The organism is Streptomyces sp. NBC_00490 (assembly GCF_036013645.1).
GTDB lineage: Bacteria > Actinomycetota > Actinomycetes > Streptomycetales > Streptomycetaceae > Streptomyces > Streptomyces canus_F.
In genome coordinates, this window is sequence record NZ_CP107869.1 from 2158499 (window position 1) to 2385507 (window position 227009).

The following is a 227009-nucleotide window of genomic DNA, read 5'->3' on the forward strand; positions in this document are numbered from 1 at the left end:
CGGCGGTCGCGGCCCTCGCGGCACCGCCGCCCTCACCCGAGACCGCCCGCCACCGCGCGGCGCTGCTGCGCCGGTTCCGCTTCACCCCGGGGGAGAGAACAGTCGTGTACGAGGTGTACGAGACGGCACTGCTGCACCACGGCGAGCACTACCGCCGACTCACCGACGACATACGGCAGTTGGTTGGCGACAGCCCGGCCCGGCTGCTGGAGGACGACACGCGCGGACAGTGGGCGCGGGCCACGCTCGACTGGTGGGAACCCCTGGCCGTCCTGGCCCGCCGCCACCCCGGGGAACTGCGCCGCCGCAGGATGCTCGAGGGGTATCGCACGGGCGTGGGACTGCACCGTGTCTACGGCCGGGTGCGGGAGTTCGAGGGACTGCGCGAGGTGCTGGACCGATGACCCGACCCCTGCGCCTGGCCACCGCGGACCACGACGGCCGGATGGACCTGCTCGGCGCCTCGGGCGACCGCCCGCTGCGGGAGGTGCTGGCCTCGTGCGAGGTGTGGCTCCTGGACCCGCTGGACGCGGAGCTGCTGGAGCGGCCCTGGTCGGAGTTCGGTCCGGACGTCCGGCTGCGCACCGAACTCGCCCCGGGGACACCGCTGTTCGCGCCGCCGGGCGTACGGTCACTCGTCAAGGACGAGCCGCCACCGCCGGACACGGGGGTCGAGTCCCCCACCGAACCCGGTCCCGCCACCGGTGCCGAGTCCCCCACCGGTCCCGAACCGGCCGCCCACCCGGAGAAGATCACCGACGCCGAGGCCGTCCGGCTCGCCTACTACCCGCACATCGAGGCCGTCGCCTCCCTGCTGCGCAGCGGACTGCCCGTCCTCGTCATCAGCGAGAAGCTCGTCGTGACCCACCTGTGGCAGGAGATGGTCACCCTCGCCGAGTGCCGCGGCATCCGCCTCGACGACGACTCCCCCGAGGACAGCGCCGGCCGCCCCTCCGACGATCCGGTCGCGGACATGTCCGGCGCGTCGATGAACACCCGCCAGCGGCGGCTGGCCCGACTCCGCGCCCAGCTCGAGGAGTTGAAGGAGGGCGACGTCATCGTCCTCACCCACCTCGACCTGCTGGCCGGCAGCGCGGACCTCGGCCGGCACGCCGAGGCCCGCGAACTGGTCGAGCTGCTGTACGCCTTCCCGGACCAGCTGGTCCTGGCCTTCGCCGACCCGACCCTGCCGCTGCCGGACGTGCTGGCCGAGCGGTTCAGCGCCCGGGTCACCCTCAGCGGTCTGCCGCCGAAGGTCCGGACACCGGAGCACGAGGAGAGTCTGCTGGGAGTCGCCCTGGTGACGCGGGAGGAGGCCGGGACCTTCGAGGGGTTCCAGCCGCGCGAGTTCTACAAGCACGTGGCCGGCATGAACCCCGTACGGCTGCGGCAGGCCATGCGGTACGCCCACGAGCAGCACCGCGAGCAGTCGAGCCGGCCCACGCTCCAGGACCTGCGGGAGACCCTGCTGACCTTCAAGGCGCAGCAGTCCTCCCACTTCGAGGTGCCCAATGTGACGCTGGACGACATCGGCGGCTACGAGGAGGTCAAGGACGAGATCCGGCGGACCCTCGCCATCATCAGCGGGGCCCAGAGTCTGCCGGACGACATGGAGGAGGTGCGCTCCGAACTCGTCCCGCGCGGCATCATCTTCTACGGCCCGCCCGGCACCGGTAAGACCCTGTTCGCGAAGGCCATCGCCAACGGCATGAACGCCACCATCCAGGTGGTGTCGGGGCCCGAGGTCACCGACATGTACGTCGGCGAGAGCGAGCGCAAGGTGCGGGAGATCTTCGCGTCGGCGCGGCGCAGCGCACCCTCCGTCATCGTCTTCGACGAGATCGACGCGATCACCATGGAGCGCAGCAGCCGACCGGACGGCGGCACCCGGGCCGGCAACAGCGTGGTCGCACAGATCCTCACCGAGATGGACGGCTTCCGGCCCGAGGTGCCGATGCTGGTGATCGGCACCACCAACCGCATCGACATCATCGACAAGGCGCTGCTGCGGCCGAGCCGGTTCCGCTCGATCGCCATCGCGCTGCCCGACGTCACGGCGCGCCGGGCGATCCTGCGCCACCACGCCGGCCGCTATCACATCTCCCTGGACGACGAGGTCCTGGAACTGATCGCCGAAGCCACCGCGGGCCGCAACGGCGACGAACTGCGCTCGCTGATGCGGGACGCGTTCGTCGGCCGCCACATGCACGGCATCGAACCGGACGCGCGCCGGCTGGGCTGGCTGGTGGGCCGGCTCCAGCAGGGGCGCCTGGAAATGATCTCGGAGCGCCGATGACCTTCGCGACCTTCCCGGAGCGCCGATGACCACCGCGACGACCACGTGGAGCGACGAGGACCTCTCGGCCGTGCGGCGGCTCAAGGCGCTCGGCCGCAGTGTGGAGCAGCACTTCGTGGGGCGGCGGCTCGCTCTGGATCTGCTGGAGGTCGCGGTGATCGCGCATGAGCACGTGCTGCTGCTCGGCCCGCCCGGCACCGGCAAGACGGACCTGGTCAGCCGGTTCGCCGCGGGCCTCGGCGGCCGTCCCTTCGTGCGGCTGCTGACCCGGTTCACCGAGCCGGCCGAGCTGTTCGGGCCGGTGGACGTGCCCGCCTTCCAGAACGGCGCCCAGTACCGGTTCCGCACCGAGGGGATGCTGCCCACGGCACAGGTCGCCTTCCTCGACGAGATCTTCCAGAGCGGCAGCCCGATCCTCAACACCCTGCTGACGGTGATGAACGAGCGGGTGTTCCACAACGGCCACGACATCGAGTCCGTGCCGCTCATCACCCTCGTCGGCGCCGCCAACAGTCTGCCGCAGGACCCGTCGTTGCTGGCCTTCGCCGACCGGTTCCTGCTCAGGCTGACGATCCCGCCGGTCGCCGGGAACCGGCTGGACGAGCTGCTGGCGAAGGGGTCCGCACGGGGCACCCCGGCCGAGGGTGACGGGCACAGTTGGATCGAGCCCGCCGCGCTGGGCCGTCTGGGCCGCCAGCTGGCGCACGCCGATCTGAGCGCGGTCACCCCCGAGTACGCCGAGCTGGTCCGTGAACTCCTGGGCCAGGGCGTGACGTTGTCGGACCGCCGGATCATCCGCGGACAGCGCCTGGTGGCGGCCGCCGCGCTGCGGGCCGAGCGGGTGCGGGCCGAACCCGCCGACCTGTGGCCGCTGGAGCACTTCTGGTCCGACCCTGCCCACGCGACGGTGGTGCGGGACGCGGTGCGGCGCCGTACCGGCGGGCCGGGCGAGGATCCCGACGAGCCGGCCCGCACCATGCAGCGCCTGGTCTCCGAGGCCCGGATCCTCAGACGCCAGGTCGACGCCGGTTCGCCGCCCGCCGCGGTCGAACGTGTGTTGCGACAACTCAACGCCCTGAGACTGGAGTTGAGGCGTGCGGTTCCCGGCAACCGAGAGGGCGAAGGGGAGGTCGCGCGTATCATTGACGAGACTCTGAAATTGCTGGACCAGGGCTGACGCACACCGAAGGGCGCGCTCCGGGCGCGCCCCCGCTGCGGAATGAGGGGGACACCAGCTACATGTGCAATCCGCGCAGGGTCCGTGTCGAGGCCACCCGGGACGTCGTCGAGGCGTGGGAACTCGCCCTGGAACGCCGCGCCCGCGCGAGCGACTCCGTGGTCAGCGAGCTGGAGGTGCGCCATCCCTTCGGCGGCACCCTGGGACAGGCCACCCGCCTGGTCTTCGAGCGCACGCTCGCCACGGCCGACGACTGGCACGTGGAACAGGGCGGCCATGTACTGACCCTGCCGGACGGTCAGGTCCGCTACGACCCGGGCACCGGCGAACTCGTCGTCACCGCCCGCCTCGAGGACTCGGTGACCGCCGAGGGCCGCGCCTCCGAGACCCTGCGGGGCGCGGTGCGGGAGCAGGCGACCGGCAGCGCCGAAGGGCGGTACTACGCCGACGGGTTCGCCGGGCGGACCCGTGAGGTGGCCGAGCGCGAGGCGCAGGTGGCGGCCGAGGCCGACGCGGTGCAGCGGGCGCGCGAGCTGGCCGGCCGGCTGCGGATGCAGGCGGACCGGGAGTCGGCGACGGCCGCCGCCGCCGCGCAGGCACGGCTGCAGGAGGCCGCCGACGCCGACGCGCGGGCCCGGCTGGCCGAGGAGCGGGAACGGGTGCGCGCCGACCTGGAGACCCGCAACCGGGAGCGGATCACCGCACTCGGCCGGGACGGACTGCGCGCGGTCAACGGCGTCCTGGCCACCGCCTATCAGAGGGCCCTGCTCGACTTCGCCCGGCAGCACGGCGCGACCGGTGTCCGCCAGCAGGAGTCCGAGGACGGCATCGACATCGAGTTCGAGCTCGATCTCGGGATGGAGAACTGACCGATGCGGGTGCGTGTGCGGTTCCGCTTCAACACGGAGACCGGAGAGGTCGAGCTGTTCCAGGTGGACGACATCGGCTCCGGCTCCGGCCCCGAGCACGATGCCGAGCACGACCGGATCAGCGCCGAACTGGGGCAGGTCCTGGCCCGCAGGCCCGATGTCGAGGAGATCTCGCCGTTCGAGGAACCACCGCGGTGGCGGCACGACCCGCAGCCTGCGGCCGGCCTGCGATCCGAGGACGAGGAGACCGAGGCCTCGGGTGAACAGGAGAGATCGTGAGCCGGCGCACCCGGCTGCTGCTCAAGGCCGCGCGCTGCTACTCCGAGGCCCAGGCGCACACCGAGGCCGCCCGCTGCTACGACCTTCTGGGCTGGCAGTGGTCGGCGGCCGACGCCTATCAGCGGGCGGGCGACCTGGAGCACGCGGCCCGCACCTACCGCCAGGCCGGGCACCCGGAGCAGGCGGCCCGCTGCTACCGCCTCCTCGGCCGGCCCGAACTCGCCGCCCGCTGCTGGCAGGAGCGGGGCCGCCGCCTGGAGGCCGCCTGGGAGCTGCTCCTCGCCGGTGAGATCACCCCGGCCCGGCACTTACTTGCCGGCGCCGACGCCATCGGCAAGGGTCCGCAGCAGCTGCGCCTCGAATTGGCCCGCGCCCTCGCCGACCGCCTCGACGGCGGCCCCGCGGGCCCGCTGCTCGGCCTCTTCCCCCGCATCGAGGCCCGCCTGCCGTCCCTGGCCGCCCGCTCGGAGCGTCGGCTGATGCTGGACTGGGCCGTGGAGGCCGCCGACCGCGTCGAGCGGTTCGACTGGGGCGCACGCCTCTTCCGCGCGGCCTACGACGCCCCGGGCGGCGCCGACGTCCTGAGCCGCTGGCGGGACTGGGCCACGGACCGCCTGGGTTCCGCGGCCTGGCTCCCGTCGGAACCCGCCGTCGGCACGGACACCGGGCGAGCCGAAGGCCAGGCCGCGGGCCCTGTCGACGCCACGGCCGGGGAGCCGCACGCGTCGACGGACACCGGCCGGGCGGAGGGCCCCTGACCGATGGACCGCCCCGAGAGCCCGCTGCGCCGTCTGCTCAACCGCATCAACTCGGAGAGCGACACCGCGAGCGCCCCGCCGACCCCGTTCGTGGCCCGACCGGCGACCCGGGGTGCTCCCCCGCCGACGCCGCCCGCCCATCCCCCGGCGTATCCGCCGCGTCAGCCGGGCGCCGGCTCCGATCACGGCATCCGTTTCAGCGTGCGCCCGGCACGCCCCCCGGACGAGGACACCCCGGCACCGGTGCCGCCGGTGCCCTACTCACCGCCCCCGGCCGTCGAATGGCGGGTCGCCGGGCGTTTCCCCGCCGCGCACCGGGCCCTCGGCGCGATCGAGGCGCTGCGGAACGCGGGGGCGGCGGAATGGAGCTGCCACGCGGAGCCCGGCGGCGCGACGGTCTGGCTCCTCAGCGTCATCGGCCCGGCCGTCGGCGCCGAACTACTGACCCTGCACGGCGCGGAGGCCCTGCCGGTCCTCCCGCACGGCGCGCTCGCGGGGGGCCCGCGACAACTGGCCGATGTCCTGTCCTGGCCCCGGCTCGACGTGGTGGACCTGGTCTGCCGGCTGCCGCTCGCCCCGCCCGGCACCACGGCCCGCCGCACGCTCCATGTGCTCACCGCCCCGCAGTTGCTCCCCTCGGTCGTCCGCCAGGCTTTGGCGTTCGGCGTGGAGGTGTCGACGCTCGCCGTACGCGTGCGCGCGCTGGAGGGGACGGACCCGGCGGAACGGGAGACGACGCTGGTGTCCCTGGAGGGCCCCGACGCGGTCCCGCACGCCCTGACTGTCGCCCTGTCGGCCCTCCCCAGGACCTCGGTGTGCCGCCCGGTCGTGTCCTGCGAGCGGCTGCTGCTGGACGTACGACTGCACTCTCCCGTGTCCGACGCGCTGCTGTACTCCCCGGTACCCGAAGGGGAGTTGTGGCTGGTCGGCGACCGGGAGGAATGGCCTCCGCTGCGGCTGGAGCCGCTCGGCCCGCCCGCACCGGTGCCGGCGCGGCTGGTGGGGGTGCCGCCCGAACCCCCGGCAGCCAACCGGGGGTTGCCGGAAGGCGCGCGGGAACCCTCGGTGGAGGTCCGGGTCGTGGCGGACCCGGACGCCGGGACCGCGGTCGACGCGGTGCTGCTGCACGACGACGAACTCCCCCTGCTGCGCCGCTACTTGCCAGGCCGCCCGCTCGGCGAGGCCGGGTTCCTGCTGCCGGGCCCCGGCTGCCACCTGCTCCTCGAACCGGCGGGCCTGGCCCGGGACCTGCCCTTCGGCATACCGTTGCGCCGGCTCGGCCCCGGCAGCCTCTTCCTGGAGTCCGCCCATACCCTGGCGCCCCCGCTGCCGCCGTCGGCCCGCGCCCGCCTCTTCGCCCTGGACGGCACGTCCGCGGTGGTCTGCTGGCACGGCGGCCGGCACCGCTTCCCCCTGACCCCGATGGTCCCCGTCTGGACCCTGTGGACCCCACCGGACCCGGTCGAGGTGTCCAGCGGCCTCTCCAAAGCCGGCCGCGAACTCCTGGACGCGCTGGAATCATTGGCCGGCACGACCACCTCACCCCACCCCACCGACCCGACCCCCCTCCACGATCCCGGCGAGGCCCTGGAACGCGCCACCCGCCTGCGCGCCCTCGGCGACCACGAGGGCGCCGCCGAGGCATACCGCTCCGCGGGTGACCTCCTGGAGGCGGCGCGACGATACGAGGCAGCGGCACTGGACGCGACGGAGGAACCGTGAGGCCAACCGCGCCGACGAGTTCCCCACGCACCGACGTTGACGCGGCAGAACCCGCGGGTCAGGCGCGCGAGGACGCGAGCCCCCTCACCCCGCCGGACCACACCCACACCCATGCCCCCGGAACAAGCGAACCCGCCAACGGTGACGCGGCACAACCCGAGCGCCACGCACACAACGACCCGAACCCGCTCACACCGACAAGCCACGCCCACACCCCCGGAACAAGCGAACCCGCCAACGGTGACGCGGCACAACCCGAGCGCCACGCACACAACGACCCGAACCCGGCCACACCGACAAGCCACGCCCACACCGCAGCAACCGGCGATCCTGCCGACAGTGAGGCGGCAGGACCCGGGCTGAAGGAGGCTGCGTCGGCGTACCCCGCACCGACGCCCCGGGACGTCGGCTCGCCGGGCGCCCTCACCGTCGTACCGGAAGGGCCGCGTCCGGCCGGAGCCGCCGCACCGGACGCGCCGCGCCGCGCCGGGACCGTACGACGTCGGCCGCCCCCTCCCCGCCCCCCGGGGCGGTCATGACCGCGGCCCCCGACGCCCCCGCGCCACCCGCCCCCCGCCGTCTTCTCGCCCTCAGCGGCGACGGGCCGTGTGCCGGGCTCTCCCGTGACGGGACCGTGTTCCTCCAGTTGACGGATCGTGCTCTGACCTGCCGTGACGACACGGGGCGGGTGCTGTGGTCGGCGTCCGGCGAGGGGGTGCCGGAGGCGGTGGCGTGGGGTCCTGACGGTGGTGAGGTGTTCGTGCTGCGGGGCGGGCGGGTGGAGGTGTACGAGGGGGACAGCGGGGCCCTCGCGGACGACGGGTTCGCGGTGCCGGCGGGCGCGCACACGCTCGCGGTGTCGCCCGACGGGCTGTGGGTGGCCTGCGCCGGCAGCGGTGTGCTGCTCCATCACCGGGGCACCCTCACCTCGTCCGCGCTGCCGACCGTGGACCCCGTGGTCGCGCTGGCCTGGGATCCGCAGGGCCGTCAGCTGTGTCTGGCGACCGCCACCGCACTGCAGTTGTGGAGCGTCTCCCCGGTCCGCATGGACTTCGCGCCCCGCACCGGCCGCACGGCCGTCACCGCCCTCGCCTGGTCCCCCGACCGGGACGCGCTCGCCTTCGCGGACGCGACGGGCGTCCACCTGGTCGACCGCGCCACGGGCCGTGCGCTCGCGGACACCGCGGTGTCGGGTGCCGTGCTCGGGCTGGGCTTCAGCCGTACCGGACGGTTCCTGGTGACCGCCACGGACCAGGGGGCGCTGCTCGTCCTGGACCGTGCGCTGGAAACCGTCGCCCACCTCCCCGCGCGGGCGGCCTCGGCCCGCGACCTGAGCGTGTCGCCCACCGGCCGGGTGCTGGCGGGGCCGGAGCTGTGGGAGCTGCCGGACGCGGCCCCGTATCCCGCGGAGCGCCGGGTCGGGGTGCTGTTGCGCAGTTGGGCCGCGGCGATGTGCCGGTCCGTCGGCCGCACGCTGCCGTCGCTGCGCGACCGCGCGCCCCGGATCGCCGGGCCGACGCTGCTCCACGACGGCGGGGACCGGCTGTGGGCCCCCGCGGTCGCCTGGTCGGCGCGCGACGGCCGCTGCGTGCTGGAGACGGAACCGGGCACCCTCGCCGCCCGGACCCCGGGCCGGCCCGGCACCGAATGGACGGCCACGGCGGCCACCGGGGCGGGCGGCGCCCACGACCTCGAACTCTCCCCCGGGCCCGCCGAGTTGCTCGCCTGCGCCTCCCGCGACGGACAGACGGGACTGACGGTCATCGACCCGGACAGCGGCGAGACGCGTGCCGTCCTCCCGGGCGGTCAGGCGCCCGCATGGTGCCCGGCGCCCCGCGACGGTACGGCGACGCTCGCGGTGCCCGAGCCAGGGCCCGCGCCCACCCACCTCTACGTGCACACCCTCGACGCCCGGGGCGCCCCCGCGCGGCAGCCCCGGAGTGTGCACCTGCCCCAGGGCACGGGCCGCCCCGCCTGGTCCCCCGACGGGACGCTGCTCGCGGCCGGCACCGCGGGCGCGGTGGTGCTGTGGCACATGCCGCGTATGGAGCGCGCCCGCCGACTGGCCCTGCCTTCCGGCGCGTTCGCCACCCGGGTCGCCTGGTCGCCGGACGGCAGCCGGCTGGCCGCGACACCGCCCGCGGGCCAGGGTCCGTCGGTGGTGTGGTCGACGCTCACCTGGCGGGTGCAACGGGAGTTCGGCACGCCCGGCGGACGCGGCTGGGCGCCGGCCCTGGCCTGGTCGCCGGACGGGTCGCTGCTCGCCGCGCCGGGTCCCGGTGAGGCGACCTCGGTGGTCGAGGTGTGGGACGTGGCCCGGGGCACGGTCGCGATGGCCCTGGAACCCGACGGCCCGCCGCCGGGGTCCGTGTGGTCCGTGCGCTGGTCCCCCGACGGACGCCGCCTGGCGACGACGTACAGCGGCGGTCGCGTTGTCCTGTGGGACGTGCTGACCTCCGAGGAGACCACGGAGCCCGGTCCGTCGCTTCCTGAACCGCCCGAGTATCTGGCCGAGTTGGGCGCCATGGCCGCCGCGGTCGACGCCGCCGTCCCGTTGGACGCGCTCGCCGACATCTCGGCGCTGCTGCGGCCGGCGGCGCCCGCGGGACGGCGGCTTCTGCACCAGGGCCGGGCCGCCCGCGCCCTGCGCGAGCTCGGCTGGCCGCGGGCCGCGCATCCGGCGCTGAGCGCGGTGGTGGCGTCCCGTCTGCCGCCGGACCCGCGCTGCGTCCCGCCGCCGGGCATCCCGCCGCAGGAGCTGCGGACGACGCTGGAGTGGGGGCTGCGCGGCAGCGGTGAGCAGCCGGAGCGGCGCTCGGTGACTGCGGACGCACTGGCGGCCGCCCTCGACCGGGTGCACGGCGAACTCCTGCCGCTGCTGGCCTTGTTGGGTCCGGACGCGGTGTGCCAGGACCCGGCGCTGCCGCTGCGGCTCGCGGAGGGGCCGTGGGCCTCGGCCGCGGAGGCCGCCGCCCGGCTGCCCGGCCTGCCGTCGCGGCTGCCGGTGCCGCTGGGCGACGACGTGCCCGGCCCGACCACCGCCGGGGCCCCGGCCCAGTGGGCCCGGCACGGCCCGCCGGACCGTCTGGTGCCGGGTCAGATGGCGCTCCCGGCATCCCTGTTGAACGCCCTGTGGGCCCAGGACGCCCTGCTGTACCGGACGCGGCGCGGCCGGCTGCCGTGGACCGAGCGGGACGCCGTGCTCGTCCTCGACACGGGGGCCGCGGCGCAGGGTCAGGTCGGCAGCTGTCTGCGGCTGTGCGCCCACCTGTTGGCGGCGGCGCTGCTGGAGGCCGAGCGGGCGGTGGCGCTGGTACGTCTCGACGGGCTCGGCCCGCCCGACCGGCTGACGTCGGCGGCGGACCTGCGCCGGCTGTGGACGCCGGTCATGCCCGAACCCGCCGCCCCGGTGCGTGCGGCGGCCCTGGCCCGTGAGGCGGCGCGCAGCCTCGCCGCGGTGGACTCGGGCGAGCCCCGCACCCTGCTGCTGACCCATGCCCACGAGCTCCCGCTGCCCGTGCCCGGTGCGCTGACCCTGCGGGTCCACTATCCGCACCACCCGGTGCCGCCCGAGGGTCCGGACGCGTGGGTGCTGGCTCCGGAACCGGGCGGGGAGGAGCTGCGGCGGGTGCTCACGCAGATCCTGGGCCGGCTCTAGGGCCGGTCAGGCGAGTCGGGCCCCTGGTCACCCGCAGAGCATCTGCTCCACCGCGTCCGGCCCCATCTTCTCCAGCAGGGCCTCCAACAGGTCGGGCCGGAAGGCGTCGCCCAGCACCTGTACGCCCTGCTCGTCCCAGGTGATCCGCAGCCGTACGAGCCGTCCGTCGGGATGCTCGTCGTACTCGGACGCGTCGATCAGGTCCGGCAGGTCCTCCACGAAGCGGTACTCGGTGCTCATCCTCGGTTCCCCTCGTTCGCTCCGACGTCGTTCCACACACCCGCGATCCGTTCCCCGCATGCGGGACAGCCCCCGTCGCGCAGGCGGCTCTCGGCCTGTCCCCACACCCCGCGCGACACCGCCTCGGCACCGCACCCCGGGCATCGGGTGGCGCGTCCTTCGGCGCCCAGCGCCCGCTCGACGTACACGTACCGCAGTCCCGCGTCCCGCCCGATCCGCATCGCGCTCCCCAACCGTTCCGGTGAGGTGGGCCGTTGGCGGTGCATCCGGTAGGTCGGGGTGAAGCGCAGCAGATGCCAGGGGGTGTCGGGGCCGAGCCCGGCGACGAACTCGGCGATCCTCGCGAGCTGTTCGTCCTCGGCGCTGGTCCCGGGGATCAGCGGTGTGCTGATCTCCACCCACACCCCCGCTGCCTTCATCGACCGGATCGTCTCCAGGACCGGGGCGAGCGGCGCGCCCGTGAGCCGGCGGTGTTCCTCCTCGCCGGCCGCCTTGAGGTCGATGTTGACGGCGGCGAGGACCGGGGCGACGCGCTCCACGGCTTCGGGGGTGAGGAAGCCGTTGCTCTTCCAGACCACCGGGACGCCCGACGTCCGCGCGTGCGCGCCGAGTTCGAGGGTCAGCTCGGCGGCGAGGGAGGGCTCGGAGTACGACAGGGCGATGCCGCCGCCCCGTTCCGCCGCGGTCCGCACCAGTGCCTCGGGGTCGGTGTCGCGCGGGGCGACGCGGCTGTCGGGGTCCCTGCCGTACTGGGAGACACGGTGGTTGACGCAGTAGTCGCAGCGGAACGAGCAGCCCGGCGGGGCCAGCGTCAGCAGCGGCAGGCCGGGCCGGAAGTGGTAGAAGGGCTTGCGCTCGACCGACGACCAGTGCTCGACGGTGGTTCCCCGGGTGGCGGTCAGCACCCGGTCGCCCTCCCGTCTGCGTACCTTGCAGGCGCCGGTGTCACCGTCGCGCAGCCGGCAGCGGAAGGGGCAGAGGGTGCACTGAAGGCCACCCTCGACGGGACGGTAGAAGTCGGCAGGCACCCAAGCGACCACGCCGTCCAACCCATCACCCCGCTCGCGAGCACCGCACGGTCACCCGGATTTCCACGGTACTCGGTTCCCGGCCGCGACAGGGCGCGGACATAATGCTCGGATGACTTCCCCCACCCCCCACTCCAACTCCGGTGCCGTACACCGCAGTCCGGTCGTCGTCATCGGCGCCGGGCCCGCGGGGCTGACCATCGGGAACATTCTGCGGGCCGCCTCCGTCGACTGTGTGGTCCTGGAGATCGAGACCCGTGAGTTCATCGAGCGGCGGCCGCGGGCCGGGGTGCTGGAGGAGTGGGCGGTACGCGGTCTGGAGGAGCGGGGCCTCGCGGTGAACCTGCTGGAGCGGGCGCAGCGGCACGCCGAGTGCGAGTTCCGGTTCGGCGGGGAGCGGTACCGGTTCGAGTACGCCGAACTGACGGGTCATCACCACTGGATCTATCCGCAGCAGTTGCTGGTGACCGACCTGGTGCGCGAGTACGCCGACGTGCGCGGCGGCGACATACGGTTCGGCGTGCGGGACGTGGAGCTGCACGACCTGGACACGGACCGCCCGGCGGTGTCGTACACGGACCCGGAGTCGGGTGAACGGGTGCTGATCCACTGTGACTTCGTCGCGGGCTGTGACGGTGCACGCGGTGCGACCCGCGCCGTAGTGACGCCGGAGCGCGCGCACGTCTCCCGTTACGACTACGGCATCGGCTGGCTGGCGCTGCTCGCCGAGGCCCCGCCGTCCAACGACTGCGTGGTGTTCGGCATGCACCCCCACGGCTTCGCCGGCCACATGGCCCGCAGCCCCGAGGTCACCCGCTACTACCTGGAGTGCCCGCCGGGCGACGACCCGGAGAACTGGTCGCACGACCGCGTCTGGTCCGAGCTGCGGGAACGCCTGGGGGCGGCGGGCGCACCGCCCCTCACGGAGGGCCGGCTGATCGAGAAGCGCGTCCTCGACATGCACAGCTATGTCGTCGAGCCGATGGCGTTCGGCCGGCTCTTCCTCGCCGGGGACGCCGCCCATCTGACGGCGCCCATCGCGGCGAAGGGCATGAACCTCGCCCTGCACGACGCGTTCGTGCTCGGCGACGCGCTGGTCGCACAGCTCGGCAAGGGCGACGGCACGGGACTGTCCGGCTACTCGTCCGCGTGCCTGGGCCGGGTCTGGGACTACCAGGAGTTCTCCCAGTGGCTCTCCGGCATCTACCACGGCACCTCCTCCGGCGACCCCTACCGCGCGGGCACCACCCTGGCCCGGCTGCGCCGCCTCTTCGGTTCGCCGTCCGCGGCGTCGGCCTTCGCGGAGCAGTACCTGGGCAAGGGGTCCGGGTACTGAGCCGTCTCAGTCGTGCACCGGCCGGTCGTCGAGCCGGTGGTCCGCCACGCTGAGCGCCTCGTCCACCAGCCGCCGCAGATGCCCGTCCCGCAGTGCGTAGATCACCCGCCGCCCCTCTTTCCGTGTGGTCACCAGCCCCGCCAGCCGCAACCGTGCCAGGTGCTGGCTGACCGCGGGACGCGCCGCTCCGCAGGCTTCCGTGAGGGTCGTGACGTCGGCCTCTCCCCTGGTCAGGGCGTGCAGCAGGGCGAGGCGGGTGCGGTCGCCGAGGAGGGCGAGGAGTTCGGCGGCGAGGGCGAACTGTTCGTCGCCGGGAGTACGCGGGTGCGCATGATGCGCAGGTGACAGGTGCGTGCGTGCGCTCATACGCACATAATGGCGCCGTGGGCGGGGAACGTCCACTACACGCACCGGAAGGGGAAGCACGTGAGCGACCGTCGTCACCACGAACACGGACACCACCATCACACCCCTTCGGGCCTCCGCCACCGCCTCACCCACCTCCTCACGCCCCACTCCCACGAGAGCGCCGACAAGCTGGACTCCGCCCTGGAGTCCTCGGCGCGCGGCATGCGCGCCCTGTGGGTCTCGCTCGCGGTGCTCGGCGTGACGGCGGCGGCGCAGGCGGTCGTGGTGGTGCTGTCCGGGTCGGTCGCACTGCTCGGGGACACCGTGCACAACACCGCGGACGCGCTGACCGCCGTGCCGCTGGGGATCGCGTTCGTCATCGGCCGGCGTGCGGCGACGCGGCGCTTCACCTACGGATACGGGCGGGCGGAGGATCTCGCGGGCATCGCGATCGTGCTGACGATCGCCGCGTCGGCGGCGTTCGCCGGCTGGACGGCGATCGAGCGGCTCCTCGACCCGCGTCCCGTCCAGCACGTCCCGGCGGTCGCCGTCGCCGCGCTCGTCGGCTTCGCGGGCAACGAGTGGGTGGCCCGGTACCGGATCCGGGTCGGCCGGGACATCGGCTCGGCCGCGCTAGTCGCGGACGGACTGCACGCCCGTACGGACGGATTCACGTCACTGGCCGTGCTGCTGGGGGCGGGCGGCTCGGCCCTGCGCTGGCAACTCGCCGACCCCGTCGTGGGGTTGGCGATCACCGCCGCCATCGCTCTCGTGCTGCGGGACGCCGCGCGCGAGGTGTTCCGGCGGGTGATGGACGCCGTCGACCCGGCGCTCGTCGACCGGGCCGAGCACACCCTGCGGGAGGTCGAGGGCGTGCGCGAGGTCGGTGAGCTGCGGCTGCGCTGGATCGGGCACCGGCTGCGCGCGCCGAGGTCGCGGTGGTCGTCGACGGCGACATGACGGTACGTCAGTCCCATGCGGTGGCCGTCGAGGCCGAGCACGCCCTGCTGCACGCGGTCCCCCGGCTCACCGCGGCCCTGGTGCACGCCGACCCCGCACCGCTGCCGGGTGAGGACGACCCGCATCACACCCTCGCCCATCACACCGCGGCCTGAGCTCGGGGACTCAGGCGATCCCGAGCCCCTCCAGCACCACCGCACCCGGCAGCTCCGCGAACGCCTTCCCCGGCACCAGCAGCTTGCCGCGCCGCCGTCCGCTGCCCACAAGGACGTACGGCAGGTCGACGACGGCCGAGTCCACCAGGACGGGCCAGTCGGCGGGGAGTCCCACGGGGGTGATGCCGCCGTACTCCATGCCGCTCTCCCCCGTCGCCGTGTCCATCGAGGCGAACGAGGCCTTGCGGGCGCCCAGTTGGCGGCGCACCACACCGTTGACGTCGACGCGGGTGGTGGACAGGACGACACAGGCGGCCAGTTGGGACTCTCCGCCGCGCTTGCCCGCGACGATGACGCAGTTCGCGGACTGTTCGAGCAGCTCCTGCCCGTAGTGCTGCACGAAGACGGCCGTGTCGGCCCACTGCGGGTCGGTCTCGACGTAGACGATCTGCTCGGCGGGGACGCTGCCGCTCCAGCGGCGTACGGCGTCCGCGACGGGGGCGGTCAGCTCGTCGAGGCAGTCGGGGGCGGGCCGGGCGTTGTCGAAGTGTCCGATGGGTGCGTCCATGGCCGCACGCTAACAGCCGCTCAGGGCGCGGCCGGCACCGAGATGGCCAGCAGCAGTTCCATCGGGACGTCACCCTGATTGCCGTAGGTGTGCGAGGCGTTGGCCTCGAAGGTGACGCTGGAGCCGGCCGGGACGCGGTACTCGACACCGTCGACGGTGAGGGTCAGTTCGCCCACCGTGACATGCGCGATCTCGACCGTGCCGACCGGGTGCGGATCGGAGGAGCTGCTCTCACCCGGCATGAGCTTCCACGCCCACATCTCCAGTGGGCCGGGGGCCTCCGTGCCCGCGAGGAGCTTGCTGTAGCTGCCCGCGTCGGTGTGCCACAGCCGGACGACCTGCTCGGGCGGGACGATGCGCACCTTCGGGCCCTGCTCGTAGTCGAGCAGGGTGGTGACGCTGACCCCGAGGGCGTCGCCGATCTTCACGACGGTGCCGATACTCGGATTGGTCCGGGCCTGTTCGATCTGGATGAGCATGCCGCGGCTGACTCCGGCGCGCGCGGCCAGCGCGTCGAGGGTGAAGCCGCGTTCGGTCCGCCAGCGCTTGACATTGCGCGCCAGGGACTGGGTCAGCAGATCGAGGTCCGACACATCACGTCCAATATTCTGTATGACACAGTGCACCTGACTGAACTACGGTGAGGTGCACCCGATCGTTCACCGAACTGTACTGCGAGGCGCCCCGTGACAGCACTCTTCGCCCTGGCCAGCAGCCTCCTGTGGGGGCTGGCCGACTTCGGCGGCGGACTGCTGACCCGGCGCGTCCCCGCGCTCACCGTGGTGGTCGTCTCACAGGCGATCGCGGCGGTCGTGCTCGGCGTGACCGTGGTCGCCACCGGTGGCTGGAGCGAGGCCGGGCCGCGGCTGTGGTTCGCGGCCGCCGCCGGACTCGTCGGCCCCGTCGGCCTGATCTGCTTCTACAAGGCGCTCGCCCTGGGCCCGATGGGCGTGGTCTCCCCGCTCGGCACCCTCGGCGTGGCCGTCCCGGTCGGCGTGGGTCTCGTCCTCGGTGAGCGCCCTGGTCCGGCGCAGTTCGCGGGGATCGGGGTCGCCGTCCTCGGTGTCGCCCTCGCGGGCGGCCCGCAACTGAGGGGCGCCCCCGTGCAGCGGCGGACCATCCTGCTCACCCTGGTCGCGGCGTTCGGCTTCGGCACGGTGTTCGCCCTGATCGCGGAGGCGTCCACCACGGTCACCGGCCTGTTCCTCGCGCTCTTCGTGCAGCGTGTGGTGAACGTCGTCGTCGGCGGCGCCGTGCTGTACACCTCGGTCCGCAGGGGCGCCCCCGCGCTCCCGGCGGGCGGTTTCCCCTGGGCCTCGTTCCCGGCGCTGGCCTTCGTCGGCCTCGCGGACGTCGCGGCGAACGGCACCTACGCGGTCGCCGCCGGACTGGGCCCGGTCACCGTGGCCGCGGTGCTCGCCTCGCTCTACCCCGTGGTGACCGCCCTCGCCGCACGCGGTTTCCTCAGCGAACGACTACGGGCCGTCCAGGCGGCCGGCGCCGGCCTGGCCCTGGTCGGCACACTGCTGCTGGCGACCGGCTGAGCGTCCCCGGATCAGTCAAGCTCGGCGAGTTTCGCCGCGCTCTCCTCGTCCAGCCCGGCCAGCGCGTTGAGCTGCTCCGGAGTGACCCCCTCGGGGATCGGCCGGGGCGCCGGGGTCCGCAGCGGCGGCTGCCAGCCGTCCTCGGGAGTCCATCGCCGTACGACCTTGGCGGGCGCCCCCGCCACCACGGCGTGGTCGGGCACCGCACCGCGCACCACCGCCCCGGCCGCCACGACGACGTTCCGCCCGATCCGCGCCCCCGGCAGGATCACGGCGCCGGTGCCGATCCAGCAGCCGGGGCCGATCTCCACCGGCTCCATGCGCGGCCACTGCTTGCCGATGGGCTCGTGGGGATCGTCGTACGAATGGTTCGTGGACGTGACGTACACATAGGGCCCGAAGTAGCAGTCGCTGCCGATGGTGACCGTCGTGTCGGCGATGACATGACTGCCGCGGCCGAGGACGACGCCGTCCCCGATCCGCAGGATCGGTTCCGGGCCGAGGTCCAGGTCGGGCATCAGACCGGCGGTCAGGGTGACCTGCTCACCGACGATGCAGTGCGAACCCAGCGTGATCCACGGCTCCCCGAAGACCGTGCCGAGCGGAAACGCGAGCCGCGAGTGCTCGCCCAGCGCGCCGAAGCGGAACCGTCCCGGGTGCTCGGCGGTCACGGAACCCGTGCGCTGCACCCAGGCCCAGCCCGCGTGGACGGCACGCTGCGTGAGGCTGCGACACCAGGATGAGAACGTGTTCTTCTTCGGCACGAGGTCACCGTACTCACGGTGAGGAGGGGCGCCGGGTGGCCGGGCCTGTGATCTTCGCCCCACGCGCGTGGCGTACGGTGCCGGTGTCAGCGACGACGAGGAGAAGGCGATGACGCACAAGGCGTTGGTCACGGGCATCGGCGGCCGGGAACCGAAGATCGACGGCGAGGCCTTCGTGGCCCCCACCGCCTCGGTGATCGGCGATGTGACGCTGGAGGCGGGGGCGAGCCTCTGGTACGGCGCCGTGGCCCGCGGCGACGTCGAGCGGATCTCCGTCGGCGCGCAGAGCAACATCCAGGACAACTGCACCCTGCACGCCGACCCGGGGTTCCCCGTCACGATCGGCCAGCGGGTGTCGGTGGGGCACAACGCGGTGGTGCACGGGGCGACGGTCGAGGACGACTGCCTGATCGGGATGGGCGCGACCGTGCTGAACGGCGCGGTGATCGGCGCGGGGTCGCTGGTGGCGGCACAGGCACTGGTCCCGCAGGGGATGCAGGTGCCGCCGGGTTCACTGGTGGCGGGCGTACCGGCGAAGGTGAGGCGTGAGCTGACGGAGGAAGAACGTCAGGGAGTCACACTGAACGGCACGCTGTACGCGGATCTGGCGAAGGCGCACAACGAAATCCACGGCTAGGCAACCCACCCAGGGGCGCGGGGCTGTATCGATCTGCGGCTACCGCCGCGTGGGCGCGACCAGCAACGCCGAACCCGCGCCCGAGGTCACTCAGAAGCCCCTACGGTCTCGGCCTCACGCACCGCGCTCTGCCCCTTCGCTGCCTTGCGCTTGAGCACCAGCATCGACGTGAGTCCGATCAGCACGGCGAGGACCAGGCCCAGCCACGAGAACCGCTTCAGCCACGACTCCGCGACGATGCCCACGTAGTAGATGACGGCCGTCGTACCGCCCGCCCAGAGGATGCCGCCGAGAACGTTGGCGATCAGGAACTTCCAGTACGGCATCCGCAGCACACCCGCCAGCGGCCCCGCGAAGATCCGCAGCAGGGCGACGAACCGGCCGAAGAAGACGGCCCACATGCCCCACTTCTCGAAGGACCGCTCCGCCGTGGCGATGTGCCCCTCGCTGAAGTGCCGGGGGAACTTCCTGCCCAGCCAGGCGAGCAGCGGCCGGCCGCCCTTGCGGCCGATCGCGTAGCCGATCGAGTCGCCGATGATCGCTCCCGCACTGGCGCAGGCGCCGAGGATGAACGGGTTGATCTCACCGTGCTGGGAGGCGAGCAGCGCGGACGAGACGAGGATGATCTCGCCCGGCAGCGGAATGCCCAGGCTCTCCAGGCCGATGACCAGGCCCACCAGCAGATAGATGCTGACCGCGGGTACGGTCTCGAGCCATTCCTGGACGTGCACGGCCGTTCCTCCCGTTGTCCTGTGCTTCCGGCGCACGCTCCTCACGAGCGTGCGCCGGGGCAGCCTACCCGTTGAGTGTGACGGTGGCGGAGTCCCACAGGTTGCACCGGTGCTCAGCGTGCACGGTCGCGCTCAAGGCGTTACCGCCGGCGGAGGCGGTCCGCAGCGAGAGCACCGACCCCGTCCCGCGCGGCATCGAGGGCTGCCCGTCCGCCCGCGGCGCTCCACCGCGGATGAAGGAACCCCAGTACTGGACCATCTGCCGCGCCAGCACCTTCTGCTCATTGTTCAGCGGGGACCGGAGGCCGAAGTGCTTGAAGAGGTACTGCACCTCGTTGACATGGGTCGCCCCGAAGTCGAAGTCGGTGCCCAGGTTGCGCAGTGAGGCGAACGGCGGGGAGGTGCGGTCGGCGAACTCGTACCCGTAGACCGGTCCGCGCCCGGCGAGCGCGCCGTCGAGCCGTAGCGCGCTGCACGCGAAGAGTGCGTCGCCGAGGGCCGTGGCATAGCCGATCGTGGGCGTCGGGTAGGCCGTGACCGGGTAGTGCCGGAGTGCCTCCTCGCCGAATTCCTCCCGCATGACCGTCGGATACCGCTCTTCCGTGAGGGGGGTCCCGCCGAGGTCGAAGCGGGCGAAGGCGAAGAGCCGGCCCTCGTCCTGGTTCGCCCCGTTCATCACCGGTACCCCGGCGGCGGCACCCCGGGCGAAGGCGTCCGACGGCTGGGTGGGCAGGAAGCGTCCACCGGCCACCGGACCCCAGTCGAACTCCCCCTGTGCGGCGAGGACTTCGGCGGCGGACTTGCCGCGCAGACAGGCGACCGTCTCGCACCCGAGCTGCCGCGCGAACGCGGCTCCCTGGGTCACGGCCGCCTCCCGCGTCCGGGCGGCGCAGTCGTCGTACGCCCCGCTCTCGATGATGCCCGCCCGGAACAGACCCTTCGCCGTGGGTGAGGCGAGCTGGGTACAGACCGAGCGGCCGCCCGCGGACTCACCGGCGATGGTGACCCGGCCCGGGTCGCCGCCGAAGCGGCCGATGTTGGCGCGCACCCAGCGCAGCGCCGCCTGCTGGTCGAGCATGCCGAAGTTGCCGGAGACCCCGTCGCGGGCCTCGTCGTCGAGACCTGCGGCGGCGAGGAACCCCATCGCTCCCAGACGGTAGTTCACGGTGACCACGACCGTGCCGGTCTGCCGGGCGAAGGTGTCGGGGACGATGTCCTGCCCGGCCCCGGCGGTGAGCCCGCCGCCGTGGAACCAGACCATGACCGAACGGCCTCCGGCGCCCTCGGGGACGTACACATTGAGGTCGAGGCAGTCCTCGGTGTGCGAGGGCTGTTCGTACCCCGGGTCCCAACTCGTCGCCTGGACACACTTGTTGCCGAAGTCCTGTGCGGTACGCACCCCCTGCCACGGCCGGACCGCTCTCGGTTCCTTCCAGCGGAGCTCGCCGACGGGCGGCTCGGCGTACGGGATGCCGAGGAACTGCCGCCCCTCGGCGGTGACTTCACCCCGCACCAGACCTGCTTGGGTACGGACGACGGGGTCGGGCGAGCCGACCGCCTGAGCGGGCGCGGGCGCCATGAGCGCGGCCACGAGTGCCGTCAGGGCGGCGGTGATCACCCCGCCCAGCTGACGCGGGGCCGATCGTCTGGAGACGGTGCCGGTCATGAGCCGTCACTCCTTCGGTGTGCGGGCACGACGTTGTGAACACATCCGGTGAGAAACGCCAGGGGCGCGGCGGGAAAACTATGACCCTTGGTGACTCGTGTCAATGAGGTGAACAAGAGACGGCCGGATGCCGACAAGAACTGAAGAAGGGGGCCGCCTCGACGAGGCGGCCCCCGGGTCAGTGAAGGAGGGATCCGACCGCGGTGACGACGGTTTCCGCGACCGGCACGTCCTGGCGGGCGCCCGGGTCCTCGGGTTCGTCCCGGTGGTCGACCTGGGCCGCGCTTGGCTCGTAGTCCCCCGCCTCGCCCGGAGCGTGGTCGTCGGGCTCCTCGGGGCGCAGCGGCGCGGCGGTGGGTGACGGCGAGGCGGTGTCCGGGAGTCGGCGATCCCCGTCCTCCTCCTCGCCCTTCTCCTTCGTCCCGCCCTTCTCCGTCTTCTCCTTCTTGTCGTCCTTCTCTTCCGTCCCGTCCTTCTGCCGCGTCTCCGCGGTGGGTCTGTCCGCCGTCTCGAACAGCCATCCCTGGTCCGCGGAGCCGTCGCGCTCGACCACTACGACATCGAGGTCCTTGTCGGGTGCGACGACCAGCCCCTTGCCCCAGCGGAGCAGGAGTTCACCGCGGACGGTGAGGTCGTACTGGATCTCACCGGAGTGCACCAGGCATCCGGCGAGAGCGACCGAACCCTCGCCGGTGTCGGCGCCGAGGCAGAGCGCGGGATCGGCGAGGCTGCGCAGCAGACCGTCGTCCTGGTACGACCACTGCTGGGACAACGCCGAGGAGCAGGCCGCCAGCACCGTCGCGGAGCCCGTCTCGGCCTTGTTCCCACGGATGTCGAGGCAGAGGTCGGCGGCGCGGCTGCGGAGTCTGCCCTGGCCGATCTCCACGGGGTCACTCGCGGAGGCGGCCGACGGGGAGCCGTCGGACGAGGGCGCCGAGTCGGGGCTGGGCACGACGTCGTTGCCGCTGGGTGCGCCCCAGGTGACGCCGGGATCGGGGACACCGTTGTCATCGGACCAGCCCTTGGTGACGAGGACGGTCGCGAGCAGGGCGAAGGAGGTCAGGCCCACGACCATCACCGCCTTGGTGTGCCGTCTCGGTGCGGCGACACGTGTGGGCCGGTGCCGGCCGCCGCGCGGACGGACGGTCGGCGCCTGGCTCGAACCGCCGCGGCCGGGCCGGGAGTCGAGATAGCGCCTGGCGCCCCAGCCGAGCACGGTCTCGGCGAGCAGCGCCTCGAGGCCGCCCTCGAAATGGCTGAGCTGTTCGGCGGCATGCCGGCAGTGGCGGCACGCCATCAGATGCTGCTGCACATCGGGGAGCAGGGCGCCACCACGGCGAATCGGGACGTCGAGGAGGCGGTTGTAGAAACCGCAGTCCTTGGAGGGCGCGAGTTCCCGGTGGGCTCGTACACAGCCTTCCCGGAATTGCTCGCGCGCCCGTTCCAGCCCGTCCGCCGCCTGGGGGATGTCGATCCCCAGCAGACCGGCCGGTACGGATATGTGCTCGGCCTCGACCTCGACATGCCACAACAGGCATTGCGAGGCACCAGGAAGGGCCTGGAATGCGCGCTCGGCGAGCTGTCGCCTTTCGGGGGTGGCGCCCCGTGCGGCGCGCAGTCCGCGGCCGCCGGTCGTTTTGCCCAGCTCCGGCAGCGCCGCGGAAATGCGATCCTGTGCGGCCCACTCCTTCACCGTGTCCCGTACGGCGGCCAGGAGTTGGGGCCGCACCGCGCCCCCGCCCGCCCGTCCGAGCACCCGGTGGAACGCCGCGGCGGCCACCAGCTCCGCCGAACCGGACGAGGAGGCCAGACAGATGACGGCGTAGTCATGAGTGGCCCGCCAGTGCCGGGCCATCAGCAGTGCGACAGCTCGGTCACCGCCCTCGGCACCGCCCAATTGGGCGACGAGATTTCGGTCGCTCTCCCCCGGAGTCGCTCCGGGTCGCGGCGGATAGGGGGGCCTTGGGGGGTATGGGGATTGCACTGAACCATTTCCTTCCAAGCCGCAGGACGGCATGGCTATTGCGCGTCCACCGGAAAGCAGGTGCGTGATTGGTGCATACCTATGTGACGTCAGGTACGGTGCGGTCATTCGGGGCGGTCACTTTCGCACACGTGAATCACAGGAAACAAGAAGTTCGAGTGACCAAAGTTCAAAACGCAGCGAATTCAGATAAGTTACCGGCGGTATCCGCACCCGCATTCGAAGTCCCGACCGGGCCGGCGCCAAGTTGTGTGTAACCAAAGACAGTTGGCACACGAAATCTCCAACTTTCGCCGCCCCGGGCCCGACACACAGCGCGCTCCCAGCTTTCTCCCCGGAAGCTCTCATCCCCGTCGGCCAGCATGGGCCGCATGATCGACCCCCACCACCCCGCCGACCCCGCGGCCCCCACCCACGGCCGCCCCGTACGCAAAGCGGTCATCCCGGCCGCCGGGCTCGGCACGCGCTTCCTGCCCGCGACCAAGGCGACGCCGAAGGAGATGCTGCCGGTCGTCGACAAGCCGGCCATCCAGTACGTCGTGGAGGAGGCGGCCGCGGCCGGTCTCGACGACGTGCTGATGATCACCGGTCGCCACAAGCGGGCCATCGAGGACCACTTCGACCACGCCTTCGAGCTGGAACAGGCCCTCGCGGCGAAGGGCGACACCGTCCGCCTCGACGCCGTGCGCGACCCGGCCCGCCTCGCCGGCATCCACCACATCCGCCAGGGCGAACCCCTCGGCCTCGGCCACGCGGTGCTGTGCGCCCGTCGCCACGTCGGCGCCGAGCCGTTCGCCGTCCTGCTCGGCGACGACCTCATCGACCCGCGCGAGACACTGCTCAGCCGGATGCTCGACGTCCGCGACAAGCACGGCGGGAGCGTCGTCGCGCTGATGGAGGTACCCCGCGAACAGATCCCTCTCTACGGCTGCGCCGCCGTGGAAAGGACGGGCGACGACGACGTCGTCCGCGTGACCGGGCTCGTGGAGAAGCCGTCGCCCGAGAACGCGCCCAGCACCTACGCGGTCATCGGCCGCTATGTCCTCGACCCCGCGGTCTTCGCCGCCCTGGAGCGCACCCCGCCCGGCCGCGGCGGCGAGATCCAACTGACCGACGCCCTCCAGGAACTCGCCGTGGGCGGCACCGTGCACGGGGTCGTCTTCGAGGGGCTGCGCTACGACACCGGCGACAAGGCGGACTACCTGCGCACGGTGGTCCGGCTGGCCTGCGACCGGCCCGATCTGGGACCCGAATTCCTCGCCTGGCTCAAGGAGTTCGTCACGGCGGCCGAGAACGGCGCAACCGGACATCGGCGGTTCGCGGCCTGATCACACACCAGGGCCCCGACCGACGGCCGGGGCCGTGCCGGGAACGCGTGGCTCAGCCGTTGGGACGCAGGGTCCAGACCACGGTCATCTCACCGGTCACCGCCCCGTCGGCACGGCGGATCTCGATCGTCACCGGGAACTCGGGGCGCTCCCCCGCGTCCAGCTCGGCGACCACGTCGGCGGCGGGGCGGCCCAGGGTCGCGGTGGCGGTGACGGCGCCCATCGCGAGCTTCTTGTACGCGATCTCCGCCTTGACGGCGAGCGGCACGGCTCGCGAGAGCTGGTCCCCGAACGCGGCGAGGACGATGGAGCCGCTGGCGGTCTCGCCGAGCGTGAACATGGCGCCGGCGTGCGGGCCGCCCACGTGGTTGTGGTACTCGCCCTGGTCCGGCAGGGACACCACGGCCCTCTCCGGCGTGGTCTCCAGGAACTCGAGATTCAGGGTCCGGGCCATGGGCACGGTGGCGGACAGCATCTCGCCGATCGACATCTGGTCTGCGCTCATGACCGGCATGTTACCCACGAGTAGCCTCGAATGACCAGGTCGGTGTGATGATCGTCGTATCCTTGCCGCCCATGTGGCCAGGAGAGCGACCGCCGGGGGGCGGAACGAATCCGCAGCAGGACGCGAACCCCTATCAGCAGCCGGGATATCAGCAACCCAACCCGTACACCGCGCAACCGCCGCCCGCGCCGGACGACGGGAACCGGCGTACGAGAACCGTCGCCCTCGCCGCGACCGCGGCCGTCGTGATCGCCGCCCTGGTGACCGGCGCCGTGCTCCTCGGGGGCGGCAGCGACGACGAGACGGCACCGGACCCGGCGCGCTCCTCGGCCTCGCCGACCGCGTCCGACGGCCGGAAGCCGACCGTGGACGGCTGGAAGGCCGTGGTCAACACGGACCTCGGTGTCGCCTTCGACGTTCCGGCGGACTGGGCGCTGGAGTCGAGGGACTGGGTGTCCTACGTCGCGGAGGACGACGATCCCGACGAGACACCGCTGGTGGCCATGAAGGGCCCCGCCGTCCTCAAGGCGCAGTGGTGCACCTCGGACGACGACAAGGACGGCAGGACCGACGACACCCCGTTGGCGAGCGCCGGATCACGGGGCAACAACGGCGCGCGGAGCACCGAGGAGATCGCCCGCGCCGACTCCGCGGCCTGGGTCTACGGCATGTACACCCAGCCGGACAGGAAGAAGGTGACCACCGCTCCCGCCGCCTCCTTCACCACCGCGTCGGGCCTGACCGGCAGCGTCGCCACGTCGGAGTCCGCCGGGGTCGAGCGGCAGGACAAGTGCGACACGGACGGCAAGGCGACGACCTTCGCCTTCAAGAACGCCGAGGGTGACTTCGCGTCGTGGTCGTTCTTCGGCGCCGCGGGCGTCGACGAGGAGGTTCCGCAGGTCACGGTCGAGAAGATCTTGAGCACGGTACGCGTGTTCACGCCCGAGGAGTCCTGACTTGCTACGTCCCTGACAAGGGGCGGTGACCGAATCGATGCACGGACGCCACTAAGGTGACTGCCCATGTGGCCAGGACAGCAGCCGCCCGGGGGCGAGCAGAACCCGCAGGACCAGAACAACCCGTACCAGCAGCCGGGGTACCAGCAACCCAATCCGTACCAACAGCCCGGCTATCAGCAGGCCAACCCCTACGGGCAGCAGACCCAGTGGGACACGCCCCAGCCGCCGCAGCCCGGAGGTCCGGGTGGCGGCGGTGGCAACCGTACGAAGATCACGGCGATCGTGGCCGCCCTGGCCGTCGTCGTGGCCGCCGGTGTGACCGGCTTCCTCGTCCTCGGCGGTGACAAGGACGACGAGGCGGGCGGCGGCTCGGACAAGCAGACCGGCCAGAGCGCGCCGCCGTCGAAGTCCGCCTCGACCGATCCGTCCGAGTCGTCCTCCGGCTCGGACGACAACCCGCGCGGCGGCGAGGAGGAGAAGGCGACGATCGACGGCTGGAAGGTCGTCATCAACCCCAAGTGGGGCACGGCCTTCGACGTCCCGGCGGACTGGAAGGTCGAGTCGCCGGGCATGCTCATCGGCTTCGAGGAGGACGACGCCAAGGCCGGCGACAAGCCCATCATCACCATGTCGGCACCGGCGTACCTCAAGGAACAGTGGTGCACCTCCGACGACGACAAGAACGGTGACAAGGACGAGACCGCCCTCGCCACCGCGGGCACCAAGGGCGCGAACGGCGCCAAGAGCACCGACGAGGTGGCCGTCAACCAGGTCGCGTGGTGGGTGTACGGCGGCTACACGCAGCCGGACAAGAAGAGCATCACGTTCGACGAGAAGGCGAAGGCGTTCACGACGACGTCGGGCGTCAAGGGCAGCGTCGCCTGGGCCCGTTCGAAGAACACGCCCCAAAAGGGCAAGTGCGCGAGCGACGGCAAGGCGGTCACGTTCGGGTTCAAGAACTCCGCCGGTGACTTCGTGGCGTTCAGTCTGTACGGGGCCACGGGTGTCGACGACGAGCTCCCGGACGCGACGATCACGAAGATCCTGAGCACGGTCCGGCTGCACGGCGAGCCGACGGGCTGAGCCCCCGGGGAGGCCGCCGCTTCGCGGATGCGTGGAGCACCGGCCTCCCCGCCCCCCTGGGGTGATCGGCCATGCGGCCAGAACAGCGGCCGCCCGGGGGCGAGCAGACCCCGTACCAGCAGCCCACCCCGTCCACGGGCTGACCGGCAGGCCGTCGGCCGGGAATGCGTTTGGCAAGCCGGGTTCGGACCGGGGATAGTCGGCCGGTGACCTCCGCCGACGCCCCGATACGCCGCCGCAGACCCGACTGGGCCGGCCGCAACTACAGTCTGCTGACCGCCTCGGCGGTCGTCACCGGCCTCGGCAGCCACGGCGCGCTGATCGCCGCCGCGTTCGCCGTCCTGGAGACCGGAGGCGACGGCGGGGACGTGGGACTCGTGGCCGCCGCGCGGACGCTGCCGCTGGTGGTGTTCCTGCTGATCGGCGGCGCGATCGCGGACCGGCTCCCCCGGCACCGGGTGATGGTCGCGGCGAACGCCCTCAACTGTGTGTCGCAGGGTGTCTTCGCGGTGCTCGTCCTCGCCGGGGATCCGCAGCTGTGGCAGATGATGCTGCTCACCGCGCTGGGCGGCACCGGTCAGGCGTTCCTCAGCCCGGCGGCCGAGGGCATGCTGATGTCCTCGGTCTCCGGCGAGCAGGCGAGCCGGGCCTTCGCGGTGTTCCGGATGGCGATGCAGGGGGCGACCGTCGGCGGGGCCGCGCTGGGCGGCGCGATGGTCGCCGCGATCGGCCCGGGCTGGGTGCTGGCGGCGGACGCGGCGGCGTTCGCGGTGGCCGGAGCCCTGCGCGCCTTCCTCGACGTGAGCCATATCGCGCCACGCGTGCCGGGCGGCGGCCTGCTCGCAGACCTGCGGGAGGGCTGGCGGGAGTTCAGCGGCCGGCCGTGGCTGTGGGGCATCGTCGTGCAGTTCTCGATCGCGAACGCGGTCGTGGCCGCCGCCGACGCGGTCTACGGCCCGCTGGTCGCCCGCGACCATCTGGGCGGGGCGGGCCCCTGGGGTCTGGCCCTGGGCTTCTTCGGCGCGGGCACGGTCGCCGGCGCCCTGCTGATGACCCGCTGGAAGCCACGCCGCCTGCTGCTCTGGGGCACCCTCGGCGTCTTCCCCCTGGCCCTCCCCTCGGCCGCCCTCGCGGTGCCCACGTCGGCCGGGGTCCTGTGCGCGGTGATGTTCCTGACCGGCGTGACGGTGGAGGTCTTCGGGGTGAGCTGGATGACCGCCCTCCATCAGGAGATCCCGGAGGACAAGCTCTCCCGGGTCTCGGCCTACGACTGGTTCGGCTCCGTCGCGATGGTGCCGCTGGCGACCGCGCTGGCCGGTCCGGCGGAGTCGGCCTTCGGCCGCTCCCACGCGCTGTGGGGCTGTGCGGCGCTGGTCGTGGTGGTGACCGCGGCGGTGCTGTGCGTACCGGACGTGCGCAACCTCAGACGGCGGAGCAAGCCGGTGGCGCGGTCCGCCGCGGTCGGCTCAGCCGATGCCGAACGCCCCGTCGGGGGGCTCGGGTGACGGCACGGCGTCCTCGTCCCGCACGGGCCGCGCACCGCCGGTGAAGTCCCGCAGGTCGGCCCCGTGCCGGACCCGGGCGGGGAAGGCGTCGGAGGCGGTGAGCCGGGCGAGCGCGGCCGTGTCGAAGGGCTCCCGGGCGGCGACCACCACGGCGTTCCCGAACCGCCGGCCCCGCAGCACCCCCGGCTCGGCGATCAGCGCGAGCTCCGGGAACACCGTGCCCAGGGTGGCGAGTTGGGAGCGCAGGAAGGCGAAGGGCGCCGCGTCGGCGAGGTTGGCCAGATAGACGCCGCCGTCGCGCAGCACCCGGCCGGCCTCCCGGGCGTACCCGAGGGAGGTGAGGTGCGCGGGCACCCGCGAGCCTCCGAAGACATCGGCGACCAGCACGTCCGCGGAGTCGGCCGGAGCCGCCTCCAGCCACGCCCGCGCGTCGGCGCCGTGCAGGGCGATCGAGGCCCCGTCGGGCAAGGGCAGATGCTCCACGACCAACCGCAGCAGCTCCTGATCGGCCTCCACGACGTCCTGCCGGGACCCGGGCCGGGTGGCGGCGAGGTAGCGCGGCAGCGTCAGCGCCCCGCCCCCGAGGTGCAGCACGTCCAGGGGCCGCCCCGCCTCCGCGACGGTGTCCAGCACATGCCCGAGCCGACGGGCGTACTCGAACTCCAGATGCGTCGGCTCGTCCAGATCGACGTACGACTGGGGCGCCCCGTCGACGGTGAGCAGCCAGGCCCGCGCACGATCGACGTCGGGCATGAGCTTGGCGAACCCGTGATCGACAACACGGGCGACGGGGATGGGCTCGGTCACCCGGTCATTGTGCCGGTGACCCTGCTGTCCAGGGGCGGCGGGGGCGCGCCCCCGAAGGGGCGCGGGGAACCGCGCGACCGGCCACGCCGGCCCCGCGGTCCCCCACACATCAGCCGCCCTCACACGACGGCTGTCACGGTCCCCGCACCGACGGTCCGACCACCCTCACGGATGGCGAATCCGAGCCCGGGCTCCAGCGGCACGTCCCGCCCCAGCTCGACGGTCATGCTGACCGTCTCCCCGGGCCGGGCGACCGCCACCTCACCCAGGTCGACGTCGCCGACCACATCCGCCGTACGGATGTAGAACTGCGGCCGATACCCCGTCGACACCGGCGTCGTGCGGCCTCCCTCACGAGCGGACAGCACATACACCTGCGCCGAGAACCGCCGTCGCGGCTCCACGCTGCCCGGCGCGGCCACCACATGCCCACGCCGTACGGCGTCCCGGGGAACGCCGCGCAGGAGCAACGCCACGTTGTCCCCGGCCTGTGCCTCGTCCATGGGCTTGCCGAAGGTCTCCACCCCGGTGACCACCGTGTCCACGGCGGCCCCGAGCACGTCGACCCGGTCGCCCACCCGGACCGTGCCCCGCTCCACCGCACCGGTGACGACCGTGCCGCGGCCGGTGATGGTGAGCACGTTCTCCACCGGCAACAGGAACGGCGCGTCCAAGTACCGCTCCGGCATGGGCACATACGTGTCCACCGCGTCGAGCAGCGCGTCGATGGACGCCGTCCACCGCGGGTCGCCCTCCAGCGCCTTGAGCCCGGAGACCCGTACGACAGGCACCGCGTCGCCGCCGTACCCGTGTGTGGTGAGCAGGTCGCGGACCTCCAGCTCGACGAGTTCCACGAGCTCGTCGTCCGCCGCGTCGGCCTTGTTCAGGGCGACGACCACGTGGTCCACGCCCACCTGCCGGGCGAGCAGCACGTGTTCGGCGGTCTGCGGCATGATCCCGTCGAGCGCGGAGACGACGAGGATCGCCCCGTCGAGCTGCGCGGCGCCGGTGACCATGTTCTTGACGTAGTCGGCGTGGCCCGGCATGTCCACGTGCGCGTAGTGCCGGGTGTCGGTCTCGTACTCGACGTGCGCGATGTTGATGGTGATGCCGCGCGCGGCCTCCTCCGGAGCCCGGTCGATGCGGTCGAACGGGACGAAGGTGCCGGTGCCGCGGTCGGCGAGGACCTTGGTGATGGCGGCGGTCAGGGTGGTCTTGCCGTGGTCGACGTGGCCCATGGTGCCGATGTTGAGATGCGGTTTGGTGCGCACGTATGCCGTCTTGGGCATGGCGATTCCTCGAAGCCTCTTCGTTGGTGACGGGGACCCCGGGGAACTGGCCGACCCTCCCCCTGCGGGGTCCGCCGGACAATCCGGAGAGGGTCAGCTTCGGGCGCCGTCGACAGCGGCCAGGAAGATTTCAACGGCAGCCTTCGGTGCATCCGCGACTGCGGATGCTGCGAAGAGGAAGGCGTGCCGGAACATGAGGCCGATCATTGCCGACACCCCGCCCGGAGTCGAATGGTTTTTCGAGCTACGGGATGTCAGGCGCCGATGTTCTTGAGGGCTTCCCGCACCGACAGCGGCGCGAAGCGGCCCTTCTCCCGGGCGAGGAAGGCCCGTACGGCCTCCGGGTCGGTCTTGGCGTACTCGCGCAGCGCCCAGCCGATCGCCTTGCGGATGAAGAAGTCGGGGTGCCCGGACTGGCGCAGGCAGTAGGTGAACAGGCGGTCGGCGTCGGTGTGTTCTTTGTAACGCAGTTGGTGGAGCAGGGCGGTGCGGGCGATCCACAGGTCGTCGTCCACGATCCAGGCGTCCATGTCGGCCGCGAGTTTCGGGTCGGCGGTCACCATCGCGCCGACGACGTGCGCAGCGAGCAGGTCGACGGTGTCCCACCAGGGGACCGTCGAGACGAGGTGCCGGGCCACCGGCAGGAAGCCGGACGGGAGCACGCGCGCGTGGCGGCGCAGATAGTCGACGGCGAAGTACTGGTACTCGCGCTCGGGCAACTCCCAGCAGCGCAGGGCGATCGCGGTGCAGTCGGCCTCGTCGGGGCGGGGCGTGCCCTCCAGGACGGTGCGGGACAGGGAGCGACGCACGGGCGTGGTGAGGCCGAGGAAGGGGGCGACGTCCTTCATGTACGCGCGCATGGGCTCGGCCCGTTCGGGGTCGGCCGCACCGCCGTAGACGGCGGTGAGCCGCTCCAGCACGGTGTCCGCAAGAGTGCTGTGCGGCAGTGAGGGAGATCCCACACCTGTGACGCTCATGAGACGAACCATACGGCGATCACACACATGGGTCGGTTAGTGTCACCGGATGCTCGATGCCACCACCCGCTCTGGGGGCACAGCCACGGCCCCTCCCCCGGCCGCCGCCACGGAGCTCGCCCTCGCCGCACCCGTCACGGTCGGTCTCGCCGCACGCTGCTCGAGAGTGCTGCTCTCGCCCTGGTCGCGGCTGTCCCTGCTCGTCGCGCTCCTCGCGGCGGCCGGGTCGACCGTGCTCCTCCTGGAGCCACAGCGGCTGCTGGCCGACGGCTGGCCACCGGAGCTCGGCGGGGCCGCGGCCGCCCTGGTGTACGCGGTGGCGTACGGGCTGTGCGCGGTGGCGTTCGTGCCGCGCCCGCTGCTGAACCTGGCCGCGGGCGCGCTCTTCGGCTCGCAACTGGGTCTCGGTGCCGCGCTGGCGGGCACGGTGCTCGGCGCCGGCATCGCCTTCACGCTGGGCCGGGTGCTGGGCCAGAGCGCCCTCCGCCCGCTGCTGCGCGGTCGCCTGCTGCAGGGCGCGGACGGGCAGCTCAGCCGTCACGGTTTCCGCTCGATGCTGGCGATCCGGCTGTTCCCCGGCGTCCCGTTCGCCGCCGCCAACTACTGCGCCGCCGTCTCGCGCATGGGCTATCTGCCGTTCCTGCTGGCGACGGCGCTCGGCTCGATCCCGAACACCGCCGCCTACGTCGTGGCAGGAGCCCGCGCGTCGACGCCGACGTCCCCGGCGTTCCTCATCGCGATGGCGGCCATCGCGGTCCCGGCACTGGTGGGAGCGGCGGTGGCCTGGCGCAAGCGCCATCATCTGCGGGCACGCTGAAAACGCCGGTCAGGGGCGCGCGCCCCAAAGGGGCGCGGGGCTGTATCGATTTGCGGCTCCGCCGCGTGGCGCGACCAGCCCCCACCGGCCCGCGGCCGCTCACACACGCTCAAGCACCATGGCGTTGGCGAGCCCACCCGCCTCGCACATCGTCTGCAGCGCATACCGCGCCCCGCGCTCCCGCATGGCGTGCACCAGCGTCGTCGTCAGTCGCGTACCGCTCGCCCCCAGCGGGTGCCCGATCGCGATGGCGCCCCCGTGCACATTGACCTTGTCGAGGTCCGCCCCGGTCTCCTGCCGCCACGCCAGCACCACGCTGGAGAACGCCTCGTTGACCTCGAACAGGTCGATGTCGTCCAGGGTGAGTGAAGCCCTCCGCAGCACCTTCTCGGTGGCCGGAATGACACCGGTGAGCATGAGCAGCGGGTCGGACCCGGTGACGGCGAAACTGTGCAGCCGGGCCAGCGGCCGCAGGCCGAGCCGGGCCGCGGTCTCGCTCGACGTGATCAGCACGGCCGACGCGCCGTCGTTGATCGGGCTCGCGTTGCCCGCCGTGACGTTCCACTCGATCTGCGGGAAGCGTTCGGCGAAGGCCGGGTCGTAGTACGCGGGCTTGAGCCCGGCGAGGATCTCGGCCGTGCTGGAGGGCCGTACGCACTCGTCGCGCGCCACACCCTCCAACGGCGCGACCTCCGCGTCGAACAGCCCCTTCTCCCAGGCATCGGCGGCCTTGAGGTGGGACGACACCGCGAACGCGTCCATCTGCTCGCGCGCGATCGACCACTTCGCCGCGATGAGTTCGGCGCTGATGCCCTGCGGGACGAGCCCCTCGGGATAGCGCTCGGCGACGCCGGGGCCGAAGGGGTCCTTGCCGGGCGGCACGTTGGACCACATCGGCACCCGGCTCATCGACTCGACGCCACAGGCGACGACGAGGTCGTAGGCGCCGGAGATGACGCCCTGGGCCGCGAAGTGCACGGCCTGCTGGGAGGAGCCGCACTGGCGGTCCACGGTGGTCGCCGGGACCGTCTCCGGGAAGCCCGCCGACAGGAGGGCGTAGCGGGTGGTGTTCATGGCCTGTTCGCCGACCTGGTCGACGGTGCCGCCGATGACGTCGTCGATGAGGGCCGGGTCGACGCCGGAGCGCTCGACGAGGGTGCGCAGGGTGTGGGCGAGGAGTTCGACGGGGTGGACGTGCGCGAGGGCACCGTTCGGCTTGCCCTTGCCTATCGGGGTGCGTACGGCTTCGACGATGACTGCGTCACGCATGGACGGCCTCCAGTACGAGGGAACCGGGCGCTACCGGTCAGTAGGAAATCCAAACTCACCATAGCCCCGTAGGTTGGAAATTCAAACCCTCTCCCGGAACCCCCCTAGAATCGGCACCATGGCCGCCACCAAACACCCGCGCCCCTGCTCCATCGCCGACACCCTGGCGCTCGTCGGCGAGAAGTACTCCCTGCTCGTCCTGCGCGAGGTCTGCCTCGGCAACCGCCGTTTCGACCAGCTGGTGCGCAACATCGGCGCCCCGCGCGACGTCCTCGCCACGCGTCTGCGCCGGCTCGTCGACGCCGGGATCCTCACCAAGAGGGCCTACAGCGAGCGGCCGCAGCGCTTCGAGTACCGGCCCACCCCGGCGGGACTCGAACTGGAGCCGGTCCTGGTCACTCTCATGGCCTGGGGCGACCGTCACCTCCGCGGGGACGGCGACCGCCCCATGGTGGTCGAGCACGTCTGCGGCAACGAACTGGCCCCGGTCGTCACCTGCGCGGCCTGCGGCGAGCACGTCCGTCACGAGGACCTCACGGCCCATCCGCAGACACCCGGCTGGACGGTCGCGGGGCCTTCGGCGGCGTAAAGGCGTGCGGACAGGTCAGCTGTGCGCGCGGCAGAACGCGCGAACCGCCCGGTTGAAGTCCTGCGGGCGCTCCAGGTTGCTGACATGCCCCGCGTCGGGCAGCACCACCAGCTCGGCGCCCGGGATCGCCGCACGGAACGCGTGGGCGACGCTCAGCGGTGAGCGCGCGTCCAGTTCGCCCCAGAGCAGCAGCGTCGGCACCGTGATCCCGGGCAGCAGGTCGTTCTGATCGGTCCCGGCCATGATCGAGAGCTGCGCCGCGAGCGTCTCCGGGCGCGCGTCCCGCGCCATGGCGTCGAGCAGCGGCACCAGCTCGCCGGGCGGGTCCCCGGCGAACAGCCCCGGCAGCGTCGGATCGAACCGTTCCCGGGGCAGCGCGAGCATCCGCTGCACCCCTTCGACGCGGGCCGCCACCTCTTCCGGGGGCAGGGAGCCCTTCCAGCCGGCGTAGGTGTCGGCCAGGACCAGCGTTCTGACGAGTGACGGGTGGCGGCGGTACAGCTCCAGCACGACCGTCCCGCCCCAGGAGAGGCCCGCGACGTGGGCCGGGCCGAGCCGCAGCCCCTCGATCAGCGCGGCGAGACAGTCGGCGTAGTCCGCGAGGCCGAAGCCGGGAGGGATGCCCGAGGACCGTCCGGACCCCGGCTCGTCCCAGGCCACGACCGTGAACTCATCGGCCAGTCCGGAGAGTTGCGGCTGCCATACGCGCGCGTAGACGGCCGCGCCGTGCACGAGGACCAGTGGTGGCCCCTGCCCGACGCGGTCGTAGGCGATTTCGAGGCCGCCCGCCTGCACCGTGGCCATGACTCCAGGCTAGGCGCGTCCGCCCACGGTGTCGCGACGGAGCAGCCGGCTCAGACTCCCTTGTAGACGTCCAGCCGTCCGCACATCCCGAACTTGCCGTACTCCGACGGCTGTTCCGCGTGTACGACGGCGTCGGCGAGGTGGGAGAGGTCGCCCTGTTCGAGGCGGTCGAGCTGCTCCCCCGTCGCCGCGGCGGCGGCCGCCGCACCGTCGCGCCAGCGTTCCCGCCACTCGGCCAGTCGCGGCCGTACGAGCGCGGCGGCCGCGCGATGGAAGTCGGCCAGCCCCTCGGGAGCCTCCCGCAGCACCCGATAGCCCTCCAGAGCGAGGTCGCGGCGGGCCCGGGCGACGCGCTCGCGTTCCTTCTCGGGCGCGTCCGCGGGGATGACGGTCGCGGCGGCGTAGGCCTCCGGGTCGGCCAGGTACTCCGGGGGCAGCGTGAGCACCGCGTCCCCCGCCTCCGGCAGCCCGCTGTTCTGCATCAGGACGGTGATGCGCAGAGCGTCCTCGTTGACCAGCCGGTGGACGGTGCCCGGCGTGAACCGGGCGACCGTGCCGGGTACGAGGGGCGTGACCTCGTACCCGGACGTCGTGAGGGTCTGCACCGAACCCCGGCCGCCGGTGACGACGTACGCCTCCGAACAGGTCAGGTGCATATGGGGGGTTCCGCCGGAGACGCCGTCGGCGGCGGGCCAGTCGTACACGCACAGTCGCGAGACGGCGACCCCGCCGGGCAGTCCCTCGAAGGCGGTCACCACGGGTGGGCCTCCAGGTACTTGGCGATCTCCTCCCGCTCCCAGGCGCCGTCGGCGACGACGACGCGGTAGCGGCGGGTGAGGGTGTCACCGGGGGCGAGTTCCAGCTCGTCGCAGAAGGCCCAGGAGGGGGCCACACCGGCCCAGGGCTCGTTGCGGACGAACCAGTGGGCCGGGTGGGCGCCTTCGGTGCCGAGGTGGTCGTTCTCCGGGGCGTGCTCGAAGACCAGGGTGGCGTGGCCGTCCGTGCCGTCGTGCTCGCCGGACAGGGCCAGCCAGGGGGCCTGCGCGCCGAGCAGGCCGGGGCCCTCGGCGTCCGGCGCGATGACGCGGCCGTCGCGGAAGGCGCGCGGGCCGCGCCAGAACAGGCCCGTGTACCCGGCGAGTTCGCGTCCGGCGGTGGTGGGGCTGCCGAAGACCAGCGGCTCGTCACGCCGGTTGGTGATGGCGCTCGTCCAGGTCAGCGCCCACGATCCGGACCGCTGGTCCACGTCGTGGATCTCGATCCGGCGCTGCTCCTCGGCCCACAGCTCGCCGCTGTACGGGTGCCAGGTCAGCCGTTCGGCGATGACGACCCGGTCGTCGTCGGCGCGGACCTCGTCGAAGCCGACGTGCGCCATCGACCCGACGCGCTCGGGGAGTTCGAGGTAGCCCTCGCCGTGCACGTACGAGTTGCCGCCCCACAGGTTGGCGCCCGACAGGTGCGAGGCGGTCAGGGACAGGCCCTTGTGCCAGCGGTGGTCGTTGGGGCGGTAGTCGGTGACGACGTCGCCGGCCAGGGTCCGCAGCGGGTGGATGTACGGCTTGGGGGCCTCCCAGGCCGCCTCCGGCCGGTAGACGTAGGCGAGCAGCTCCACGCCGGTGGCCGGGTCGGTCACGGTGATGCGGTCGCCGTGCGCGTGGACGATGCGCAGCCCGGTCATACGGGCACCTCCTCGCTGACGACGGGGGCCCAGCCGGGCGCGTTCCCGTGCATGGCCGTGTAGAACGGGTCGCCCGGGCCGATCTCGCCCGCCCGCACCGTGACGTCCGTGAACGCCGACTTGTACAGCGCGGCGATCAGTTCCAGGCTGCCACGTCCGTCGGCGCCGCTGCTGCGCGGCCGCTCCCCGGCGCGCATACTGGCGACCAGCTCGCGCAGCTGTTCCGTGTGCGAACTGGGCACATCCGCGCCGAAGTCCCGCCAGGCGGCGGCCTGCTCGTCGGGCACGCCGGGCGCCGGGGTGACGGCCCAGTTCTCGTTGCTGTGACCGTACAGATGGGTGAGTTCGACGGTCGCGCGCTCGCAGTCGATGCGGATGCGGCTGACCTCGTCGGGGCTCAGCACGCTGTTCACGACCGTGGCCAGCGCGCCGTTCTCGAAGCGGACCAGCGCGGTGGAGACGTCCTCGGTCTCCACGTCGTGGACCAGCCGCCCGGCCATGGCGCGCACCTCGCTCCACGGGCCGAGCAGGTCGAGCAGGAGATCCATCTGGTGGATGCCGTGGCCCATCGCCGGGCCGCCACCCTCGGTCTCCCAGCGGCCGCGCCAGGGCACGGCGTAGTACGCGGTGTCGCGGTACCAGGTGGTCTGGCAGTGCGCGACGAGCGGGCGGCCGAGGTCGTGTCCGTCGAGCAGGCGGCGCACATGCCGGGTGCCGGAGCCGAAGCGGTGCTGGAAGACGATGGAGGCGTACGGGCCGGCTTCCTTGCCCTCCTCCGCCTCCACGGCGTCGAAGTCGGCGAGGGTGGGCATCGGCGGTTTCTCGCACCACACCCAGGCCCCGGCGCGCAGCGCGGCGACCGTCTGGTCGCGGTGCAGGGTCGGCGGGGTGCAGATGGTGACGAGGTCGGGGCGCTGCTCGCGCAGCATGCGGTCCAGGTCGGTGTAGCCGTGCGGGACACCGCCCGCCGCGCAGAACGCCTCGACGGCCTTGGCATCGATGTCAACCGCCGCGACCACCTCGACCTCGCCCTGCTCGGCGAGGGCGCCGAGCGCGGTCAGGTGGGAGCCCCGGGCGATGGCGCCGGTACCGATGACGGCTGCCCGGATGCGGCGCCCGTCGTAGGGAGTGGTGGGTGACATGGACGCGATCAGCACTCCTCGAACGAACGGCGGACAGCGCCGACACCTGCCATCAGAGCAGCAAGCGCTTTCTCTCCGCAGCAACCTAAGCGGCGGCACCCTGGCCGGTCAACAGCCCGTACGCCCTGCTCACCGGCGCTCGGCCCGCACCCTGTGCCAGGCCTGTCATCCGAGGCCGCTAGGCTGCCCTCCACACCTGTGATCACCGCGCCCGGACGGCTCGGTGTGCCCGTAACTCCTCCCCCGATCAGCGCTTGGACTCCCTACCTTCATGTCTTGGTTTGAATCCTTCATCCTCGGACTCGTCCAGGGGCTGACCGAGTTCCTCCCCGTCTCCTCCAGTGCGCACCTGCGGCTGACCGCGGCCTTCGCGAAGTGGGACGACCCCGGCGCGGCCTTCACGGCGATCACGCAGATCGGTACCGAGGCGGCCGTACTGATCTACTTCCGCAAGGACATCGGGCGGATCATCTCGGCGTGGACCCGATCCCTGTTCAACAAGGAGATGCGGAGCAACCACGACGCCCAGATGGGCTGGCTGGTCATCGTCGGCTCGATCCCCATCGGGGTGCTCGGCGTGACGCTCAAGGACCAGATCGAGGGGCCGTTCCGCGATCTGCGGATCACGGCGACCATGCTGATCGTGGTGGGCATCATCATCGGCATCGCCGACCGGATGGCGGCCCGCGACGAGAGCGGCGGCAAGCACCGCGCGGCCAAGCAGCGCAAGGGCCTGGAGGACCTGGGCGTACGGGACGGCCTGATCTTCGGCCTCTGTCAGGCCTGCGCCCTCATCCCGGGCGTCTCCCGCTCCGGCGCCACCATCAGCGGTGGCCTCTTCATGGGCTACAAGCGCGAGTCCGCGGCCCGCTACTCCTTCCTCCTCGCCATCCCCGCGGTGCTCGCGTCCGGCCTCTTCGAGACCAAGGACGCGATGGAGGGCGGCCATGTGGACTGGCCCCAGACGATCTTCGCGACGATCATCGCCTTCGTCGTCGGATACGTGGTCATCGCGTGGTTCATGAAGTTCATCTCGACCAAGAGCTTCATGCCGTTCGTCTGGTACCGCATCGCGCTCGGCATCGTGATCATCCTGCTGGTGACGTTCGGCGGGCTGAGCCCGCACGCGGCGGAGTCGGCCGGCTGACGCCCACGACAGCGGAGTCAACACGTTCGCACAACGAACACCGTGACCCATCACATACGTTGTGTGTAGCCGTTCGGTAGCGGAGTGTCAGTTCCTGCCCTTAGGCTTGTCCTCATGCCCCCCTATTTCGTGGCCTCTGGTTCCGTGCGGTCTGCTGCCGAAGTGAACGAGCAGATCCGTGCGCTGTGGCTGCGGGCAGGCGGATCGCTGTCGGCCCAGGAGCGCGAGGAATACGAGTTGTTGGTGGTCGAGTGGGCGGCCGCGATCCGGGGGACCGTCATCAAGGCGGCCTGAACCAAGGCCTGCGGCTCAGTCGTTGGCCGGTCCGTAGCGCAGGACACCGTCGCGGGGCACCAGATACCCCACGCTCCGCTTCTCGGGCAGCTCACCGGCCAGCGACGCCGCGTCAATGCATCCGGAGACCTCCCATCCGACGGCGGCACAGCTGAACGGCGCGCTGCGGAAGGCCTCGGCGGCGATGGCGGCCAGCCAGTCGTCGATCAGGGCGGAGCGGTAGAAGGACCGACCGTCCCAGTAGGAGACTCCGGCAGCGTCCAGCGCGGTGTCCGGCACGTAGAAGTCCAGCCAGTCACTGCTGTCGTCGCCGCCACGGACCGCCATGACCCCGCACACGACAAGGTCCCCCGAAGGCAGCCGCACCCGGCCGTGGAGATGCCCGAACTCCTCCAGGGAGGCGACCGTGCAGGGCACGGCCTCCTGCTCCTCCGGCTCCCGGTCCCCGTGCCCGTAGCACCCCTGCACGCCTGCCGCGGCCCACACCGCGCTCAGGACGGCCTGAAGCCCGGCGTCGTCCGTCGAACCGACCTCGATGCCCAACTCGTAGGAACCGCCCGACCGGAACTGGTGGCGGAAGGAAGCGGCATGCGTCATCGCACGATGATCGCTCACCGGTCGCCGAAGCGCCTCCTAGGATCACCCCATGGAGCATCTCGACAGCGTCCCCCCGCGCCAGGGCCTCGTCATCTTCCTGAACGGCACCTCCAGTTCAGGCAAGTCCAGCATCGCGACCGAACTGCTGTCGATGCTGGACGAACCCTGGTTCCACATGCCCGTGGACGCCTTCCACGCGATGCGGTCGAGTGCCTCCGTGCCGCCGGACCAGGTGGGCGCCGTGTTGCACCGCACCTGGCAGGGCTTCCACCGCGCGGTCGCGGGGATGGCGGCCGCGGGGAACAACGTCGTCGTCGACCATGTGCTGAGCGCCCCATGGCGGCTCCACGACTGCCTGTCGCTGTTCGCACCCCGGGACGTGGTGTTCGTCGGCGTGCACTGCCCGCCCCTGGAGCTGGCGCGCCGGGAGAGTGAGCGGGGCGACCGGCCGCCCGGGCTCGCGGCCGGCCAACTGGAGCAGGTGCACTCCCACGGGATCTACGACATCGAGTGCGACACCGACAGCGCCACCCCGAGGGAATGCGCCCTGCGCATCAAGGAGTTCCTGCCGGACCGCCCGACACCGACGGCGTTCGAGCGGTTGCGCGCGCTGCTCTGACCTGCCGGATCACCGGTCCTCCGACCGGTGTTGATGGCGACGGCTTCACCGGTGGGAGCACGCGCCCGACGCGCCGCGGGCCCTCGGCCGTGGTCGTACCGACGCCCGAAATCCCCCGTACGGCACCGGAGTTCCCTTCGCTACCGTCGTGTCATGCGAGCCATCGTCATAGGGGCGGGCATCGGCGGGCTGGCCGCGACGCTGAGTCTGCGTCGCGCCGGGCACGAGGTCACGCTGGTCGAGCAACTGCCGCGGTTCACCGAGGCCGGCGCCGGTATCCAGCTCGCGCCCAACGCCACGCGGGTGCTGCGCCGTCTGGACCGGCTCGACGCGGTCGCCGCGCAGGCCGCCCGGCCCGGCCGGCTGAGCTTCCGCATCTGGTCCGACGGGACGGAGATCTGTCAGTACGCGCTCGGCCGCGAGGTCGACGACGCGTTCGGGGCGCCCTATCTGCAACTGCACCGGGCCGATCTGCAGCAGGCCCTGGCCGCCGCCGTGCCGTCCGAGTCGGTGCGGCTCGGCACCCAGGTCGTGGGGATCGGCCAGGACGACAGGTCCGCCGAGGTGACGACGGCCGACGGCGAGCGACTGACGGCGGACCTCGTCCTGGCCGCGGACGGCATCCGCTCGGCGGCCCGCCAGTGGCTCTTCGGCGCGGACGAGGCGGTGTTCTCCAGGACCGCCGCGTACCGGGCGCTCCTCCCGGCCGGGCAGGTCGCCGATCTGGACCTGCCCGACACCGGGATCTGGCTCGGCCCCGGCCGGCACTTCGTCCACTACCGGGTCCGCCGTGGCGAACTCCTCAACGTCGTCGCCGTGTTCGGGACAGAAACGGCACAGGAGTCGTGGACCGCCCTCGCGGAGCCCGGAGAGCCGCTGCACGCCTTCGCGGGGTGGGATCCCCGGATCGTCCGGGTCCTCGAACGCGCGGGGCGGATGTACCGCTGGGGCATCCACACCCGCTCCCCGCTCCCCCGCTGGAACGCCGGACGGGTGACCCTGCTGGGCGACAGCGCCCACGCGATGGTGCCGTTCCAGGCCCAGGGCGCTGCCCAGGCGATCCTCGACGCGGCCGTGCTCGGCGACTGCCTCACGGACGCGGACCCCGCCGACGTACCCGCCGCGCTCGACCGGTACGTACGCCGCCGGCTGGCCGCCGCCACGCGGATGCAGGCCCGCTCCGCGCACGCGGGCGACGAGTTCCACCTCCCGGACGGACCGGAGGCCGGGGCGCGGAACGCCCGGATGGCTGCGCACGCGGCCGAACACGAGTTCCTGCCGGTGGCGACCGCATGGGCGGCCGACGACATCGACGAGGAGGCGACGCCATGAGCCGCCACCCGAATGTCACCGCACGCCTCTTGGCCCCGCCCGCCCCGTGCCCAACACTGAGCCGATGACGCAGCGTGTGGAGCTCGCCACCGTGATGGACCGGATGGCCGTCGACGAACTGATCACCGAGTACGCGGTGGCCGTGGACGACGGCGACTGGGAGGGGTACCGAAAGCTGTTCGCCTCGGACGGACGCGCGGACTACCGCTCGGCCGGCGGTGTCGAGGGAGACGCCGGGCAGGTCGCCACCTGGCTCGCGGAGAGCCTGCGGGTGTTCTCGATGCGGCAGCATCTGATCGTCAACCGGCGTATCGCCTTCGGCCAGTGGGACCACGACACGGGCGACACGGCCCGCGTCCAGGCCGACTACGTCAATCCCATGCGCATCGACCGGGACGGCGACGGAGCCGGTGCGGCCCCGGACTTCATCTGCGGCGGCCGCTACGCCTTCGGGCTGCTGCGCACGCACGACGGCTGGCGGCTCCGCGAGGTCGTCGTACAGGAGAAGTGGCGGCGCCTCCCTGCCCCCGCCCCCCGTCCATGATCAACTGAACCGGCGCCCTCTGTTTCCCGGGACGTCCGCACCACGCACACTTGAGGGACGCACGGGGTAGGAGGCGCCATATGAAGACGCTCGGCCACTGGCTCACCTCCCCCTGGCGACGTTCCATCGCCGCCGCGCTCGCCGGCGCCCTGCCCGTGCTCGCCTTCCCCGCCCCGTCCCTGTGGTGGTTCGCCTACGTCGCCCTGGTCCCCTGGATCGTCCTGGTCCGCTCCGCCCCGACCGGGAAGAGGGCGGCGTACGACGGCTGGTTCGGCGGGCTCGGGTTCATGCTGGCCATGCACCACTGGCTGCTGCCGAGCCTGCATGTGTTCACCTTCGTCATCGCGGCCCTCCTCGGCGCACTGTGGGCGCCCTGGGGATGGCTGGTCCGCCGCTTCCTCGCCGGGGCGCCCTCGCCGGGCCGGATCTGCGGCGCCCTTCTCGTGCTGCCCTCGGGCTGGCTGCTGGTGGAGCTCGTCCGTTCCTGGCAGGGCCTCGGCGGGCCGTGGGGCATGCTCGGCGCCAGTCAGTGGGAGGTGGAGCCGGCGCTGCGGGTGGCCTCGGTGGGCGGGGTGTGGCTGATCAGCTTCCTGGTGGTGGCCGTGAACGTCGCCGTCGCCGTGCTGATCACCGTCCGGCAGTCCCGCGTTCCCGCGCTCGCCGCTCTCCTGGCCACGGCCGCCGCCACCTCGGCGGCCTGGATGTGGTCGCCGCGCCCGGACGCCGACGGCGGCGTACGGATCGCCGTCGTACAGCCGGGCGTCATCGAGGGCGTCGACCGGCGCTTCGCCCGCGAGGAACAGCTCACCCGTCAACTGGCCGGGCAGGACGTCGACCTGGTCGTGTGGGGCGAGAGCAGTGTCGGCTTCGACCTCGTCGACCGCCCCGACCTCGCCCGCAGGCTCGCCGCGCTCTCCGGCGAGACCGGCGCCGACATCCTCGTCAACGTGGACGCCCGGCGCTCCGACAAGCCCGGCATCTACAAGAGTTCGGTGCTCGTCGGCGCCGCCGGACTCACCGGCGACCGCTACGACAAGATGCGGCTCGTGCCCTTCGGCGAGTACATCCCCTTCCGCTCGCTGCTCGGCTGGGCGACCTCGGTGGGCAAGGCGGCGGGCGAGAACCGCAGGATGGGCTCCGAACAGGTCGTGATGGACGTCGGCCACGGGCTGAAGATCGGTCCGATGGTCTGCTTCGAGTCCGCATTCCCCGACATGAGCCGCCATCTCGCCGAGGACGGTGCCGAGGTGCTGGTCGCCCAGTCGTCGACGTCGAGCTTCCAGCACAGCTGGGCCCCCGAGCAGCACGCCTCGCTCGCCGCCCTGCGCGCCGCCGAGACAGGCCGCCCGATGGTCCACGCGACCCTGACGGGTGTCTCGGCCGTCTACGGCCCGGAGGGACAGCGGGTCGGCTCATGGCTGGGCACGAGCGCGAGCGCGACGACGGTCTACGAGGTACCGCTGGCCACGGGTGTCACGCCGTACGTCCGCTTCGGCGACTGGGTGCCCCACGCGGCGCTGCTCATCCTCGCCGTCTGGTGCGCGGGGCAGGGAGTCCGGGTCCTGCGGCTCAGGCGGTCCGCTCCTGGACCGCGCGTACCACCCGTTCGCACAGCTCATGGGTCGCCAGCGCGTCCCGGGCGCTGACCACCTTCCCCGCGCGCACGGCGTCGAGGAAGGCCATCACGACCTGCTCGATGCCGCGCTGCCGGGCGACCGGGACCCAGTCCCCGCGCCGTCGCACGGTCGGCTGCCCCTTGTGGTCGATGACCTCGGCGAGGTTGACCACCTGACGCTTGGTGTCCTGCCCGGACACCTCCAGGATCTCCTCGGCCGAGCCGCTGAGCCGGTTCATCACACCGAGCGCGGTGAAGCCGTCGCCGGAGAGCTGGAGCACGAGGTGGTGCAGCAGTCCGTCCTGGACCCGGGCGCGCACGGTGACGTCGTCGACCTGGCCCGGAGCCAGGAAGCGCAGGGTGTCGACGACATGGATGAAGTCGTCGAGGATCATCGACCGCGGCTCCTCCGGCAGCCCGATCCGGTTCTTCTGCATGAGGATCAGCTCACGGGGATGGTCGGCGCACTGGGCGTACCCGGGCGCGTAGCGCCGGTTGAAGCCGACCGCGAGGGACACCTCCCGCTCCTCCGCGAGGGTCACCAGCCGCTCCGAGTCGGCGAGTTCGTACGCCAGCGGCTTGTCGACGTACGTCGGTACGCCCGCCTCCAGCAGCCGCGTCACGATCTCGGGGTGCACGACGGTGGGCGCGTGCACGAAGGCCGCGTCGAGCCCGGCGGCAAGAAGTGAGTCGAGGTCCTGATGGCGCTGGGCCCCGGGCAGATGGAGGCCGTCGGCGACCCGGGCCAGCGTGGCCGGGGTGCGGGTCTGCAGATGGAGTTCGACGCCGGGCACACCGCCGAGCACCGGCAGATAGGCCTTCCGGGCGATGTCGCCGAGTCCGATGCAGCCGACCTTCACTACTGGGTTCTCCCTACCGCTCGCCCGCGCCTGACACGACCGAAGCATACGGCGGCTGCGGCGGCCGCCAGTCGGCGATGCCGTCGAATCCGCGCAGGAAGAGGGCCGGACCGGCGAGCGAGAGCGCGGCGATCGCGGAGTCGCGTACGGCCATGAGAGCGCGGTTCTGCGTCATGTTCAGGCGTCCGATCCTGACGGCCTGGCGGGCTATCGCGGTCGTACGCGGAAGGCGTGCCGCCGAGTACGCGGCCAGGTGGTCCCCATGGTGCGCCAGCACGACCGCGTCCTCGATCGCCTGGTTGCCGCCCTGGCCGAGAGTCGGGGGCATGGCGTGCGCGGCGTCGCCGAGGAGGGCGACCCGGCCGCGGTGGAAGGCGGGCAGGGGTTCGGCGATGTGGTGGACGTCGTGGCGCAGGACGTCCTCGGGGCTGGCGGCGGCGAGCACGGCGGGGATGGGGTCGTGCCAGTCGCCGTAGCGGCGGACGAGTTCGGCCCGCTCGTCCGGTGCCCGCTCCCCCGCGGGCGCCAGGGCGGCGGCGTACGCGTAGACCCGGCCGTCCTTGAGCGGGTGGGTGCCCCAGAGGCGGCCGCGGCCCCAGGTCTCGTGCGAGGCGAACTCCGTGGCGGGCACGGGGATCACCACGCGCCAGGTTGTGAACCCGGAATAGACGGCGCCGGGGTGGTCCGGGAACAGGGTGGCGCGTACGGCGGAGCGGACACCGTCGGCTGCGACGACGAGGTCGGCCTCCAGCTCGCCGTCGGGCGTCCGCACGCGGGCCGGGCGGCGGGCGTCGCCGGGGTCGACGAGGGTGCTCCCGGCTGCCGTGCGGATGGCGTCCGGGGGGAGCAGTGTGGCCAGGCTCTTGACGAGGGTGGCCCGGTGCAGCAGCACGAGCGGGCCGCCGAAGCGCTCGGCCGCGGCGGCGGCGCTGGAACGGGAGAGCCAGCGCCCGCCGGGGGTGCGCAGGCCTCCGTCGCCCGTCCAGGCGGCGAGGTCGCGGATCTCGTCGCCGATGCCGATGACGTCCAGGGCGCGCAGGGAGTTGGGTGACAGGGAGATGGCGGCGCCGACCGGTTCCAGGGAGCGGGCCCGCTCCAGGACGGTGACCTGCCGGCCGCTCAGGTGCAGGGCGGCGGCCGCGGTCAGGCCGCCTATGCCGCCGCCGATGACGACCACGCGCCGGATCTGTGTCATGACCACTCCTCACTACAGGTGTAGTTCCGGACCAACCGTACTACAGCTGTAGTGCGCCGGGTAGATTGAGCTCCATGCCCGTACGCACCGAACCGGCCCCGGCCTCCCGTACCGACCTAGTCGCCGACACCGCGCTCGCCCTGCTCGCCGAGCGCGGAATGCGCGGGCTGACCCACCGGGCCGTCGACGAGATGGCCGCGCTGCCCCAGGGCTCCACGTCGAACCTCGCCCGCACCCGACAGGCGCTGCTGGAACTGGCGGTGCGCCGGCTGGCCGACCGCGAGGCGAAGGTGCTGGCGCTCGACGAGATGCCGGACCCGCGGGCCGGCCTCCCCGCGCTGGTGGAGGCGCTGGCTCTGGCGACACACCGCGCCCTCACCCACCACCGAGAACTGACCCTCGCCCGCTACGAACTGGCCCTGGAGGCCACCCGCCGCCCCGAGCTGCGGGCCTATTTCGACGCCACCGGCGCCCGCTTCCGGGACCAGCTCGCCGTCCTCCTCACGGCCGTGGGCTCCACCGAACCGGACCGGCATGTGCTGTCCCTGGTGGCCTGGGCGGACGGGCTGCTGTTCTCCTGCGTGGCCGGGTCGTTCAGTACGCGCGTGCCGGGGCCGGAGGAGGTGCGGGCGGGGCTGCGGGAACTGCTCGACGGGATGCTCGGCACCTGAAATACATGGCCGGGGCTGGTGGATTGGGACACGATGCGGGCATGACGACGCAGCGAAGCGAACCCGCGACCGACGCCGACGAGCGGACCATGCTGGAGGGCTGGCTCGACTACCACCGGCAGACCCTGGCCTGGAAGTGCGAGGGCCTGACCGACGCCCAACTGAGGACCGCCGCCGTGGAGCCCTCCGAACTGTCCCTGATGGGGCTGGTGCGACACCTGGCGGAGTGCGAGCGGAGCTGGTTCCGCAGGGTACTGACCGACGACGGTCAGGGGCCGCTCTACTACAGCGACGAGGACCCGAACGGCGAGTTCCATCTCACCGAGGCGGACACCTGGGAGGAGGCCCACGCCACCTGGCAGGCCGAGATCGAGGTCGCCCGGCGCAATGCGGCCCGCTTCGGGCTGGACGACCTGTCCGCGGGCAAGGACCGGCGCACCGGCGAGCCCTTCAACCTGCGGTGGATCTACACCCACATGATCGAGGAGTACGCCCGCCACAACGGCCACGCCGACCTGATCCGCGAGCGCCTCGACGGCGCGACCGGCGACTGACGTCACCCTCGCGGAGAGCACGCCCTCCGTACGGGGCCGGAGATCACCCGTGCGGGGCAACCTCCGCTCGTCCGCTGTCCCGAACCCGGCGCGACCCAGCAGAGTTGCGCGGGTGCATCGAACGACGACGACCGCAACGCTCCTGGTCACCGTGGCTGTCTCGGCCCTCTCCGGCTGTGTGACCGTCCAGCACCCATCCCTCGCCCCGGGTCCGCCGGTGACACCGTCCCAGCCGGCGGCGCCCCGGCCCGACGGCCGGGCGGAGCCGCAGGTCGTGCAGGCACCGGCCCAGGAGGCCCTGCAACTGATCGAGTCGACCCGCAAGTCGAGACGGAGCGCGCCCCCGCCGAAGGCGGCACCCCCCGCCGCCGTGCCGGCACCCGAACAACAGGCACCGCGCGCACACCCGCGCACCCGCCCGGCCCACCCCCAGCCCGCACACCCCGAAGCACCCCGGCCCCGCGTCGAGATCCCCGACGTCGCCGCCCAGGTCCCGAAGAACCCGGACATCTGCAAGCTCGGCAAGCAGTACGGGGGCTGGCGCAAGGACAGCCCGGAGGCGCTGCTCTGCGAGGGGACGTACGGGCGCTAGCGGGGCGACATGACGGGCGTCAGCCAGGCCTGAGGGGCGGGCGGCCGCAGGATGTGCGCGGCGATCAACAGATAGGCGCGGCGGGCGATTGACGGATGTGCGAGGGCGGGCGGCAGCCACACGCGCGCGGCGGACGGTCGCTACAGGCGTGCGGCGGACGTGCGCGGCGGGCACCTGCCGAGCCACACGACGGTGTCGGCCGGAGCACCTTGCGTGCCGACCGAGGCACCAGGATGTACCGGCCCAAGCACCGCAGGTTGGCGGCTGAGGCGCCACGAGGTACCGCGCCAAACGCCGCAAGTCGCCGGCCGAGACCACGCGGGTGCCGCGCCAAGCCCCCGCGGGGTGCCGGACGAGCCGCCACACGGAACCGGACCAAGCCCCCGCGAGACAACGGCCGAGGCGCACCACGAGGTCCGGGCCAAACGCCGCAAGTCGCCGGCCGAGACCGCGCGGGTGCCGCGCCAAGCCTCGCGGGGTGCCGGGCGAGACGCCACACGGAACCGGACCAAGCCCCCGCGAGACAACGGCCGAGGCGCACCACGAGGTCCGGGCCAAACGCCGCAAGTCGCCGGCCGAGACCGCGCGGGTGCCGCGCCAAGCCTCGCGGGGTGCCGGGCGAGACGCCACACGGAACCGGACCAAGCCCCCGCGAGACAACGGCCGAGGCGCACCACGAGGTCCGGGCCAAACGCCGCAAGTCGGCGGCCGAGACCGCGCGGGTGCCGCGCCAAGCCCCCGCGCGGTGCCGGACGAGCCGCCACGAGGTACCGGACCAAGCCCTCACGAGGCACCGGTCGCACCCCCGGCCGTGGCGTACCCCATCACGACCCGCTGCCTCCGGTCTCCGGCCCGACAGGCGTGTGCCGCCATGGGGCGCCCGGCAGTTCTCGCCGGTCGCAGCGGCGCGAACCCCAACATGCCGCGCGGCAAAATCGATCGGGGCCGCGGCCTGCCTTGATCGGCTACACCGCGTGGCGGGACGCCACCGAGGCACCGGGGCGCACGCCGGTGCCGACCGAGGCGCCACAGAAAGCTGGCCGATCGGATGGGCACCCCACCAGCCCGCGCCGCGTCAGGGCCGCTGTCGCGGCGGCCCCCACCCCCCGGTGCCGGAGGAACCGCCTTCCCCGAGACGGAGTTCCAGTCGGCTGATCGCCGCCCGTACCCCGTCCCCGTAGCTGTCGTCGGCGAGTGATTCCGCCGCCCCTCGCGCGCGGCGCAGATGGGTGCGGGCGGCGTCGGAGCGGTCGAGTTTCACATAGTCGGCCGCGAGGTTCAGATGGAGCGAGGGGTACAGCGCCCTGACCGCGAGCGTGCTCTCGTGCTCGGCGAGACGGTCGTCCGTGAGTTCCTCGGCTGCCGTCAACGCCCGCAGATCCCAAGCGAGTTCGTCCGAGGGATCGTCGTGGGTGTCGGCCATGTAGTGGGCGAGGGTGCAGCGGTGCAGCGGGTCGCCGTCCTCGCCGATCTCCGCCCACAGGTCGAGGAAGCGGTGCCGGGCCTCCTCGCGGTCCCCCGCGTGATGCAGCATGACGACCTGCCCGATCCGCGTCATCACGGCATCGGGCGCCGTCTGCTCCTGTCGCTCCGCCACCGCGTCCTCCGGGCACTCGTCGGTCGATATCGTCCGACGCTAACGGCCCCCACCGACAATCCCGGTCAGGCGGCACCGGGCCGGCCCGACGCGGAACCGGCCCGGCGGCAGTCAGCCCAGGTTCGGGATCGTCCAGTCGATCGCCTCGTGGCCCTGGAGCGCCACCGCCTCGTTGATCTGCGTGAACGGACGGGAGCCGAAGAACTTCTTCGCCGACAGCGGCGAGGGGTGCGCGCCCTTGACCACGATGTGCCGGCTCCCGTCGATCAGCGGGAGCTTCTTCTGGGCGTAGTTGCCCCAGAGCACGAAGACCGCCGGGTCGGGCCGGTCGGCCACCGCGCGGATGACGGCGTCGGTGAACTTCTCCCAGCCCTTGGCCTTGTGCGAGTTCGCCTCGCCGGCCCGGACGGTGAGCACCGCGTTGAGCAGCAGGACACCCTGTTCGGCCCACGGCAGCAGATAGCCGTTGTCCGGGATGGGGGTGCCCAGCTCCTCCTTCATCTCCTTGTAGATGTTCCGGAGGGAGGGCGGGGTCTTCACCCCGGGACGCACCGAGAAGCACAGGCCGTGACCCTGGCCCTCGCCGTGGTACGGGTCCTGACCGAGGATCAGGACCTTCACCTTGTCGTACGGCGTCGCGTCCAGCGCGGCGAAGACCTCCTCGCGCGGCGGATAGACGGGACCCTTCGCCCGCTCCTCCTCGACGAACTCGGTCAGCTCCTTGAAGTAGGGCTGCTGGAGCTCGTCGCCCAGGACCCCGCGCCAGGACTCGGGCAGCATGGCGATGTCGGTCACGTCAACGTCCTTATGTCGTGCGGTCACTTCAGGTCTCAGAACCTACAGGCGACCACTGACAACGAACGCCCCTCCCCGGGAACCCGGCACTACCAGCTGGTCTTGCGGTACAGCTCGCCCATCATCATGATCGTCGACGGGTCCAGCGCGCGTTCCCCGCCGGAGATGTCGTCGTTCGCAGCCACGTACTGCCGGCCCTGCCACAGCGGCAGCAGCCGGGCGTCGTCGACGAGGATCTGCTGGGCCTCCTCGAACTCCTGCTCAACGCTGCTGCGGTCGCTCTCGCTGCGGGAGCGCGGCAGCAGTTCGCCGGTGATCTTGGTGGCCGGGTAGGGGGTGCCGAGGGCGTTCTGGGTGCCGACGAACGGGGCGATGAAGTTGTCGGCGTCGGGGAAGTCGGGGAACCAGCCGCGCCCGAACACCGGGTACTCGCCCTTCTGGTAGCCCGTCACATACGTCTTCCAGGGGCGGCTCTTGAGCGTGATCTTGAAGAGGCCGGACGATTCCAGCTGCTTCTTGATCTCCTCGAACTCGCCCTTGGTGGCGGAGCCGTAGCGGTCGGTGGTGTACCAGAGGGTGAGCGGGACGGTCTGGGTGATGCCCGCCTCGGTGAGGATCTTCTTCGCCTTGGCGGTGCTGGGGTCGCCGTAGTCGTCGAAGTAGCCCGTGGTGTGGCCGGTCAGGCCCTTGGGGACCATGGAGTACAGCGGCTCGACGGTGTCCTTGTAGACCTTGTGCGCGATCGCCGCGCGGTCGACGACCTGGGCGATGGCCTTGCGGACCGCGGCGTTCCCGGCCCAGGTGTCCTTCGGGTTGAACACCAGGTAGTTGATTTCGGTGCCGGTGCCGTCGAGGAGCTGGAGCTCGGAGTCGGACTCCTCCTCCTCGATCTGGACGATGTCGTCGGCCGCGAGGCCGCGGAAGGCGACGTCGAGCGAGCCGTCGCGCAGACCGGCGACCATGGGCGCGGAGTCCTTGAAGTAGCGGATGGTCACCGCGTCGTTCTTGCGCTCGGCGTACCCGTCGTAGTTGTCGTTCTTGACGAGCTCGGCCTCGGAGTCGCTGTACGACTTGAGCGTGTAGGGACCGGATCCGACGATGCTGTCGCCCTCGCGCAGCGCGTCGGCCGGGTAGTCGCCGGGGTCGACGATCGACATGGCGGGTGTGGCGAGCACGAACGGGAAGGTGGCGTCGGGCTTGTTGAGGTGGAAGACGATCTCGCGGTCGCCCAGCGCCTGGACCCGTTCGAGGCTGCCCAGCAGACCGGCGGGGCCACCGTTGACGTTGATCTTGAGAATGCGGTCGATCGAGTACTTGACGGCCTTGGCGTCGAGCGCGTCGCCGTCGGAGAACTTCAGACCCTTGCGCAGTTCGCAGCGGTAGGCGGTGTTCGAGGTGTCGGTGAACGCGCATTCCTCGGCGGCGTCCGGCTGGGGCGTGGTGGCGCCGGAGGGATAGCTGAGGAGCGTCTGGTAGATGTTGCGGAACAGCTCCCAGGAGCTGTCCCAGGACGCGGCGGGATCCAGGGTGCTCGGGGCGCTCGTCGTACCGACGACTATCGGCCCCTCCTCGTCGGAGGAGTCGGACGACAGGACGCCACACCCGGCCACCAGCGACGATATGGATGCGATGGCCGCCATCCGCCGAAGGCCTCTGTTCCGGTTGAACACGCGCACGCTCCTCGAGCTGCCATACCAAGGGTTGGCAGACCATACCGCAGCTTTACGCGGCCTGAACCGGGCCCTCAGGCATGTTCGTTTCCGGTGCTGCTGTGGCGGCATTGTCAGGGGTCTGTGCGGGTCCTGTACATGGACACGGGCGCCCCTGGTGTCCAGTGGCGCCCGTGGTGTGTGCGGGGTCGGTCAGCCGACGCCGGCGTTGAGGAAGATGCCGCCGTCGACGACGAGGGTCTGGCCGGTGATCCAGTCGGACTGCGCGGAGGTCAGGAACGCCGCGGCGCCGCCGATGTCTTCGGGCACACCGAGCCGGCCCAGCGGGTAGGACGCGGCGGCCTCGGCCTCCCGGCCCTCGTACAGGGCCTGCGCGAACTTGGTCTTCACGACCGCCGGGGCGATCGCGTTGACCCGCACCTTGGGCGCGAACTCGTGGGCGAGCTGCGCCGTCAGGTTGATCATGGCGGCCTTGCTGACGCCGTACGCGGCGATGAAGGGCGAGGGCGCGACGCCCGCGACGGAGGCGATGTTGACGATCGCGCCGCCGTTGTCCTTCTGCCAGGCGTGCCAGGTCTTCTGCGCGAAGCCGAGCGCCGAGATCACGTTGGTCTCGAACACCTTGCGGGCGACGTTCAGGTCGAGGTCGGCGATCGGCCCGAACACCGGGTTGGTACCGGCGTTGTTGATCAGGTAGTCGACGCGGCCGAAGGCCTCCATGGCACGCGCGACGGCGACGGCCTGGTGCTCCTCGTCGTGGGCCTTGCCGGCGACGCCGACGACCCGGTCGGCGCCGAGCTGCTCGACGGCCTCCTTCAGGGCGTCCTCGTTGCGGCCGGTGATGATCACGCGGTCGCCGCGGGCGACGAGCGCCTCGGCGACGCCGTAGCCGATGCCGCGGCTGGCGCCCGTGACGAGGGCGACCTTGCCGGAGAGCTCAGGAAGTTCAGTCATGTCCGTGATCCCTAGTCGAGCGGTCCGCCGGCCACGTACAGCACCTGGCCGGAGACGAAGCCGGCGGCCTCGTCGGTGAAGAAGGCGATCGCGTTGGCGATGTCCTCGGGGTAGCCGACACGGGCGACGGGGATCTGAGTGGCGGCCGCGGTCTTGAACTCCTCGAAGTCCATGCCGACGCGGGCCGCGGTGGCGGCGGTCATGTCGGTGGCGATGAAGCCGGGGGCGACGGCGTTGGCGGTGATGCCGAACTTGCCGAGCTCGATGGCGAGGGTCTTGGTGAAGCCCTGGAGACCGGCCTTGGCGGCGGAGTAGTTGGCCTGGCCGCGGTTGCCGAGCGCCGAGGAGGAGGACAGGTTGACCACGCGGCCGAAGCCGGCGTCGACCATGTGCTTCTGGACGGCCTTCGTCATCAGGAAGGAGCCGCGCAGATGGACGCCCAGGACGGTGTCCCAGTCCGAGACGCTCATCTTGAACAGCAGGTTGTCGCGGAGCACGCCCGCGTTGTTGACGAGGATCGTCGGGGCGCCGAGCTCGGCGACGACCCGGGCGACGGCCGCCTCGACCTGGGCCTCGTCGGAGACGTCCGCGCCGACCGCGATCGCCTTGCCGCCCGCCGCGGTGATCTTCTCCACGGTGTCCTTGCAGGCGGCCTCGTCGAGGTCGATCACGGCGACCGCGCGACCCTCGGCGGCCAGTCGTACGGCGGTGGCGGCGCCGATGCCCCGCGCTCCGCCGGTGACCACGGCGACCCGCTGCTCAGTGGTGGACATTGCTGGTTCTCCTCGCCCTCGAGAAGGACGCCCATCTGGTGAGCGACCGCTTAGTACCTTCAGCAGACGTGACGCTAGAAGCCCTGGCACGCGGTGTCAACGTCACATGAGCCGAGTGTGATCCATTACCTCACCAGGAGGTTCAGCAAGCGCTCCGGCTCGGCCGTCGGATCGATGGTGAGTCCGGTGTGCACGGGGCCGGGCTGGACGACCGTCGAGCGGGGCGCGATGAGCCAGCGAAAGCGTCGGCCCGCATCGTCGGATCCCGCCTGACCTGCCGCTTCGCCGCCCGCACAGACCCCCTCGACGGCACGGAGCGCGGCCCGTACGCCGGCCACGTCCGCCTCCGGGTCGAGGACCAGCAGCTTCGCCTCGTCGAGGTGGGTGCGGACGCCGACGTACGCCTTGGCACGGCAGTACACGAGCACCCCGGCGTTGATGCACTCGCCGCGCTCGATGCGGGGGACGACCCTCAGCAGCGCGTACTCGTAGACGTCCCGGTCGTTGCGCTCGCTCCCCCGGATGATGTGGCGCTCGGTCACTTGGGTCCCTCGATGCCGTTGATGCGGTCGTGGATGACGGCGGCACGGGCGTGCAGCGGGCGGGCGTAGGCGCGGCGGAGGTCGTCCGGGGTGTCGAAGCCGGGTTCGCCGGCCAGCCAGACGTCCGGGATCTCGGCGGTGACCTCGGCGAGGAGGTCCTCGGTGACGAGGGGTGCCAGGTGCGCGGCGGCGGCCTCGACGTCCGGCCGGAAGCGTGCGAGAGCGTGGTCGGAGGCGTCGTACGGGCGGGCCGCGGAGGCCTCGGCGCCGGGCCAGTTGTGGTGCCAGATCATGGTCGCGCCGTGGTCGATGAGCCATAGATCGCCGTGCCACATCAGCAGGTTGGGGTTGCGCCAGGAGCGGTCGACGTTGTTGACCAGCGCGTCGAACCAGACGATCCGGCCGGCCTCGTGCGGGTCCACCGTGAAGGCGAGCGGGTCGAAGCCGAGGGCGCCGGAGAGGAAGTCCATGCCCAGGTTGGCGCCGCCGCTGCCGCGGAGCAGGTCCTGCACCTGCTGCTCGGGCTCGCCGAGGCCGAGCACCGGGTCCAGGGCGAGCGTCACCAGCCGGGGCACCCGGAAGCCGAGGCGGCGGGCGAGTTCACCGACGACGACCTCGGCGACGAGCGTCTTGCGGCCCTGCCCGGCGCCGGTGAACTTGAGGACGTAGGTCCCGAGATCGTCGGCCTCGACGAGCCCCGGCAGCGAGCCGCCCTCACGGAGGGGCGTGATGAAGCGGGTCGCGATGGCTTCCTTGAGCATCGCCCCAGGTTACCGAGGGGTGGCTGAACAACCGGCACGCCGGGTCCGTACCCCTGGGCAGTTCACGAGATATCCGTGGAAGGGGACGTGACCATGTCCAGCGAATCGCTTCATCCCACCTCGGCACCGAGTCGGCGCATCGTCGTGGCGGCGGTGGGGGCGGCGGGGCTCGCCCTCACGCTGAACGCGTGCGGGTCGGACGACGACGGGTCCGGCGCCGCCTCCGGCACCGCGCTCGCGAAGACGTCGGACATACCCGAGGGCGGCGGCAAGATCTTCAAGGACGCGGGCGTGGTGGTCACCCAGCCCGCGGCGGGCGAGTTCAAGGCCTTCTCCTCGAAGTGCACCCATCAGGGATGCGCGGTCACGGGGATCTCCGACGGGGTCATCACCTGTCCGTGCCACAAGAGCGAGTTCTCGGTGAGCGACGGCAGCGTGCAGAAAGGGCCCGCCACCCAGCCGCTGCCCGAGCAGAAGATCACGGTGAGCGGCGACTCGATCGCGCTCGCGTGAGACAGCCCACCACGTCGGCCGTGGTCGCCAGGGTCGCCACCAGGGCAAGGGTGTTGCGGATCATCGCGGAGGTGTAGTCGGAGGGCACCCCGGCGATCGCGTCCGTCGGGACGACCACGGTGTAGCCGCGGTTGACCGCGTCGAACACGGCGTTGGGGATCGCCACGTTGGCGGAGACACCGGCGACGACGAGGGTGCGGCAGCCCAGGTTGCGCAGCAGCGGGTCGACGTCGGTGCCCTGGATCGGCGACAGGCCGTGCAGTCGTCGTACGACGAAGTCCTCCTCGGTGACCTCGATCGGGGCCGCGATCCGGACCGCCGTGGTGCCGGACAGCTGCTGGACGGGGAGCCGTTCGGCGGCGCGGAACAGCCGGGCGTTGCGGTTGGCGCCGCGGCCGTCGGGGCGGCGTTCGGCGAGGGCGTGGATCACCTGGGTCCCGCTCTCGTGGGCGGCGGCCACCAGCCGGGCGACGTTGGCGAGGGCGCCCGACGACCGTGCCTCTTTGGCGAGTTCGGGCAGCGCGCTGTCCGGGCCCACGACGCCCTGCTGGCACTCGACGGTGAGCAGCACCGTGGAGTGCGGTGCGAGGAGCTCGCTGAGCTGTTCGTTCGACGGCACTCTCGCCCCCTGGTAGCCGACGGTGGAGCCGGGAGCGTAGCCACCATTGCGTGAGGACGGAAGACGCCGCATCCTTTTCTGACGTGATGTCAGAGGATCTCTCCTCTGGCACGACGTGGGAGAAGGAAGAGGGGGCCGTATGACCGTCACTCAGCGCCGGGGCCGGAAGATCATGATGACGCCGGGCGAGCTGGACGAGTTCCTCACCAGCCAGCGCACCTGCCGGGTCGCCACCGTTTCGACGGGTGGCGCCCCGCATGTCAGCACGCTCTGGTTCGCCTGGGACGGCACCTCGCTGTGGCTGTACTCGGTGGTGAAAAGCAAGCGCTGGACCGACCTGCGCCGCGATCCCCGGGTCGCGATCGTGGTCGACACCGGTGAGGAGTACGACGAGCTGCGCGGCGTCGAGCTGTCCGGTGCCGTGGAGTTCGTGGGCGAGTCCCCGCGCGTCGGGGATCTGTACGCCGAACTCGACGTCCCGGAGACGCTGTTCGCGCGCAAGAACTTCGGGCTCGACGAGATGCCGCACGACGGACGGCATGCGTGGATGCGGCTGACGCCGGACAAGATCGTGTCCTGGGACTTCCGCAAGCTCCCCGCCATGTAGGGCAGTTCAGCCGACGTTCGCCGCGGCTTCGCGCAGGGCCCCGACCGCCGCCCTGATCGACGGGCGGCGGTCGGCGTCCGCGCGCCAGACGACGTAGACATGCCGGCGGACCCGCTGCTTGAGCGGGACGGTGACGACACCCTCGGGCATCGGGTGCCGGCCCAGCAGTGGGGCGATGCAGATGCCCAACCCGGCCGCGACGAGCCCGAGTTGGGTGTGGGTCTCGGCGGCGCGGTGACCGACGATGGGCTCGATACCCTTGGAGCGCAGGGTGAACATCAGCCATTCGTGACAGAATTCGCCCTGCCCCCAGGTGATCCACTCGTCGTCGGCGAACTCGGAGAGGTCCACCTCGTCACGGTCGGCGAGCCGGTGTCCGACCGGCATCGCGACATCCGCCGGGTCGTCCAGGACGGATGCCTTGACCAGGCCGTCCGGGAGCGGCATCGGCTTGTTGTACCAGTCCAGGACCACGGCGAGGTCGAGGTCGCCGCGGACCACTCCCGCGATGCCGAGCTCCGGCTCCAGCTCACACGAGCGGACCCGCAGCGCGGAGTGCTCCGCCTTGAGGGCGGCGAGGGCTGCGGGGAACAGTCCGCGCGCGGCGGTCGGGAACGCGGAGAGCCGCAACTCGCCGACGACCTGCCCGCGTTGGGCCTCCAGATCGGACTGGGCGAGCTCGACCTGGGACAGGATGCGGGCCGCGTGCTCGGCGAGCAGCCGGCCGGCGTCCGTGAGCCGCACCCCCCGGCCGTTCTTGGCGAGGAGCTGCTGGCCGACCTCACGCTCCAGTTTGGACATCTGCTGCGAGACGGCCGAGGTCGTGATGTGCAGCGCCTCGGCGGCGCCGCTCACCGAGCCGTGCCGGGCGAGGGCGTCGAGGGTGCGCAGGCGCTCCAGATTCAACATGTAAGCAATGCTACGAGATATCCGAGTGAAAATCTCGATTGTGCTACGCGATGTTCGGCGCCAGGGTTGTCCCATGACCACTGCCGTCCCCACCCGGACCCGCGCCCTCGACTGGCGTCTGCGCTTCGCCGCCCTCTCGCTCATCTGGGGCTTCAGCTTCCTGCTCATCAAGGTGGGCACCGAGGGGTACGCCCCCTTCCAGGTCGCGCTGGGCCGGCTGCTGTTCGGGACGGCGGTCCTGGCGGCGGCGATGGCGGTGAAGCGGGAGCGGCTGCCGCGCGGGGCGCGCACCTGGGGCCATCTGACGGTGGCCGCGTTCCTGGTGAACGCCCTGCCCTTCTCCCTCTTCGCCTACGCGGAGCTGACGATCCCGTCCACGCTCGCGGGCATCTGCAACGCGACCTCGCCGCTGTGGGGCATGGCCCTGTCTCTGGTCGCCCTGTCGGAGGACCGCCCCACCCGCACCCGGGTCGCCGGTCTCGGCCTCGGCTTCCTCGGCGTCCTGACGGTCCTGGGCGCCTGGCAGGGCTTTGACGGCCTGGACGCCCGGGGCACCGCGATGGCCCTGCTGGCCTCGCTGAGCTACCCGATCGGCTGGATCTACGTCCGCCGCACGCTGGCCGGTGCCGGTCATTCCCACCTCTCCATGACCGGCGCCCAGTTGCTGCTGGGCACCCTGCAACTCGCGGTCGTGACCCCGCTGTTCACCGACCTCCCCAGCCGCTTCGCCGTGACGCCCCTGCTGGCGATCGCCGCCCTGGGCTCCCTGGGCACGGGCCTGGCCCTCCTCCTCCAGTACGGCCTGGTCGCGGAGGTCGGTCCGACGACCGCGCAGATGGTCACGTACTTCATCCCGGTCATCGCCACGGCCGCGGGCGTCGCGATCCTCGGCGAGTCGCTCAGCTGGTCGACCCCGGTGGGAGCGGTGATCGTCCTGACGGGCGCGGCTCTGACGCAGGTGCGCCGCAGCGGCCTGTCAGGGGCACAGGGCCGCATCGACGCGCGGTTCCGCCGCGCGGCGCGACCGACCCCCGCCGAGCCGCACCCCCCTCGCGACCTCGCGGCCCGTTAGGCGTACCCCCGCACCGGCCCGGCCCCGACGGCCGCGGCGATGGCCTCCGCCAGCGACACCGCCTCCCCCCGCGTCAGGGTCGACACCGTGACCCGGATCCCGGGACCCGCGCCGGTCCGGAAGCGGGCCCCGGGGGCCACCGCCCACCCCGCGTGCAGCAGCCGTGCCACCGCCCCGGTCTCGTCCGGCACCGGAATCCACACGTTCATGCCACTGCGGCCGTGCGCGGCGATCCCGCGCTCCGCCAGAGCCCCGATCAGCACGTCCCGCCGCCCGGCGTACGCCGCCGACACGGCCCTGGTGTCCACCGCGCCCTCGGCCCAGAGCCCCGCCAGGGCCCGCTGACCGATCCGGCTCACCCAGCCGGGGCCCACCCGCTGCCGCCCCCGCACCCGGTCGACCGTCACGGCGTCGCCGGTGAACACGGCCAACCGCAGATCCGGCCCGTACGCCTTGGCCGCCGACCGCACGAAGACCCAGCTGTGCGTGACGCCGGCCAGGGGATGCAGTGGCAGATCCACGATGCCGTGCCCGTGGTCGTCCTCGATGAGCAGCACCTGCGGGTACTCCTTCAGCACCGCCCGCAGCGCCCGCGCGCGCGCCGCACTCACCGCCGCCCCGGTCGGATTCTGCGCCCGGTCGGTCACGATCAGCGCCCGCGCCCCCGCTCCCAGCGCCCGCCGCACATCGTCCGGGAGCGGCCCCTCGTCGTCGACGCGGACGGGAGCCGTGCGCAGCCCGACCGCCGGGACGAGGTCGAGCAGGCTGCCCCAGCCGGGATCCTCGACGGCGACGGTGTCGCCGGGCTTGAGGTGGACCGCGAGAACGCGCTCGACCACGTCGAGCGAACCGGAGGCGACATGGACGGGCCCGTCCGGAACCCCGTCGGCGTCCAGGGCGGCCCGCGCCAGGCGTGCCAGCTCCGGCTCGACGGCGGCGTCGCCGTACAGGACCGGCTCCCGGTCGTTCCGCTCGGCCGCCGCCGCGAACGCCTTCGCCAGCGGTGGCAGCAGTCCGGGGTCCGGGTTGCCGTTCGCCACGTCCCGCACCCCCTCGGGCACGTCCGTCCGGTCGGCCTCGCGCCCGGTCGTGGCCGGCCTGGGCCGCACCCTGCTGCCCCGGCGTCCCGCGGTCTCGATGACCCCGCGCTCCCGCAGGGTCCGGTAGGCGGCCGCGACGGTATTGGGATTCACCTCCAGCTCGGCTGCCAACTCCCTCATGGGTGGCAGTAGTTGGCCCGGTTCCAGCTCGCCGGAACCCACCGCCTGCTCGACGCTCGCCGCGATCTCAGCTGCGCGACACCCTTGGATCTTGTATCCTCCTAGCACAAAGCAGATTATGCACTAGTGCAATACGGACCGCAAATGGAGAGAGCCATGCAGGGGACCCAGCAGCCGACGCCTCAGCCGACCGCCTACCCGGCGACCGACCGCACGGTCCCCACCCGCTCCGCGGACCGGGCGTCGTACGACAAGGAGGTCGTGCACGCGATACTCGACGAGGCCTGCGTCTGCCATCTCGGCTTCGTCCGGGACGGCGCGCCGGTCGTGCTGCCCACGCTCTTCGGCCGGGTCGGCGAACGGCTCTATGTGCACGGCTCGACGGGCTCGCGTCCGCTGCGGATGACCGGCCAGGCCGACCCGGGGCTGCCGGTGTGCCTGACGGTGACCCATGTGGACGCGCTGATCCTGGCCCGCTCGGGCTTCCACCACTCGATGAACTACCGGTCCGTGGTGGTGCACGGCACCGCGTACGACGTGACGGACCCCGAGGAGAAGCTCCTCGCCCTGGACGCGCTCGTCGACCAGGTGGTGGCCGGCCGTTCCAAGGACTCGCGGCCCGCCAACAAGAAGGAGCTGGCCGCCACCGCCGTGATCCGCATCGACCTGGACGAGGTCTCCGCGAAGATCCGCACGGGTGGCGTCAACGACGAGCCCGAGGACCTCGACCTCCCGCACTGGGCCGGAGTGGTCCCGCTGCGCAAGGGCTACGAGACCCCGGTCGCCGACCCGCTCCTGGCCCCGGGGACCGAACTGCCCGACTACCTGCGGGCGCTGTGATGCTGATCCACCCCTGGGACGCGCCCCACGACGACGCCGAATGGCAACAGTGGCTGGCCGTGCACGACTTCGGCACGTTGGTCGTCAACGGCCTGGACGGCGAGCCGCCGTACGCCCAGCCGCTGCACTTCACCTACGACGCCGCCGACGGAGTGGTCCTGACGCATCTGGCCCGGCCGAACCCGATGTGGCCCGCGCTGCTGGCGGACCCGGAGGTCGTGCTGAGCGTGGTCGACGACTACGCGTACATCCCCGGCCCCTGGCAGGCGCCCCCGGACAGCCCACCCGAACACGGCACACCGACCAGCTTCTACGCGGCGGTCCAACTCCGTTGCCGGGCCCATGTCGTGGACGACCCGGCGGAGAAGGCGGCGCTGCTCAACCGCCAGGTCGGCCACTTCCAGCCGGAAGGCGGCTCCGCCGAGGCGGCGGTCGGCGAGGCACCGTACGGCCGGCTGCTGTCCGGTCTGCGAGGTGTGCGGCTCGAAGTCACCGGTGTACGCGCGAAGTTCAAATATGCGAACCATCGGACGCCGGAGGTGCAGGACCGGATCGTGGAGGGGCTGACGGAACGGTCGGAGCCGGGTGACGCGGCGGCGCGCGAGCATCTGCTGCGCCGCCGCGGAGTCTGAGCGAAAGGGCCCTCACCACCGGGCGAGGGCCCCTCGGCGTCAGACCGCCGGCCGTCGCGCTCCGCGCGCCTCCGTCACCGCGAGCCCCGTGACGGCCCCGAGCATGAGCAGAGTGCCGGCGAGGGTCGGCATCGTCAGCCGCTCGCCGAGCAGGACGACGGCGAGCGCCGCCGCGCCGACCGGTTCGAGCAGCATGATCACGGACACGGTGGCAGAGCGTACGGCGGCCGCGCCCGCGAAGTAGAGGCCGTAGGCGAGGGCCGTGGGGACGGCCGCGAGGTAGGCCAGCAGCCAGAGCAGCAGACCGGGCCGCGCGGTGTGCGGCACCAGGCCCTCGGCCAGGGCGAACGGCAGCAGCAGCACGCTGGTGACGGCGAACACCCCGACGGACGTACGGGCGGCGTCCGCCCCGCCGTCACGCCCCCAGCGGCGCGTGAGCAGCGTCATCGACGACCCTCCGGCCGCAGACACCAGCGCGAGCAGCACGCCCGACGGACGGACGGCCGAACCCTCGCCGCCGAGCGTCAGCACCCCGAGCCCGGCGAGCGCGCCGGCGACGGCGACGGCCCCGCCCCACCCGAGCCGCTCCCCCAGGGTCAGTCGTGCGCCGAGCGCGACGAGGACGGGACCCGCGCCGAGCGTGACGACCGTGGCCACGGCAAGCCCGGTGGAGTCCACCGCCGCGAAATAGCCGGTCTGGAACACGGCGAGCCCGAGGCCCGTGGCACCCGCCCGCAGCGCCCTGCGACGGAACGGTTCCCGTACGGCGGTCAGGGGCCGCGGGCGCACCAGGCGTACGGCGGTGAGCAGGACGAGTCCGGACGCGCAGCGCCAGAAGGACAGGGCGACCGGTCCCAGGTCGCTGGCCCCGTAGGCCAGCGCGGCGACCGCGCCCGCGGTGCCCCAGGCGGCACCGGCGATGATCAGATAGAGAAGGCCTCGCCCGATGGGCAGGCCGGAAGCAGCATTCGACACGTGTCGTCTCCGCAGACATGGAGAAGTGAGGAGCCCGGCTCAGCGGGATCCGTGGACTTCGTCCGCGGGCAGCACCGTTCCGCCCGGCGCACGGCCGGGCGTGATCTCCGGAGGGCCCGCCTCAGGCGGCGGGCGGCGCGAGGATGACGCGGTGGGAACGCATGATCGGCAGCCTAGGAGGCGCTCGACCGGGCCGACAACTCCCTTTCCGGGCCACCGCTCGCCACCGGCTCCGGGGTGGGATGGGTGGGCGCCGAGGACTGCGCGATGAAGGCGCCGGCCAGGACGACCGCGCCGCCGATGATCTGCGGGGCGGACAGGTGCTCGCCGAGCAGGACCCAGGCCAGGACGGTCGCGATGACCGCTTCGAGGCAGGCGACGACGCCGGCGACCTGCGGGGAGAGGCGGCGCACGGAGACCACGCCGGTGACGTAGGCGACGACCGTGGCGATCAGGACGATCCAGGACAGCAGCAGCGCGGCGGCGACCGGGGTGCCGTTCATGTCCCCGGCGCCGCCGAGGACGGACCAGTCCATCGTCCAGGGGCGGGCGACGACGGTGAGCACGGCGGCGCCGACGAGGAGGCCGTACGCGATGACGCCGAGCGGAGCGGGGGCGTCGGCACCGGAGTCGCTGCCCTGGTCGGACAGGACGAAGTAGCCGACCTGGCAGCAGGCGGCGCCCAGTGCCAGGAGCAGGCCCACGGCATCGAAGCTCAGCCCCGACCAGACCTCCACGACACAGGCGAGCCCGCCGACCGCGAGGACCACCCCGAGCGCGGCGGCCCGCGTGACCGGCCGCCGCTGCACGAAGCGGACCCAGCCGAGGACGAGGGCGGGTGCGAGGTACTCGACGAGCAGCGCGACGCCCACGGGTATGCGGGAGATCGAGGCGAAGTAGAACGCCTGGACGCCGGCCACCCCCAGCAGTCCGAACCCGGCGAGCAGCGCGGGGCGGCTGCGCACCAGCGCACGGTGACGGACCGCGAGCGGCAGCATCACGAGCGCTGCGCCGGTCACGCGCAGCCACACCACATGGAGCGGGTCCAGCCCCGCCTCGATCAGCGGCTTGGCCGCGACACCGGATCCTCCGAAGGCGACCGCCGACGCGAGCGCGAGCCCGAGCCCGATGCCCTTTCCGCGGTTGCCGCCCCTGCTGTCAGTCGTATGCACCGGCCCATGATGACAGGGGACGACAGGAGCGTCACCCCCGATGACACCTGTCTCAGCGGCTGGACCGGCACCACCGGGACAAGGGGGTGCCGCATGGGTGGGACGAGGGGTGACCGCGGGCAGGCCGAGGCAGTGCCGCGTCGAGCTCAGGAAGGGCTCTGCGCCCGGCTCTCGATCCGACCCAGGACCGCCCCCGCGTCGATGCCTGCGCGGGTGAGAACCTCGACGGCTCGGGCCTGCGGGTCGGCGACGAGGGCCGCCAGCAGGTCCGTCCCGTTCGCGCGGTCGGCGCCACGGCGGACGGCACGCTCACGGGCGTACTCCATCGCGTCCGCGGCCAGCGGCGAGAGGCCCTCCGCCTCGGGGACCACGGGGACCGGGCCGGAGTCCTCGACGCTGCCCTGCCAGCGCAGCCCGTAGCCGATGCTGCGCTGCACGAGATAGCCGAGCAGCCGCGCGAGCTGCGGGCCGTCCTCGAAGACGGTGCGCACCTCGGGGTCGTGCTCCAGGAGCGAGTGCAGCAGATGGGCCGTGTCGATCTGCCGGTCCCCGTCCCGGACCGATCGGCGGCGCGCTCCGGAGACCACCGCCGCCAGCTCTTCGCCGAGCCTGGCATCGATGTCCGCGCGGTTGCTGCCCGGCTCGTTCACGGACTGCCGGGGGATACGGGGTGGCACATCCCCCACCTCATCAGCCACGCCGCCCCGGGTCATCCCCGGAGGGAACCATTCTCGCGTCCCACACAGAGTGGACCCCGGTGGCCGGAATCTCCTCCTTACGGATGAGATCAGGCCGTTCACCGGGCGGCGGCGCGCGCCTGCTTGCCCCGCGCCCCGAACGCAACCACCCCGCTGTCCCGTTCGTCCAACACGGACATGGAGAGCAGGTTCTGGCTGGTGGCTCTGCCTGCCGTCGACGGCAGGCAGTACGTGTACCGGGTGTACGCCCCGGCGGACGCGCTGCTCGCCGACCTGTTCTGGGAGGCGTGGCACTGCCACGACGAGAGCGCCTTCCCGCGGGCGTGGGACCTGTTCGACGCGGCGGTGATACGGCTCGTCGCCTGAGCGGCACGGCCGGTCAGGGGCCTCCACACTTTCTGACGGTTCATCAGCATTGAATGTTTCAGGCCCTGCGGCTACGTTCCGCGACACCGTAGCCCGATCCGAAGGGGTGGTCGCATGGCCGAAGTCAGCGCCGAGGCACGCATCGAGGCACCGGCCGAGAAGGTGTGGGCGCAGCTCACGGACTGGCCCGCGTACGGGGAGTGGAACGCCACCCACACCAGCTTCCCGCAGGGCGGCCCCACGGCCCTCGAAGTGGGCGCCACGTTCCAGGAGAACATGAAGCTGATGGGCTTCCCGGCCGAGGTCGAGTGGACCATCGAGGAGCTGGAGCCGGCCCGGGTGCTGGCCATCCGCGGCAAGGGCCCGATGGCGGTGACCGTCGCCAACCGCTACACCCTCACCCCGGACGGCGACGCGACGACGGTCCGTATCGACGGCGAGTTCACGGGCGCCGCGGTGGCGCTGATGGCGGGCAAGCTCAAGGACTCGGCGACGGCCGCGCTCGACGAGTCGCTGCGCAAGCTGGCCGGGCTGGTGACCTGACGGCGGCCGGCAGCGCACACGAAGGCGCCCCGCGGATCGCTCCGCGGGGCGCCTTTTCACTGCTCTGTGACCGTCAGTCCTCGTCGGCGAGGATCAGGTACAGCTTCTTGCGGGCATCGGTGATGACCGCGAGGGCCTTCTCGCGCTGCTCCTTGCTGCCGGTCTTCCAGACCTGGCCGAAAGCCTCCATCAGCCCGAACCCGGCCTGACGGATCTCGTTCAGCGCCTCGAAGTCGACGCCGCGGGAGGCTTCCTCCCAGGGCGCGTCCGGGCCCTCCTCGGCCGCGGTGCGGCCCGCCTCGGTGAGCGCGAACAGCTTCTTGCCGCCCTCGCTCTCGCTGGCGATCAGGCCCTCGTCCTCCAGCAGCTGAAGGGTGGGGTACACCGAACCCGGGCTGGGCTTCCACGCCCCGCCGCTGCGTTCGGCGATCTCCTGGATCATCTCGTACCCGTGCATGGGCCGGTCCTTGAGCAGGGCCAGGATCGACGCACGTACATCGCCGCGCCGCGCCCTCCCCCTCGGTCCGCCACGCCCTCGAGGCCCCCAGGGGCCCGGGCCGCCGAAGCCGGGTCCGCCGAAACCACCGGGGCCGCCCGGCCCGAAGGGGCCGAAGGCACCACGCCGTCCGTCGAAGCCGCCTCGGCCGCCGCGCGGGCCGGGTCCACCGTGTCCACGTTCGAATCCATGGGAACGCATCGCTACCACTCCATCCATCGTTGATCTGTCGCGATGCGTCAACGATATATCGGAATAGTTCGCATGACAAGCCTCTGTCGAAAGGCCTGGTCAACCGTTCGATTGAATCGCGGTTACCACGTCAGCGCGCCCCTCGCTCCGCCCGGCGGACGCGAACACCCGCCGGCAACGGACAAGCTGCGTACGTCACCCCCCAGCAGAGAGGTCCCGCAGCATGTCCAGCTTCCCCAGCAGGCGCCGTGTCCTCGCCACCGGCGCCGGTGCGGCCATCGGTATCGGCGCGCTCGGCGCCACCCCGGTCCAGGCCGCCGCCGCCTCGCGCACCACCGGATCCGAGGAGACCAGGACCCTCGACGAGCTCTACAAGGCGGCCCTCGCGGAGGGCGGGAAGCTCGTCCTCTACGCCGGCGGGGACACCCCCACCCAGCAGGACTTCACCAAGGCCGCGTTCCTCAAGCGGTTCCCGGACATCGACCTGACCCTGGTCGTGGACTACAGCAAGTACCACGACGTCCGCGTCGACAACCAGCTCGCGACCGACACCCTCGTCCCCGACGTCGTACAGCTGCAGACCCTCCAGGACTTCACGCGCTGGAAGGAGCAGGGCAGGCTCCTGCGGTACAAGCCGGCCGGGTTCTCCAAGGTGTACGACAAGTTCAAGGACCCGCAGGGCGCCTGGGTCGCCATCGGGGCGATCGGCTTCAGCTTCATGTACGACACCGCGGCGGCCGGCTCGGGCGCCCCGCGCACTCCGCTGGACCTGGTCGACCCGAAGTGGAAGGGCAGGATCGCCTCCTCCTACCCGCACGACGACGACGCGGTCCTCTACCTCTACTCGCTCTACGTCCAGAAGTACGGCTGGGAGTGGGTGGCCAGGCTCGCCGCCCAGGACGTGCGCTTCGCGCGGGGCAGCAACTCCCCCGGCGACGCGGTCCGCGCCGGCACGCACGCGATCGGTATCGGCGGCTCGGGCGCCCCGCTCGCCTCCGGGCCCGTGAAGTGGGTCGCGCCGGAAGGCGCCCCGTTCATGGCCTGGGGCCAGCGCGCGGCGATCCTGAAGCAGGCCGCGAACCCGACCGCGGCCAAGCTGTACCTCAACTGGCAGTTGTCGCTCGCCACCCAGCAGGGGTCCTTCAACGGCTGGTCCGTACGTACCGACGTCACTCCCCCGGCAGGCCTCAAGCAGGTCTGGGAGTACCCCGACGCACACGTCGACGGCTTCCCCCGCTTCATGGCCGACCGTGCCGCGATCGAGCGCTGGAAGCAGACCTTCGCCCTGTACTTCGGCGAGGTGAAGGGCGACCCCACGCCCGGCTGGCTCGGACTGCACCCCGGCGCGTAGGGGCGGAGAGCCCGCCCCAACCCTTCACATCGGTCATACAGCCCCCGGATAGACTCGGACGCCCTGTCCAAGTGGATCAGTGAGTCCAAGGGGATCTGCCGTGACCGACCGCGTTCCCGTCCGCGGCACCAGACACGCCCTGGAACACGCCCCGCACTTCGTGTTCTTCCTGGTCGTCGGCGCGGCCGCCGTACGGCTCGTCGATCTCAACAGCCCGCTGTGCTGGCACATGGTCAGCCTCAGCGGGCTGCTGGCCGTGGTGTACGGAGCGGGTCTGGGCCTGTGGAGCCGGCTCGGCCCCGCCCTCCGGCTCGCCTGGATCACGACTCTGCTCGGTCTGTGGGGCTCCCTCCTGTTCCTCGTCGAGGCGCCGGTGACCTGGGCGTACGCCTGGTGCGGCATACCGCTGGCGTGCGCGGCCTTGCGGGCACTGGGGAAGCGGGCGGCGCTGGTCGCGGTGGCCGCGATCTCCGGCGTACTGGCCTGGCGACTGGTCGGCTCGACCGGCCGGTTCGACATGGAGATGGCGCTGGTCCCGGTCACGGCGGTCTGGGGCACCGTGGCCCTCTACCGGACGCAGCAGCGAGACGCCGCCGAACGCCAGCGCCTCCTCGACGAGTTGCGGAGCACCCGCGACATCCTCGCCGAACAGCAGCGCCGGGCAGGCGTGCTGGCCGAACGCACCCGGATCGCCCGCGACCTGCACGACACGCTGGCCCAGGAACTCGCGGGCAGCCTGATGCTGCTCCAGGCGGCCGAGCGGGACTGGGACCGGCGGCCGGACGCGGCCCGTGCCCGGGTGCGCGCGGTGGCCGACGGCCTGGACGGCAATCTCGCCGAGACCCGCCGGATCATCCACGACCTCACCCCGTCCGCCGTCGCCGAGGAAGGGCTCGAGGGCTCGCTGCGGCTGCTGTGCGCCCAGGCGGAGCAGGAGGGGCCGGCCGCCCAGGTGCGGTTCCGGTCCGCGGGCGAGCCCCGGCCCGTCCTGGACGAGCAGGCGGCCGCGACCCTCTTCCGGGTCGCGCAGGGCACGCTGGCCAATGTCCGCGAGCACGCGCGCGCGGTGAACGTCCTGGTCACCCTGCACCACGAGGCGGACCGGATCGAACTCGACGTACAGGACGACGGAGTGGGCTTCGACCCCGCGGGCGCCGGGGCCCTCGCCCGCCCGACCCGCGGTTTCGGCCTGCCCGCCGCCCGCGCCCGGCTCCGCGAGTGCGGCGGCGACCTGCGGGTCACCAGCGCACCCGGCCGGGGCACCCGGGTCCGGGCCGTGCTGCCGGCGGCGGCTCCCCGGCTGACCCCGGCGACCGTCGGATGACCGTACGGCTGGTGATCGCGGACGATCACGCCGTCGTCCGCGCCGGGCTGCGGGCCCTGTTGGACGGGGAACCGGATCTCGAGGTGATCGCGGAGACGGGCAGCGGCGAGGAGGCCGTCCGTCTCGCCGCGGAGCTGAAGCCGGACGTCGTGCTGATGGACCTCCGGTTCGCGGGTTCCGCTGTCGACGGCATCGAGGCGGTCCGCCGGTTGAGCGTCGAGGCCCCGGCCGTGCCCGCGCTGATGCTGACGAGCTTCTCCGGGCGGACCGACGTCGTGCGGGCCCTGGAGGCGGGCGCCCGCGGATACGTGCTCAAGGCCGGGCCGCCCGAGGAGCTCTTCCGGGCGGTCCGTGGCGCCGCCGCCGGCGCCCTGGCCCTCGCCCCCGAGGTCGTCGGCGAACTCGTCGGCCAGGTGGTCAGCCCCGACGTGGCTCTCACCGGGCGCGAGGTCGAGGTCGTACGGCTGGCGGCGGAGGGGCTGAGCAACCGGGCCATCGCCCAGGCCCTGTTCCTCAGCGAGGCGACCGTCAAGACCCACCTGGTGCGCGTCTACCGCAAGCTGAGGGTGGAGAACCGCGCGGCAGCCGTGACGGAGGCCGCGCGCCGGGGACTCATCCAGCTCGACTGACAGCCCGACCGGACAGCCCGGCCTTCCCTCAGTGGCCTCGGAAGGCCTCCTCCAGCCACCACGCCCCGTGCTCGCCCGCCACCTTGGCGTCGACCAGCAGCGGCACCGACCGCGGCCCCGTCACCCAGTCCTCGACGGCCTTGAGATCGGCGCGCGTCCGCACGGTCACCGCCTCGAAGCCGTGACCGCGGGCGATGGCGGCGATGTCGGTCGGCGGGAAGGTGACCGTGTCGAGCGGGAAGCCGTCCGGGCCGAAGTGGTGCACCTCCGCCCCGTATCCCTCGTCGTTGTAGACGACCACCACCATCGGCAGCCCCAGCCTGCGTACGGTGTCCAGTTCGGCCGCGCCCATCAGCGCGCCGCCGTCGCCGAGCACGGCCACCGGCAGCCGGTCGGGCCGGGCCAGGGCCGCGCCGATCGTGGTCGCCAGGCCCAGGCCGATGGACTGGAAGGCCTGCGTGAAGCAGAAGCCGTCCTGGTCGGGCACCGACAGATAGGCGCTCGGGTAGCCCATGAAGTTCCCGGAGTCCACGCCGACGACCCGCTCCGCCGGGAGGATGTCGTCGAGCGCGATGCTCAGCGTCCGCGGGTCGATGCGGTCCCGGGTGCTCTCGTCCTCGTACGGCACGTCCCGTCGGCGCACCCCCACGCCGATGGCCTGCGCGCGGTACCCCTCGCGCCGCGCGCCGCCCGCGTCGAGTGCGCGCCGGGCGGTGCGGGTCACGTCGCCGACGACACCGAGGTGGACCTCCCGGTGGACGCCCAGGGCGGAGGCGTCGTCGTCGACCTGGACGACGGTGGCGTCCGGGCCGATGAGGCGGCCGTGCCGCATGGTCCACATGTTCAGGGCGCAGCCCCAGCCGACGATCAGGTCGGCGCCCCGGATCAGTTCGGCCGTCAGGTCGGACGCGAAGCCGCCGGAGATGCCGAGCGACCAGGGATCGCCCTGGAACAGACCGTGGGCCACGGCCGAGGTGGCGAGCAGTGCGCCGTGGTGGTCGGCGAGCGCGGTGAGGGCGTCGCGGGCGCCCGGTGAGCGGGCGCCCCGGCCGGCCACGAAGACGGGGCGGCGGGCGCGTTCCATGGCCGTCACCAGGGCCGCCACATCGGACTCCGACGGCTCGACGGCGGCCCGCGCGGGCGGCGGGGCGGCGGCGATCGCGGCGGTGTCGGGCAGGTCGAGGGCCTGTACGTCCAGGGGGAGGTTGAGCAGTACGGTACGGCGCTCGTGCAGGGCGCGTCGTACGGCGTCGCAGGCCTGCTCGACCGCGGAGTGCGGGGACGTCACGCGCTCGGTGACCGCGCCGACGGCTTGGGCCAACGCCTCCTGGTCGACGTGGAAGTTGGAGGTGGGCCGGGTCGCCTCGGCCGCGAGCACGAGGAGGGGCGTGCGGCTCTTGGCGGCCTCCGCGATACCGGTCAGCGCGTTGGTCAGCCCGGGCCCCTGGTGCACGCTCAGCGCGGCGGCCTTCCCGCTCATCCGTGTGTGGGCGTCGGCCATGGTTGCCGCGCCGCCCTCGTGGCGGGCGGCGACATAGCGGGCCCCCGTGGCCACCATGGCGTTGGTGAGGTGGAAGTTGCCCGAGCCGACCACGCCGAACACATGGTCCACACCGGCCGCGGTCAGGGCCCGGCCGACGGCTTCGGCGACCTTCATGACCGCTCCACGAGGGCGAGGACGCGGGCGGGTGAGCCGGAGCCGTTGAGGATGGGCAGCGGGCCGGCGACGACGACGGCACCGGTGGCGGGCAGTTCCGCGAGGTTCTGCAACTGGGTCAGGCCGTATTTGTCGTTGCCCATCAGGTAGGAGTGGCACGGGAAGGCCGGGTCGAAGGAGTGGGCGCCTCCGGCGTCGGTGCCGACCGTCTCGGTGCCGAGGCCGATCACCGGTGACTCCTCGGCGACCCAGCGGGCGCACTCCGGGGACAGGCCCGGGGTGTGGGGGCCGTTCTCGTCGGCGTTGAGGAACTCCTCCTGCGCGTGCGAGCGCGCGTCCCAGCCGGTGCGCAGCAGCAGCCACCCGCCCTCGGGCAGCGGGCCGTGCTCCGCCTCCCAGGCCTTGATGTGGTCCACCTCGACGAGGAAGTCCGGGTCCTCGGCGGCCGCGGCGGAGAAGTCCAGCACGGCGGCGGGCGCGATCAGCCGGCTCGCCGGTACGGAGGCCACGTCCGCGAGGTCCTTGCCGGTCACCCAGTGGTTGGGCGCGTCGAAGTGCGTACCGGTGTGCTCGCCCGTGCGGAAGTTGTTCCAGTACCAGGCCGGCCCCCGGTCGTCGTACCGGCTGATCTCCTCCAGTTCGAACACCTGTGTCTGCCCGAACCCTTCGGGCAACCGGATCACCGGCGTCTGCGACGACAGGGGCGAGGTGAGATCGACGACTTCGATCGCACCGCTCCGCAGCCCGGACAGCAGCGCGGCGAGGACGGACGGCTGGGACATGGCGGCCTCCTGAACTGTCGTGTGCGCGAGACGCGTTGACGACAGTCGCACCGCATCGACGAGCCCGTCCAGAGGCCACGGCTCCCCGGGTGTCGCCAAATCGGTCCAGTGACCCAGGATTGGCCTTGGCCTGCGGCTCGGGGTCGGCCTAGCGTCGGCGTCATGCGTATCCGAATCGTCGACGCCTTCACCGACCGGCCCTTCGCCGGCAACCCGGCCGGGGTCCTGCTGCTGGACGCCTTCCCGGACGACAACCGGCTGCAGAACATCGCCGTCGAGGTCAATCACGCCGAGACGGCGTTCGCCCACCGTCTTCCCGGGGGCGGCGAGGCCGACTGGGCGCTGCGGTGGTTCACACCGGCCGCCGAGGTCAACATGTGCGGGCACGCGACGCTGGCCACGGCCCATGTGCTGCACACCACCGGCGCCCACGAGGGGCCGGTGCGGTTCGCCACGCGGAGCGGTGTGCTCATCGCGACGCCCGGTGCGGACGGGTCGATCACCCTGGACTTCCCGACCGCTCCGCTGACCCCGGTCGAGCCCCCGGAGGGGGTAGCCGCGGCCCTCGGCGCCGAACCGCTCCTCGCCTTCGACACCGGTCCGAACGTCGGCGACCTCCTCGTCGAGCTCGCCGACGAGAAGACCGTCCACGCCCTCACCCCCGACCACAAGGCCCTCGGCGCCTACTCGGAGCGCGGCGTCATCGCCACCGCCCGCGCCGAGAACCCCGCGCTCGGCTACGACTTCGTCTCCCGCTGCTTCTTCCCCAACGTCGGCATCGACGAGGACCCGGTCACCGGCAGCGCCCACACCGCCCTGGCGCCCTTCTGGTCCGAGCGGCTGGGCCGTACCGAACTCACCGGTCTGCAGGCCTCGCCCCGCTCCGGCCGCGTCCGCACCCGGCTGGTCGGCGACCGCACGCTCCTCACCGGCCGGGCGGTCACGACGATCGAGGGCGAGCTGCTCGTATAGGCGGTTCCATCGCCCCCCGAAAGGGGCGCGGGGCTGTATCGACATGCGGCTTCCGCCGCGCGAGCGCGCTCAGCCCCCACCGGTCCGCGGCTTCCTCACGGCCGGCACTCCGGCACACGGTTCAGCCGCCGGCCGGCGTCGGCAGCCAGCCCACCTTCCCGGCCAGCAGCGCGTAGCCGACGAACGCCCCGATGTCGAGCAGCGAATGCGCCACCACCAGGGGCCCCACCCGTCCCCACCGGCGGTAGAGGTAGACGAACACCACGCCCATCACCATGTTGCCGATGAAGCCGCCGATGCCCTGGTAGAGGTGGTACGACCCGCGCAGTACGGAACTGGCCATCAGCGCGGCCCCGGGCGTCCAGCCCAACTGGCCCAGCCGGCGCAGCAGGTACCCGACGACGATGACCTCTTCGAGGATCGCGTTCTGCATCGCGGACATGATCAGCACCGGGTACTTCCACCACACCTCGGGCAGTGCCTCCGGCACCACCGTGAGGTTGAATCCCAGCCCGCGTGCGGCCAGGTAGAAGGCGATTCCGGTGCTGCCGATCACCGCCGCGACCGCCGCGCCGCGGCCGAGGTCGGGCCACGGCCTGGTGCGGTCGAAGCCGAGGGTGCGCAGGCTTCCGCCCTCGCGCAGCAGGAAGTGCGCGACGAGCAGGACGGGCACGAGGGACGAGGCGATCCCGAACAGCTGCCAGGCCAGATCGAGCCAGGGGCGGCCCGGCGCGGCCGAGGCGTTGAGGGTGGCCGCCTGGTCCTTGAGGCCGCCCGGCCTGGTGACCGATCCGACAAAGCTGATCAGGGCGGACACTCCGCTCGCACCGAGCGAAAGCCCCAGAACGAGCAGCGTCTCATCCCGGAAAATCCGCCGCGAACGCCCCTCCTCCGGAAAAGAATCGGCCACACGGCCCGCCTCTCCCTGCACACCTGACTCCAATTCAGTATTCCCGTCCCATCCCCATCACCGCCCCGCTAGGGTCTCGAAAGAAGTTGCGAAGATCGTGCGCGACTGGCCGTTGGGGGACGGACACCGTACGGGGCTGACCTCCCCTCTGCATGCCATACGGCCGTGAGACCGGCAGAAGGTAACAACAGGGAGGGGCACCACCGTCATGGGACGTCACAGCTTGCCCGATCAGTATGGGGCGGGCGGCAGCGACCCCCGGCCACGCACCCGCCGCCGTACGGTGGCCATCGCGACCGTGCTCGTGCTGACCGTCGCGGGCGGCACGGCGGCCGCCGTCCAGAGCGGACTGCTCTCCTTCGGTTCCTCCTGTCAGGACGACGCGGTGGACCTGAAGGTCGCCGCCTCGCCCGACATGGCCCCGGCCCTGCGCGCCGCGGCGGAACGGGCCCGCGACATCGGCCTCACCTCCGACGGGCGCTGCGTCGACGTCGAGGTGACCGCGCACGACTCCTACAAGCTCACGGACACCCTGCTGGCAGGCAGGCCGACCGACGTCCAGGTGTGGGTACCGGACTCGGAGCTGTGGGTCCAGCGGATCGCTGCGGACACCAAGGCGACGGAGGTGACCCCGGTCGGCGGCTTCGCCTCCAGCCCGGTCGGTGTGGCCATGGTCCCGGAGGCCGCCAAGTCGCTGGGGTGGCCGCAGAAGTCGTACAGCTGGATCGAGCTGGTCGGCGCCACGATGCGGGACGACTCCCTCAAGCTCGGCGCGGCCGACCCCTCGCGCAGTGCCACCGGACTGCTCGCCCTGACCCAGCTGGGCACCGGCGCCGCCAAGATCAAGGACGGGGACACCCAGGCCGCGGCCATGATGAAGAGCCTGTCGCAGCGCACCTCCGACAGCGACACCCAGGTCCTGGACACCCTGCCGCGCGACGCCTCGGGCACCGAGCAGGGCAACCCGAAGCGCAACCAGGCGCTGATCCTCAGCGAGCAGGCGGCGTTCACCTACAACACCGCGGCCGACGGCGAGGGGCTCGACCTCTTCTACCCGAAGGACGGCTCGCCCCGGCTCGACTACCCGTACTCGCTGGTCGACCAGGCGGCGCTGAGCACCGACGAGAGCCGGGCGGCGCTGAAGTTCATGAACTATCTGCGCAAGCCCGAGCAGCGCCGGCTCATGGAGAAGTACGGCTTCCGCACCTCCGCCGACGAGGTCGCGGCAACGCTGGTGACGCGGGCCGGCGGCAGCGAGCCGCAGCCGTACGCGCAGGACGCCCTCAAGCCGGCCTCGGAGGGGGCCCTCCAGGAGGCTCTCGGCACCTGGACGATCACGGTGCAGAGCGCGCGGGTCACCACGGTCGTCGACGCGTCCTCCTCCATGTCCGAGCCGGTCCCGGGCACGAACCGGTCCCGCATGGACGTGACCAAGGCATCCCTCCTCCAGGCGCTCGCCACGTTCACGCCGGAGGACGAGATCGGTCTGTGGCAGTTCTCCACCAAGCTGGACGGCGACAAGGACTACCGCGTCCTCGTCCCGACCGGACGCCTCGGCGACAGCAGGGACGGCGGAACGCAACGGGACAAGCTGTCGGCGGCCTTCAGCGAACTGGCGCCGGTCCCGAACGGCGCGACGGGCCTGTACGACACCACGCTCGCCGCGTACACGGAGGCCACCGCCTCCTACGCCAAGGGCAAGTTCAACGCCCTGGTCGTGCTGACCGACGGCGTCAACCAGGACCCCGGCAGCATCTCCCGCTCCACGCTCGTCAGGCGTCTGCAGGAACTCACCGACCCCGACCGCCCGGTCCCGCTGATCATGATCGCCGTCGGCCCCGACGCCGACCGCGAGGAGGCCCAGCAGATCGCGGAGTCCACCGGCGGCACGGGCCAGGAGGTCTCCGACCCGTCCCAGATCCACGAGGTGATCCTCAAGGCGATCGTGGCGGCGGGGGCGGAGGGAAGCGCAGGCTGAGCGGTCGGGGCCGGGCGAGCCGTCCGGCCGTGCCCTTTCCCCAGCGCCTTCCCCACGCCGCTCAGCCCAGCGGCGCCGGCTCCGGCAACCCCACCGGCCAGGTGTGCACCGGTTCGCCGAGGTGCATCAGCTCGGCGTACCGCCGGGTCGTCGCGGCGAGTGCGGCGTCCCGGTCGAGACCCGACTCCAGGGCCCGGTGGAACGTCGCGGCCTGCCAGGTCGCCCCGTTGGCCCGCCGCCGGCACCGCTCGTCGATCACGCCCAGGTACAGGTCGCGGTCCGCGGGTTCGACCCCCCACGCGTCCAGGCCCGCCGCCGCGAGCGGCAGCAGTTCGTCGCGCACCAGGGTGACGGCGTCGACCTGGGTCAGCCCGCCGCCGTACCGTCCGCGCCGCGGCCAGTCGAAGCGGGCCTCGATGCCGTGCTCGCAGGCCGCGTCGAAGTTGGCGGCGGCGGCCTCGAAGGGCAGCCGCGTCCACACCGGCCGCGAGTCCTCGGCGAGGGCGCGGACCACGCCGTAGTAGAAGGCCGCGTTGGCGATGACGTCGGTGACGGTGGGCCCCGCGGGCAGGACGCGGTTCTCCACCCGCAGGTGCGGAACGCCGTCGGCGATGCCGTACACCGGCCGGTTCCAGCGGTACACGGTGCCGTTGTGCAGGACGAGTTCGGCGAGCGAGGGGACGCCCCCCTGGTCGAGGACCCTCAGCGGATCCTCGTCGTCGCAGATCGGCAGCAGCGCCGGGAAGTAGCGCAGGTTCTCCTCGAACAGGTCGTGCGCCGAGGAGATCCACCGCTCCCCGAACCAGGTCCGCGGCCGCACACCCTGTGCCTGGAGCTCGGGCGGGCGGGTGTCCGTGGACTGCTGGAACAGCGGCGGCCGCGACTCGCGCCACAGCTCACGCCCGAACAGGAAGGGGGAGTTGGCTCCTACGGCGATCTGCGCGGCGGCGACGGCCTGCGCCGCGTTCCACACGTCGGCGAAGCGGTCCGGGGTGACCTGGAGATGCAACTGCACGGAGGTGCAGGCGGCTTCCGGGGCTATGGACTTCGAGGTGCAGACGAGATGCTCGACCCCGTCGATGTCCAGGACGAAGTCCTCGCCCCGGGCGGCCACGATCTGTTCGTTGAGCAGCGCGTAACGGTCGACGTCCGAGAGGTTGGAGGAGACCAGGTCGTCCCGGTCGAGAGTCGGCAGAATGCCGATCATCACGATTCCCGCGTCGAGCTCTCCCGCTTTCCGATGGGCGTATGCCAGCGAGGTGCGGATTTCTTCGGCGAGCCGGTCGAATACCCGGCCACCCAAGGGATGTGGGGCTATGTTGACTTCCAGGTTGAACATGGCGAGTTCTGTTTGGAAATCTCGGCTTGCGATCCGCTCGAGAACCTGCGCGTTCAACATTTTCGGCATACCGTCGGCACCGGCGAGATTCAGTTCGATCTCCAGCCCCATGAGGTTCTTCGGGCGATCGAACCGCTTCTCCGCCAGCAGCCGCTCCAGTGCCGTCAGGCACGTGCGGAGCTTGCCGCGGTAGAGCTGCCGATCGGACAGGTCGAATCGGCCTGCCGCGACCTTCTCCCCCATCGAAGCTTCCCTCCTTGGATGGGCGGACCGAAGATCCGGCCGCCGGTGTCGGGTCACCTGGGATGATGCCCAGTGGAGACGATCGATAACGTCCCGCGCGGCCCTTGGCGCCCCGCTACCCTGTGGAAGTGACCGGCGGCACATTCACCGGGCATGCGGCACCTTGCAGTTTCGGGTTCCCCGCACGCCTCGTGAAAAACGCCGACGAAAAACGGCCGACCGCGCCTCCGGTATTCATCGAGGTCATCGCCGTACCGCCGCCGAAAAACGGGATGATTCCCACGTATCGCCGACCGAATGGACCCTTGCTGTTCACGTCGGAAACGGGTAGACGAAACACCGTCTGAACACGTGTCGTATAAACTCCGCGAACGAGGCAGAAGGTTGGCGCCGACGGTCTGTTGTTCCTGTCGTCAAGGTGACGTACGACAGGTCTCACGCACGCCCCACGCACCCATGACCCGGCCCCCGCCTCTCTGGCCCCGCGAGCTGACAGCGCCGTCCGCCCACGCCCTCGCGCCACTGTGCCTGTCGAATGAGAGGCGACCCACCATGCCGCTGCATGTACCCCCGGCTCCCGCGCCCGCACTTCGCTCCGTCCTCACCGCGCTCGGTTCGCCCACCGCGCTCCGCGAGGCCCGCACTCCCTCCCTGCGCACCGCCCAGGGACCCGCGACACCCGAACTCCCTTTGCCCGTACACGTACTTGACGAGATCACCGCGGCGGGCGCCTCCGCCACCCGACTGACCGGGTGGCGTTTCCTGATCCGCTGCCAGGACCGTGCGGTGGCCGCCGCCGAGACCCGGCTGACGCCGGACGGCTGGGCCTTCTCGCATTTCTTCGAGGGCCCCTACATCGCCTCCACCGAGCGTGCGCTGCGCCAGGCCGAGACCATGCAACAGCCCTATCAGCCCCGCCTGCTGTCGGTCCCGGGCCTCTACATGCTCACCCTCTGGCTGCACGGCGACCTCACGGCGGACGGCGCCACCGGTCATCCCGCCGCCACCGATCTGCTCGTCCCGCTGGCGCCCGCACCGCCCGGTATCGCGGCCCACCGGCCGCACCGCGTCGCCGAACTGCTCCCGGTGCTGACCCACCGGGCGACTCCGGCCCCGCTTCTGGGACAGCTCGCCTGACCTCTTCGATCACTGGGCTCGTACGAGCGAATTGCAGCTCGTACGAGCCCTTTTCGTGCCCGCCCCCCGTCCGGACTAGCCCCATCCGGCCATCCCGAACCACCCGAAGAGACAGCGCAGTTGGAATGAACCGTCCGCGCGGGTGATGCGTCATGAACCTGTGAGAAGCGGTGCTGCCAAATCCCTGCGGATTGACGCCCGTGGGGCAACACTGGTGCCGACCGACTTATCACAACGGGGGCAGCGATGAACACCACGACAAAGCGAAAGATCCCACCAATGTGCCAGCACCAGCCGCCGTGTCCGACAGCCGAATCCGCCGACCGGGAGTCCGCCCGACTCATGGCGCACCACCCGGAGCAGGGATGGAGCCTGCTGTGCAACGGCGTTCTGCAATTCGAGGACACCGGTGAGCTCCTGCCCGACGGCAAGATCATCGCCCCGCACCGCCCCATGGGCAGCGAACAGGTGATGACCGCCGCCTGAGGGCGCTGCCGGGCGGTGGGACCGACCGCCCGGTGACTTGAGGGGCCGGCCCGCAGACCCGCGCTGCGAACCGGCCCCGACGCATGTCCCGGGGTGATCACTGCGTGTAGTCCCGCATGCGGAATGCGCTGTTCTCCCTGACGCACTTCCCATGGGCACCCGTTTTCCGGAAGACTCCTGGAAGTTTCGATCCGTCGACGGAGGTGGGGAGTTGGCAGCACACGAGGTCGGCACCGAGGGGGCGCCCGAGACCGGGGGCCGGGTCACGATCACCGAGATCGCCCGACAGGCCGGCGTCTCCGTGCCGACCGTCTCCCGGGTCGTCAACGGCCGCTCCGACGTGTCGCCCAGGACCCGGGCCCGCGTGGAGGAACTGCTCCGCCTGCACGGCTACCGCAAGCGCCCGAGCACCTCCCCCAGCGGTGCGGCCCTGCTCGACCTGGTCTTCAACGACCTCGACAGCCCCTGGGCGGTGGAGATCATCCGCGGGGTGGAGGAGGTGGCGCACGCGGCCGGTGTCGGCACCGTGGTCTCGGCGATCCACGGCCGCTCCGGCGACGCCCGCGAGTGGATGCGCAATTTGCGGGCCCGCGCCTCCGACGGCGTCATCCTGGTCACCTCGGTCCTGGAGCCGATGCTGCACGAGGAGTTGCGCATCCTCGGCGTCCCGCTGGTCGTCGTCGACCCGGCGGGCTCCCCCGCGCTGGACGCCCCCACCATCGGCGCCGCGAACTGGTCGGGCGGCATGGCGGCCACCGAGCATCTGCTGTCGCTGGGCCACCGCAGGATCGGCCTGATCTCGGGCCCGCCCCGGCTGCTGTGCTCCCGAGCCCGCTTCGACGGCTACCGCGCGGCCCTGGAGGGCACGGGGCTCACGGTCGACGACTCCCTCGTCGTCCCCGGCGACTTCCACCCCGAGTCCGGCTTCGAGGGCTGCAACGCGCTGCTGGACCTGCCCGAACCGCCCACGGCGATCTTCGCGGCCAGCGACCAGATGGCGCTCGGCGCGATCGAGGCACTGCGCAGACGCGGGCTCCGGGTCCCGGAGGACATGAGCCTGGTCGGTTTCGACGACCTTCCGGAAGTCCGCTGGTCCGCCCCGCCGCTCACCACGGTCCGTCAACCGCTCGCCGACATGGGCAAGCTGGCCGTCCGCACGGTGCTCAAGCTGGCCCGCGACGAGCAGCCGGACTCGCCGAGGGTGGAGCTCGGCACGGAACTGGTGGTCCGCGCGAGCACCGCGCCCCCGGCGCGCTGACGCGGCACCGGCCCGGCGGTGAGCCACACCGCCGGGCCGGGCCGCACCCCGGCGGACTCCCCTCCGTGCCCAGCCGCCGGGCGTCTCATCGCCGCACCGCTACTTCTTGAGCGCCTCCTTGATCGCGAAGTAGGCGGGCTTGGGCTGCAGTTGCTCGTCCCACGGCAGCGCCGCGCCCTGGCCCTCGAAGAACGCCGGGATCCAGGAGTATTTGTCGGTGTAGTCCCAGAGCGTGATGCCGACGCAGCGCCGCACCGCGAGGCAGGCCTTCGTCAGGTCGCGGTACCACTGGGCCTGCGTGGCCAGCTTGGTCTCGTCCGCGGGCAGGATCATCCGGATGTCGACCTCGGTGAGCGCGGTGTCCAGGCCGAGCCTGGCGAAGCGCCGCAGATTGTCCTCGAGGGTGGTCGGATAGCCGTACTGGAGCGCGAGGTGCGCCTGGAGGCCGAAGCCGTGCAGCGGGACGCCCTGTGCCTTCAGCTCCTTGGCCAGCTTGTAGTAGGCGTCGCTCTTGGGGCCGACCGCCTCCACGTTGTAGTCGTTGAGGTAGAGCTTGGCCTTCGGGTCGGCCTGGTGGGCCCAGCGCAGGGCGTCGGCGATGTAGCCGGGGCCGAGGGTCTTGTAGAAGACCGTCTCGCGGTAGGTGCCGTCCTCGTTGAAGGCCTCGTTGACGACGTCCCAGGCGTAGATCTTGCCGCGGTAGTGCCGTACCTCGGTCTGGATGTGTTTCTTCAGCACGGCCCGCAGCTCGGTCGCCGTCCACTCGCGGCTGGTCAGCCAGTCGGGCAGCTGGCTGTGCCAGACCAGGGTGTGGCCGCGTACCCGCTGGTGGTTGGCGCGAGCGAGGTTCACGATCTCGTCGCCCTGGGAGAAGTCGAAGACACCCTGCTGGGGTTCGGTGGCGTACCACTTCTGGCCGTTGCCGGGGGTGATCATGTCGAACTCGCTGCCGAGGATCGCCTTGTAGGGCTCGTCGACGACCTCGGGGTTGTCGGTGGCGCTGCCGTAGTAGCGGCCGTGCCGCTGGGCGAGGTCGGCGAGTGTGGTCGGCTTGTCGTGCGCCTGGGCGGGCACACCGGTACCGACCCCGGCGGCCATCAGGGCGACGGCGAGGGCGCCGACGAGTCTGAGACGGTTCCTGTGCATGGTGCGACTCCTCACGTGCGGGTGTGGTGGCGAGCCGTACGGACGTCCGGCGCCGGTCATCCCTTCGTCGCGCCGGCGGTGAGGCCGCCGACGAGCTGGCGCTCGGCGACCGAGTAGAAGGCGAGGGCGGGGACCATCGCGAGGACGAGATAGGCGAAGACGCGGGCGTACTCCGCGGAGTACTGGCCCTGGAACTGCTGGACGCCGATGGGCAGCGTCCACCAGGTGTTGTCGGTGAACACCAGCAGCGGCAGCATGAAGTTGTTCCAGCTGGTGACGACGGCGAGCACCGAGACGGTGCCGAGCGCGGGCCGGGCCATGGGCAGCAGCACCCGCCAGAAGAAGCCGAAGGAGCTGCACCCGTCGAGGGTGGCCGCCTCCTCCAGTTCGCCGGGGATCTCCCGGAAGAAGGCGCGCAGGATGATGATGGTCATCGGCAGCCCGAACGCGGCCTGCGGCAGGATCACGCCCAGCGGGTTGTCGAGCAGACCGAGATAGCGCAGCAGCAGGAACAGCGGCAGGGCGGCCACCGCGAAGGGGAACATCAGCCCCATCGTGAAGAAGGTGAACAGCACCTCCCGGCCCCGGAAGGCGAACCGGGCGAAGGAGAAGGCGGCGAGCGCGGACACCGCGACGACGAGCACGGTCGTGGCGATCGCGATCAGCGTGCTGTTGCCGAGCAGCTTCCAGAAATCGCTGCCGCCGAGGATGTCGGTGTAGTTGCTCCCCAGCCAGCGCTTCGGCAGTCCGAAGGGGTTGCTGGAGAGCTCGTCGGTGGACTTGAAGCCGGACAGGACGGCGTACACCAGGGGGACGAGCATGACGACGCCGACGGCGACGAGGATGAGGTGCAAGGGCAACGTGCGGGCGTTCCTGCGGCTCATTTCCCGGCCCCCCTCATCGTGGTGGTGGCCCCTTCGAGGTCGCGGCGGAGCACGAACCGCTGGTAGGCGAGGGCGAAGACGAGGCAGATCCCGAACATGACCACGCTGATCGCGCTGGCGTAGCCGACCTGGTAGCGCTTGAAGCCGTACTGGAACATGGTCACGGCCATGGTCTCGGAGTGGTGGTCGGGGCCGCCCTGGGTGATCACCCACACCAGGTCGAAGAGCTGGATCGAGCCGATGACGGCCAGGAAGACGCTGATGCGGATGGTGGGCGCGAGCAGCGGCAGGGTGACGCTGCGGAAGCGCTGCCAGGCACTCGCACCGTCGATCAGCGCCGCCTCGGTCAACTCCCGCGGGACGGACTGGAGTCCGGCCAGCAGGAGCATCATGTGGAAGCCGAAGTACTTCCAGGTCATGACGATGAACAGGGTCGCCATCACATACGACTGATCGGCGAACCACTCGCCGCCGAGGCTGTCCAGGCCGATGCTGCCGAGGAGATGGTCGGCCAGACCGTCGTCCGGGGCGAACACCATGCTGAAGAGCACGCCGGTGATGGCCTCGGAGAGCACGTAGGGCGCGAAGAACAGCATCCGGTAGACGGCCCGGCCGCGCAGCCGCTGGTTGAGCAGGACCGCCATGGCGAGCGCGAACGGCAGCTGGATCGCGAGGGTGAGGACGACCAGGACGAGGCAGCGCCACAGGTCGCCGAGGAAGACCGGGTTGTCGAAGAGGTCGGTGAAGTTGTCGACGCCGACGTAGTCCTCGGGCATCCCGAAGCCGCCCCAGCGGAAGAAGGCGGCGTACAGCGCGAACAGCATCGGCAGCAGCACGAGCCCGGTGAAGAGGACCAGGGCGGGCAGCTGGAAGCCCATCGCCGTGAGCCAGTTGAGGGCGCGCCGCCGGGCCCGCCCCCGGGCCCTGACGGTGTCCGGGGGCGGGGGCTCGGCGCCGGCGCCGCTCCGCTTGTCTGCGAGGAACGTGGAGGTCATCGCCTGCTACTGCTCTTCCTTCGCGGACTTCGTGATCGACTGGGCGACCTGCTCGGGGGACTTGGAGCCGGCGATGAGCGCGGCCACGCTGTCGTTGACCTCCTGGCCGACGGCGGGGGCGTACGCCTGGTCGAGGTAGAGCTGGAAGCCGGTGGCGGCGTTCAACTGGGCCTGTACGGCCTTGATGTTGGGGTCGGTGATGGCGCTCTCGGCGCCGGGGACCACCGGGAGGGTGCCGGTCTTCTTGACCAGTTCCAGGTCGGTGGCCTCGGAGGCGAAGAACTTCAGGAAGTCGACGGCCGCCTGCGGGGCGTCCCGGCGCAGGGCGTGCCCACCGCCGCCGCCGAACACCTCGGTGATGGTGCCCTTGCCGCCCTCGACCGCGGGGAACGGGAAGAAGCCCAGGTCCTTCCCGAGGCCCTTGCCGGAGTCGGCCTGCACGTTCGGGGCCCACTGGCCCATGAGCTCCATGGCCGCCTTGCCGTTGCCGACGGTGGCCGCCTGGCCGGTCGGGGTGGAGTAGGCGGCGTTGAGGTAGCCCTTCTGGAACGGCTCCAGATCGACGAGGGTCTTGAGGTGGGCGCCCGCCTGGATGAACTCGGGGCCGGTGAAGTCCTTGTCGTCGTAGGCCTTCTGGAGGGCGCTCGCACCGGCGGTGCGCATCGCGAGGTAGGCCCAGTAGTACATGCCGGGCCACTTCTCCTTGCCGGCGAGCGCGATGGGGGTGATGTCCTTCGACTTCAGCTTGCTGACGGCTTCGAGGAACGCGCCCCAGGTGGTGGGGGGTTCGGTGATGCCGGCCTGCTTGAAGAGCGCCTTGTTGTACCAGAAGCCGATCATGCCGATGTCGAACGGGATGCCGTACACCTTGTCGTCGATGAGGTAGGCCTCCTTCGACACCTTCAGCAGACTGTCGGACCACGGCTTGGTCCGGTCGCTGAGGTCCTCGACGAGGCCCGCGTCGACCTGCTGCTTGAGGACGCCGCCGCCCCACGTGTGGAAGATGTCGGGGAGCTTCCCGGAGGCGATCAGTGCCGTCATCTTCGACTTGTAGGCGTCGTTCTCCAGCTGCACGATCTTCAGCTTGACCTTGGGGTTCTGAGCCTCGAACTTCTTGGCGAGGGCCGCCCAGACGCTCTTGGACGGCTCGGTGGTGGAGATGTTCCACCATTCGATGGTGGTCGTCCCGTCGGACGACCCCTCATCATCCGAGTCACCGCAGCCACTCAGTGCGGTCATGCCCAGACCGGCCGCGGCGGACGCCGCCAGGAAGCCGCGGCGGGACAGTGCCGGGTCGCCCATGGTGTGCTCCTTGGGTACGGGACGGGCGTCTGCGCCCGTCCGCTGGACCGAAAGTTTCGGAGTTGATCCAGAAAGGTTCGTTGATGCCGCACCCTAGAGACAGCTGCCAAACGGTGGCAACCCCTTGTACGCAGTGAATCTGAGGCCGACTTCCCCGGTGTCCGGGCCGCCCGGCACCGATCGGCCCGGACCGAGAGTTTCCGACGCTTTCCGGAACCACGGCTGCGGCTCGGGCACAAGGCCGGGGCCGCCTGCGCGAACTCCCGACTCCACCGCCCGCAGCGCGAACACGGCCGCCTCGCCCCCGGCGACCTCGTTGTGGCAGTGATGTGCTTCATGGGTCCCAGCCGGGCCACGAACCGGCAGTCGTGCCGCCCAACTACACCGGGGTCAGGAACGTCTCGCGGCCCAGCACAGGGAGGACGGGAAGTACCCGCGCGGACGGGTCTCGGCTCGGTCGGGGCCCGACCTGTCCGGCACCTCCAACTGCCCCTTCCGGCAGAGGACGTTGACGAGGCACAGCAGCCCTCCCCCGTCCGGCACGGACTCGGCCGGGAAGGAACCTCCGATCACAGAATTGCCGTACGTCCGCATGTGCGGCAGCCCCTTCGAGCGTCGCCCAAGGCGAAACATTCGGATGATCTGGCGAACGTTACGGAGTGGCACTGTAGGTGGCCACGGGGCCGGCGACAAGACACCGGGGCCCCAGCCCCACGCCCCCGCCGCGGATGCCGTCCCGCCAGGAATCGCTCCGCGCGCAGACGTACGACATGACGCTGAGTGTCCGCTGCCGCCGCCCCGCCCCCCTCAGCCCTCACTCCGACGCGATCCCCCGAAACAGTCCCTACGCTCCCCACTTGCGGTGCGCGAACCTCCCCGAAGCCAGTCTTAACGGAAGCTTGACGCCCCCAGCCCTCTCATCCATGGGCCCTGACGTCACTCTCCGCTTACGCTGATGCGGCCGTCCAGCTGATGGCCGGAACCGTACGCTGAGCCGCACAGGAGCCCCGATGGCCACCACCGAACACGCGCCGCCCAGTCGGCTGCGCGCCTGGATGCTGGAAGGCCTGTCCGACATGGGCAAGGGCGACCACGGCCGGCCGGCCCGGCCCACGGAGCCCCAGCCGGAGCCGGAGGGCCGGGCGTGGTGGCGGGTCATGTGCCTCACCGGCGTCGACTACTTCTCGACCCTCGGCTACCAGCCCGGCATCGCGGCCCTCGCGGCCGGTCTGCTCTCCCCGATCGCGACCATCGTCCTGGTGATCGTGACCCTGGCGGGCGCGCTGCCCGTGTACCGCCGCGTGGCCGAGGAGAGCCCCCACGGCCAGGGCTCGATCGCAATGCTGGAGCGCCTGCTCACCTTCTGGAAGGGCAAGCTCTTCGTCCTCACCCTGCTCGGCTTCGCCGCCACCGACTTCCTGATCACCATCACCCTGTCGGCCGCCGACGCCTCGACCCACCTCGTCGAGAACCCGCACCTGAACAGTGCCCTGCACGACCAACAGCTGCTGATCACCCTCATCCTGGTCGCCCTGCTCGGCGCGGTGTTCCTCAAGGGCTTCCTGGAGGCGATCGGCGTCGCGGTCGTCCTGGTCGGCATCTACCTCGCGCTCAACGTCGTCGTCGTGCTCGTCGGCCTCTGGCACGTCATCACCGCCGAACACGTGGTCACCGACTGGTCGACCGCCCTGACCAACGAGCACGGCAACGTCTTCGTGATGATCGGCGTGGCCCTGATCGTCTTCCCCAAGCTTGCCCTCGGCCTCTCCGGCTTCGAGACCGGCGTCGCCGTCATGCCGCACGTCAAGGGCGACCCCGGCGAGACCGAGCAGAACCCGGCCGGCCGGATCCGCGAGACGAAGAAGCTGCTCACCACCGCCGCCGTGATCATGAGCTGCTTCCTGATCGCCACCAGCTTCATCACCACGCTCCTGATCCCGGAGAAGGAGTTCGAGTCCGGCGGCCAGGCCAACGGCCGCGCCCTCGCCTTCCTCGCCCACAAGTACCTGGGTGGCGCCTTCGGCACGGTCTACGACGTCTCGACGATCGCCATCCTCTGGTTCGCCGGCGCCTCCGCGATGGCCGGCCTGCTGAACCTGATGCCGCGCTACCTGCCCCGCTACGGCATGGCCCCGCACTGGGCCAGGGCCGTCCGCCCGATGGTCATCGTCTTCACCCTGATCGCCTTCCTGGTCACCTGGATCTTCGACGCCGACGTGGATGCCCAGGGCGGCGCCTACGCCACCGGCGTACTGGTCCTGATCATCTCCGCCGCGATCGCGGTGACCATCGCCGCCCGCAAGGCAGGCCAGCGCAACTGGACCATCGGCTTCGCCGTCATCTCGGCGGTGTTCCTCTACACCACGGTCGTCAACGTCATCGAGCGCCCGGACGGCGTGAAGATCGGCGCCTGCTTCATCGCCGGCATCATCCTGGTCTCCCTGCTCTCCCGCCTGGCCCGGGCCTTCGAGCTCCGCGTGACGAGCGTGACGCTCGATCCCATGGCGGAACGTTTCATCAGAGACATCGCCAGCCGCAAGATCCGCTTCATCGCCAACGAGCCCGACCAGCGCGACAAAGCCGAGTACCGGGACAAGATCGAGCAGATCCGCGAGGACAACGACATCCCCGGCCAGGAGGACTTCGTCTTCGTGGAGGTCACGGTCCTGGACCCCTCCGAGTTCGAGGCGGGTCTGACGGTGCGCGGGGAGGTCCTCCACGACCGCTACCGCATCCTGACGCTGGAGTCCTCCTCGATCCCCAACGCCCTGGCCGCGCTGCTGCTCCACGTCCGCGACACGACGGGCTGCACCCCCCACATCTATTTCGAATGGACCGAGGGCAATCCCTTCGCCAACTTCCTCCGCTTCCTCCTCTTCGGCCAGGGCGAGGTGGCCCCCGTCACCCGAGAGGTCCTCCGCGAGGCAGAACCGGACAGGGACCGCCGCCCGAGGGTGCACACGGGCTGACGTACGTACGAAAAGTCCGGATGCCCACACCACACCGGCACGCGCACTGCCAGAGAAATCGCGTCAATCTTCAACGGAACGACGTCAGAGCACCGTCAGTGGCGGCACACCCACCCCGGTCCCGCCCTACCGTCGACTCATGCGACCGAGCGGACGGAGCAACCCCCCACCCACGGCCGACGACCGCCACTGGCGCGGCACCGTCCGGCTGGCGGCGGGCCTCGCCCTCACCTTCGGCGCCCTGACCCTGTTCGTCGACTGGGACATGGGCACCGTGACCCTCACCCGGGCCCTGCTCTGGCTCACCCTGTCCGCGACGGTCTTCGCGGTCCTCTTCCCCCAACGCATCACCGCGGGACCCGGCTGGCTGGAAGTACAGGGCCTCGCAGGCCACCACCGGGTCCACACGGACGCCCTGGTATCGGTACAGCTCTACGGCCGGATCTCCTCGCATCTGATCCTCCGCGACACCCACGGCAACCGCCTGGAGTGCGACCCCCGTGTCCTGATCGCCAATCCCTTCCTCTGGCACGAACTGGACACGGGGGTACGCCACTCGCTCGAACACGGCACTCTGCGCCAGAGCACGGACGCCCTGCGCCACCTCGGCCGGGAGATCGACGACGAGAGCGCCCTGTCGGTGCTCAGGGCGTCCGGGATCTCCTGAGGAACCCGCGCCGACCCCGGGCCACGACCTTGCCGTATCTCAGCCGCCCGCCGACCTCCACGCGCAGCACGACAGGCGTGCCGGAGTCACCGGCGGGACGCGTCTTCACCTGGGCGTACTCGACGACGAGCGAGTCGGTCTCCACCACGACGCCGGGCCGCGTGACCAGCCGCAGCGTCCCGCCCCGCATGTCGAGGTCGACATGGAGCGTGTCGTACGTGATCACCGCGTCGGTGAAGTCGAGCGTCACGTCACCCCAGGAGGACTGGACCTCCAGCCGCCGGGGTACCGCCCACCCGTCGCCGCGCACGGCCGAACCGCCCTGCTGCTCGATCCGGACGACGTCCTTGACCTCGCCGGCCGCGTCCGCCGGAAGGTCCGCCGTCAGCCCGGCCAGCTCCCCCAGGGTGCGCGCGGACAGGGCGACCTCCAGTCGCTCGTCCAGTTCCTCTGCGGTCAGCCGGCCGTCCCCCGCCGCGATACGCAGCGTGTCCACCACCCGCTCCCGGTCCGCATGCGAGGCCCTCAGCCCGACCGGTGCGCCCCCGCCACCCCGCGCCAACTCACCCGACATGCCCTCACTCCGATCCCCGATGCCGAACTAAAGCTATATCGCGTTATACCCAACGCTCAACCCCGCACCCTCCGTTCCCCGTTGCTGCCCCTATCGTGATCCGCATGCAGTCGTACACGATCGGCCAGGCGGCCCGACTCCTGGGCGTGAGCCCCGACACCGCGCGCCGCTGGGCGGACGCGGGCCGGATGACGACCCACCGCGACGAGGCCGGGCGCCGGCTCATCGACGGCCGGGACCTGGCCGCGTTCTCCGTCGAGCTGGCCAGGGGCGACACCGGCGACGAGGAGCCGTCGTACACCTCGGCCCGCAACGCCTTCCCCGGCATCGTCACCGCGATCAAGCTCGGTGACGTCGCCGCCCAGGTCGAGATCCAGGCCGGCCCGCACCGCCTGGTCTCCCTGCTGACCCGCGAGGCCGTCGAGGAACTGGGCCTGGAGGTCGGCATGGAGGCCACGGCCCGCGTGAAGTCGACAAACGTGCATATCGACCGCACCTGAGCCCCCTCCAGGCTTCTCAGACCCGGGTAGTCCCGTAGCAACGCACATGCGACCCCAATCCGCGATGCACCTAGTTCATGCGATGCGACAGAGGACTCATGCCTTGCATATGCGGCAGTATCATCGCCGCAGGATCTTCGGCAGGCCCCTGTCTGAAGCACGTAGAGGAGTAGACCGTGATGACCCGTTCCGCTCGCCGGACCCGTCGCACCCGCCGCACCCTGCGGCTGGCCGGTGCCGGAGCCGCCGCGCTGCTGGCCCTGACCGCCTGCTCCTCCTCGGACTCCGACTCCGCGGACTCCGGCACCTCGGCCTCCGGGTCGACGAAGCCGTCCGGCACGGTGAACGTCTTCGCCGCGGCCTCCCTGAAGGAGAGCTTCACGACCCTGGGCAAGGAGTTCGAGGAGGCGCATCCCGGCACTGAGGTCACCTTCAACTTCGGCGGCAGCGACACCCTGGCCGCCAGCATCACGAACGGGGCCGGTGCCGACGTGTTCGCCGCCGCCAGCCCGAAGACGATGAAGATCGTCACGGACGCGGGGGACGCCACGGGCACGCCCGCCACCTTCGTCCGCAACCAGCTGGAGATCGCCACCCTGCCGGGCAACCCGGACAACATCTCCTCCCTCAAGGACCTCACCGAGTCCGGCCTGAAGGTCGTGCTGTGCGACGCGGAGGTGCCGTGCGGTGCCGCCGCCCGGAAGGCCCTCGACGCCGGCGGCCTCGCGCTCACCCCCGTCTCCTACGAGCAGGACGTCAAGAGCGCGCTGACGAAGGTCGAGCTCAAGGAGGCCGACGCCGCGGTGGTCTACAGGACCGATGTGAAGGCCGCGGGTGACAAGGTGGAGGGCGTGGACTTCCCCGAGTCGGCCGACGCCATCAACGACTACCCGATCGCCCTGCTCAAGGACGCCCCCAACGCCACCGCGGCGAAGGCGTTCATCGAGCTGGTCCGGTCCGCCGAGGGCCAGAAGGTCCTGACCGCGGCCGGGTTCCTCAAGCCGTGACGTCCCTCGGCGGGACCGGCGCCGCGGACACCCTCAAGGGCGGTCCGCGACGCCGCCGCGGCCGGCAGCCGTTCAAGGGCGTACCGCTGCCCCTCCTCATCCCGGCCCTGCTGGGCCTGGCGTTCCTGATCCTCCCCCTGGTGGCCCTGCTGGTCCGGGCCCCCTGGAGCACCCTCCCGGAACAGCTGACCAGCGCCGAGGTGTGGCAGGCGCTACGCCTGTCCCTGGTGTGCGCCACGGCCGCGACCGCCCTCAGTCTCCTGATCGGCGTCCCCCTGGCCTGGCTCCTGGCCCGCACCGACTTCCCCGGCCGCGGACTGGTCCGCGCCCTGGTGACCCTGCCACTGGTCCTGCCTCCGGTGGTGGGCGGCGTGGCCCTCCTGATGGCCCTGGGCCGCAACGGCATCGTGGGCCAGTGGCTGGACTCCTGGTTCGGCGTGACGCTCCCCTTCACCACGGCAGGGGTCATCGTCGCGGAGACCTTCGTGGCGATGCCGTTCCTGGTCATCAGCGTGGAAGGCACTCTGCGCGCGGCGGACCCCCGCTACGAGGAGGCGGCCACCACTCTGGGCGCCTCCCGCTTCACGGCCTTCCGCCGGGTGACCCTCCCCCTGATCGCGCCGGGCATCGCGGCCGGCGCGGTCCTCGCCTGGGCCCGGGCTCTGGGCGAGTTCGGCGCCACGATCACCTTCGCCGGCAACTTCCCCGGCCGCACCCAGACCATGCCCCTCGCGGTCTACCTGGCCCTCCAGAGCGACCCGGCAGCGGCGATCGCCCTGAGCCTGGTGCTCCTGGCGGTATCGATCGCGGTACTGGCGGGCTTGCGGGACCGCTGGATGACGGCGTCGTGATGAACACGGCTGGATGTCGGTCCGCCGACGAGCATCTCTGGACGAAGATCTGATGAAGAACCCCCGCCCCACAGCCGCCGACGGCGCCAAGTCCCCACAGGGGCCATCCGCACCTGGCACCAACGGCCTCCACGCCCATCTGATCGTCACCCACCCCACCTTCCACCTCGACATCACCCTCACAGCAGCCCCCGGCGAGGTGGTGGCCCTCCTCGGTCCCAACGGCGCGGGCAAGACCACCGCCCTGCGCGCCCTCGCCGGCCTCACTCCCCTCACCGCCGGCCACCTGCGTCTCGACGGCACCGACCTGGACCGCACGCCCCCCGAATCCCGCCCCGTCGGCGTCGTCTTCCAGGACTACCTCCTCTTCCCCCACCTCACGGCCCTGGACAACATCGCGTTCGGCCCCCGCTGCCAGGGCGCGACAAAGGCGGAGGCCCGCCGGCAGGCGACCGAGTGGCTGGCCCGCATGGGCCTCGGCGACCACGCCACAGCCAAACCCCGCAGCCTCTCCGGCGGCCAGGCCCAACGCGTCGCCCTGGCCCGCGCCCTGGCCACCCATCCCCGCCTGCTCCTCCTCGACGAGCCCCTCGCCGCCCTGGACGCCCGCACCCGCCTGGAGGTCCGCTCCCAACTCCGCCGTCACCTGGCCGACTTCGAGGCGGTCGCCGTCCTGGTCACCCACGACCCCCTGGACGCGATGGTCCTGGCCGACCGCCTGGTCGTGATCGAGCAGGGACAGGTCGTCCAGGAGGGCACCCCGTCCGACATCGCCCGCCACCCCCGTACGGACTACATCGCCCAGCTCGTGGGCCTGAACCTCTACAAGGGCCGGGCAGAAGGCCACACGGTCCACCTGGAGGCCGGCCCCGACATCACCACCACCGAGGACCTCGCAGGAGAGGCCTTCGTCGCGTTCCCCCCGTCCGCCGTGACCCTCTACCGCGACCGCCCCACCGGCTCCAGCGCCCGTAACCTCTGGCGCTGCGAAGTGGCCGGCCTGGAGACCCACGGCGACCAGATCCGCGCGGACCTCACCGGCGAACTCCCCCTCGCCGCGGACCTCACCACGGTCGCCGCGGCCGAACTCGACCTGCACCCGGGCGCGGAGATCTGGGCCACGGTCAAGGCGACGCAAACACACGCGTACCCGGCGTAAACGCCGCCCGGCACCAAAAAGATGGGCCCCGCCGAAAGCGGGGCCCATCTCGACAACCGGCTCAGTCCTCGTAGGCGTCCATCGGCGGGCAGGAGCACACCAGATTCCGGTCACCGTAGGCCTGGTCGATCCGGCGCACCGGCGGCCAGTACTTGTCCGCGACCGACACCCCGGCCGGGAACACGGCCTCTTCGCGCGTGTACGCGTGCTCCCACTCCCCGCCGAGCGCCCGAGCGGTGTGCGGCGCGTTGCGCAGCGGGTTGTCGTCCGCGGGCCACTCGCCGGCGCCGACCTTCTCGATCTCCCCGCGGATCGCGATCATCGCGTCGCAGAACCGGTCGAGCTCGATCAGGTCCTCGGACTCGGTCGGCTCGATCATCAGCGTCCCCGCCACCGGGAACGACATCGTCGGCGCGTGGAAGCCGTAGTCGATGAGCCGCTTGGCGACGTCGTCGACGCTCACTCCGGTCGCCTTGGTCAGCGGTCGCAGATCGATGATGCACTCGTGCGCGACCAGCCCTCCAGGCCCGGTGTACAGCACGGGGTAGTGCGGTTCGAGCCGCTTGGCGATGTAGTTGGCACCGAGGACCGCCACCTGCGTGGCGCGCTTGAGCCCTTCACCGCCCATCAGCCGGACGTACGTCCACGAGATCGGCAGTATCCCCGCGGATCCCCACGGCGCGGCCGAGATCGGCCCGACACCCGTCTCCGGCCCGGCGGCCGGCTGCAGCGGGTGGTTGGGCAGATACGGCGCCAGGTGCGCACGCACACCGACCGGCCCGACGCCCGGACCGCCACCGCCGTGCGGGATGCAGAAGGTCTTGTGCAGGTTCAGGTGGGAGACGTCCCCGCCGAAGTGGCCCGGCTTGGCAAGCCCCACCAGGGCATTGAGGTTGGCACCGTCGACGTACACCTGCCCGCCGGCCTCGTGGACCTGCGCACAGATGTCGGCGACGTGCTCCTCGAACACACCGTGCGTCGACGGGTAGGTGATCATCAGCACCGACAGCTCGTCGCGGTACTGCTCGATCTTCGCCCGCAGGTCCTCGACGTCGATCTCGCCGTCCCCGGCGGTCTTCACGACGACGACCTTCATCCCGGCCATCACGGCACTGGCGGCGTTGGTCCCATGGGCGGAGGACGGGATCAGACACACGGTCCGCTGCTCGTCACCGTTGGCCCGGTGGTATCCGCGTACGGCGAGCAGTCCGGCCAGCTCACCCTGCGACCCGGCGTTGGGCTGGAGCGACACCTTGTCGTATCCGGTGACCTCTGCGAGGCGCTCCTCCAGCTCACGGATGAGCGTGAGGTAGCCCTGCGCCTGCTCGGCGGGCGCGAAGGGGTGCAGCTGCCCGAACTCGGGCCAGGTGACCGGCTCCATCTCGGTGGTCGCGTTGAGCTTCATGGTGCAGGAGCCCAGCGGGATCATGCCGCGGTCGAGCGCGTAGTCCCGGTCGGCGAGCCTGCGCAGGTAGCGCAGCATCGCCGTCTCGGAGCGGTACTGGTGGAAGACCGGGTGCGCGAGGAACTCGTCGCTCCGCAGCAGCGCGTCCGGCACAGCCTCCTCGGTGACCGCATCGAGCGCCTCGACGTCGCCCTCGACCCCGAACGCCGACCATACGGCGCTCAGCTGGGCCCGCGTGGTCGTCTCGTCGCAGGAGGCGGAGACCCGGTCGGCGTCCACGAGGTGCAGGTTGACGCCGTTCTCGCGCGCGGCGGCGACGACGTCGGCCGCCCTGCCCGGCACCCGGGCGGTCACAGTGTCGAAGTAGGCGCCGTGCACGACCTCGACACCACCGGCGGTGAGCCCCGCGGCGAGGATGCCGGCGTAGCGGTGGGTGCGCCGCGCGATGTCCTTCAGCCCCTCGGGCCCGTGGTAGACGGCGTACATCCCGGCCATCACGGCGAGCAGCACCTGCGCGGTGCAGATGTTGCTGGTCGCCTTCTCCCGGCGGATGTGCTGCTCACGGGTCTGCAGGGCCAGCCGGTACGCCTTGTGCCCGTCGACGTCCACGGACACACCCACGAGCCGCCCGGGAAGGCTGCGCGCGAACTTCTCGCGCACCGCCATGTAGCCGGCGTGCGGCCCGCCGAAGCCCATCGGCACACCGAAGCGCTGTGTGGTGCCGACCGCGATGTCGGCCCCGAGCTCACCGGGCGACTTCAGCAGCGTCAGCGCGAGCAGGTCCGCGGCGACGGTGACCAGTGCTCCGAGCTCGTGCGCCTGCTCGATCAGAGGCTGTATGTCCCGTACGGCACCGGAGGCGCCGGGGTACTGGACGAGCACGCCGTTGATCTCACGACCGGCGACGTCGGCCGGAATGCCGTCGCTGAGGTCGGCGACCACGACCTCCACGCCGGTCGGCTCGGCACGGGTCTCGATCACGGCGATGGTCTGCGGAAGCGCGTCCGCGTCGACCAGGAACAGCCCCTTCTTGTTCTTGCCCATACGCCGGGACAGGGACATCGCCTCGGCGGCCGCCGTGCCCTCGTCGAGCAGCGAGGCACCGGAGGTGGGCAGTCCGGTCAGTTCGGCGACCATGGTCTGGAAGTTGAGCAGAGCCTCGAGCCGTCCCTGGGAGATCTCGGGCTGGTACGGCGTGTAGGCGGTGTACCAGGCCGGGTTCTCCATGACATTGCGCAGGATGACGGGCGGCGTGAAGGTCCCGTAGTACCCGAGCCCGATCATGGAGCCGAGCACCTGGTTCCGATCGGCGAGCGAGCGAAGCTCGGCAAGCACCTCGGCCTCGGTGCGGGCGCCGGGCAGGTCGAGGTCATCGGCGTTCTTGATCACATCCGGCACCGCGGCGGCGGTGAGCTCGTCCAGCGAGCCATAGCCGACGTGCGCGAGCATCTTGGCCCGCGCCTCCTGGTCGGGCCCTATGTGGCGCTGCTCGAAGGGGATCCCCTGCTCGAGCTCGGTGAGCGGAGTGCGGTGGGCGGTCATTACGGAGGCCTCCTGGTCTGACACGACCTGCGAGGGGCACCACGGCACGGGTACCCGGACGGCCTCCCCCTCTGTCATCTCAACCTGAGAGCTTCACCGGGCGCCCGAGAGCTCCCGGCTTTCACCGTCGGTGAGAGCGGAAGCCGTACTCCCGCCCTGCTTTCCAGAGTGGCCTCGTCCATGCGGTACGTGTGCCTGAGAGATTCCGGGGAGGATTTGCTCCTTCGGCGCCTCCGAACGGTGTCCGGAGGACTCTCCCGCACAGGGTCGGCAGCCACTTGTCAGCCTAGCAGCGAGGCCGTCGCGGATCCCTCGAGCTCCCCTCGAGTGGCCACCTCCCCCAATGTGCTCTTTCGTAGTGCTTACGGATGAGCTGCGAGCCGCGACCTAGTGGAGGGCCCGTGCAGACCGACATCGATCCTCGGAACCTGATCGGCCGCAAGGCCTTCGACCGCAACGGCACCAAGATCGGCACGATCGACGAGGTCTACCTCGACGACGCCACCGGCGTACCGGAATGGGCGGCCATACGCACCGGCCTCTTCAGCAGGGACGCCTTCGTCCCCCTGGAGCCCAGCGAACTCCTCGAGGGCAGCCTCCGGGTCCCTTTCGAACGGGCCCTGATCAAGGACGCCCCGGACTTCGGCGTAGGCCGTCACCTCTCCCCCGAACAGGAACTCCAGCTCTACCACCACTACGGCCTGGACGTGGCCCCGGCGCCCCCCTTCCCGGACCGGGACTTCGGCAGGCTGGCAGGCACGGAGGACGCGGAAGCCTGATTCAGCGACGCACGAAGGGCTGGGGAGGGACGCACCGCAGGCTCACGAAACCGACAGGCGTTCAGCCCCCACTGGAGCCACCCGCACACACAACCGGCACCAACGGCAACGGCTCGGCCACCACCAACGCGGGATCCTCCACCGAAAACGTCCGGACCCGCCCCGGCTCGGAATCCGGCGTCTCGAACCTCACGGTCACCCTCCCCAGCCCGCTGCCCTGCACCCACCCATGCCCGAACTCGTCGTGCCGCACATCGTGCCCCGAGACCCACCGCCGCTCGACCGGAACCACCGGCGACTCCTCGGCCACCTCGTCCCGCTGCTCCTCCTCCGCAAGCTCGGCACGCTCCCCCGCGGCCTGGGCGAAGAGATCCTCCTGCGTGTAGTCGGCGAGCCCGCTCACCCCGACCCCCAGCAGCCGCACCCCACCCGTCGTGTCCACGGAGTCCAGCAACCGCGCCGCGGCCTCCCGCACCACCGCCACGTCATCGGTCGGCCCCCGCAACGTCTCGGACCGCGTCAACGTGGAGAAGTCGTACCGCCGCACCTTCAGCACGATGGTCCGCCCCGACAGCCCGGCCTCCCGCAGCCTCCGCACACACCGATCCGCCAGCCGCTGCACCTCCAGCCCCACCCGCAGCCGGTCATGGATGTCCACGTCATACGTGTCCTCGACCGACACGGACTTGGTCTCCCGCTCGGCCACCACGGGCCGCTCGTCGTACGCCATCGCCATCGCGTACAGCCCGTGTCCATGGGCCTTGCCCAACAGCCGTACGAGCTCGTCCTCGCCCGCCTCCGCGATCTCGTCGACCGTGTGGATACCGGCCCGCCGCAGATGGTCCCCCGTCGCCGGCCCCACCCCTGGCAGGATCCGCACCGACTTGGGCCCCAGCAGCGCCCGCTCGGTCCCCGGCTCGATCCGCGCCAGCCCGTCCGGCTTGGCCTGCTCTGAGGCGATCTTCGCGAGCATCTTGGACGCGGCCAGCCCCACCGACCCCGTGAGCCCCGTGACGGCCCGTATGTCGGCGCGGAGCTTGATCGCGGCCAGCCGCGCCGACTCCTCGTCCCAGGCCGTCCCCCCGGCCTCCAGATCCACGAACGCCTCGTCGAGGCTGAGAGGCTCCACCAGCGGCGACAGCGCCCGCAGCAGCCCCATCACCTGCTCACTGATCGACCGGTAGAACCCGAAGCGCGGCACGAGGTACGCGGCGTTCGGCGCGAGCCGCCGGGCCTGGGCCATGGGCATCGCGGAATGGACACCGAACACCCGGGCCTCGTACGACGCCGTGGCCACCACCCCACGCGGCCCGAGCCCGCCCACCACGACGGCCTTGCCTCGCAGGCTCGGCTTGGACGCCTGCTCCGCCGAGGCGAAGAAGGCATCCATGTCGAGATGCAGGATCGTGGGCGCGGTTCTCACATGTCCGATGCTGCCCTACGCCACTGACAATGCCCCGCCGCAGGTGGGGAGCGGCCCTCAGACCGCCCGGTTGCGCCGCCGCGCCAGCTCGTCCGCCGGGTTGTGCCCGACGAGGGTCTCCCCGGTGTCGATCCGCTCCCCGTGCAGCTGCGACAGCGCGCTCTCGACATCCCGCCACACGACGCCCACGGCGATGCCGAAGACACCCTGACCGCCCTGGAGCAGCGCGTGCACCTCGTCCGGCGAGGTGCACTCGTAGACCGTGGCACCGTCGCTCATGAGCGTCATGCGCTCCAGGTCCCGGAACCCGCGCTCACGCAGGTGCAGCACGGCGGTGCGGATGTTCTGCAGCGACACCCCGGTGTCGAGGAACCGCTTGACGATCTTCAGGACGACGACGTCCCGGAAGCTGTAGAGGCGCTGTGTCCCCGACCCGTGGGCGGGCCGCACGCTCGGCTCCACGAGCCCGGTGCGCGCCCAGTAGTCCAGTTGGCGGTAGGTGATGCCGGCGGCCGCACAGGCCGTCGGACCGCGGTAGCCGATCTCCTCGGACGCCATGGACGTCGCCCCTCCGCCGCTGCTCGGCACGACCGCCGGTCGCTGCGGAGCGTGGTCGGCCGCGTTGCTGTGAAGCGGGTACGGGCCGCTCGCCCCCGGACTGCGTCCGGGAGCACCCCCAGCCGTACCGTCGCCGCTGCTTCTCACGCCGACCTCCGTCCTTGACCTGCCTTCTCGACGGTAGGCAGTCGCCCGGGGTGCGTCAACGATCGCCACACTCGGCACGCCGGGTGATAATCACCCTAGGAGTGGTTTCCCGTGCCCCACCGCGGGGAAAGGCTAGCCGAATGCGCTCGGGACGGGCCGCAGGACGCTCTCACTCGCCGCTGGCAAATGCCGGCATTTCAGTGGTCACTGGCTGCTGGTGCCGAAGTCCTCGGGTGAGATCTGGTCGAGGAACTCGCGGAACTTCTCCACCTCGTCCTCCTGCTCGTCCGGGATGGCGATGCCGGCGTCGTCGAGCACACCGTCGCTCCCGTAGATCGGCGTCCCGGTGCGCAGCGCCAGCGCTATGGCATCGGAGGGCCGGGCACTCACCTCGACTCCACTGGCGAAGACCAGCTCCGCGTAGAAGACGCCCTCACGCAGATCCGTGATGCGTACTTCGGTGAGCTCCTGACCGACGGCTTCCAGCACGTCCTTGAACAGGTCGTGGGTCAGCGGTCGTGCGGGGGCCATGCCCTGCTGGGCGAAGGCGATAGCCGTCGCCTCCCCCGGCCCGATCCAGATCGGGAGGTAGCGGTCGCCTCCCACTTCACGCAGGAGCACGATCGGTTGGTTGGAGGGCATTTCGACCCGGACACCTACGACATCGAGCTCGTTCACACAGCAACCCTAGGCCGTGCCCGGGACGTTTGGGTAGTCGGGCAGGAAACGGGGGACGGATCCGGCGCGCGTGGCCCTCAGGGCAGCCGCACACCGAGGGCGGTCTGCACCAGCGCCGCATGCAGTTTCACCGTGAGCCCCGCCAGTTCCTTCGTACGGGCTTCCGCGTGCGCCCGCGTCTGCGGATTGCGGTGCCGCCTCAACGGGGCCACCACCTGGTCCACCAGGCCGGCCTCCCGGTCGGCGGCGGCCTTCATCGCCCGCAGATGCCTCGGCTCGATCCCGAACCGCCCCAGCTCGACGACGAGCGCCGCCACAGTGACCGTCTCGGCGTCGTAGGCCCCGTCCGGCAGCGCGGCGATCAACCCGTACGACTCCCACTCCTCGAGCTCCCGCTCGCCGATGTCGGCCGCGACCATCAGCTCGGCCCGCCCGATCCGTACGGAGGTGGGCGCCTCGAAGGTGTCGGGCAGCGCCTCGCCGTCCCGCTGACGCCCCACGACGGGCAGCGCGACGGCCTCGCCCCGCGCCATCGCGTCCAGGTGCTCCCGGATCACTTTGAGCGGCAGGTAGTGGTCCCGCTGCATCCTCAGCACGTGTGCGAGGCGCTCGACGTCCTCCGGGCTGAACTTGCGATAACCCGAGGGGGTCCGCCGCGGCTCGATGAGCCCCTCCGACTCCAGGAAGCGGATCTTGGAGATGGTGACTTCGGGGAACTCGTCACGCAGCGCGTTCAGCACCGTGCCGATGCTCATCAGCCCACTGTCCGCGGCGGCGGCACCGTCCCGGGCACCGCCGCTCGGTGTTTGAAGCATGGACCTTCCCTGGGGGTGTCCCCCCGGACGGAGCCCGGGGGCGGGTCAGTAGCCCCGCTGGCTCGCGTAGAAGACCAGCCGGTACTTGCCGATCTGCACCTCGTCGCCGTTGTGCAGCGGCACCGAGTCGATCCGCTCACGGTTCACGTACGTGCCGTTGAGGCTGCCGACGTCGGCGACGGTGAACGAGCCGTCCGGCTGGCGACGGAACTCCACATGCCGGCGCGACACGGTCACGTCGTCCAGGAAGATGTCGCTCTGCGGATGACGTCCGGCCGTGGTCAGTTCGCCGTCCAGCAGGAATCGGCTGCCCGAGTTCGGACCGCGGCGCACCACCAGGAGCGCGGAGCCCAGCGGCAGCGCGTCGACGGCCGCCTGTGCCTCCGGGGAGAGCATGGGCATCTGCGTCTGGCCGGTGACCTCGGCGTCGTAGGCCTCGAGACCGGAGATGGAGATCGTGGAGGTCGTCTCCGACGGGCGCTCGGGCGTCCCCCGCAGTGGCGCACCACAGTTGGAGCAGAAGCGGCTGTTCTCCGCGTTGCGGTTACCGCACCTCGTACACACCAGGGCCGACATGGAAAACTCTCCACCCGTACTCGAGGTTGACGGTTGCCCGAAACCTATGCCGCCGGACTGCGCAGGGTCAACCGACGGCGCGCCCTGACCTCCGGGAACGTCGCCGCCCAGCTGGTCCCGGAACAGCGGGCGCTGGCCCTCCGCGTCGGGCTGTGCGCGATGACGAGCGGTCGCGTTCGCGTTGTCGCTACCCTCTCGCGCGCTCTTGCCGAACAACTTCGCAAACAACTTCACGGGCGATTCCCCTTGACCGAAACAGACCCGCCCGTGGGGCAGGACGAACCCTGATTGCATACACCGGCCGACCCGGACATCCTCACAACGTCCGTATCCACCTGACAGTTTCCACCACGCACCACCCAATCGGTGCGCCGACCCCCCGCAACCTCATGCCCTGGCCGGACGGCGCCCATGCACCCGCGGTTCACCGGGAGGACGACCGAGCGTAGTCAGGCTGCTTCGCCGCTCGCAAGGCGTCCACGACGATCTTGGTCGACCGCTCGACGGTAACGGTGGCCTGCTCCTTCTCAAGAGTCTGCACCACGCCTCCAGGAATGTTGAGCGCCGGTTCGAGATCCTGCGGCTTGCCGATGACCTTGAAACGATAGGGGGCGTTGATCTTGTTCCCGTCGACGCTCACGCTGTTGCCCGAGTCGGTCAGATAGGTGCCCGCGACCACGCGTACGCCGTTCACCTGGATCGCCTCGGCACCGGCCGCACGCAGCTCCTGGATCGCGTCGAGCAGCATGTCCGCCTCGACCGTCCCCTTCGTGTCGTCGATGGTCATCGTGATGCCGGGCCCCTGCGCGGCCACCGTGCCCGCCAGGATCCCCAGCTGCCTCTCCTTCTCCAGCGTCTGCTTGCGGGCCTCCTCGGCCTGGTCCGAACTGTTCTCCAGCTCGTCACGCTGCTTCTCGAGGCCCGCCTTCTCGTCTTCAAGACGCTGAGTACGGTCATCCAGTTCATCGAGGATGCGAACAAGATCTTCCTGACGCGCGCCGCGCAGAGCGCTGTCCCCGTCGCTGTTGGACGCCACCTGGACGGCCAGACCGAAGCCGAGGCCGAACAGCAGCAGGGCGACGATGAGTTGGGCCCGGGTCACCCGCGGCGGCCACAGGCCCTGCGCCAGCCGCTGGCGGCCCGTGAGCCCGGGTTCCTGGTCCCCGGCCGGTTCGGCGGCCTCGGCGTCCGTCGAGGGCACCTCCTCGGGCAGCTCCTTGCGCAGCCTGTTCCCCGACGGCTCTTCCTGGTTGCTCATCGGCCTCACGCCCGGAACACGTGTCGGCGGATGGCCGCGGCATTGGAGAAGATGCGGATGCCGAGGACGACCACGACACCCGTGGACAGCTGCGCCCCCACGCCCAACTTGTCACCCAGGAACACGATGAGCGCGGCGACGACCACGTTGGACAGGAACGACACCACGAAGACCTTGTCGTCGAAGATGCCGTCGAGCATGGCCCGCAGTCCGCCGAAGACGGCATCCAGCGCCGCCACGACGGCGATCGGCAGATAAGGCTCGACGACCGCCGGAACCTCGGGCCGGACCAACAGGCCGGCCACGACTCCCACGACGAGGCCCAGTACGGCGATCACGATGTGCCCTTCTCACTTTTCTCGATCTTCGGCTGTGCTGTACGCACAATCACACTCGGCGCTGCGGGCAGCCGGAGGTCGCCCTCCGTGGAGATGCTCGTCCGGATGCCGTAGTTCTCCTGCAGGGCGTGCAGATACAGCCCGTCGGCGCTGTTCTGGAACGTGGTGCTGAGCCGCTGCCCGTCCCCCACCGCGAGCACCGTGTACGGCGGTACCAGCGGCCTGTTGTCGACCAGTATCGCGTCACCCGCGGCCCTGATCGCCGACAGCGCGGTCAGCCGCTGCCCGTTGATGGAGACGGCCTCGGCGCCCGACTCCCACAGTCCGTTGACCACGCGCTGCATGTCCCGGTCCCGCACCCGCCCGGTGTCGGAGAACCCGGAGGTCTCTCGCGGCCCGCCGTCGCCGCCTGTGCTGGCTGCCTTGGCGTCGTTCACGACCAGCTTCACCCCGGGACCGTGCACCGCGATGGCTCCCGACAGAATGCCCACCAGGTCCGCCTGGCCGCTGCCGCCGCTGTCCCTGAGCGCCTGTCGCTGGCGCGCGCTCACGTCGTCGCGCAGCTCGTCGACGCCGTCCTCGAGCTTGTCCGCCGCGTCGGTCTCACGGTCGATGCGGTCGATGAGCTCCTCGCGCTCCTTGGCCACGACGGGCGCCGCAACCCGCGCCTGCGCCGCCCCGACGGTCACGACCAGCGCGGCGAGTACCAGCCCGCCGGCCAGCCCGAGCTTCGCCCGGAGCGTCTTCGGCATACCGCTGTCGCCCGCGGCCTTCTTCCGGGTGGCCGCCTCCGCGTACCCGTCGTCGAGGCTGTGGTCCATGACGTTGGTGAGCAGCGACATGGACGCGTCCGGACGAGAGGGGCGCGTAGGGGCGCTCCGAACGGGGGGCTGCTGCGGCATGCCGCACATCGTCGCACGTCGCGCCCACTACCTCCGAATGGCCCCACCGACGTGCCGGACAGGCCCCCTTGGGGACACCTGTCCGGCACGCACGCGTGCTGCGTTCTCTCAGCGGCCGGCGCTGTCCACGACCGCCGCCCACTCGTCGAGCAGCGCCTGCGCGGACGCGTCGTCCGGCCCTTCCGCCCACAAATGGGTGACGGCTTCGGCCGGGTCGGGCAGGACCATGACCCACCGCCCGTCGGTCTCCACGACCCGCACACCATCAGTCGTGTCGACGAAGCGATCCCCGGCGGCCTCCACGACCCGCCGCATCACCAGACCCTTGACCGCCCACGGAGTCGCCAGATCCCGCTTGAGCACATGCGCGCGCGGAATCCGCGCATCGATCTGGCTGAGGGTCAACTGCGTCCGCGCCACCAGCCCGATGAGCCGTACGAACGCCGCCGTACCGTCAAACACACCGCTGAACTCCGGCACGATGAAGGCACCCTTGCCGTCACCGCCGAAAATGGTCGAGTCGTCCCGCCCGACCCGTGTCAGGTCGTCGGGCGACGTGGTCGTCCACTCCACCTGTGTGCCGTGGTAGGCCGCCACCTGCTCGGCGATCCTCGTAGTCGTCACCGGCAACGCCACGCGTCCACTACGACGCTCCGCCGCCACGAGATCCAGCATGACGAGCAGCGCCCGATCGTCCTCGATGATCCGGCCCTTCTCGTCGACCAGCGACAGCCGCTCGCCGACCGGGTCGAAGCGCACGCCGAACGCGGCCCGCGACGACGCCACGATCTCACCGAGCCGCACCAGCCCCGACCGCCGCACATCCGCCGTCTCCGTCGGCCGCGACTCGTCCAGACCGGGATTGACGGTCAGCGAGTCCACACCGAGCTTCCCGAGCAGACTGGGCAGCACCAGCCCCGCACTGCCGTTCGACGCGTCGACGACGACCTTCAGGCCGGACTCGGCGACCCCCGTCGTGTCCACGTTCCGCAGCAGCGATCCGGTGTACGAATCGAAGACACTGGCCGGGAAGTGCAGATCCCCGATCTCACCGGGGAACGCACGTCGGTACTCCTGCCGCGCGAACACCCGGTCCAGCTTCCGCTGACTGCCCTGCGACAGGTCGGCACCGCGCCCGTCGAAGAACATGATGTCGACGGAGTCCGGCACCCCGGGCGTGGTCCGGATCATGATCCCGCCCGCACTGCCCCGCGCGGTCTGCTGCCGGGCAACGGGCAGCGGTACGTTCTCCAGGTCCCGTACGTCGATGGCGCTGGCCTGGAGAGCGGAGATGACCGCCCGCTTCAGCGCACGCGCACCACGGGAGTGGTCGCGGGCCGTGGTGACGGTGGAGCCCTTCTTCAGCGTCGTCGCGTAGGCGCCGGCGAGGCGTACGGCGAGTTCGGGCGTGATCTCCACGTTCAGGATGCCGGACACCCCGCGGGCGCCGAACAGATGCGCCTGGCCCCTGGACTCCCAGATGACCGAGGTGTTGACGAAGGCGCCGGCCTCGATGGTCTTGAACGGGTAGACCTTTACATTGCCCTGCACGATCGATTCTTCACCGATGAGGCACTCGTCGCCGATGACGGCGCCGTCCTCGATCCGGGCCGCACGCATGACGTCGGTGTTCTTCCCGACGACACAGCCCCGCAGATTGCTCTGCTGCCCGACGTACACGTTGTCGTGCACGACCGCCTTGTGCAGGAAAGCCCCGCTCTTCACGACCACGTTGGAGCCCACGACGGTGTGCTCCCGGATTTCGGCGCCGGCCTCGACCTTGGCGTAGTCGCCGATGTACAGAGGGCCGCGGAGAACGGCATCCGGATGCACCTCGGCACCCTCGGCCACCCACACGCCGGGCGAGAGCTCGAAGCCGTCGATCTCGACGTCGACCTTGCCCTCCAGGACATCGGCCTGCGCCTTCACATAGCTCTCGTGGGTACCGACGTCCTCCCAGTACCCCTCGGCCACGAAGCCGTAGATCGGCTTGCCTTCCTTCATCAACTGCGGGAAGACATCGCCGGACCAGTCGACGGGCACATCGGCTTCGACATAGTCGAAGACTTCGGGCTCCATCACATAGATACCGGTGTTCACCGTGTCGGAGAAAACCTGGCCCCAGGTCGGCTTCTCAAGGAAACGCTCGACCTTTCCTTCCTCGTCGACGATGGTGATGCCGAATTCCAGAGGATTGGGCACGCGCGTCAGACAGACAGTGACCAGCGCGCCCTTCTCCTTGTGGAAATTGATCAGCTCGGTGAGGTCGAAGTCGGTCAGGGCATCGCCGGAGATAACAAGGAAAGCATCGTCCTTCAACGCCTCTTCGGCGTTCTTGACGCTTCCGGCGGTACCGAGTGGCTTCTCCTCATTGGCATAGGAGAGCTCCATCCCGAGCTCTTCGCCGTCACCGAAGTAGTTCTTGACCAGAGAGGCCAGGAACTGGACAGTTACGACGGTCTCGTTGAGACCATGCCTTTTGAGCAGCCGAAGCACGTGCTCCATGATCGGGCGGTTCACCACCGGCAGGAGCGGCTTGGGCATGCTTGAGGTCATGGGGCGAAGGCGTGTGCCTTCACCTCCGGCCATCACGACGGCCTTCATGTCGGAAGCGTCCTCCTCTAAAAGACGACGGTCTAGCCGACTTCACCCGCACTGATTGTCCCGCACTTTCTCGTCGCGGGCCATCGAGCCGCTGTCGGCCGCGCCTATCGGTTCAATCGGCCATGGTGTCCGCACGGACGAGGCGGCGGACTTGTACCACGTAGAGAACTCCTGCCCACCAGTACAGGGTTGTACCCCATCCGGCGAACGCCCATCCGAAAATAGCAGCGAGTGACGGGAGCCAGCCACTTCCGTCACTGAGCAGCAGGAGCGGGAAGGCGTACATCAGGTTGAACGTGGCAGCCTTGCCCAGGAAGTTCACCTGCGGAGGCGGATAGCCATGGCGTCTCAGGATGCCCACCATCACCAGCAGGACGAGTTCACGCGCCAGAAGTGCAGCGGTCAACCAGATTGGAAGAATCTCACGCCAGGTGAGACCGACCAAAGTAGAGAGAATGTAGAGCCGGTCTGCCGCGGGATCCAGGAGCCGGCCGAGACTGCTGATCTGGTTCCAACGCCGTGCGAGCTTGCCGTCCAGGTAGTCGCTGACTCCGCTGAAGGCCAACACCAGAAGGGCCCAGCCGTCACTCTGAGGGCCTCCGAACTCGGGCCTGAGAATCAGCCACAGGAAGACAGGCACGCCAACGAGGCGCGCCATGCTGAGGATGTTGGGGATGGTGAGGACTCGTTCCGTCTGGACGCGAGTCTCCTGGACCTCCACCCGGGGGCCTCCTGTGGGAAACGTGCCAACGATGCCCCCTGACCCTACCTCAACGCAAAAAAGCTCTGGCTCCTGGGCGGTATGCCCAAGAGCCAGAGCTATAAAAGGAGTTCGGCGGTGTCCTACTCTCCCACAGGGTCCCCCCTGCAGTACCATCGGCGCTGTAAGGCTTAGCTTCCGGGTTCGGAATGTAACCGGGCGTTTCCCTCACGCTATGACCACCGAAACACTATGAAACTGTCGAACAATGCCGCACCACACCCGAAATTATGGGTATGGGGCTGTTCGTGGTTTCAGAACCAACACAGTGGACGCGAGCAACTGAGGACAAGCCCTCGGCCTATTAGTACCGGTCACCTCCGCACGTTACCGTGCTTCCAGATCCGGCCTATCAACCCAGTCGTCTACTGGGAGCCTTAACCCCTCAAAGGGGGTGGGAATACTCATCTCGAAGCAGGCTTCCCGCTTAGATGCTTTCAGCGGTTATCCCTCCCGAACGTAGCCAACCAGCCATGCCCTTGGCAGAACAACTGGCACACCAGAGGTTCGTCCGTCCCGGTCCTCTCGTACTAGGGACAGCCCTTCTCAATATTCCTGCGCGCGCAGCGGATAGGGACCGAACTGTCTCACGACGTTCTAAACCCAGCTCGCGTACCGCTTTAATGGGCGAACAGCCCAACCCTTGGGACCGACTCCAGCCCCAGGATGCGACGAGCCGACATCGAGGTGCCAAACCATCCCGTCGATATGGACTCTTGGGGAAGATCAGCCTGTTATCCCCGGGGTACCTTTTATCCGTTGAGCGACGGCGCTTCCACAAGCCACCGCCGGATCACTAGTCCCGACTTTCGTCCCTGCTCGACCCGTCGGTCTCACAGTCAAGCTCCCTTGTGCACTTACACTCAACACCTGATTGCCAACCAGGCTGAGGGAACCTTTGGGCGCCTCCGTTACTCTTTAGGAGGCAACCGCCCCAGTTAAACTACCCATCAGACACTGTCCCTGATCCGGATCACGGACCCAGGTTAGACATCCAGCACGACCAGACTGGTATTTCAACGACGACTCCCCCTGAACTGGCGTCCAGAGTTCACAGTCTCCCAGCTATCCTACACAAGCCGAACCGAACACCAATATCAAACTGTAGTAAAGGTCCCGGGGTCTTTCCGTCCTGCTGCGCGAAACGAGCATCTTTACTCGTAGTGCAATTTCACCGGGCCTATGGTTGAGACAGTCGAGAAGTCGTTACGCCATTCGTGCAGGTCGGAACTTACCCGACAAGGAATTTCGCTACCTTAGGATGGTTATAGTTACCACCGCCGTTTACTGGCGCTTAAGTTCTCAGCTTCGCCACACCGAAATGTGACTAACCGGTCCCCTTAACGTTCCAGCACCGGGCAGGCGTCAGTCCGTATACATCGCCTTACGGCTTCGCACGGACCTGTGTTTTTAGTAAACAGTCGCTTCTCGCTGGTCTCTGCGGCCACCCCCAGCTCACCGAGTAAATCGGATCACCAGTGATGGCCCCCCTTCTCCCGAAGTTACGGGGGCATTTTGCCGAGTTCCTTAACCATAGTTCACCCGAACGCCTCGGTATTCTCTACCTGACCACCTGAGTCGGTTTAGGGTACGGGCCGCCATGAAACTCGCTAGAGGCTTTTCTCGACAGCATAGGATCATCCACTTCACCACAATCGGCTCGGCATCAGGTCTCAGCCTTGATGAGCGGCGGATTTACCTACCACTCGGCCTACACCCTTACCCCGGGACAACCACCGCCCGGGATGGACTACCTTCCTGCGTCACCCCATCACTCACCTACTACCACCGTGGTTCGGCGGCTCCACCACTTTCCATTCCCCGAAGGGTCCGGAACGGCTTCACGGCCTTAGCATTAATGGGTTCGATGTTTGACGCTTCACAGCGGGTACCGGAATATCAACCGGTTATCCATCGACTACGCCTGTCGGCCTCGCCTTAGGTCCCGACTTACCCTGGGCAGATCAGCTTGACCCAGGAACCCTTAGTCAATCGGCGCACACGTTTCTCACGTGTGTATCGCTACTCATGCCTGCATTCTCACTCGTGAACCGTCCACCACTAGCTTCCGCTGCGGCTTCACCCGGCACACGACGCTCCCCTACCCATCCATACGGGCGTTGGCCCTATTGTATGAATGACACGACTTCGGCGGTACGCTTGAGCCCCGCTACATTGTCGGCGCGGAATCACTAGACCAGTGAGCTATTACGCACTCTTTCAAGGGTGGCTGCTTCTAAGCCAACCTCCTGGTTGTCTGTGCGACTCCACATCCTTTCCCACTTAGCGTACGCTTAGGGGCCTTAGTCGATGCTCTGGGCTGTTTCCCTCTCGACCATGGAGCTTATCCCCCACAGTCTCACTGCCGTGCTCTCACTTACCGGCATTCGGAGTTTGGCTAAGGTCAGTAACCCGGTAGGGCCCATCGCCTATCCAGTGCTCTACCTCCGGCAAGAAACACACGACGCTGCACCTAAATGCATTTCGGGGAGAACCAGCTATCACGGAGTTTGATTGGCCTTTCACCCCTAACCACAGGTCATCCCCCAGGTTTTCAACCCTGGTGGGTTCGGTCCTCCACGAAGTCTTACCTCCGCTTCAACCTGCCCATGGCTAGATCACTCCGCTTCGGGTCTTGAGCGCGCTACTATGTCGCCCTATTCGGACTCGCTTTCGCTACGGCTTCCCCACACGGGTTAACCTCGCAACACACCGCAAACTCGCAGGCTCATTCTTCAAAAGGCACGCAGTCACGACTGTATGTGCAAGCACATACAGCGACGCTCCCACGGCTTGTAGGCACACGGTTTCAGGTACTATTTCACTCCGCTCCCGCGGTACTTTTCACCATTCCCTCACGGTACTATCCGCTATCGGTCACCAGGGAATATTTAGGCTTAGCGGGTGGTCCCGCCAGATTCACACGGGATTTCTCGGGCCCCGTGCTACTTGGGTGTCTCTCAAACGAGCCGTACAGATTTCAGCTACGGGGGTCTTACCCTCTACGCCGGACCTTTCGCATGTCCTTCGCCTATCCATACGGTTTCTGACTCGTCTCACAGCCGGCAGACTGTGAAAGAGAGATCCCACAACCCCCACGACGCAACCCCTGCCGGGTCTCACACGTCGTAGGTTTGGCCTCATCCGGTTTCGCTCGCCACTACTCCCGGAATCACGGTTGTTTTCTCTTCCTGCGGGTACTGAGATGTTTCACTTCCCCGCGTTCCCTCCACATACCCTATGTGTTCAGGTATGGGTGACAGCCCATGACGACTGCCGGGTTTCCCCATTCGGAAACCCCCGGATCAAAGCCTGGTTGACGGCTCCCCGGGGACTATCGTGGCCTCCCACGTCCTTCATCGGTTCCTGGTGCCAAGGCATCCACCGTGCGCCCTTAAAAACTTGGCCACAGATGCTCGCGTCCACTGTGCAGTTCTCAAACAACGACCAGCCACCCATCACCCCGGAGCTTCACTCCGAGTTCACTGGGGCCGGCGTCGAGGGGGTTCATTCCCTCAGACACCCAACAGCGTGCCCGACACCCTCACCACTCATGATCAGCTTTCCACGCTCCGAAGAGCAGTACTTGCAGCCCGAGATGACTGAGAGTGCCGAATAATCAACGTTCCACCCTTGAGCAACCACCGCAGAACATTTGCCTGCGTAATGGTCTCTGAGCCTGTCCCGAAGGACCGACTAAGAAGTGCTCCTTAGAAAGGAGGTGATCCAGCCGCACCTTCCGGTACGGCTACCTTGTTACGACTTCGTCCCAATCGCCAGTCCCACCTTCGACAGCTCCCTCCCACAAGGGGTTGGGCCACCGGCTTCGGGTGTTACCGACTTTCGTGACGTGACGGGCGGTGTGTACAAGGCCCGGGAACGTATTCACCGCAGCAATGCTGATCTGCGATTACTAGCAACTCCGACTTCATGGGGTCGAGTTGCAGACCCCAATCCGAACTGAGACAGGCTTTTTGAGATTCGCTCCACCTCACGGTATCGCAGCTCATTGTACCTGCCATTGTAGCACGTGTGCAGCCCAAGACATAAGGGGCATGATGACTTGACGTCGTCCCCACCTTCCTCCGAGTTGACCCCGGCGGTCTCCTGTGAGTCCCCATCACCCCGAAGGGCATGCTGGCAACACAGGACAAGGGTTGCGCTCGTTGCGGGACTTAACCCAACATCTCACGACACGAGCTGACGACAGCCATGCACCACCTGTACACCGACCACAAGGGGGGCACCATCTCTGATGCTTTCCGGCGTATGTCAAGCCTTGGTAAGGTTCTTCGCGTTGCGTCGAATTAAGCCACATGCTCCGCTGCTTGTGCGGGCCCCCGTCAATTCCTTTGAGTTTTAGCCTTGCGGCCGTACTCCCCAGGCGGGGAACTTAATGCGTTAGCTGCGGCACCGACGACGTGGAATGTCGCCAACACCTAGTTCCCACCGTTTACGGCGTGGACTACCAGGGTATCTAATCCTGTTCGCTCCCCACGCTTTCGCTCCTCAGCGTCAGTAATGGCCCAGAGATCCGCCTTCGCCACCGGTGTTCCTCCTGATATCTGCGCATTTCACCGCTACACCAGGAATTCCGATCTCCCCTACCACACTCTAGCTAGCCCGTATCGAATGCAGACCCGGGGTTAAGCCCCGGGCTTTCACACCCGACGTGACAAGCCGCCTACGAGCTCTTTACGCCCAATAATTCCGGACAACGCTTGCGCCCTACGTATTACCGCGGCTGCTGGCACGTAGTTAGCCGGCGCTTCTTCTGCAGGTACCGTCACTTTCGCTTCTTCCCTGCTGAAAGAGGTTTACAACCCGAAGGCCGTCATCCCTCACGCGGCGTCGCTGCATCAGGCTTTCGCCCATTGTGCAATATTCCCCACTGCTGCCTCCCGTAGGAGTCTGGGCCGTGTCTCAGTCCCAGTGTGGCCGGTCGCCCTCTCAGGCCGGCTACCCGTCGTCGCCTTGGTGAGCCATTACCTCACCAACAAGCTGATAGGCCGCGGGCTCATCCTTCACCGCCGGAGCTTTCAACCACCACAGATGCCTGCGGTAGTGGTATCCGGTATTAGACCCCGTTTCCAGGGCTTGTCCCAGAGTGAAGGGCAGATTGCCCACGTGTTACTCACCCGTTCGCCACTAATCCCCACCGAAGTGGTTCATCGTTCGACTTGCATGTGTTAAGCACGCCGCCAGCGTTCGTCCTGAGCCAGGATCAAACTCTCCGTGAATGTTTACCCGTAATCGGGTGCACACATCACGAGAGCGGAACCACCGGCGGAATAAGCCGATGGTTCACAGCGTCCTCGCTGTGTTTTTCTTCAAAGGAACCTCATCTACGACCATGACGGCCGGAGACGGGGTATCAACTAATCTGGCGTTGATTTTTGGCACGCTGTTGAGTTCTCAAGGAACGGACGCTTCCTTTGTACTCACCCTCTCGGGCTTTCCTCCGGGCGCTTCCCTTCGCTGTTCCAAACTCTATCAGTGTTTTTCCGGCCCCCTGACCACTCTCCTGCGGACATGCAGAAGGTGACCCCGAGTTAGGATCTGACAAGTTTGGTTGCTGCTGAGCAAGGGCGCTTGCTAGCGCCGCTCGGCCTCAAGCAGGAGTACGACTCTACACGCGGCCCCGAAGCGCGTGCAAATCGATTGGACTGGTGGTCTAGACCACTTCACGGTATCTTCCATGCGGAACCGTCAGTTCATATGACTTACGCTGCTCACAGTGCGCCGTCCTCGACAGGCAGTGACGACGCATATCGATCTCCACCCCTGGGAGGCTTCCCATGACCACCGTGACGTCCCCGCTTGCAGGACGCGCCATCGGACTGGCAGCTGTGCCCGATCCGGTCTTCTCCGGGGCCATGGTCGGCCCGGGTACGGCGATCGACCCCGTGCGCGAGGCCTCTGAGGCTGTCGCGCCCGTGGACGGAGTCATCGTCTCGCTCCACCCCCACGCCTTCGTCATCGTCGACGATCAGGGTCACGGTGTGCTCACTCACCTGGGTATCGACACCGTCCAGCTGAACGGCGAGGGTTTCGAGCTGCTCGTGAACAAGGGCGACACCGTGACGCGCGGCCAGAGCATCGTGCGCTGGAACCCGGCCGCCGTGGAGGCTGCCGGCAAGTCCCCGGTGTGCCCGATCGTGGCGCTCGAAGCCACCGCCGAAGCGCTCTCCGAACTGCGTGACGACGGCGATGTGAAGGCCGGCGACAGTCTCTTCGCCTGGAAGTGACATCAACTCCGTCCTGGGACGGGAAGTAGTGGCAACCATCGCGGCGGCGGGACCCGCCGCACTATCGGAGACGGGTGAGATGGAGACAACGCTGCGAGGCGTCGGCGTGAGCCATGGTGTGGCGATCGGCGAGGTTCGGCACATGGGAACGGCGGTCCTGGAGCCGCCTGCCAAGCAGATCCCGGCTCAGGACGCGGAGCGTGAACAGGGGAACGCCCGCAAGGCAGTGGAAGCTGTGGCGGCCGACCTGACGGCGCGCGGCAATCTGGCCGGCGGCGAGGCGCAGGCGGTGCTCGAGGCGCAGGCCCTGATGGCCCAGGACCCCGAGTTGATGGCCGACGTGGATCGGCGCATCGCCGTCGGCAGCACGGCCGAGCGGGCTGTGTACGACGCGTTCGCCGCGTACCGCGAGCTGCTGGCGGGTGCCGGTGAGTACCTCGCCGGACGTGTCGCGGACCTCGACGACGTGCGGAACCGTATCGTCGCCCGTCTGCTCGGGGTGCCCATGCCGGGCATTCCGGACAGTGACGAGCCGTATGTCCTTGTGGCGCGTGACCTCGCGCCCGCTGACACGGCTCTGCTGGACCCCACTCTGGTGCTCGGCTTCGTGACCGAGGAGGGCGGGCCGACCAGCCACAGCGCGATCCTGGCGCGAGCACTCGGTGTCCCTGCCGTGGTGGCGCTGCCGGGTGCCGGTGAGCTCGCGGAAGGCACCGTGATCGCCGTGGACGGCAGCACCGGCGACATCTTCGTGAATCCGAGCGAGGAGAAGAAGGCCCAGCTGGAGGCTGCCGCCGCCGAGCGCAAGGCCGCGCTCGCGGCGTCGACCGGGCCGGGTGCCACGGCCGACGGCCACAAGGTGCCGTTGCTCGCCAATATCGGCGGCCCCGCGGACGTTCCGGCCGCTGTCGAGGCCGGTGCGGAGGGTGTCGGTCTCTTCCGTACCGAGTTCCTCTTTCTCGACGACAGCAAGAACGCTCCCTCCGAGGAGAAGCAGATCGACGCCTACCGACAGGTCCTCGAGGCCTTCCCGGAGGGCCGTGTCGTCGTACGGGTGCTGGACGCCGGTGCGGACAAGCCGCTCGAGTTCCTGACGCCGGGCGACGAGCCGAACCCGGCGCTGGGTGTGCGGGGTCTGCGGACTCTGCTCGACCACCCGGACGTGCTGCGTACGCAGCTGACGGCCCTGGCGAAGGCCGCTGAGGGGCTGCCGGTCTACCTCGAGGTCATGGCTCCCATGGTGGCGGACCGTGCGGATGCCAAGGCGTTCGCCGATGCGTGCCGTGAGGCGGGGCTGCGGGCGAAGTTCGGTGCGATGGTCGAGATTCCGTCGGCGGCCCTGCGGGCGCGTTCGGTTCTGCAGGAGGTCGAGTTCCTGTCGCTGGGGACGAACGACCTCGCGCAGTACACCTTCGCCGCGGACCGTCAGGTGGGCGCGGTGTCCCGACTGCAGGATCCTTGGCAGCCGGCTCTGCTCGACCTGGTCTCGCTGTCCGCCGAGGCGGCGAAGGCCGAGGGCAAGAGCTGTGGTGTGTGCGGTGAGGCAGCGTCCGATCCGCTGCTGGCGTGTGTGCTGACCGGTCTGGGTGTCACCTCTCTTTCCATGGGTGCGGCGTCGATTCCTTATGTGCGGGCGACTCTGGCGAAGTACACGCTTGCGCAGTGCGAGCGTGCCGCGGCTGCCGCTCGGGCGGCGGACAGTGCCGATGAGGCGCGCAACGCCGCTCAGGCGGTGCTGTCCGGCGAGTAGTCGGCCGTATCGGTCGTCGGTGCTTTGTGAAGGGCGCTCCACCTGCGGGTGGGGCGCCCCTTCTGCGTTCAGTGGTGGTGGGAAGGCGTCGGGTCGTCGGGCCCGAGGTCGGGCGGCACGCAGTAGTCGACGCCGGATTCCGGTGAGATGAGGTCTCCGGATTCGATGTCGGTGCAGTAGGCGTCGAAGACCTCGCCCGCGGTGAGGGGTTCCAGTCCTTCTCCGCGTAGCCGCCAGCCGTAGATGCGGTCGGTGGTTCCGGGAACGCTGGTCCGCATGACGAGTCCGCCGGGGGTGTGTGTCGCCAGGCCGAGAGCCAGGACCGTGGCGAATTCGAGGGCTTCGGCCTCGTCGAGTTGCGTGGTGCCGTCGGCGTTGATGTCGGCGTGGAGGACGGAGACGAGTGTTTCCGGTGTCGCCGTGACGCTGCAGACGAGGTGTCGGTTGCCTGGTTGGGCCGTGTCGAGGATGCGGACGAGAAGGCCGGAGGCTCGGGCGAAGGCTGCTCGGCCGATGTCCTCACCGCAGGAGGCGCAGGCGCCAAGGCGTGCCAGGAGTGTGGAGGCGTACTCCCAGGTGGCTTGCCGTACCGCTTCGTCGATCAGGTCGGGGACGAGTTCCGCCAGGGGGCGTCCGTCGTACGGGATGGTCGGGCCCGTGGTGGCGAGTTCGGCGGTGAAGCGGGTGCGGCTGGAGGGGATGTCGGGTTCGAGGCCGGTGTCGGCGCAGTAGTCGGCGTACTCCTGTGGGTCGAAGAGGGCTACCGCGGTGTGGGTGCCCTGGGAGGCGCGGGTTTTGAGGAGTTCCTCCACCTGTTGGAGATAGAGGGTGTGGTCGTCGAAGGTGAAGCTGCGGTAGTGCCGCATGCTGCGGAAGTCGTGCTCGTCGGTGAGCAGGCCGATGGTGCCGGCGATCTCACGGCGCAGAACGCGTCGCATGGTCTGGTGGTCGGTGTGCGCCATGTTTCCCCCTGTGCGCTGTCGATCAATGCTCACTCACAGTAACCGGGCGCACTGACAACGGGGGCTGAGCAAAGCGGTGGGCACGCCGACGCAGTGAGGGGAGCTCTGACTGCGTCGGCGGTCGCGTCGGTCAGGCGCGCTTGCGGGCCAGGTCCTCGTAGAAGTGGAGCAGGTCGAGGTTGTCGATGGAGCCCGGGTTGACGGCCTTGTCGAGGGGGGTGCCCTGGAGGAGACGCTTGACGGGGACTTCGATGCGCTTGCCGGTGAGGGTGTGCGGGATGCCGGGTACTTCGATGACCTCGTCGGGGATGTGCCGCGGGGAGAGCTGTTCGCGGATGGTCTGCTTGATGCGGCCGAGCAGGGTCTCGTCGAGGACGGCCCCGGGGGCCAGGTGGACGAAGAGGGGCATCCAGTAGCCGCCGTCGGACTGTTCGATGCCGATGACGAGGGATTCCTTGATCTCGGGGAGCCGTTCGACGGCTTCGTAGATGTCGGCGGACCCCATACGTACGCCCTGGCGGTTCAGCGTCGAGTCGGAGCGGCCGTGGATGACGACGGAGCCTCGGGAGGTGACGGTGATCCAGTCGCCGTGGCGCCAGACGCCGGGGTAGGTGTCGAAGTAGCTGTCGTGGTAGCGGCTGCCGTCGGGGTCGTTCCAGAAGTGGATCGGCATCGACGGCATGGGGTTGGTGACCACGAGTTCGCCGACCTCGTCGGTGAGGGGGTTGCCGCTGGGGTCCCAGGACTGCAGGTCGGTGCCGAGGCCGGGGGCCTGGAGTTCGCCGATGTGGACGGGGAGGGTGGGGACGGCGCCCGCGAAGCAGGAGCAGACGTCCGTGCCGCCGCTGACCGAGGCGATCCAGAGGTCGTCGCGGACCTCGTCGTGGAGCCAGCGGAAGCCGTCGGGCGGCAGCGGTGATCCGGTGGTGGCCACGCACTGCACCGAGGAGAGGTCGAAGTCGCGGCCGGGGTGCACGCCCGCCTTGCGGCAGGCCATGACGTACGCGGCCGAGGTGCCGTAGAGGGTGGCCCGGGTGCGTTCGGCGATGCGCCATTGGGCGCCGGTGTCCGGATAGCCGGGGCTGCCGTCGTACAGGACGATCGTGGTGCCGGTGAGGAGGCCGGAGACGAGGAAGTTCCACATCATCCAGCCGGTCGACGTGTACCAGAAGAAGCGGTCGTCGGGGCCGAGGTCGCAGTGCAGGCCGAGTTGTTTGAGGTGCTCGACGAGGATGCCGCCCTGCGACTGGACGATGGCCTTGGGGAGGCCGGTCGTGCCGGAGGAGTAGAGCACCCACAAGGGGTGGTCGAACGGCACCTGCTCGAAGGTGGGCTCCACGTCAGCGCTTGTCAGGGCCGACCACTCCAGGGCGCCCTCCGGGGCGTCGGTGCCAAGGAGGGGGACGTGGACGACGGCACGCAGGGTGGGCAGTTCGCGGCGGAGTTCGGCGACGGTGTCGCGCCGGTCGTGCTCCTTGCCGCCGTAGCGGTAGCCGTCGACGGTGAACAGGACGACGGGTTCGACCTGCTGGAAGCGGTCGAGGACGCTGCGGGCGCCGAAGTCGGGGGCGCAGGACGTCCAGACGCCGCCCACCGCGGCTGTGGCGAGGAGGGCGACGACGGCCTGCGGGATGTTGGGGAGGTAGCCGCTGACGCGGTCGCCGGGGCGTACACCGAGGGCGCGCAGCTCGGCGGCGAGGGAACCGACCTGACGGCGCAGTTCGGACCAGGTGACGGGGCGTGCTTCGTGGGTCTCGTCGACGTGCAGGAGGGCCGGTTCGTCCGCGCGGGTGGCGGCCGCGCGCAGCGCGTGTTCGGCGTAGTTCAGGGTCGCGCCGGGGAACCACTGGGCGCCGGGCATCGAGCGGTCGCCCAGTACGCGCGCGTAGGGGGTCGAGAAGCGTACGTCGAACCATTCCGTGACGGCTTTCCAGAAGGTGTCCAGCTCGTCGACGGACCAGCGGTGCAGGGCGGGGTAGCCGCCTTCGGCCGGGGCGCCGTGGTGCTCGGCCGCCCAGGCGTGGAACCTGGTGACCTGCGCCTGGGCGATGCGTTCAGGATCTGGCTGCCAGAGCGGCTGGGGGTTCACGGTCGACATGGGGCGGCTCCCGGACTGTGCGCGTCGTGTGCGTCTCCCGCGCACGGGCTGGGGTGTGCGCGCGACGCGGATGACACGGACGATGCCATGTGATCGACTTCCACACCAGGGCGCGCCCCACATAGTCGGTGTCGTGAAGATGTGGTCCCGGCACGGGTGAACGGCAGTTGAACGACACCCGCTCGTGGGGCGGTCAGTGGCAGGGTGAGCAGCATGAACGGTCGTGACCTGGTGCGTTCGATAAAGACGGTCGGTTCGGCGGGGGCGGCCCAGGGGTTGCGTTCCGTTCGGGCCTCGTGGCGTATGCGGCGAGCGGATGCCGCGGGGCTGCCGCCGCGAGGGGCCGAGCGCGCTCGGGTGCCCGGGCCGGTGCGGGATGTCGAGCCGGGGCCCGGCGGCGGGATAGTCCGGTTCAGCCGTTCCGAGCTGCGGATCACGGTCACGGTGAACGGGGCGGTCTTCTGGGGCTGGGACGGCGTGGGTCCCGAGCCGTCGTACGCGCTGGCGGGGCGCTGTCCTGAGCCGGATCCACGGGCGGTGCTGGAGCCCGACAAGGACGGCGGTTGGCGGGTGGTGGCCGAACGGGCGACGGTCGTCGTCTCGCGGCACGGTGCGATCGAGGTGCGTACGCCCGGTGGGGTGACGGTGCGCCGGGATCTGCCGCCGCGGTGGTGGGAGCCGGTGGGCGGTGGTGCGGCGCGGTGGATGCAGCGGTCGGAAGTGCCCGCGGACGCGCGCTTCTTCGGGCTCGGCGGGCGGGCTTCGGGGCCTCGGCTGCGGAACGGGACGTACCGGCTGTGGAACACCGATCCCGGAAGGTCCTTCGGTCCCGCCGACGATCCGCTGTACATCACGATGCCGGTGCAGTTCGTGGTGTCCGACGCGGCGACGCATCTGGCGTTCCACGACACGTCGTGGGACGGCACGGTGACGTTGCGGGAGGGTGAGGAGGGTGCCGGTTCCGGGCACGACCGGGCCGGTACGTGCGAGCTGCGGATGTCCGGTGGTCCGCTGCGCTGCTGGGTGATGGTGGGCACCCCCGCGCGCGTGCTGCTCGCCTGGGCCTCGCTCACCGGCGCGCCCGCTCTGCCGCCCACGTGGGCGCTGGGGCACCATCACGCGCGGTGGGGGTTCGGGAGCGAGCAGGAGGTGCGGCGGATCGTCGCGGGCTACCAGGAGCGCGGCCTGCCGCTGGACGCCGTCCACCTGGACATCGACCACTATGACGAGCGCCAGGTGTTCACTGTCGACCAGGAGCGCTTCCCCAAGCTGCCCCAGCTCGCCGAGGAGCTGCGGCGGGTCGGGATCCGGCTGGTGTCGATCGTGGACCCGGCGGTCCGGGCCGAGCCGGGCAACGCCGTCTTCGACAGTGGTGTCGCCGAGGACGCCTTCGTACGGGACGCTTCCGGGCGGCTCGTGCGGGGAGTCGGCTGGCCCGGTGAGGCGGTTTTCCCGGATTTCACGCACGCGCGTGTGCGTGAGTGGTGGGGCCGCCTCTATGAGGAGCGGCTCGCTCAGGGGTTCGCGGGCTTCTGGCACGACATGAACGAGCCCACCTCCTTCGCCGCCTTCGGGGAGTCGACCCTGCCGCGTTCGGCGCGGCATCAGCTGGACGGGCAGGGCGGTGACCATCGCGAGGCCCACAACGTGTACGCGCTCTGCATGGCCCGTGCGGGGTACGAGGGCGTGCGGGAACTGGCGCCCCAGGAGCGCCCGTTCGTGTTCTCGCGCTCCGGGTGGGCCGGCATGCAGCGCTATGGGGGAACGTGGTCGGGTGACGTGGCCACGGGCTGGCCGGGGTTGCGGGCGTCGCTGTCGCTGGTGATGGGGCTCGGTCTGTGCGGGGTGCCCTATGCCGGGCCGGACGTGGGCGGCTTCGACGGGAGTCCGTCGCCCGAGCTGTATCTGCGCTGGTTCCAGCTGGGCGCGTATCTGCCGTTGTTCCGTACGCACGCGAGTCTGCGGGCGGGGCGCCGGGAGCCGTGGGAGTTCGGTCCCGAGGTGCTGGAGCACGCGCGCGTGGCCCTTCTGGAACGCCGGCGGCTGCTGCCGTACTTCGTGACGCTGGCGCATCTGGCGAGGCGTACGGGTACGCCGTATGTGCGGCCGTTGTGGTGGGGGGCGCCGGAGGACCGGGCGCTGCGTGACTGCGAGGACGCGTTTCTGCTGGGCGACAGTCTGCTGGTGGCGCCGGTGCTCGATCCGGGAGCGGACCGGCGGGCGGTGCAGCTGCCGCGCGGGCGCTGGTACGACACCGTGACGGAGCAGGCGTATCAGGGGCCGGGGCAGGTCCTTGTGGACGCCCCCTTGTCGCGGATCCCGGTGCTCGCGCGCGCGGGTGCCGTCCTTCCCGTACGCGGGGAGGACGGCGGCCTGGAGCTGGAGGTGTGGGCGCCGGCCCGGGGACGGACCGGCGGGGGGCTGGTCGTGCCCGACGTGGGTGACGGGTGGGACGAGCCGGGGATCGAGCGGTACGTGGCCCGTTGGCAGGGCCGGAAGGTGGTCGTCGAGCGGGAGGGTGAGGACGGCGTGAGTGCGCCGCCTCACCCGGTGCGTGTGCGGGGGGCCGGGGAGCGCTAGGTCAGATGTACCGGCCCTCGAACCAGGCCCGTACGGCACGTGTGTGCAGGGGGAAGGCAAGCTCCTCGGGCCTGCGCAGGAGATGCCAGCCCTCCGTCTCGTCCGTCGCGGCGGAGTCGGGCAGGCCTTCTGCCGGGCGTTCCGGAAGGGACCCGAACAGCAGGAGGTGACCGTCGGGCGAGCTCATGGCGTCGACGAGGCGTACGTCGCGGCTCGCCGCGTCTATACCGGTCTCCTCCTTGAGTTCACGGACGACGGCCTGGCGCCAGTCCTCCCGGTCGTCGATGTAGCCGCCGGGCAGTGCGATGCCCCCGCGCGCGGGGGCGATGGTTCGGGTGATGACGACAAGGGCGGCGCCCTTGGTGTCGTACACCGGCTGGAGTGCCACCGCGACGGGCAGCGGGTTGCGGTAGGCCACGGTGGAGCACGCGGGACAGGTGCGGGGCCAACCGGAGACGCCCTCTCCGTAGGGCGCTCCGCAGCTCGAACAGTGGGAGTCGCGCGCGGAGTTGGGGGTGAGGTGTTGGGTTTCGGACACGCGGCGGACTGTATCCGATCACAGGAAGGGCGTCTTCCGGGGGCTGCTCAGTGTCTGCTCGTGAGGGACTTCCAGGACACCGGGAAGTCGAAGAAGGTGTCCGGGTAGGGCTCCGGCTTGAAGGTGTAGTGCCACCATTCCTCGGCCAGGTTCACGAAGCCGAGGTTTTCCAGAGTGGTCTTGAGCAGGAGCCGGTTGTCTCGTTGTGCGCCCTGGATGCGGGGGTCGAGGGTGTGGGAGAGGGTGTCGAAGCAGTCGAATCCCGTGCCCATGTCGACGGAGTTGTCGGGGAAGCGCTCGTCCTGGGGCGCGTAGCAGGGGACGAGGGTTTCGCCGGGGTGGTAGGGCCGCGTCGGCTTCGCGGGGAGCTTCACGATCGTGAGGTCCATGGTCGAGCCACGGCTGTGGCCGGACTTCTCGGCGATGTAACCGTCCGTGAAGAGACGGGTCTTGTCGACGTTCGGGTAGAACTCGGCCTTCATGGCCTGGTCGTCGAGGTCCTTTGCCCAGCGGACGAAGTGATCGACCGCGCGCTGGGGTCGGTAGCAGTCGTAGACCTTGAGGGTGTAGCCCTGTCGGAGCAGCTTCGTCTGGGCTTGGTGGAGGGCCTCGGCGGCGGGTCTGGTGAGGATGCAGATCGGCTGCGCGTAGCCGTCGATGCGTTCCCCCACGAAGTTGTGCGGAGTGAAGTAACGCATCTCCTGGATGATCGTGGGATCCACGGTTCTCAGCGCGACGAAGTCCTTCGGCGCCTTGGGTTGCGGTGTCGCCCCGGCGGTGGTGGCAGCGGTGGTCACGGTCAGCAGTGCGGCGAGGGTGGTGACCAGGCCGCGTACTGCGCTGGAGAGTCTTGTCATGCCTCTGCCTCTGCCCATGTCCGGCCTCCCGTGACACACTTCTGACGTTCCGTCAGATCCTATGTCCGGGAGGAACTGTGTCACGTGCGCGAACACCCGTGGTGGCAGGTTGGTTCGCCGGCGAGGAGGGCGACTTCCATCTCCTCGGCACCCGCTGTTCGGCCTGCGCCTCGGTCTTCTTCCCTCGCGAAGACACCCACTGCCGCAATCCCGCGTGCCCCGGGGGCGAGCTTGAGGAGGTTCCGTTGTCGCGGCGCGGGCGGGTGTGGTCCTACACGGACAGCCGGTACCGGCCCCCGTCACCCTATGTGACCGATCCGGAACTTCCGTGGGAGGCGTACGCGTTGATCGCTGTGGAGCTGGAGGCCGAGCGGATCGTGGTGCTGGGGCAGGGGGTTCCGGGGCTCGCTGTCGCCGATCTGGCGGTGGGCATGGAGGTGGAGCTCGTTCCCGGTGTGCTCCATGAGGACGCGGAGACGGTGTGGACGACGTGGCGGTGGCGGCCGACGACGGGGGTGACGGCATGACGGGCGAGGTGGCGGTGCTCGGTGCGGGCATGCATCCGTGGGGCAAGTGGGGCCGGAGCTTCGTCGCGTACGGAGTGGCGGCCGCCCGCGCGGCGCTCACCGATGCCGGGCTGGAATGGCGGGACGTCGGTTCGATCGTCGGGGCGGACACGGTGCGTGGTGGCTATCCGGGGTATGTGGCCGGGGCCACCTTCGCGAAAGCGCTGGGCTGGCAGGGGGCCCGGGTCACGAGCGTGTACGCGGCGTGCGCGTCGGGGGCGCAGGCCGTCAACACCGCGCGGGCGCAGATCCTTTCGGGGCTCGCGGACGTGGTGCTCGTGGTGGGCGCCGACGCGGCGCCCAAGGGGTTCTTCAGGCCGGCGGGCGGAGATCGGCCCGACGATCCGGACTGGCTGCGGTTCCGCGTCCTGGGTGCCACCAATCCGACGTACTTCGGGCTGTACGCGCGCAGGCGGATGGCCGTGCACGGGGATACACCGGAGGATTTCGCGCAGGTCAAGGTGAAGAACGCCGCCATGGGCGCGCTGAATCCGAACGCGCGCTACCGCAAGCGGGTCACCGCCGAGGAGGTCGCCGCCTCCGCCGTGGTCGCCGATCCGCTCCGGCTGCTCGACATCTGCGCGACCTCGGACGGTGGGGCGGCCGTGGTGCTGTCCAGCATGGAGTTCGCGCGGCGGCACGGGACGGTGGACCCGGTGCGGATCCGGGCGGTGTCGACGGTGACACCGCGGTACCCGAGCACGGTGCTGGACCTGCCCGACATCGCCACGGACTCCGCGGTGGCGGTGGAGCCCGGCGACGACACCTTCCGGGAGTCGATCGCCCGGGCCGCCTACGAGGAGGCGGGTGTCGGGCCCGAGGACGTGTCCCTCGCCGAGGTCTACGACCTCTCCACCGCCCTGGAGTTGCAGTGGTACGAGGACCTCGGACTGTGCGGCGAGGGCGAGGGGGCGAAGCTCCTGCGCGAGGGCGCGACGGCTCTGGGCGGGCGCATACCCGTGAACGCGAGTGGCGGACTGGCCTCCTTCGGGGAGGCGGTGCCGGCGCAGGCGATCGCCCAGGTGTGTGAGCTCACCTGGCAGTTGAGAGGTGCGGCGGGTGACCGGCAGGTGGCCGGCGCGCGGGTGGGGATCTCGGCGAACCAGGGGCTGTTCGGGCACGGTTCGGCCGTGATCGCGGTGCGGTGAGGCTCATCGGGCATCCGGATGGGGCAGGGGCCTTCTCGTACGCTCCGTGATCGTCCAGAAATCCTGCGTGAACGTCTCGTCTTCCAGCCGGTACGCAATCTGGAGACCGGCGACATCCTGGCCGAGGCCCGCTGTTGATCCGGAACTCGACGGCCGACTGGCGGAGCCCCGCCCGCGCTGATCGGCTCGCCGCGAAGCGGGCTCATGCTCCCAACCGTTGCCGTCCGCATCCTTGACGCCTTCTGGACACCGGTGAACACTTCCGATGTCAGTCGACATCGTCGTACATTCTCGGCGTATCCACGCACTGCGCTGCGCGGGCCCCCAGAGTCAAGGTCCGTTCCCCCACAAGCGATTCGGCTGTAACGGCACGCTCGTCACGGACGCCGAGCGGGGCGCGGGTTCTCCCTGCCTTCGGCTGAAGTCGCCATGGGAAACGCACCCTGCACGGAGGACCGGGGTCGATCACCCCGGGCCAGGGCCTAGGAGCCGCCATGAGCAACGGAGACGTATTTCTGGGTGAGATCATCGGGACCGCGATCCTGATCCTCTTCGGCGCGGGAGTGGTCGCCGCCGTCGTACTGAACTACTCGAAGGCGAAGGACGCGGGCTGGGTGGTCATCGCGTTCGGCTGGGGTTTCGGCGTGCTGGCCGGGGCCTACACCGCCGCGCCGCTGTCCGGCGGCCACCTCAACCCGGCGGTGACGCTCGGGATCGCCATCGACACGGGCGACTGGGACCAGGTCCCCATCTACATCGCCGGGCAGATGGTCGGCGCCGTCCTCGGCGCGGTCCTGTGCTGGCTGACCTACTTCGCCCAGTTCCAGGCCAACGCCGAGGAGGACAAGGCGCAGCCGACGCTGGGGATCTTCGCGACCGCGCCCGCGATCCGCAATCCCGTGGCGAACCTCATCACGGAGGTCATCGCGACCGTCGGCCTGGTGCTGCCGATCCTCGCCTTCGGTCTCACCGAGGGGCTCGGTACGTCGGGCACCGCGATTCTGATCGTCGCGTTCCTCGTGGTCGGCATCGGTCTGTCGCTCGGCGGGCCGACGGGGTACGCCATCAACCCGGCCCGTGACCTGGGCCCGCGCATCACCCACGCCTTGCTCCCGATCCCCAACAAGGGCACCTCGGACTGGGGTTACGCGTGGATCCCGGTGGTGGGGCCGCTGATCGGCGGAGCCCTGTCCGGGGTCATCTTCAACGCAGCGTTCTGAAGCATCCGACGAAGGGGACGTCATGACGGACAAGTTCGTCGCCGCGATCGATCAGGGCACCACCTCCAGCCGTTGCATCGTCTTCAACCACGACGGCGCCATCGTCGCCGTCGACCAGCGCGAGCACCGGCAGATCTTCCCCAAGCCCGGCTGGGTGGAGCACGACGCCACCGAGATCTGGTCCAAGGTGCAGGCGGTGGTGGCCGGGGCGATCGCCAAGGCCGGACTGCGCGCCGACCAGCTCAGCGCACTCGGCATCACCAACCAGCGCGAGACGACGGTCCTGTGGGACCGCGCCACCGGCAAGCCCGTGCACAACGCGATCGTGTGGCAGGACACCCGCACCGCGGCGCTGACCAGCCAACTCGGCGGCTCGGACGGGCAGGACCGGTTCCGTGAGCAGACCGGGCTGCCGCTGGCCACGTACTTCTCCGGGCCGAAGGCGGCCTGGCTGCTCGACAACGTGCCCGGGCTCCGCGCGCGTGCCGACAACGGCGAGATCGCCTTCGGCACCATCGACTCCTGGCTGATCTGGAACCTCACCGGCGGCACGGACGGCGGACGGCACGTCACGGACGTCACGAATGCCGGCCGCACCATGCTGATGAACCTCGAGACCCTCCAGTGGGACCAGTCCATCCTCTCCGCGATGAACATCCCCGAGGCGATCCTGCCCGAGATCAGGTCCTCGGCCGAGGTGTACGGCACCGCTGTCGGCCAACTCGCCGGTGTGCCGGTCGCCTCGGCCCTCGGCGACCAACAGGCGGCCGTGTTCGGACAGGCCTGCTACGACGTGGGCACCGCGAAGAACACCTACGGCACGGGCAGCTTCCTGCTGCTCAACACCGGCAACCGCCCGGTGGCGTCGAAGAGCGGGCTGCTGACGACGATGGGGTACAAGATCGGCACCGAGGCGCCGGTCTACTGCCTGGAGGGGTCGATCGCCATAACGGGCGCGCTCGTCCAGTGGTTCCGGGACCAGCTCGGCATCATCCGTACCGCCGACGAGATCGAGCCGCTGGCGGCGAGTGTCGAGGACAACGGCGGGGCGTACATCGTGCCCGCGTTCTCCGGTCTGTTCGCGCCCTACTGGCGCTCCGACGCGCGCGGTGTCATCACCGGACTCACCCGGTACGTGACGAAGGCACACCTCGCGCGCGCGGTGCTGGAGGCGACGAGCTGGCAGACGCGGGAGGTCGTGGACGCCATGTTCCAGGATTCCGGGGTGCACATCACGACCCTGAAGGTCGACGGCGGCATGACCAAGAACAACCTGCTGATGCAGCATCAGGCGGACGTACTCGATGTGCCGGTGGTCCGCCCGAAGGTCTCCGAGACGACCTGCCTGGGCGCGGCCTATGCCGCCGGGCTGGCCACGGGCGTGTGGAACGACCTGGACCAGCTCAAGTCGCACTGGCAGAAGGACGTCGAGTGGACGCCCGCCATGGAGTCGTCGGTGCGGGACCGTGAGTACCACAACTGGCGCAAGGCCGTGGAGAAGAGCTTCGGCTGGCAGGAGGACGGGGACAACTAGCGGCACGCGTGCGTGCGCCGCGACGACCGCACGCACGCGTGGTGCTCGGGAAACGCGGCCCGTACCCCGGTCGGCGGGGGTACGGGCCGTACCCGTGTCAGGTCGTGACGGCGGTCTGGCGGCGCTCCGCCGCGTAGGCCATCGCGTGCCGGACCACGCCGATGAGGACCTCCTTGACCGACGCGCGGTCGCGGGCGTCGGTGAGCAGGAGCGGTACGTCCTCGTCGAGGTCGAGGGCCTGGCGGACCTCCTCGACGGGGTAACGGGCGGCGCCCTCGAAGCAGTTGACGCCGATCACGAAGGGGATGGAGCGCCGCTCGAAGTAGTCGACGGCGGCGAAGCAGTCCTCCAGGCGGCGGGTGTCGGCGAGCACGACGGCACCGAGCGCACCCTCGGAGAGCTCGTCCCACATGAACCAGAACCGTTCCTGCCCGGGCGTCCCGAAGAGGTACAGCACCAGGTCCTCGCGGAGGGTGATACGCCCGAAGTCCATGGCCACGGTGGTGGTGCTCTTGCTCTCGACACCGCTGATGTCGTCGACCGGGCGTCCTGCCTCGGTGAGCAGTTCCTCGGTGCGCAGCGGCCGGATCTCGCTGACCGCGCCCACGAGCGTGGTCTTGCCCACGCCGAAGCCGCCGGCCACCAGGATCTTGAACGTGACGGGCTCGACCGGGGGCTTGCCGCGCTCAGAACGCCCGAAGATCATCGGTCTCTTCTCCTGCTTGGTGGGGGTGGGACGACGGTGGGCCGTAGCCTCCGCCGCCGGGGGTTTCGATGACGAGTACGTCGCCGGGGCGGGCGAAGATGTGGGGGCGGTTCTGGTAGGCGATGCGCAGGGCGTCGCGGCAACCGCGGGTGACGATCAGGAGGGTTCGCTCGCCCTTGCGTTCCAGGAGGGCGTTGGTGGCGACGACGGTGCCCGTGCGGACGGCTTCCACGGGGTCCTGGGAGCCGTTCAGCAGTTCACGGACCCCGGTGGCCGCCGCGTCGGCGTAGCGGGCCGGGTTGTCGGAGAGCAGTTCGCGCGTGAGCGGTCGGCCGGCCGGGCGACGCGCGACGATGTCCGTGAAGGTGCCGCCCCGGTCGACCCGGAACTGCCGGCCTGTCGTCACGTCCGTCTCCCCGATCGCGCTGTTCGGCACCGTATCCGCAGAGTGGCGGCAGACCGTCTGCGGATGGTTGTCGACGATCGGTCAGATCATATCGGGAGCACTGTGACGACGCCTGGTCCGCTCGACGGGACGGCGGGGGTGCGACCGCGTTCCCCGGGACCGTCGGTGAGCGGCTCGCGGCGCCGGGGGAACGACCGCCTTCGCGGGCGGGGCACTCGGTCAGAGCGCCCGGAGGCCGTTGATCACATCGCGCAGAATGCTCTCGTCCGGCAGCTCGGCGGGCGGCACGGGCCGGTTCACATGGACGAACTCCGCGTCCACGAGGTCGCCCACGAGGACCCGCACCACGCCGATGGGCAGGTCGAGTTCGGAGGACAGCTCGGCGACCGACTGCGGGGCGTCCCGGCACAGGTCGACGATGTCCACGTGCTCCGGGGACAGCGTGTGGTCGCCCTCGGGGTCGTCCGCCTGCGTCTCCGCGACGACCACCGCGATGAGGTCGAGGCGGTGCTGGGCCGCACTGGTGGTGCGGCCACGCGTCATGGCGTACGGACGGACGACCGGTCCGGCCTCGTCGTCGAACCAGTGACTTCTTCCCTGACCGTCTGTGCTCATGTCATCTCACTACCCGCTCTGAGGCAGATCGGTGCGCGGAGTCGATGCCAGATGTACACCGACCCGCTTGACGAGGAGCGTCATCTCGTAGGCGACCAGGCCGACGTCGGAGTCCGCGTCGGACAGGACGGCGAGGCAGCTGCCGTCGCCGGCTGCCGTGACGAACAGGAAGGCGTCGTCGAGTTCGACGACCGTCTGCCGGACGTTGCCCGCCTCGAAGTGGCGGCCCACGCCCTTGGCGAGGCTGTGGAAGCCGGAGGCGACGGCGGCCAGGTGCTCGCCGTCCTCCCGCGTCAGGTCCTTGGAGACCCCCGTCGCCAGCCCGTCGCCGGAGAGCACGACGGCCTTGCGGATGCTTGCGACGCGGTCGACCAGGTCGTCCAGGAGCCAGTTGAGCTCGCCGGAGTTGGTTGTGCTGTGGCCGGTCGCCTTCGGTGCGGTCATCGACCGTCCCCCTTAGTTCCTCGTGGTGCTGTGCCGCTGTGGGTGTCGTCGCCCGCGGCGTCGTTCTCCGCACGGCCGCGCTGCCAGCCGCGCTGGAGCGATGCCATACGGCTGCGTACCTGGTCGGCGTCCCGCTCGTCGACCCCCGTGCTGTCGTCGGTACGGCGCCCGGCCGGACTCTGCTTCAGCTGCGGGGCCAGGTTGGCCTGGCGTACGCGGCGGGGCAGCGGGCCGGTGCCCGGGGCGGACTCCCGCGTCGTGGCACCGCGTCCGATCGGCCGGGGCGTGGTCTCGGCACCGGTCTCCTGGGGCCCGGGGCGGGAGCCGGTCCGCTCCAGGGCGGCGCCGGGGCCGCTCCGGTGGGGTGCGACGCCTTCTGGAGCGGCCTTGAAGGGCTCGGGGGCACCGCTCGACGCGATCTCGGCGCGCCGGGTGCGTCTGGGGAGGGCGGAGGCTCCGTGCGGCGCTCCGCCGAGTTCGCGTCCCGTGGCCGTGGGGGCTTCGGCGCGCTGCTCGTCCCGGCGGTCGGCGACGTCGGTGGCGCGGCGCTGCGGTCCCGTGGTGCGCCTGCGGGCGGGCAGGGGCGGTGCCTCCTGGGGGAACGACCGGTTCGGGCCCGCGGGGGCCTCGTCGTCGCTCTGCTCCCGCTGCTCGGTCACCGGGCGGCCGTGCGAGCTGACCAGCTTGGGGGTGTGGCGGCGGGGCAGTTGCACCGGGGCGTTCTGGTCGTGGTCGGGGGCGTCGTGGCGGTCCTCGTCCGGGGTGGCGTCCGTGCGGGCCAGGGAGCGGCGCGGGCGGAACAGTCCGCCGCGTTCGCTGTCCTCGTCGTCGAGCGCGCCGGGGAAGTCGTCGATGGCGTCCAGGTCGACGGGCGCCTCCAGCTCGACGGGGCCGTCCAGGAGCCCTCCCGTGAGGCCGGGCAGCGGCAGCGCCGCGTGGGCGAGCTGGGTCCGGCGGGCTTCCTCCAGCTCGGCCTCCTTGGAGGGCTGGGGACGGTCGAGGCGGAAGCCGAGGCCGTTGGTGTCCGGGATGTCGTCCGTCAGCAGGGTGTTCGGGATGAACACGACGGCCGTCGTGCCGCCGTACGGCGACGGCTGGAGCGAGACCCGGACGTTCTGCCGCTGGGCGAGCCGGCTGACCACGAACAGGCCCAGCCGGTCGGTGTCGGACAGCTCGAACTCCGGTGTCTCCGCGAGCCGGAGGTTGGCGTCCAGGAGGGCGTCGGCCGCCATGCCGAGGCCGCGGTCGTGGATCTCCAGGGTGAAGCCGTTGGCGACGCGCTCGCCGAGCACCTGGACCGCGGTGTGCGGCGGGGAGAACACCGTGGCGTTCTCCAGGAGTTCGGCGACCAGGTGGGTGAGGTCCGCGACCGCCGGACCGGTGACGGCGACCCGCGGCAGCCGGCGGACCTCGATGCGCTCGTAGTCCTCGACCTCGGCGACGGCGGCGCGTACGACGTCCATGAGCTGGACGGGCTTGCGCCACTGCCGGGAGGGGGCGGCGCCGGAGAGGATCACGAGGCCCTCGGCATGGCGGCGCATCCGGGTGGTCAGGTGGTCGAGGCGGAACAGGTCGGCGAGTTCGTCGGTGTCCTCGGTCCGGCGCTCCATGGTGTCGAGCAGGGTGAGCTGCTTGTGCAGGAGCACCTGGCTGCGGCGGGCGAGGTTCACGAAGACCTCGGAGACCCCGCCGCGGAGTTCGGCCTGCTTGACGGCGGCCTCGACGGCGGCGCGCTGCAGGGTGTTGAGGGCCTGGCCGACCTCGCCCATCTCGTTCTTGTCGTACTCCAGACGCGGGACCTCGGTCTCCACGTCGACCTGTTCGCCCGCGGACAGCCTGCGCATGACGCTCGGGAGCCGTACGCCGGACGCCTCGTGGGCCTCCAGGCGCAGCTGCCGCAGGTCGCGGATGAGACCGCGGCCGATACGCACGGACAGGACGACCGAGAACAGCAGGGCGAGCAGGCCGAGGACACCGGCGAAGGCCGCCTTGAGGATGACGCCCATCGCCACCGGCTGCACCCGGTCCTGATAGCGGTCGCCCGCCTGGTCGTTGAGGGTGGCGAGTTCTTCGAGCACGGTGGCGGCGGTGGCGTCCCAGCTCTTGGCGGAGATGAAACGGGGGGCGCCGGGCTCGGAGTCGACGACGATCTTCTCCGCGGAGCGCAGCGACGCCGTGGACGCGTTCTTCCAGAACCGGTCGTAGCGCTCGCGTTCCGCCGCGGGCAGCACCGGCAGGCTGATGTCGTACAGCACGGTGCGCTGCGCGATCAGGTCGGAGACCTCGCGGATCTCTCCGTGCGTCAGATCGCCGACCACGAGGGCGGAGCCGAGCAGGGCGTCCTCGCGGGAGAGGAGTTCGCGAGCGCGGGTGATGTTGACGAGGGCGCGGGCCTGCTTGTCCATCTCGACGCTGTCCACGCCGTCGAGGGAGGCCAGCAGGGCGTAGCAGGGATCCACGAGGCGGTTGTAGCGCTCGAGGGCCTGGACCCGGTTCACCGCGTCCTCCTCGACGCTGCGGCGCAGGGAGTCGATGCCGTCGAAGGCGTCCAGTACAGCGGTGAGACGTTCCTCGTCGTCCTGGTCCATGCCGTCGCGGAGGTCGGGGTCCTTCGCGCTCTTACGGATCTTGGCGATGGCGTCGTCGGTGGCCGTGCGGGTCTCACGGAGCGAGGCGAGCGCGTCCGAGGCCCGTGGGTCGGCCAGATAGACGAGGGTCTGACGGCGTTCCTGCTGGAGGACGCGGACGGTGTCCTCGGCGGGATAACCGAGGTCCTCCACGACCGTCGACACATGGAACAGCTGGGCGACCGCCCGTCCCGTGAGTACCGTGGCGAAGCCCCAGATCGCTGTCAGGGACACCAGCGGCACGAGAAGCAGCGCCACGATCTTCCGGCGGATCGACTTCCCGCGAAAGCGCATGGCCTCCCCCAGCTCGACCCCCGTCGGCCGGGGGTACACATGTACGTCAACAAACGGCGCGAGCCTACTACCGTCACGCAGTTAACTCGAAGACCCGTCCGGAAGGCGAACTTCCGCACCGGTGACGCGAGATGGTGAGTTGTCCGGGCATTGCGGGAGATTGCCTCCCCGAAACACGCTTCGACAGCTCACACCGATCCGGCCGTAACGGCTGACCAGTTGGCCAGAATTTTTCGTTTCTTGGGAATCTTCAGAGCGTATCGTTCGTCCTTCTCTTCGGGAAATGGATGCAGAATCGGCCACACGAGCCGCATCCCGCATCCGGGCGGCGTAAAACAGCGCAAGCCGGGCAGCCACTGGGGAGACGTGTGTTCGCACACGGAGCATGGGGTCTGCCGGCGGTGGGGAGTGACACGGTGATGGGCACGGCGGAGCGGCAAAAGGCGCTCGTGGACGGCGCTGCGGCGCAACTGACGGAGCAGCGGAGTCCCGAGGCACTGGATCGCGACATTCCAGCGCACGAGGGCGGGACCCGGTCCGGGACCGCCGAACATGCCCCGCCGGAAGAGGAGCCGTACTACCGGCCGTTGTGGATCGACGAGGCCGCGCCGCGGCGTCGGATGCCCGATCCCGTGCGCAGGTCGGCCGTGCGGGCGGTCCTGATCATCGCTGTGACGCTGATCCAGGCGATGGTGGCGTTCCTGTGCACACTGGCCGGCTCCTGGCTGGCGTTCCCGATGGTCCTCAGCAGTGTGGCGAGCACCGTGGTGGCGACGTGGGGCGCCCTGGACATCTGGGTGACCCGTCAGGTGTGGAACCAGCGCAACGGCGTCGTGTCGGTCCCGAGCAGCACCGCCCGGGCCCTGCGGCGCGAGCGGCGCAGGGCCCGGCGCCAGGCGCGGTCCGCGGAGCGGGCACAGGCCCGGATACAGCGGCGGGGCCGCGCGGGGCAGTTGTCGCACTCCTGAGAGGCGACACCGGCCCACGCACCGGCCCTGCGCTCAGGACGTCGTCTGCGTCGGCCGCTTGAACATCCGTGTCGCCGTGATCTCGCTGTGGCCCGCTTCCTCCGACCGGGTCTGCTGCGGCAGTCCCGGGCGCAGGTGCTCCTCCACGCTGATGTACTTCAGGCCCGCCCTGAGGTCGGCGTCATTGCGCAACCTGATGACCAGCGGGAACTCGGCGAGTGCCGTGGTGTCGAACAGGCCCGTGGTGTAAAGGAGTTGGACACCCAGGGCATCCGACACCGCGCGCTGGAGTTCCAGCAGATAGGTCGCGTTGGCTCGACCGATCGGGTTGTCCAGGAAGAGCGTGCCCGCGTGCCGGTGCTTGTCGCGGCCCCGGTCGTTCGACCGCAGCGCGGCCATGGTGCAGTACAGCGCGATGGCCGCCGTGAGCAGCTGACCGCCGGAGAACACATCGCCCATCTGCCCGACCGGCACACGCTCGGCTCTCAGCACGGCGTCCGGCTTGAGGATCTCGACGGCGATCCCCTTGGGCTGCAGTGCGGCCCCGACTCCCCGCAGCAGCAGGGACATCCCGTCGCGCCGCAGGTCGGAGTTCTTCTTCACCGCCGCGCGCGTGGCCTCGTCGATGACCTCACCCAGCCGCTCGGTCAGCGTCGCCTGGTCGGGCTCCTCGAAGCGGATCCGCAGGAACTCCTGCCCGGACCACTCGCCGAGCCCCTCGGGCAGCCGGGACAGCCGCTGAGCGGATCGCAGGGTCGCGAGCGCCGACTCGACGAGCCCGCGCAACCGGTCGACGATCGAGTCCCGGTTCCGCTCCAGCTGCGCCAACTCGTCGGTGAGGACCCGCAGTCGGGGCGCGAAGGCGTCCGCCCACTTCTGAGCGTGCTCCGGCAGCGCGGACGCGGGAAGTTCGCGGATCTGCTGACGCGCGGGGGTGCGGACCTGCTCGTAGCGCGTGGAGTTGGCGTGGCGGACGAGGATGTCGCTCGCCTCGCGTACGGCGGTCTCGGCGGCGGACAGGTCGGCGGCGCAGCCGCGCAGCGACCTGCGGGCCTCGGCGGCGGACTGCCGGGCCTCCTCCGGACTGCCCGGGTACGGCTCCGGCTCCTCCTGGTCCTCGTCGGGGGTGTGCTCGCGCAGCAGGTCGCGCAGCATCGCGGCGATCTCGTCGAAGCCGCCGGCCGCGTCCTCGGCGCCGCGGTGGGCGTCCAGGAGCTCGGTGTGCGCCTCCCTGGCCTGCGTCAACGCCTCGGTGCGGGAGGCGAGTTCGGCGGTCGCCGTGCGCAGCAGCGCCTGTGCGTGCTCGGCGTCCCGGGGCTCCAGCTCCTCGGACAGCTCGGTGTGCGCCGCACCGTCCTCGGGCGCGTGCCGCTCGGCCTCACCGCGCAGCCGTCCGAGCTGCTCGCTCGCGGTGGACATCCGCGTCTCCAGAAGCTGCACCAGCTCCTCGGCCCGGGCGGCGGCGGCCTGCCGGGACGGCCCGTCGGAACCGTCGGGCGACTGCAGGAGCTGCTCCGCGCGGGTGCGGACCTTGTTGCTGAGCCGGTCCAGGTCGGCCAGCGCCGCGCTGGACTCGCTCTCCGCGCGGGCCTGCTCGGCCCGCAGGTCGGCGCCGACCCCGACCTTCTCGTACAGCTGCGAGGCGGCCCGATAGGCCTCCCTCAGGGCGGGCAGCGAGGCCTTCGGGTCGTCGGCGTCGCTCTCCGGCACGTCGTCGGGGGCGCCCGCGATCTCCGAGCGCTCGGCGCGCAGCGCACGTGCGGTGCGCCGGGCGTCGTCGGCGGCCCGCTGAGCGGCACGCCGGTCCTCGTCGGCGGCCCGGGCGCGCTCCAGACAGGTCTGGGCACGGGTCTCCGACTCGGTGGCCTCGTCGGCGAGTTCGCGCAGCTTGACCTGCCAGCCGGCCCGCTCACGCAGCCGGAAGGCGAGCCCCGCGAGGGCGTCGGCGGCACGCCGGGCCTTCTGGGCGGCCTCCTGGCGCTCGTCGCGCACCTGCACGGCCTCGGCCGCGGCCTCGTCGGCCTCGGCCCGCACGGTCCGCGCCTCGGCCAGCTCGGCCTCCGACTCCTCCGCGAAGGCGCGCGTGTCGTGCGCGGTCTGCGCCAGCTCGACCAGCCGCCCGGCAGGACAGCCGGTACGCCAGGAGGCCAGCCGTGCGGCCAGTTCCCGGTCCTTGGCGAGCCGGGCCGCGAGCGAGCGGATCTCGTCGTCGCGCTCGGTCGCCCGGGCCCGCAGTGTCTGTCGCTCCTCGTCGGCGGCGTGCTCGTCGTGCATGGCCGGGTTCGGCGGTACGAGGAAGACGGCCTCGCTCCCGGTCCCGGGCGCCGGAGTCGGGGCGAGCAGGGCGGCGGCCGTACCGACGGCGACGGCGGACCGCGGGAGCAGCGCCGCCTCGTTGAGCGCCTCGCGGGCCCGTGCGTGCGTGTCGGGGTCGGTGATGATCACGCCGTCGACGAGCTCGGGCCGGGCGGCCAGCACGCGTGCGTGGTCGGCGGGGTCGACGGCCTGGGCGAGGTAGCGCCAGCCGGGGAGCGCCGGGATGCCGTGCTCCCCGAGGAACTCCACGGTGGCCAGCACGTCCGGGCCCGGCGGCAGCAGTCCGCCGTCACCGAGGGCGCCGAGGATGCGGGAGTCGTCGGCGGCGGCGGTGCGCAGCTCGAAGAGGTGGCGTTCGGCGGCGGAGACGGCGTCGTCGAGCAGCTCGCGCAACTCGTCGGCGAACCGGTCGAGTTCCTCGGGGGTGAGGGTCTCCTCGCCGCCGTCGCGCCCGGCCGGACCGTCCTTCTTCGTGCCGTCGGCGCCCGCCCGGGGTACCGGCACTCCCCCGTGCCCGGTCTCGGAGGTCCCGGTCAGGCTGAGCAGTTCCGCGAGTCGCGGCTCTGCCGCCAGCCCTTCGGCGAGCCGCTTCTCGGCCTCGTAGGACCGCTCGGCGGCCGTGGCCGCGTCCGCGGCACGTGCGGCCGTCAGCTCGGCGCGGGACTCCGCGGAGCCCGCTTCGCGCGCGTGCTCGCCGGCCCGGTGAGAGGCCTCGCGCGCGGCGTCCCAGGCGGCGACGGCCGTCTTCTCGGCGTCGCTGGCCGCGAGGGCCGCGCGCGCCGGGTCGGCGTCGGGCGCGCTGTCGTCCAGCCAGCCGGCCCGTACGGCCTCGGTGGTCTCCTGCTCGACCTCGCTCAGCCGCTGCCGCAGGTGCCCGACTTCGCTGCGGGCGCGCTGCGCCTCGGTGGCGGCGACGGTGGCGTCCCGGTGTGCGGCCTCGCCGACCTCCTGAAGGGCGGCGGACCGCTCCTCTCCCTCGTTGGCGAGGCTCTCGGCGCTCTCCGCGGCCGCGTGCAGGGCCCGTACGAGATCGACGGCGGCCCTGGCCCGGGCGGCCAGCGCGGGGGCCGCGTCCCGCTCGGCCTCCTGGATCGCGGCGGACACGCGGGCGACGCGGTCGGCGGCGGCGCGGTGTCGCAGTACGGCCTCGGCGGCCTGCCAGGCCGCGTGCAGGGTACGGGCGTCGGCGAGCTCGCGTTTCTGCGCGGCGGCGGACTTCTCGGCGGCGGCGAGCGCCAGCGAGGCGTGCCGGTAGGCGAGTTCGGCCGCGATCAGCGCGCTGCGCTCCCGCGAGCCCTCGGCGTGCGTGACCGCGTACGCGGCGGCCGTGACCCGCTGCGCGAGGTCGGCGGCGCGCACCCGCTCCCGGGCGCCGCGCGCGGAGAGTCTGCGGGCCAGCGTCCGCGTACGACGTTCGGCACCGGTGTGGATGTCACGCGCGCGTGAGCGTGCCTCGGCGGCCTCGACGATGCGTCCGAGGAGGTCCACCGACCCGGCGGTGAAGTCCCGTTCGGCGATCAGCTCGGCCCGGCGGCCCAGCTTGTTGCCGAAGCCGCTGACGAGGTCGGCGAGCCCGTCGGTGTCCCGCGTGTCGGTCACGGCCCGCAGCAGCAGGTCGGTGAAGTCGGAGTCCTTCTTGACCGCGAAGAGGCCGGCGGCCTCACCCTCGTCGGCGTTCATCTCCCGCTGGTAGCGGAAGAGTTCGGGGTCGAGGCCGAGGTCGCCGAGGTGCTCGATCCAGCGGTCGTGGATCTCCTCCCAGTGCACCTCCAGGTGCGGATACGCCTTGCCCGCCTCGGTGATGGCGTCCCGGAAGCCCTTCATGGTGCGGCGTCGGCCCAGCGCTCCGGAGACGCCCTCGACGGCCGGCCGTACGGCGGTGGACTCGGCGACGGGCAGGTTGTCCAGGGACAGTCCGGGCCCGGGCCGGAAGGAGTACCAGGCCTCGGCGAACTTCCGCGGGTCGTTGGAGACCTGCCGCCCGCGCCACTCGCTCACCTTGCCGACGACGACACACTCGCCGGTCAGCGTGTGCTGCCACTCCAGCGCGACGTGCCCGCAGTCGTCGGCGAGCAGGAACTTGCGCAGCACACCGGAGCTGGCCCCGCCGAGGGTGTTGCGGTGCCCCGGCAGCATGACGGAGAAGATCAGCTTGAGCAGTACGGACTTGCCGCCGCCGTTCTCCAGGAAGAGCACGCCGGCGGGCGCGGGGCGGCGCGGCGGGCCGACGGGCTCGTCTGCGAAGAACTCCGCCTGGGTGGGGGCGGGGTCGGGCACTTCCGCGCCGACGCCGCGCAGGTCAAGCACGGTGTCGGCATAGCGCGCACCGGCGGGGCCGATGGAGTAGAGGCGGACCCGGGACAGCTCGTACATGGCGGACTCTCGTAAGTCTTCGGCAGGTGGGGGAGTTCAGGAGTGGAACGGCAGTCCGGCGTCGGCCACCAGCTCGTCGTGGGTGTCCTCGGCGGGCAGCAGCGTCGGTGTGCCGTCGGTGACCGGGACGACGCCCAGTTCCAGCAGTTCGGCCATGGCGGCGCTGCCGGCCATGTCCCGCACCTGGAGCTGGTAGCGGGCCGTCGTGCGGTAGGTGCCGCCGTTGTCGTCGCCGGTGCGCTGGAGGAACCCGGAGTCGGTGAGGAAGGCGACGGCCTTGCCGACGATGCCGGTGGTGGAGCCCGCGAGTCTGCGCGCGTCCTTGGTCGCACCGGTCGCGCTGCGTCTCACCCAGATCCGCCAGGCGGCCTCGAGCCCGGGCGCGTCGGTCGCGGGGTCGGTGTTCTCGCCCAGTTCGTCGGCCCGCTCCTCCAGCCGCCGGCAGGCCTGCCGGACGAACGCGTCGACGCCGTTGACGCTCACCCGTCCGATGTACCCGTCGTCGGCGAGGTCCTCGGGGCGCGGGAACGCCATGGCGGCCACGGCGAGATGGGCCAGCCCGTGCAGGAACCGGTCCGATCCGTCGGCGGACGTGCGTCGCGCGTAGTCGCCCATCCGCACGGCGAACACGGAGTCCTCGGCGGCGGTCACGGCCATCCCCGCGCGCGGGGACACTTCGAGCACGACAAGACCGAGGCCGGTGGCCACGGCATCTGCGAGCCGGGCGAACGGAGGGTCCTCGCGGTAGCGCCGCAGCAGCTCGCTGTACTCCTGATCGCGGGCGGGCTGCAGTTTCGGCTGTAGCCCAAAGGCAACAAGCCGAGCGGCATCGGCGGCGTCGGCAGGCGTGACGGCGGCAGAAACGGGGGCGGGCCCGGCTTCCGGCTCACTCCACTCGACGTGCTCGGTCACAACGGCAACTCCTTGTGCTGGTAAACGGGCGTACGACTAGCCCACCTAGGGGCGCGGGGAACTGCGCGACCAGTCACAACGGACCCGCACCCGGCAACGAACATCACGCCGCCTCCGTCCGATCCGCAGCCATCCCCACGGCATCCAACAAGGCCATCCCGACAATGAGATCCGCCCCGCCGAACTCGGGATCTTCCAACTCGGTCCCGTCGTCCACGGCGAACAACAGCTTCTCCTCGCCCTGCCGATAGGCGGTCCCCACCGCCGGACTAGCCGCATGAACCGCCAACAGGGCCACCAGATAAGGCAGCTCAGGATCCTGACGGCGAGCCTCCGCCAGTAGCCCCGACAACCGCCGCGGCGCATCCGCGGGCAGATCCAGCAGCTCCATCGCCGAGGCCAGCTGCTCCTCGCTGAACCGGCTGTCGTCCGGTGTGGCGATGAGGTCCGGCTCGGGCATCTCCGCGCCGAGGTGCTCGCGCTCCACCGGCGGCGTCAGCAGTATGTCGACGAGGTCACCGACCCGCACCGACACCGGCGTACGCAGCCCGGTCCCGTGTGCGAAGAACGCGTCGGTGACCCGGACCGCCTGCTCCAGGGGCAGCGGGAGCACGGGCGCGACCAGATGCCCGTAGAGGTCGATCCCCGACGTCGTCATGGGTGTGGCGAAGGCCTGCCGGTCCTGCTCGGCGCGGAACAGCGGCCCCGCCTCCAGCAGCCTGGACTGGAGCTGCGTGTGGCGGCGGATGCAGTCCTTGACGATGTCGACCAGCTCGGCGGCCCGCCGCTTCTGCTCCGGGTCCTCGGACTCGTCCCGGGCCTTGCGGATGTTGGTGAGGATCGCGTTCTCGTGGCGGTAGCGGTCGGCGACGTGGTCGAGCGCCTCGGTGATCATGTCGGGCACGGCGTTGAGCCAGTCCACCGCGCGGACGTTGCGCCGGGTGGCGTCCAGGGCGCGGCGCAGCGTCTCCGAGTACTGCACGGTCCGGTACCGGGCCTGCTCGGCGGCGAGCTGGGCGTCGGCCAGGCGGCCGCGGCTGATCAGCACCTCCAGCTTGACCTCGGCGGCGATCTGGGCGCTGGTGACGTCGGTGTCGAGGGCGCCGACCAGGACGTTGACGGCCTCGTCCGTCGTGCGGAGGTACACCGAGCCGCCGGGGCCGGGCACCTCCTCGATCAGCTTGAAGTCGTAGTCCCGCCGGACATAGGTGCCGTCCGTCGCGAAAGTGCCGTAGACCGCCCGGAATCCACGGTCCACGCTGCCGACGTTGATCAGGTTCTCCAGGACCCAGCGGGCCACCCGCTCATGCTCGGCGACGGGCCGCTGCGGGGCCTGGGCGGCGATGCGCGGGATGAGGCGGGCGACTATCTGGTCGTGGTCGGCGCCGGTGTCGAAGTCCATGTTCAGGGTGACCAGGTCGATGGCCGAGAGGGCCACCTCCGCCATGCCGTACACCGAGTACTCGCCCGCGAGGTTGGCCTTGCGTGCGTCGAGGTCGTGGAGCGGCGCGGTGCAGGCGAGCGCGCGCAGCCGCCGCGCCAGCCCCTCGTCGGCGGCCGGGCCCGGTGCCGGGCGCGGCCCCGCGCTGAGCTGGGGCGGAACGCTGTCCGTCGTAGCAGGCGAAGTCACGGTGCACAGACTAGGCCCTCGGTCTGACAACGACCCAAACGTCACAGAAGCGACCCCGCGCCACCGCGACCGGGACGCTAGCCGTCCTCGCCGACCCGTCGCCGGTACACCTCGACCACCCGCTCCAGCGAGTCGTCCAGGTACACGGCGAGCAGCTTCTCGGCCTCCTCGCGGTCCCCGGCCTGGAGGGCCCCGAGGATCTGGCGGTTGCGGGCCAGGTAAGGCTCGTGGAGCGCCTTCGGGTCGTCCACCACGTGGAAGGCGAGCCGCAGTTCGGCGAAGACGCTGCGCATCAGCTCGTCGGTGCGCTCACTGCCCGCGAGCGCGACCAGCTCCCGGTGGAAGTGGATGTTGGCGGTGCCCAGCGCTTTCCAGTCACCTTCACGCACCGCCCGCTGTCCGGCGGCGACGGCCTCGGCGAGCCCGTCCTCGGCGTACGGCGGCTCACCCAGCCCGCGCACGACGGCGCATTCGACGAGGCGGCGGGTGCGGTAGATGTCCTCGACGTCCTCGACCGTCAGGACCCGCACGAAGACGCCCCGGTTCAGCTCGTGGACGAGCAGGCGTTCGTGGGTGAGCAGGCGGAACGCCTCCCGCAGGGTGTTGCGGGACACCCCGAGCGCGCCTCCGATGCTGTCCTCCGACAGCCGGGTCCCGGGCGGGAAGTAGCCCTCGGCGATACGGCTTCTGAGGATGTCCGAGACCCGCTCCGCCGTGCTGGTGCGGCCCAGGAGGGCACGGTCGTCGGCCAGGCCGGTCAGCTGCTCTGCCATGCCCGGAATTCAACCGCAGACACGAGAACGAAACAACACGGGTATTGAAGGATCGTTGAACGATCCTCTACGTTACTGCTCACCGCACGGCTCAATCCCGCACCCTCCGTCCTCCCACTGCGAGGTGCACATGAGCACGACTCCCCCGCCACAGGCCCTGACCGCTCAGTCCACGACGACCGAACACCCCGCCGACGACGGTCCGTTGGGCTGGTTCCGCGCCCTCGGTCCGCGTGGCCGCCGCGCCTTCGCCGGCGCGTTCGGCGGCTATGCCCTCGACTCGTACGACTACTTCACGCTCCCGCTGAGCATGGTCGCGCTGGCCGCGTACTTCGGTCTGGACAGCGGCCAGACCGGCCTGTTCACCACCGTCACCCTGCTGGCCTCCGGGCTCGGCGGCGCCCTCGCGGGCGTCCTGGCCGACCGCGTCGGCCGGGTCAGGGCCCTGATGATCACGGTCATCACCTACGCCGTCTTCACCGTGGCCTGCGGCTTCGCGCCGAACTTCGAGTCACTGCTGGTCTTCCGCGCCCTCCAGGGGATCGGCTTCGGGGGCGAGTGGGCGGTCGGCGCGATCCTGGTCGCCGAGTACGCGAGCGCGAAACACCGGGGCCGCACGCTCGGCGCGATCCAGAGCTCGTGGGCCGTCGGCTGGGGCCTGGCCGTGATCGCGTACACGCTGGTCTTCTCGGTCTTCGACGACGACGTGGCCTGGCGCGTGATGTTCTGGACGGGCGCGCTGCCCGCCCTGCTCGTCGTCTGGATGCGCCGCCGGGTGCAGGACGCGCCCGAGGCCGTCGCGGTCCGCGAGAAGAGCGCCGGGCAGACCTCCTTCACGGCGATCTTCAAGCCTGACCTGCTGCGTACGACGATCTTCGCGGGCCTGCTGTCCACCGGCGTCCAGGGCGGCTACTACACCCTCGCCACCTGGGTTCCGACGTATCTCAAGAGCGACCGCGGCCTGTCGGTCGTCGGCACCGGCGGATACCTCACGTTCCTGATCTCCGGCGCCTTCCTCGGCTATCTCACCGGCGGCTACCTCACCGACCGTCTCGGCCGCCGCCGCAACATCTGGCTCTTCGCGCTCCTGTCGGCCGTCTGCATCCTGGCGTACGGCAACATCCCGGAGGGCTCCAACACCCTGCTCCTCGTGCTCGGCTTCCCGCTCGGGTTCTGCATGTCGGCGATCTTCAGCGGCTTCGGGTCGTTCCTGGCCGAGCTGTACCCGACGGCGGTGCGCGGCACGGGACAGGGGTTCACGTACAACGCCGGGCGCGCGGTCGGCGCCGTCTTCCCGACCACGGTCGGCTTCCTGGCCGACAGCTGGGGTGTGGGCGGTGCGCTGGTCTTCGGCGCGATCGGCTACGGCATCGCCGCACTGGCACTCTTCGGCCTGCCGGAGACCCGCGGGAAGGAACTGCTGTGAACCGCACGGAGGACCGCCCCCTGACCCTCGTCGACGAGCACGCGCACGCGTGGAGCCCGCAAAGCGCCCGGATGCGCTTTCGCGCGGGCCTGACCGGCCCCACCTCCGGGGTCGCGGCCGGCCACACCCAGGTCAACCTGATCTCGGTGCCCGCGGACTGGGCGTACGACATGCTGCTGTTCTGCCAGCGCAATCCGAAGCCGTGTCCGGTGCTCGACGTCACGGACGCCGGTTCCGCCACCACCGTCCTGGCCGACGGCGCCGACCTGCGCACCGATCTGCCGCGCTACCGGGTGTGGCAGGACGGCAGGCTGGTGGACGAGCCGACCGACGTGCGCGCACACTGGCGTGAGGACCTGGTGTCGTTCCTGATCGGCTGCAGCTTCACCTTCGAGTGGGCCCTGACCGAGGCCGGCGTCCCGATCCGCCATCTGGAGCAGGGCCGCAACGTCCCGATGTACGAGACCAGCTGGCAGTGCCGGCCGGCGGGACGCCTGCACGGCCCGATGGTGGTGTCGATGCGTCCCGTCCCGCCGGAGCACCTGTCGGCGGCGATCCGGGAGAGCAGTCTGCTCCCGGCGGTGCACGGCGGCCCCGTACACTGCGGCGACCCGTCGACCCTCGGCATCGACGACCTCGATCGCCCCGACTTCGGGGACCCGGTGGACGTCGAGCCGGACGACATCCCGGTGTTCTGGGCCTGTGGAGTGACCCCGCAGGCCGCGGTGATGGCCTCGCGCCCGCCGTTCGCCATCACCCACGCGCCCGGCCAGATGTTCCTCACGGACGCCCGCGACCAGCAGTACCGAGTGGCCTGAGCAGTGGCCTCGGAAGGAGACTCGGAAGTGCCATGACCTCCATCGATCTGAACGCCGACCTCGGCGAGGGCTTCGGCCGCTGGCAGCTCACCGACGACGAACAGCTGCTGTCCGTCGTCACCAGCGCCAACGTGGCCTGCGGCTTCCACGCCGGGGACCCGGCGACCATGCGGCGGGTGTGCGAGCAGGCGGCCGAGCGCGGTGTACGGATCGGCGCCCAGGTCTCCTACCGGGACCTGGCCGGGTTCGGGCGGCGCGCGATGGATGTGCCGCCCGACGAACTGGCGGCCGAGGTGGCCTACCAGATCGGTGCCCTGGAGGTCTTCGCGCGCGCGGCGGGCACGCGCGTGTCGTACGTGAAACCGCACGGCGCGCTCTACAACCGCGTCGTGCACGACGACCAGCAGGCCGGCGCGGTCGTCGACGGTGTGCTCCTCGCGGACGCGACCCTGCCCGTCCTCGGCCTGCCGGGCTCGCGTCTGCTGGACCTGGCCGCGAAGGCGGGCCTGCCGACGGTCACGGAGGCGTTCGCGGACCGCGCGTACACCGACGCCGGCACGCTCGTGCCGCGCGACCAGGAGGGCGCGGTCGTCACCGACCCGGACACCGTCGTGGAGCGCTCGCTGGGCCTGGCCCGGGACGGCACGGTCACCGCGCACTCCGGCACCCGCATCGAGGTGCGGGCACGCTCGCTGTGCCTGCACGGGGACACCCCGGGCGCCGTGGAGCTCGCCCGCCGGGTCCGGGAGCGGCTGACCGCGTCCGGCATCCTCGTGGCGGCCTTCGCATGAGGGCGCTGCCGGTCGGCGACGACGCGCTGCTCGTCGAGGTCTCCTCGGGCGAGGAGGCGCAGTCGCTGCACGCGGAGCTGCTGCGCCGCCGCGCGGAGGGCTCCCTGACCGTGGCCGAGATCGTCCCCGCGGCCCGCACGGTCCTCCTGGACGGCCTGGCCGACCCGGCCCGGCTGGCCTCCGAACTGACCGCCTCCGCCGTACCGCCGTCGCCCCCACGCGCGCGTGACGTCGTCGAACTCCCCGTGCGCTACGACGGTCCGGACCTGGCCGACGTGGCCGCGCACTGGGGCGTCGCACCGCACGAGGTGGCCCGCATCCACGCGGCCACCGAGTTCACCGTCGCGTTCTGCGGGTTCGCCCCCGGCTTCGGCTACCTCACCGGGCTCCCGCAGGAGTACGACGTCCCGCGCAGAGCGACCCCGCGCACGGCCGTCCCGTCCGGTTCGGTGGGTCTGGCGGGCCCGTACACGGGGGTGTACCCGCGCTCGTCGCCGGGTGGCTGGCAGCTGATCGGCACGACGGACACGGTTCTGTGGGACCACACGCGCGTGCCGGCGGCACTGCTGTCACCGGGCACGCGCGTGAGGTTCGTACCGGTGGGCGCGGCATGACGGACCGCGCACTCGTCGTCGTACGGGCCGGGGCGCTGACCACCGTGCAGGACCTGGGCCGTCCGGGCCACGCCCACCTGGGCGTGCCCCGCTCGGGGGCCCTGGACGGCCCCGCCGCGGCCCTCGTCAACCGCCTGGTCGGCAACGCGCGAGGCGCGGCCGTCCTGGAGACCACACTCAACGGCTGTGCCGTACGACCCCGTTCGGCGGCCCTCGTGGCCGTCGGCGGCGCCCCCTGCCCGGTGACGGTGGACGGCCGCCCGGTCGCCTGGGGCGCCCCGGTACGGGTGCCCGCGGGCGCCCTCCTGGACGTCGGTACGGCCGTCGCCGGTCTGCGGACCTATGTGGCCGTCTCCGGCGGCATCACCGTCGAGCCGGTCCTCGGCAGCCGCTCCACGGACCTCCTGTCGGGTCTCGGCCCGCCCCCGCTCAGGGACGGCGCGGTCCTCCCCCTGGGCGCCCCGACCCACCTCCACGCACGCGTGGACGCCGCCCCGCAGCCGGCGCCTCCCGCGGAACTGGTCCTGCACGTGACGCGAGGCCCGCGCGACGACTGGAGCACACCGGAGGCGCTGCGCACCTTCACGTCCCGCACCTACCGGGTGTCCTCCGCGAGCAACCGCATCGGGCTACGGACCGAGGGCCCGGCGCTGGAGCGTGCCGTCCCGGGCGAACTCCCGAGTGAGGGCATGGTGCTGGGCGCCATCCAGGTCCCTCCGGACGGCCGCCCGGTGGTGTTCCTGGCGGACCATCCGACGACGGGTGGCTACCCGGTGATCGCGGTGGTCCGCACGGCAGATCTCCCGGCGGCCGCTCAAGCGGTACCAGGCACTGAGGTGCGCTTCCTGGAAGTACGCCGACGCTGACCCGCTCAGGGGCGCGGTGCCGGGGGTCTGGCGGGCGCAGTGGGCCACGTCGTTCACGTCGGGGAACGGACAAGGGAACGTCCCATGAGCGTTGCCTCGCACCCCGTGCAGGTCAGGCCGTGTCCATGCGCGCCTGACCCGCGGGTCACCCCGAGTTCACCCTGAGGGCAGGCCTTCACATCATGGTGGCGTCCGGTCCGATCCGGCTGCGTACGGCTGTCTGGACCTCGGCTTCCTCGGCCGGGTCGGCGGCGAGGCGGCGGAGCTGTTCGACGACCCGGGCGTCACCGGTCTCGGCGTGCCGGGCGGCGATCTCGCGGGTGGTCTCCTCGCAGTCCCAGAGGCATTCGACGGCGAAGCCGGTGGGGTAGGAGGGGTCGGTGGCGGCGAGGGCCCGTGCGGCCCGGCCGCGCAGATGGGAGGAGGCCGTCTCCCGGTAGATGTGGCGGAGCACGGGTGCGGCGCAGGCGATGCCGAGCCGTCCGGTGCCGTCGACGAGGGTCCACAGGGTCGGTGCGTCCGGCCCTTCGCCTCGTACGGCCTCGCGCAGGGCCGCGAGCACCAGGTCCGTGTCCTGCGTTCCGCCGCGGCAGGCGAGCATGCGCCCGGCGGCGGCGCCCAGCGGATCGGGCCGGTGGACCCAGCCGCGGGCCCGGTCGACGGCGGCGACACTGCGCATCCGTTCGAAGGCGTCGACGGCGGCCTCCACGACCGGCGCCGATCCGGTGACCACGGCCGCCTCGATGAGATCGAGAGCCTCCGGATCACTGCTGTCGGCGAGGTAGCGCAGCGCGGTGCAGCGGGCGCCCTCGGTGCCGTCCACGGCGGCGGCGACGATCTCGGTCCGGTCCTCCGGGCCCGCGACGGCCATCAGGCAGCGGGCGGCGGGCACATGGCGGGCGGTGCCGCGTTCGATGCCCTGCTCGGCCCACTCGAAGACCGCCTGCACGCTCCACCCCGGGCGGGGCCCGCTGGGTCGCATCTGGCGTTGCCAGCGGTCGAAACAGCCGGTCTCCTGGGCGGCACGTACGCGTGTGGCGATGGATTCGCGCGGATCCTCCGCCCACAGCCGCCACGGCCGTGGTTCGAAGGCGTCCCGCACGGTGGCGGCCAGCTCGGCCTCGCCCTCGGCGTCGGTGCCGAAGCGGGCCAGCACGGGGGCGGCCAGGGCGCGCAGCCCGGCGTCGTCGTCCCTGAGGGCGAGCTCGTCCAGGGCCCAGGCCCAGTTGGAGCCCGAGGCGGCGTACCTGCGCAGCAGTTCGAGCGCGTCCCGCCTGCCGTAGGAGGCGAGGTGCCCGAGGACCGCCAGGGCGAGCCCGGTGCGGGACTCCTCGTCGTCGAAGTGGTCCTCGACGTCGAAGAGATGGGTCTCGATCTCGTCCAGCTCACCGTTCAGATCGAGGTAGAGACGGGCGTAGTAAAGGGAGCGGTTCTCCACCTGCCAGTCGTGGCGGGGGTCCCGCAGCACGCAGTGGTTAAGAGCCGCGAGCGCCTCGGCGCGCGGTGCGGTGAGCGCGTGCAGTGTTCCGTCGCCGCGGCCCCTCTGGAGGAGGCCGAGCAGCGTACCGCTGGGCGCTATGACCGGTTCGAACATGGGAAACAGCCTCACATCAAGCGTCGACGCAACCGGGATCTTGCTTTACCTGGCCGCGTGACAACACGTCGGGGCGCCCGCCGTTTCCTGCTTGCTGTAGACCATCTTCCTCTGCCTCTCGTCGGTGGCCCATGCGGGCCGCATCACGGCCCGCGCGGTGCGGCAACACCTGCCCGGCCATCGCGTCCGTGAATCACGACGTCATGATGACTCGGCACTCGCAGCTGCCGCGACCGAAATTTCGGCGGCCCTGTACCGCCTCCCCCGTTTTCCGTGTTTTTACTGGTCAGAACATCCGGGTCAGTGTGCGCCGAACAAGTCGAGCAGTTCCGTCTTGGCGAACATCCGAGCGGTGTCGAGCGCCGACGGGGTCCCCGCGGCCGGGTCGGCACCGCTCTCCAGAAGAGCCTTGATGACGTCCGTCTCACCCTTGAAGACGGCCCCCGCGAGCGGGGTCTGGCCTCGGTCGTTGATCCGGTCGGCCTCGGCACCCCGGGCGAGCAGCGCCCGGACCGCGTCGGCGTGGCCGTGATAGGCGGCGAGCATCACGAGGGAGTCGCCACGGTCGTTGGTGAGGTTGGCCGGAACACCCGCGTCGACGTACGCCACGAGCGCCTCGGTCTGACCCCGGCGGGCCAGATCGAAGATCTTGGTCGCCAGCTCCACGACCTCGGGGTCGGGGGCTTCAGTCATCGGCCGGACCGCCTCTCATACAACCGTTCAGGTGAATCGCCAGGGTACTGGCTCGCGCGGCACATGACCCGATGTGCCGGAGGTAAAGATCACCACTGACCCGGTCGGACGCAAGTCCCCTGCTCATCCGGCCGAAGCCGACCCCGCTGAGCGAGTGAAATCAATAGAAATTCACCCAGTTGCACCTTTTATCGTATGGATACATGCTGTGAGCCTGGAAGTACTCATGGTGACTGTCCCCACCTGAACCAGGAGCACTCACATGATCTTCTCCATCTCGGGCGTCGTGCTGCTCGGCATCGTCGTCTTCATCTTCTTCCGCAAGGACGGCCTCAAGGCGTCGCACGCCCTGGTCGCCGCCCTGTTCGGCTTCTACCTGGCAAGCACGGCCATCGCCCCCAGCATCAAGGCGGGCGGCGAGAGCCTCGCGAGCCTCCTCGGCGGCATCAAGTTCTGACGCCGTTCCTCCCGTCCGTACGCACCTCCAGGAGACAGCAGTGGCCCGGCGCCCCCTCCCCCGCATCCTGAGCACAGGCAGCGCGCAGATCGCCCGGAGCCGGGAGCTGGCCCGGACGGCGGCCGACAGCGCCACCGACGTCCTCCACCCGCTGATCACGATCACTCGCGGTCTGCGCCGGCTGGCTTCGGCCGGGCGGCGCAGGTGGGCCGACACCCCCAAGGACAAGCGCGGGCCACTGCTTTTCCTGGTGGCCTCGGTCGTCCTGGTCGTGGCGCTCGTGCCGTACGGGCCGCTGCTCGCCGTCATCACCCTGATGGCGGCGGCAGCCTGGCAGGGCCGGGACCGCACCCCAGCGGCCCCGGACGGCCCCGACGAGTCGCAGACACAGCGCCTGCGGTCTCTGTACGAGGCTCTGGTGCCGTACTTCTCGACCGCCGAGGACCCGGATCCCCTCTTCACCCACGGCGGCGAGTGGGACAAGGCGTTCCCGGTGTACGAGTTCGACGAGACGGGGCGGATCACCCAGCTCGTGATCCGCTACCCCGCGTACTTCACGGACGGCGAGGCCGACTCCCGCGCGCGGATCGAGCAATTGCTGCACGCCAAGTCGGGCCGCGGCCGGGAGTACCGCTTCGCATGGGACGAGGAGGGCAACCAGCTCTCCGTCACCGTCCTGCCGCCGCTGCCGACCGACATCGCCGCCCAGCGTTTCGTCACGTCCCCCGGCGAGACGGTCCTCGGCTTCACCGATCCCACCGAGGTCCGGCGCACGCTCCCGCTCACCTACGGCGAGGAGCAGCGCGACGTCCCCCCGGTCGTCTGGCGCACCGGCGCCCGCTCCACCGAGCCGCACCTGCTGGTCATGGGCCAGCCGGGCAGCGGCACCTCGACCCTGCTGCGCTCCATCGCGCTCCAGGCGCTCCTCCACGGCGACGTGGTGATCATCGAGGGCGGCGGCACCGGGGAGTACACCTGCCTCACCGGCCGGGACGGCGTCCTGGCGGTCGAGTGCGGACTGACCGGGGCGCTGGCGAGCCTGGAGTGGGCCGCCACCGAGACGGAGCGGCGCCTGATCGCCATGAACCGGGCGCGCCAGGCGGGCCACCAGCCACCGGACGACACGAAGCGTCCGCTGTGGATCCTCCTGGACCGCCCGAGCGCGTTCACCCACCTGGCCGCCGCCGACGGCCATCGCGACCCGCAGTCCCTCCTCCAGGTCCCCCTGCGGCACGGCCGGGCGGCGGGTGTCACCGTGGTCGTGGCCGACCAGTTCGACAGCGCGGACGCGCTGAGCGACGCGGTACGCCAGCACACACGCGCGCGGGTCGTCCTGGGCCCGGCGACTCCGGAGCAGCTGGCCGCGGTCCTGGGCGCTCCCCCGCGCACGACCCCGGCCGCGGACGTCCCGCCCGGCCGCGGCTACGCCCGCCTGGGCACGGGGCCCGTCCATCGCCTTCAGGTACCGGCGACACCCGACCCGCACGACGAGGAGACGAGCGAGACGGCCCGGCAGGCGGTGCTGGCGTTGCTGCCGCCGCTGACGACTCCGGCCGACGCGGAGACGGTCCCCGCGGAGGCGATGGCCGCCGACGCGCCGTAGGAGGTTGCGGCAGTCGTGCGGCTACGGGGGCGTGTGTGGCCGGTCACGCCCACGCGGCGTCAGCCGCACAGCCCCGCGCCCCCAGGTGGATCCCGTCGCCGTCACGCCACAAATGTGCGCGGCACTTCGCCGCCTCCGGTACCGCCGCTCTCCACGACCCGAGCCGCGGCGGCCAACCTCGCCGCCGCCTCCTCCGCCACCGCGCCCCCCACGGTGAACGGCAGCCGTACATACCCCTCGAAGGCGCCGTCCACCCCGAACCGGGGCCCGGAGGGCACCCGGACTCCCACCCGCTCGCCGGCCTCGGCGATCCGGGACCCGGACAGACCCCCGGCGCGCACCCACAACGTCAGCCCACCCCTGGGCACCTCGAACTCCCACGTCGGCAGCTCCCGGCGGACCGCCGCGACCAGGGCGTCCCGGTTCTCCCGCGCCTGTCCACGCCGGATGTCCACGGCCTGCTCCCAGCCCCCCGTGCTGAACAGCCAGTTCACGGCCAGCTGCTCGACCACGGGCGTCCCGAGATCGGCGTACGCGCGTGCCGCGACCAGGCTGCGGATGATGTCCGGGGCCGCGCGTACCCATCCGATGCGCATGCCCGCCCAGAAGGCCTTGCTGGCCGAGCCGACCGTGATCACCGTGGACCCGGCGGGATCGAACCCGCACACGGGCCGCGGCATCTCGACCCCCTCGTCCAGCCACAGCTCGCTCATCGTCTCGTCGGCGACCAGCACCGTCCCCGCCGACCGGGCCGCGTCCACCAGCCGGCGCCGCTGGTCGTCGTCGGCCAGGGCGCCGGTCGGGTTGTGGAAGTCGGCGACGATGTACGCGATCCGAGGCGCCGCGTCCCGCAGCACCTGCCGCCAGCGGTCCATGTCCCAGCCGGTCAGGCCCTCGGCCATCGCGACGGGCACGAGCCGCGCGCCGGCCTCACGCATCAGCTGGAGGATGTTGGCGTACGACGGCGACTCGACGGCGATGCGCTCGCCGCGGCCTCCGAAGAGATGGCAGATCGCGTCGATGGCACCCATCGCCCCGGTGGTCACCATGATCTGCTCGGGCATCGTCGGGATCCCGCGCGCGGTGTACCGGTCGGCGATCATCGAGCGCAGCGCGGGCAGCCCCGCCGGGTAGTCGCCATGGGTGTGGGCGTACGGCGGCAGCTCCTCCAGGGCGCCCTGGACGGCACGGGTCAGCCACGGCTCGGGCGCCGGAAGCGCCGCACAGCCCAGATCGATCACCGAGCCCAGTGCCTCGGGCGGCAGCGGCTCCAGGCCCCGCGCCGGCAGCGGGTTGCCCGCCGGAACGGCGGTCCAGCTGCCGGCCCCGCGCCGCGACTCCAGGAAGCCCTCGGCGCGCAGTGCCTCGTACGCCGCCGCCACCGTCGTCCGGCTGACGGACAGCGACAGGGCCAGCTCGCGTTCGGCGGGCAGTCGGGCGGCCACCGGGACACGGCCCTCCAGTACCAGCAGCCGGATGCCGTCGGCGAGCGCCCGGTAGGCGGGCGGTCGGCGCGTGCCGGGGCCCGCGGGACGGTCCTGCTGGGAGTTGAGCAGCCGGGCGAGCTGCGCCGCTCCCACCGCCGAGGTCCACTGCGCCATGAAAATCAGTCCACCTTCCCCGAATTGGCCATGGATGATCCTTCCACCCAAGCCACAGGGTGTCATGCACCAGGCCACCACGACCACAGGGGGCACCACTTGTCCGCACAGAGCCGGCTCGGGCGCCGGCTGATCCAGCTGTACGCCGGTCTCGCCCTCTACGGAGCGAGTTCCGCGCTGCTCGTCGAGGCGGGCCTGGGGCTGGAGCCCTGGAACGTGCTGCACCAGGGCCTCGCCGAACTGACGGGCCTCACGATCGGCGTCGTGTCGATCTTCGTCGGCGCGGCGGTGCTCCTGCTGTGGATCCCGTTGCGCCAGCGCCCGGGCCTCGGCACGGTCTCCAACGTCTTCGTGGTCGGCATCGCCATGGACGGAACGCTCGCCGCGATGCCCGAGGCCCGCACCCTGGCCGTGCGGATCCCCCTTCTCCTGGCGGGCATCCTCCTCAACGGAGCGGCCACCGGTCTCTACATCGCCGCCCGCTTCGGGCCGGGGCCCCGCGACGGTCTGATGACCGGCCTGCACCAGCGCACCGGCCGCTCGATCCGTCTGATGCGGACGGCCGTCGAGATCGCGGTCGTCGCCACCGGCTTCGCCCTTGGCGGCACCATCGGCATCGGCACGGTGCTCTACGCGGTGTCCATCGGCCCGCTCGCCCAGCTCTTCCTGCGGATGTTCGATATCCCCTCGGCATCGGACAGCAGCACGGTCGTTGCCACCGGGCAACCCCGGCGCGCCATACTGCGTCGGTGAGCACCCGGATACGCCACCCCTACCTCGACCATCCCGGCCCGATCCCCTTCGCCCACCGGGGCGGCGCGGCGGACGGTCTGGAGAACACCCAGCTGCAGTTCCGGCGGGCGGTCGAGACCGGCTACCGGTATCTGGAGACCGACGTCCACGCCACGGCGGACGGTAAGCTCGTCGCCTTCCACGACAGCACCCTGGACCGGATGACCGACGGGGCGGGCCTGATCGCGGACCTGCCCTGGGCGGACGTGCGGCACGCGCGCGTGGCGGGCAAGGAGCCGGTGCCGCTCTTCGAGGATCTCCTGGAGACGTTTCCCGAGGCCCGCTGGAACATCGACCTCAAGGCCGAGTCGGCGCTCCATCCGCTCCTGGAGCTGATCGGGCGCACCGGCGCCTGGGACCGGATCTGCGTCGGCTCCTTCTCCGAGGCCCGGGTCGTACGCGCCCAGCGCCTGGCCGGCCCGCGCCTGGCGACCTCGTACGGCACCCGGGGCGTCCTCAATCTGCGGCTGCGCTCCTGGGGTGTGCCGGCCGCGCTGCGTGTTTCCGCGGTCGCCGCCCAGGTGCCCGAGGCCCAGAACGGCATCCAGGTCGTCGACCACCGCTTCGTGCGGACCGCCCACGCGCGCGGGCTGCAGGTGCACGTGTGGACCATCAATGATCCCGACGCCATGCACCGGCTCCTGGACCTGGGAGTGGATGGCATCATGACCGATCACATCGACACGTTGCGCAAGGTCATGGAGGACCGGGGCGTCTGGGTCTGACGGCCCTCGCTCCCCTGGAACCGCGGACTGGGCGCGGGACCAGCGAGGGGGCCGGGTTGGGCATCGACGCCATACGGACGACGGGCGCCGACGAGGCCGCCGGGCGACGGCGCGAACAGCGCGGCTGGTACTTCTACGACTGGGCGTGCTCCGTCTACTCGACGAGCGTGCTCACCGTGTTCCTCGGCCCGTATCTGACCTCGGTGGCGGAGAAGGCCGCCGACGCGGACGGATACGTCCACCCCCTGGGCATTCCGGTGCGGGCCGGTGCCTTCTTCGCGTACTCGGTGTCCCTGTCCGTGATCGTGGCCGTGCTGGTGATGCCCCTGGTCGGCGTGGCGGCCGATCGCACGGGCCGCAAGAAGCCGCTGCTGGCGGCCGCCGCGTACACCGGGGCCACGGCGACGGCGGCCATGTTCTTCCTCGGCGGCGACCGCTATCTGCTGGGCGGCGTCCTGCTCATCGTCGCGAACGCCGCGTCGGCCGTCGGGACGATGCTCTACAACTCCTACCTCCCGCAGATCGCCCCGCCCGAGGAACGCGACGCGGTCTCCTCCCGAGGCTGGGCCTTCGGCTACGCGGCGGGCTCGCTGGTGCTGGTGGTGAACCTGGTCCTCTACACCGCCCACGACTCCTTCGGCCTCTCGGAGGGCATGGCCGTCCGGATCTGTCTGGCGTCGGCGGGGCTGTGGTGGGGCGCCTTCACCCTCGTACCGCTGCGGAGGCTGCACGACCGCCGGATGCCGCGGCAGGAGGCGACCGCGCCCGGCTTCCGCCAATTGGCGGCCACCGTCCGCGACATGCGCCGCCATCCCCTGACGCTCTCCTTCCTCCTGGCGTACCTCGTCTACAACGACGGCATCCAGACCGTGATCTCCCAGGCGTCCGTCTACGGTTCCGAGGAGCTCGGCCTCGGCCAGTCGACGCTCATCGGTGCCGTCCTGCTCGTCCAGGTGCTGGCGGTGGCGGGCGCGCTGGGCATGGGCCGGCTGGCCCGGGTGTACGGCGCGAAGCGCACGATCCTCGGTTCACTGGTGGCCTGGACGCTGACCCTGGGGGCGGGCTATTTCCTGCCCGCCGGGGCGCCTGCGTGGTTCTTCGTACTGGCCGCCGGGATCGGTCTGGTCCTCGGCGGCAGCCAGGCCCTGTCCCGCTCCCTGTTCTCCCACCTCGTCCCGCCGGGCAAGGAGGCCGAGTACTTCTCGGCGTACGAGATGAGCGACCGCGGCATGAGCTGGCTGGGCCCGCTTCTGTTCGGGCTCACCTACCAGCTGACCGGAAGTTATCGGGACGCGATCATCTCGCTGGTGATCTTCTTCATCCTGGGGTTCTGCCTGCTCGCACGGGTGCCGGTGCGCCAGGCGATCGGCGACGCGGGAAACCCCGTTCCGGAGAAGATTTAGCGTTCAGCGGCAAAGGGCGGTAGTGTACGCGTTTGGCCTGCCAGGCGTACCGTTACTGCGCGTCAAAGATGCCGAAACGCTGGGTGACATCTGCTAGCAGATGTGACAAAGCGGGCGTAGGTGGGTACAACAAGGGGCGGCTACGACGGCGACGCATGACCCGGAACGGGAATCTTTACCGCCGACCGGACGTTGACCGGATGACGACGACAGCGACACCTGTCCTGTGGGCGACAAGCCCGGGAGGCACGATTCATGAGTGAGCGAGCTCTTCGCGGCACGCGCCTCGTGGTGACCAGCTACGAGACGGACCGCGGCATCGACCTGGCCCCGCGCCAGGCCGTGGAGTACGCATGCGAGAAGGGACATCGCTTTGAGATGCCCTTCTCGGTCGAGGCGGAGATCCCGCCGGAGTGGGAGTGCAAGGTCTGCGGGGCCCAAGCACTCCTCGTGGACGGCGACGGCCCTGAAGAAAAGAAGGCCAAGCCCGCGCGTACGCATTGGGACATGCTGATGGAGCGGCGCACCCGCGAGGAACTCGAAGAGGTCCTCGAGGAGCGCCTGGCCGTTCTGCGCTCAGGGGCGATGAACATCGCGATTCACCCCAGGGACAGCCGCAAGTCCGCGTAGTCCCGCCACGGTTTGGCGGAACACAACGCAATATCGAGACCGCGGGCGCCGTACTTCCTGTACGGCGCCCGCGGTCTCGTGCGTTCGGCGCGAGCCGAGCGGGGCTCAGCCCATCAGCGGAGGACGCGGCCCCTGACGCGCGTCCCCGGGCTCGTCCCGGATGACCTCGCCCTGGACGACCTTGCCGTCGGGGCGTTGCATACGGGCCTGCTGGAAGGCGTCGCCCAGGGTGCCCGGGGCGGCTTCGCGGAGCTTGCGCTCGAAGGTGCGCTCCGCACGGCGGGCGATGACCTTCTGGACCGGCGGGATCAGCAGGGCCAGGCCCACCGCGTCCGAGATCAGACCGGGGAGCATGAGAAGCAGCCCGCCCAGCATCAGCAGACCGTTGCCACCCCCGCCGGAGGGGGCCGTGCCGCGCTGCAGGGCCTCGTTGAGGTTCTGGAAGGCCCGCCGGCCGGCCCGCTTGATGACCACGGCGCCGAGCACGAGACCGGCGAGCAGCAGCAGGAACACCAGGAACCCGCTCGTGGCGCCCGCCACCATGGTCAGCAGCCAGATCTCCAGCACCAGCCACGCGGCGATCCCCAGCGGCAGGAAGGTGCGCAGCCGGGAGCGCGGGGGCCGGGCGGGGTACGTCGGGGTCGGAGCGCCAGTCGTCATGCGTCCAGTGTGCCTGGGCACGGCTCAACGCGGGATAAGGGGACGATCAGCGGGGCCTGTGCGGCCGTAGGGCCGCTGTCAGGCCTTCTTGTCGCGGCCCAGCACCTTGCCGACCCGCTCCCCCACGCCCCACGTGGTGACCCGCCACAGGGCCTCCACGAGGATGTCGCGGCTCATCTTGGAGTCGCCGTGCTCGCGCTCGACGAAGGTGATGGGGACCTCGACGACGTGGTAGCCGGCCCTGACCGCGCGGCGAGCGAGGTCGACCTGGAAGCAGTAGCCCTGCGAGGCGACCTCGGCGAGGCCGAGGCCCTCGAGGGTCTCGCGGCGGAAGGCGCGGTAGCCGCCGGTGACGTCGCGGATCGGGACGTCGAGCAGGACGCGCGAGTAGAGGCTGCCGCCGCGGGAGATGAACTCGCGGGACTTCGGCCAGTTCACGACCCGGCCGCCGGGCACCCAGCGGGAGCCGAGGACCAGGTCCGCGCCCTTGAGGGCGGTGAGCAGGCGGGGCAGTTCCTCGGGCTGGTGGGAGCCGTCGGCGTCCATCTCGACCAGGACGCCGTAACCGTGCTCCAGGCCCCAGGCGAAGCCCGCGAGGTAGGCGGCGCCGAGGCCCTCCTTGCCCTTGCGGTGCAGGATCTGGACATGATCGTCGGTGGCTGCCAGCTCGTCGGCGAGCTTGCCGGTGCCGTCGGGGCTGTTGTCGTCGGCGACGAGGACGTGCGCCTCGGGCACGGCCTTGCGCACCCGGCCGACGATCGACTTGATGTTCTCGGCCTCGTTGTAGGTCGGAATGATCACCAAGGCGGTGCCGAGCGGGCCGAACTGCCTCCCGTGGCCCTGTGCCGCGAGGGTCCCGTCGCCGTCGTTCACTGCTGCCCCTTCAGGTTCGTACGCAGGCGTCCACCATAGTGGGCGCCGCCTGGGCCGACGTGACAGGACGTTCGTATGGTGGTGTCGTTTTAACAAAAGCCGGGTAAGAACGCGCTTCTCGGCAGCTGCGCGTGCTGCGGATGGGGGCCCGGCGCCCTTCGGGCCGACCTGGGACCCGCTGGCTGCGGATCGACCGAAAGCCGTTGTCTACTGAGCGCCCGGGCCCCACCCGGGTCACACCTCCCCGACCGGCCGGAACGTTCCCTCGCGGCGGCGCGGGCGCTGAGCCTGGCTGCCAGTGGCGGTGCCCGGTGCGGCACACCGTCCCTGACCCAGCGGCGCGGCGACGAGTTGACGGACGTTCCCCGGTCGGGCGTCCGGTGGTGGACTGGGCCGAACCTACCGGCCCCCTGCCGTCAGCTGTCAACAGCCGTTTGAGCTGCGCATCTTCACTCAAAGCCCTGGTCAGCGGGGAGGATACGCAGGTCGCGAGACGGGGCCGCTGCGCCCGTTCGGAGCCGCGCCACCCCGGGAGATCACTCGCCCGGCCCTACGAACACGGTCCGGCCGCCCACCACGGTGCGCAGGCACACCGGGAGGTCGGCGCCCGGCGACAGATCGGGCAGGCCGGGGGTGCCGGAGCGGGGGTCGGTCGACCAGCGGGCGACGCGGTCGTCGGGAGCCTGGACGACGAGCTCGTCCGTGCGCCACACCGCGTAGTCGGCGGGCGCTCCTGGCACCAGGACACCCGCGTCGTCCCGGCCGATCGCCCGCCAGCCGCCCCGCGTGTGGGCGGTGAACGCGGCGCGCACGGAGACGCGGTGCCCGGGCGTGCGGTGGAAGGCGGCGGCCCGGACCGTGCCCCACGGGTCGAGCGGGGTGACGGGGCTGTCGGAGCCGAAGGCGAGCGGCACGCCGGCCTTCAGGAGGGCCGCGAAGGGGTTCAGGGCGCGCGCCCGCTCCCCGCCCAGGCGCTGGGCGTACATGCCGTCCTCGCCGCCCCACAGCGCGTCGAAGGCGGGCTGCACGGAGGCGGTCAGGCCGAGGTCGGCGAAGGCGGCGATGGTCTCGGGGGTGAGCATCTCGGCGTGCTCGACGCGGTGCCGGGCGGCGCGGACACGGGCCAGGCCGACCTTCTCGGCGGCGGCGCGCATGCCCTCGACCACGGAGGTCACCGCGGCGTCGCCGATCGCGTGGAAGCCCGCCTGGAGGCCCGCCTCGGTACAGGCGACGACGTGCGCGGCCACGGCGGCCGCGTCCAGGTAGGCGGCGCCGGTGTGCCCGGCGTCGGTGTACGGCTGGTGCAGACAGGCGGTGTGGGAGCCGAGGGCGCCGTCGACGAACAGGTCACCGGCCGCGCCCAGAGCGCCGAGCTCCCGCGCCTTGTCGACGTCCTGCTCCGCCCAGTAGCCCACGACCCGCGGTCCGGCCTCCTCGGCGGCGAGCCGCAGCAGGCCGGTGAAGTCGTCCTCGGAGGAGATCTCGGGGCCGGCACACTCGTGGACCGAGCCGATGCCGAGGGAGGCGGCCCGGGCCAGCGCGGTGCGCTGCGCCTCGACACGCTGGGCCGGGGTGATCGCGGCCAGGGCGGTGGCGCGCACGGCGTGGTGGGCGTCGGCGGTCAGCGGGCCGTCGGGGCGCCCCAGGGACGTCATGTCGAGCAGGGCGGTGGTCACGACCGCCGAGTGGACGTCGATACGGGACAGATAGAGCGGGCGGCCTCCGGTGGCCTCGTCCAGCTCCGCGCGCGTGGGCGGCCGTCCGCCGGGCCAGCGGGCCGCGTCCCAGCCGTGCCCCAGCAGGACGCGGTCGTCCGGGCGGGAGCCGACGAAGTCCCGCACGCGCGCGAGGGCCGACTCCAGGGAGGGCGCGTCGGACAGGTCCAGGCCGGTCAGGGCGAGCCCGGTGGAGGTGGTGTGCACATGTGCGTCGGTGAACGCGGGCGTGACCAGGGCACCGTCCAGATCGACGACCTCGTCGACCCCGTCCGTGAAGGCGTCGGCGGCACCTTCCGAGCCGACCCAGGCGACTTGGCCACGCTCGACGACCATCGCGGTGGCGAAGGGATCGGCGGGGCTGTGGACCTCTCCTCGACGGAGCAGGACAGTCTTGGGCGCGGGGCTGGACTCACTCATGGGGAACAGTCTCGCGTGTCGTCCGGACGGTCCGGGACCGGGGGCGCTCAGATCCTCGGTGGGCGAGCCTCGTACGGCGTCGACAGCACGACAGTCGTCCGCGTCGACACCCCTGCCAGCGACCGCAGCCGGGCCAGCAGCTCCTCCAGCTCGTGCGGCGTGGCCACCCGTACCTTGAGGATGTAGTTCTCGTCGCCCGCGACGCTGTGGCAGGCCTCGATCTCCGGCACCCCCGCGAGGCGCTCGGCGATGTCGTCCGGCGCACTGGGATCGAACGGTTTCACCGAGATGAACGCGGTCATGGGCAGCCCGACGGCCTCGGGGTCGACGACGGCGGCGTACCCACGGATGACGCCACGCTGCTCGAGCCGGCGCACCCGCTGGTGCACGGCCGACGTGGACAGGCCCGTGGCCTTGCCGAGGTCTGTGTAGCTCATCCGCCCGTCCTTGACGAGCAGCTGCACGATCTGACGGTCCAGCTCCTCCATGGCGCAAGAACCTACAGTGCCGTTGATCTCCTCGGATACCTGAGCGGCGCAGGTCATACCCGGTTCGTGATGTGGCCGAGAGCTACCTGTGAGCCATCTGAGGGACAAAGCGGCCGCCCCGGGCATCTGCAAGCGGCATGTGACGAACGCCACAGCGCCCGAACAGTCTCCGTGATGGTCTCGTGATTACCGCCGAGACGGGGCGGGAAGTGCTTGCTGTGGTCGAGGCCGCAGTGCCTTCACGGCCCAGCCCGAGGGGGAGAACCCAATGCAGAGTCTTAAGCGCCCTGGTCGTACCGCACCCAAGCGACTCCAGGCGGTAGTCGAGCCCGAGCCGGAGGGCGTCGAACCCGACGCCCTCGACGACGAACTCGACGCGTACGACACCTACGAGATGTTCCGGGTGGTCTGCCCGGACTGCGCGCAGCCCATCGCGCTGCTGGCGGACGAAGAGGTCCTGCCGGAGCACGCGCTGTGCGCCTCGCCCTGGAACCCGTTCGGGCTCACGGTCTGCGCCGGCACCGGCCGCCGCGCCTCCGACGCGCGGGCCGCGGACGAGGACCTGGAGCCCCAGGAGCAGGACACCGCCCTGCTGTTGACGCTCCCTCAGGGCCTCGACTGGAGGACCCAGCCCTTCTCGCACGTCGGCGGACCGGGCTCGCGCCCCATCAGGGTCCCCGTGATGCGGCGCGACGCCGCCTGAGCGCATCCCGGTAGCGGACACCCCGTCGCTCAATCCCAGTAGCTGCCCTGCACCATGGCTCGCAGGCTGCCATGGTGCAGGATCAGTGTGTCCGGGTCCGCCGGGACGACGGCCTCACCGAAATGCACCTGCCGATAGGCGACACGCAGCATGACGACGGCGTGCCGCAGGGCGGCGTACAGCGTGTGGAAGTCCATGTCCCGGGGTGTGTGGCCGGTCAGTCGGGCGTAGCGCGTCTCGACCCGGTCGCGGCGGAAGAAGTCCGGCAGGCCGCGCTGTCCGAAGCCGACCGTCAGGTCCTGGAAGAAGCGGTGCAGGTAGATCGTCCAGCCGAGGTCCACCTCGCGCGGGGCGAGTGCCGCCATCTCCCAGTCGAGGACGGCCGCGGGCTCGAATCCGTCGTAGACGACGTTTCCGATGCGCGCGTCACCCCAGTTGAGGACGGTCGGGCCCGGATCGGCGGGCCAGAGGTGCTCCAGCCGGTCGAAGGCGTCCTCGATGAGCGGTGAGCGGGCGAGGCCGTCAACGACCCATGCGTAGTAGGCGCGTTGGGCTGCCACGTGGCGGCGCAGCGCGTCGCCCTCGCCGGGCAGCTCGAGGAAATGGGCCTCTCTCAGGGGAACTTGGTCGTGGAGCCGGGCCAACAGGCCTACCGAGGACGCCTCCAAGAGCTCGCGCTCCGCGTCGCCGGCCGCGTGCAGCCAGTTGCCCTCGTACGTGTACGGCATGACGTCCGGCGGCACCCGCCCCTCGACGCGCTCCATGACGAAGAACGGTGCGCCGAGCGGGCCCGGGTCCTCCTCCAGCCACAGCACCTTCGGCACGGGCAGATCCGAGTGCTCCCCCACGACGCGCATCGTGCGGTACTGGCGGACCATGTCGTACACCGGGAAGACCGTGTACGCCGCCGGGTCCGCCGCGAGCCGCAACGCGCAGGCGCGCAGCGGGGGTTCGGGGTGCTCGATGTCGAAGAGCAGGGTCTCGCTGGACATGCCGTTGGAGGCGGGGACGGTGACGCCGACGGCCTTGGCGCCGGGCAGGCGGGTGCCGAGCCAGGCGGTGAGGCGGCGGGCGATGTCCTCCGGGTCGCGGGTGCTGGTGCGCGGGCGAGGCGCCGTCGTCATGTGGTCAACCCCCTTGTGGCGCAACCGGCTCACGGTGCGACCGAGTCGAAGCCGGTGAACCCGCTCGGGTCGTGCCGTCCGAACGAGCCGTGCTCGAAGATGCCGTGGCCGGTCCGGCCGTCGAGGCGGAAGCGGGCGGCATGGTCGGTGACCCCGTACGCGGCCAGGGCGTGCGGCTGCGCGAGGTCGTAGGTGCGCCGGTCGGTCCAGCCGTGGCCGCGCCAGGTGCCGTGCTGCCAGTCGTCGGCGGGCGGGTAGCCGGCGCCGATCGCCAGCGGGGAGGAGGTGAGGATCTCGATCTCCAGCTCCTGTGGTTTGCGCACGTCGCCGAGGTGGACGAGGGCGCGTTCGGGGTGGCGGGTGCCGGAGCGGTAGGTGATCTCGGGCTGGGGCCAGCCGAGTTGGCGGTCGGGGTGGCCGGGGCGGACGAGGGTGGCGTCGTTGAGGACGCGGTAGCCGTCGGCGTCCTCCTGGACGATCACCATCAGGAAGCGGTCCTCGAAGCGGACGGGGCACCAGAGCCAGTGGAAGCCCTCGGTGGGGTGCTCCTCGGCGAGACGGCCGCCTTCCTCGCCGGGGACGGGGCGCACACCCCAGCTGCGGTCGCGGGTGCCGGTCCACTCCGTGGCGGTGACGCGGAACTCCTCGCCTCCGGCGCGCACAGTGCCCGTCACGCCGCCCGCCTGGACGAAGCGACGCCCTTCCAGGGTGAGCCGGGCGCCCCGGCGCTGCACGTGGTGGGGTTCCCACAGGGCGGGGAAGGCGGCGGTCCAGGTCAGGTCGTACGACAGCGAGTCGTCGTCACAGACCAGGCGCAGCCGGTGCAGCGGCTGCTCGACCTCGATCCTCAGCGGCCCCACCGCGAGCCGCATCCGGTCCTCGCCGAGGGCGTCCGAGGCCCGCACCGCATGCAGGGTGTCCCCCACCCGCAGCGTCGCGTACGCGTCGATCACCCCCAGGTTCGGGTACACCCCGAGCCCCGTGATCAGCAGCGCCCGCCCCTCGTGGTCCAGGACATGGAAGATGCACCGGTCGTAGGCGTTCCGGTCCCCCGTCGCCACGTGCTTCATGGAGAGCGGCACCTGGTGCACCGGGTACTCGTCGAGCGGTACGGGACGGTCGTCGGCCACGGCGGACCTCCCTGGAGGCGGCTGCGCTGACGGTACGTCAGACCGCCGTAGGTGGCCAGGTATCGGGCCGCGCGACGTCCGCGAACTCACAGTCGATTCCGTCGGCGGGTGACCTGTCCGGCCGTCACCGCGTTGCCCTGGTATGACCCCCACATATACAGCGACCGGGCGTCAACGCCGGGTGTTCGTGCCGCCGCCCGCAGAATCGGTTCCGCCGCCGCAGGACCCGCCCATCTACCGGGATCTGCTGCGCACCTGGGCCGACCGGGGCCGGACCCTGCCGGGACGCCACGACCCGGAGTGGGTCCGGCTCGCGGCGCCGCAGGTCAGGCCGGGTCAGTTCAGCGCGTCTCCGGACCCGCTAGGTGACGGGCGATGACCATCCGCTGGATCTGATTGGTGCCCTCGACGATCTGGAGGACCTTGGCCTCGCGCATGTAGCGCTCGACCGGGAAGTCCGCGGTGTAGCCGTAACCGCCGAGGACCTGCACGGCGTCGACGGCGACCTTCATCGCGGTGTCGGTGCAGTGCAGCTTGGCCATCGCGGCCTGCTTGGCGAAGGGCCGGCCTGCGTCCCGCAGCCGCGCCGCCGCCAGGTACAGCGCGCGGCCCGCCTCGATCTGGGTCGCCATGTCGGCGAGCATGAAGCGCAGCCCCTGGAAGTCGGCGATCGGCTTGCCGAACTGCCGTCGCTCGGTCGCGTACGCCACCGCGTGGTCCAGCGCCGCCTGCGCCACACCGATCGCACAGGCCGCGATGCCGAGCCGCCCGGAGTCGAGCGCGGCCAGGGCGATCGCGAAGCCCTGCCCCTCCTCGCCGATGCGCCGGCCGTCGGGGACGCGGACGCCGTCGAGGTGGACCTGAGCGGTGGGCGAGCCCTTCATGCCCATCTTCTTCTCCGGCACCGCCCCGCTCAGCCCCTCGGCGTCACCGGGCACGAGGAAGGCGGTGATCCCGCGGGCGCCCTCCTCGCCGGTGCGCGCCATGACGGTGTAGAAGTCGGCGATTCCGCCATGCGTGATCCAGGCCTTGGTACCCGTGATCACCCAGTCGTCACCGTCCCGCACGGCCTTGGTGCGCAGGCTCGCGGCGTCCGAGCCGGAGGAGGCCTCGGAGAGGCAGTACGCGCCGAGGAGTCCGCCGCCGAGCATCGCGGGCAGATGCTCGGTCCGCTGTTCCTTGGTGCCGTAGGCGGCGAGCGCGTAGGAGGCGAGCGTGTGCACGCTGACGCCGAGACCGACGGTCAGGCGGGCCGCGGCGAGTTCCTCGAGGACCTGGAGGTAGACCTCGTAGGGCTGGTCGCCGCCGCCGTACTCCGAGTCGTAGGGCAGTCCGAGCAGTCCGGACCGCGACAGGAGGGTGAACACCTCACGCGGGAAGCGTCCGGCGTCCTCCTCCTCGGCCGCCTTCGGGGCGATCTCCCCCTGCGCGATGTCGCGGACGAGCGAGATCAGCTCCCGGGCCTCGTCCGTGGGCAGTTGACGATCCACCGGCTGCGGGGCGCGGTCGGGCATGAGGACGCTCTCCTCCCTGTGTAGGGCACATCGGCGTGCGCCTTTGGATGGGGGCGCGGCTCCGCCGGGTCTTGCCGAGGGCTTGGCCGATGGTCGCACTTTCGGGTCTCGGAAGCTGTTGACCAGCGGCTCTGCGCTGTGAGTATGCCCGATCGGAGGCATCGCGTCACCAGTTAACGACCGCTTACTTCAGGAAACCTACCCGGAATCCACCGGTCCTCGAAATTGGTCCGAACCATTGACGGACTGGTCTAGTCCTCCTACTGTTCCGAACCACCGCTTTACCGCGTCCATGCCAATCGACGCACGTTCCCTCACCCCCACGAGGAGACACTCGATGCACGACTCCCCTCGTCCCCGCGCCCGGTTCCGGGCGCTCGTGTCCGCCGCGTGTTGCGCGGTCCTCGGCGCCGGACTGCTCGCCGGCGCGGGCGCCGCGACCGCCGAACCCGCGGCGAGACCCGCGGTGAAGGCCGGCTCCAAGGTCGTCGGCTACTTCACCGAATGGGGCACCTACGACCGCAAGTACTACGTCAGGAACATCGAGACCTCCGGCTCCGCGGCGAGGCTCACGCACATCAACTACGCCTTCGGCAACGTCACCGGCGGCAAGTGCGCGATGGGCGACTCCTACGCGGCCACCGAGCGGACCTACACCGCCGCCGAGTCCGTGGACGGTGTCGCCGACACCTGGGACCAGCCGCTGCGCGGCACCTTCAACCAGCTGCGTGAGCTGAAGAAGAAGCACCCGGGCCTGAAGGTCATCTGGTCCTTCGGCGGCTGGACCTGGTCGAGCGGCTTCGGCGAGGCCGCGAAGAACCCGGCCGCGTTCGCGCAGTCCTGCTACGACCTGGTCGAGAACTCGAAGTGGGCCGATGTCTTCGACGGCATCGACATCGACTGGGAGTACCCGAACGCCTGCGGCAACACCTGTGACACCAGCGGCCGGGCGGCCTTCAAGAACCTGATGTCGGCGCTGCGGGCCAAGTTCGGCTCCGGCAACCTGGTCACCGCCGCGATCACGGCGGACGCCACCCCGGGTGGCAAGATCGACGCGGCGGACTACGCGGGCGCGGCGCAGTACGTCAACTGGTACAACCCGATGACCTACGACTACTTCGGCGCCTGGGCGGCGACCGGGCCGACGGCCCCGCACTCGCCGCTCACCTCGTACAGCGGTATCCCCCAGGCGGGCTACTACACATCGGCGACCATCGCGAAGCTCAAGGGCCTCGGTGTCCCGGCCTCGAAGCTGCTGCTCGGCCTCGGCTTCTACGGGCGCGGCTGGACCGGCGTCACCCAGTCGGCACCGGGCGGCACGGCGACCGGCCCGGCGGCGGGGACGTACGAGGCGGGCTTCGAGGACTACAAGGTGCTCAAGTCGAAGTGCCCGGCGACCGGCACAGTGGGTGGCACGGCGTACGCCAAGTGCGGGAACAACTGGTGGAGTTACGACACCCCGTCGACGATCGCCACGAAGATGGCGTACAAGAACCAGCAGGGGCTGGGCGGCACGTTCTTCTGGGAGCTGAGCGGGGACACCGCGGGCGGTGAGCTGATCAAGGCGATCAACTAGCCGGGCCCGAGCGGGACTTGGGGCGGGGGGACCACGAGCCCTCCGCCCCTCTCCGCCGTCCGGCGTCAGGTGTCCCGGCGGGCCGGGGCGGGGGCCGGGTAGTCGGGGTCCAGTTCCTCGATCGCGCGCATGGTGGCGCCGAGCGTCTTCACCAGGAGTTCGCGCATGGTGTCGCGGGTGAGCTGGGCCGGGCGGTCGATCCAGTCGAGCGTGGCGCCCTCGACGCTGCACACCCAGGCGAACAGGCCCATGCGGGCCAGCGGTGAGATGTCGGTCCGTCCGTACGCCCCGTCGGCGATGGTGGCGACGATCGCCTCACGCACGCTGTCCCGGATGGCGTGCACCTCGGCGTCGAAGCCGACCCCGCCGCTGACGACGGTGCGGTACGCGGCCTGGTTGTGCTCGGCGAAGCGCAGATAGCTGTCGATCGTGCGCTGGACCCGGTCCACCTGGGGCAGCTGGAGGCCGCTCGCCGCGAAGGTGACCAGGTCGGCGACGGAGTCCTGGATGATGGCCAGGTAGTAGCCGCGCTTGGACTGGAAGTAGTAGTAGATCAGCCCTTTGGCGACATGCGCCTGGCGGGCGATGTCGTCCATCGAGAGCGCGTCGTAGGACGTGTCGGCGAACAACCTCCGCCCGATCGCGATGAGTTCGGCTCGGCGGGCAACCGAACGATCAGTACCGCGCGCCTTGGGACGAGCGCCGTCACGCTGCTGGCTGATATTCAATTTCGACCCTGGTCTCAACGGGGCGGGACACCCGCAGTATGTCAGGTCAACTATGGATCAGGTCACAGCAGACCGAGCTGGGCCACGAGCATCGCGACCACCACGACGAGGGTCCAGCCCATGACGTGCTCGAGGGCCTTCGGGCCGTCTTCCTTGGGCCCGCCGGTGCGGACACGGGTGGCGGTGGCTGAGTTCGCAGTCATGTGTCCACCTTGCCACCCACCAGGGCTTTTGCGGCAGAGACGTCGGTCACAGCCGAAAGGCCCCGGTTTCCCGGGGCCTCGGTCCGCTCACCGCGTGACTCAGCGCACACCCACCGCCGCGAGGGCCTTGCACTGCCGTGCGGTCGGCTTCGCCGGGAAGTAGAGGTAGCAGACACCACCCGTGCCGGAGACGACCTTGCCGCTGGCGTTGTACCGCTTGGTACGCAGCCAGATGTTCTCCCACTCGCGCCGCTTGTAGACCCGTCGCACGGCCTCGTCACTGGGTGAGGCCGGGTCGTTGGCGATCACGTCGCCGTCGGCGGTGAAGCCGATCACGGTCATCAGATGGCCGGAGGTGCCGTAACCCGCGCCCGTCAGCTCCTCCTTGAGGAAGGACTGGGACGTTATGGCCGGGATACCGGCCGCGATCAGCGTCTCCAGGTCGGTGAGGGAGCCGAGCCGGGTGACCACGCCCTGGAGGTCCTTGAAGGTCGCCGCGTAGGCCGCGTTGAACGGCCAGTTCCCGCAGCCCACGTACTGATAGTCGAACGTGTACCGGGCCGCGTGGCACACCTGCGGATCGACGTAGGTCGGATCGACCCAGGCGAGCTGCTCCCGGGTGAGCCGGCCGCCCCAGTACTCGATGATCATCTGCGAGGAGGTGGGGCTGCACCAGGCCTCGCCGCCGTTGTCGTACTCCGGGTACTGGCCTGCGTGGATCTCCTGCGAGTAGCGCGGGACGATCAGCTCCTGGGCCAGGCCGGGCGTGGAGGCCGGGACGGTGAAGCGGTCCGGGATGTCGGAGCCCATCGCGCCGAGCCGCCACACCGTGGGGGTCTTCTTGGTGCCCGGCTTGCGGTAGAGGGTCAGCCGCAGGCGGTACGACGTGAGGCGCAGGCCCGTCGCCGGGTCGTCGACGGCGAAGGTGTCCGTCCAGATGCTGCTCTTGTCGTCGGTCTGGTCGTCGACCGAGGTCCGCCGGATGTCCTGGTCGCCGGCGGCCCAGCGGCCCATGACGTACCAGGGGGTGTCCGTGCCGTCGGAGTAGGTCCCCTTCAGCTCGACCTGGAGCCAGGTGCCGTCCGGGGTGTGCGCGTTCCAGGACGCGATCGCCTCGGTGGCGGGGACGGCGAGCCGGTGGACGGGGGACGTCCAGGTGGCGTACTCCCAGGCGGCCGTCTTCCCGGTGTGCGGGTCCGTGTAGTCGACGCTGCCCGCGGCGGCGCCGATCACCACCCCCGGCCGGGGACCGGCGACGGCACGGGCGCCCTTCGCGCTGCCGCCGCGCCAGTCGGTGTACGTGGTCCAGAAACGGTTGTCGACGGGGCGGGGTTGCGCGCGGTCGGTGTCCGCTGCGACGGTCGTGCCGTCGGCGGCGGTCGCCGGGCTCGCCGCGCCGGCCACCGCTGCGGCGACCGCTGCGGCCAGGACGGTTCTGCGGGACGGCTGTTCGGCTCTGCTCATGGGCGGAATGACCCCCAAGTGGTCCGAGTCTGGGCAGGTCCACTGCACGGTTGTGCGCCAACTATGGCCAAAGCAGCACGGTCCTGCCAGCACTTCGGGCCATGCCACGCCCACGAATATGGGACTGGACCACTGGCATGACCTGCGACGGTGTGTGCCGGCGCCGCCGATAGAGTGCTGATCGCTCCCCGTCGGACTCGTGAAAGCTCCAGGACTCGGCCATGCGCGCCCTCGCCGACCACCTCCGCGGCCTCCCGCCGTCCTGCGGCCCGGTCCGCCTGATCGCCGTCGACGGTCACGCCGGTTCCGGAAAGTCCACGTTCGCCGGACGGCTGGCGGCCGCGCTGGGCGGCGCGCCGGTGCTGCACCTCGACGACATCGCGAGCCACGACGAGCTGTTCGGCTGGACCGGCCGACTGCTGACCCAGGTGATCGAGCCGCTCCGCCACGGCGAGACCGCGCACTACACCCCCTACGACTGGCACACCCGCCGCTTCGGCCCGCCCCGCGCCCTCCCGGCGGCGCCCGTGGTCCTCGTCGAGGGCGTCGGAGCGGGCCGCCGCGCGGTGCGCCCGCATCTGGCGCGGCTGCTGTGGATGGAGTTGCCCCGCGAGGAGTCCTGGACGCGTGGCAGGTCGCGGGACGGGGAGGAGCAGCGGGAGTTCTGGGCCGGGTGGGTCCGGGCCGAGGCCGAACACTTCGCCAAGGACCCTTCGCGCCCCTGTGCCGACCTTCTGGTTCGGCAGGGAAAGCAGGGGTACGAGGTACTCCCGGGGCCTTCCGGGACGGTTGGACCGGACCGCAAAATCACTCTGGGTGACGGACCATCCGCTGTGTGCTGAACTTGTGAAGGCCCTTGCTTCTGAACTTCCCGGAGTGCTTCAACTCGGCTTGACCGGGGGGCCGTACAGGACTTACGTTCTGAATGTGCGGCCTTCAGCAGCCGCCCTCAGACGCGAAGCCCCCGGTTGTTCCCCCGTGATCGGGGGCTTCGTTCTGCCCTCAACTCCTTTTCCGGGCGCTGCGAGCCCTCATTCGCTCACCCTCGGTCACCATCGCGTGTGCGCCCCGTCTGCTCCCACCTCGCCAAACGGCCTGTACGGCACCCTTCGGTGGGCCATACCTCCGCAGGTACGATGCCCTCGGTGCGACCTACGGACGGGCAGCTCTGCGCACCGTTGCAACTCCGGTCCGCAGCAAGGCGGTTCGATCAAGGAGGTCGGCGGGCGACGGCCCGGTGACTCACCAACGGGGGCACGGTTTGTGGGGGACGTGATGGACTTCGGCACGCAGGGCCCGCAGGCCCCGGCCGACCTCGCCTGGCTGCGAGGTGTGGATGCCTACACGATGGGCGCCTATCCGCAGGCGGAGGAGGAGTTCCGCGCCGCGGTGCGGATGGACCCGGGAATGGCCGACGGCTGGCTCGGACTGCACGCGTTGCGCGTCGACACGACGACCGCGCTGCTGCGGATGTTCCGGCACCGGGAGCGCTTCGGGGAACAGCGGGCCCGGCACCGTCGCACCCTCAACTCCTGGTACTGGCTGGGCTGGTGGGTGCAGCCCGTGCTGGAGAGCCCGCGCGACCTGCTGCTCGCGCACGCCTCGCACTGGCTGGACGGACGCCATGTCCCGGAGCTCGACCGGGCCCTCGCCAGCCTGCCGCCCGTGGACACCGACGCCCAGGTGCGTTTCCTGCACGCCTGTCGCGCCTATCTGGTCAAGGACTGGGACCAGCTCGTCCGGCACACCGACCCGCTGATCGACGATTCCCTGCTGGGCATCGAGGCGGGTCTGTTCGGCGGCATGGCCCGGGTGCGCCTGGAGATGTTCGGACAGGCCGAGCCGCTTCTGTCGGCGGCCCTGATGCGCTGTCGCAGCGAACAGCCCCAGCGCAAGGAGCTGCGCTACTGGCTCGCCCGCGCGCACGAGGGCACCGGCCGCTCCGCCGCCGCCCTCCCCCTCTACCGTGCCGTGCACCGCGTCGACCCGGCGTTCATGGACACCTCGGCCCGGCTCGCCGCGATCTCCGAGGGCGACGGCTACGACGACGCCGCGGCCGACCTCGCCTCGATCGCCCTCTCCGGCGCCCAGGACGTGCTGGAGGGACCGGACGGCCTCGACCCGCTCTTCGGCGGCACCGACGGACGCGACCTCAAGTTCTCCGACCCCGACCTGCCGCCCGCCGGCCCGCTGCCCGCGGTGACCGACCCTTCGGTGCGCGAGAAGATCATCCCGACGCAGGCGCTGCCCGCCGGCCCCACCGACCCCGTCTTACTGGAGGAGGCGCTCACCGAACTCGAGCGCATGGTGGGCCTTGAACCCGTGAAACGCCAGGTCAAGGCGTTGTCCGCCCAGCTGAACATGGCGCGGCTGCGCGCCGGGCAGGGTCTGCCGGTCCAGCCGCCCAAGCGGCACTTCGTCTTCTCCGGCCCCTCGGGCACCGGCAAGACCACGGTCGCCCGCATCCTGGGCCGCGTCTTCTACGCCCTCGGGCTGCTCGGCGGCGACCACCTCGTGGAGGCGCAGCGCGCCGACCTCGTCGGCGAGTACCTCGGACAGACCGCCGTGAAGGCCAACGAGCTCATCGACTCCGCGATCGGCGGGGTGCTCTTCGTGGACGAGGCGTACTCGCTCTCCAACTCCGGTTACGGCAAGGGCGACGCGTACGGCGACGAAGCCTTGCAGGTGCTGCTGAAGCGGGCCGAGGACAACCGCGACCACCTGGTCGTCATCCTCGCCGGTTACCCCGAGGGCATGGACCGGCTCCTCGCCGCCAACCCCGGACTGTCCTCCCGCTTCACCACCCGGGTGGACTTCCCCTCGTACCGGCCCCTCGAGCTCACCTCCATCGGCGAGGTGCTGGCCCAGGAGAACGGTGACGTGTGGGACGAGGAGGCCCTCGACGAGCTGCGGTCGATCGCCGGGCACGTGGTGGACCAGGGATGGATCGACGAGCTGGGGAACGGGCGGTTCCTGCGGACGCTGTACGAGAAGAGCTGCGCGTACCGGGATCTGCGGTTGTCGACGTATCCCGGGATGCTGACGCGGGACGACTTGTCGACACTGCGGCTGCCGGATCTTATGCAGGCGTACGGGGAAGTGCTGTCCGGGCGTGGGCCGCAGGACCCGTCAGCGATGTGAGGGGCGCCGACGAACCGGGAGCTCCCGGTTCGTCGGCGGGTGCGAGTAATGCGTGGTTGCTCGCGCAGTTCCCCGCGACCCTGAGGGGGCGCGGGGTGCGGCCTGCGTCAGCTCGCCACCGCTTCCTTCCGCTCGGACATCCTCGGCTGCGGCGGTGTCTCCCGGTGGGCCGGGTCGGTCACCTCGCCCACCAGGAGTTCCAGTACGTCCTCCAGCGCCGCCAGGCCCAGGACCCGGCCCGCCGCGTCCGTCACCTGGGCCAGGTGCGTCGCCGCCCTGCGCATGACCGTCAGGGCGTCGTCCAGGGGGAGCTCGGAGCGCAGGGTCGTCATCTTGCGCCAGAGGTGCTGGGGCACCGCGCGCTCCGACTCCTCCAGGTCCAGTACGTCCTTCACATGCAGGTAGCCCATGAAGGCGCCGTTGTCGGCCACGACCGGGAAGCGGGAGTAGCCGGTGCGGGCCGTGAGCTGCACGACCTGGCCCGGGGTGACCGAGGGCCCCACCGTCACCAGTGACTCGCGCTTCAGCAGGACGTCCGTGACCGGGCGGGAGCCCAGTTCCAGGGCGTCCTCGAGGCGTTCCTGCTCCTCGGGGTCCAGGAGGCCCGCCTGGCCCGCGTCCTCCACGAGCCGGTTGAGCTGCTCGCTGGTGAAGACCGCCTCGACCTCGTCCTTGGGCTCGACGCGGAAGAGGCGCAGGATGCCCTGGGCGCAGGCGCCGAGGGCGATGGTGATCGGCCGGCAGACGCGGGCGAAGGCGACCAGACCGGGGCTCAGCCACAGCGCGGCCTTCTCCGGGGCGGCCATCGCGAGGTTCTTCGGGACCATCTCGCCGATGACGAGGTGGAAGAAGACCACCGCGGCGAGGGCGATGACATAGCCGAGCGGGTGGATCATGCCGTGCGGCATGTGGATCCACTCGAAGACCGGCTCCAGCAGCTTGGCGACGGTCGGCTCGGCGACCGCGCCCAGCGTCAGCGAGCAGATGGTGATGCCGAACTGGGCCGCGGCCATCATCTGCGGCAGCCGTTCCAGGCCGTACAGCACCTGGCGGGCCCGGGTCGTGCCGAGCGGCTCGATCTGGCTGCGCCGGACGGACACGAGGGCGAACTCGGCGCCGACGAAGAAGCCGTTGGCGAGCACGAGCAGGGCGGCGAACAGGAGTTGGAGCACGCTCATCGGGCGGCCTCCACAACCGCGGGGGCCGTTCTGACCAGTCGTACGCGCTCGGCGCGGTAGTGCCCGACCTGGCGTACCGAGAGCCGCCAGCCGGGAAGTTCGGCCCGGTCGCCCACGGCCGGGATCCGGCCGAGCAGGTCGGCGACGAGCCCGGCGACCGTCTCGTACGGCCCCTCGGGCACGTCGAGGCCTACGCGCTGGAGGATGTCGACACGGCAGCTGCCGTCGGCGTCCCAGGCGGGCTTGCCGTCCTCCGACGGGGCGGCGGCGAGTTCGGGGACGTCGAGGCCGTCGTGCTCGTCGCGGACCTCGCCGACGATCTCCTCGACGATGTCCTCCAGGGTGACCACACCGGCCGTGCCGCCGTACTCGTCGACGACGACGGCGATGGGCTGCTCGCTGCGCAGCCGGGCCAGCAGCGGCTGGACCGGAAGGGTCTCCGGGACGAGCAGGGCCGGGCGGGCGATCCTGGCGACCGGGGTGCGCAGCCGGTCGTGGGCCGCGACGGCCAGCGCGTCCTTGAGGTGGACCATGCCGACGATTTCGTCGATCTTCTCCCGGTAGACGGGGAAGCGGGACAGGCCGGTGGCGCGGGTCAGGTTGACCACGTCCTCGGCGGTCGCGGACACCTGGAGCGAACTGACCTTCACGCGCGGGGTCATCACGTGCTGTGCGGTCAGCTCGGCCAGCGACAGGGTCCGTACGAAGAGGTCGGCCGTGTCCTGTTCCAGGGCGCCGGCCCGCGCCGAGTGCCGGGCCAGGGAGACGAGCTCACCGGGGGTGCGGGCGGAGGCCAGCTCGTCGGTGGGCTCGACGCCCAGGGCGCGGACGAGCCGGTTGGCGACGGCGTTCAGCGCGGCGATGACCGGGCGGAACAGACGGGCGAAGGCGTGCTGCGGGCCGGCCACGAACCGTGCGACCTGCAGGGGCTTGGACACGGCCCAGTTCTTGGGCACGAGTTCGCCGATCACCATCTGCACGGCGGAGGCCAGCAGCATGCCGACGACCACGGTGACACCGGAGACGGCGCCCTCGGGGACACCGATCGCGGTGAACGGGCCGTGCAGCAGCTCCGCGAGCGCCGGTTCGGCGAGCATGCCGACGACCAGGGAGGTGATGGTGATGCCGAGCTGGGTGCCGGAGAGCTGGAAGGAGAGCTCCTTGAGCGACTCCACGACCGTACGGGCTCGCTTGTCGCCCTCGGCCGCGGCCCTCTCGGCGTCCGGTCGCTCGACCGTCACGAGGCCGAACTCGGCGGCCACGAAGAAGCCGTTGGCGAGAATCAGCAGGAAGGCAGCCGCCAGGAGCAGCAGGGGGATGGTCATGCCGCCGCCTCGGTGTGCCGGGAGGGGGCGGCGCAGGTACTACAGGACGATCCGTCCATCGCTGGAGGGAATCACTCCTCGGATAGCAGTGGGCCTCTGAGGACCGGGGGGAACCTCAGCGGCGGAGGCGCCAACGAAAACGCCTCCGCCAACAGATTAATCAAGACATGGCCCTCTACGGCAGATCCCCCGGGCCGCGGGACTCCACGAGCGCGCGCAGTGCGCGGGCGTCGGCGATGGCCTGCTGCTTGGCGATACCGGGCTGGATGCCGAGGGCGGGCAGGCTGGTGCCGTCGGTGAGGTTGAGGAACACCCAGGGGTCGCCGGGCCGGAGATTGACCTGGACGATCTCGGCCCAGTCGAGATGCCGCTTGCCGGCGATGTTCACGACGGTGACGCCGGACTCCTCGGCGACCACCTTCACCCGGGCGAGCAGGGCCAGCACACCGGCCAGGAGCGCGGCGGTGAAGATGAAGCTCAGCCGCTCGCCCGGGCCGAGCTTCTCCAGCAGCAGCGCGATCGCCGTGATGACCACGAAGAGCGCGACGGCGGCGGTGAGCAGGACGGCCCTGGTGCGGCCCGGCCGGAAGGTGACGGGGAGGGCGGGAACGTCGGACATGGCTGCGCGGCCCCTCAGAGACGGCAGGCGTGGATGGACGTCGTCAGGATCGCCCGTGCGCCGATGTCGTACAGGTCGTCCATGATCCGCTGCGCCTCCTTGGCCGGGACCATCGCGCGGACGGCGACCCAGCCCTCGTTGTGCAGCGGGGAGACGGTCGGGGACTCCAGGCCCGGCGTCAGCGCCACGGCCTTCTCGAGCTGCTCGACCCGGCAGTCGTAGTCCATCATCACGTACGTCCGGGCCACGAGGACGCCCTGGAGGCGGCGCAGGAACTGCTGGACCTTGGGCTCGCTCTCGGCGGAGGTGTCGGCGTCCACCCGGCGGATCACGACCGCCTCGGACTTCATGATCGGCTCGCCGAAGACCTCCAGGCCCGCGTTGCGCAGCGAGGTGCCGGTCTCGACGACGTCCGCGATGACCTCGGCGACACCGAGTTCGATGGCGGTCTCGACGGCGCCGTCGAGGTGGACGACGGAGGCGTCGACGCCGCTGTCGGCGAGGTGGCCCTCGACGATGCCCTCGTAGGAGGTGGCGACCGTCTTGCCCTTGAGATCCTCGACGCCTTCTGCCGTGCCCGGCTTGGCGGCGAAGCGGAACGTGGAGCGGGCGAAGCCGAGCGGGAGGATCTCCTCGGCCTTGGCGCCGGAGTCGATCAGCAGGTCACGGCCGGTGATGCCGATGTCGAGGCGGCCGGAGGAGACGTAGATCGCGATGTCGCGGGGGCGGAGGTAGAAGAACTCGACCTCGTTCACCGGGTCGACGATCCGCAGTTCCTTGGACTCCCGGCGCTGCTGGTAGCCGGCCTCATGCAGCATCTCCGCCGCAGGGCCTGACAGGGAACCCTTGTTGGGGACGGCGATGCGCAGCATGAGGTCGGCTTCCTTCGCGTGACGGGGTGGGTGCGGAACGGACGGGTTCACAGGTGGGCGTAGACGTCGTCCAGGGAGATGCCGCGGGCGACCATCATCACCTGGACGTGGTACAGCAGCTGCGAGATCTCCTCGGCGGCCGCCTCCTTGCCCTCGTACTCGGCGGCCATCCAGACCTCTGCGGCCTCTTCGACGACCTTCTTGCCGATGGCATGGACGCCCTTGCCGACCAGCTCTGCGGTGCGGGAAGTGGCGGGGTCGCCGGTGGCGGCCTTCTGCTGGAGCTCGGAGAAGAGCTCCTCGAACGTCTTATTGGACATGGTGACGCTCAGCCTATGCCACACCCGGGTTCCGTCAGCGCCACGGTTCAGATACTGAGCGGAGGGTGGCCGCCGTCGCCACGGCCGCCGTCACCGCCTCGTGTCCCTTGTCCTCGTTGGAGCCCTCGATGCCCGCCCGGTCCAGGGCCTGCTCCTCGGTGTCGCAGGTCAGCACGCCCATGCCGACGGGGACCCCGGTGTCGACGGAGACCTGGGTGAGGCCCTGGGTCACGCCCTGGCACACGTACTCGAAGTGGGGGGTGCCGCCGCGGATCACGACGCCGAGGGCGACGATCGCGTCGTAGCCGCGGCCCGCGAGGACCTTGGCGACGACCGGGAGCTCCCAGCTGCCGGGGACCCGGAGCAGGGTCGGCTCGTCGATCCCCAGGTCGTGCAGGGCGCGCAGGGCGCCGTCCACCAGACCGTCCATCACCTTCTCGTGCCACTGCGCCGCGATGACGGCGACCCGCAGGTCACCCACGTTGCGTACGGACAGCTCCGGTGCACCCTTGCCGCTCACGTTCTCTGATCTCCTCGTTACTGGTTGCTGCAGGTGGACGTCGACGCCGTCGCGGGCGTCTCCAGCCAGGGCAGGTCGTGTCCCATCCGGTCCCGCTTGGTACGCAGGTAGGTGAGGTTGTGCTCGCCCGCCTGTACCGGCATCGGCTCCCGTCCGTTGACCTTGAGGCCGTGGCGCAGAAGGGCGTCGGACTTGTCGGGGTTGTTGGTCATCAGGCGCACACTGCGCACCCCGAGATCCTCGAGGATCTGGGCGCCCGCGCCGTAGTCCCGGGCGTCGGCGGGCAGGCCGAGTTCCAGGTTGGCGTCGAGGGTGTCGCGGCCGCGCTCCTGGAGCTCGTACGCGCGCAGCTTGGAGACCAGTCCGATGCCGCGCCCCTCATGACCGCGCAGATAGACCACCACTCCCCTGCCCTCGTCCTGTATGCGGGCCAGGGAGGCGTCCAGCTGGGGTCCGCAGTCGCAGCGCGCGGAGCCGAAGATGTCGCCGGTCAGGCACTCGGAGTGGACGCGCACCAGGACGTCCTCGCCGTCGCCGATCTCGCCGTGGACGAGGGCGACGTGCTCGACGCCGTCGACGGTGGAGCGGTAGCCGTACGCCGTGAACTCGCCGTGGGAGGTGGGCAGGTGGACCTCGGCCTCGCGGCGGACGGTGGGCTCGGCGGCCTGTCGGTAGGTGATCAGGTCCTCGATGGAGATGATCGTCAGGCCGTGCTTGCGGGCGAACGGGATCAGCTCGGGCAGCCGCAGCATCCGGCCGTCCTCGCCGGCGATCTCGACGATGGCGCCGGCCGGGCGCAGGCCCGCGAGCCGGGCGAGGTCGACGGCGGCCTCGGTGTGGCCGTTGCGCGTGAGGACCCCGCCGGCCTTGGCGCGGAGCGGGAAGACATGGCCGGGGCGCACGAAGTCGGTGGGCTCGGCGACGCCGCCCGCCAGCAGCCGGAGCGTGGTCGCGCGGTCGGCGGCCGAGATGCCGGTGCTCACCCCGTGGGCGGCGGAGGCGTCCACGGAGACGGTGAACGCGGTCTTCATCGACTCGGTGTTGTCCGCGACCATCTGCGGCAGTTCGAGCCGCTCCAGCTCCTCGCTCTCCATGGGGGCGCAGATCAGGCCGCGGCACTCGCTCATCATGAAGGCGACGATCTCGGGGGTCGCCTTCTCGGCGGCGATGACGAGGTCGCCCTCGTTCTCCCGGTCCTCGTCGTCGACCACGACGATCGGGCGGCCGGCGGCGATGTCGGCGATGGCCTGCTCGATCGGGTCGAGCGTGAGGTCTTCCACGCCGTCGGTGCTGTACAGGATCGGTGCCGTGCTCATGCCGGCGCTCCTTCCAGAGCGGGCCGCGTGCCCTGGCGGGAGCGCAGCCACCAGTCGCGCATGCCCCACAGGACGAGCGCGCCGTAGATGACGTAGACGAAGCCGGAGAAGGCGTAGCCGTTGGCGAAGTTGAGGGGGACGCCGACCAGGTCGACCAGGAGCCAGGCGAACCAGAACTCGACCATGCCGCGTGCCTGGGCGTACATGGCGACGACGGTGCCGACGAAGATGTAGGCGTCCGGCCAAGGGTCCCAGGACAGGCTCGGGTACGCCTTGAAGAGCAGGGCGACCGCGACGGTGCCGGCGGCGGCCGCGCCCACCATCACCGCGCGCTCGGTCCAGGTGGCGAACCGCGGGGCGATGTGTCCGTCGCCGCCGCGGCCCTTGTCGCGGTTCCACTGCCACCAGCCGTACAGGGCGACGACCATGACGATCGCCTGCTTGCCCGCGCTGCCGGTCAGATGGCCGTAGAACGCGCCGAAGAGGATGAGGCCGGCCAGGAACTGCACGGGCCAGCTCCAGATGGAGCGCCGCCAGCCGAGGGCGAGGGCGGCCAGGCCGGTGATGTTGCCGATCATGTCCGACCAGAGGATGTGCTGGTCGAAGGCGGTGAACGCCTCGGAGTTCAGCCAGTTCACCGGCCCGCTCCCTGGGTGCTCGCGAGGAGTCGCTCGACGTACTTGGCGACGATGTCGACCTCGAGGTTGACCGGGTCGCCGGGCTGCTTGTGGCCGAGCGTGGTCAGGTCGAGGGTGGTGGGGATGAGGCTGACGGTGAAGTAGTCGGGGCCGGCGTCGACGACGGTGAGGCTGATGCCGTCGACGGTGATGGAGCCCTTCTCCACGACGTAGCGCGAGAGGTCCGCGGGGAGGGAGACCTTGACGATCTCCCAGTTCTCGGACGGCTTGCGCTCCAGGACCTGGCCGGTGCCGTCGACATGGCCCTGCACGATGTGGCCGCCGAGACGGGCGCCCACGGCGGTGGGGCGTTCGAGGTTGACGCGGGAGCCGACGGCGAGGGCGCCGAGGCTGGAGCGGTCGAGGGTTTCCGCCATGACGTCCGCGGTGAACTCGTCGCCCTCGTGCTCGACGACGGTGAGGCAGACGCCGTTGACGGCGATCGAGTCACCGTGCTTCGCGCCCTCGGTGACGACGGGGCCTCGCAGGCGGAAGCGACACGCATCGCCGAGGTTCTCGACGGCGGTGATCTCGCCCAGCTCTTCGACGATTCCGGTGAACACTTCCCGGGTCCTCCTGCCACATCGGGGCACGGACTCCGGGGCTGTCGATGACGACAGAATGAACGAGCAGGAGCACTGGGGGCGGCGCCGGACAGACCCGCCCGCATGGACGAGTGGATACGGCGACGCGCACGAATGCCCGCCCGCCGCGCACTGCCTCCCATCCGGACTTTAACCGTCGGTCCAGGAATTTCACCTGGTCAACCGGTCACTGGAAGTGACCGGGTCGCGGACTGTAACCGCCGGTTCGGACTTTCACCGACCCCGGAGTGCGCTGCTTTGAGTTACAGAGTCAGTGTGCCACGGCTGATCGAGGTCCATACGGGTGAGTGATGTGGAGTGGCTCACAGGTGGTGCCGCTGGACTTCTCAACGCGCCCGACCTGGTGGACTCTTTGGTCTAGTCCTTTTTGGATCTCCGCAGACGGCCCGGCGGCGGTGACGACGGCCCTTGCCCGCCGCCGGGTCCCTCACCGCCTGGGCATGGCAGGGTGACAGGCATGACGAGTGCCATCGCCGACGAGTTCGAGAGCCACCGTCCGCGACTGTTCGGCCTGGCCTATCGCCTGCTGGGCTCGGCGGAGGAGGCCGAGGACACCGTCCAGGACGCCTATCTGCGCTTCAGCGGCGCCGACCGGGCCGGCATCGAGCACCTCGGGGCCTGGCTGGCGAAGGTCGTCACCAATCTCTGCCTGACCCGGCTGACCTCGGCCAGGGCGCGGCGCGAGACCTACGTCGGGAGCTGGCTGCCGGAGCCCGTCGTCACCTCGGACGGCACGCTCGGCCCTCTGGAGTCCGCCGAGCAGCGCGACGCGGTGTCGATGGCGCTCCTGGTCCTGCTGGAGCGGCTCACGCCGACCGAGCGGGCGGTGTACGTGCTGCGGGAGGCGTTCGCCTACGGATACCGGGCGATCGCCGACGTCCTCGATCTGAGCGAGGCCAACTGCCGCCAGTTGCACCGCAGGGCGGTACAGCGGGTGGGCGAACCGCGGTCGCGGTTCGAGGCCGCGCCCGAGCGGCAGGAGGCTCTGGTCGCGACGTTCGTCACGGCGGCCCGGGAGGGCGATCTCGCCGGTCTGGAGAAGCTGCTCGCCGCCGATGTGACCTGGTGGAGCGACGGCGGCGGCAAGGTGTCCGCGGCCCGGCGGCCGGTCGAGGGCCGCGAGAAGGTGGTCCGCTTCACGCTGGGTTCGTTCCGGAAGTGGGGCGCCGACCTGCGGCTCACGACAGCGGAGGTCAACGGCGGGACCGGGGTCGCCATGTGGACGGGCGAGGTGCTCGCCGCCCTGGTCACCTTCGACCTGCGGGACGGGCTGATCGGCGAGGTGCGGGCCGTGTTGAACCCGGACAAGCTGGAATTCGTCCGCGGTCAGCTCGCCCACCCGTAGAGGCCTGTCACATTTCGCCGGGGGTACGTGGTCTCAGTCGGCGAGGGGCGCTCCGCCCGGGAGCGTCCGGCGTCCGAAGGGACTGAACAGCATGACCACGATCCTGGTGACCGGCGGTACCGGAACGCTCGGCCGGCTCGTCGCCGAGCGGCTGCGGGCGGACGGGCACGAGGTGCGGGTGCTCAGCCGGCACGCCCAGCCGTACGCCGTCGACCTGCGCGAGGGGGGTGCGGCGCTGGACGCGGCGGTCGAGGGCGTGGACACCGTCGTGCACTGTGCGACCACACCGACCGGCGGGGACGAGAAGGCGGCGGCAAACCTGATCGCCGCGGCACGGCGCGCCGGGGTGGGACATCTGGTCTACATCTCGATCGTCGGCATCGACCGGGTGCCGTTCCCGTACTACCGGATCAAGCTCGCCGTGGAGAAGCAGGTCGAGGAGTCGGGGCTGGGGTGGACCGTGCTGCGGGCGACCCAGTTCCACGACCTGCTGGTGCGGGTGTTCCGGGCGATGGCCAAGTCGCCGGTCATGATGCTTCCCGCGGGCGTGAGCGACCAGCCGGTCGAGGTGGCCGAAGTCGCTGACCGGCTGGCCGAGTTGGCGGCCGGGCCACCCGCGGGGCGGGTGGCGGACCTGGGTGGGCCCGAGGTGCGGTCGTTCGAGTCGCTGGCCCGGGCTTATGTGAAGGCGACGGGGCGCCGCCGGGCCGTGGTGAACGTGCCGTTGGCGGGGAAGGCGTACCGGGGCTTCCGGGCGGGTGGGCATCTGGCGCCGGAACAGGCGGTGGGGAAGGGGACGTTCGAGGAGTATCTGGCGGGGAGGACCGGCAGCAGGGGCTGAGGACGGCCGGCGCAGCCAAGCGTCCCTATCGGGGAGCGAACAGGTCGTCCTGCGCCCGGTCCCGTGCCGTCAGCAGGGCACCGCGCAGGACGGCCCCACCGCCGAGAACGCCGGGACGCACCTCGGTCGGCAGGGGTGACATCCGGCGGACTCGCCGCTCCACGCGCGCGGCGAGTTCCTCCCCGCCCGCCTGCCCGACCTCGCCACCGAGAACCACGCACCCGGGGTCCAGGACGGCCACGACGGAGGAGACACCGACTGCGAGCCGGTCCGCCAGCGCGCCCAGGAATCCGTCCGCCCCCTCCGCCACCGCTCTGGCCACCAGCGCGGCCGCCACCGGCTCGGCCCCGGACGCGGCGCCCACCACTCCGTACTCCGCGGCCAGCTCCGCGATCGCCGCCGACCCCGCCAGCGAGTGGAATCCGCCGTCGCACCCCGTCGCGGAGGGCAGCCCCCGCGTCCCGGGCACCGGCAGGAACCCGATCTCCCCCGTCCCCCCGGAGGCGCCCCTGCGCAACGACCCGTCCAGCACGACCGCCGCCCCCGTCCCGTGTCCCAGCCACAGCAGCACGAACGTGTCCCGGTCCCGCGCCGCCCCCTCCCGCTGTTCCGCCAGCGCCGCGAGGTTGGTCTCGTTCTCGACGTGGACACGGGCCTCGGGGAGGCGTTCCTGGAGGGCGGCGACCAGGCGGCGGTGCCATTCGGGCAGGCCGGTGGAGTCGCGGAGTTCGCCCGTGGCCGGGTCGACCAGGCCGGGCGCGCCGATACCCACGGTGTGGAGCCGGTCCGCGCCCGCCTCCTTGGCCGTGCGCTCGACCAGCGTCACCGCCTGCTCGACCGCGGGGCCCGTCCCCGTGTCGTCGCCGATCGGCACGGACGCCTCGGCCAGCACCCGCCCCAGCAGGTCGGAGACGAGGACGGAGACGCCTTCCGTGCGAACGTCGAGCGCCGCCAGATGGGCGAGGTCCGCCACGATGCCGTACAGCTTCGCGTTCGGTCCGCGGCGCTGCTCGCCCGACTCCCCGACCACCTCGATCAGATCGCCGGCGATGAGGCGTTCCACCAGGTCGGCGACGGTGGGGCGGGACAGACCGGTCAGCTGCTTCAGCTGTCCTGCCGTCAACGGGCCCTCCTGCTGGAGCAGTCGCAGGGCGAGCCGGTCGTTGATGGCCCGGGCGGTGCTGGGGGATGCGGGCATGCCGGGATCCTTCCAGATCGGCCGGGCCCTCAGGTCGGTGCGAGGGCGGCCTTCCATCGACTATCTATCAGGCAGGGACCCTGATAGTTTACGTCGCCGATGGGGACCGGAGACCGCGAAGGGGCGGGAGAATGAGCGCAGTGGAGTACGACCAGGGCCAGGTGAAGCGCGCCCGATACGCCGTGGCCGCGGTCTTCGCCGTGCACGGCGCCGTGACCGGTTCGTTCGCCACCCGGGTGCCGTGGATCCAGGACCACGCCTCGGTGAGCGCGGGCCAGTTGGGCCTCGCCCTCGCGTTCCCCGCGCTCGGCGCGTCCGTGGCCATGCCGCTGGCGGGGAGTATCAGCCACCGCTTCGGTGCGCGGAACGCGCTGCGCGGCCTCATCTCCCTGTGGACGCTGGCCCTGGTGCTGCCGGCCCTGTCCCCGAACCTGCTGACCCTGTGCCTGTCCCTCTTCGTCTACGGTGCCACCGCCGGCATGGCGGACGTGGCGATGAACGCGCTCGGTGTCGAGGTCGAGAACCGGCTCAACCGGTCGATCATGTCCGGCCTGCACGGCATGTGGAGCGCGGGCGCCCTGGTCGGCTCGGCGGCGGGCACACTCGCCGCGCATCTGGGCTCGGACGCGCGTCTGCACCACGCGCTGGCCGCGGCCGTGCTCACCTTCCTCGGCCTGCTGGCCTGCCGTTGGGTGCTGGACCTCCAGCCCACCGAGGACGAGGAGCCGCCGCCGCGGTTCGCGCTGCCCCCGAAGTCGGCCCTGCTCATCGGTGCCGTCGGCTTCTGCGCGGTGTTCGCGGAGGGCGCCAGCCTGGACTGGTCGGCGGTGTATCTGCGGGACCAGTTGGAGACCTCGGCGGGGCTGGCGGCCGCCTGCACGACGGGCTTCACGTTCACCATGGCCGTCGCGCGGCTCGCCGGTGACCGGATCGTGGACCGGTTCGGCTCCGTGCGCACGGTCCGGGCCAGTGGTGTCCTCGCCGTGCTCGGCGGGCTGCTCATCGTCGTGGCGAACCATCCGGCGCTGGCGATGGCCGGGTTCGCGCTGATGGGGCTGGGGATCGCGGTGGTCGTGCCGCTGTGCTTCGCCGCCGCGGGCCGCAGCGGGTCCAACCCCAGTCTGGCCATCGCGGGCGTCGCGACCATCACGTACACCTCCGGTCTGATCGCCCCCAGCGCCATCGGCACCATCGCCCAGGCGACCAGCCTGCTGGTGTCGTTCGTCCTGGTGACCGTGCTGGCGGGCGGGCTCGTGGCCTTCGCCGGGGTGCTGCGCGCCGGGGACCGCGACCGTCCGAAGGTCAGCCGGCCGGCCGCGGCGGTTCCCGACCGGCGGCCGTGAACCCGGTCGCTCAGCGCGCCAAGTCGTAGGCGTACGACGGTGTGAACGTGCCGGGCGAGCCCTTGCAGCCGTCCGACTCCCCCGGCAGCTTCACCCACAGATAGCCGTCGATGCGGGCCTCGCCGGTGTTCAGGGTCGGGGCCCGGCCGAGCTTGCGGCCGTCGGGGTCGCACCACTCGCCGTCCGGCGGGGCGCCGTTGCCGTTGCGGCTGGTGTCGACGACGGCGCCGAGGCTCGCCGGGCCGCCGAGGGCGTCGAGGACCCGTCGGTCGTAGGCGATCTCGTCGGCGGTGCGGTGGAAGTTGGAGACGTTGCTGAAGACGCCGTCCGAGGAGGCGGCCGAGCCGGCGCCCGCCTGTCGCAGCAGATCGGCCTGTTTGGCCGCCGGGTGCCAGCCGGAGTGGCCGGCGTCGAAGTAGACCCGGGCCCTCGGGTTCGCGTCCTTGAAGGTCCGCCCGGCGCGGGCCAACGAGGCGAAACGGTCGGCCCGTTGACCGGCGGAGAGACAGTCGGTCTGCGCTATCGCGTCGGGCTCCAGGATCACGACGACCTCGCCGGAGCCGAGCCCGGCGGCGAACCTGTCGATCCAGGCGTCGTACGCGTCGAGGTCCGGCGCCCCGCCCTGGGAGGCCCCGCCGCAGTCGCGGTCCGGGATCCCGTACGCCACGACCACCGGTACCCGGCCCTGCGCCACGCCCCCGGAGGTGACCGCGCGCACGCGTGCCGTGATGGTGGCCGGCGTGTAGTCGGCGAACCAGACGGCCGCCGGCTGGTCGGCGATACGGGACCGAATGACGTCCTGGCGTGCGTCGCCGGGGTTGTCGCGGACCCAGTCGAGTACCTGGGACTCGGAGTGACGGTAGAGGCGGGTGGAGACGGCCGCGGTCCGCTGCCTCTTCTCGGTCCTCGTCGGCGAGGGCGTCGGGCTCGCCGCCTTCTTCTTCGGAGAGACGGACGGGGACGGCGACTCGGTGACCGAGGGGGACGGCGAGGGTGCGGGAGGCCGCAGATCCAGGGTCGGGGAGTCCGTCACCTCGGGGCGGGCCTCGTCGGAGCCCCGCCCGTCGTCGAGCGCGGACATCATCCCGGTCGCGGTGCCCACGGCCACCACGACGGAGGCCGCCGCGACCATGCCGCTCCGCCGGGCGGCACGGCGGCGCTCGGCCCTGCGTTCGGCCAGGCGATGGGCACGTTGGCCTGGCACCCGCTGATCCCCTCCCCCTTCGGCGGCGGCGTTCCCCCGTTCTGGGGAAGCACCGGGCCCGCCGACCCTTCGGCCAGCCTAGGCCTGGGACCCTGCCTCCATGCCGCAGTTGGAACAGTTCGTCACTCCCGTCGACGCCGTCGTCTCACGGATGCGCGCCCTGGACGAGGCGCTTCCGGAACGGGACGGGATCGCGGTCTTCAACCGTGTCTACCTCGCCGTCACGGAGGCCGTTGACCGGGGCATCGACGCGGGCCGGTTCACGGACACGCGCGCCGCGATCACGCTGGACGTGCGGTTCGCCGAGCGGTACCTGCGGGCGGTCGAGACGGTGACCGACGAGCGCCGGCCACCCGCGTGCTGGCGGCCCCTGTTCCAGTACCGCCGCCATCCCGGCGTACGCCCCCTGCAGTTCGCGCTCGCGGGCATCAACGCGCACATCGGGCACGATCTGGCGCTGGCCGTCGTGGACACCTGTCGTACGCTCGGCTGCGAACCCGTCGACGTGGAGGACGAGTTCGACCGCGTGGGCGATCTCCTCGTCTCGCTGGAGGAGCGCATCCGCGAGGAGCTGATGCCGGGCCCCGACCTCCTCCAGATCGCCGACCCGCTGACCCATCTGCTCGGCGCGTGGAGTCTGGAGCGGGCCCGGGACGCCACCTGGACGGCGGCTCGCGCCCTGTGGGCGCTGCGCGGACTGCCCGATGTCGCCGGGGAGTTCCGGGAACGCCTCGACACGGCGGTCGGGTTCGCGGGAAGGATGCTGCTCACACCGCTGCCGGACTGATCCGGCCGGCCTCCCCCGACAGCTGAGGAACCGAACGTCCCCTGAGTCTGTCTGGACACACGTGGCGGTCCTACTCCTCCTTGCCCTGACCCTCGCACCGCTCATGACGCCGTTCGTGGTCGCGGGCGCCGCCCTGGCGCTGGCCAAGCGAGCCTACGACCAAGGACTCGGCAGCGGGCTGCGCCTGCCCGATGCGACGTCGTGCGCCCTGGTGACGCTGCTCGCCGGCGCGGCCGCCTTCGGCGCGTACGCGTACGGCGTGACGCGCGGCTTCTACATCCTGGACCCGGACCAGATGTGCGCGGCCGCCGGTGCGCGCGGCGACCACGTGATCACACGGCCGACCCTGCCGGTCAGCGTGCAGTGCGTCACCTGGAAGGGCGAGGGAACCGAACTGGTGCCGGGCTGGGTGAACCCGGTCGTGTACGGCGGCCTCGCGCTCTGCCTACTGGCCCTCGGGACGGCGATCGCCTCGGGCCTGCGCCGTCGAACGTCTCAGTCCTCCGGCAGTTCCACCGGCGCGATCTCGTCGTAGACGTCCCCCGGGCCCGGGTTCGTCGCGTCGGTCGCCCCGCCGAAGTGGTGCATGACCCCCCACACCGCGTTCAGCGCGGTCTGGACCGCGCCCTCGGCCCAGCCGGCCGTCCAGGAGATGTCGTCGCCCGCGAGGAAGATGCCCCGCTTGTCCGCGGGCAGCCGGTCCTGCATGAAGTGCGTGAACAGGCGCCGCTGGTAGCGGTAGTGGCCGGGCAGGTTGGCCTTGAACGCGCCCATGAAATAGGGCTCGTTCTCCCAGGACACCGTCACCGGGTTGCCGATGATGTGCTTCCTGATGTCGACCTTCGGGTAGATCTCGCCGAGCGACTTCAGCATGACCTCCATCCGCTCGTTCGCGGACAGCGGCAGCCACTTCAGGCTGTCGTCGCACCAGGTGTACGAGAGGCAGATGACGGCCGGTTTGTCGGGACCGTCGTCGAGGAGGTAAGTGCCGCGCGTCATACGGTCGGTGAGGGTCATCGACATGACGTCCCGGCCGGTCTCCTCGTCCTTGTCCAGCCAGAACGGCCGGTCCACGGGCACGAAGAGCTTCGAGGACTCCATGTAGTGGGTGCGCTCGATCGCCGTCCAGTGGTCGATCGGGAAGAGCGAGTCGTCGCAGGCGATCTTGGAGAGCAGCATCCAGGACTGGGCGGTGAAGATCGCCGCCCGGTAGGTGCGGATGTCGCCGTCGGCGTCGGTCACCGTGATCCGGTTGCCGGCGGTGCGGTGCAGACGGGTGACCGCGGGACGCGGCTCGCCGTTCACGTGCAGCTGCGCCAGGGAGGTGCCGTAGGGCCAGTGGACGATCTTCTCGGGCGCCCGGTCCCAGAGCCTGAGCGGCAGCTGCTGGGAGCCGCCGACGATGCCGCGGTGGTGGTCGTCGGCCTCGGTGTAGACGACCCGCAGGATCTCCAGGATGGAGTTGGGGAAGTCGGTGTCCCAGCCGCCGGTGCCGAAGCCGACCTGGCCGAAGATCTCGCGGTGCCGGAAGGACCTGAAGGACTCGGAGTCGCAGAGGAAGCCGTAGAAGGTCTGGTTGTCGAGCTTCTCGACGAGCTTCGCCCAGATCTCGCGGATGCGCGGCACGTCCCGCTCCCGCATGGCCTGGTTCATGTCGGAGAAATCGGCGCCCTCTTCGAGGCACTTGTTCCAGGCCGCGGCGACATCACGGTAGACCTGGGGCAGGTCGTCGATCGTCTCGGCGTAGTGCGACTCGCCCTTGAGGTCGACGACCGTCGAAGGGGTCGCCTCCGCGAGGGGGTTGGGGAAGGGCTGCGTCTTCAGGCCCACCAGGTCGATGTAGTGCTGGAGCGCCGTGGAGGACGGCGGGAAACGCATCGCGCCCATCTCGGCGGTGAGGCCGTCGGTACCCGGGCCGTCGAAGCCCACCGTCCGCAGCCGTCCGCCGATCTGGTCGGCCTCGTACACGACCGGCTTGAGGCCCATCTTCATCAGCTCGTACGCGGCCACGAGGCCGGACAGCCCGCCGCCGATCACCGCGACCTCGGCACCGTGCTCGGTCGCCGGTATCTGGCCGAGGCCCGCCGGGTGGGCGAGGAAGTCGTCGTACGCGTACGGGAAGTCCGGGCCGAACATGGTGATCGGCGGCTGCTGCTCGTCGGCGTGCTGGACGGCGTTGGGCACCGTGGACGTCATGGGGTACGGACTCCTAGCGACTGCGAAAGAAAGAGGGGGAGGCTCAGACCAGGGACCCGTAGAGCCCGGGGCGGCGGTCGTGCAGATACGGGTTCGCCTCGCGGGAGGCGGCGAGGGAGACCGGGTCGGCGTCCGCGAGGACCAGCTCCTCGCCGCGTCCGGCGCGGGTGCGGGCGACCCCGTCGGGACCGGCGAGGGTGGAGAGTCCGACGAACTCGAACTCCCCTTCCTGGCCGACCCTGTTGACGTAGGCGACGTACATCTGGTTCTCGAAGGCCCGCACCGGGATCATCGACTCGGCGACGAACTGGAAGGGGTGCATCTGCGCGGTCGGCACGACCAGGAGGTCGGTGCCGGCGAGGGCGTGGGCGCGGACGTTCTCCGGGAACTCGACGTCGTAGCAGATCATGAGGCCGACGGTCAGTCCGCCGAGCTCGGCCTGGACGACCGGCTGCTCCCCCGGGGTGAAGTGGTCGCGCTCGAAGCAGCCGAAGAGGTGGGTCTTGCGGTAGTTGGCCCGGCGGTCGCCCGTGGCGGAGATCAGCTGGGCGGAGTTGAAGACCGCGTCCCCGGAGCGTTCCGGATAGCCGTACGCGATGGCGAGGGAGTGCCTCGACGCTATCTCCGCGACCGCGTCCGCGCTGTCCCCGTCGGCCGGCTCCGCGAGGCGGGCGATGTCGTCGCCGATCGCGTACCCGGTGAGGAACATCTCCGGCGCGGCCAGCAGCCCGGCGCCCGCGGCGGCGGCACGGCCCGCGGCCTCGTCGAGGACCTTGAGGTTCTCGACGACCGAGCCGGGGCGACCGGAGCTCTGGAGCAGGGCGGTACGCATGCGTGTCCTCACCGGGGCGAAAGGGTGGATGTGGGCCATGTAGACGGTACGGCGGGCTGACCAGGGCGGACAAGAAGGAGCCGTTGCGTGCCGGTAAGCGATTTGTTGCGTCCGTGCGGGGCGGGGCGGCGATTCGTTGCGCACCCTTCCGTCCACCTGGAGGCGTACGCGGTGCGGGGCGGACCAGTCTGGCGGCGTAGCGGGGATGCCGACCCTGGCGCGACGCGGCGGGAGCGGGGCCTCGGGACAGTGGTGACCGTCCCGTTCGCCCGCGGAAAGGACCGTCATGAACCGTAGTACGAAGATCGGCGTGCTCGGCGCCACGCTCCTCCTCACCGCCGGACTCACCGGAGCCGCGGCCTCCGCTCCCGCCTCCCCTCCGAAACCCCGCGAGGGCGCCGCCCTCACCGGCACCGCCAAGCTGCACCGCACCGCCGGCGACGACATCACCTTCTCCTTCGACGCGCACCTCGCCGCCGAGGACAGGGCCGACCCGATGAGGGCGACCGGCACCTTCGAGTGGAGCCACTACCTGAAGGGCGAGGGCGCCTGGGCGAAGGCGAAGGTCGACTGTCTGGTCACCGGCGGCAAGGTGGCCGTCGTCTCCGGCATCGTCACCGACTCGGACCTGCCGGGCGCGAAGGGCACCCGGGTCGGCGTCACGGTGCACGACCTCGGCCGCCGCGACCGGCTCGGGTACAGCTGGGCGACGACCGAGGACCTGGGCCCCGAGGACCTGCCGAAGTGCGTCAGCTCCGCCCCGTTCGAGAAGGTCGAGAAGGGGACGGGGGACTTCACGGTCGTGCCGTGGCGGCCCGACTTCTAGCCAGCACCAGCGCCGTCACCAGGTACGGCACCGCCAGCACCGCGAAGACCGTGCCGTGGGCCGCGGTCGTGCCCAGCAGCGCGTACGCACCGAAGGTGGCGACCGTGACCAGCTCCGTGCCCAGGCTCGCGACGGAGGTGAGGGTGGCCCGGCGGGACTCGTCGATACGGTGCTGGAGGCGGACGTCGGCGAGCACCTCGGCCAGCTGGAACCCGCCGAAGGCGAGACCGACGAGCGCGATGCCGGCCGGGGTCCCGGACGCGGCACCGGCGGCCATCGCGAGCGCGGAGCCCGCCAGCAGCCATGCCGTCCCGGTGGTGCCGAGGCGTTCGGCCGGCCCGGTCAGCAGGCTCGCCGCCGTGACGAGCGTCCACACGAGAAGGATCAGGTAGGGCACCGTCGTCTCCGCCACACCGGTGTCGCGGGCCAGCAGAGGCGTGTACTCGTCGAGCGCGCCCCACACCGCGGCGACGGCGGGGACCAGCAGCAGGGCGCCGCGTACGGAACGGTCCTCGCGGACCACGGCGAGTCCGGTCCGCAGGGTCGTCCACCAGCCGTCGCCCCCGGTCTCCGGCCGCGTCCGGTGCTCCGGCAGCCGGGCCGCCACCGCGGCGGCCAGCAGACAGGCCAGCACACTGCCCGCGCCCACCAGCGGGTAGCCGCCCAGCGCGAACACCGGCCCGGCGAGACCGATCGCCGCCATGGTGGCCGCCAGCCGCGCCGCGCGCACCCGTCCCATCACGCGCGCGTACCGGTCGGCGGCGCCGAGCCGGTCCAGCTCGTCGTAGGCCAGCGCCTCGAAGGAACCGGAGCACAGTGCTCCGCCGATGCCCCACAGGACGAACCCGAGCGCGAAGGCCCAGTACGCGGGGACGATCACCCACAGGGCGAAGCCGGCCGCGTTGAACAGCGGGCCGGTCCACAGCAGCAGCCGTCGGGAGACCGCGTCGGCCAGGGCGCCGGAGGGGACCTCCAGCACGACGGCGGTGACCGACCACAGGGCGAACAGGGAGGAGATCTGCCACAGCGACATCCCGGTGTCGGCGAAGAGCAGCGCGTACACCGGGTAGAGCAGGACGAAGTCGTCGAGGAACGCGTAGCCGTACAGCGTGGTCGTCAGCCGGCGGATGCCGGTCGTGGACACACGTGTGGGTGAGAGTGTCATGAGGCCTTCCCGGAAGGGCGGTTCGGACGTCGTGGGTACGGCGTCCGAGGCGGCCCTCGGGAGGCGCGGCTGGTGGATCAATGTCGCCAGGTCATGACACCGATGCTAGACAGTCCCGGCCCCGCTGCCCAGCGAAAATGTGGTGATCACCGCCGCGTGGTCGGACGGCCAGTCGTTGTCCTGGACATCCGGCCAGGTCCGGGGGGTGCCGCTGACGTAGGTCCGGGAGTCGAGCACCCGCAGCCCCCGGTGCAGAACGAAGTCGATCCGGTCCTGCGGCTCCGGCGCGGCCTGGACCGGCGACCAGGTGTGACCGGGGTCGGCCACGGGGTCGGGATGGGCCTGACGGTAGGAGTCGGCGAAGCCCGCTTCCTCGGCCGCCTTCGTGACCGGCCACTCGATGTCCGGCCAGTCCAGGTGCGAGGGCGTGTTGAAGTCACCGACGAGGGCGACGGGCACGGTCTCGTCGATCCTGCTCAGCGCGTCCCTCATCTGTGCGAGCCGCACCCCCTCGTGGGCGGCCGACGGCACGTAGGGCCCGTACGACTCGTAGTCCAGGTGGACCGTCCACACGTCCGCCTCGGCACCCTCGGCGACGCGGACCCGGACACCCGCCGCGCCGTAGAAGCCGACCTCCGGGTCCCCGAAGGTGTCCGTGATCGGGTGGCGGCTGATGATGCCGAGGTTCACCCCGGCCCGGTGGTGGTACCAGCCGAGGGCCTCGGCGAGCTCCTGCGCGGCGGTGCCGTACGTCTCCTGGAGACCGACCACATCCACCTCGGTCTCGGCGATGACCTTGAGCTGTTTGGCCCGATGGTCGTGGACCTCGGTGCCGCCGTACCAGAGGTTCCAGGTCATGACGCGGAGCCGGTACGGCAGCAGGGAGCGGAGCCGGTCGACGGTGACCCCCTCCAGGCCGGCCAGGACGGTCCGGCCCGGCGCGGCCCCGATCGGCGCGAGGGAGGGCACCGCGAGCACCGCGCACCCGGCGGCCTCGGCGGAGGCGACCCCGGTCTCCGTGTCCTCGACGGCCACACAGGCGGCGGGGTCGACTCCCAGGGCCCGGCAGGCGGCGAGGTAGGGATCGGGCGCCGGCTTGGTGCGGGGTGTGTCGTCGGCGGTCACGGAGACGGCGAAACGCTCGGCGCCCAGCGCTTCGAGCACCGTGTCGGCGACCGCCCTCGGGGACGCGGTCACCAGGGCCGTGGGCACCCCCTCGCGGGCCAGGGCACCCAGCAGGTCGAGCGCGCCGGGGCGGGGCACTATGCCGGTGCGGACGCGGTCGGCGAACTCCCGGTGGAGCGCGTCGGCCAGATCGGCGGCCGGGGTGCCCGTGGCCGCGGACAGCCAGGCGGCGGTGTCCTCGACCGCGCGGCCGAGCACCTCCGGCTGGTCCGCCTCGGTCAGGGTCCGCCCTGCCACCTCCTCCACCGCCTCCCACCACAGCCGCTCGGTGTCGACGAGCGTGCCGTCCATGTCGAACAGGACGGCCTGGAGCGGGAGTCGGCTCACGGCGCGCTCCGCTCGGCGACGAGCACCGGCCGCTGCGGCAAGGTCACGCTCACCGCGGCCCCCGCCCCGAGCCCGGCGGCCTCGTGGGCGGGCAGGTCGGCCTTCACGTCGGTGCCGTCGGCGAGCCGGACGGTGACACGGACGGCGGCGCCCAGGAAGGAGGTGGCGACGACGCTCGCCTTTCCCTCGTCGTCGGCCCGCACGCGTACGGCCTCGGGCCGCACCAGCACGTCCACCTCGGTCGCCGGGGGCACCGGGCCGTCCACGGGCAGCCGCTGCCCGAGCACATCGACGGATCCGTCGGCCAGCCGTCCCGGTATCCGGCTCATCGTCCCGACGAACTCGGCGACGAAGGCGGTGGCCGGACGGCCGTACAACTCGGCCGGGGCCGCGCACTGTTCGAGCCGCCCGGCGTGCATCACCGCGACCCGGTCCGCCATCGACAGGGCCTCCTCCTGGTCGTGGGTCACGAAGAGCGTGGTGATCCCGAGCTCCTGCTGGAGCCGCCGGATCTCCTCGCGCAGGGAGAGGCGCACCTTGGCGTCGAGTGCCGACAGCGGCTCGTCGAGGAGGAGCACCCGTGGCCGCAGGGCGAGCGCCCGGGCCAGGGCGACGCGCTGCTGCTGGCCGCCGGAGAGCTCGTGCGGGTAGCGCCCGCCCTTGTCGGCGAGACCGACCAGTTCCAGCAACTCCGTCGCACGCGACCGTCGTTCGGCCGGACGCACCTTCCGCATCCGCAGCCCGAAGGCCACGTTGTCGACCGCGTCGAGATGCGGGAAGAGGCTGTACGACTGGAAGACCATCCCCGCGTCACGGCGGTGGGCCGGCACCCGGGTGACGTCCTCGCCGTCCACCAGCACCTCGCCGGAGTCGGGGTGTTCGAAGCCCGCGAGCATGCGCAGAGCGGTGGTCTTGCCGCAGCCGGACGGGCCGAGCAGGGCCAGGAGCTCACCGGGCCGGACGGTCAGGTCGAGTCCGTCGAGGGCGACGGTGGGACCGAACTCCCTGCGCAGGCCCCGGAATTCGACGGTGGCCGCTTTCTCGAGCGTCTTCATGGTCATCCCCGGGAAGTAGTACGGGCGCGTCCGCCGAAGCCGGCCAGGACGAGGAGCAGCACCCACGTCACGAGCAGACTGAGCACGGACACGGCGACGGAGAGCTGGGCCTGCGAGCCGCTGACGTTCACGATCCACACGGCGAAGGGCTGGAAGCCGAGCAGCTGGGCGACCGTGAACTCACCGAGCACCAACGCCAGCGTGAGGAAGGAGGAGTTGAGGAGGGCGCCCCGCAGATTGGGCAGTACGGCCCGGACCAGCGCCTGCGGCCAGCTCGCCCCGCAGCTGCGGGCGGCCTCGACGAGGGTGCGGACGTCGACCGCGCGCAGCCCGGCGTCCAGGGCGCGATGCACGAACGGCAGGGCCATCACGACGTACGCGAGGACCAGGATGACGGGGAAGTCGGGGTTCTGGATCGCCACGAACGTCTGGAACAGCGGGGTGCGGGAGAGGTGTTCGGGCCCCCACTTCAGGACCGTGATGATGCCGGCGACGAGCGCGATCGGCGGTACCACCAGCGGCAGTTGGCACACCACCTCGACAACCGGCCGCAGCCGGGGCGACCCCAGCCGCAGGGCCACCGTCGCGGGCACCATCAGGAGCAGCACGATGACGATCGTCGCGAGGGCCAGTTCCAGCGAGAGCAGCAGGCTGGTGACGAAGCCGTCGGTGGAGAAGATCCGGGTGTAGGCGTCGAAGGTGAGGCCCTGCCCGGGCACGTCGACGGTGAAGACGATCGACGCGGCGAGCGGCACCAGGAAGTACAGCCCGGCGAGGCCGTAGACGCCCCACCGCCACAGGTTCAGGCGAGCCATCGCGCGCTCCGTCGTTGCAGGGGCAGGTACACGGCCATGACCAGGCCCGCGATGAGGACCATGTCGAGGCTGAGGGCGAGCGCCACGTTCTCCTGGCCCACGAGCACGTTGCCGGAGAGCGCGTCGGCTATCTGCAGGGTGATCAGCGGAATGGAGCTGCCCACGATCGCGGCGGCGGTGGCGTACGCCGCGAAGGCGGTGCCGAAGAGCAGCACGAGCCCGCCGAGCAGTGAGGGCGCGAGGACGGGCAGGGCGACATGGAGCCAGTACTGCGTGGTCGTGGCCCCGTTGTTCTGCGCGGCCTCGCGCCACTGGACGCGCAGCCCCTCCAGGGCGGGGGTGATGGTGAGGATCATCAGCGGGATCAGGAAGTACAGGTAGACGATCACCAGTCCCCAGAAGCTGTAGAGGTCCCAGCCCTTGTCCGTGAGGCCCAGGTGCCGGGTCAGGACACCGGCGTTGCCGAGGGTGGCGACGAAGGCGAAGGCCAGCGGGACGCCGCCGAAGTTCGCGAGGACGCCGGAGGCGGTGAGGACGGCTTCGCGCAGCGCCCGGTGCCGGGATGTCACCACGGCCTGCGCGAGCGGCAGCCCGAACAGGGCCGCCAGCACGGCCGACACCGCGGACAGTTTGACGCTGCCGACGAGAGCGGTGAGGTAGGCGCCCTGCAGCGAGGCGGTCAGGTTGGCCGTGCCGAACCCGCCGGTCGTCTTCACCGTGAACGCCCCGTCCAGGATGGCCCAGGCCGGCAGGCCGAAGGCCACCGCGGTGAAGGCGAGCAGCGGGACCACGGCGAGCCAGCCGAGGGACCGGCGCCGCCGCTTCACCGCGACGGCCGACGCCGGGTCCACTCGTACGGCGGTGGCCGTCATCCGGAGACGGCCTTCGCCCAGCCCTGTCCGAGCACCGTCTTGGCCTTGTTCTGCTGGGCCTCGGTCGGGAAGCTCGGCGTGCCGGAGACCTCGGGCAGCTTGGCCGCGGCGGTCTTGTCGAGGGTGCCGGCCTTCTCCATGGCGGTCATCAGGGCCGGGCGGGCGTATCCCTTGAGCCACAGGTTCTGGCCCTCGGCGCTGTAGAGGTACTCCTGCCACAGGCGGGCGGTCGCCGGGTGCGGGGCGTCCTTGTTGATCGCCTGGGAGTAGTACTGCGAGAACTTGCCGTCGCCGGGGACCGACACCGTCCAGTCGACGCCCTTGGACTTGAACTCCTCGGCGTACCCGGCGTTCAGGTAGTCCCAGTCGATGCTGATGGGCGTCTCGCCCTTCTCGACGGTGGCCGGGGTCGACTCGACGGGCGTGTAGTTCCCGTTGCTCTTCAGCTTCTTGAAGAAGTCGAGGCCGGGCTGGATGTCGTCGAAGGAGCCGCCGCTCGCGAGCGAGGCCGCCCAGACGCCGCCGAAGGCCGAACCGGACTTGGTGGGGTTGCCGTTGAGGGCGACCTGGCCCTTGTACTGGGGCTTGAGGAGATCGGCGAAGGTGGTCGGGCAGGTCTTGACGCGCTTGGCGTCGCAGCCGATGGAGATGTAGCCGCCGTAGTCGTTGTACCAGCGTGCCTGTGCGTCCTTCTGCTCGCCGGGGATGTCGGCGAAGGACGCCACCTTGTACGGGGCGAGCAGCCCCTGCTCGGCCGCGCTGATGGCGAAGGAGCTGCCGAGGTCGAGCACGTCGGGGGCCCGGTTCTGGCCCTTGCGGGAGGTGACGGCGTTGATCTCGTCCTGGCTGGCGCCGTCGGGGTTCTCGACGGCGACCTTGATGCCGTACTTCTTCTCGAAGCCGTCGATGAGGGCGCCATAGTTGGCCCAGTCGCGGGGCAGCGCGATGGCGTTGAGCGTGCCCTCCTTCTTGGCCGCCTTCACCAGGGCGTCGATTCCGCCGAAGTCGGCGGCGGAGGTGGCGGTGGCGGCGTTCTTGCCGTCGGCGGTGGTCGAGGAGTTCTCGGGGGCGGCGCCACAGGCGCTCAGGGCGAGGGCGGCGAGGACGCCGAGGGCGGCGGTTCTCGGCAGGGACACGGTCACGGCTTCTCCAGGGGACGCGCGAGGGTGCAGGAGTCGAACGGAGAGAAGAAGACAGAGCAGCGAAGGAGCGAAGGAGCGAGAGAACTTGTGTCAGATAACTTGTCTGAACAAGTTGGCCTCAGTAAGGCTGCTGGCGGTATCGATTCCGTAAACACTGGCGAAACAGTGACCCCTGCGTTCCCTGACGATCACGCGCCCCTCGGATCCCCGCCGGATGTCGTCTAGGCTGGTCACGCTGTGCACAGCCGTCGACTCGGAGGGGAAGCATGCCGGCGCGACACGAGGAGATCGCCGACGCACTGCGCCGGGCGATCGACCGCGAGGAGTACACAGTCGGCAGTCGGCTCCCCGCCGAGACGGACCTCGCGGCCCAGTACGACGTCTCGCGCGGCACGGTCCGCCAGGCGGTCGCCGCCCTGACCGCCGAGGGCCTCATCGGCTCCCGCCAGGGCGCCCGCCGCGTGGTCCTCGCCAGCCGTCGCAGCCAGAGCTTCGCGGAACTGCGCAGCTTCGCGCAGTGGGCCCGGGCGATGGGCCGCGAGGCGACAGGGCGGGTGGTCGCACAGGAGTACCGGCCGGCGACCCAGGAGGACGCGATACGTCTCCAACTGCGCGCCGGGACAAAGGTGTTGCACGTCCTGCGGGTGCGCGGCCTGGACGGCGAGCCGGTGTTGCTGGAGCGGACCGTGTACGCCGACTGGATCTCCCCCGCCGTCGAGCCCATCGAGCCGGACTGTCCGTCGGTGACCCAACGCCTGTACGACGACAGGGGGTTGGTCTTCGCTTACGGCGAGCACGTCATCGACGCGGTCGCGGCGGGCGCGCAGGACGCGGAGCTGCTGCTCGTGCGCCGCACCAGTCCGCTGCTGCGCGTGCGCCGGGTGACGACGACCCGCGAAGGGCGCCCGGTGGAATGGTCGGACGACCGCTACCGCTCGGACGCGGTGAGCTTCAGCGTGCACAACTCGATGGACAACAACGCGCTGGCCCGGAAGACGGCGGAGTAAGTTCCGCGCCCCCTGGAGGTGGGACCAGGTGAGGTGCCTTTAGGGGCGCGGGGAACTGCGCGACAAGCCACGACGCATCCGCACCGCCCCTCACCCTGGCGCCCCCGAAGAAAACCTCCGCAGCAGCGGCGACAGCACCAGCACCGACTTGGTGCGCTCCACGAACGGCTCCCCCGCGATCCGCTCCAGGACCCGTTCGAAGTGCCGCATGTCGGAGGCGAAGACCTGGACGACCGCGTCCGCGTCCCCCGTGACGGTGGACGCGGCGACGACCTCCTGGTAGCGCTCCAGGCCCCGCCGGATGGTGTCCGGCGAGGTGTTGTGGCGGCAGTAGATCTCGACGAACCCCTCGGTCTCCCAGCCGAGTGCCGACGGGTCGACCCGTACCGTGAAGCCGGTGATGGCTCCGGTCGCGCGGAGCCGGTCCACGCGCCGTTTCACGGCGGGCGCGGAGAGGCCGACGATCTGCCCGATGTCCGCGTAGGAGCGGCGGGCGTCCTCGGCGAGGGCGTGGACGATGCGTTCGTCGAGATCGTTGAGCACGGTGGGCGGATCAGCTCTCAGGTGTTGCGAGTCGGGAGCGGCGATAGCCGTATACGAAGTAGAACACGAGCCCGGCGGCCATCCAGACCCCGAAGACCACCCAGGTGACGGCGGACAGGCTGCCCATCATCCACAGACAGAATCCGAGCCCCAGCGCGGGCAGCACCGGGGACAGCGGCACCCGGAAGGTGCGCGGCATGTCCGGACGGGTCCGGCGCAGCAGCACGACGGCGATGTTGACCAGCGCGAAGGCGAAGAGCGTGCCGATGCTGGTGGCGTCGGCGAGCTGGCCCAGGGGGATGGCGGCGGCGAGGACACCGCAGAACAGGGACACGATGACCGTGTTGGCGCGGGGCGCGCCGGTTTTGGGGTGCACGCGCGAGAACACCTTCGGCACGAGTCCGTCCCGGGACATGGCGAAGAGGATGCGCGTCTGGCCGTAGAGCACGGTCAGCACGACGCTGGCGATGGCGATGACGGCACAGGCGGCCAGCAGGGTCCCCCAGAAGGTCTGTCCGGTCACCTCGCGCATGATCTGGGCCAGCGCCGCCTCCGAGTCACCGAAGCGCTCCCAGGGCTTCGCGCCGACGGCGACGGCCGCGACGAGGACGTACAGGGCCGTCACGATGACCAGCGACAGCATGATCGCGCGCGGCAGGTCACGCTGTGCGTTCTTGGCCTCCTCACCGGCGGTGGAGGCGGCGTCGAAGCCGATGTACGAGAAGAACAGCGTCGCCCCGGCCGCGCTCACACCCGCCATTCCGAGCGGCATGAAGTTCTCGTAGTTGCCGGAGCGGAAGCCCTGGACCCCGATGGCGCAGAACAGCACCAGCGCGGCGATCTTCACGACGACCATGACGGTGTTGGCGCGCGCAGACTCCTTCGCGCCGCCGAGCAGGAAGGCCATGGCCAGGAGGACGACGATCAGCGCCGGCAGGTTGAAGATGCCGCCGTCGCCGGGCGGGGCGGACAGGGCGTCCGGGATGGTGACGCCGATGGTCCCGTCGAGCAGTTCGTTGAGGTACTCGCCCCAGCCGACGGCGACGGCCGCGACCGAGACGCCGTACTCCAGGATCAGACACCAGCCGCAGACCCAGGCGACCAGCTCGCCCATCGTCGCGTACGCATACGAGTACGAGGACCCGGCGACCGGGATCGTGCCCGCGAGTTCGGCGTAGGACAGGGCCGAGAACAGTGCCGTCAGGCCCGCGATCACGAAGGACAGGGTGACGGCCGGACCGGCCTTGGGCACGGCCTCGCCGAGGACGACGAAGATGCCGGTGCCGAGCGTGGCACCGATGCTGATCATGGTCAGCTGCCAGAGCCCGAGGGAGCGCCGAAGACTGCCGCCCTCCCCCTGGCCTCCCTCGGCGACCAGGCGTTCCACCGGCTTGCGCCGCACAAGACGCGCACCGACTCCCGGGGACCGTGATGTGCGCTGTTGCGGGGGTGCGCCTTGGTCGAGCACGCGCTGACTCCTTCGTCGCTGTCTCTCGACGCGGCGGGGACCGGCGGCGCACCTGCGCGAACAGGAACCCACCGAGCGGGGTCCCCGCCACGCCACGTACAGCGCATGACCCTACGAGCAGGGCCATAGCACTCGTAATGCTGCAATCTTGCGCATACACGCAAGATCCTTGCGTTCATCGAACGAGGGCGCGCATTCGTTGCAGGGCGGCCGGCCGCGCCCCCGAAGGGGCGCGGGGCTGTGTCGAACATGCGGCTCCGACGGACCCGCACCCGGCACGGCGACGAGCACGGCCCGCCCCACCGCGCGACCGGCGGAGCTACCAGCTGGCGTGCAGCGGCTTGCCCTCCGCGTAGCCGGCGGCGCTCTGGATGCCCACGACCGCCTTCTCCGCGAACTCCTCCAGGGAGGCCGCACCGGCGTAGGTGCAGGAGGAGCGGACGCCCGCGATGATCGAGTCGATCAGGTCCTCGACACCGGGCCGGGTCGGGTCGAGGAACATCCGGGAGGTGGAGATGCCCTCCTCGAACAGCGCCTTGCGGGCCCGGTCGTACGACGACTCGTCGGACGTGCGGTTGGCCACGGCCCGCGCGGACGCCATGCCGAACGACTCCTTGTAGAGCCGCCCGTCGGCGTCCTGCTGGAGGTCGCCCGGGGACTCGTACGTGCCCGCGAACCACGAGCCGACCATGACGTTGGACGCGCCGGCCGCCAGCGCCATGGCGACGTCACGCGGGTGCCGGACACCGCCGTCGGCCCAGACGTGCTTGCCGTACTTCTTCGCCTCGGCGGCGCACTCCAGCACGGCCGAGAACTGGGGCCGGCCCACACCGGTCATCATGCGGGTGGTGCACATGGCACCGGGACCCACACCGACCTTGATGATGTCGGCACCGGCCTCGATCAGATCCCGCACACCCTCGGCGGCCACGATGTTGCCGGCGACGATCGGCACCTGCGGGTCGAGCGCCCGCACGACCTTGATCGCGCTGATCATCGACTCCTGGTGGCCGTGCGCCGTGTCGATGACGAGCGTGTCCACGCCCGCGTCGAGCAGCTGCTTGGCCTTGCCCGCGACATCGCCGTTGATGCCGACGGCGGCCGCGATGCGCAGCTTGCCGTTCGCGTCGACGGCCGGCGTGTACAGCGTGGCGCGCAGGGCGCCCTTGCGGGTGAGGATGCCGGCGAGCCGGCCTTCCTTGTCCACGGCGGGGGCGTAGCGGCGGTTGGCGGCGTCGAGCCGGTTGAAGGCCTCGCGCGGGTCGATGTCCGCGTCGATCAGCAGCAGGTCCTTGGACATGACGACCTCGAGCTGCGTGAAGCGGTCGACGCCGGTCAGGTCCCGGTCGGTGACGACACCGACGGGCCGGCCGTCCTCGTCGACGACCACACCGGCGTTGTGCGCCCGCTTGGGCAGCAGGGCCAGCGCGTCGGCGACGGTCTGGTGCGGGGCCAGCACGATCGGGGTGTCCAGGACGTGGTGGCGGCTCTTCACCCAGGCGACGACCTCGGTGACGACCTCGATCGGGATGTCCTGCGGAATGACCACCAGGCCACCGCGCCGGGCCATCGTCTCGGCCATCCGGCGCCCGGCGATGGCGGTCATGTTGGCGACGACCAGCGGGATCGTGGTGCCCGTGCCGTCGGGGGCGCTGAGGTCCACACCCTGACGCGAGCCGACCGCGCTGCGGCTCGGGACCATGAAGACGTCGTCGTACGTCAGGTCGTACGCGGGCTGGATGCCATTGAGGAAACGCACGTGCTGCACATCCCAGTCGATCAGAGGTGGCCCCCGGACAGGACAGCCAGGGGGAAGAGCACGTACTTCATTGTCCCATGTCCACCGGAATGCGATGCCCGGGCAGATCATCCAGGCTGGTCAGAGGCGCGTTAGGAGGATCCTCCGAGCGCGAGCGCCACGGTGAGCGCGGACGCCTGCGCGAACACCTCGCGGGCGGTCGCCCACTCGTCCGGCCGCGCCTCGGCGTACCGCTCCCAGTTGCGTACGACGAGAATTCTGTCCCCGACGGTGTCCTCGGGCCACAGTTCCGGGTCGGAGAGGACGTCGGCCAGCGCGTCCCAGTTGCGCCCGAAGTAGTCCGGCAGCCGCAGGTCCCGGGCACAGCGCTCCATCAGGCTCGCCTTGTCCGTGACCCCGTCGAGGTCCAGCGTGGCCACGACCGCCGTCATCTCAGTACCGCCCTGAACGAGTCGTAGTGATCATCGGTGTAGTAGATCTCGTCGTCCTGCCCGGTGACAATGCGCCGGGCCCCGCGATCGCGCGAGCCCGGCGTGGGGACGGTGTATTCGTGGTAGTAACCGCGCGTGTGGGCGGGCAGCCGCCGCTCGAAGTTCCCGAAGACACTGCCGTCCTTCTCGTACGGGAAGGGGCCACCGGCGTCGATGAGGTCGAGCGTCTCGCGGGCCTGGGCGGGCAGCCGCGACTCCTGGACGGTGGCCATGCCCGCGGCCCAGGACGGAGTGGCCTCATCGGCATCGCTCGACGTGCACCCCGCCAGCAGGACGACGAGAAGACAGGCCAGCACCCGGGGGACGAACCGCAGCAGCATGCTGTCCACGCTGCCACGGCCGCCCCCTCATGACCTTCGGTCAGGGGCCGTCCGGGTCGGATCGGTTCAGCGCCGGCTTCGGCGTCTGACCTGCCGTCAGCAGCACGTCCGCCGCCGAGGTGTCCGTCACCAGGCTGGTGACGAGTCCGGACCGCAGCACGGCGTCGATGGCCATCGCCTTGCGTGCCCCGCCCGCGATCGCGACGACCTCGGGGATACGGCGGAGCTGGTCCGCCTTGACCGTGATGCACCGCTCGCCCAGGTCCCGGCCCACGCGGCGCCCGTCGGCGTCGAAGAGGTGCGCGGAGGTCTCCGCGGCGACGCCGAGGGTGGAGTAGTGCGCCCGCTCCTCGTCGCTGAGCATGTCGTACACCGTGGAGACACCCGGCCCCCAGGAGCCGATGGAGACACACGCGACCGTGACCTTGTCGAAGTACTCGAAGGCCCGGGCGATCCCCGTCTGGTTGCGCAGCGCCGCCGCGGTGGCCGCGTCCGGCAGCAGCATCGGGGCGTAGATCGGGTGGGCGTCGCCGCCCGAGACCTGCGCGGCCCGCCGTACCGCCTCCACCGAACCGCGCTCGGCGGTCCCGGCGTCGTACACCCCCGTCAGCTGCACCACCGTGCACGGCGGCAGCCGGTCGAGGGCCGCCGCCATGTGAATCGTGGACCGGCCCCAGGCCAGGCCCAGGACGTCACCCTCGTTGACGAGTTCACCGAGCAGGTCGGCGGCCGTCTCCCCGAGGTTCTCCGGGTCGGGCGAGTCCTCCGCCTCGGCCGGTGACTCCACCACGACGGCATGCCTCAGTCCGTACCGGGCGCGCAGCGCGTCCGAGCGCTCGGCGTCCAGTTCGGCAGGCACACGGATCTCGATGCGTACGAGATCCCGCTCGAGGGCGGTCTCCAGAACCCGGGCCACCTTGAAGCGGCTGACGCCGAACTCCTCGGCGATCTGGATCTTGGACTTGCCCTCGAGGTAGAAGCGGCGGGCCATGGCCGCCGCCTGCACCAGCTCAGCGGGTCCCATCCGCATGGCTGACCGGCCCGCCGACATACCCGACACGGCCATCTCCTCACTGCTGTTCACACTCTGGATTCGCCGTTCATCCTTGCAGATCCGGCGGACTTGATCAGCCCTGATGGGAGCCGTTCACGTTCCTGTGGCTCAGTGGCCGCATGCCCAGCTCGCCTTGGCGGTCGCCCCCTCAGCTTGGGTGCGCAATGCACGTACCGCCTCGGCCGGGTCGGACGCCCCGTACACGGCCGAGCCGGCGACGAACACATCGGCGCCGGCGTCGGCGCACCGCTCGATGGTGGAGGCCGAGACCCCGCCGTCGACCTGGAGCCAGAGTTCGAGGCCGTGCTTGCTGATCAACTCGCGGGTGCGGCGAATCTTGGGGAGCATGATGTCGAGGAACGCCTGTCCCCCGAAGCCCGGCTCGACCGTCATGATCAGGAGCATGTCGAGCTCGGGGAGCAGGTCCTCGTACGGCTCGATGGGCGTCGCGGGCCTGAGCGCCATGGACGCGCGGGCGCCCTTGGCCCGGATCTCCCGGGCGAGCCGGACCGGAGCGGCGGCCGCCTCGACGTGGAAGGTGACGGAACCGGCCCCCGCCTCTACGTACTGGGGCGCCCACCGATCGGGGGCCTCGATCATCAGATGGCAGTCCAGCGGGGTGTCCGTCGCCCGGGCGAGGGACTCTACGACCGGCACACCGAGCGTGAGGTTCGGGACGAAATGGTTGTCCATGACGTCGACGTGGAGCCAGTCGGCTCCCTCCACCGCCTTCGCCTCGTCCGCGAGGCGAGCGAAGTCTGCGGACAGAATGCTGGGGTTGATCTGCGCGGCCATAGCCCAAGCCTGCCATGTCCGGCCCTGAATGTTCGCGCCGGTCCAGACCTCAGCCGTTCATCGGATGTTGTTCCGGGACGGTACGTGCCATATTGGGCGGCCGACCGTGAGGCATCGGGGCTGCGGGGGTGGCCATGACGGGGAAGCAAGGCATCGGGCATCTGGTGTGCGGACGGCGCGCCAAGTGGGTCGTTCTGGCGCTGTGGGTCGTCGCGCTGTTCCTGACCGCGCCCTTCGCCCAGAAACTCACCGACGCCCAGGACAACGACGCCGCCTCCTGGCTGCCCGGCTCCGCCGAGTCCACCCAAGTCCTCCAGGTGTCCGAGGACTTCAGGCCCGAGCAGATCCCCGCGGTCGTCGTCTACGCCCGTCCCGACGGTCTGACCGCCCAGGACCGGGCGCAGATCGCGGAGGACGCACGGCAGCTCAAGGAACTGCGCGCCCACGGCATCCGCGGCGCGGAGACCCGTGGCCCGGTCTTCGACCGCGAGACGGATCCGCGCGCGGCCCAGATCCTCGTACCGATCACGATGGACGAGCAGGGCTGGGAGGAGATCGCCCCCGCGGTCGACACCATCCGGGACGGTGTCGGCGAGGGCGGCGACGGCCTCGCCGTGCACATCACCGGCCCGGGCGGCACCTCCGCCGACTTCTCCGAGGCCTTCGAAGGCATCGACTCGACGCTGCTGATCTCCGCGATGGGCGTCGTCATCGTGATGCTGCTGATCACCTATCGCAGCCCCACTCTCATCCTGGTCCCCCTGCTCTCGGTCATCGCCGCCCTGTTCACCGCGCAGGCCCTCATCTACCTGCTCGCGGAGCACGCCGGCCTCACGGTCAACGGCCAGAGCGCGGGCATTCTCACGGTCCTGGTCTTCGGGGCGGGGACGGACTACGCGCTGCTCCTCGTCGCCCGCTACCGCGAGGAACTGCACCACCACGAGGACCGGCACGAGGCGATGGCCCTGGCCCTGCACCGCGCCGGCCCGGCCGTGATCGCGTCCGGCGCGACCGTGGTCCTGAGCATGCTGGTGCTGCTGGCCGCGGAGATGAACTCGACGAGCGGCCTCGGCCCGGTGGCGGCGATCGGCGTGGCGGTGGCCCTGCTGGCGATGATGACCCTCTTCCCGGCTCTGCTGGTGATCTGCGGCCGCTGGATCTTCTGGCCCGTCATCCCGCGCTTCGGCGACCCCGACCGCATCGAGCGGGGCCTCTGGGCCCGGATGGGCCGCCGTATCGCCCACCGCCCGCGCATGGTGTGGGGCGTCACCGCACTGATCCTCGCCGTCTGCTCGCTGGGTCTGATCCAGCTGCGCGCCGAGGGCATCAGCAACGCGGACGCGTTCACCGGCAAACCGGACTCGATCGTCGGCCAGGAGGTCTCCGCACGCTACTTCCCGGCGGGCAGCGGCGATCCCCTGGTCATCATCAGCAACCAGGCGCAGGCGCGGCAGGTGGGCGAGGCGGTGGCCGCCACCGACGGCGTCGCCCCCGGGTCGCTGGGCCTGCCGCCGGGCACGAAACCGTCGTACGAGGGCAAGGTCCTCTTCGAGGCGACCATGACCGATCCGGCCGACAGCGAGGCGGCCAAGCAGACGGTCGAACGGGTCCGGGACGCCGTCCACGCGGTACCGGACGCCGACGCCCGGGTCGGCGGCGGTACGGCCTCCCTGCTCGACATGGACGAGGCGACCACGCACGACAACATACTGATCATCCCGCTGGTCCTGATCGTCGTCATGCTGATCCTGTGCGGCCTGCTGCGCGCCCTGATCGCCCCACTGCTGCTGATCGGGACGGTGATCCTGTCGTTCGCGGCGGCACTGGGTATCAGCGCGCTCGCGTTCAGGTACCTGTTCGACTACGCGGGAGAGACGACGGACTTCCCCCTGTTCGTCTTCGTCTTCCTGGTGGCCCTCGGCATCGACTACAACATCTTCCTGACCACCCGCATCCGCGAGGAGGCGGCCCGCCAGGGCACCCGGCCCGGCGTGGTCATGGGCCTGGCGGCGACGGGCGCGGTCATCACGTCCGCGGGCCTGGTGCTGGCCGGCACCTTCGCCGCCCTCGGCACGCTCCCCATGGTCGCCTTCGCCGAGATCGGCTTCGCCGTGGCGCTGGGCGTCCTCCTGGACACGTTCATCGTCCGGTCGGTACTGGTGCCGGCCCTGTTCCTGGACGTGGGCCCGAAGATGTGGTGGCCGCATCGGATGGCGCGAGAAGAGGCCACGACAACGCAGGTGGCCGAGAAATCGGCGGCGGGACAACGCCCTTAGGGGCGCGGGGAACTGCGCGACCAACCACAACGCACCGGCACTCGCGCCACGACCCGCACCCTTACGGCGAAGAGGCGAACCTCACCCCGTCCGACGGATCAACGCCAGATACATCGCGTCGGTCCCATGCACATGCGGCCACAACTGCACATCCGGCCCCTCACCGAGCGCCGGCACACCGGGCAGCAACGGCCGCGCGTCGATCAACTCGGCCTCCGGCCACTGCTTGAGCACATCCTCGACCACCGCCCGCGTCTCGGCGAGATGCGGCGAACAGGTCGCGTACCCCACGACCCCGCCGACCCGGACGGAGTCCAGCGCGGTCTTCAGCAGCCCCCGCTGCAACGGACCAAAGCCCTCAAGATCCTCCGGCCGCCGCCGCCACCGCGCCTCGGGCCGCCGCCTCAGCGCCCCCAGCCCGGTGCACGGCACATCCATCAGCACCCGGTCGAAAGTGCCCGACCGCCACGGCGGCTTGATCCCGTCCGCGGCGATCACCTGATACGGCCCCGGATTCCCGCGCAGCGTCTTCGCCACGAGCCCGGCCCGATGCGGCTGCTTCTCGGAGGCCAGCAGTACGGCACCCCGCTCCGCGGCCAGCGCGGCGAGCAGCGCGGCCTTGCCGCCGGGCCCCGCACACCCGTCGAGCCACTTCCCGTCCGGCCCCTCCAGAGGCGCGTTGGCGAGCGCGAGGGCCACGAGCTGGCTGCCCTCGTCCTGCACGCCGGCGCGACCCTCCCGTACGGCCTCGATGGCGCCGGGCTCGCCGCCCTCGGCCAGCCGCACGGCGTAGGGCGACCAGCGCCCGGCGACGGCGGCCTCCTCCCGCAGCAGCTCGTCGGTGCCGGACCGCCCGGGCCGGGCGACCAGCGTCACCTCGGGCCGCTCGTTGTCCGCGGCCAGCAGTTCCTCGATCCCGGCCCGCGGGCCGCCGAGCGAGTCCCACAGCGCCGAGACGACCCAGCGGGGGTGCGAGTGCACGACGGCGAGATGCTCCTCGGGGTCGTCCTCGTACGGCGGAGCCACGCGCGCGATCCATCCGTCCAGATCGTCCTGCGCGACCTTCCGCAGCACGGCATTCACGAACTTGGCCCGCCCGTCCCCGAGCACCACGCGCGCGAGCTCGACGGAGGCGGACACCGCAGCATGCGTGGGGATCCGCGTCCCGAGCAGCTGATGGACCCCGAGGCTCAGCACGTCGAGGACCGGCGGGTCGACCTCCCGCAGCGGCCGGTCGACACAGGCGGAGATGACGGCGTCGTACGTCCCCTGGCGTCGGAGCGTCCCGTAGACGAGTTCGGTGGCCAGCGCGGCGTCCCGTCCGTCGAACTTGTCGGGCCCCTCCTTCTCCCGCGCCTTGCGCAGCAGCGGCGGGAGCACGAGGTTGGCGTACGCGTCCCGCTCGTCCACGGCCCGCAGGGCCTCGAAGGCGAGGAAGCGGACGGGGTCCTTCTTGGGCCGACGGTAGGGCTTGCCGGACGGGCGGGGCCCACGGGACTGGTCGCTCACGAAAAAGGTGCTCCGGATGTGTTGGCGGGATACGCACCAAGCGTACGTCCCACCCGCGCGCGCGTTACTCGCCGAGGCTCTCGTTCTCGCCGATCCGCACCCCGCGCGCCCAGTCGGCGGCCCGCATCGGCTTCTTGCCCTGGGCCTGCACCCACAGCAGCTCCACGCCGTGGGAGCCGGTGCCCACATGGACGTTGTTCTTGCCGACGGCGAGCTGTCCGGGGGCGAGGTCGGCGCGCTCGGGCGCGGGCTGCACCTGGATGAGCTTGAGCCGCTCGCCGCGGAAGACCGTCCAGGCGCCGGGGGCGGGCGTGCAGCCGCGCACGACCCGGTCGACCCGCAGGGCCGGGGTGCGCCAGTCGACCTGTGCGTCCTCGACGGTGATCTTCGGAGCGAGGGTGATGCCCTCGGCGGGCTGCGGTACGGCCTTCAGGGTGCCGTCCTCGATCCCGTCCATCGTCGCGGCGAGCAGTCCCGAGCCGGCGAAGGCGAGCCGGGTCAGCAGGTCGCCGCTGGTGTCGGTGTGCCGGATCTCCTCGGTGACGGTGCCGTAGACGGGCCCGGAGTCGAGGCCCTCCTCGATGAGGAAGGTGGAGGCCCCGGTGATCTCGTCGCCCGCCATGATGGAGTGCTGCACGGGTGCGGCCCCACGCCAGGCGGGCAGCAGCGAGAAGTGCAGGTTGACCCAGCCGTGGGCGGGGATGTCGAGGGCGACTCGGGGCAGCAGCGCCCCGTAGGCGACGACGGGGCAGCAGTCGGGGGCGATCTCCCGCAGCCGCTCCAGAAACTCCGGGTCCCGCGGCTTGAGGGGCTTCAGCACCTCGATGCCCGCCTCCGCGGCCCGCTCGGCCACCGGGCTCGCGACGAGCCTGCGCCCACGCCCGGCCGGCGCGTCGGGCCGCGTGACGACGGCGGCCACCTCGTGCCGCCCGGAGGCGATGAGAGCGTCCAGAGCGGGAACGGCGACCTCGGGGGTACCGGCGAAGACCAGCTTCATGGGTGGGTTCGGGCCTCTCGGGCGGGGGGTGTGCGGGCAACGCACAAGTCTATGACCTCGGAAAGAAATACCGCCGACGGAGTGGACCGCGCGGCAATCGAGGCGCGAACCCCCCTCCCGGGGCGCACGCATATGCCGCCACGCCCCCACTGCGTGACCAGCGGCGCGTCCACGCGTTGGTCAAGAAAGAGTTGACCACTACGGGCCGCTGCAGCGGCCCGATCCTTTTCATCGCCGGTTCGAGAGGCTTGTTCATGGCCGACCACGCAACCCACGACGCCCAGGCTCGGGCCAGCCTGCACTTGCTGGTGCGGGACATCGAGCGGGTCCGCCGGCAGGTGGACGCACTGCGCACGCTCACCGCCCAGTTGGGGAACGTCTACCGCCCGCGCCGCTCCGGTCCCTCCACGGGCTTCGTCGTCTACGGACGCGCCCCCGCGCCGACGGTCCGTCTCGCGCAGGAGCTGCGGGACAGCGTCGAGACGCTGGTGACGGCCGCGGTCGACTTCGACCGCTCGCTCGGCTTCTCGTGGGACGCGGTGGGCTCCGCGCTCGGGGTCACCAAGCAGGCGGTCCACCGTCGCTACGGCGCTCGCCGTGCCGTGGCCCAGGCGGCCGCCGAGGCCGAGCGCACCACCGAGGCGCCGGTCACCCACACGGTCAACGTCAACACCGGTATCCCCGCGGTGCCGACGGTCCCCGCGGCCCGCTCCATGCCGACCCAGCCGACGGCGGGCAGCCCGGCCCTCCGCGAAGAGGTACGCCCCACCGCCTTCCCCGGCCCCCGCAACGGCTGACCCACACCCACCTGATGCCCTCCCGGGACCCCTGGGAGGGCAGCCGCATGCGTGGACACCCCCGCGCACCACCCGGCCAAGGCCGTCGATCCGCAGGCCGCCTCCGGCCGCCGACGGCGCTCAGCCCCGCAGGGCCAACCGCACCCCACAACGCACCCGCACCGGACCACGAACCCGTCACCCGATGTCAGGCGGATCGATCCGCACCCGCACCACCGGCTCGCCACTCCCCCGAGCCATCCGCGCGGCCTGCGCGGTCTTGAGCGCGGACGCGAGCACGGCCCCCTTCCCCGGCGGCACCCGAATCAGCACCCGCTCCCACTGCTCCCCCGGCGGCGGCGCCCCCACCCGTCGCGGCCCCTGCACCGCCGTGACAGCCATCGGCACCGGCCCCAACACCTCCGCCTCCCCCGGCAGTTCCACAGCAGCGAGAAACGCCGCGACCGCCTCCCCCACCCCCGACACGGCCGCCATCCGCGACACCGGCGGAAACCCCAACTCGGCCCGCTCGGAAAGCTCCCGCACCGCATGCCCCACGGGATCCCACCGCACCAGCGCCTGCACGGGCCGCAACGTCGGCTCGGCGACGACGACCACGGTGCCCCCCGCCCCCTGCGGCCGCACGAGCGCCGCGGCGGCGATCCACCGGCGCAACGCGTCCTCACCGGCCCGCAGATCGGGTCGCCCGAGCATGGCCCAGCCGTCCAGCAGCAGCGCGGCCGCATACCCGCCCTCGGCCACCGGTTCGGCCCCCGGCGTGCTCACGACGAGCGCGGGCGCCCCCGGCACGGTGTCCAGCACATGCTCCCGCCCGGAGGTCCGCACCGGTACGGCGGGAAACGCCCGCCCCAACTCCTCCGCGGTCCGCCGGGCACCCACGACCTGGGCCCGCAGCCGAAAGCCGCCGCACTCCGGACAGTGCCAGGCACCCTCCTCACGCGCACACCACCCGCACCGCAGGGCATCCACGCCCTCCTGGGCCTCCAGCGGCCCGGAACAGTGCCGGCACCGCGCGGGCGCCCGACAGTTGGCACACGCCATCCGAGGCACATACCCACGCCGCGGAACCTGCACGAGCACCGGTCCCTGCTTCAGCCCCTCCCTGACGGCCTGCCAGGCAAGGGTCGGCAGCCGAGCGGCCCGCGCGGCCTCGTCCCTGGCCAGATCCCCGTCCCCCACGGTCCGAACGAGCGGCGCGGCGCCCCGCACCTGCTCACGCGCGGCGACGATCGGCGCGGCCCACCCGCTCTCGACGAGTTGCGCGGCCTCCACGGTGCAGCTCCAGCTCCCCAGCAGGAAGCCGCACTTGTCCTGGGCGGCCCGCAGCAACAGCACCTCACGGGCATGCGGCTGCGGCGCGTGCGGCTCGCTGTGGCTGTCGTCCCCGTCGTCCCAGATGGCGACCAGCCCGAGATCCCGCACCGGCGCGAACATCGCCGCCCGCGTCCCCACCACGGCCCGCACGGCCCCCCGCCGCACGGCCAGCCACTCCCGGTACCGCTTCTCGGGCCCCGCGTCGGCGGTGAGCACGGCATGCCGCCCCTCCCCCAGCAAGGAGGTCAGCGCGGCATCGAGACGCGCGACGGCCCGCCCGTCCGGCACCACGACCAGCGCCCCGCGCCCGGAGGCCAGCGTGGCGACGACGGCCCGCGCCAGTTCGTCACACCACTCGGGCCCGGGCAGCGCGTTCCACACGGCCCTAGGCGCCCCGCCCGAGGCGAGCGCTTCGAGAAACCCGGCCCCCCGCTCGTACCGGCTCCAAGACCCGGTCTCAGGCGCCCCGGGCGGCGGAAGCGGCTCCGCCGAAGCCCGCTGCTCGGCCCGAGCGCTGCGCGGCGGCACGGCGAGCTGCAGCACATCGGCGAGGCTCCCGGCATACCGGTCGGCCACAGCGCGGGTGAGCGCCAACAGCTCCTGGCCCAGCACCGGTTCGGGCGACACGACCTGGGCCAGCGCGGCCAACGGCCCGGAGTAGTCGGACTCGGCCAGCCGCTCGACGAGGAACCCGTCGATCAGCCCGCCACCCTCACGCCGCCCGTCCCGCACCCGGCCCCGCCCGGCCCCGAACCGCACCCGGACCCGCACCCCGGGCTGCGCCTCGGCATCGAGCTCCTCGGGCACGGCGTAGTCGAAGTACCGGTCGAGGTGGAGCACGCCCTTGTCCACGAGCACCCGCGCGACGGGCAGTTCCTTGGCCAGCGCGGCCCCCCGCCAGGTCCGCGGCTTCGCCCGCGGCACCTTCGCCTTCCGCACACTCTCCCGAATGAACGCAAGCTGCTCGGGCGGCGCCCCCTCGCCGCCCCCGCCGACCTGCTCATCCTCGCTGCTCACGCTTGCATTCTTACCAAACCCCACTGACATCCGACGCCGCCCGAACGCGCCGAAGCCCGGCATCCCCCAAGGGACGCCGGGCTTCGGGAAGAGCCGTGGAGCCGGGCCTTACAGCCCCGCCGCCGTACGCAGCGCGTCCACGCGGTCGGTGCGCTCCCAGGTGAAGTCGGGCAGCTCACGGCCGAAGTGGCCGTAGGCGGCGGTCTGGGCGTAGATCGGGCGCAGCAGGTCGAGGTCGCGGATGATCGCGGCCGGACGCAGGTCGAAGACCTCGTCGATGGCCTTCTCGATCTTCTCGGCGTCGACCTTGGCGGTGCCGAAGGTCTCGACGAACAGGCCGACGGGCTCGGCCTTGCCGATCGCGTACGCGACCTGCACCTCGCAGCGCGAGGCGAGGCCCGCGGCGACGACGTTCTTGGCGACCCAGCGCATCGCGTACGCCGCCGAACGGTCCACCTTGGACGGGTCCTTGCCGGAGAAGGCACCGCCGCCGTGTCGGGCCATGCCGCCGTACGTGTCGATGATGATCTTGCGGCCGGTCAGGCCCGCGTCACCCATCGGACCGCCGATCTCGAAGCGGCCGGTCGGGTTGACCAGAAGGCGGTAGCCCTCGGTCTCCAGCTTGATGCCCTCGTCGAGCAGCGCCTTCAGCTCCGGCTCCACGACGAACTCGCGGATGTCGGGGGCGAGCAGCGACTCCAGGTCGATGTCGGAGGCGTGCTGCGAGGAGACCACGACGGTGTCGAGGCGGACGGCCTTGTCGCCGTCGTACTCGATGGTGACCTGCGTCTTGCCGTCGGGGCGCAGGTAGGGGATCGTCCCGTTCTTGCGGACCTCGGACAGACGGCTCGACAGCCGGTGCGCCAGGAAGATCGGCAGCGGCATCAGCGTCGGCGTCTCGTCCGTCGCGTAACCGAACATCAGGCCCTGGTCGCCGGCGCCCTGCTTGTCGAGCTCGTCCTCGTCGCCCTCGACCCGCTTCTCGTAGGCGGTGTCGACACCCTGAGCGATGTCCGGGGACTGCGAGCCGATGGACACCGAGACGCCGCAGGAGGCGCCGTCGAAGCCCTTCTTCGAGGAGTCGTAACCGATCGCGAGGATCTTGTCCCGTACGAGCTGGGGGATCGGGGCGTAGGCCTTGGTGGTGACCTCACCGGCCACGTGCACCAGGCCGGTCGTGATCAGGGTCTCGACCGCGACCCGAGAGGTCGGGTCCTCGCGCAGGAGCGCGTCGAGAATGGTGTCGCTGATCTGGTCAGCGATCTTGTCGGGGTGACCCTCGGTCACAGACTCCGAGGTGAACAGACGACGGGACACAACGCTCCCTGGGGTTGCAGCGGCTGCTGGCTGATCATGGGCGGACGGGCTCGGGGGCTGCGCCCGGCATCGTCCGAGAACAGTTTATCGGTCGTGCTCCGTCACAGGCTCACCCGTCTCGCTGGTCGGGAGCCCTGTGACCTGCGGCACGGGCATTCTGCCCAATCCCGAGCGGGCTTGGCCAGGCCCGCCACGCCTCTATTACCGAGGTGACAGAGCGCAGTGGAGCGAATGAAACATTCACTTCATGCGCCGGGCCACCAGGTCCCACACGATTTCGGCCAATGCTTCCTTCGGTCCGTGCGGGACCGGCGTCTCGGTGCCGTCGGCGCCCAGCACCACCGCCTCGTTCTCTTCCGCCCCGAAAGTCTTGCGCTCCCCCACCTCGTTGACGACGAGAAGGTCGCACCCCTTGCGGGCGAGCTTCGTACGGCCGTTGGCCAGCACGTCGTCCGTCTCGGCGGCGAATCCGACGACCACCTGTCCGGGGCGGGCCCGGTCGGCCGAGATCTCCGCCAGGATGTCCGGATTCCGCACCAGAACGATGGGTTCCGGATCCTGGCCGTCCTTCTTCTTGATCTTCCCGGCCGCGTATGTCTCCGGCCGGAAGTCCGCGACCGCGGCGGCCATGACGACCGCGTCCGCGTCCTCGGCCGCCTTCAGGACGGCTTCACGCAGTTGTACGGCCGTGCCGACCGGGACGATGTCCACCCCCGCCGGGTCCGGCAGCCCGGTGTTCGCGGCGATGAGCGTGACGCGCGCGCCGCGGGCGGCGGCGGTACGGGCGAGGGCGTAGCCCTGCTTGCCGGAGGAGCGGTTGCCGAGGAAGCGGACCGGGTCGAGGGGCTCACGGGTGCCGCCGGCGCTGACGACGACGTGCCGTCCCTTCAGGTCCGGCTCGGTGACGCCCCGGGCGAGGACGCGGCGGCAGACCTCGAAGATCTCACCCGGGTCGGGCAGCCGGCCCTTGCCGGTGTCGACACCGGTGAGACGCCCGACGGCCGGCTCGATGACGACCGCGCCCCGGCGGCGCAGGGTCGCCACGTTCTCCTGGGTGGCCGGGTGCTCCCACATCTCGGTGTGCATCGCGGGGGCGAAGACGACCGGACAGCGGGCGGTCAGGAGTGTGTTGGTGAGCAGGTCGTCCGCGAGGCCGTGGGCCGCCTTCGCGAGCATGTCGGCCGTGGCCGGGGCGACGATCACGAGGTCGGCGTGCTGCCCGATGCGGACGTGAGGCACCTCGTGGACGTCGTCCCACACCTCGGTCGAGACGGGGTGGCCGGAGAGGGCGGACCAGGTGGCGGCACCGACGAAGTGCAGCGCGGAGGCGGTGGGCACCACACGTACGTCATGGCCCGACTCCGTCAGTCTGCGCAACAGCTCACAGGCCTTGTACGCGGCGATGCCACCGCTGACCCCCAGCACGACCCTCGGCTTGTCCACCAGGTCTCCCATCCCTCGAACCGACGACTCCATGCTGCATCACCGCGGGGGACGATCCCCGTGCCCCGAGCAGACCACAGGCCCGACAGTCGCGCTGCCGGGCCTGTGGAAAGCCAGCTGAAAGCCGAAAATACTGGTTACTGCGCGGGGCCCTCGACGGCCTCGGACGTCAGCAGACCCGCGTTGATCTCGCGGAGCGCGATCGAGAGCGGCTTCTCGTGCACGTGGGTGTCGACGAGCGGACCGACGTACTCGAGGAGGCCCTCGCCGAGCTGCGAGTAGTACGCGTTGATCTGACGCGCACGCTTGGCCGCGTAGATCACGAGGCTGTACTTCGAGTCGGTGGCCTCGAGAAGCTCGTCGATCGGAGGGTTGATGATGCCCTCGGGCGCGGTGATGGAAGAGGACACGCTCTGCCTTCCGATGGGTGGGAAAGAATCAGTCTGAATGATCAAGCCTCAACGATCAGGCACGATCACACAACATCCATCAAGGCTAGCAGCTCGCGCGCCACGTCCTCGACGGAGGTGTTGACCAAGGTCACATCGAACTCGGGCTCGGCCGCCAGTTCGACCTTCGCCGCCTCAAGACGGCGTTCGATCACAGCGGGCGGCTCGGTGCCACGCCCGGTGAGCCTGCGCACGAGCTCCTCCCAGGAGGGAGGGGCCAGGAACACCAGCTGGGCCTCCGACATGGACTCGCGGACCTGCCGGGCGCCCTGGAGATCGATCTCCAGGAGAACCGGCTCGCCCGCCTCCAGCCGCTCCAGCACCGCGTTGCGCGGGGTGCCGTAGCGATTGCCGGCGAACTCGGCCCACTCCAGCAGCTCACCGTTGGCGATCAGCTTGTCCATCTCCTCGTCGGTGACGAAGAAGTAGTGGACACCGTGCTTCTCGCCGGGGCGGGGCTTGCGGGTCGTCGCCGACACCGAGAGCCAGACCTCGGGGTGTTCCTTGCGCATATGGGCGACGACCGTGCTCTTGCCGACCCCTGAGGGGCCGGAGAGCACGGTCAGCCGCGGACGTTCACTCATGCAGCGATTATTCCAGCAATCCCGGGGTGCCCGGGACTCCCGGTCCGGACTGTGCCGGACTCAGGAACCGGTGCTGCCGAACTCACGCTCCAGAGAAGCGATCTGGTTCGAACCGAGACCACGCACACGGCGGCTCTCGGAGATGCCCAGACGCTCCATGATCTGCTTGGCGCGGACCTTGCCCACGCCCGGTAGCGACTCGAGCAGGGCGGAGACCTTCATCTTGCCGATGACGTCGTTCTCCTGGCCCTGCTTGATGACCTCGTGGAGAGAGGCGCCGGAGTGCTTGAGTCGATTCTTGACCTCGGCCCGCTCCCGGCGAGCCGCGGCGGCCTTTTCGAGCGCGGCTGCGCGCTGTTCAGGGGTAAGGGGCGGAAGAGCCACGCCTACGTCACCTCGGATGTTGAACTGTCGGATACGGACCGGTGAGGAACCTAGTCGCCCCACACCTGGGGAGCCACGAGCAACACGCTTGCCCGTTCACTCTGCGTCGGAGACTAGCGGCCAACTCCGCCAGAGTCAGCGAGAACAGCGGAAAAGTCCTGGTCAGCCTCCGTCAGGCCGGACATTTCAGGCATACTGCCCCGGATTTGAGAATGTATTCAGCCTCAAGTCGTCCTGGAAGCACTCATCGGAGGTCTCATCCGAACGTCTCGAACACCTCGGACGGCGTTCATACGACCGCCACGGCGCCGCCGGTCTCACGCCACGGCGGCCCTGGTCTCCTCCGCGAACCGCTCCGCGGCCGCCCGCAGCGCGCCGACGTCGGGACCGTGCCGCAGGACCCCCCGGCTGACGTTGGGGACGACATTGCGCACCACGGAGCCGAACACCGTGGGAAGGTCGGCCGGAGTGGCCCCCTGGGCGCCGATGCCGGGCGCGAGGAGCGGACCGTTGATGTCCAGGTCGTAGGACGACAGATCGCCGAGCGTGGCGCCCACGACGGCGCCGAAGGACCCCAGGGGCTCCTCCCCCGTGTTCTCGGCCGCCAGATGCGCCAGCATCGTCGCGCCGACGTCACGGCCGTCCGCGCGGATCGCGTGCTGGACCTCGCCGCCCTCCGGGTTGGACGTCAGCGCCAGCACGAACAGCCCGGCGCCGCTCTCCCGCGCCAGCGCGACCGCCGGCGAGAGCGAGCCGTAGCCGAGATACGGCGAGACGGTGAGCGCGTCGGAGAACAGCGGGGAGTCCTTGTGCAGGAACGCCTCGGCGTACGCGGCCATGGTCGAGCCGATGTCGCCGCGCTTGGCGTCCATGACGACCAGCGCGCCGGCGGCCCGCGCCTCCTCGACCGACTTCTCCAGGACGGCGACACCGCGCGACCCGAAGCGCTCGAAGAACGCGCTCTGCGGCTTGAGGACGGCGACCCGGTCGGCGACGGCCTCGACGACCGTGCGGCTGAACCGCTCCAGTCCGGCCACGTCGTCGTTCAGGCCCCACTCACCGAGCAGGGACGCGTGCGGGTCGATGCCGACGCACAGCGGGCCGCGCTCGTCCATGACCTGACGAAGACGTGCGCCGAAGGGTGCGAGAGAGCTCATGCGGGCTTCCTTACGTCGGCGCCGACCGCGTCGGCGAGGGTGGCGTACGGGCTCGTCCGGAGGCGGGCGGCGAGCCCCTTGTGGATGGCTCGGCTCCAGAAGGGCCCCTCGTAGACGAACGCGCTGTAGCCCTGGACGAGCGTCGCACCGGCGAGAATGCGCTGCCAGGCGTCCTCGGCGTCCTCGATGCCGCCGACACCCACGAGGGTGATGCGGTCGCCCACGCGCGCGTAGAGGCGCCTGAGGACCTCCAGGGAGCGTGCCTTGAGCGGAGCGCCGGACAGGCCGCCGGTCTCCTTCACCAGCGAGGGTTCGGATGTCAAACCGAGCCCCTCGCGCGCGATGGTGGTGTTCGTGGCGATGATCCCGTCCAGACCGAGCTCCACGGCCAGGTCGGCGACGGCGTCCACGTCGTCGTCGGCGAGGTCGGGCGCGATCTTCACCAGGAGCGGGACGCGGCGACCGGTGACCACACGGTCGGCGGCCTCGCGCACGGCGCTCAGGAGCGGCCTCAGCGCCTCGGTGGCCTGCAGATTGCGCAGCCCGGGCGTGTTCGGCGACGACACGTTGACGACCAGGTAGTCGGCGTACGGCGCGAGCCGCTCGGTCGACTTCACGTAGTCGGCGGTGGCCTCGGCCTCCGGTACGACCTTGGTCTTGCCGATGTTGACGCCCACGACGGTCCTGAAGACGGGCGTACGGGACGCCAGGCGGGCCGCCACGGCCAGCGAGCCCTCGTTGTTGAAGCCCATGCGGTTGATCAGCGCGCGGTCCTTCACGAGCCGGAACAGCCGCCGCTTGGGGTTGCCGGGCTGCGCCTCCCCGGTGACCGTGCCGATCTCGACATGGTCGAAGCCGAGCATCGACATGCCGTCGACGGCGACCGCGTTCTTGTCGAAGCCGGCGGCGAGCCCGAAGGGACCGTGCATGCGCAGCCCGAACGCCTCGGTGCGCAGCTCCTCGTGGCGGGGGGCGAGCGCGGCGGCGACGAAGGTGCGGAGCACGGGAACGCGGACGGCGAGGCGGATCCAGCGGAAGGCGAGGTAGTGGGCCTTCTCGGGGTCCATGCGGGTGAAGACGAGCTTGAAGAAGATCTTGTACATGGTGTCCTCATGAAGCCTCATGAAGAGGGGGACACCGTTTCCGGTGTCCCCCTCAGGGCTGCTAGTCGCGGGCGGCGGTCAGGTGTTCCGCGTGTTCCTGCAGTGAGCGGACGCCCACGTCACCGTGGTTGAGGGCGTCGATGCCCTGGACGGCGGCGGCGAGCGCCTGGACCGTCGTCAGGCACGGGACCGACCGAGCCACGGCCGCCGTACGGATCTCGTAGCCGTCGAGGCGGCCACCGGTGCCGTACGGGGTGTTGACGATGAGGTCGACCTCGCCGTCGTGGATGAGCTGGACGATGGTCTTCTCGCCGTTCGGGCCGGTGCCCTCGGACTGCTTGCGCACGATCCTGGCGTTGATGCCGTTGCGCTTGAGGACCTCGGCGGTGCCGGAGGTGGCGAGCAGCTCGAAGCCGTGGGCGACCAGCTCGCGCGCCGGGAAGATCATCGAGCGCTTGTCGCGGTTGGCGACGGAGATGAACGCGCGGCCCTTGGTGGGCAGCGGACCGTACGCACCGGCCTGCGACTTGGCGTACGCCGTGCCGAAGACGGAGTCGATGCCCATGACCTCGCCGGTGGAGCGCATCTCCGGGCCGAGGACGGTGTCGACGCCGCGTCCGTGGATGTCGCGGAAGCGCGACCACGGCATGACGGCCTCCTTGACGGAGATCGGCGCGTCGAACGGCAGCTCGCCGCCGTCGCCCTTGGCCGGCAGCAGTCCCTCGGCCCGCAGTTCGGCGACGGTCGCGCCGAGCGAGATCCGGGCGGCGGCCTTGGCCAGCGGTACCGCGGTCGCCTTCGAGGTGAAGGGGACGGTGCGGGACGCGCGCGGGTTGGCCTCCAGGACGTAGAGGATGTCGCCGGCCATCGCGAACTGGATGTTGATCAGACCGCGGACGCCGACGCCCTTGGCGATCGCCTCGGTGGAGGCCCGCAGGCGCTTGATGTCGAAGCCGCCCAGGGTGATCGGGGGCAGCGCGCACGCCGAGTCGCCGGAGTGGATGCCGGCCTCCTCGATGTGCTCCATGACGCCGCCGAGGTAGAGCTCCTCGCCGTCGTAGAGGGCGTCGACGTCGATCTCGATGGCGTCGTCGAGGAAGCGGTCGACCAGGACCGGCCGGGAGGGGCTGATCTCGGTCGACTCGGCGATGTAGGACGCGAGGCGGGTCTCGTCGTAGACGATCTCCATGCCGCGTCCGCCGAGGACGTACGACGGGCGCACCAGGACCGGGTAGCCGATCTCGTCGGCGATGGCCTTGGCCTCGGCGAAGGTGGTCGCGGTGCCGTGCTTGGGGGCCGGGAGGCCCGCCTCGGCGAGCACGCGGCCGAAGGCGCCGCGGTCCTCGGCGGCGTGGATGGCCTCCGGCGGGGTGCCCACGATCGGGACGCCGTTGTCCTTCAGCGCCTGGGCCAGGCCCAGCGGGGTCTGGCCGCCCAGCTGGACGACGACACCGGCGATCGGGCCCGCGAGGGACTCCGCGTGGACGATCTCCAGCACGTCTTCCAGCGTCAGCGGCTCGAAGTACAGGCGGTCGGAGGTGTCGTAGTCCGTGGAGACGGTTTCGGGGTTGCAGTTGACCATCACGGTCTCGTACCCGGCGTCGCTCAGCGCGAAGGAGGCGTGGACGCAGGAGTAGTCGAACTCGATGCCCTGGCCGATGCGGTTGGGGCCGGAGCCGAGGATGATGACGGCCGGCTTCTCGCGGGGGGCGACCTCCGTCTCCTCGTCGTAGGAGGAGTAGAAGTACGGCGTCTTCGCGGCGAACTCGGCGGCGCAGGTGTCGACCGTCTTGTAGACCGGGCGGATGCCGAGCGCGTGCCGGACCTCGCGGACGACGTCCTCGCGCAGGCCGCGGATCTCGCCGATCTGCTGGTCGGAGAAGCCGTGCCGCTTGGCCTCGGCCAGCAGGTCGGGGTCCAGCTTGGGCGCCGCGGCGAGCTCGTCGGCGATCTCCTTGATGAGGAAGAGCTGGTCGACGAACCAGGGGTCGATCTTCGTGTACTCGAAGACCTCCTCCGGCGTGGCGCCCGCGCGGATGGCCTGCATGACGGTGTTGATCCGGCCGTCGGTGGGACGGACGGCCTCCGTCAGCAGCGCCTCCTTGTCGCCGGGCTCGCCGACGAAGGTGAACTGGCTGCCCTTCTTCTCCAGCGAGCGCAGCGCCTTCTGGAAGGCCTCGGTGAAGTTGCGGCCGATGGCCATGGCCTCGCCGACCGACTTCATGGTGGTGGTCAGCGTGGAGTCGGCCTGCGGGAACTTCTCGAAGGCGAAGCGCGGGGCCTTCACCACCACGTAGTCGAGCGTCGGCTCGAAGGAGGCCGGGGTCTCCTGGGTGATGTCGTTGGGGATCTCGTCGAGGGTGTAGCCGACGGCGAGCTTGGCCGCGATCTTGGCGATCGGGAAGCCGGTCGCCTTGGAGGCGAGGGCCGAGGAGCGCGACACGCGCGGGTTCATCTCGATGACGATCACGCGGCCGTCGGCCGGGTCGATCGCGAACTGGATGTTGCAGCCGCCGGTGTCGACGCCGACCTCGCGGATGATCGCGATACCTACGTCCCGAAGACGCTGGTACTCGCGGTCGGTCAGCGTCATCGCGGGCGCGACGGTGATCGAGTCGCCGGTGTGGACGCCCATGGGGTCGAAGTTCTCGATGGAGCAGACGACCACGACGTTGTCGTTCTTGTCGCGCATCAGCTCCAGCTCGTACTCCTTCCAGCCGAGGATGGACTCCTCCAGGAGCACCTCGGTGGTCGGGGAGAGCGTGAGGCCCTGGCCCGCGATGCGGCGCAGCTCCTCCTCGTCGTGGGCGAAGCCGGAGCCGGCGCCGCCCATGGTGAAGGACGGGCGGACGACCACCGGGTAGCCGCCGAGCGTCTCGACGCCCTTGAGGACGTCGTCCATGGAGTGGCAGATGACCGAGCGGGCGGACTCGCCGTGCCCGATCTTCGCGTTCACCGCTTCGACGACGCCCTTGAAGAGGTCGCGGTCCTCGCCCTTGTTGATGGCCTCGACGTTGGCGCCGATCAGCTCGACGCCGTACTTCTCCAGCACACCCTGCTCGTGCATGGAGATCGCCGTGTTGAGGGCCGTCTGACCACCCAGGGTGGGCAGCAGGGCGTCGGGGCGCTCCTTGGCGATGATCTTCTCGACGAACTCCGGGGTGATCGGCTCGACGTAGGTGGCGTCGGCGATCTCCGGGTCGGTCATGATCGTCGCCGGGTTGGAGTTGACGAGGATGACGCGCAGGCCCTCGGCCTTGAGCACGCGGCATGCCTGGGTACCGGAGTAGTCGAACTCGGCGGCCTGGCCGATGACGATCGGGCCGGAGCCGATGACCAGGACGGACTGGATATCGGTGCGCTTAGGCACGCTGGCCCTCCAACAGAGATACGAAGCGGTCGAACAGGTAGGCGGCGTCGTGCGGGCCCGCTGCCGCTTCGGGGTGGTACTGGACGCTGAAGGCCGGCTGGTCGAGCAGCTGGAGGCCCTCCACCACGTTGTCGTTGAGGCAGACGTGGGAGACCTCGGCGCGGCCGTAGGGGGTGTCGGACACCTTGTCGAGCGGGGCGTCGACGGCGAAGCCGTGGTTGTGCGCGGTGACCTCGACCTTGCCGGTCGTGCGGTCCTGCACGGGCTGGTTGATGCCGCGGTGGCCGTACTTCAGCTTGTAGGTGCCGAAGCCGAGGGCGCGGCCCAGGATCTGGTTGCCGAAGCAGATGCCGAAGAGCGGCGTCCTGCGCTCCAGGACCGCCTGCATGACGGCGACCGGGTGGTCGGCGGTGGCCGGGTCGCCGGGGCCGTTGGAGAAGAACACGCCGTCCGGGTTCACGGCGTACACGTCCTCGACGGTCGCCGTGGCGGGCAGCACATGCACCTCGATGCCGCGCTCGGCCATGCGGTGCGGGGTCATGCCCTTGATGCCGAGGTCGACGGCGGCGACGGTGAACTTCTTCTCGCCGATCGCGGGGACGACGTACGTCTCCTTGGTGGCGACCTCGGCGGAGAGGTTCGCGCCCTTCATCTCGGGGGCCCGGCGGACCTCGGCGAGCAGGGTGGCGTCGTCGGCCACCGCGTCGCCGGAGAAGATGCCGACGCGCATGGCGCCGCGCTCACGCAGGTGGCGTGTCAACGCGCGCGTGTCGATGCCGGAGATGCCGACGACGCCCTGCCGGGTGAGCTCCTCGTCCAGGGTGCGGCGCGAGCGCCAGTTGGAAGGCACGCGCGCGGGGTCGCGCACGACGTAGCCGGCGACCCAGATCCGCTGGGACTCGGCGTCCTCGTCGTTGACGCCGGTGTTGCCGACGTGCGGGGCGGTCATCACGACGACCTGGCGGTGGTAGGACGGGTCGGTGAGGGTCTCCTGGTAGCCGGTCATGCCGGTGGAGAACACCGCCTCGCCGAAGGTCTCCCCCACGGCCCCGTAGGCACGGCCGCGGAAGATCCGGCCGTCCTCCAGGACGAGTACCGCGGGAGACACCTCTTTCCTCTGCGAGGCGGTCCCCTTCGTGGAGGTCGTCATCGTGCGCCTTCCGTTTCCGTCTTGTTGATCATGGAGTTAATGGCGTCGACCCACTCGTTGTGCTCGGCCGCGCGGTCGGAGCGGAACCCGGAGTCGAGCAGCCGCTCGCCGTGTTCCCAGGTCACGACCAGCAGCCCGCCCTCGGTGAGGACCTTGCCGGCGATGCCCTTGTCGAGCCGGGCCTCGCGCAGTGCGGCGGTGGGGACGAAGAAGTCGGCCGCGCCGGGGCGTACGACGTCCAGTCCCGCGTCCGTCAGCGTGAGCTCGACCCGGCTGCGGGTGCCGAGGCCGTGCGCCACGATGCGGTCGAGCCACTGCCCGGCGGTGGTGGAGCCGTGGTAGCGGCCGCTCATCGTCAGTCTCGCCGCACCGGGCTCGGACGGCGCGCCGGGCAGCTCGGGCAGGTCGCCCTGGAGCGTGCCGCGCCACTTCCAGCCCTCGCGCATCAGCCAGTAGATGAGCGCGACGAACAGCGCGAGTCCGACGAGCCACCCGACTCGGGCGGCCCAGTCGGTGACCTCAGCCGATTTCTGCTCGGCGGCCAGCAGGATTACAGGTGTCACGTGAGCTTCCCGTCGACGAGCGTGGCCTTGCCCCGCAGCCAGGTGTGCGTCACCCGGCCCGGCAGCTCACGCCCCTCGTACGGGGTGTTCCGGCTGCGCGAGGCGAAGCCCGCGGGGTCCACGTCCCCACGGTATTCCGTGTCGACGAGCGTGAGGTTGGCGGGCTCACCTGCCGAGACGGGGCGGCCGTGACCGGTGGCCCGCCCGATCTGCGCGGGCTTGAAGGACATGCGGTCGGCGACCCCGGCCCAGGTGAGGAGCCCGGTGTCCACCATGGTCTCCTGCACCACTGACAACGCGGTCTCCAGGCCGACCATCCCCATGGCGGCCGCGGCCCACTCGCAGTCCTTGTCCTCGTGCGGGTGCGGGGCGTGGTCGGTGGCGACGATGTCGATCGTGCCGTCGGCGAGCGCCTCGCGCAGGGCGAACACGTCGCGCTCGGTGCGCAGCGGCGGGTTGACCTTGTAGACCGGGTTGTACGTGCGCACCAGCTCGTCGGTGAGGAGCAGGTGGTGCGGGGTGACCTCGGCGGTGACGTCGATGCCGCGGGACTTGGCCCAGCGGACGATCTCGACGGAGCCGGCGGTCGACAGGTGGCAGATGTGGACGCGGGAACCGACGTGCTCGGCGAGCAGGACATCCCGGGCGATGATCGATTCCTCGGCCACCGCGGGCCAGCCGCCGAGACCCAGCTCGGCCGAGACGACGCCCTCGTTCATCTGGGCGCCCTCGGTCAGCCGCGGCTCCTGCGCGTGCTGGGCGACGACCCCGCCGAAGGCCTTCACGTACTCCAGCGCCCGGCGCATGATCACCGCGTCGTCCACGCACTTGCCGTCGTCGGAGAACACGGTCACACCGGCCGCCGACTCGTGCATGGCCCCCAGCTCGGCGAGCTTGCGGCCCTCCAGGCCGACGGTGACGGCACCGATGGGCTGCACGTCGCAGTACCCGTGCTCCTGGCCGAGCCGGTAGACCTGCTCGACCACACCGGCGGTGTCGGCGACCGGGAAGGTGTTGGCCATGGCGAAGACGGCCGTGTAGCCACCGGAGGCCGCCGCGCGCGTGCCGGTCAGGACGGTCTCGGAGTCCTCGCGGCCGGGCTCGCGCAGATGGGTGTGCAGATCGACGAGGCCCGGGAGGAGGACCTTGCCGCCCGCCTCGACGACCTCGGCACCCTCGTCCGACAGACCGGTGCCCACCTCGGCGATGACGCCGGCGTCGATCAGGACGTCCTGCGGCTCGCCGCCGAGCACCTTCGCACCACGGATCAGGATCTTGCTCATGTCTCTTACTTCTCCTCGATACGGGTGTGGCTGACGGCGGGCTCGTTGCCACCCAGCAGCAGGTACAGAACGGCCATCCGGATGGAGACTCCGTTTGCGACCTGCTCGACGACGGTGCAGCGGTCGGAGTCGGCGACCTCGGCGGTGATCTCCATGCCGCGGACCATCGGCCCGGGGTGCATCACGATGGCGTGCTCGGGCATCTTCGCCATGCGCTCGCCGTCGAGGCCGTAGCGCCGCGAGTACTCGCGCTCGGTCGGGAAGAACGCGGCGTTCATCCGCTCGCGCTGCACGCGCAGCATCATCACCGCGTCGGACTTGGAGAGCGTGCTGTCCAGGTCGTACGACACCTCGCACGGCCAGGACTCGACGCCGACCGGCACCAGGGTGGGCGGCGCGACGAGGGTGACCTCGGCGCCGAGGGTGTGCAGCAGGTCGACGTTGGAGCGGGCGACCCGGCTGTGCAGGACGTCGCCGACGAGCGTGATGCGCTTGCCGGACAGGTCCTGGCCGAGGCCGGCGTCCCTGCCGATGAGGCGGCGGCGCATGGTGAAGGCGTCCAACAGGGCCTGGGTGGGGTGCTGGTGGGTGCCGTCACCGGCGTTGATCACCACGGCGTCGATCCAGCCGGAGGTGGCGAGCCGGTAGGGGGCACCGGAGGCGCCGTGCCGGATGACGACGGCGTCGACGCCCATGGCCTCCAGGGTCTGGGCGGTGTCCTTGAGGGACTCGCCCTTGGACACGCTCGACCCCTTGGCCGTGAAGTTGATGACGTCCGCGGACAGGCGCTTCTCCGCGGCCTCGAAGGAGATACGCGTGCGCGTGGAGTCCTCGAAGAAGAGGTTGACGATCGTGCGGCCGCGCAGGGTCGGCAGCTTCTTGATCGGCCGGTCGGCGACCCGGGCCATCTCCTCGGCGGTGTCGAGGATCAGGACGGCGTCGTCGCGGGTGAGGTCGGCGGCCGAGATGAGATGACGCTGCATCTGTCAGGCTCCGTAGGGCAGTTCGGGAGATTACGGGCAAGTGCGGGCACGCCGAAGTCAGGCGTCCCTCGCCGTCTCGCTACGGGGTCTGCTTGGCGCCGAGCAGCACGGTGTCGCGACCGTCCTCCTCGGCGAGCAGGACCTTGACCGTCTCCCGCAACGACGTGGGGAGGTTCTTGCCGACGTAGTCGGCGCGGATGGGCAGTTCGCGGTGGCCGCGGTCGACGAGGACCGCGAGCTGCACCGCGCGCGGACGCCCGATGTCGTTCAGGGCGTCGAGGGCGGCGCGGATGGTGCGGCCGGAGAAGAGCACGTCGTCGACGAGGACGACGAGACGGCCGTCGATGCCGTCACCGGGGATGTCGGTGCGGGCCAGCGCACGCGGCGGGTGCATGCGCAGATCGTCCCGGTACATGGTGATGTCGAGCGAACCGACCGGAATCTTGCGCTCGGTGATCTCCTCGAGCTTGGTGGCGAGCCGCTGGGCGAGGAAGACGCCGCGGGTCGGGATGCCGAGGAGCACCACGTCGTCGGCGCCCTTGGCGCGTTCGACGATCTCGTGGGCGATGCGGGTCAGCACGCGGGCGATGTCGGGGCCTTCGAGAACGGGCCGGGCATCGGACGGTGCGTCCTGCTGGTTGTCCTGCGTGTCCATATGAAACGGACCTCCTTCTCCGCCTCACGGGACGGACCTTAAAGGACGTCGGAATTGCGCCATCCACGTTAGCAGGCCCGGACGACCGCCCCGTTCACCCCCTTGGCCCAATCAGCCACCGCGGGCACGGAAGAGTCGGTGTGGACCATTCGGCTTGACGCACAAGAGTCACGCTGCGTAACCTCACAGTGAGTTACCAGACGCGCGGCAGGAAACAACCCCAGTCGCGTTGATCCAGTGTCCGGGGAGCTATATGTCCAGCGAATACGCCAAACAGCTCGGGGCCAAGCTCCGGGCCATCCGCACCCAGCAGGGCCTTTCCCTCCACGGTGTCGAGGAGAAGTCCCAGGGACGCTGGAAGGCGGTCGTGGTCGGTTCGTACGAGCGTGGCGACCGCGCCGTGACCGTGCAGCGTCTCGCCGAGTTGGCGGATTTCTACGGCGTACCCGTCCAGGAGCTGCTGCCGGGCACCACGCCGGGCGGAGCCGCCGAGCCGCCGCCGAAGCTGGTCCTCGACCTGGAGCGGCTGGCCCATGTGCCGGCCGAGAAGGCGGGCCCCCTGCAGCGCTACGCCGCGACGATCCAGTCGCAGCGCGGTGACTACAACGGCAAGGTGCTCTCGATCCGCCAGGACGACCTGCGCACACTCGCCGTCATCTACGACCAGTCGCCCTCGGTCCTCACCGAGCAGCTGATCAGCTGGGGCGTGCTGGACGCCGACGCGCGTCGCGCGGTCTCCCACGACGAGGGCTGAGCCGCTTCCCGCCTCAGCAGAAACGTGCCGCCGGGGTGGCCGGAACTTCACGGTTCCGGCCACCCCGGCGGCTTTCTGCGGCCCTCGGGGGCCCCAGGGGCACCGGGATGCCAGAGGGCCCGCAGCAGTCACGCTGCGGGCCCTCTGGCATGTCGTACCTCTGGCGACCTGGCGGCCTCCTACGCCTCGTCGCGGCGCAGAGACGGCTTCAGGTCCTTGAAACGGCCCAGCAGGCCGTTCACGAACGCCGGCGACTCGTCCGTGGAGAACTCCTTCGCCAGCTGCACCATCTCGTCCAGCACGACGGCGTCCGGGGTCGCGTCGACCCAGATCAGCTCGTGCGCGCCGAGACGCAGGATGTTGCGGTCCACGACCGGCATCCGGTCGAGCGTCCAGCCGACCGAGTACTGCGCGATCAGCTCGTCGATGCGCTTCGCGTGTTCCGCGTAGCCCTCGACCAACTGCATCGTGTACTCGCTGACCGGCGGCTGCCGGGTGTCGTCCCGGGACAGCCGGATCCAGTCCGCCAGGACCGTCAGGACATCGACGCCGCGCTGGTCGCCCTCGAAGAGGATCTGGAAGGCGCGCTTGCGGGCCGTGTTGCGGGCAGCCACGGTTAGCTGTTCACCCGGCCGAGGTAGTCGCTCGTGCGGGTGTCGACCTTGATCTTCTCACCGGTGGTGATGAAGAGCGGCACGTTGATCTGGTGACCGGTCTCCAGGGTGGCGGGCTTGGTGCCACCGGTGGAGCGGTCGCCCTGGAGGCCCGGCTCGGTCTCCTGGACCACGAGCTCGACGGCGGCCGGCAGCTCGACGAAGAGCACCTCGCCCTCGTGCTGCGCGACGGTGGCCGTGAAGCCCTCGATGAGGAAGTTCGCGGCGTCCGCGACCGTCTTGCGGTCGATCATCAGCTGGTCGTAGGTCTCCATGTCCATGAAGACGAAGTACTCGCCGTCCATGTACGAGAACTGCATGTCGCGCTTGTCGACAGTGGCCGTCTCGACCTTGACGCCGGCGTTGAACGTCTTGTCGACGACCTTGCCGGACAGCACGTTCTTGAGCTTGGTGCGCACGAAGGCCGGGCCCTTGCCGGGCTTGACGTGCTGGAACTCGACGACGGACCAGAGCTGGCCGCCTTCGAGCTTGAGCACAAGGCCGTTCTTGAGGTCGTTCGTGGAAGCCACGGTTGCGGAATCTCCTGGACTGACGTGGACGACCCCGGCGCACGCACCTGACTAGAGGGCGAGCAGCTCCTTGGTCGTGATGGTGAGTAGCTCGGGTCCGCCGTCCGCCTCGGGGCGTACGACGAGCGTGTCATCGATCCGGACACCGCCCCGGCCCGGGAGGTGGACCCCCGGTTCGACGGTGACCGGCACGCAAGCGTCCAGTTTACCCATGGCTGCGGGGGTCAGCTGCGGGTCCTCCTCGATTTCGAGTCCCACGCCGTGTCCGGTCAGTACCGGAAGGGCCTCCGCGTACCCCGCGGAGTCCAGTACCTGCCGGGCCGCACGGTCCACGTCACGGTAGGCCGCGCCGGGTGCGAGAGCCTCCCGCCCGGCCCGCTGGGCAGCGAAGACGAGGTCGTAGAGCTCGATCTGCCAGTCCGCCGGCGACGTACCGATCACGAACGTACGGCCGATCTCACAGCGGTAGCCGCGGTACGTCGCCCCGAGGCACACGGAGAGAAAGTCGCCCTCCTCGACGCGGCGGTCGGTCGGACGGTGGGCCCGCCGGCCGGAATTCGGGCCGGTGGCGACGGAGGTGGGGAAGGCGGGGCCGTCGGCGCCGTGATCCACCAGGCGCCGCTCCAGTTCCAGAGCGAGGTGGCGTTCGGTGCGGCCGACGAGGATGGACTCCAGGAGCTCCCCCAGGGCCTGGTCGGCGATCTCCGCGCCGATCCGGAGGCAGGAGATCTCCTCCTCGTCCTTGATGATCCGGAGCTGCTCGACGGCTCCGCCGAGGTCGGTGAGGCGCAGCCGCGGGACGACCGAGCGCAGCGCCCGGTGCCGGGCGACGGTGAGATGGTGCTCCTCCACCGCGACGGAATCTCCGCCCTGTGCGGCGGCGAGGTCACCGGCGGCGACGGCGGGGTCGCCTCCGGCGCCGGGGAGGATGTGCACTCTCAGCGCCTCGTCCGGGCGGCCGTCCGAGGGACGGTCGTCCGGTGGGCCGGAGCACACCAGCAGGTCCTCGGTCTTGCCGAGGAGCAGGACGGCGCCGAGCGGGGCTGCGCCCGCGAGATAGCGCACGTTGGCGGGGCGGGAGATGAGGGCCGACGTGCTGCCGACCGCGTTGCAGCGTTCCCTCAGCCTGGTGCGGCGGGCCGCGTAGACCTCTGACATGACACGAGCGTAGGAGCGGTGTCTGGTTTGTGCCGGTTGGGAGGGTGCCGTTCGGGGGACGGGGTGCCCGCTTCGGGTGGTACGCCGACCAGCGGTCCGTGGGGGCCGGTCGCGCCCACGCGGCGGAGCCGCATATTGATACAGCCCCGCGCCCCCAAGGGGCGCTACCAGCTCGGGGGGCTTGCGATCGATCGTGCCAGTACGTCGTCCAGTACCTGCGCCGTCTGCGGGACATCCAGCTGCGAGTTGTCGATGATCGGCAGGCCCGAGCCGTACCAGCCCGCCATGCGGCCGTGGATGCGGGCGACCTCCTCGTCCGTGAGGCGGCGGTTGCCGGAGCGTTCCGCGTTGCGCTCCAGGACGATCTCCAGGCCCGGCAGCAGGACCACCGGCAGCAGCCCCGGACCCACGTGCCGCTTCCAGCCGCCGAGGCCCACGACCGGCCGGTCCGGGAAGACGGCGTCGTCGAGGATGCAGGAGATGCCGTTGGCGAGGAAGTTGCGGGCGGCGAAGCCGCAGGTGCGGCGGGCGAGGCGGTACTGGGCCTCGGAGTGGTCGTTCCAGCCGGACTGGGGGTCGGCGAAGCCCGAGCGGACCCATTCGCGGACGTCGTCGAGGCTGATGTGGGCGGTGGGGACCCTGCGGTGGTCCGCCCAGTACTTGGCGACGCTCGTCTTGCCGGCGCCCGCCGGGCCGATCAGCAGCACCGCGAGGGTCGTGCCGGCGGGGTCGGCCGCGACCGCGGCGGACGGGGTCGCGGGGACGGCGACGGGGCCGCCGGGGGGCAGCGGGACATGGCCGGTGGTGTCCGGGGCCGGAGGAACCGGCGGGTGGGGAGGCTGCGGGGCGAAGCCCGGTGCCGGGGGCGGCGGCGGGGGCACCGAGGCGGACGTCTGGTGCG

The 227009-nt window shown here is 71.0% G+C and carries 208 protein-coding genes, 3 rRNA genes, 2 pseudogenes and 2 riboswitches (2 of these 215 running past the window's edge); of the genes and pseudogenes, 83 read left to right on the forward strand and 130 right to left on the reverse strand.

What is annotated here, in order from left to right:
* The 8 genes from OG381_RS09670 to OG381_RS09705 form a co-directional block, all read left to right on the forward strand.
* Nucleotides 1–404, forward strand: partial view of a hypothetical protein gene (locus tag OG381_RS09670; RefSeq protein ID WP_327715715.1) — the end only. Its footprint begins 499 nt before the window's first position; only the last 404 of its 903 coding nucleotides appear in the window; the start codon falls outside the window, past its left edge; the stop codon is at nt 402–404.
* Entirely contained in the window at nt 401–2296 is a 1896-nt protein-coding gene (locus OG381_RS09675) for an ATP-binding protein (protein WP_327715716.1), read from the forward strand. Before OG381_RS09670 ends, OG381_RS09675 begins: the two co-directional genes overlap by 4 nt.
* 25 nt (nt 2297–2321) lie before the next feature.
* On the forward strand, nt 2322–3473 hold the full coding sequence (locus OG381_RS09680; protein ID WP_327715717.1) for an AAA family ATPase: 1152 nt from the start codon (nt 2322–2324) through the stop codon (nt 3471–3473).
* 62 nt (nt 3474–3535) lie between these two features.
* Nucleotides 3536–4342, forward strand: coding sequence for a hypothetical protein (locus OG381_RS09685; RefSeq protein ID WP_327715718.1), 807 nt, complete (start codon nt 3536–3538; stop codon nt 4340–4342).
* 3 nt (nt 4343–4345) lie between these two features.
* Nucleotides 4346–4621 (forward strand): hypothetical protein, encoded by a 276-nt coding sequence (locus OG381_RS09690; RefSeq protein ID WP_327715719.1) that lies wholly within the window; start codon nt 4346–4348, stop codon nt 4619–4621.
* Complete coding sequence (locus OG381_RS09695; RefSeq protein ID WP_327715720.1) at nt 4618–5379, forward strand: hypothetical protein; 762 nt, start codon at nt 4618–4620, stop codon at nt 5377–5379. The genes OG381_RS09690 and OG381_RS09695 overlap by 4 nt, the downstream gene beginning before the upstream one ends.
* 3 nt (nt 5380–5382) lie before the next feature.
* A complete protein-coding gene (locus OG381_RS09700; protein WP_327715721.1) occupies nt 5383–7101 on the forward strand; it encodes a hypothetical protein in 1719 nt (572 codons plus the stop codon).
* Between the two features lie 535 nt (nt 7102–7636).
* Complete coding sequence (locus tag OG381_RS09705) at nt 7637–10759, forward strand: hypothetical protein (RefSeq protein WP_327715722.1); 3123 nt, start codon at nt 7637–7639, stop codon at nt 10757–10759.
* Between the two features lie 27 nt (nt 10760–10786).
* On the opposite strand, the gene OG381_RS09710 is transcribed toward OG381_RS09705, so the two are convergent.
* Both OG381_RS09710 and amrS read right to left on the reverse strand, forming a co-directional pair.
* Nucleotides 10787–10999 (reverse strand): radical SAM-modified peptide, FtsH ternary system-associated, encoded by a 213-nt coding sequence (locus OG381_RS09710; RefSeq protein ID WP_327715723.1) that lies wholly within the window; start codon nt 10997–10999, stop codon nt 10787–10789.
* On the reverse strand, nt 10996–12027 hold the full coding sequence (gene amrS, locus OG381_RS09715; protein WP_327715724.1) for an AmmeMemoRadiSam system radical SAM enzyme: 1032 nt from the start codon (nt 12025–12027) through the stop codon (nt 10996–10998). Before amrS ends, OG381_RS09710 begins: the two co-directional genes overlap by 4 nt.
* Before the next feature lie 112 nt (nt 12028–12139).
* On the opposite strand from amrS, the gene OG381_RS09720 reads away from it, so the two are divergent.
* Nucleotides 12140–13363: a 4-hydroxybenzoate 3-monooxygenase gene (locus OG381_RS09720; RefSeq protein ID WP_327715725.1), complete on the forward strand. Its 1224-nt coding sequence runs from the start codon at nt 12140–12142 to the stop codon at nt 13361–13363.
* A 6-nt stretch (nt 13364–13369) separates the two neighbouring features.
* Here OG381_RS09720 and OG381_RS09725 read toward each other — a convergent pair whose 3' ends face one another.
* Complete coding sequence (locus tag OG381_RS09725; protein ID WP_327715726.1) at nt 13370–13729, reverse strand: ArsR/SmtB family transcription factor; 360 nt, start codon at nt 13727–13729, stop codon at nt 13370–13372.
* A 60-nt stretch (nt 13730–13789) separates the two neighbouring features.
* On the opposite strand from OG381_RS09725, the pseudogene OG381_RS09730 reads away from it, so the two are divergent.
* A pseudogene (locus OG381_RS09730) lies at nt 13790–14826 on the forward strand (cation diffusion facilitator family transporter).
* 10 nt (nt 14827–14836) lie between these two features.
* Here OG381_RS09730 and OG381_RS09735 read toward each other — a convergent pair.
* Nucleotides 14837–15394, reverse strand: coding sequence for a YbaK/EbsC family protein (locus tag OG381_RS09735; RefSeq protein WP_327715727.1), 558 nt, complete (start codon nt 15392–15394; stop codon nt 14837–14839).
* Nucleotides 15395–15414: 20 nt separating this feature from the next.
* Complete coding sequence (locus OG381_RS09740; protein WP_327715728.1) at nt 15415–15987, reverse strand: helix-turn-helix domain-containing protein; 573 nt, start codon at nt 15985–15987, stop codon at nt 15415–15417.
* 93 nt (nt 15988–16080) lie between these two features.
* Here OG381_RS09740 and OG381_RS09745 point away from each other — a divergent pair, with 93 nt between their 5' ends.
* Nucleotides 16081–16938 carry a DMT family transporter gene (locus OG381_RS09745; protein WP_327715729.1) on the forward strand — a complete coding sequence of 286 codons (858 nt, stop codon included), beginning with the start codon at nt 16081–16083 and terminating at the stop codon, nt 16936–16938.
* Nucleotides 16939–16949: 11 nt separating this feature from the next.
* On the opposite strand, the gene OG381_RS09750 is transcribed toward OG381_RS09745, so the two are convergent.
* Nucleotides 16950–17702, reverse strand: a complete 753-nt coding sequence (locus OG381_RS09750; RefSeq protein WP_327715730.1) for an acyltransferase — start codon at nt 17700–17702, stop codon at nt 16950–16952.
* A 109-nt stretch (nt 17703–17811) separates the two neighbouring features.
* Here OG381_RS09750 and OG381_RS09755 point away from each other — a divergent pair, with 109 nt between their 5' ends.
* Nucleotides 17812–18339 carry a gamma carbonic anhydrase family protein gene (locus OG381_RS09755; RefSeq protein ID WP_327722429.1) on the forward strand — a complete coding sequence of 176 codons (528 nt, stop codon included), beginning with the start codon at nt 17812–17814 and terminating at the stop codon, nt 18337–18339.
* Between the two features lie 86 nt (nt 18340–18425).
* Here the strand turns inward: OG381_RS09755 and OG381_RS09760 are convergent, their stop codons facing one another.
* From OG381_RS09760 to OG381_RS09770, 3 genes are all read right to left on the reverse strand, one after another.
* The gene (locus OG381_RS09760; RefSeq protein WP_327715731.1) at nt 18426–19070 is read right to left on the reverse strand and encodes a DedA family protein; all 645 of its coding nucleotides are present in this window, start codon (nt 19068–19070) and stop codon (nt 18426–18428) included.
* 64 nt (nt 19071–19134) lie between these two features.
* Nucleotides 19135–20736 (reverse strand): carboxylesterase/lipase family protein, encoded by a 1602-nt coding sequence (locus OG381_RS09765; protein ID WP_327715732.1) that lies wholly within the window; start codon nt 20734–20736, stop codon nt 19135–19137.
* A 178-nt stretch (nt 20737–20914) separates the two neighbouring features.
* Nucleotides 20915–22633, reverse strand: a complete 1719-nt coding sequence (locus tag OG381_RS09770) for an RICIN domain-containing protein (protein WP_443061889.1) — start codon at nt 22631–22633, stop codon at nt 20915–20917.
* Between the two features lie 458 nt (nt 22634–23091).
* Between OG381_RS09770 and galU the strand changes: the two genes are divergently transcribed.
* Nucleotides 23092–24048 carry a UTP--glucose-1-phosphate uridylyltransferase GalU gene (galU, locus tag OG381_RS09775; protein ID WP_327715734.1) on the forward strand — a complete coding sequence of 319 codons (957 nt, stop codon included), beginning with the start codon at nt 23092–23094 and terminating at the stop codon, nt 24046–24048.
* A gap of 52 nt (nt 24049–24100) precedes the next feature.
* Here the strand turns inward: galU and OG381_RS09780 are convergent, their stop codons facing one another.
* Nucleotides 24101–24553 (reverse strand): DUF4442 domain-containing protein, encoded by a 453-nt coding sequence (locus tag OG381_RS09780; protein WP_327715735.1) that lies wholly within the window; start codon nt 24551–24553, stop codon nt 24101–24103.
* A 71-nt stretch (nt 24554–24624) separates the two neighbouring features.
* On the opposite strand from OG381_RS09780, the gene OG381_RS09785 reads away from it, so the two are divergent.
* From OG381_RS09785 to OG381_RS09795, 3 genes are all read left to right on the forward strand, one after another.
* Complete coding sequence (locus tag OG381_RS09785; RefSeq protein WP_327715736.1) at nt 24625–25509, forward strand: hypothetical protein; 885 nt, start codon at nt 24625–24627, stop codon at nt 25507–25509.
* Nucleotides 25510–25575: 66 nt separating this feature from the next.
* Nucleotides 25576–26595, forward strand: a complete 1020-nt coding sequence (locus OG381_RS09790) for a hypothetical protein (protein ID WP_327715737.1) — start codon at nt 25576–25578, stop codon at nt 26593–26595.
* Nucleotides 26596–26759: 164 nt separating this feature from the next.
* Entirely contained in the window at nt 26760–28100 is a 1341-nt protein-coding gene (locus OG381_RS09795; RefSeq protein ID WP_327715738.1) for an MFS transporter, read from the forward strand.
* On the opposite strand, the gene OG381_RS09800 is transcribed toward OG381_RS09795, so the two are convergent.
* The 3 genes from OG381_RS09800 to OG381_RS09810 all read right to left on the reverse strand — a co-directional run bounded on the left by OG381_RS09800 (nt 28062) and on the right by OG381_RS09810 (nt 31173).
* Nucleotides 28062–28907 carry a spermidine synthase gene (locus tag OG381_RS09800; RefSeq protein ID WP_327715739.1) on the reverse strand — a complete coding sequence of 282 codons (846 nt, stop codon included), beginning with the start codon at nt 28905–28907 and terminating at the stop codon, nt 28062–28064. The genes OG381_RS09795 and OG381_RS09800 overlap by 39 nt on opposite strands.
* Before the next feature lie 119 nt (nt 28908–29026).
* Entirely contained in the window at nt 29027–30196 is a 1170-nt protein-coding gene (gene tuf, locus OG381_RS09805; protein ID WP_327715740.1) for an elongation factor Tu, read from the reverse strand.
* A 254-nt stretch (nt 30197–30450) separates the two neighbouring features.
* Complete coding sequence (locus OG381_RS09810) at nt 30451–31173, reverse strand: DNA alkylation repair protein (protein ID WP_327715741.1); 723 nt, start codon at nt 31171–31173, stop codon at nt 30451–30453.
* Nucleotides 31174–31222: 49 nt separating this feature from the next.
* Here OG381_RS09810 and OG381_RS09815 point away from each other — a divergent pair, with 49 nt between their 5' ends.
* Nucleotides 31223–31990: a TVP38/TMEM64 family protein gene (locus tag OG381_RS09815; RefSeq protein ID WP_327715742.1), complete on the forward strand. Its 768-nt coding sequence runs from the start codon at nt 31223–31225 to the stop codon at nt 31988–31990.
* A 99-nt stretch (nt 31991–32089) separates the two neighbouring features.
* Here the strand turns inward: OG381_RS09815 and OG381_RS09820 are convergent, their stop codons facing one another.
* A complete protein-coding gene (locus OG381_RS09820; RefSeq protein ID WP_327715743.1) occupies nt 32090–33259 on the reverse strand; it encodes a thiolase family protein in 1170 nt (389 codons plus the stop codon).
* 118 nt (nt 33260–33377) lie between these two features.
* On the opposite strand from OG381_RS09820, the gene OG381_RS09825 reads away from it, so the two are divergent.
* Nucleotides 33378–33848, forward strand: a complete 471-nt coding sequence (locus OG381_RS09825; protein WP_327715744.1) for a winged helix-turn-helix transcriptional regulator — start codon at nt 33378–33380, stop codon at nt 33846–33848.
* A 15-nt stretch (nt 33849–33863) separates the two neighbouring features.
* Here the strand turns inward: OG381_RS09825 and OG381_RS09830 are convergent, their stop codons facing one another.
* From OG381_RS09830 to OG381_RS09845, 4 genes are read right to left on the reverse strand one after another with little or no spacing between them, the layout of a single operon-like run.
* Nucleotides 33864–34652: an alpha/beta fold hydrolase gene (locus OG381_RS09830; RefSeq protein ID WP_327715745.1), complete on the reverse strand. Its 789-nt coding sequence runs from the start codon at nt 34650–34652 to the stop codon at nt 33864–33866.
* Nucleotides 34653–34702: 50 nt separating this feature from the next.
* Nucleotides 34703–35410, reverse strand: coding sequence for a cupin domain-containing protein (locus OG381_RS09835; RefSeq protein ID WP_327715746.1), 708 nt, complete (start codon nt 35408–35410; stop codon nt 34703–34705).
* Entirely contained in the window at nt 35404–36330 is a 927-nt protein-coding gene (locus OG381_RS09840; RefSeq protein ID WP_327715747.1) for a PmoA family protein, read from the reverse strand. The genes OG381_RS09835 and OG381_RS09840 overlap by 7 nt, the downstream gene beginning before the upstream one ends.
* Complete coding sequence (locus tag OG381_RS09845; RefSeq protein WP_327715748.1) at nt 36327–37472, reverse strand: Gfo/Idh/MocA family protein; 1146 nt, start codon at nt 37470–37472, stop codon at nt 36327–36329. The genes OG381_RS09840 and OG381_RS09845 overlap by 4 nt, the downstream gene beginning before the upstream one ends.
* Before the next feature lie 271 nt (nt 37473–37743).
* Between OG381_RS09845 and OG381_RS09850 the strand changes: the two genes are divergently transcribed.
* On the forward strand, nt 37744–38619 hold the full coding sequence (locus tag OG381_RS09850) for an undecaprenyl-diphosphate phosphatase (protein ID WP_327715749.1): 876 nt from the start codon (nt 37744–37746) through the stop codon (nt 38617–38619).
* A 114-nt stretch (nt 38620–38733) separates the two neighbouring features.
* A complete protein-coding gene (locus tag OG381_RS09855) occupies nt 38734–38913 on the forward strand; it encodes a hypothetical protein (RefSeq protein ID WP_327715750.1) in 180 nt (59 codons plus the stop codon).
* Between the two features lie 15 nt (nt 38914–38928).
* Here the strand turns inward: OG381_RS09855 and OG381_RS09860 are convergent, their stop codons facing one another.
* Complete coding sequence (locus OG381_RS09860) at nt 38929–39510, reverse strand: hypothetical protein (protein ID WP_327715751.1); 582 nt, start codon at nt 39508–39510, stop codon at nt 38929–38931.
* Between the two features lie 49 nt (nt 39511–39559).
* Between OG381_RS09860 and OG381_RS09865 the strand changes: the two genes are divergently transcribed.
* The 4 genes from OG381_RS09865 (at nt 39560) to lnt (ending at nt 43651) form a co-directional block, all read left to right on the forward strand.
* Nucleotides 39560–40129, forward strand: a complete 570-nt coding sequence (locus OG381_RS09865; RefSeq protein WP_327715752.1) for a chloramphenicol phosphotransferase CPT family protein — start codon at nt 39560–39562, stop codon at nt 40127–40129.
* 153 nt (nt 40130–40282) lie between these two features.
* Complete coding sequence (locus OG381_RS09870; protein WP_327715753.1) at nt 40283–41461, forward strand: FAD-dependent monooxygenase; 1179 nt, start codon at nt 40283–40285, stop codon at nt 41459–41461.
* 64 nt (nt 41462–41525) lie between these two features.
* A complete protein-coding gene (locus tag OG381_RS09875) occupies nt 41526–42005 on the forward strand; it encodes a nuclear transport factor 2 family protein (RefSeq protein ID WP_327715754.1) in 480 nt (159 codons plus the stop codon).
* 80 nt (nt 42006–42085) lie between these two features.
* Nucleotides 42086–43651 (forward strand): apolipoprotein N-acyltransferase, encoded by a 1566-nt coding sequence (gene lnt / locus OG381_RS09880; protein WP_327715755.1) that lies wholly within the window; start codon nt 42086–42088, stop codon nt 43649–43651.
* Here the strand turns inward: lnt and OG381_RS09885 are convergent.
* Both OG381_RS09885 and OG381_RS09890 read right to left on the reverse strand, forming a co-directional pair.
* Nucleotides 43575–44480, reverse strand: coding sequence for a Gfo/Idh/MocA family protein (locus OG381_RS09885; RefSeq protein WP_327715756.1), 906 nt, complete (start codon nt 44478–44480; stop codon nt 43575–43577). The genes lnt and OG381_RS09885 overlap by 77 nt on opposite strands.
* Before the next feature lie 13 nt (nt 44481–44493).
* Nucleotides 44494–45675 (reverse strand): FAD-dependent monooxygenase, encoded by a 1182-nt coding sequence (locus tag OG381_RS09890; protein WP_327715757.1) that lies wholly within the window; start codon nt 45673–45675, stop codon nt 44494–44496.
* A gap of 74 nt (nt 45676–45749) precedes the next feature.
* Here OG381_RS09890 and OG381_RS09895 point away from each other — a divergent pair, with 74 nt between their 5' ends.
* From OG381_RS09895 to OG381_RS09905, 3 genes are all read left to right on the forward strand, one after another.
* Nucleotides 45750–46346, forward strand: coding sequence for a TetR/AcrR family transcriptional regulator (locus tag OG381_RS09895; protein ID WP_327715758.1), 597 nt, complete (start codon nt 45750–45752; stop codon nt 46344–46346).
* Nucleotides 46347–46387: 41 nt separating this feature from the next.
* A complete protein-coding gene (locus tag OG381_RS09900; RefSeq protein ID WP_327715759.1) occupies nt 46388–46900 on the forward strand; it encodes a DinB family protein in 513 nt (170 codons plus the stop codon).
* Nucleotides 46901–47012: 112 nt separating this feature from the next.
* Nucleotides 47013–47492 (forward strand): hypothetical protein, encoded by a 480-nt coding sequence (locus OG381_RS09905; protein ID WP_327715760.1) that lies wholly within the window; start codon nt 47013–47015, stop codon nt 47490–47492.
* Between the two features lie 1075 nt (nt 47493–48567).
* Here OG381_RS09905 and OG381_RS09910 read toward each other — a convergent pair.
* From OG381_RS09910 to OG381_RS09940, 7 genes are all read right to left on the reverse strand, one after another.
* Nucleotides 48568–49089, reverse strand: coding sequence for a hypothetical protein (locus OG381_RS09910; RefSeq protein ID WP_307033563.1), 522 nt, complete (start codon nt 49087–49089; stop codon nt 48568–48570).
* 111 nt (nt 49090–49200) lie between these two features.
* Nucleotides 49201–49884, reverse strand: coding sequence for a uracil-DNA glycosylase (locus tag OG381_RS09915; protein ID WP_327715761.1), 684 nt, complete (start codon nt 49882–49884; stop codon nt 49201–49203).
* A gap of 89 nt (nt 49885–49973) precedes the next feature.
* The gene (locus OG381_RS09920; protein ID WP_327715762.1) at nt 49974–51554 is read right to left on the reverse strand and encodes an ABC transporter substrate-binding protein; all 1581 of its coding nucleotides are present in this window, start codon (nt 51552–51554) and stop codon (nt 49974–49976) included.
* Between the two features lie 192 nt (nt 51555–51746).
* Entirely contained in the window at nt 51747–52508 is a 762-nt protein-coding gene (locus tag OG381_RS09925; RefSeq protein ID WP_327715763.1) for an SDR family oxidoreductase, read from the reverse strand.
* A gap of 11 nt (nt 52509–52519) precedes the next feature.
* Entirely contained in the window at nt 52520–53281 is a 762-nt protein-coding gene (gene fabG, locus OG381_RS09930; RefSeq protein ID WP_327715764.1) for a 3-oxoacyl-ACP reductase FabG, read from the reverse strand.
* A 125-nt stretch (nt 53282–53406) separates the two neighbouring features.
* Nucleotides 53407–53823: a DUF3037 domain-containing protein gene (locus OG381_RS09935; protein WP_327715765.1), complete on the reverse strand. Its 417-nt coding sequence runs from the start codon at nt 53821–53823 to the stop codon at nt 53407–53409.
* On the reverse strand, nt 53820–54584 hold the full coding sequence (locus OG381_RS09940; protein WP_327715766.1) for a HipA family kinase: 765 nt from the start codon (nt 54582–54584) through the stop codon (nt 53820–53822). The genes OG381_RS09935 and OG381_RS09940 overlap by 4 nt, the downstream gene beginning before the upstream one ends.
* Before the next feature lie 93 nt (nt 54585–54677).
* Here OG381_RS09940 and OG381_RS09945 point away from each other — a divergent pair, with 93 nt between their 5' ends.
* Nucleotides 54678–55097 (forward strand): Rieske (2Fe-2S) protein, encoded by a 420-nt coding sequence (locus tag OG381_RS09945; RefSeq protein ID WP_327715767.1) that lies wholly within the window; start codon nt 54678–54680, stop codon nt 55095–55097.
* Here OG381_RS09945 and OG381_RS09950 read toward each other — a convergent pair.
* Entirely contained in the window at nt 55063–55716 is a 654-nt protein-coding gene (locus OG381_RS09950; RefSeq protein ID WP_327715768.1) for a cysteine hydrolase, read from the reverse strand. The genes OG381_RS09945 and OG381_RS09950 overlap by 35 nt on opposite strands.
* Nucleotides 55717–55855: 139 nt before the next feature.
* Between OG381_RS09950 and OG381_RS09955 the strand changes: the two genes are divergently transcribed.
* Nucleotides 55856–56323, forward strand: a complete 468-nt coding sequence (locus OG381_RS09955) for a pyridoxamine 5'-phosphate oxidase family protein (protein ID WP_327715769.1) — start codon at nt 55856–55858, stop codon at nt 56321–56323.
* Between the two features lie 6 nt (nt 56324–56329).
* On the opposite strand, the gene OG381_RS09960 is transcribed toward OG381_RS09955, so the two are convergent.
* Entirely contained in the window at nt 56330–57232 is a 903-nt protein-coding gene (locus OG381_RS09960; RefSeq protein ID WP_327715770.1) for a LysR family transcriptional regulator, read from the reverse strand.
* Nucleotides 57233–57305: 73 nt separating this feature from the next.
* Between OG381_RS09960 and OG381_RS09965 the strand changes: the two genes are divergently transcribed.
* Entirely contained in the window at nt 57306–58304 is a 999-nt protein-coding gene (locus OG381_RS09965) for a DMT family transporter (protein WP_327715771.1), read from the forward strand.
* Here OG381_RS09965 and OG381_RS09970 read toward each other — a convergent pair.
* Nucleotides 58301–59632 (reverse strand): aminotransferase class I/II-fold pyridoxal phosphate-dependent enzyme, encoded by a 1332-nt coding sequence (locus tag OG381_RS09970; protein WP_327715772.1) that lies wholly within the window; start codon nt 59630–59632, stop codon nt 58301–58303. The two genes, OG381_RS09965 and OG381_RS09970, sit on opposite strands and share 4 nt — an antisense overlap.
* A gap of 48 nt (nt 59633–59680) precedes the next feature.
* Between OG381_RS09970 and OG381_RS09975 the strand changes: the two genes are divergently transcribed.
* Complete coding sequence (locus OG381_RS09975; RefSeq protein WP_327715773.1) at nt 59681–60364, forward strand: pyridoxamine 5'-phosphate oxidase family protein; 684 nt, start codon at nt 59681–59683, stop codon at nt 60362–60364.
* On the forward strand, nt 60364–60996 hold the full coding sequence (locus OG381_RS09980; protein ID WP_327715774.1) for an FMN-binding negative transcriptional regulator: 633 nt from the start codon (nt 60364–60366) through the stop codon (nt 60994–60996). Before OG381_RS09975 ends, OG381_RS09980 begins: the two co-directional genes overlap by 1 nt.
* Nucleotides 60997–61035: 39 nt before the next feature.
* On the opposite strand, the gene OG381_RS09985 is transcribed toward OG381_RS09980, so the two are convergent.
* The 3 genes from OG381_RS09985 to OG381_RS09995 form a co-directional block, all read right to left on the reverse strand.
* Complete coding sequence (locus tag OG381_RS09985) at nt 61036–61971, reverse strand: DMT family transporter (RefSeq protein ID WP_327715775.1); 936 nt, start codon at nt 61969–61971, stop codon at nt 61036–61038.
* Between the two features lie 173 nt (nt 61972–62144).
* A complete protein-coding gene (locus OG381_RS09990) occupies nt 62145–63143 on the reverse strand; it encodes an EamA family transporter (RefSeq protein WP_327715776.1) in 999 nt (332 codons plus the stop codon).
* Between the two features lie 146 nt (nt 63144–63289).
* Entirely contained in the window at nt 63290–63820 is a 531-nt protein-coding gene (locus tag OG381_RS09995) for a Clp protease N-terminal domain-containing protein (RefSeq protein ID WP_327715777.1), read from the reverse strand.
* 198 nt (nt 63821–64018) lie between these two features.
* Here OG381_RS09995 and OG381_RS10000 point away from each other — a divergent pair, with 198 nt between their 5' ends.
* On the forward strand, nt 64019–64207 hold the full coding sequence (locus OG381_RS10000) for a hypothetical protein (RefSeq protein ID WP_327722771.1): 189 nt from the start codon (nt 64019–64021) through the stop codon (nt 64205–64207).
* Between the two features lie 114 nt (nt 64208–64321).
* Nucleotides 64322–64750, forward strand: a complete 429-nt coding sequence (locus OG381_RS10005) for a type II toxin-antitoxin system Rv0910 family toxin (RefSeq protein WP_327715778.1) — start codon at nt 64322–64324, stop codon at nt 64748–64750.
* A 73-nt stretch (nt 64751–64823) separates the two neighbouring features.
* On the opposite strand, the gene OG381_RS10010 is transcribed toward OG381_RS10005, so the two are convergent.
* Nucleotides 64824–65447, reverse strand: coding sequence for a PadR family transcriptional regulator (locus tag OG381_RS10010; protein WP_327715779.1), 624 nt, complete (start codon nt 65445–65447; stop codon nt 64824–64826).
* A gap of 214 nt (nt 65448–65661) precedes the next feature.
* Here OG381_RS10010 and OG381_RS10015 point away from each other — a divergent pair, with 214 nt between their 5' ends.
* The 3 genes from OG381_RS10015 (at nt 65662) to OG381_RS10025 (ending at nt 68742) form a co-directional block, all read left to right on the forward strand.
* Nucleotides 65662–66789: an ABC transporter substrate-binding protein gene (locus tag OG381_RS10015; protein WP_327715780.1), complete on the forward strand. Its 1128-nt coding sequence runs from the start codon at nt 65662–65664 to the stop codon at nt 66787–66789.
* A gap of 100 nt (nt 66790–66889) precedes the next feature.
* Nucleotides 66890–68113, forward strand: coding sequence for a sensor histidine kinase (locus OG381_RS10020; RefSeq protein WP_327715781.1), 1224 nt, complete (start codon nt 66890–66892; stop codon nt 68111–68113).
* Nucleotides 68110–68742 carry a response regulator transcription factor gene (locus OG381_RS10025; RefSeq protein WP_327715782.1) on the forward strand — a complete coding sequence of 211 codons (633 nt, stop codon included), beginning with the start codon at nt 68110–68112 and terminating at the stop codon, nt 68740–68742. Before OG381_RS10020 ends, OG381_RS10025 begins: the two co-directional genes overlap by 4 nt.
* Before the next feature lie 28 nt (nt 68743–68770).
* Here OG381_RS10025 and OG381_RS10030 read toward each other — a convergent pair whose 3' ends face one another.
* Together OG381_RS10030 and OG381_RS10035 are read right to left on the reverse strand one after the other, a co-directional pair.
* Nucleotides 68771–70399 carry a thiamine pyrophosphate-binding protein gene (locus tag OG381_RS10030; RefSeq protein ID WP_327715783.1) on the reverse strand — a complete coding sequence of 543 codons (1629 nt, stop codon included), beginning with the start codon at nt 70397–70399 and terminating at the stop codon, nt 68771–68773.
* A complete protein-coding gene (locus OG381_RS10035) occupies nt 70396–71181 on the reverse strand; it encodes a cyclase family protein (RefSeq protein ID WP_327715784.1) in 786 nt (261 codons plus the stop codon). The genes OG381_RS10030 and OG381_RS10035 overlap by 4 nt, the downstream gene beginning before the upstream one ends.
* 162 nt (nt 71182–71343) lie before the next feature.
* Between OG381_RS10035 and OG381_RS10040 the strand changes: the two genes are divergently transcribed.
* Nucleotides 71344–72153, forward strand: a complete 810-nt coding sequence (locus tag OG381_RS10040) for a PhzF family phenazine biosynthesis protein (RefSeq protein ID WP_327715785.1) — start codon at nt 71344–71346, stop codon at nt 72151–72153.
* A gap of 121 nt (nt 72154–72274) precedes the next feature.
* On the opposite strand, the gene OG381_RS10045 is transcribed toward OG381_RS10040, so the two are convergent.
* A complete protein-coding gene (locus OG381_RS10045; protein ID WP_327715786.1) occupies nt 72275–73084 on the reverse strand; it encodes a CPBP family intramembrane glutamic endopeptidase in 810 nt (269 codons plus the stop codon).
* A 187-nt stretch (nt 73085–73271) separates the two neighbouring features.
* Here OG381_RS10045 and OG381_RS10050 point away from each other — a divergent pair, with 187 nt between their 5' ends.
* Complete coding sequence (locus tag OG381_RS10050) at nt 73272–75041, forward strand: substrate-binding and VWA domain-containing protein (protein ID WP_327715787.1); 1770 nt, start codon at nt 73272–73274, stop codon at nt 75039–75041.
* Nucleotides 75042–75102: 61 nt separating this feature from the next.
* Here the strand turns inward: OG381_RS10050 and OG381_RS10055 are convergent, their stop codons facing one another.
* Nucleotides 75103–76623: a glutamate-cysteine ligase family protein gene (locus tag OG381_RS10055; RefSeq protein WP_327715788.1), complete on the reverse strand. Its 1521-nt coding sequence runs from the start codon at nt 76621–76623 to the stop codon at nt 75103–75105.
* Between the two features lie 128 nt (nt 76624–76751).
* On the opposite strand from OG381_RS10055, the gene OG381_RS10060 reads away from it, so the two are divergent.
* From OG381_RS10060 to OG381_RS10075, 4 genes are all read left to right on the forward strand, one after another.
* The gene (locus OG381_RS10060; RefSeq protein WP_327715790.1) at nt 76752–76970 is read left to right on the forward strand and encodes a hypothetical protein; all 219 of its coding nucleotides are present in this window, start codon (nt 76752–76754) and stop codon (nt 76968–76970) included.
* A 205-nt stretch (nt 76971–77175) separates the two neighbouring features.
* Nucleotides 77176–77760 carry a hypothetical protein gene (locus OG381_RS10065; protein WP_327715791.1) on the forward strand — a complete coding sequence of 195 codons (585 nt, stop codon included), beginning with the start codon at nt 77176–77178 and terminating at the stop codon, nt 77758–77760.
* Nucleotides 77761–78039: 279 nt separating this feature from the next.
* On the forward strand, nt 78040–78246 hold the full coding sequence (locus OG381_RS10070; RefSeq protein WP_327715792.1) for a DUF5999 family protein: 207 nt from the start codon (nt 78040–78042) through the stop codon (nt 78244–78246).
* A gap of 211 nt (nt 78247–78457) precedes the next feature.
* A complete protein-coding gene (locus OG381_RS10075; protein WP_327715793.1) occupies nt 78458–79504 on the forward strand; it encodes a LacI family DNA-binding transcriptional regulator in 1047 nt (348 codons plus the stop codon).
* A gap of 99 nt (nt 79505–79603) precedes the next feature.
* On the opposite strand, the gene OG381_RS10080 is transcribed toward OG381_RS10075, so the two are convergent.
* The 4 genes from OG381_RS10080 to OG381_RS10095 are packed head-to-tail and all read right to left on the reverse strand — an operon-like array spanning nt 79604 to nt 83831.
* Nucleotides 79604–80650 (reverse strand): endo-1,4-beta-xylanase, encoded by a 1047-nt coding sequence (locus OG381_RS10080; RefSeq protein ID WP_327715794.1) that lies wholly within the window; start codon nt 80648–80650, stop codon nt 79604–79606.
* Nucleotides 80651–80706: 56 nt separating this feature from the next.
* Nucleotides 80707–81534, reverse strand: a complete 828-nt coding sequence (locus tag OG381_RS10085; RefSeq protein WP_266832744.1) for a carbohydrate ABC transporter permease — start codon at nt 81532–81534, stop codon at nt 80707–80709.
* On the reverse strand, nt 81531–82529 hold the full coding sequence (locus OG381_RS10090) for a carbohydrate ABC transporter permease (protein WP_327715795.1): 999 nt from the start codon (nt 82527–82529) through the stop codon (nt 81531–81533). The genes OG381_RS10085 and OG381_RS10090 overlap by 4 nt, the downstream gene beginning before the upstream one ends.
* A gap of 6 nt (nt 82530–82535) precedes the next feature.
* Nucleotides 82536–83831 (reverse strand): extracellular solute-binding protein, encoded by a 1296-nt coding sequence (locus OG381_RS10095; RefSeq protein ID WP_327715796.1) that lies wholly within the window; start codon nt 83829–83831, stop codon nt 82536–82538.
* A gap of 1010 nt (nt 83832–84841) precedes the next feature.
* On the opposite strand from OG381_RS10095, the gene OG381_RS10100 reads away from it, so the two are divergent.
* Together OG381_RS10100 and OG381_RS10105 are read left to right on the forward strand one after the other, a co-directional pair.
* Entirely contained in the window at nt 84842–86800 is a 1959-nt protein-coding gene (locus OG381_RS10100) for an amino acid transporter (RefSeq protein ID WP_327715797.1), read from the forward strand.
* Between the two features lie 139 nt (nt 86801–86939).
* Nucleotides 86940–87467, forward strand: a complete 528-nt coding sequence (locus OG381_RS10105; RefSeq protein WP_327715798.1) for a hypothetical protein — start codon at nt 86940–86942, stop codon at nt 87465–87467.
* On the opposite strand, the gene OG381_RS10110 is transcribed toward OG381_RS10105, so the two are convergent.
* The gene (locus OG381_RS10110; RefSeq protein WP_327715799.1) at nt 87445–88041 is read right to left on the reverse strand and encodes a DUF1707 SHOCT-like domain-containing protein; all 597 of its coding nucleotides are present in this window, start codon (nt 88039–88041) and stop codon (nt 87445–87447) included. The genes OG381_RS10105 and OG381_RS10110 overlap by 23 nt on opposite strands.
* A gap of 104 nt (nt 88042–88145) precedes the next feature.
* Between OG381_RS10110 and OG381_RS10115 the strand changes: the two genes are divergently transcribed.
* The 4 genes from OG381_RS10115 (at nt 88146) to OG381_RS10130 (ending at nt 91558) form a co-directional block, all read left to right on the forward strand.
* Nucleotides 88146–88541: a TOBE domain-containing protein gene (locus OG381_RS10115; RefSeq protein WP_307033489.1), complete on the forward strand. Its 396-nt coding sequence runs from the start codon at nt 88146–88148 to the stop codon at nt 88539–88541.
* Nucleotides 88542–88720: 179 nt separating this feature from the next.
* Complete coding sequence (gene modA, locus OG381_RS10120) at nt 88721–89548, forward strand: molybdate ABC transporter substrate-binding protein (RefSeq protein ID WP_327715800.1); 828 nt, start codon at nt 88721–88723, stop codon at nt 89546–89548.
* Nucleotides 89545–90399: an ABC transporter permease gene (locus OG381_RS10125; RefSeq protein ID WP_327715801.1), complete on the forward strand. Its 855-nt coding sequence runs from the start codon at nt 89545–89547 to the stop codon at nt 90397–90399. Before modA ends, OG381_RS10125 begins: the two co-directional genes overlap by 4 nt.
* Nucleotides 90400–90451: 52 nt before the next feature.
* Nucleotides 90452–91558, forward strand: coding sequence for an ABC transporter ATP-binding protein (locus OG381_RS10130; protein WP_327715802.1), 1107 nt, complete (start codon nt 90452–90454; stop codon nt 91556–91558).
* 61 nt (nt 91559–91619) lie between these two features.
* Here OG381_RS10130 and gcvP read toward each other — a convergent pair whose 3' ends face one another.
* Complete coding sequence (gene gcvP, locus OG381_RS10135; RefSeq protein WP_327715803.1) at nt 91620–94505, reverse strand: aminomethyl-transferring glycine dehydrogenase; 2886 nt, start codon at nt 94503–94505, stop codon at nt 91620–91622.
* 173 nt (nt 94506–94678) lie between these two features.
* A riboswitch (glycine riboswitch) is annotated at nt 94679–94775 on the reverse strand.
* 131 nt (nt 94776–94906) lie between these two features.
* On the opposite strand from gcvP, the gene OG381_RS10140 reads away from it, so the two are divergent.
* A complete protein-coding gene (locus OG381_RS10140) occupies nt 94907–95284 on the forward strand; it encodes a PRC-barrel domain-containing protein (RefSeq protein ID WP_327715804.1) in 378 nt (125 codons plus the stop codon).
* A 61-nt stretch (nt 95285–95345) separates the two neighbouring features.
* On the opposite strand, the gene OG381_RS10145 is transcribed toward OG381_RS10140, so the two are convergent.
* From OG381_RS10145 to OG381_RS10205, 13 genes are all read right to left on the reverse strand, one after another.
* Nucleotides 95346–96707 carry a DNA polymerase IV gene (locus OG381_RS10145; protein WP_327715805.1) on the reverse strand — a complete coding sequence of 454 codons (1362 nt, stop codon included), beginning with the start codon at nt 96705–96707 and terminating at the stop codon, nt 95346–95348.
* Between the two features lie 57 nt (nt 96708–96764).
* Nucleotides 96765–97412, reverse strand: a complete 648-nt coding sequence (locus OG381_RS10150) for a MerR family transcriptional regulator (RefSeq protein ID WP_327715806.1) — start codon at nt 97410–97412, stop codon at nt 96765–96767.
* Between the two features lie 204 nt (nt 97413–97616).
* Entirely contained in the window at nt 97617–98090 is a 474-nt protein-coding gene (locus tag OG381_RS10155) for a bifunctional nuclease family protein (protein ID WP_004002801.1), read from the reverse strand.
* Nucleotides 98091–98167: 77 nt separating this feature from the next.
* The gene (gene ftsR, locus OG381_RS10160) at nt 98168–98905 is read right to left on the reverse strand and encodes a transcriptional regulator FtsR (protein WP_327715807.1); all 738 of its coding nucleotides are present in this window, start codon (nt 98903–98905) and stop codon (nt 98168–98170) included.
* Nucleotides 98906–98950: 45 nt separating this feature from the next.
* On the reverse strand, nt 98951–99844 hold the full coding sequence (locus OG381_RS10165) for an FHA domain-containing protein (protein ID WP_095046465.1): 894 nt from the start codon (nt 99842–99844) through the stop codon (nt 98951–98953).
* A gap of 61 nt (nt 99845–99905) precedes the next feature.
* A complete protein-coding gene (locus OG381_RS10170; RefSeq protein ID WP_327715808.1) occupies nt 99906–100739 on the reverse strand; it encodes a DUF881 domain-containing protein in 834 nt (277 codons plus the stop codon).
* A gap of 5 nt (nt 100740–100744) precedes the next feature.
* Nucleotides 100745–101077, reverse strand: a complete 333-nt coding sequence (locus OG381_RS10175; RefSeq protein ID WP_003988855.1) for a small basic family protein — start codon at nt 101075–101077, stop codon at nt 100745–100747.
* A complete protein-coding gene (locus OG381_RS10180) occupies nt 101074–101919 on the reverse strand; it encodes a DUF881 domain-containing protein (protein WP_327715809.1) in 846 nt (281 codons plus the stop codon). The genes OG381_RS10175 and OG381_RS10180 overlap by 4 nt, the downstream gene beginning before the upstream one ends.
* 168 nt (nt 101920–102087) lie before the next feature.
* On the reverse strand, nt 102088–104583 hold the full coding sequence (locus tag OG381_RS10185; RefSeq protein WP_327715810.1) for a mannose-1-phosphate guanyltransferase: 2496 nt from the start codon (nt 104581–104583) through the stop codon (nt 102088–102090).
* Between the two features lie 112 nt (nt 104584–104695).
* The gene (locus tag OG381_RS10190) at nt 104696–105304 is read right to left on the reverse strand and encodes a CDP-alcohol phosphatidyltransferase family protein (protein ID WP_327715811.1); all 609 of its coding nucleotides are present in this window, start codon (nt 105302–105304) and stop codon (nt 104696–104698) included.
* 109 nt (nt 105305–105413) lie between these two features.
* Nucleotides 105414–105530, reverse strand: a 5S ribosomal RNA gene (gene rrf / locus OG381_RS10195).
* A gap of 97 nt (nt 105531–105627) precedes the next feature.
* Nucleotides 105628–108751, reverse strand: a 23S ribosomal RNA gene (locus OG381_RS10200).
* A 306-nt stretch (nt 108752–109057) separates the two neighbouring features.
* A 16S ribosomal RNA gene (locus OG381_RS10205) occupies nt 109058–110583 on the reverse strand.
* The 16S, 23S and 5S rRNA genes sit together here, the layout of an rRNA operon.
* A 558-nt stretch (nt 110584–111141) precedes the next feature.
* Between OG381_RS10205 and OG381_RS10210 the strand changes: the two genes are divergently transcribed.
* Nucleotides 111142–111591 (forward strand): PTS sugar transporter subunit IIA, encoded by a 450-nt coding sequence (locus OG381_RS10210; protein WP_327715812.1) that lies wholly within the window; start codon nt 111142–111144, stop codon nt 111589–111591.
* 79 nt (nt 111592–111670) lie between these two features.
* Nucleotides 111671–113341 (forward strand): phosphoenolpyruvate--protein phosphotransferase, encoded by a 1671-nt coding sequence (gene ptsP / locus OG381_RS10215; RefSeq protein ID WP_327715813.1) that lies wholly within the window; start codon nt 111671–111673, stop codon nt 113339–113341.
* A 68-nt stretch (nt 113342–113409) separates the two neighbouring features.
* Here the strand turns inward: ptsP and OG381_RS10220 are convergent, their stop codons facing one another.
* Nucleotides 113410–114303, reverse strand: coding sequence for a hypothetical protein (locus tag OG381_RS10220; protein ID WP_327715814.1), 894 nt, complete (start codon nt 114301–114303; stop codon nt 113410–113412).
* 130 nt (nt 114304–114433) lie between these two features.
* Nucleotides 114434–116401: an acetoacetate--CoA ligase gene (locus OG381_RS10225; RefSeq protein ID WP_327715815.1), complete on the reverse strand. Its 1968-nt coding sequence runs from the start codon at nt 116399–116401 to the stop codon at nt 114434–114436.
* A 213-nt stretch (nt 116402–116614) separates the two neighbouring features.
* Here OG381_RS10225 and OG381_RS10230 point away from each other — a divergent pair, with 213 nt between their 5' ends.
* A complete protein-coding gene (locus OG381_RS10230) occupies nt 116615–118981 on the forward strand; it encodes a glycoside hydrolase family 31 protein (protein WP_327715816.1) in 2367 nt (788 codons plus the stop codon).
* A gap of 1 nt (nt 118982) precedes the next feature.
* Here OG381_RS10230 and OG381_RS10235 read toward each other — a convergent pair whose 3' ends face one another.
* On the reverse strand, nt 118983–119519 hold the full coding sequence (locus tag OG381_RS10235) for an NUDIX domain-containing protein (protein ID WP_327715817.1): 537 nt from the start codon (nt 119517–119519) through the stop codon (nt 118983–118985).
* A gap of 47 nt (nt 119520–119566) precedes the next feature.
* Nucleotides 119567–120376 (reverse strand): M15 family metallopeptidase, encoded by an 810-nt coding sequence (locus OG381_RS10240; protein WP_327715818.1) that lies wholly within the window; start codon nt 120374–120376, stop codon nt 119567–119569.
* Nucleotides 120377–120474: 98 nt separating this feature from the next.
* On the opposite strand from OG381_RS10240, the gene OG381_RS10245 reads away from it, so the two are divergent.
* From OG381_RS10245 to glpK, 4 genes are all read left to right on the forward strand, one after another.
* Nucleotides 120475–120903, forward strand: coding sequence for a Zn-ribbon domain-containing OB-fold protein (locus OG381_RS10245; RefSeq protein ID WP_327722430.1), 429 nt, complete (start codon nt 120475–120477; stop codon nt 120901–120903).
* Entirely contained in the window at nt 120900–122090 is a 1191-nt protein-coding gene (locus OG381_RS10250) for a lipid-transfer protein (protein ID WP_327722431.1), read from the forward strand. Before OG381_RS10245 ends, OG381_RS10250 begins: the two co-directional genes overlap by 4 nt.
* Nucleotides 122091–122584: 494 nt before the next feature.
* Nucleotides 122585–123310, forward strand: coding sequence for an MIP/aquaporin family protein (locus tag OG381_RS10255; protein WP_327715819.1), 726 nt, complete (start codon nt 122585–122587; stop codon nt 123308–123310).
* A gap of 22 nt (nt 123311–123332) precedes the next feature.
* The gene (gene glpK, locus OG381_RS10260) at nt 123333–124844 is read left to right on the forward strand and encodes a glycerol kinase GlpK (protein WP_327715820.1); all 1512 of its coding nucleotides are present in this window, start codon (nt 123333–123335) and stop codon (nt 124842–124844) included.
* A 97-nt stretch (nt 124845–124941) separates the two neighbouring features.
* Here glpK and OG381_RS10265 read toward each other — a convergent pair whose 3' ends face one another.
* The 5 genes and pseudogenes from OG381_RS10265 to OG381_RS10285 form a co-directional block, all read right to left on the reverse strand.
* A complete protein-coding gene (locus OG381_RS10265) occupies nt 124942–125550 on the reverse strand; it encodes a GTP-binding protein (RefSeq protein ID WP_307033444.1) in 609 nt (202 codons plus the stop codon).
* 88 nt (nt 125551–125638) lie between these two features.
* Nucleotides 125639–125956: pseudogene (locus tag OG381_RS10270) on the reverse strand (hydantoinase/oxoprolinase N-terminal domain-containing protein); the annotation flags it as partial.
* Between the two features lie 219 nt (nt 125957–126175).
* Nucleotides 126176–126571 (reverse strand): DUF742 domain-containing protein, encoded by a 396-nt coding sequence (locus OG381_RS10275; RefSeq protein WP_266832806.1) that lies wholly within the window; start codon nt 126569–126571, stop codon nt 126176–126178.
* 9 nt (nt 126572–126580) lie between these two features.
* Nucleotides 126581–127015, reverse strand: coding sequence for a roadblock/LC7 domain-containing protein (locus tag OG381_RS10280; RefSeq protein WP_307033440.1), 435 nt, complete (start codon nt 127013–127015; stop codon nt 126581–126583).
* Nucleotides 127012–129936, reverse strand: coding sequence for a nitrate- and nitrite sensing domain-containing protein (locus OG381_RS10285; RefSeq protein ID WP_327715821.1), 2925 nt, complete (start codon nt 129934–129936; stop codon nt 127012–127014). Before OG381_RS10285 ends, OG381_RS10280 begins: the two co-directional genes overlap by 4 nt.
* A gap of 419 nt (nt 129937–130355) precedes the next feature.
* Between OG381_RS10285 and OG381_RS10290 the strand changes: the two genes are divergently transcribed.
* Complete coding sequence (locus tag OG381_RS10290) at nt 130356–130904, forward strand: hypothetical protein (protein WP_327722432.1); 549 nt, start codon at nt 130356–130358, stop codon at nt 130902–130904.
* Between the two features lie 33 nt (nt 130905–130937).
* Here OG381_RS10290 and OG381_RS10295 read toward each other — a convergent pair whose 3' ends face one another.
* From OG381_RS10295 to OG381_RS10310, 4 genes are all read right to left on the reverse strand, one after another.
* On the reverse strand, nt 130938–135593 hold the full coding sequence (locus tag OG381_RS10295; RefSeq protein WP_327715822.1) for a hypothetical protein: 4656 nt from the start codon (nt 135591–135593) through the stop codon (nt 130938–130940).
* 36 nt (nt 135594–135629) lie between these two features.
* Nucleotides 135630–136505, reverse strand: a complete 876-nt coding sequence (locus OG381_RS10300; RefSeq protein WP_327715823.1) for a hypothetical protein — start codon at nt 136503–136505, stop codon at nt 135630–135632.
* 103 nt (nt 136506–136608) lie between these two features.
* On the reverse strand, nt 136609–138135 hold the full coding sequence (locus OG381_RS10305; protein WP_327715824.1) for a hypothetical protein: 1527 nt from the start codon (nt 138133–138135) through the stop codon (nt 136609–136611).
* A 77-nt stretch (nt 138136–138212) separates the two neighbouring features.
* Nucleotides 138213–138908, reverse strand: a complete 696-nt coding sequence (locus OG381_RS10310) for a GntR family transcriptional regulator (protein ID WP_327715825.1) — start codon at nt 138906–138908, stop codon at nt 138213–138215.
* Between the two features lie 130 nt (nt 138909–139038).
* Between OG381_RS10310 and OG381_RS10315 the strand changes: the two genes are divergently transcribed.
* From OG381_RS10315 to OG381_RS10335, 5 genes are read left to right on the forward strand one after another with little or no spacing between them, the layout of a single operon-like run.
* A complete protein-coding gene (locus tag OG381_RS10315; RefSeq protein ID WP_327715826.1) occupies nt 139039–140334 on the forward strand; it encodes an MFS transporter in 1296 nt (431 codons plus the stop codon).
* Nucleotides 140331–141152 (forward strand): putative hydro-lyase, encoded by an 822-nt coding sequence (locus OG381_RS10320; RefSeq protein WP_327715827.1) that lies wholly within the window; start codon nt 140331–140333, stop codon nt 141150–141152. Before OG381_RS10315 ends, OG381_RS10320 begins: the two co-directional genes overlap by 4 nt.
* A 32-nt stretch (nt 141153–141184) precedes the next feature.
* Nucleotides 141185–141943, forward strand: a complete 759-nt coding sequence (locus OG381_RS10325; RefSeq protein ID WP_327715828.1) for a LamB/YcsF family protein — start codon at nt 141185–141187, stop codon at nt 141941–141943.
* Nucleotides 141940–142557 carry a 5-oxoprolinase subunit PxpB gene (gene pxpB / locus OG381_RS10330; RefSeq protein WP_327715829.1) on the forward strand — a complete coding sequence of 206 codons (618 nt, stop codon included), beginning with the start codon at nt 141940–141942 and terminating at the stop codon, nt 142555–142557. The genes OG381_RS10325 and pxpB overlap by 4 nt, the downstream gene beginning before the upstream one ends.
* A complete protein-coding gene (locus OG381_RS10335; RefSeq protein ID WP_327715830.1) occupies nt 142554–143423 on the forward strand; it encodes a biotin-dependent carboxyltransferase family protein in 870 nt (289 codons plus the stop codon). Before pxpB ends, OG381_RS10335 begins: the two co-directional genes overlap by 4 nt.
* A 175-nt stretch (nt 143424–143598) precedes the next feature.
* Here the strand turns inward: OG381_RS10335 and OG381_RS10340 are convergent, their stop codons facing one another.
* Entirely contained in the window at nt 143599–145017 is a 1419-nt protein-coding gene (locus OG381_RS10340; RefSeq protein WP_327715831.1) for a HEAT repeat domain-containing protein, read from the reverse strand.
* 300 nt (nt 145018–145317) lie between these two features.
* Nucleotides 145318–145710 (reverse strand): ankyrin repeat domain-containing protein, encoded by a 393-nt coding sequence (locus tag OG381_RS10345; RefSeq protein ID WP_046262077.1) that lies wholly within the window; start codon nt 145708–145710, stop codon nt 145318–145320.
* A gap of 262 nt (nt 145711–145972) precedes the next feature.
* Here OG381_RS10345 and OG381_RS10350 point away from each other — a divergent pair, with 262 nt between their 5' ends.
* Both OG381_RS10350 and OG381_RS10355 read left to right on the forward strand, forming a co-directional pair.
* Nucleotides 145973–146167 (forward strand): hypothetical protein, encoded by a 195-nt coding sequence (locus tag OG381_RS10350; RefSeq protein ID WP_046262076.1) that lies wholly within the window; start codon nt 145973–145975, stop codon nt 146165–146167.
* Between the two features lie 40 nt (nt 146168–146207).
* The gene (locus tag OG381_RS10355; protein ID WP_327715832.1) at nt 146208–147770 is read left to right on the forward strand and encodes an ATP-binding cassette domain-containing protein; all 1563 of its coding nucleotides are present in this window, start codon (nt 146208–146210) and stop codon (nt 147768–147770) included.
* 101 nt (nt 147771–147871) lie between these two features.
* Here the strand turns inward: OG381_RS10355 and OG381_RS10360 are convergent, their stop codons facing one another.
* Nucleotides 147872–149371, reverse strand: coding sequence for an SCO1417 family MocR-like transcription factor (locus OG381_RS10360; protein ID WP_327715833.1), 1500 nt, complete (start codon nt 149369–149371; stop codon nt 147872–147874).
* 99 nt (nt 149372–149470) lie between these two features.
* Between OG381_RS10360 and yczE the strand changes: the two genes are divergently transcribed.
* The 4 genes from yczE to OG381_RS10380 all read left to right on the forward strand — a co-directional run bounded on the left by yczE (nt 149471) and on the right by OG381_RS10380 (nt 152921).
* On the forward strand, nt 149471–150124 hold the full coding sequence (yczE, locus tag OG381_RS10365; RefSeq protein ID WP_327715834.1) for a membrane protein YczE: 654 nt from the start codon (nt 149471–149473) through the stop codon (nt 150122–150124).
* The gene (locus tag OG381_RS10370; protein ID WP_327715835.1) at nt 150121–150888 is read left to right on the forward strand and encodes a glycerophosphodiester phosphodiesterase; all 768 of its coding nucleotides are present in this window, start codon (nt 150121–150123) and stop codon (nt 150886–150888) included. The genes yczE and OG381_RS10370 overlap by 4 nt, the downstream gene beginning before the upstream one ends.
* A 56-nt stretch (nt 150889–150944) precedes the next feature.
* Nucleotides 150945–152291 carry an MFS transporter gene (locus OG381_RS10375; RefSeq protein WP_327715836.1) on the forward strand — a complete coding sequence of 449 codons (1347 nt, stop codon included), beginning with the start codon at nt 150945–150947 and terminating at the stop codon, nt 152289–152291.
* A gap of 255 nt (nt 152292–152546) precedes the next feature.
* The gene (locus tag OG381_RS10380; RefSeq protein ID WP_010046329.1) at nt 152547–152921 is read left to right on the forward strand and encodes an RNA polymerase-binding protein RbpA; all 375 of its coding nucleotides are present in this window, start codon (nt 152547–152549) and stop codon (nt 152919–152921) included.
* Nucleotides 152922–153026: 105 nt separating this feature from the next.
* On the opposite strand, the gene fxsA is transcribed toward OG381_RS10380, so the two are convergent.
* From fxsA to OG381_RS10400, 4 genes are all read right to left on the reverse strand, one after another.
* Complete coding sequence (gene fxsA, locus OG381_RS10385) at nt 153027–153581, reverse strand: FxsA family membrane protein (protein WP_327715837.1); 555 nt, start codon at nt 153579–153581, stop codon at nt 153027–153029.
* Between the two features lie 78 nt (nt 153582–153659).
* Nucleotides 153660–154454 carry a polyprenol monophosphomannose synthase gene (locus OG381_RS10390; protein ID WP_327715838.1) on the reverse strand — a complete coding sequence of 265 codons (795 nt, stop codon included), beginning with the start codon at nt 154452–154454 and terminating at the stop codon, nt 153660–153662.
* A gap of 536 nt (nt 154455–154990) precedes the next feature.
* Nucleotides 154991–156589 (reverse strand): amidohydrolase, encoded by a 1599-nt coding sequence (locus OG381_RS10395; RefSeq protein ID WP_327715839.1) that lies wholly within the window; start codon nt 156587–156589, stop codon nt 154991–154993.
* A gap of 47 nt (nt 156590–156636) precedes the next feature.
* Nucleotides 156637–157077, reverse strand: a complete 441-nt coding sequence (locus OG381_RS10400) for an Lrp/AsnC family transcriptional regulator (protein ID WP_030677853.1) — start codon at nt 157075–157077, stop codon at nt 156637–156639.
* A 268-nt stretch (nt 157078–157345) separates the two neighbouring features.
* Here OG381_RS10400 and OG381_RS10405 point away from each other — a divergent pair, with 268 nt between their 5' ends.
* Nucleotides 157346–157780: a hypothetical protein gene (locus OG381_RS10405; protein ID WP_327715840.1), complete on the forward strand. Its 435-nt coding sequence runs from the start codon at nt 157346–157348 to the stop codon at nt 157778–157780.
* A 29-nt stretch (nt 157781–157809) separates the two neighbouring features.
* Here the strand turns inward: OG381_RS10405 and OG381_RS10410 are convergent, their stop codons facing one another.
* From OG381_RS10410 to OG381_RS10420, 3 genes are all read right to left on the reverse strand, one after another.
* Nucleotides 157810–158904, reverse strand: coding sequence for a phosphotransferase family protein (locus tag OG381_RS10410; RefSeq protein ID WP_327715841.1), 1095 nt, complete (start codon nt 158902–158904; stop codon nt 157810–157812).
* 29 nt (nt 158905–158933) lie between these two features.
* Nucleotides 158934–160034, reverse strand: coding sequence for a hypothetical protein (locus OG381_RS10415; protein WP_327715842.1), 1101 nt, complete (start codon nt 160032–160034; stop codon nt 158934–158936).
* Nucleotides 160035–160375: 341 nt separating this feature from the next.
* Complete coding sequence (locus tag OG381_RS10420) at nt 160376–161548, reverse strand: acyl-CoA dehydrogenase family protein (RefSeq protein WP_327715843.1); 1173 nt, start codon at nt 161546–161548, stop codon at nt 160376–160378.
* A gap of 337 nt (nt 161549–161885) precedes the next feature.
* Between OG381_RS10420 and OG381_RS10425 the strand changes: the two genes are divergently transcribed.
* Nucleotides 161886–163124 carry a glycoside hydrolase family 18 protein gene (locus tag OG381_RS10425; RefSeq protein WP_327715844.1) on the forward strand — a complete coding sequence of 413 codons (1239 nt, stop codon included), beginning with the start codon at nt 161886–161888 and terminating at the stop codon, nt 163122–163124.
* Nucleotides 163125–163189: 65 nt separating this feature from the next.
* On the opposite strand, the gene OG381_RS10430 is transcribed toward OG381_RS10425, so the two are convergent.
* The 3 genes from OG381_RS10430 to OG381_RS10440 all read right to left on the reverse strand — a co-directional run bounded on the left by OG381_RS10430 (nt 163190) and on the right by OG381_RS10440 (nt 165519).
* Nucleotides 163190–163852: a TetR/AcrR family transcriptional regulator gene (locus OG381_RS10430; RefSeq protein ID WP_327715845.1), complete on the reverse strand. Its 663-nt coding sequence runs from the start codon at nt 163850–163852 to the stop codon at nt 163190–163192.
* 62 nt (nt 163853–163914) lie between these two features.
* The gene (locus OG381_RS10435) at nt 163915–164055 is read right to left on the reverse strand and encodes an SCO1431 family membrane protein (protein ID WP_107080586.1); all 141 of its coding nucleotides are present in this window, start codon (nt 164053–164055) and stop codon (nt 163915–163917) included.
* Nucleotides 164056–164154: 99 nt separating this feature from the next.
* Nucleotides 164155–165519 (reverse strand): peptidase C39 family protein, encoded by a 1365-nt coding sequence (locus OG381_RS10440; protein ID WP_327715846.1) that lies wholly within the window; start codon nt 165517–165519, stop codon nt 164155–164157.
* Between the two features lie 221 nt (nt 165520–165740).
* On the opposite strand from OG381_RS10440, the gene OG381_RS10445 reads away from it, so the two are divergent.
* Nucleotides 165741–166361, forward strand: a complete 621-nt coding sequence (locus OG381_RS10445; protein WP_327715847.1) for a uridine kinase family protein — start codon at nt 165741–165743, stop codon at nt 166359–166361.
* Nucleotides 166362–166794: 433 nt separating this feature from the next.
* Nucleotides 166795–168660: an AAA family ATPase gene (locus OG381_RS10450; RefSeq protein ID WP_327715848.1), complete on the forward strand. Its 1866-nt coding sequence runs from the start codon at nt 166795–166797 to the stop codon at nt 168658–168660.
* A gap of 107 nt (nt 168661–168767) precedes the next feature.
* On the opposite strand, the gene OG381_RS10455 is transcribed toward OG381_RS10450, so the two are convergent.
* The 9 genes from OG381_RS10455 to OG381_RS10495 form a co-directional block, all read right to left on the reverse strand.
* Entirely contained in the window at nt 168768–169838 is a 1071-nt protein-coding gene (locus OG381_RS10455; protein WP_327715849.1) for a hemolysin family protein, read from the reverse strand.
* Nucleotides 169835–171163, reverse strand: coding sequence for a hemolysin family protein (locus OG381_RS10460; protein ID WP_327715850.1), 1329 nt, complete (start codon nt 171161–171163; stop codon nt 169835–169837). The genes OG381_RS10455 and OG381_RS10460 overlap by 4 nt, the downstream gene beginning before the upstream one ends.
* A 175-nt stretch (nt 171164–171338) precedes the next feature.
* Nucleotides 171339–171782: a PH domain-containing protein gene (locus OG381_RS10465; protein WP_327715851.1), complete on the reverse strand. Its 444-nt coding sequence runs from the start codon at nt 171780–171782 to the stop codon at nt 171339–171341.
* A gap of 14 nt (nt 171783–171796) precedes the next feature.
* On the reverse strand, nt 171797–172654 hold the full coding sequence (gene hisG, locus OG381_RS10470) for an ATP phosphoribosyltransferase (protein ID WP_307033375.1): 858 nt from the start codon (nt 172652–172654) through the stop codon (nt 171797–171799).
* A gap of 47 nt (nt 172655–172701) precedes the next feature.
* Nucleotides 172702–172974 (reverse strand): phosphoribosyl-ATP diphosphatase, encoded by a 273-nt coding sequence (locus tag OG381_RS10475; RefSeq protein ID WP_307033373.1) that lies wholly within the window; start codon nt 172972–172974, stop codon nt 172702–172704.
* A 34-nt stretch (nt 172975–173008) separates the two neighbouring features.
* Nucleotides 173009–173494: a 6,7-dimethyl-8-ribityllumazine synthase gene (ribH, locus tag OG381_RS10480; protein WP_057614122.1), complete on the reverse strand. Its 486-nt coding sequence runs from the start codon at nt 173492–173494 to the stop codon at nt 173009–173011.
* A gap of 17 nt (nt 173495–173511) precedes the next feature.
* Complete coding sequence (locus OG381_RS10485; protein ID WP_327715852.1) at nt 173512–174810, reverse strand: bifunctional 3,4-dihydroxy-2-butanone-4-phosphate synthase/GTP cyclohydrolase II; 1299 nt, start codon at nt 174808–174810, stop codon at nt 173512–173514.
* Nucleotides 174807–175448, reverse strand: coding sequence for a nicotinamide mononucleotide transporter family protein (locus tag OG381_RS10490; RefSeq protein WP_327715853.1), 642 nt, complete (start codon nt 175446–175448; stop codon nt 174807–174809). Before OG381_RS10490 ends, OG381_RS10485 begins: the two co-directional genes overlap by 4 nt.
* A complete protein-coding gene (locus OG381_RS10495) occupies nt 175445–176050 on the reverse strand; it encodes a riboflavin synthase (RefSeq protein WP_327715854.1) in 606 nt (201 codons plus the stop codon). The genes OG381_RS10490 and OG381_RS10495 overlap by 4 nt, the downstream gene beginning before the upstream one ends.
* A 146-nt stretch (nt 176051–176196) precedes the next feature.
* A riboswitch (FMN riboswitch) is annotated at nt 176197–176327 on the reverse strand.
* Nucleotides 176328–176549: 222 nt separating this feature from the next.
* Between OG381_RS10495 and OG381_RS10500 the strand changes: the two genes are divergently transcribed.
* Both OG381_RS10500 and OG381_RS10505 read left to right on the forward strand, forming a co-directional pair.
* On the forward strand, nt 176550–177437 hold the full coding sequence (locus OG381_RS10500; protein ID WP_327715855.1) for an RNA polymerase sigma-70 factor: 888 nt from the start codon (nt 176550–176552) through the stop codon (nt 177435–177437).
* Nucleotides 177438–177528: 91 nt separating this feature from the next.
* On the forward strand, nt 177529–178278 hold the full coding sequence (locus tag OG381_RS10505; RefSeq protein ID WP_327715856.1) for an SDR family oxidoreductase: 750 nt from the start codon (nt 177529–177531) through the stop codon (nt 178276–178278).
* A 25-nt stretch (nt 178279–178303) separates the two neighbouring features.
* Here the strand turns inward: OG381_RS10505 and OG381_RS10510 are convergent, their stop codons facing one another.
* Nucleotides 178304–179476 (reverse strand): ROK family transcriptional regulator, encoded by a 1173-nt coding sequence (locus OG381_RS10510; protein WP_327715857.1) that lies wholly within the window; start codon nt 179474–179476, stop codon nt 178304–178306.
* 131 nt (nt 179477–179607) lie between these two features.
* Between OG381_RS10510 and OG381_RS10515 the strand changes: the two genes are divergently transcribed.
* Nucleotides 179608–180819 carry an MFS transporter gene (locus OG381_RS10515; RefSeq protein WP_327715858.1) on the forward strand — a complete coding sequence of 404 codons (1212 nt, stop codon included), beginning with the start codon at nt 179608–179610 and terminating at the stop codon, nt 180817–180819.
* Between the two features lie 10 nt (nt 180820–180829).
* Here the strand turns inward: OG381_RS10515 and OG381_RS10520 are convergent, their stop codons facing one another.
* Complete coding sequence (locus tag OG381_RS10520; RefSeq protein WP_327722433.1) at nt 180830–181951, reverse strand: glycoside hydrolase family 6 protein; 1122 nt, start codon at nt 181949–181951, stop codon at nt 180830–180832.
* 172 nt (nt 181952–182123) lie between these two features.
* On the opposite strand from OG381_RS10520, the gene OG381_RS10525 reads away from it, so the two are divergent.
* Both OG381_RS10525 and OG381_RS10530 read left to right on the forward strand, forming a co-directional pair.
* Nucleotides 182124–182810, forward strand: a complete 687-nt coding sequence (locus OG381_RS10525; RefSeq protein WP_327715859.1) for a DUF5995 family protein — start codon at nt 182124–182126, stop codon at nt 182808–182810.
* Nucleotides 182811–182913: 103 nt separating this feature from the next.
* Nucleotides 182914–183345, forward strand: a complete 432-nt coding sequence (locus tag OG381_RS10530) for a hypothetical protein (protein ID WP_327715860.1) — start codon at nt 182914–182916, stop codon at nt 183343–183345.
* Here the strand turns inward: OG381_RS10530 and OG381_RS10535 are convergent.
* Nucleotides 183306–185006, reverse strand: a complete 1701-nt coding sequence (locus tag OG381_RS10535; protein WP_327715861.1) for a flavin monoamine oxidase family protein — start codon at nt 185004–185006, stop codon at nt 183306–183308. The genes OG381_RS10530 and OG381_RS10535 overlap by 40 nt on opposite strands.
* A gap of 43 nt (nt 185007–185049) precedes the next feature.
* Complete coding sequence (locus OG381_RS10540; protein WP_327715862.1) at nt 185050–185838, reverse strand: carbon-nitrogen hydrolase family protein; 789 nt, start codon at nt 185836–185838, stop codon at nt 185050–185052.
* A 286-nt stretch (nt 185839–186124) separates the two neighbouring features.
* On the opposite strand from OG381_RS10540, the gene OG381_RS10545 reads away from it, so the two are divergent.
* Complete coding sequence (locus tag OG381_RS10545; protein ID WP_327715863.1) at nt 186125–186664, forward strand: Repetin; 540 nt, start codon at nt 186125–186127, stop codon at nt 186662–186664.
* On the opposite strand, the gene OG381_RS10550 is transcribed toward OG381_RS10545, so the two are convergent.
* From OG381_RS10550 to OG381_RS10575, 6 genes are all read right to left on the reverse strand, one after another.
* A complete protein-coding gene (locus tag OG381_RS10550) occupies nt 186633–187829 on the reverse strand; it encodes an MFS transporter (RefSeq protein ID WP_327715864.1) in 1197 nt (398 codons plus the stop codon). The two genes, OG381_RS10545 and OG381_RS10550, sit on opposite strands and share 32 nt — an antisense overlap.
* A gap of 105 nt (nt 187830–187934) precedes the next feature.
* On the reverse strand, nt 187935–189341 hold the full coding sequence (locus tag OG381_RS10555) for an HAD-IA family hydrolase (RefSeq protein WP_327715865.1): 1407 nt from the start codon (nt 189339–189341) through the stop codon (nt 187935–187937).
* A complete protein-coding gene (locus OG381_RS10560) occupies nt 189338–190396 on the reverse strand; it encodes an ABC transporter ATP-binding protein (RefSeq protein ID WP_327715866.1) in 1059 nt (352 codons plus the stop codon). Before OG381_RS10560 ends, OG381_RS10555 begins: the two co-directional genes overlap by 4 nt.
* A gap of 2 nt (nt 190397–190398) precedes the next feature.
* Entirely contained in the window at nt 190399–191211 is an 813-nt protein-coding gene (locus OG381_RS10565) for an ABC transporter permease (RefSeq protein WP_327715867.1), read from the reverse strand.
* Nucleotides 191199–192083 carry an ABC transporter permease gene (locus OG381_RS10570; protein ID WP_327715868.1) on the reverse strand — a complete coding sequence of 295 codons (885 nt, stop codon included), beginning with the start codon at nt 192081–192083 and terminating at the stop codon, nt 191199–191201. The genes OG381_RS10565 and OG381_RS10570 overlap by 13 nt, the downstream gene beginning before the upstream one ends.
* Entirely contained in the window at nt 192080–193225 is a 1146-nt protein-coding gene (locus tag OG381_RS10575; RefSeq protein WP_327715869.1) for an ABC transporter substrate-binding protein, read from the reverse strand. Before OG381_RS10575 ends, OG381_RS10570 begins: the two co-directional genes overlap by 4 nt.
* A 266-nt stretch (nt 193226–193491) precedes the next feature.
* Between OG381_RS10575 and OG381_RS10580 the strand changes: the two genes are divergently transcribed.
* Nucleotides 193492–194232, forward strand: a complete 741-nt coding sequence (locus OG381_RS10580; protein ID WP_327715870.1) for a GntR family transcriptional regulator — start codon at nt 193492–193494, stop codon at nt 194230–194232.
* A 90-nt stretch (nt 194233–194322) separates the two neighbouring features.
* Here the strand turns inward: OG381_RS10580 and OG381_RS10585 are convergent, their stop codons facing one another.
* From OG381_RS10585 to rpe, 7 genes are all read right to left on the reverse strand, one after another.
* Nucleotides 194323–194775, reverse strand: a complete 453-nt coding sequence (locus tag OG381_RS10585; protein ID WP_046260034.1) for an Lrp/AsnC family transcriptional regulator — start codon at nt 194773–194775, stop codon at nt 194323–194325.
* A 10-nt stretch (nt 194776–194785) separates the two neighbouring features.
* Nucleotides 194786–196243 (reverse strand): amino acid permease, encoded by a 1458-nt coding sequence (locus tag OG381_RS10590; RefSeq protein ID WP_327715871.1) that lies wholly within the window; start codon nt 196241–196243, stop codon nt 194786–194788.
* Between the two features lie 319 nt (nt 196244–196562).
* On the reverse strand, nt 196563–198002 hold the full coding sequence (locus tag OG381_RS10595; protein ID WP_327715872.1) for a GuaB1 family IMP dehydrogenase-related protein: 1440 nt from the start codon (nt 198000–198002) through the stop codon (nt 196563–196565).
* A gap of 131 nt (nt 198003–198133) precedes the next feature.
* A complete protein-coding gene (locus OG381_RS10600; protein WP_327715873.1) occupies nt 198134–198433 on the reverse strand; it encodes a barstar family protein in 300 nt (99 codons plus the stop codon).
* Nucleotides 198430–198813, reverse strand: a complete 384-nt coding sequence (locus OG381_RS10605; protein WP_327722434.1) for a ribonuclease domain-containing protein — start codon at nt 198811–198813, stop codon at nt 198430–198432. The genes OG381_RS10600 and OG381_RS10605 overlap by 4 nt, the downstream gene beginning before the upstream one ends.
* Nucleotides 198814–198853: 40 nt before the next feature.
* Nucleotides 198854–199897 carry a sugar-binding transcriptional regulator gene (locus tag OG381_RS10610; protein ID WP_327715874.1) on the reverse strand — a complete coding sequence of 348 codons (1044 nt, stop codon included), beginning with the start codon at nt 199895–199897 and terminating at the stop codon, nt 198854–198856.
* A gap of 78 nt (nt 199898–199975) precedes the next feature.
* A complete protein-coding gene (gene rpe, locus OG381_RS10615; protein ID WP_307033322.1) occupies nt 199976–200662 on the reverse strand; it encodes a ribulose-phosphate 3-epimerase in 687 nt (228 codons plus the stop codon).
* Between the two features lie 134 nt (nt 200663–200796).
* Between rpe and OG381_RS10620 the strand changes: the two genes are divergently transcribed.
* Complete coding sequence (locus OG381_RS10620) at nt 200797–202938, forward strand: MMPL family transporter (RefSeq protein WP_327715875.1); 2142 nt, start codon at nt 200797–200799, stop codon at nt 202936–202938.
* Between the two features lie 81 nt (nt 202939–203019).
* Here the strand turns inward: OG381_RS10620 and OG381_RS10625 are convergent, their stop codons facing one another.
* Together OG381_RS10625 and fmt are read right to left on the reverse strand one after the other, a co-directional pair.
* A complete protein-coding gene (locus tag OG381_RS10625; RefSeq protein WP_327715876.1) occupies nt 203020–204447 on the reverse strand; it encodes an RsmB/NOP family class I SAM-dependent RNA methyltransferase in 1428 nt (475 codons plus the stop codon).
* 64 nt (nt 204448–204511) lie between these two features.
* Entirely contained in the window at nt 204512–205444 is a 933-nt protein-coding gene (gene fmt / locus OG381_RS10630; RefSeq protein WP_327715877.1) for a methionyl-tRNA formyltransferase, read from the reverse strand.
* A 254-nt stretch (nt 205445–205698) separates the two neighbouring features.
* On the opposite strand from fmt, the gene OG381_RS10635 reads away from it, so the two are divergent.
* On the forward strand, nt 205699–206241 hold the full coding sequence (locus tag OG381_RS10635; RefSeq protein ID WP_327715878.1) for a hypothetical protein: 543 nt from the start codon (nt 205699–205701) through the stop codon (nt 206239–206241).
* A gap of 177 nt (nt 206242–206418) precedes the next feature.
* On the opposite strand, the gene OG381_RS10640 is transcribed toward OG381_RS10635, so the two are convergent.
* The 14 genes from OG381_RS10640 to pyrR form a co-directional block, all read right to left on the reverse strand.
* Nucleotides 206419–208572: a primosomal protein N' gene (locus OG381_RS10640; RefSeq protein ID WP_327715879.1), complete on the reverse strand. Its 2154-nt coding sequence runs from the start codon at nt 208570–208572 to the stop codon at nt 206419–206421.
* Nucleotides 208573–208680: 108 nt separating this feature from the next.
* The gene (gene metK, locus OG381_RS10645) at nt 208681–209889 is read right to left on the reverse strand and encodes a methionine adenosyltransferase (protein ID WP_327715880.1); all 1209 of its coding nucleotides are present in this window, start codon (nt 209887–209889) and stop codon (nt 208681–208683) included.
* Between the two features lie 240 nt (nt 209890–210129).
* Nucleotides 210130–211332, reverse strand: a complete 1203-nt coding sequence (gene coaBC / locus OG381_RS10650; protein WP_327715881.1) for a bifunctional phosphopantothenoylcysteine decarboxylase/phosphopantothenate--cysteine ligase CoaBC — start codon at nt 211330–211332, stop codon at nt 210130–210132.
* Between the two features lie 137 nt (nt 211333–211469).
* Nucleotides 211470–211742 carry a DNA-directed RNA polymerase subunit omega gene (rpoZ, locus tag OG381_RS10655; RefSeq protein WP_003982715.1) on the reverse strand — a complete coding sequence of 91 codons (273 nt, stop codon included), beginning with the start codon at nt 211740–211742 and terminating at the stop codon, nt 211470–211472.
* A gap of 65 nt (nt 211743–211807) precedes the next feature.
* Entirely contained in the window at nt 211808–212365 is a 558-nt protein-coding gene (gene gmk / locus OG381_RS10660; protein WP_327715882.1) for a guanylate kinase, read from the reverse strand.
* 60 nt (nt 212366–212425) lie between these two features.
* Nucleotides 212426–212749, reverse strand: coding sequence for an integration host factor (locus OG381_RS10665; protein ID WP_003977346.1), 324 nt, complete (start codon nt 212747–212749; stop codon nt 212426–212428).
* A 317-nt stretch (nt 212750–213066) separates the two neighbouring features.
* A complete protein-coding gene (gene pyrF, locus OG381_RS10670; protein WP_327715883.1) occupies nt 213067–213906 on the reverse strand; it encodes an orotidine-5'-phosphate decarboxylase in 840 nt (279 codons plus the stop codon).
* Nucleotides 213903–215009, reverse strand: a complete 1107-nt coding sequence (locus tag OG381_RS10675; protein ID WP_327722435.1) for a quinone-dependent dihydroorotate dehydrogenase — start codon at nt 215007–215009, stop codon at nt 213903–213905. Before OG381_RS10675 ends, pyrF begins: the two co-directional genes overlap by 4 nt.
* A 61-nt stretch (nt 215010–215070) precedes the next feature.
* Nucleotides 215071–218379 carry a carbamoyl-phosphate synthase large subunit gene (carB, locus tag OG381_RS10680; RefSeq protein ID WP_327715884.1) on the reverse strand — a complete coding sequence of 1103 codons (3309 nt, stop codon included), beginning with the start codon at nt 218377–218379 and terminating at the stop codon, nt 215071–215073.
* Nucleotides 218372–219529, reverse strand: a complete 1158-nt coding sequence (gene carA, locus OG381_RS10685) for a glutamine-hydrolyzing carbamoyl-phosphate synthase small subunit (RefSeq protein WP_327715885.1) — start codon at nt 219527–219529, stop codon at nt 218372–218374. Before carA ends, carB begins: the two co-directional genes overlap by 8 nt.
* A complete protein-coding gene (locus OG381_RS10690; RefSeq protein ID WP_327715886.1) occupies nt 219526–220092 on the reverse strand; it encodes a PH-like domain-containing protein in 567 nt (188 codons plus the stop codon). Before OG381_RS10690 ends, carA begins: the two co-directional genes overlap by 4 nt.
* On the reverse strand, nt 220089–221375 hold the full coding sequence (locus OG381_RS10695) for a dihydroorotase (protein ID WP_327715887.1): 1287 nt from the start codon (nt 221373–221375) through the stop codon (nt 220089–220091). Before OG381_RS10695 ends, OG381_RS10690 begins: the two co-directional genes overlap by 4 nt.
* Before the next feature lie 5 nt (nt 221376–221380).
* Entirely contained in the window at nt 221381–222358 is a 978-nt protein-coding gene (locus OG381_RS10700) for an aspartate carbamoyltransferase catalytic subunit (RefSeq protein WP_307033282.1), read from the reverse strand.
* A 79-nt stretch (nt 222359–222437) separates the two neighbouring features.
* Nucleotides 222438–223013 carry a bifunctional pyr operon transcriptional regulator/uracil phosphoribosyltransferase PyrR gene (pyrR, locus tag OG381_RS10705; RefSeq protein ID WP_327715888.1) on the reverse strand — a complete coding sequence of 192 codons (576 nt, stop codon included), beginning with the start codon at nt 223011–223013 and terminating at the stop codon, nt 222438–222440.
* 253 nt (nt 223014–223266) lie between these two features.
* On the opposite strand from pyrR, the gene bldD reads away from it, so the two are divergent.
* A complete protein-coding gene (bldD, locus tag OG381_RS10710) occupies nt 223267–223767 on the forward strand; it encodes a transcriptional regulator BldD (RefSeq protein ID WP_067366005.1) in 501 nt (166 codons plus the stop codon).
* Nucleotides 223768–223946: 179 nt separating this feature from the next.
* Here the strand turns inward: bldD and nusB are convergent, their stop codons facing one another.
* The 4 genes from nusB to OG381_RS10730 form a co-directional block, all read right to left on the reverse strand.
* Nucleotides 223947–224381 (reverse strand): transcription antitermination factor NusB, encoded by a 435-nt coding sequence (gene nusB / locus OG381_RS10715; protein WP_046260054.1) that lies wholly within the window; start codon nt 224379–224381, stop codon nt 223947–223949.
* 2 nt (nt 224382–224383) lie between these two features.
* The gene (efp, locus tag OG381_RS10720) at nt 224384–224950 is read right to left on the reverse strand and encodes an elongation factor P (RefSeq protein ID WP_046260055.1); all 567 of its coding nucleotides are present in this window, start codon (nt 224948–224950) and stop codon (nt 224384–224386) included.
* Between the two features lie 51 nt (nt 224951–225001).
* Entirely contained in the window at nt 225002–226108 is a 1107-nt protein-coding gene (locus OG381_RS10725) for an aminopeptidase P family protein (RefSeq protein WP_327715889.1), read from the reverse strand.
* A gap of 164 nt (nt 226109–226272) precedes the next feature.
* Nucleotides 226273–227009 carry the 3' portion of a Pro-rich N-terminal domain-containing protein gene (locus OG381_RS10730; protein WP_327715890.1) on the reverse strand. It continues 109 nt past the right edge of the window, so 737 of the gene's 846 nt are visible here — the last part of the coding sequence; its start codon lies beyond the right edge, outside the window; it ends in the stop codon at nt 226273–226275.

Coding starts and splice junctions, on each gene's coding strand:
- OG381_RS09675 (WP_327715716.1), top strand. CDS start 401: ATGACCCGACCCCTGCGCCTGGCCACCGCGGACCACGACGGCCGGATG.
- OG381_RS09680 (WP_327715717.1), top strand. CDS start 2,322: ATGACCACCGCGACGACCACGTGGAGCGACGAGGACCTCTCGGCCGTG.
- OG381_RS09685 (WP_327715718.1), top strand. CDS start 3,536: ATGTGCAATCCGCGCAGGGTCCGTGTCGAGGCCACCCGGGACGTCGTC.
- OG381_RS09690 (WP_327715719.1), top strand. CDS start 4,346: ATGCGGGTGCGTGTGCGGTTCCGCTTCAACACGGAGACCGGAGAGGTC.
- OG381_RS09700 (WP_327715721.1), top strand. CDS start 5,383: ATGGACCGCCCCGAGAGCCCGCTGCGCCGTCTGCTCAACCGCATCAAC.
- OG381_RS09705 (WP_327715722.1), top strand. CDS start 7,637: ATGACCGCGGCCCCCGACGCCCCCGCGCCACCCGCCCCCCGCCGTCTT.
- OG381_RS09710 (WP_327715723.1), bottom strand. CDS start 10,999: ATGAGCACCGAGTACCGCTTCGTGGAGGACCTGCCGGACCTGATCGAC.
- OG381_RS09720 (WP_327715725.1), top strand. CDS start 12,140: ATGACTTCCCCCACCCCCCACTCCAACTCCGGTGCCGTACACCGCAGT.
- OG381_RS09725 (WP_327715726.1), bottom strand. CDS start 13,729: ATGAGCGCACGCACGCACCTGTCACCTGCGCATCATGCGCACCCGCGT.
- OG381_RS09735 (WP_327715727.1), bottom strand. CDS start 15,394: ATGGACGCACCCATCGGACACTTCGACAACGCCCGGCCCGCCCCCGAC.
- OG381_RS09755 (WP_327722429.1), top strand. CDS start 17,812: ATGACGCACAAGGCGTTGGTCACGGGCATCGGCGGCCGGGAACCGAAG.
- OG381_RS09765 (WP_327715732.1), bottom strand. CDS start 20,736: ATGACCGGCACCGTCTCCAGACGATCGGCCCCGCGTCAGCTGGGCGGG.
- galU (WP_327715734.1), top strand. CDS start 23,092: ATGATCGACCCCCACCACCCCGCCGACCCCGCGGCCCCCACCCACGGC.
- OG381_RS09780 (WP_327715735.1), bottom strand. CDS start 24,553: ATGAGCGCAGACCAGATGTCGATCGGCGAGATGCTGTCCGCCACCGTG.
- OG381_RS09785 (WP_327715736.1), top strand. CDS start 24,625: ATGTGGCCAGGAGAGCGACCGCCGGGGGGCGGAACGAATCCGCAGCAG.
- OG381_RS09790 (WP_327715737.1), top strand. CDS start 25,576: ATGTGGCCAGGACAGCAGCCGCCCGGGGGCGAGCAGAACCCGCAGGAC.
- OG381_RS09795 (WP_327715738.1), top strand. CDS start 26,760: ATGCGTTTGGCAAGCCGGGTTCGGACCGGGGATAGTCGGCCGGTGACC.
- tuf (WP_327715740.1), bottom strand. CDS start 30,196: ATGCCCAAGACGGCATACGTGCGCACCAAACCGCATCTCAACATCGGC.
- OG381_RS09810 (WP_327715741.1), bottom strand. CDS start 31,173: ATGAGCGTCACAGGTGTGGGATCTCCCTCACTGCCGCACAGCACTCTT.
- OG381_RS09815 (WP_327715742.1), top strand. CDS start 31,223: ATGCTCGATGCCACCACCCGCTCTGGGGGCACAGCCACGGCCCCTCCC.
- OG381_RS09820 (WP_327715743.1), bottom strand. CDS start 33,259: ATGCGTGACGCAGTCATCGTCGAAGCCGTACGCACCCCGATAGGCAAG.
- OG381_RS09825 (WP_327715744.1), top strand. CDS start 33,378: ATGGCCGCCACCAAACACCCGCGCCCCTGCTCCATCGCCGACACCCTG.
- OG381_RS09830 (WP_327715745.1), bottom strand. CDS start 34,652: ATGGCCACGGTGCAGGCGGGCGGCCTCGAAATCGCCTACGACCGCGTC.
- OG381_RS09840 (WP_327715747.1), bottom strand. CDS start 36,330: ATGACCGGGCTGCGCATCGTCCACGCGCACGGCGACCGCATCACCGTG.
- OG381_RS09845 (WP_327715748.1), bottom strand. CDS start 37,472: ATGTCACCCACCACTCCCTACGACGGGCGCCGCATCCGGGCAGCCGTC.
- OG381_RS09850 (WP_327715749.1), top strand. CDS start 37,744: ATGTCTTGGTTTGAATCCTTCATCCTCGGACTCGTCCAGGGGCTGACC.
- OG381_RS09855 (WP_327715750.1), top strand. CDS start 38,734: ATGCCCCCCTATTTCGTGGCCTCTGGTTCCGTGCGGTCTGCTGCCGAA.
- OG381_RS09860 (WP_327715751.1), bottom strand. CDS start 39,510: ATGACGCATGCCGCTTCCTTCCGCCACCAGTTCCGGTCGGGCGGTTCC.
- OG381_RS09865 (WP_327715752.1), top strand. CDS start 39,560: ATGGAGCATCTCGACAGCGTCCCCCCGCGCCAGGGCCTCGTCATCTTC.
- OG381_RS09870 (WP_327715753.1), top strand. CDS start 40,283: ATGCGAGCCATCGTCATAGGGGCGGGCATCGGCGGGCTGGCCGCGACG.
- OG381_RS09875 (WP_327715754.1), top strand. CDS start 41,526: ATGACGCAGCGTGTGGAGCTCGCCACCGTGATGGACCGGATGGCCGTC.
- lnt (WP_327715755.1), top strand. CDS start 42,086: ATGAAGACGCTCGGCCACTGGCTCACCTCCCCCTGGCGACGTTCCATC.
- OG381_RS09890 (WP_327715757.1), bottom strand. CDS start 45,675: ATGACACAGATCCGGCGCGTGGTCGTCATCGGCGGCGGCATAGGCGGC.
- OG381_RS09895 (WP_327715758.1), top strand. CDS start 45,750: ATGCCCGTACGCACCGAACCGGCCCCGGCCTCCCGTACCGACCTAGTC.
- OG381_RS09900 (WP_327715759.1), top strand. CDS start 46,388: ATGACGACGCAGCGAAGCGAACCCGCGACCGACGCCGACGAGCGGACC.
- OG381_RS09925 (WP_327715763.1), bottom strand. CDS start 52,508: ATGACTGAACTTCCTGAGCTCTCCGGCAAGGTCGCCCTCGTCACGGGC.
- fabG (WP_327715764.1), bottom strand. CDS start 53,281: ATGTCCACCACTGAGCAGCGGGTCGCCGTGGTCACCGGCGGAGCGCGG.
- OG381_RS09940 (WP_327715766.1), bottom strand. CDS start 54,584: ATGCTCAAGGAAGCCATCGCGACCCGCTTCATCACGCCCCTCCGTGAG.
- OG381_RS09945 (WP_327715767.1), top strand. CDS start 54,678: ATGTCCAGCGAATCGCTTCATCCCACCTCGGCACCGAGTCGGCGCATC.
- OG381_RS09955 (WP_327715769.1), top strand. CDS start 55,856: ATGACCGTCACTCAGCGCCGGGGCCGGAAGATCATGATGACGCCGGGC.
- OG381_RS09960 (WP_327715770.1), bottom strand. CDS start 57,232: ATGTTGAATCTGGAGCGCCTGCGCACCCTCGACGCCCTCGCCCGGCAC.
- OG381_RS09965 (WP_327715771.1), top strand. CDS start 57,306: ATGACCACTGCCGTCCCCACCCGGACCCGCGCCCTCGACTGGCGTCTG.
- OG381_RS09975 (WP_327715773.1), top strand. CDS start 59,681: ATGCAGGGGACCCAGCAGCCGACGCCTCAGCCGACCGCCTACCCGGCG.
- OG381_RS09980 (WP_327715774.1), top strand. CDS start 60,364: ATGCTGATCCACCCCTGGGACGCGCCCCACGACGACGCCGAATGGCAA.
- OG381_RS10000 (WP_327722771.1), top strand. CDS start 64,019: ATGGAGAGCAGGTTCTGGCTGGTGGCTCTGCCTGCCGTCGACGGCAGG.
- OG381_RS10005 (WP_327715778.1), top strand. CDS start 64,322: ATGGCCGAAGTCAGCGCCGAGGCACGCATCGAGGCACCGGCCGAGAAG.
- OG381_RS10010 (WP_327715779.1), bottom strand. CDS start 65,447: ATGCGTTCCCATGGATTCGAACGTGGACACGGTGGACCCGGCCCGCGC.
- OG381_RS10015 (WP_327715780.1), top strand. CDS start 65,662: ATGTCCAGCTTCCCCAGCAGGCGCCGTGTCCTCGCCACCGGCGCCGGT.
- OG381_RS10025 (WP_327715782.1), top strand. CDS start 68,110: ATGACCGTACGGCTGGTGATCGCGGACGATCACGCCGTCGTCCGCGCC.
- OG381_RS10030 (WP_327715783.1), bottom strand. CDS start 70,399: ATGAAGGTCGCCGAAGCCGTCGGCCGGGCCCTGACCGCGGCCGGTGTG.
- OG381_RS10035 (WP_327715784.1), bottom strand. CDS start 71,181: ATGTCCCAGCCGTCCGTCCTCGCCGCGCTGCTGTCCGGGCTGCGGAGC.
- OG381_RS10040 (WP_327715785.1), top strand. CDS start 71,344: ATGCGTATCCGAATCGTCGACGCCTTCACCGACCGGCCCTTCGCCGGC.
- OG381_RS10050 (WP_327715787.1), top strand. CDS start 73,272: ATGGGACGTCACAGCTTGCCCGATCAGTATGGGGCGGGCGGCAGCGAC.
- OG381_RS10055 (WP_327715788.1), bottom strand. CDS start 76,623: ATGGGGGAGAAGGTCGCGGCAGGCCGATTCGACCTGTCCGATCGGCAG.
- OG381_RS10065 (WP_327715791.1), top strand. CDS start 77,176: ATGCCGCTGCATGTACCCCCGGCTCCCGCGCCCGCACTTCGCTCCGTC.
- OG381_RS10070 (WP_327715792.1), top strand. CDS start 78,040: ATGTGCCAGCACCAGCCGCCGTGTCCGACAGCCGAATCCGCCGACCGG.
- OG381_RS10080 (WP_327715794.1), bottom strand. CDS start 80,650: ATGCACAGGAACCGTCTCAGACTCGTCGGCGCCCTCGCCGTCGCCCTG.
- OG381_RS10085 (WP_266832744.1), bottom strand. CDS start 81,534: ATGAGCCGCAGGAACGCCCGCACGTTGCCCTTGCACCTCATCCTCGTC.
- OG381_RS10090 (WP_327715795.1), bottom strand. CDS start 82,529: ATGACCTCCACGTTCCTCGCAGACAAGCGGAGCGGCGCCGGCGCCGAG.
- OG381_RS10095 (WP_327715796.1), bottom strand. CDS start 83,831: ATGGGCGACCCGGCACTGTCCCGCCGCGGCTTCCTGGCGGCGTCCGCC.
- OG381_RS10100 (WP_327715797.1), top strand. CDS start 84,842: ATGGCCACCACCGAACACGCGCCGCCCAGTCGGCTGCGCGCCTGGATG.
- OG381_RS10105 (WP_327715798.1), top strand. CDS start 86,940: ATGCGACCGAGCGGACGGAGCAACCCCCCACCCACGGCCGACGACCGC.
- OG381_RS10110 (WP_327715799.1), bottom strand. CDS start 88,041: ATGTCGGGTGAGTTGGCGCGGGGTGGCGGGGGCGCACCGGTCGGGCTG.
- OG381_RS10115 (WP_307033489.1), top strand. CDS start 88,146: ATGCAGTCGTACACGATCGGCCAGGCGGCCCGACTCCTGGGCGTGAGC.
- modA (WP_327715800.1), top strand. CDS start 88,721: ATGACCCGTTCCGCTCGCCGGACCCGTCGCACCCGCCGCACCCTGCGG.
- OG381_RS10130 (WP_327715802.1), top strand. CDS start 90,452: ATGAAGAACCCCCGCCCCACAGCCGCCGACGGCGCCAAGTCCCCACAG.
- gcvP (WP_327715803.1), bottom strand. CDS start 94,505: ATGACCGCCCACCGCACTCCGCTCACCGAGCTCGAGCAGGGGATCCCC.
- ftsR (WP_327715807.1), bottom strand. CDS start 98,905: ATGCTTCAAACACCGAGCGGCGGTGCCCGGGACGGTGCCGCCGCCGCG.
- OG381_RS10170 (WP_327715808.1), bottom strand. CDS start 100,739: ATGAGCAACCAGGAAGAGCCGTCGGGGAACAGGCTGCGCAAGGAGCTG.
- OG381_RS10180 (WP_327715809.1), bottom strand. CDS start 101,919: ATGTCGCTGCTCACCAACGTCATGGACCACAGCCTCGACGACGGGTAC.
- OG381_RS10185 (WP_327715810.1), bottom strand. CDS start 104,583: ATGAAGGCCGTCGTGATGGCCGGAGGTGAAGGCACACGCCTTCGCCCC.
- OG381_RS10210 (WP_327715812.1), top strand. CDS start 111,142: ATGACCACCGTGACGTCCCCGCTTGCAGGACGCGCCATCGGACTGGCA.
- ptsP (WP_327715813.1), top strand. CDS start 111,671: ATGGAGACAACGCTGCGAGGCGTCGGCGTGAGCCATGGTGTGGCGATC.
- OG381_RS10220 (WP_327715814.1), bottom strand. CDS start 114,303: ATGGCGCACACCGACCACCAGACCATGCGACGCGTTCTGCGCCGTGAG.
- OG381_RS10225 (WP_327715815.1), bottom strand. CDS start 116,401: ATGTCGACCGTGAACCCCCAGCCGCTCTGGCAGCCAGATCCTGAACGC.
- OG381_RS10230 (WP_327715816.1), top strand. CDS start 116,615: ATGAACGGTCGTGACCTGGTGCGTTCGATAAAGACGGTCGGTTCGGCG.
- OG381_RS10240 (WP_327715818.1), bottom strand. CDS start 120,376: ATGACAAGACTCTCCAGCGCAGTACGCGGCCTGGTCACCACCCTCGCC.
- OG381_RS10250 (WP_327722431.1), top strand. CDS start 120,900: ATGACGGGCGAGGTGGCGGTGCTCGGTGCGGGCATGCATCCGTGGGGC.
- OG381_RS10255 (WP_327715819.1), top strand. CDS start 122,585: ATGAGCAACGGAGACGTATTTCTGGGTGAGATCATCGGGACCGCGATC.
- glpK (WP_327715820.1), top strand. CDS start 123,333: ATGACGGACAAGTTCGTCGCCGCGATCGATCAGGGCACCACCTCCAGC.
- OG381_RS10265 (WP_307033444.1), bottom strand. CDS start 125,550: ATGATCTTCGGGCGTTCTGAGCGCGGCAAGCCCCCGGTCGAGCCCGTC.
- OG381_RS10275 (WP_266832806.1), bottom strand. CDS start 126,571: ATGAGCACAGACGGTCAGGGAAGAAGTCACTGGTTCGACGACGAGGCC.
- OG381_RS10280 (WP_307033440.1), bottom strand. CDS start 127,015: ATGACCGCACCGAAGGCGACCGGCCACAGCACAACCAACTCCGGCGAG.
- OG381_RS10285 (WP_327715821.1), bottom strand. CDS start 129,936: ATGCGCTTTCGCGGGAAGTCGATCCGCCGGAAGATCGTGGCGCTGCTT.
- OG381_RS10290 (WP_327722432.1), top strand. CDS start 130,356: ATGGGCACGGCGGAGCGGCAAAAGGCGCTCGTGGACGGCGCTGCGGCG.
- OG381_RS10295 (WP_327715822.1), bottom strand. CDS start 135,593: ATGTACGAGCTGTCCCGGGTCCGCCTCTACTCCATCGGCCCCGCCGGT.
- OG381_RS10310 (WP_327715825.1), bottom strand. CDS start 138,908: ATGGCAGAGCAGCTGACCGGCCTGGCCGACGACCGTGCCCTCCTGGGC.
- OG381_RS10315 (WP_327715826.1), top strand. CDS start 139,039: ATGAGCACGACTCCCCCGCCACAGGCCCTGACCGCTCAGTCCACGACG.
- OG381_RS10325 (WP_327715828.1), top strand. CDS start 141,185: ATGACCTCCATCGATCTGAACGCCGACCTCGGCGAGGGCTTCGGCCGC.
- pxpB (WP_327715829.1), top strand. CDS start 141,940: ATGAGGGCGCTGCCGGTCGGCGACGACGCGCTGCTCGTCGAGGTCTCC.
- OG381_RS10335 (WP_327715830.1), top strand. CDS start 142,554: ATGACGGACCGCGCACTCGTCGTCGTACGGGCCGGGGCGCTGACCACC.
- OG381_RS10340 (WP_327715831.1), bottom strand. CDS start 145,017: ATGTTCGAACCGGTCATAGCGCCCAGCGGTACGCTGCTCGGCCTCCTC.
- OG381_RS10345 (WP_046262077.1), bottom strand. CDS start 145,710: ATGACTGAAGCCCCCGACCCCGAGGTCGTGGAGCTGGCGACCAAGATC.
- OG381_RS10350 (WP_046262076.1), top strand. CDS start 145,973: ATGATCTTCTCCATCTCGGGCGTCGTGCTGCTCGGCATCGTCGTCTTC.
- OG381_RS10360 (WP_327715833.1), bottom strand. CDS start 149,371: ATGGCGCAGTGGACCTCGGCGGTGGGAGCGGCGCAGCTCGCCCGGCTG.
- OG381_RS10380 (WP_010046329.1), top strand. CDS start 152,547: ATGAGTGAGCGAGCTCTTCGCGGCACGCGCCTCGTGGTGACCAGCTAC.
- fxsA (WP_327715837.1), bottom strand. CDS start 153,581: ATGACGACTGGCGCTCCGACCCCGACGTACCCCGCCCGGCCCCCGCGC.
- OG381_RS10395 (WP_327715839.1), bottom strand. CDS start 156,589: ATGAGTGAGTCCAGCCCCGCGCCCAAGACTGTCCTGCTCCGTCGAGGA.
- OG381_RS10400 (WP_030677853.1), bottom strand. CDS start 157,077: ATGGAGGAGCTGGACCGTCAGATCGTGCAGCTGCTCGTCAAGGACGGG.
- OG381_RS10405 (WP_327715840.1), top strand. CDS start 157,346: ATGCAGAGTCTTAAGCGCCCTGGTCGTACCGCACCCAAGCGACTCCAG.
- OG381_RS10410 (WP_327715841.1), bottom strand. CDS start 158,904: ATGACGACGGCGCCTCGCCCGCGCACCAGCACCCGCGACCCGGAGGAC.
- OG381_RS10420 (WP_327715843.1), bottom strand. CDS start 161,548: ATGCCCGACCGCGCCCCGCAGCCGGTGGATCGTCAACTGCCCACGGAC.
- OG381_RS10425 (WP_327715844.1), top strand. CDS start 161,886: ATGCACGACTCCCCTCGTCCCCGCGCCCGGTTCCGGGCGCTCGTGTCC.
- OG381_RS10435 (WP_107080586.1), bottom strand. CDS start 164,055: ATGACTGCGAACTCAGCCACCGCCACCCGTGTCCGCACCGGCGGGCCC.
- OG381_RS10440 (WP_327715846.1), bottom strand. CDS start 165,519: ATGAGCAGAGCCGAACAGCCGTCCCGCAGAACCGTCCTGGCCGCAGCG.
- OG381_RS10445 (WP_327715847.1), top strand. CDS start 165,741: ATGCGCGCCCTCGCCGACCACCTCCGCGGCCTCCCGCCGTCCTGCGGC.
- OG381_RS10450 (WP_327715848.1), top strand. CDS start 166,795: ATGGACTTCGGCACGCAGGGCCCGCAGGCCCCGGCCGACCTCGCCTGG.
- OG381_RS10455 (WP_327715849.1), bottom strand. CDS start 169,838: ATGAGCGTGCTCCAACTCCTGTTCGCCGCCCTGCTCGTGCTCGCCAAC.
- OG381_RS10460 (WP_327715850.1), bottom strand. CDS start 171,163: ATGACCATCCCCCTGCTGCTCCTGGCGGCTGCCTTCCTGCTGATTCTC.
- OG381_RS10465 (WP_327715851.1), bottom strand. CDS start 171,782: ATGTCCGACGTTCCCGCCCTCCCCGTCACCTTCCGGCCGGGCCGCACC.
- hisG (WP_307033375.1), bottom strand. CDS start 172,654: ATGCTGCGCATCGCCGTCCCCAACAAGGGTTCCCTGTCAGGCCCTGCG.
- OG381_RS10475 (WP_307033373.1), bottom strand. CDS start 172,974: ATGTCCAATAAGACGTTCGAGGAGCTCTTCTCCGAGCTCCAGCAGAAG.
- OG381_RS10485 (WP_327715852.1), bottom strand. CDS start 174,810: ATGAGCACGGCACCGATCCTGTACAGCACCGACGGCGTGGAAGACCTC.
- OG381_RS10500 (WP_327715855.1), top strand. CDS start 176,550: ATGACGAGTGCCATCGCCGACGAGTTCGAGAGCCACCGTCCGCGACTG.
- OG381_RS10505 (WP_327715856.1), top strand. CDS start 177,529: ATGACCACGATCCTGGTGACCGGCGGTACCGGAACGCTCGGCCGGCTC.
- OG381_RS10510 (WP_327715857.1), bottom strand. CDS start 179,476: ATGCCCGCATCCCCCAGCACCGCCCGGGCCATCAACGACCGGCTCGCC.
- OG381_RS10515 (WP_327715858.1), top strand. CDS start 179,608: ATGAGCGCAGTGGAGTACGACCAGGGCCAGGTGAAGCGCGCCCGATAC.
- OG381_RS10520 (WP_327722433.1), bottom strand. CDS start 181,951: ATGGTCGCGGCGGCCTCCGTCGTGGTGGCCGTGGGCACCGCGACCGGG.
- OG381_RS10525 (WP_327715859.1), top strand. CDS start 182,124: ATGCCGCAGTTGGAACAGTTCGTCACTCCCGTCGACGCCGTCGTCTCA.
- OG381_RS10530 (WP_327715860.1), top strand. CDS start 182,914: ATGACGCCGTTCGTGGTCGCGGGCGCCGCCCTGGCGCTGGCCAAGCGA.
- OG381_RS10535 (WP_327715861.1), bottom strand. CDS start 185,006: ATGACGTCCACGGTGCCCAACGCCGTCCAGCACGCCGACGAGCAGCAG.
- OG381_RS10540 (WP_327715862.1), bottom strand. CDS start 185,838: ATGCGTACCGCCCTGCTCCAGAGCTCCGGTCGCCCCGGCTCGGTCGTC.
- OG381_RS10545 (WP_327715863.1), top strand. CDS start 186,125: ATGAACCGTAGTACGAAGATCGGCGTGCTCGGCGCCACGCTCCTCCTC.
- OG381_RS10550 (WP_327715864.1), bottom strand. CDS start 187,829: ATGACACTCTCACCCACACGTGTGTCCACGACCGGCATCCGCCGGCTG.
- OG381_RS10560 (WP_327715866.1), bottom strand. CDS start 190,396: ATGAAGACGCTCGAGAAAGCGGCCACCGTCGAATTCCGGGGCCTGCGC.
- OG381_RS10565 (WP_327715867.1), bottom strand. CDS start 191,211: ATGGCTCGCCTGAACCTGTGGCGGTGGGGCGTCTACGGCCTCGCCGGG.
- OG381_RS10570 (WP_327715868.1), bottom strand. CDS start 192,083: ATGACGGCCACCGCCGTACGAGTGGACCCGGCGTCGGCCGTCGCGGTG.
- OG381_RS10580 (WP_327715870.1), top strand. CDS start 193,492: ATGCCGGCGCGACACGAGGAGATCGCCGACGCACTGCGCCGGGCGATC.
- OG381_RS10600 (WP_327715873.1), bottom strand. CDS start 198,433: ATGACGGCGGTCGTGGCCACGCTGGACCTCGACGGGGTCACGGACAAG.
- OG381_RS10605 (WP_327722434.1), bottom strand. CDS start 198,813: ATGCTGCTGCGGTTCGTCCCCCGGGTGCTGGCCTGTCTTCTCGTCGTC.
- rpe (WP_307033322.1), bottom strand. CDS start 200,662: ATGGCCGCGCAGATCAACCCCAGCATTCTGTCCGCAGACTTCGCTCGC.
- OG381_RS10620 (WP_327715875.1), top strand. CDS start 200,797: ATGACGGGGAAGCAAGGCATCGGGCATCTGGTGTGCGGACGGCGCGCC.
- fmt (WP_327715877.1), bottom strand. CDS start 205,444: ATGAAGCTGGTCTTCGCCGGTACCCCCGAGGTCGCCGTTCCCGCTCTG.
- OG381_RS10635 (WP_327715878.1), top strand. CDS start 205,699: ATGGCCGACCACGCAACCCACGACGCCCAGGCTCGGGCCAGCCTGCAC.
- gmk (WP_327715882.1), bottom strand. CDS start 212,365: ATGAGTGAACGTCCGCGGCTGACCGTGCTCTCCGGCCCCTCAGGGGTC.
- pyrF (WP_327715883.1), bottom strand. CDS start 213,906: ATGAGCTCTCTCGCACCCTTCGGCGCACGTCTTCGTCAGGTCATGGAC.
- OG381_RS10675 (WP_327722435.1), bottom strand. CDS start 215,009: ATGTACAAGATCTTCTTCAAGCTCGTCTTCACCCGCATGGACCCCGAG.
- carA (WP_327715885.1), bottom strand. CDS start 219,529: ATGACGACCTCCACGAAGGGGACCGCCTCGCAGAGGAAAGAGGTGTCT.
- OG381_RS10695 (WP_327715887.1), bottom strand. CDS start 221,375: ATGAGCAAGATCCTGATCCGTGGTGCGAAGGTGCTCGGCGGCGAGCCG.
- OG381_RS10700 (WP_307033282.1), bottom strand. CDS start 222,358: ATGCAGCGTCATCTCATCTCGGCCGCCGACCTCACCCGCGACGACGCC.
- pyrR (WP_327715888.1), bottom strand. CDS start 223,013: ATGGACACGCAGGACAACCAGCAGGACGCACCGTCCGATGCCCGGCCC.
- bldD (WP_067366005.1), top strand. CDS start 223,267: ATGTCCAGCGAATACGCCAAACAGCTCGGGGCCAAGCTCCGGGCCATC.
- OG381_RS10725 (WP_327715889.1), bottom strand. CDS start 226,108: ATGTCAGAGGTCTACGCGGCCCGCCGCACCAGGCTGAGGGAACGCTGC.